The sequence below is a fragment of the Oxalobacteraceae bacterium OTU3CAMAD1 genome, from assembly GCA_024123915.1.
Lineage (GTDB): Bacteria > Pseudomonadota > Gammaproteobacteria > Burkholderiales > Burkholderiaceae_D > Rugamonas.
Genome location: CP099650.1, coordinates 5411158 through 5641843 on the forward strand (window position 1 = coordinate 5411158; position 230686 = coordinate 5641843).

The 230686-nt window shown below is 64.1% G+C and carries 201 protein-coding genes, 2 tRNA genes and 2 pseudogenes (2 of these 205 running past the window's edge); 89 read left to right on the forward strand and 116 right to left on the reverse strand.

Going from position 1 to position 230686, the window contains the following annotated elements; translation table 11 throughout:
- The 7 genes from phoR to pstS form a co-directional block, all read right to left on the reverse strand.
- Positions 1-171, reverse strand: the 5' end (the start) of a protein-coding gene (gene phoR / locus NHH88_22955) for a phosphate regulon sensor histidine kinase PhoR (GenBank protein ID USX12531.1). Its footprint begins 1143 nt before the window's first position; only the first 171 of its 1314 coding nucleotides appear in the window; it begins with the start codon at positions 169-171; its stop codon lies off the left edge, out of view.
- An 11-nt stretch (positions 172-182) separates the two neighbouring features.
- Complete coding sequence (locus NHH88_22960) at positions 183-872, reverse strand: response regulator (protein ID USX12532.1); 690 nt, start codon at positions 870-872, stop codon at positions 183-185.
- Between the two features lie 9 nt (positions 873-881).
- Positions 882-1598 carry a phosphate signaling complex protein PhoU gene (gene phoU / locus NHH88_22965; GenBank protein USX12533.1) on the reverse strand — a complete coding sequence of 239 codons (717 nt, stop codon included), beginning with the start codon at positions 1596-1598 and terminating at the stop codon, positions 882-884.
- A gap of 36 nt (positions 1599-1634) precedes the next feature.
- A complete protein-coding gene (gene pstB, locus NHH88_22970; protein USX12534.1) occupies positions 1635-2438 on the reverse strand; it encodes a phosphate ABC transporter ATP-binding protein PstB in 804 nt (267 codons plus the stop codon).
- 30 nt (positions 2439-2468) lie between these two features.
- Positions 2469-3356, reverse strand: coding sequence for a phosphate ABC transporter permease PstA (pstA, locus tag NHH88_22975; GenBank protein USX12535.1), 888 nt, complete (start codon positions 3354-3356; stop codon positions 2469-2471).
- Entirely contained in the window at positions 3353-4360 is a 1008-nt protein-coding gene (gene pstC / locus NHH88_22980) for a phosphate ABC transporter permease subunit PstC (GenBank protein USX12536.1), read from the reverse strand. Before pstC ends, pstA begins: the two co-directional genes overlap by 4 nt.
- Positions 4361-4510: 150 nt before the next feature.
- Entirely contained in the window at positions 4511-5557 is a 1047-nt protein-coding gene (gene pstS / locus NHH88_22985; protein ID USX12537.1) for a phosphate ABC transporter substrate-binding protein PstS, read from the reverse strand.
- A gap of 312 nt (positions 5558-5869) precedes the next feature.
- Between pstS and ppk1 the strand changes: the two genes are divergently transcribed.
- Complete coding sequence (gene ppk1 / locus NHH88_22990) at positions 5870-7969, forward strand: polyphosphate kinase 1 (GenBank protein USX12538.1); 2100 nt, start codon at positions 5870-5872, stop codon at positions 7967-7969.
- 71 nt (positions 7970-8040) lie between these two features.
- Positions 8041-8508 (forward strand): phosphohistidine phosphatase SixA, encoded by a 468-nt coding sequence (sixA, locus tag NHH88_22995; protein ID USX12539.1) that lies wholly within the window; start codon positions 8041-8043, stop codon positions 8506-8508.
- A gap of 418 nt (positions 8509-8926) precedes the next feature.
- On the opposite strand, the gene NHH88_23000 is transcribed toward sixA, so the two are convergent.
- The 3 genes from NHH88_23000 to NHH88_23010 all read right to left on the reverse strand — a co-directional run bounded on the left by NHH88_23000 (position 8927) and on the right by NHH88_23010 (position 13169).
- Positions 8927-10039: a polyamine ABC transporter substrate-binding protein gene (locus tag NHH88_23000; protein ID USX12540.1), complete on the reverse strand. Its 1113-nt coding sequence runs from the start codon at positions 10037-10039 to the stop codon at positions 8927-8929.
- A 166-nt stretch (positions 10040-10205) separates the two neighbouring features.
- On the reverse strand, positions 10206-11588 hold the full coding sequence (gene fliD / locus NHH88_23005; GenBank protein USX12541.1) for a flagellar filament capping protein FliD: 1383 nt from the start codon (positions 11586-11588) through the stop codon (positions 10206-10208).
- Positions 11589-11795: 207 nt separating this feature from the next.
- Entirely contained in the window at positions 11796-13169 is a 1374-nt protein-coding gene (locus tag NHH88_23010) for a CoA transferase (protein ID USX17403.1), read from the reverse strand.
- A gap of 111 nt (positions 13170-13280) precedes the next feature.
- Here NHH88_23010 and NHH88_23015 point away from each other — a divergent pair, with 111 nt between their 5' ends.
- Positions 13281-14474, forward strand: coding sequence for a citrate synthase family protein (locus NHH88_23015; GenBank protein ID USX12542.1), 1194 nt, complete (start codon positions 13281-13283; stop codon positions 14472-14474).
- On the opposite strand, the gene NHH88_23020 is transcribed toward NHH88_23015, so the two are convergent.
- From NHH88_23020 to alr, 3 genes are all read right to left on the reverse strand, one after another.
- Positions 14471-14791 carry a PilZ domain-containing protein gene (locus NHH88_23020; GenBank protein USX12543.1) on the reverse strand — a complete coding sequence of 107 codons (321 nt, stop codon included), beginning with the start codon at positions 14789-14791 and terminating at the stop codon, positions 14471-14473. The genes NHH88_23015 and NHH88_23020 overlap by 4 nt on opposite strands.
- A gap of 74 nt (positions 14792-14865) precedes the next feature.
- On the reverse strand, positions 14866-16242 hold the full coding sequence (gene radA, locus NHH88_23025) for a DNA repair protein RadA (GenBank protein USX12544.1): 1377 nt from the start codon (positions 16240-16242) through the stop codon (positions 14866-14868).
- Positions 16243-16246: 4 nt separating this feature from the next.
- On the reverse strand, positions 16247-17350 hold the full coding sequence (alr, locus tag NHH88_23030; protein USX12545.1) for an alanine racemase: 1104 nt from the start codon (positions 17348-17350) through the stop codon (positions 16247-16249).
- A gap of 143 nt (positions 17351-17493) precedes the next feature.
- On the opposite strand from alr, the gene lplT reads away from it, so the two are divergent.
- Entirely contained in the window at positions 17494-18756 is a 1263-nt protein-coding gene (gene lplT / locus NHH88_23035) for a lysophospholipid transporter LplT (GenBank protein USX12546.1), read from the forward strand.
- Positions 18757-18894: 138 nt separating this feature from the next.
- Here the strand turns inward: lplT and NHH88_23040 are convergent, their stop codons facing one another.
- From NHH88_23040 to tsaB, 4 genes are read right to left on the reverse strand one after another with little or no spacing between them, the layout of a single operon-like run.
- The gene (locus tag NHH88_23040) at positions 18895-19875 is read right to left on the reverse strand and encodes a DUF1853 family protein (GenBank protein ID USX12547.1); all 981 of its coding nucleotides are present in this window, start codon (positions 19873-19875) and stop codon (positions 18895-18897) included.
- Entirely contained in the window at positions 19868-20875 is a 1008-nt protein-coding gene (locus NHH88_23045; protein USX12548.1) for a uracil-DNA glycosylase, read from the reverse strand. The genes NHH88_23040 and NHH88_23045 overlap by 8 nt, the downstream gene beginning before the upstream one ends.
- Entirely contained in the window at positions 20872-21342 is a 471-nt protein-coding gene (rimI, locus tag NHH88_23050) for a ribosomal protein S18-alanine N-acetyltransferase (protein USX12549.1), read from the reverse strand. The genes NHH88_23045 and rimI overlap by 4 nt, the downstream gene beginning before the upstream one ends.
- Positions 21339-22052 (reverse strand): tRNA (adenosine(37)-N6)-threonylcarbamoyltransferase complex dimerization subunit type 1 TsaB, encoded by a 714-nt coding sequence (tsaB, locus tag NHH88_23055; GenBank protein USX12550.1) that lies wholly within the window; start codon positions 22050-22052, stop codon positions 21339-21341. Before tsaB ends, rimI begins: the two co-directional genes overlap by 4 nt.
- Before the next feature lie 96 nt (positions 22053-22148).
- Here tsaB and NHH88_23060 point away from each other — a divergent pair, with 96 nt between their 5' ends.
- Positions 22149-22577, forward strand: coding sequence for a thioredoxin family protein (locus NHH88_23060; protein ID USX12551.1), 429 nt, complete (start codon positions 22149-22151; stop codon positions 22575-22577).
- Positions 22578-22670: 93 nt separating this feature from the next.
- A pseudogene (locus tag NHH88_23065) lies at positions 22671-23830 on the forward strand (IS30 family transposase).
- A 12-nt stretch (positions 23831-23842) separates the two neighbouring features.
- Here the strand turns inward: NHH88_23065 and NHH88_23070 are convergent.
- On the reverse strand, positions 23843-24301 hold the full coding sequence (locus NHH88_23070; protein ID USX12552.1) for a GNAT family N-acetyltransferase: 459 nt from the start codon (positions 24299-24301) through the stop codon (positions 23843-23845).
- Positions 24302-24467: 166 nt separating this feature from the next.
- On the opposite strand from NHH88_23070, the gene NHH88_23075 reads away from it, so the two are divergent.
- The 3 genes from NHH88_23075 to NHH88_23085 all read left to right on the forward strand — a co-directional run bounded on the left by NHH88_23075 (position 24468) and on the right by NHH88_23085 (position 30532).
- Entirely contained in the window at positions 24468-25097 is a 630-nt protein-coding gene (locus NHH88_23075) for a tyrosine-type recombinase/integrase (protein ID USX12553.1), read from the forward strand.
- A gap of 258 nt (positions 25098-25355) precedes the next feature.
- Positions 25356-26513, forward strand: coding sequence for a two-component system response regulator (locus NHH88_23080; GenBank protein USX12554.1), 1158 nt, complete (start codon positions 25356-25358; stop codon positions 26511-26513).
- An 8-nt stretch (positions 26514-26521) separates the two neighbouring features.
- Complete coding sequence (locus NHH88_23085) at positions 26522-30532, forward strand: response regulator (GenBank protein ID USX12555.1); 4011 nt, start codon at positions 26522-26524, stop codon at positions 30530-30532.
- Positions 30533-30558: 26 nt separating this feature from the next.
- Here the strand turns inward: NHH88_23085 and NHH88_23090 are convergent, their stop codons facing one another.
- On the reverse strand, positions 30559-32157 hold the full coding sequence (locus NHH88_23090; protein ID USX12556.1) for a hybrid sensor histidine kinase/response regulator: 1599 nt from the start codon (positions 32155-32157) through the stop codon (positions 30559-30561).
- A 437-nt stretch (positions 32158-32594) separates the two neighbouring features.
- On the opposite strand from NHH88_23090, the gene NHH88_23095 reads away from it, so the two are divergent.
- The 3 genes from NHH88_23095 (at position 32595) to NHH88_23105 (ending at position 35050) form a co-directional block, all read left to right on the forward strand.
- Positions 32595-33446, forward strand: coding sequence for a helix-turn-helix transcriptional regulator (locus tag NHH88_23095; protein USX12557.1), 852 nt, complete (start codon positions 32595-32597; stop codon positions 33444-33446).
- 29 nt (positions 33447-33475) lie between these two features.
- Complete coding sequence (locus NHH88_23100) at positions 33476-34516, forward strand: beta-lactamase family protein (GenBank protein ID USX12558.1); 1041 nt, start codon at positions 33476-33478, stop codon at positions 34514-34516.
- A 75-nt stretch (positions 34517-34591) separates the two neighbouring features.
- Positions 34592-35050: a nuclear transport factor 2 family protein gene (locus NHH88_23105; protein USX12559.1), complete on the forward strand. Its 459-nt coding sequence runs from the start codon at positions 34592-34594 to the stop codon at positions 35048-35050.
- 49 nt (positions 35051-35099) lie between these two features.
- Here the strand turns inward: NHH88_23105 and NHH88_23110 are convergent, their stop codons facing one another.
- The 3 genes from NHH88_23110 to NHH88_23120 form a co-directional block, all read right to left on the reverse strand.
- The gene (locus tag NHH88_23110; GenBank protein USX12560.1) at positions 35100-35720 is read right to left on the reverse strand and encodes a TetR/AcrR family transcriptional regulator; all 621 of its coding nucleotides are present in this window, start codon (positions 35718-35720) and stop codon (positions 35100-35102) included.
- Complete coding sequence (locus NHH88_23115) at positions 35717-36082, reverse strand: DoxX family membrane protein (GenBank protein USX12561.1); 366 nt, start codon at positions 36080-36082, stop codon at positions 35717-35719. Before NHH88_23115 ends, NHH88_23110 begins: the two co-directional genes overlap by 4 nt.
- Before the next feature lie 602 nt (positions 36083-36684).
- Entirely contained in the window at positions 36685-37203 is a 519-nt protein-coding gene (locus tag NHH88_23120) for a hypothetical protein (protein USX12562.1), read from the reverse strand.
- A gap of 204 nt (positions 37204-37407) precedes the next feature.
- Between NHH88_23120 and NHH88_23125 the strand changes: the two genes are divergently transcribed.
- Entirely contained in the window at positions 37408-37884 is a 477-nt protein-coding gene (locus NHH88_23125; GenBank protein USX12563.1) for an SRPBCC domain-containing protein, read from the forward strand.
- Positions 37885-37894: 10 nt separating this feature from the next.
- Complete coding sequence (locus NHH88_23130) at positions 37895-38242, forward strand: metalloregulator ArsR/SmtB family transcription factor (GenBank protein USX12564.1); 348 nt, start codon at positions 37895-37897, stop codon at positions 38240-38242.
- A 147-nt stretch (positions 38243-38389) separates the two neighbouring features.
- On the opposite strand, the gene NHH88_23135 is transcribed toward NHH88_23130, so the two are convergent.
- From NHH88_23135 to NHH88_23195, 13 genes are all read right to left on the reverse strand, one after another.
- Positions 38390-38500: a DUF6404 family protein gene (locus NHH88_23135; protein ID USX12565.1), complete on the reverse strand. Its 111-nt coding sequence runs from the start codon at positions 38498-38500 to the stop codon at positions 38390-38392.
- A 70-nt stretch (positions 38501-38570) separates the two neighbouring features.
- Positions 38571-39296 carry a ribonuclease activity regulator RraA gene (locus tag NHH88_23140; protein ID USX12566.1) on the reverse strand — a complete coding sequence of 242 codons (726 nt, stop codon included), beginning with the start codon at positions 39294-39296 and terminating at the stop codon, positions 38571-38573.
- Entirely contained in the window at positions 39293-40063 is a 771-nt protein-coding gene (locus NHH88_23145; protein ID USX12567.1) for a polysaccharide lyase family 7 protein, read from the reverse strand. Before NHH88_23145 ends, NHH88_23140 begins: the two co-directional genes overlap by 4 nt.
- Positions 40060-40818 carry a GDSL-type esterase/lipase family protein gene (locus NHH88_23150; GenBank protein ID USX12568.1) on the reverse strand — a complete coding sequence of 253 codons (759 nt, stop codon included), beginning with the start codon at positions 40816-40818 and terminating at the stop codon, positions 40060-40062. The genes NHH88_23145 and NHH88_23150 overlap by 4 nt, the downstream gene beginning before the upstream one ends.
- Positions 40819-40831: 13 nt before the next feature.
- The gene (locus NHH88_23155; GenBank protein ID USX12569.1) at positions 40832-42103 is read right to left on the reverse strand and encodes an MFS transporter; all 1272 of its coding nucleotides are present in this window, start codon (positions 42101-42103) and stop codon (positions 40832-40834) included.
- 47 nt (positions 42104-42150) lie between these two features.
- Positions 42151-43095 carry a sugar kinase gene (locus NHH88_23160; GenBank protein ID USX12570.1) on the reverse strand — a complete coding sequence of 315 codons (945 nt, stop codon included), beginning with the start codon at positions 43093-43095 and terminating at the stop codon, positions 42151-42153.
- Positions 43096-43107: 12 nt separating this feature from the next.
- Positions 43108-45102 carry a DUF4962 domain-containing protein gene (locus tag NHH88_23165; GenBank protein ID USX12571.1) on the reverse strand — a complete coding sequence of 665 codons (1995 nt, stop codon included), beginning with the start codon at positions 45100-45102 and terminating at the stop codon, positions 43108-43110.
- Between the two features lie 34 nt (positions 45103-45136).
- Positions 45137-45892 (reverse strand): SDR family oxidoreductase, encoded by a 756-nt coding sequence (locus NHH88_23170; protein ID USX12572.1) that lies wholly within the window; start codon positions 45890-45892, stop codon positions 45137-45139.
- A 35-nt stretch (positions 45893-45927) separates the two neighbouring features.
- Positions 45928-46965 (reverse strand): LacI family transcriptional regulator, encoded by a 1038-nt coding sequence (locus NHH88_23175; GenBank protein USX12573.1) that lies wholly within the window; start codon positions 46963-46965, stop codon positions 45928-45930.
- Between the two features lie 25 nt (positions 46966-46990).
- Positions 46991-49429 (reverse strand): TonB-dependent receptor, encoded by a 2439-nt coding sequence (locus NHH88_23180; protein ID USX12574.1) that lies wholly within the window; start codon positions 49427-49429, stop codon positions 46991-46993.
- A gap of 366 nt (positions 49430-49795) precedes the next feature.
- Positions 49796-50788 carry a prolyl oligopeptidase family serine peptidase gene (locus NHH88_23185; GenBank protein ID USX12575.1) on the reverse strand — a complete coding sequence of 331 codons (993 nt, stop codon included), beginning with the start codon at positions 50786-50788 and terminating at the stop codon, positions 49796-49798.
- Positions 50789-50797: 9 nt separating this feature from the next.
- Positions 50798-53077, reverse strand: coding sequence for a molybdopterin-dependent oxidoreductase (locus NHH88_23190; protein USX12576.1), 2280 nt, complete (start codon positions 53075-53077; stop codon positions 50798-50800).
- Positions 53078-53095: 18 nt separating this feature from the next.
- The gene (locus tag NHH88_23195; protein USX12577.1) at positions 53096-56224 is read right to left on the reverse strand and encodes an EAL domain-containing protein; all 3129 of its coding nucleotides are present in this window, start codon (positions 56222-56224) and stop codon (positions 53096-53098) included.
- A 183-nt stretch (positions 56225-56407) separates the two neighbouring features.
- Between NHH88_23195 and NHH88_23200 the strand changes: the two genes are divergently transcribed.
- Complete coding sequence (locus NHH88_23200) at positions 56408-56917, forward strand: DUF1993 domain-containing protein (GenBank protein USX12578.1); 510 nt, start codon at positions 56408-56410, stop codon at positions 56915-56917.
- A 114-nt stretch (positions 56918-57031) separates the two neighbouring features.
- On the opposite strand, the gene NHH88_23205 is transcribed toward NHH88_23200, so the two are convergent.
- Positions 57032-57232: a DUF1289 domain-containing protein gene (locus NHH88_23205; GenBank protein USX12579.1), complete on the reverse strand. Its 201-nt coding sequence runs from the start codon at positions 57230-57232 to the stop codon at positions 57032-57034.
- Positions 57229-57789: a DUF1415 domain-containing protein gene (locus NHH88_23210; GenBank protein ID USX12580.1), complete on the reverse strand. Its 561-nt coding sequence runs from the start codon at positions 57787-57789 to the stop codon at positions 57229-57231. The genes NHH88_23205 and NHH88_23210 overlap by 4 nt, the downstream gene beginning before the upstream one ends.
- A 227-nt stretch (positions 57790-58016) precedes the next feature.
- Between NHH88_23210 and NHH88_23215 the strand changes: the two genes are divergently transcribed.
- From NHH88_23215 to NHH88_23260, 10 genes are all read left to right on the forward strand, one after another.
- The gene (locus NHH88_23215) at positions 58017-59441 is read left to right on the forward strand and encodes a transglycosylase SLT domain-containing protein (GenBank protein USX12581.1); all 1425 of its coding nucleotides are present in this window, start codon (positions 58017-58019) and stop codon (positions 59439-59441) included.
- Between the two features lie 256 nt (positions 59442-59697).
- Positions 59698-60489: an enoyl-ACP reductase FabI gene (fabI, locus tag NHH88_23220; GenBank protein ID USX12582.1), complete on the forward strand. Its 792-nt coding sequence runs from the start codon at positions 59698-59700 to the stop codon at positions 60487-60489.
- 256 nt (positions 60490-60745) lie between these two features.
- Positions 60746-62377, forward strand: a complete 1632-nt coding sequence (locus NHH88_23225) for a methyl-accepting chemotaxis protein (protein USX12583.1) — start codon at positions 60746-60748, stop codon at positions 62375-62377.
- 301 nt (positions 62378-62678) lie between these two features.
- The gene (locus tag NHH88_23230; GenBank protein ID USX12584.1) at positions 62679-64079 is read left to right on the forward strand and encodes a DEAD/DEAH box helicase; all 1401 of its coding nucleotides are present in this window, start codon (positions 62679-62681) and stop codon (positions 64077-64079) included.
- 205 nt (positions 64080-64284) lie between these two features.
- Entirely contained in the window at positions 64285-65874 is a 1590-nt protein-coding gene (locus NHH88_23235) for a retropepsin-like domain-containing protein (GenBank protein USX12585.1), read from the forward strand.
- Positions 65875-66200: 326 nt separating this feature from the next.
- Positions 66201-66491 (forward strand): hypothetical protein, encoded by a 291-nt coding sequence (locus NHH88_23240; protein USX12586.1) that lies wholly within the window; start codon positions 66201-66203, stop codon positions 66489-66491.
- A gap of 100 nt (positions 66492-66591) precedes the next feature.
- Positions 66592-67149 carry a sigma-70 family RNA polymerase sigma factor gene (locus tag NHH88_23245; GenBank protein ID USX12587.1) on the forward strand — a complete coding sequence of 186 codons (558 nt, stop codon included), beginning with the start codon at positions 66592-66594 and terminating at the stop codon, positions 67147-67149.
- A gap of 16 nt (positions 67150-67165) precedes the next feature.
- Entirely contained in the window at positions 67166-67492 is a 327-nt protein-coding gene (locus tag NHH88_23250; protein ID USX17404.1) for a hypothetical protein, read from the forward strand.
- A gap of 2 nt (positions 67493-67494) precedes the next feature.
- Positions 67495-68736: an MFS transporter gene (locus tag NHH88_23255; protein USX12588.1), complete on the forward strand. Its 1242-nt coding sequence runs from the start codon at positions 67495-67497 to the stop codon at positions 68734-68736.
- Between the two features lie 138 nt (positions 68737-68874).
- A complete protein-coding gene (locus NHH88_23260) occupies positions 68875-69066 on the forward strand; it encodes a hypothetical protein (protein USX12589.1) in 192 nt (63 codons plus the stop codon).
- A 52-nt stretch (positions 69067-69118) separates the two neighbouring features.
- On the opposite strand, the gene NHH88_23265 is transcribed toward NHH88_23260, so the two are convergent.
- Entirely contained in the window at positions 69119-69367 is a 249-nt protein-coding gene (locus NHH88_23265) for a DUF3297 family protein (protein USX12590.1), read from the reverse strand.
- A gap of 12 nt (positions 69368-69379) precedes the next feature.
- On the reverse strand, positions 69380-70585 hold the full coding sequence (locus NHH88_23270) for a cation:proton antiporter (protein USX12591.1): 1206 nt from the start codon (positions 70583-70585) through the stop codon (positions 69380-69382).
- 282 nt (positions 70586-70867) lie between these two features.
- On the opposite strand from NHH88_23270, the gene NHH88_23275 reads away from it, so the two are divergent.
- The 5 genes and pseudogenes from NHH88_23275 to NHH88_23295 all read left to right on the forward strand — a co-directional run bounded on the left by NHH88_23275 (position 70868) and on the right by NHH88_23295 (position 76458).
- The gene (locus tag NHH88_23275; GenBank protein ID USX12592.1) at positions 70868-71341 is read left to right on the forward strand and encodes a MarR family transcriptional regulator; all 474 of its coding nucleotides are present in this window, start codon (positions 70868-70870) and stop codon (positions 71339-71341) included.
- A gap of 9 nt (positions 71342-71350) precedes the next feature.
- Positions 71351-72706, forward strand: a complete 1356-nt coding sequence (locus tag NHH88_23280; GenBank protein ID USX12593.1) for an MFS transporter — start codon at positions 71351-71353, stop codon at positions 72704-72706.
- 26 nt (positions 72707-72732) lie between these two features.
- Positions 72733-73695 carry a LysR substrate-binding domain-containing protein gene (locus NHH88_23285; protein USX12594.1) on the forward strand — a complete coding sequence of 321 codons (963 nt, stop codon included), beginning with the start codon at positions 72733-72735 and terminating at the stop codon, positions 73693-73695.
- A gap of 165 nt (positions 73696-73860) precedes the next feature.
- The gene (locus tag NHH88_23290) at positions 73861-75156 is read left to right on the forward strand and encodes a Glu/Leu/Phe/Val dehydrogenase (GenBank protein USX12595.1); all 1296 of its coding nucleotides are present in this window, start codon (positions 73861-73863) and stop codon (positions 75154-75156) included.
- Between the two features lie 90 nt (positions 75157-75246).
- Positions 75247-76458, forward strand: a pseudogene (locus NHH88_23295) (malic enzyme).
- Between the two features lie 101 nt (positions 76459-76559).
- Here the strand turns inward: NHH88_23295 and NHH88_23300 are convergent.
- Positions 76560-77861: an amidohydrolase family protein gene (locus tag NHH88_23300; protein ID USX12596.1), complete on the reverse strand. Its 1302-nt coding sequence runs from the start codon at positions 77859-77861 to the stop codon at positions 76560-76562.
- A 59-nt stretch (positions 77862-77920) separates the two neighbouring features.
- The gene (locus NHH88_23305) at positions 77921-79120 is read right to left on the reverse strand and encodes an SUMF1/EgtB/PvdO family nonheme iron enzyme (GenBank protein USX12597.1); all 1200 of its coding nucleotides are present in this window, start codon (positions 79118-79120) and stop codon (positions 77921-77923) included.
- A 34-nt stretch (positions 79121-79154) separates the two neighbouring features.
- Here NHH88_23305 and NHH88_23310 point away from each other — a divergent pair, with 34 nt between their 5' ends.
- From NHH88_23310 to NHH88_23320, 3 genes are all read left to right on the forward strand, one after another.
- Positions 79155-80159 (forward strand): TIGR04348 family glycosyltransferase, encoded by a 1005-nt coding sequence (locus NHH88_23310; GenBank protein ID USX12598.1) that lies wholly within the window; start codon positions 79155-79157, stop codon positions 80157-80159.
- A 4-nt stretch (positions 80160-80163) separates the two neighbouring features.
- Positions 80164-81210, forward strand: a complete 1047-nt coding sequence (gene selD / locus NHH88_23315; GenBank protein ID USX12599.1) for a selenide, water dikinase SelD — start codon at positions 80164-80166, stop codon at positions 81208-81210.
- Positions 81211-81438: 228 nt separating this feature from the next.
- On the forward strand, positions 81439-82092 hold the full coding sequence (locus NHH88_23320) for a hydrolase (GenBank protein USX12600.1): 654 nt from the start codon (positions 81439-81441) through the stop codon (positions 82090-82092).
- Positions 82093-82128: 36 nt separating this feature from the next.
- Here the strand turns inward: NHH88_23320 and NHH88_23325 are convergent, their stop codons facing one another.
- Positions 82129-83040, reverse strand: coding sequence for a LysR family transcriptional regulator (locus NHH88_23325; protein ID USX12601.1), 912 nt, complete (start codon positions 83038-83040; stop codon positions 82129-82131).
- 103 nt (positions 83041-83143) lie between these two features.
- Here NHH88_23325 and NHH88_23330 point away from each other — a divergent pair, with 103 nt between their 5' ends.
- From NHH88_23330 to leuA, 4 genes are all read left to right on the forward strand, one after another.
- Positions 83144-83917 carry an SDR family oxidoreductase gene (locus NHH88_23330; GenBank protein ID USX12602.1) on the forward strand — a complete coding sequence of 258 codons (774 nt, stop codon included), beginning with the start codon at positions 83144-83146 and terminating at the stop codon, positions 83915-83917.
- 126 nt (positions 83918-84043) lie between these two features.
- A complete protein-coding gene (locus NHH88_23335) occupies positions 84044-84694 on the forward strand; it encodes a DsbA family protein (protein ID USX12603.1) in 651 nt (216 codons plus the stop codon).
- A 2-nt stretch (positions 84695-84696) separates the two neighbouring features.
- On the forward strand, positions 84697-85095 hold the full coding sequence (locus tag NHH88_23340; GenBank protein ID USX12604.1) for a nuclear transport factor 2 family protein: 399 nt from the start codon (positions 84697-84699) through the stop codon (positions 85093-85095).
- 504 nt (positions 85096-85599) lie between these two features.
- Positions 85600-87294: a 2-isopropylmalate synthase gene (leuA, locus tag NHH88_23345; protein ID USX12605.1), complete on the forward strand. Its 1695-nt coding sequence runs from the start codon at positions 85600-85602 to the stop codon at positions 87292-87294.
- 237 nt (positions 87295-87531) lie between these two features.
- On the opposite strand, the gene NHH88_23350 is transcribed toward leuA, so the two are convergent.
- The 3 genes from NHH88_23350 to egtD all read right to left on the reverse strand — a co-directional run bounded on the left by NHH88_23350 (position 87532) and on the right by egtD (position 90612).
- Positions 87532-88038, reverse strand: coding sequence for a GNAT family N-acetyltransferase (locus NHH88_23350; protein USX12606.1), 507 nt, complete (start codon positions 88036-88038; stop codon positions 87532-87534).
- Positions 88039-88364: 326 nt separating this feature from the next.
- Positions 88365-89648 carry an ergothioneine biosynthesis protein EgtB gene (gene egtB / locus NHH88_23355; protein USX12607.1) on the reverse strand — a complete coding sequence of 428 codons (1284 nt, stop codon included), beginning with the start codon at positions 89646-89648 and terminating at the stop codon, positions 88365-88367.
- A gap of 16 nt (positions 89649-89664) precedes the next feature.
- On the reverse strand, positions 89665-90612 hold the full coding sequence (gene egtD / locus NHH88_23360) for an L-histidine N(alpha)-methyltransferase (protein ID USX12608.1): 948 nt from the start codon (positions 90610-90612) through the stop codon (positions 89665-89667).
- 190 nt (positions 90613-90802) lie between these two features.
- On the opposite strand from egtD, the gene NHH88_23365 reads away from it, so the two are divergent.
- The 6 genes from NHH88_23365 (at position 90803) to NHH88_23390 (ending at position 95378) form a co-directional block, all read left to right on the forward strand.
- Positions 90803-91678 (forward strand): putative selenate ABC transporter substrate-binding protein, encoded by an 876-nt coding sequence (locus NHH88_23365; protein ID USX12609.1) that lies wholly within the window; start codon positions 90803-90805, stop codon positions 91676-91678.
- Between the two features lie 16 nt (positions 91679-91694).
- Complete coding sequence (locus NHH88_23370) at positions 91695-92528, forward strand: ATP-binding cassette domain-containing protein (protein ID USX12610.1); 834 nt, start codon at positions 91695-91697, stop codon at positions 92526-92528.
- Entirely contained in the window at positions 92528-93373 is an 846-nt protein-coding gene (locus NHH88_23375) for an ABC transporter permease (protein ID USX12611.1), read from the forward strand. The genes NHH88_23370 and NHH88_23375 overlap by 1 nt, the downstream gene beginning before the upstream one ends.
- Positions 93370-94176: a phosphonate ABC transporter, permease protein PhnE gene (phnE, locus tag NHH88_23380; GenBank protein USX12612.1), complete on the forward strand. Its 807-nt coding sequence runs from the start codon at positions 93370-93372 to the stop codon at positions 94174-94176. Before NHH88_23375 ends, phnE begins: the two co-directional genes overlap by 4 nt.
- 42 nt (positions 94177-94218) lie before the next feature.
- Complete coding sequence (locus NHH88_23385) at positions 94219-94914, forward strand: ABC transporter ATP-binding protein (GenBank protein USX12613.1); 696 nt, start codon at positions 94219-94221, stop codon at positions 94912-94914.
- Between the two features lie 176 nt (positions 94915-95090).
- Entirely contained in the window at positions 95091-95378 is a 288-nt protein-coding gene (locus tag NHH88_23390) for a hypothetical protein (GenBank protein USX12614.1), read from the forward strand.
- Between the two features lie 140 nt (positions 95379-95518).
- Here NHH88_23390 and NHH88_23395 read toward each other — a convergent pair whose 3' ends face one another.
- On the reverse strand, positions 95519-96862 hold the full coding sequence (locus NHH88_23395) for a hypothetical protein (GenBank protein ID USX12615.1): 1344 nt from the start codon (positions 96860-96862) through the stop codon (positions 95519-95521).
- Between the two features lie 135 nt (positions 96863-96997).
- Between NHH88_23395 and NHH88_23400 the strand changes: the two genes are divergently transcribed.
- Both NHH88_23400 and NHH88_23405 read left to right on the forward strand, forming a co-directional pair.
- On the forward strand, positions 96998-98542 hold the full coding sequence (locus tag NHH88_23400) for a DUF1800 domain-containing protein (protein ID USX12616.1): 1545 nt from the start codon (positions 96998-97000) through the stop codon (positions 98540-98542).
- Between the two features lie 14 nt (positions 98543-98556).
- On the forward strand, positions 98557-99744 hold the full coding sequence (locus tag NHH88_23405) for a DUF1501 domain-containing protein (protein ID USX12617.1): 1188 nt from the start codon (positions 98557-98559) through the stop codon (positions 99742-99744).
- Here NHH88_23405 and NHH88_23410 read toward each other — a convergent pair.
- The 4 genes from NHH88_23410 to NHH88_23425 form a co-directional block, all read right to left on the reverse strand.
- The gene (locus NHH88_23410) at positions 99730-101457 is read right to left on the reverse strand and encodes an EAL domain-containing protein (GenBank protein ID USX12618.1); all 1728 of its coding nucleotides are present in this window, start codon (positions 101455-101457) and stop codon (positions 99730-99732) included. The genes NHH88_23405 and NHH88_23410 overlap by 15 nt on opposite strands.
- 102 nt (positions 101458-101559) lie before the next feature.
- The gene (locus NHH88_23415; GenBank protein ID USX17405.1) at positions 101560-102102 is read right to left on the reverse strand and encodes a TetR/AcrR family transcriptional regulator; all 543 of its coding nucleotides are present in this window, start codon (positions 102100-102102) and stop codon (positions 101560-101562) included.
- Positions 102103-102116: 14 nt separating this feature from the next.
- On the reverse strand, positions 102117-102584 hold the full coding sequence (locus NHH88_23420) for a nuclear transport factor 2 family protein (protein ID USX12619.1): 468 nt from the start codon (positions 102582-102584) through the stop codon (positions 102117-102119).
- 158 nt (positions 102585-102742) lie between these two features.
- Complete coding sequence (locus NHH88_23425; GenBank protein USX12620.1) at positions 102743-103000, reverse strand: ArsR family transcriptional regulator; 258 nt, start codon at positions 102998-103000, stop codon at positions 102743-102745.
- A gap of 85 nt (positions 103001-103085) precedes the next feature.
- Here NHH88_23425 and NHH88_23430 point away from each other — a divergent pair, with 85 nt between their 5' ends.
- The gene (locus NHH88_23430; protein USX12621.1) at positions 103086-105407 is read left to right on the forward strand and encodes an FdhF/YdeP family oxidoreductase; all 2322 of its coding nucleotides are present in this window, start codon (positions 103086-103088) and stop codon (positions 105405-105407) included.
- A gap of 5 nt (positions 105408-105412) precedes the next feature.
- On the opposite strand, the gene fdhD is transcribed toward NHH88_23430, so the two are convergent.
- The 9 genes from fdhD to NHH88_23475 form a co-directional block, all read right to left on the reverse strand.
- On the reverse strand, positions 105413-106231 hold the full coding sequence (fdhD, locus tag NHH88_23435) for a formate dehydrogenase accessory sulfurtransferase FdhD (GenBank protein ID USX12622.1): 819 nt from the start codon (positions 106229-106231) through the stop codon (positions 105413-105415).
- Positions 106232-106400: 169 nt separating this feature from the next.
- Positions 106401-107174: a GNAT family N-acetyltransferase gene (locus NHH88_23440; protein USX12623.1), complete on the reverse strand. Its 774-nt coding sequence runs from the start codon at positions 107172-107174 to the stop codon at positions 106401-106403.
- Positions 107175-107281: 107 nt separating this feature from the next.
- Positions 107282-107950 (reverse strand): hypothetical protein, encoded by a 669-nt coding sequence (locus tag NHH88_23445; GenBank protein ID USX12624.1) that lies wholly within the window; start codon positions 107948-107950, stop codon positions 107282-107284.
- A 62-nt stretch (positions 107951-108012) separates the two neighbouring features.
- Positions 108013-108393 carry a response regulator gene (locus tag NHH88_23450; GenBank protein ID USX12625.1) on the reverse strand — a complete coding sequence of 127 codons (381 nt, stop codon included), beginning with the start codon at positions 108391-108393 and terminating at the stop codon, positions 108013-108015.
- A 9-nt stretch (positions 108394-108402) separates the two neighbouring features.
- Positions 108403-111102: an ATP-binding protein gene (locus tag NHH88_23455; protein ID USX12626.1), complete on the reverse strand. Its 2700-nt coding sequence runs from the start codon at positions 111100-111102 to the stop codon at positions 108403-108405.
- The gene (locus NHH88_23460; protein USX12627.1) at positions 111089-111886 is read right to left on the reverse strand and encodes a transporter substrate-binding domain-containing protein; all 798 of its coding nucleotides are present in this window, start codon (positions 111884-111886) and stop codon (positions 111089-111091) included. The genes NHH88_23455 and NHH88_23460 overlap by 14 nt, the downstream gene beginning before the upstream one ends.
- Before the next feature lie 24 nt (positions 111887-111910).
- Positions 111911-113365, reverse strand: a complete 1455-nt coding sequence (locus tag NHH88_23465) for a Ppx/GppA family phosphatase (protein USX12628.1) — start codon at positions 113363-113365, stop codon at positions 111911-111913.
- 201 nt (positions 113366-113566) lie between these two features.
- A complete protein-coding gene (locus NHH88_23470) occupies positions 113567-114751 on the reverse strand; it encodes a GGDEF domain-containing protein (protein USX12629.1) in 1185 nt (394 codons plus the stop codon).
- 13 nt (positions 114752-114764) lie between these two features.
- Entirely contained in the window at positions 114765-115040 is a 276-nt protein-coding gene (locus NHH88_23475) for a hypothetical protein (protein ID USX12630.1), read from the reverse strand.
- A 260-nt stretch (positions 115041-115300) separates the two neighbouring features.
- On the opposite strand from NHH88_23475, the gene NHH88_23480 reads away from it, so the two are divergent.
- Positions 115301-115978 (forward strand): fused MFS/spermidine synthase, encoded by a 678-nt coding sequence (locus NHH88_23480; GenBank protein USX12631.1) that lies wholly within the window; start codon positions 115301-115303, stop codon positions 115976-115978.
- 186 nt (positions 115979-116164) lie between these two features.
- Here the strand turns inward: NHH88_23480 and NHH88_23485 are convergent, their stop codons facing one another.
- Entirely contained in the window at positions 116165-117340 is a 1176-nt protein-coding gene (locus NHH88_23485; GenBank protein USX12632.1) for a LacI family DNA-binding transcriptional regulator, read from the reverse strand.
- Between the two features lie 151 nt (positions 117341-117491).
- Between NHH88_23485 and gudD the strand changes: the two genes are divergently transcribed.
- Both gudD and NHH88_23495 read left to right on the forward strand, forming a co-directional pair.
- Positions 117492-118856, forward strand: coding sequence for a glucarate dehydratase (gene gudD, locus NHH88_23490; GenBank protein USX12633.1), 1365 nt, complete (start codon positions 117492-117494; stop codon positions 118854-118856).
- An 86-nt stretch (positions 118857-118942) separates the two neighbouring features.
- On the forward strand, positions 118943-120190 hold the full coding sequence (locus tag NHH88_23495) for a glycosyl hydrolase 115 family protein (GenBank protein ID USX12634.1): 1248 nt from the start codon (positions 118943-118945) through the stop codon (positions 120188-120190).
- Between the two features lie 119 nt (positions 120191-120309).
- Here NHH88_23495 and NHH88_23500 read toward each other — a convergent pair whose 3' ends face one another.
- Both NHH88_23500 and NHH88_23505 read right to left on the reverse strand, forming a co-directional pair.
- A complete protein-coding gene (locus NHH88_23500) occupies positions 120310-120558 on the reverse strand; it encodes a DUF5076 domain-containing protein (GenBank protein USX12635.1) in 249 nt (82 codons plus the stop codon).
- A 192-nt stretch (positions 120559-120750) separates the two neighbouring features.
- Positions 120751-122151: a PLP-dependent aminotransferase family protein gene (locus NHH88_23505; protein USX12636.1), complete on the reverse strand. Its 1401-nt coding sequence runs from the start codon at positions 122149-122151 to the stop codon at positions 120751-120753.
- Positions 122152-122228: 77 nt separating this feature from the next.
- On the opposite strand from NHH88_23505, the gene NHH88_23510 reads away from it, so the two are divergent.
- Entirely contained in the window at positions 122229-122462 is a 234-nt protein-coding gene (locus NHH88_23510; GenBank protein ID USX17406.1) for a hypothetical protein, read from the forward strand.
- 130 nt (positions 122463-122592) lie between these two features.
- Here NHH88_23510 and NHH88_23515 read toward each other — a convergent pair whose 3' ends face one another.
- From NHH88_23515 to NHH88_23530, 4 genes are all read right to left on the reverse strand, one after another.
- On the reverse strand, positions 122593-123075 hold the full coding sequence (locus NHH88_23515; GenBank protein ID USX12637.1) for an acyl-CoA thioesterase: 483 nt from the start codon (positions 123073-123075) through the stop codon (positions 122593-122595).
- 173 nt (positions 123076-123248) lie between these two features.
- A complete protein-coding gene (locus NHH88_23520; GenBank protein ID USX12638.1) occupies positions 123249-126752 on the reverse strand; it encodes a response regulator in 3504 nt (1167 codons plus the stop codon).
- Between the two features lie 87 nt (positions 126753-126839).
- Positions 126840-127205, reverse strand: a complete 366-nt coding sequence (locus NHH88_23525; protein USX17407.1) for a hypothetical protein — start codon at positions 127203-127205, stop codon at positions 126840-126842.
- A gap of 133 nt (positions 127206-127338) precedes the next feature.
- Entirely contained in the window at positions 127339-127479 is a 141-nt protein-coding gene (locus NHH88_23530) for a hypothetical protein (protein USX12639.1), read from the reverse strand.
- Positions 127480-127676: 197 nt separating this feature from the next.
- Between NHH88_23530 and NHH88_23535 the strand changes: the two genes are divergently transcribed.
- Entirely contained in the window at positions 127677-127865 is a 189-nt protein-coding gene (locus NHH88_23535) for a hypothetical protein (GenBank protein USX12640.1), read from the forward strand.
- 26 nt (positions 127866-127891) lie between these two features.
- On the opposite strand, the gene NHH88_23540 is transcribed toward NHH88_23535, so the two are convergent.
- From NHH88_23540 to NHH88_23550, 3 genes are all read right to left on the reverse strand, one after another.
- Positions 127892-128059, reverse strand: coding sequence for a hypothetical protein (locus tag NHH88_23540; protein ID USX12641.1), 168 nt, complete (start codon positions 128057-128059; stop codon positions 127892-127894).
- 127 nt (positions 128060-128186) lie between these two features.
- Positions 128187-128927: an SIMPL domain-containing protein gene (locus NHH88_23545; GenBank protein USX12642.1), complete on the reverse strand. Its 741-nt coding sequence runs from the start codon at positions 128925-128927 to the stop codon at positions 128187-128189.
- 76 nt (positions 128928-129003) lie between these two features.
- Positions 129004-129528, reverse strand: coding sequence for a hypothetical protein (locus NHH88_23550; protein ID USX12643.1), 525 nt, complete (start codon positions 129526-129528; stop codon positions 129004-129006).
- A 133-nt stretch (positions 129529-129661) separates the two neighbouring features.
- Here NHH88_23550 and NHH88_23555 point away from each other — a divergent pair, with 133 nt between their 5' ends.
- Entirely contained in the window at positions 129662-130222 is a 561-nt protein-coding gene (locus tag NHH88_23555; protein ID USX12644.1) for a UPF0149 family protein, read from the forward strand.
- Positions 130223-130228: 6 nt separating this feature from the next.
- On the opposite strand, the gene treA is transcribed toward NHH88_23555, so the two are convergent.
- Together treA and NHH88_23565 are read right to left on the reverse strand one after the other, a co-directional pair.
- Positions 130229-131854 (reverse strand): alpha,alpha-trehalase TreA, encoded by a 1626-nt coding sequence (gene treA / locus NHH88_23560; GenBank protein USX12645.1) that lies wholly within the window; start codon positions 131852-131854, stop codon positions 130229-130231.
- A 75-nt stretch (positions 131855-131929) separates the two neighbouring features.
- Positions 131930-132817 carry a LysR family transcriptional regulator gene (locus tag NHH88_23565; protein ID USX12646.1) on the reverse strand — a complete coding sequence of 296 codons (888 nt, stop codon included), beginning with the start codon at positions 132815-132817 and terminating at the stop codon, positions 131930-131932.
- A gap of 152 nt (positions 132818-132969) precedes the next feature.
- Between NHH88_23565 and NHH88_23570 the strand changes: the two genes are divergently transcribed.
- Positions 132970-133953, forward strand: coding sequence for an MBL fold metallo-hydrolase (locus tag NHH88_23570; GenBank protein USX12647.1), 984 nt, complete (start codon positions 132970-132972; stop codon positions 133951-133953).
- Positions 133950-135323: a M20/M25/M40 family metallo-hydrolase gene (locus NHH88_23575; protein USX12648.1), complete on the forward strand. Its 1374-nt coding sequence runs from the start codon at positions 133950-133952 to the stop codon at positions 135321-135323. Before NHH88_23570 ends, NHH88_23575 begins: the two co-directional genes overlap by 4 nt.
- Positions 135324-135439: 116 nt before the next feature.
- Here the strand turns inward: NHH88_23575 and NHH88_23580 are convergent.
- From NHH88_23580 to NHH88_23600, 5 genes are all read right to left on the reverse strand, one after another.
- Positions 135440-135529, reverse strand: a tRNA-Ser gene (locus NHH88_23580).
- A 161-nt stretch (positions 135530-135690) separates the two neighbouring features.
- Positions 135691-135780 (reverse strand) — tRNA-Ser (locus NHH88_23585).
- 69 nt (positions 135781-135849) lie between these two features.
- Entirely contained in the window at positions 135850-137139 is a 1290-nt protein-coding gene (gene serS, locus NHH88_23590) for a serine--tRNA ligase (protein USX12649.1), read from the reverse strand.
- Between the two features lie 103 nt (positions 137140-137242).
- Positions 137243-137449 (reverse strand): hypothetical protein, encoded by a 207-nt coding sequence (locus tag NHH88_23595; GenBank protein ID USX12650.1) that lies wholly within the window; start codon positions 137447-137449, stop codon positions 137243-137245.
- A gap of 243 nt (positions 137450-137692) precedes the next feature.
- A complete protein-coding gene (locus NHH88_23600) occupies positions 137693-139138 on the reverse strand; it encodes a PLP-dependent aminotransferase family protein (GenBank protein USX12651.1) in 1446 nt (481 codons plus the stop codon).
- A 174-nt stretch (positions 139139-139312) separates the two neighbouring features.
- On the opposite strand from NHH88_23600, the gene NHH88_23605 reads away from it, so the two are divergent.
- Together NHH88_23605 and NHH88_23610 are read left to right on the forward strand one after the other, a co-directional pair.
- A complete protein-coding gene (locus NHH88_23605; GenBank protein ID USX12652.1) occupies positions 139313-139636 on the forward strand; it encodes a DUF2917 domain-containing protein in 324 nt (107 codons plus the stop codon).
- A gap of 85 nt (positions 139637-139721) precedes the next feature.
- Positions 139722-140141, forward strand: coding sequence for a hypothetical protein (locus NHH88_23610; GenBank protein ID USX12653.1), 420 nt, complete (start codon positions 139722-139724; stop codon positions 140139-140141).
- A 194-nt stretch (positions 140142-140335) separates the two neighbouring features.
- On the opposite strand, the gene NHH88_23615 is transcribed toward NHH88_23610, so the two are convergent.
- The 4 genes from NHH88_23615 to NHH88_23630 form a co-directional block, all read right to left on the reverse strand.
- Positions 140336-141175, reverse strand: a complete 840-nt coding sequence (locus tag NHH88_23615) for an alpha/beta hydrolase (protein USX12654.1) — start codon at positions 141173-141175, stop codon at positions 140336-140338.
- Positions 141176-141288: 113 nt separating this feature from the next.
- Positions 141289-142593 carry a replication-associated recombination protein A gene (locus NHH88_23620; protein ID USX12655.1) on the reverse strand — a complete coding sequence of 435 codons (1305 nt, stop codon included), beginning with the start codon at positions 142591-142593 and terminating at the stop codon, positions 141289-141291.
- Between the two features lie 66 nt (positions 142594-142659).
- Entirely contained in the window at positions 142660-143292 is a 633-nt protein-coding gene (gene lolA / locus NHH88_23625) for an outer membrane lipoprotein chaperone LolA (GenBank protein USX12656.1), read from the reverse strand.
- Positions 143293-143310: 18 nt separating this feature from the next.
- Entirely contained in the window at positions 143311-145692 is a 2382-nt protein-coding gene (locus NHH88_23630) for a DNA translocase FtsK 4TM domain-containing protein (GenBank protein USX12657.1), read from the reverse strand.
- A 222-nt stretch (positions 145693-145914) separates the two neighbouring features.
- Between NHH88_23630 and trxB the strand changes: the two genes are divergently transcribed.
- The 4 genes from trxB (at position 145915) to NHH88_23650 (ending at position 150300) form a co-directional block, all read left to right on the forward strand.
- Positions 145915-146868: a thioredoxin-disulfide reductase gene (gene trxB, locus NHH88_23635; GenBank protein USX12658.1), complete on the forward strand. Its 954-nt coding sequence runs from the start codon at positions 145915-145917 to the stop codon at positions 146866-146868.
- Positions 146869-146870: 2 nt separating this feature from the next.
- Complete coding sequence (locus tag NHH88_23640; GenBank protein USX12659.1) at positions 146871-147539, forward strand: Smr/MutS family protein; 669 nt, start codon at positions 146871-146873, stop codon at positions 147537-147539.
- A gap of 254 nt (positions 147540-147793) precedes the next feature.
- Positions 147794-148423, forward strand: a complete 630-nt coding sequence (locus NHH88_23645; protein USX12660.1) for a trimeric intracellular cation channel family protein — start codon at positions 147794-147796, stop codon at positions 148421-148423.
- 143 nt (positions 148424-148566) lie between these two features.
- The gene (locus NHH88_23650; protein USX12661.1) at positions 148567-150300 is read left to right on the forward strand and encodes a polysaccharide lyase family protein; all 1734 of its coding nucleotides are present in this window, start codon (positions 148567-148569) and stop codon (positions 150298-150300) included.
- 200 nt (positions 150301-150500) lie between these two features.
- Here the strand turns inward: NHH88_23650 and NHH88_23655 are convergent, their stop codons facing one another.
- From NHH88_23655 to NHH88_23680, 6 genes are all read right to left on the reverse strand, one after another.
- Positions 150501-153551: a TonB-dependent receptor gene (locus NHH88_23655; protein ID USX12662.1), complete on the reverse strand. Its 3051-nt coding sequence runs from the start codon at positions 153549-153551 to the stop codon at positions 150501-150503.
- Between the two features lie 143 nt (positions 153552-153694).
- Complete coding sequence (locus tag NHH88_23660; GenBank protein ID USX12663.1) at positions 153695-155248, reverse strand: tryptophan 7-halogenase; 1554 nt, start codon at positions 155246-155248, stop codon at positions 153695-153697.
- Positions 155249-155597: 349 nt separating this feature from the next.
- Entirely contained in the window at positions 155598-157031 is a 1434-nt protein-coding gene (locus tag NHH88_23665) for a sulfatase-like hydrolase/transferase (GenBank protein USX12664.1), read from the reverse strand.
- A gap of 11 nt (positions 157032-157042) precedes the next feature.
- Entirely contained in the window at positions 157043-159361 is a 2319-nt protein-coding gene (locus NHH88_23670; GenBank protein USX12665.1) for a TonB-dependent receptor, read from the reverse strand.
- 299 nt (positions 159362-159660) lie between these two features.
- Positions 159661-159999, reverse strand: a complete 339-nt coding sequence (locus NHH88_23675) for a P-II family nitrogen regulator (GenBank protein USX12666.1) — start codon at positions 159997-159999, stop codon at positions 159661-159663.
- Between the two features lie 154 nt (positions 160000-160153).
- Positions 160154-162208 carry an NAD(+) synthase gene (locus tag NHH88_23680; GenBank protein ID USX12667.1) on the reverse strand — a complete coding sequence of 685 codons (2055 nt, stop codon included), beginning with the start codon at positions 162206-162208 and terminating at the stop codon, positions 160154-160156.
- A 123-nt stretch (positions 162209-162331) separates the two neighbouring features.
- On the opposite strand from NHH88_23680, the gene NHH88_23685 reads away from it, so the two are divergent.
- Positions 162332-163465: a GNAT family N-acetyltransferase gene (locus tag NHH88_23685; protein USX12668.1), complete on the forward strand. Its 1134-nt coding sequence runs from the start codon at positions 162332-162334 to the stop codon at positions 163463-163465.
- Positions 163466-163601: 136 nt separating this feature from the next.
- Here the strand turns inward: NHH88_23685 and NHH88_23690 are convergent, their stop codons facing one another.
- Positions 163602-164087, reverse strand: coding sequence for a DNA starvation/stationary phase protection protein (locus tag NHH88_23690; GenBank protein USX12669.1), 486 nt, complete (start codon positions 164085-164087; stop codon positions 163602-163604).
- An 83-nt stretch (positions 164088-164170) separates the two neighbouring features.
- Positions 164171-164944, reverse strand: a complete 774-nt coding sequence (locus NHH88_23695; GenBank protein ID USX12670.1) for an HdeD family acid-resistance protein — start codon at positions 164942-164944, stop codon at positions 164171-164173.
- 261 nt (positions 164945-165205) lie between these two features.
- Between NHH88_23695 and NHH88_23700 the strand changes: the two genes are divergently transcribed.
- Entirely contained in the window at positions 165206-165796 is a 591-nt protein-coding gene (locus tag NHH88_23700; protein USX12671.1) for a Crp/Fnr family transcriptional regulator, read from the forward strand.
- A gap of 127 nt (positions 165797-165923) precedes the next feature.
- On the opposite strand, the gene ppa is transcribed toward NHH88_23700, so the two are convergent.
- From ppa to hemC, 5 genes are all read right to left on the reverse strand, one after another.
- Positions 165924-166469: an inorganic diphosphatase gene (ppa, locus tag NHH88_23705; protein ID USX12672.1), complete on the reverse strand. Its 546-nt coding sequence runs from the start codon at positions 166467-166469 to the stop codon at positions 165924-165926.
- A 299-nt stretch (positions 166470-166768) separates the two neighbouring features.
- Entirely contained in the window at positions 166769-167935 is a 1167-nt protein-coding gene (locus NHH88_23710; protein USX17408.1) for a heme biosynthesis protein HemY, read from the reverse strand.
- Positions 167936-167967: 32 nt separating this feature from the next.
- A complete protein-coding gene (locus NHH88_23715) occupies positions 167968-169125 on the reverse strand; it encodes a uroporphyrinogen-III C-methyltransferase (GenBank protein ID USX12673.1) in 1158 nt (385 codons plus the stop codon).
- Complete coding sequence (locus NHH88_23720) at positions 169122-169922, reverse strand: uroporphyrinogen-III synthase (protein USX12674.1); 801 nt, start codon at positions 169920-169922, stop codon at positions 169122-169124. The genes NHH88_23715 and NHH88_23720 overlap by 4 nt, the downstream gene beginning before the upstream one ends.
- Positions 169923-169943: 21 nt before the next feature.
- A complete protein-coding gene (gene hemC, locus NHH88_23725) occupies positions 169944-170960 on the reverse strand; it encodes a hydroxymethylbilane synthase (protein ID USX17409.1) in 1017 nt (338 codons plus the stop codon).
- Between the two features lie 163 nt (positions 170961-171123).
- Between hemC and ppc the strand changes: the two genes are divergently transcribed.
- From ppc to NHH88_23755, 6 genes are all read left to right on the forward strand, one after another.
- Positions 171124-174006, forward strand: a complete 2883-nt coding sequence (ppc, locus tag NHH88_23730) for a phosphoenolpyruvate carboxylase (protein ID USX12675.1) — start codon at positions 171124-171126, stop codon at positions 174004-174006.
- Between the two features lie 104 nt (positions 174007-174110).
- Entirely contained in the window at positions 174111-177086 is a 2976-nt protein-coding gene (locus NHH88_23735; GenBank protein USX12676.1) for an ATP-binding protein, read from the forward strand.
- Between the two features lie 220 nt (positions 177087-177306).
- The gene (locus NHH88_23740; GenBank protein ID USX12677.1) at positions 177307-178086 is read left to right on the forward strand and encodes a 3-hydroxybutyrate dehydrogenase; all 780 of its coding nucleotides are present in this window, start codon (positions 177307-177309) and stop codon (positions 178084-178086) included.
- Between the two features lie 203 nt (positions 178087-178289).
- Entirely contained in the window at positions 178290-178706 is a 417-nt protein-coding gene (locus NHH88_23745; protein USX12678.1) for a chorismate mutase, read from the forward strand.
- Positions 178694-179620 carry a LysR family transcriptional regulator gene (locus NHH88_23750; protein USX12679.1) on the forward strand — a complete coding sequence of 309 codons (927 nt, stop codon included), beginning with the start codon at positions 178694-178696 and terminating at the stop codon, positions 179618-179620. Before NHH88_23745 ends, NHH88_23750 begins: the two co-directional genes overlap by 13 nt.
- A 119-nt stretch (positions 179621-179739) precedes the next feature.
- Entirely contained in the window at positions 179740-180966 is a 1227-nt protein-coding gene (locus NHH88_23755; GenBank protein USX12680.1) for an SGNH/GDSL hydrolase family protein, read from the forward strand.
- Positions 180967-181025: 59 nt separating this feature from the next.
- Here the strand turns inward: NHH88_23755 and rpoD are convergent, their stop codons facing one another.
- Complete coding sequence (rpoD, locus tag NHH88_23760) at positions 181026-183509, reverse strand: RNA polymerase sigma factor RpoD (GenBank protein USX12681.1); 2484 nt, start codon at positions 183507-183509, stop codon at positions 181026-181028.
- Between the two features lie 478 nt (positions 183510-183987).
- Here rpoD and NHH88_23765 point away from each other — a divergent pair, with 478 nt between their 5' ends.
- The 4 genes from NHH88_23765 (at position 183988) to NHH88_23780 (ending at position 187332) form a co-directional block, all read left to right on the forward strand.
- Positions 183988-184452 (forward strand): ProQ/FINO family protein, encoded by a 465-nt coding sequence (locus NHH88_23765; GenBank protein ID USX12682.1) that lies wholly within the window; start codon positions 183988-183990, stop codon positions 184450-184452.
- Positions 184453-184532: 80 nt separating this feature from the next.
- Entirely contained in the window at positions 184533-185144 is a 612-nt protein-coding gene (locus NHH88_23770; protein ID USX17410.1) for a 3'-5' exonuclease domain-containing protein 2, read from the forward strand.
- Positions 185145-185311: 167 nt separating this feature from the next.
- Positions 185312-186022 carry a cytochrome c4 gene (locus NHH88_23775; protein USX12683.1) on the forward strand — a complete coding sequence of 237 codons (711 nt, stop codon included), beginning with the start codon at positions 185312-185314 and terminating at the stop codon, positions 186020-186022.
- 17 nt (positions 186023-186039) lie between these two features.
- Positions 186040-187332 (forward strand): cytochrome c, encoded by a 1293-nt coding sequence (locus NHH88_23780; GenBank protein ID USX17411.1) that lies wholly within the window; start codon positions 186040-186042, stop codon positions 187330-187332.
- A 154-nt stretch (positions 187333-187486) separates the two neighbouring features.
- On the opposite strand, the gene tadA is transcribed toward NHH88_23780, so the two are convergent.
- Both tadA and NHH88_23790 read right to left on the reverse strand, forming a co-directional pair.
- Positions 187487-188608 (reverse strand): Flp pilus assembly complex ATPase component TadA, encoded by a 1122-nt coding sequence (gene tadA, locus NHH88_23785; GenBank protein ID USX12684.1) that lies wholly within the window; start codon positions 188606-188608, stop codon positions 187487-187489.
- Positions 188609-188636: 28 nt separating this feature from the next.
- Positions 188637-189281 (reverse strand): SAM-dependent methyltransferase, encoded by a 645-nt coding sequence (locus NHH88_23790; protein USX12685.1) that lies wholly within the window; start codon positions 189279-189281, stop codon positions 188637-188639.
- Positions 189282-189517: 236 nt separating this feature from the next.
- Here NHH88_23790 and NHH88_23795 point away from each other — a divergent pair, with 236 nt between their 5' ends.
- Positions 189518-190297 carry a DUF2807 domain-containing protein gene (locus NHH88_23795; protein USX12686.1) on the forward strand — a complete coding sequence of 260 codons (780 nt, stop codon included), beginning with the start codon at positions 189518-189520 and terminating at the stop codon, positions 190295-190297.
- Positions 190298-190311: 14 nt separating this feature from the next.
- Here the strand turns inward: NHH88_23795 and NHH88_23800 are convergent, their stop codons facing one another.
- A complete protein-coding gene (locus NHH88_23800; GenBank protein USX12687.1) occupies positions 190312-191382 on the reverse strand; it encodes an Rpn family recombination-promoting nuclease/putative transposase in 1071 nt (356 codons plus the stop codon).
- On the opposite strand from NHH88_23800, the gene NHH88_23805 reads away from it, so the two are divergent.
- The gene (locus NHH88_23805; GenBank protein USX12688.1) at positions 191372-192673 is read left to right on the forward strand and encodes an amidohydrolase family protein; all 1302 of its coding nucleotides are present in this window, start codon (positions 191372-191374) and stop codon (positions 192671-192673) included. The genes NHH88_23800 and NHH88_23805 overlap by 11 nt on opposite strands.
- A 4-nt stretch (positions 192674-192677) precedes the next feature.
- Here the strand turns inward: NHH88_23805 and NHH88_23810 are convergent, their stop codons facing one another.
- Both NHH88_23810 and purU read right to left on the reverse strand, forming a co-directional pair.
- The gene (locus NHH88_23810) at positions 192678-193220 is read right to left on the reverse strand and encodes a YaeQ family protein (GenBank protein USX12689.1); all 543 of its coding nucleotides are present in this window, start codon (positions 193218-193220) and stop codon (positions 192678-192680) included.
- Between the two features lie 31 nt (positions 193221-193251).
- The gene (gene purU, locus NHH88_23815; GenBank protein USX12690.1) at positions 193252-194130 is read right to left on the reverse strand and encodes a formyltetrahydrofolate deformylase; all 879 of its coding nucleotides are present in this window, start codon (positions 194128-194130) and stop codon (positions 193252-193254) included.
- Between the two features lie 198 nt (positions 194131-194328).
- Here purU and phaP point away from each other — a divergent pair, with 198 nt between their 5' ends.
- Positions 194329-194790 carry a TIGR01841 family phasin gene (gene phaP, locus NHH88_23820; GenBank protein USX12691.1) on the forward strand — a complete coding sequence of 154 codons (462 nt, stop codon included), beginning with the start codon at positions 194329-194331 and terminating at the stop codon, positions 194788-194790.
- A gap of 141 nt (positions 194791-194931) precedes the next feature.
- A complete protein-coding gene (locus tag NHH88_23825; protein ID USX12692.1) occupies positions 194932-195306 on the forward strand; it encodes a hypothetical protein in 375 nt (124 codons plus the stop codon).
- Positions 195307-195312: 6 nt separating this feature from the next.
- On the opposite strand, the gene NHH88_23830 is transcribed toward NHH88_23825, so the two are convergent.
- Genes NHH88_23830 through modA form a run of 4 tightly spaced genes read right to left on the reverse strand, consistent with a single transcriptional unit; the run spans position 195313 to position 198250 of the window.
- Positions 195313-196116 (reverse strand): TOBE domain-containing protein, encoded by an 804-nt coding sequence (locus tag NHH88_23830; GenBank protein ID USX12693.1) that lies wholly within the window; start codon positions 196114-196116, stop codon positions 195313-195315.
- Positions 196113-196796, reverse strand: coding sequence for an ATP-binding cassette domain-containing protein (locus tag NHH88_23835; GenBank protein USX12694.1), 684 nt, complete (start codon positions 196794-196796; stop codon positions 196113-196115). Before NHH88_23835 ends, NHH88_23830 begins: the two co-directional genes overlap by 4 nt.
- Before the next feature lie 2 nt (positions 196797-196798).
- On the reverse strand, positions 196799-197485 hold the full coding sequence (gene modB, locus NHH88_23840; protein USX12695.1) for a molybdate ABC transporter permease subunit: 687 nt from the start codon (positions 197483-197485) through the stop codon (positions 196799-196801).
- 15 nt (positions 197486-197500) lie between these two features.
- The gene (gene modA / locus NHH88_23845) at positions 197501-198250 is read right to left on the reverse strand and encodes a molybdate ABC transporter substrate-binding protein (GenBank protein ID USX12696.1); all 750 of its coding nucleotides are present in this window, start codon (positions 198248-198250) and stop codon (positions 197501-197503) included.
- Between the two features lie 122 nt (positions 198251-198372).
- Here modA and NHH88_23850 point away from each other — a divergent pair, with 122 nt between their 5' ends.
- Complete coding sequence (locus NHH88_23850; GenBank protein USX12697.1) at positions 198373-199080, forward strand: hypothetical protein; 708 nt, start codon at positions 198373-198375, stop codon at positions 199078-199080.
- Between the two features lie 16 nt (positions 199081-199096).
- Here the strand turns inward: NHH88_23850 and NHH88_23855 are convergent, their stop codons facing one another.
- Positions 199097-199369, reverse strand: coding sequence for a hypothetical protein (locus NHH88_23855; protein ID USX12698.1), 273 nt, complete (start codon positions 199367-199369; stop codon positions 199097-199099).
- Between the two features lie 68 nt (positions 199370-199437).
- Here NHH88_23855 and NHH88_23860 point away from each other — a divergent pair, with 68 nt between their 5' ends.
- The 3 genes from NHH88_23860 to NHH88_23870 are packed head-to-tail and all read left to right on the forward strand — an operon-like array spanning position 199438 to position 203265.
- Entirely contained in the window at positions 199438-200145 is a 708-nt protein-coding gene (locus NHH88_23860; protein ID USX12699.1) for a gluconate 2-dehydrogenase subunit 3 family protein, read from the forward strand.
- Positions 200146-200191: 46 nt separating this feature from the next.
- A complete protein-coding gene (locus tag NHH88_23865) occupies positions 200192-201961 on the forward strand; it encodes a GMC family oxidoreductase (protein USX12700.1) in 1770 nt (589 codons plus the stop codon).
- 11 nt (positions 201962-201972) lie between these two features.
- A complete protein-coding gene (locus NHH88_23870; GenBank protein USX12701.1) occupies positions 201973-203265 on the forward strand; it encodes a cytochrome c in 1293 nt (430 codons plus the stop codon).
- Between the two features lie 109 nt (positions 203266-203374).
- On the opposite strand, the gene NHH88_23875 is transcribed toward NHH88_23870, so the two are convergent.
- Positions 203375-204346 (reverse strand): AEC family transporter, encoded by a 972-nt coding sequence (locus tag NHH88_23875; GenBank protein ID USX12702.1) that lies wholly within the window; start codon positions 204344-204346, stop codon positions 203375-203377.
- Between the two features lie 71 nt (positions 204347-204417).
- Between NHH88_23875 and NHH88_23880 the strand changes: the two genes are divergently transcribed.
- Complete coding sequence (locus tag NHH88_23880) at positions 204418-204927, forward strand: DUF45 domain-containing protein (protein USX12703.1); 510 nt, start codon at positions 204418-204420, stop codon at positions 204925-204927.
- A gap of 104 nt (positions 204928-205031) precedes the next feature.
- Positions 205032-205505 carry a hypothetical protein gene (locus tag NHH88_23885; GenBank protein USX12704.1) on the forward strand — a complete coding sequence of 158 codons (474 nt, stop codon included), beginning with the start codon at positions 205032-205034 and terminating at the stop codon, positions 205503-205505.
- A gap of 143 nt (positions 205506-205648) precedes the next feature.
- On the opposite strand, the gene NHH88_23890 is transcribed toward NHH88_23885, so the two are convergent.
- The 6 genes from NHH88_23890 to NHH88_23915 form a co-directional block, all read right to left on the reverse strand.
- Positions 205649-207169 (reverse strand): aspartate/glutamate racemase family protein, encoded by a 1521-nt coding sequence (locus NHH88_23890; protein ID USX12705.1) that lies wholly within the window; start codon positions 207167-207169, stop codon positions 205649-205651.
- Between the two features lie 80 nt (positions 207170-207249).
- On the reverse strand, positions 207250-210159 hold the full coding sequence (locus NHH88_23895; protein ID USX12706.1) for a DUF4982 domain-containing protein: 2910 nt from the start codon (positions 210157-210159) through the stop codon (positions 207250-207252).
- A gap of 132 nt (positions 210160-210291) precedes the next feature.
- The gene (locus NHH88_23900; protein USX12707.1) at positions 210292-211551 is read right to left on the reverse strand and encodes a glycosyltransferase; all 1260 of its coding nucleotides are present in this window, start codon (positions 211549-211551) and stop codon (positions 210292-210294) included.
- 11 nt (positions 211552-211562) lie between these two features.
- A complete protein-coding gene (locus tag NHH88_23905) occupies positions 211563-212102 on the reverse strand; it encodes a TIGR00730 family Rossman fold protein (protein ID USX12708.1) in 540 nt (179 codons plus the stop codon).
- Positions 212099-212884 (reverse strand): hypothetical protein, encoded by a 786-nt coding sequence (locus NHH88_23910; protein ID USX12709.1) that lies wholly within the window; start codon positions 212882-212884, stop codon positions 212099-212101. The genes NHH88_23905 and NHH88_23910 overlap by 4 nt, the downstream gene beginning before the upstream one ends.
- A 14-nt stretch (positions 212885-212898) precedes the next feature.
- Positions 212899-213564: a TetR/AcrR family transcriptional regulator gene (locus NHH88_23915; protein ID USX12710.1), complete on the reverse strand. Its 666-nt coding sequence runs from the start codon at positions 213562-213564 to the stop codon at positions 212899-212901.
- A gap of 565 nt (positions 213565-214129) precedes the next feature.
- Here NHH88_23915 and NHH88_23920 point away from each other — a divergent pair.
- From NHH88_23920 to NHH88_23950, 7 genes are all read left to right on the forward strand, one after another.
- Entirely contained in the window at positions 214130-214636 is a 507-nt protein-coding gene (locus tag NHH88_23920; GenBank protein ID USX12711.1) for a hypothetical protein, read from the forward strand.
- A gap of 34 nt (positions 214637-214670) precedes the next feature.
- Complete coding sequence (locus tag NHH88_23925; GenBank protein ID USX12712.1) at positions 214671-215654, forward strand: type III secretion system effector protein; 984 nt, start codon at positions 214671-214673, stop codon at positions 215652-215654.
- 118 nt (positions 215655-215772) lie between these two features.
- Positions 215773-216276 (forward strand): hypothetical protein, encoded by a 504-nt coding sequence (locus tag NHH88_23930; GenBank protein USX12713.1) that lies wholly within the window; start codon positions 215773-215775, stop codon positions 216274-216276.
- Between the two features lie 27 nt (positions 216277-216303).
- The gene (locus tag NHH88_23935; GenBank protein ID USX12714.1) at positions 216304-217329 is read left to right on the forward strand and encodes a M91 family zinc metallopeptidase; all 1026 of its coding nucleotides are present in this window, start codon (positions 216304-216306) and stop codon (positions 217327-217329) included.
- Positions 217330-217507: 178 nt separating this feature from the next.
- Entirely contained in the window at positions 217508-219646 is a 2139-nt protein-coding gene (locus NHH88_23940) for a type I secretion system permease/ATPase (GenBank protein ID USX17412.1), read from the forward strand.
- Complete coding sequence (locus tag NHH88_23945; protein ID USX12715.1) at positions 219643-221007, forward strand: HlyD family type I secretion periplasmic adaptor subunit; 1365 nt, start codon at positions 219643-219645, stop codon at positions 221005-221007. Before NHH88_23940 ends, NHH88_23945 begins: the two co-directional genes overlap by 4 nt.
- Complete coding sequence (locus NHH88_23950) at positions 220997-222472, forward strand: TolC family protein (GenBank protein USX12716.1); 1476 nt, start codon at positions 220997-220999, stop codon at positions 222470-222472. Before NHH88_23945 ends, NHH88_23950 begins: the two co-directional genes overlap by 11 nt.
- A gap of 13 nt (positions 222473-222485) precedes the next feature.
- Here NHH88_23950 and NHH88_23955 read toward each other — a convergent pair whose 3' ends face one another.
- From NHH88_23955 to NHH88_23975, 5 genes are all read right to left on the reverse strand, one after another.
- Positions 222486-226154, reverse strand: coding sequence for an EAL domain-containing protein (locus NHH88_23955; protein ID USX12717.1), 3669 nt, complete (start codon positions 226152-226154; stop codon positions 222486-222488).
- Between the two features lie 16 nt (positions 226155-226170).
- Positions 226171-227649, reverse strand: a complete 1479-nt coding sequence (locus NHH88_23960) for a PAS domain S-box protein (protein USX12718.1) — start codon at positions 227647-227649, stop codon at positions 226171-226173.
- A gap of 71 nt (positions 227650-227720) precedes the next feature.
- Positions 227721-228659: an alpha/beta fold hydrolase gene (locus NHH88_23965; GenBank protein USX12719.1), complete on the reverse strand. Its 939-nt coding sequence runs from the start codon at positions 228657-228659 to the stop codon at positions 227721-227723.
- 211 nt (positions 228660-228870) lie between these two features.
- Entirely contained in the window at positions 228871-230514 is a 1644-nt protein-coding gene (locus tag NHH88_23970; GenBank protein USX12720.1) for a GMC family oxidoreductase, read from the reverse strand.
- Positions 230511-230686: the final stretch of a hypothetical protein gene (locus NHH88_23975; protein ID USX12721.1), read on the reverse strand. 349 nt of this gene lie beyond the right edge of the window; the window shows 176 of its 525 coding nt (coding positions 350-525); its start codon lies off the right edge, out of view; it ends in the stop codon at positions 230511-230513. Before NHH88_23975 ends, NHH88_23970 begins: the two co-directional genes overlap by 4 nt.

Below are 230686 nucleotides of genomic sequence, written 5' to 3' on the forward strand. Positions count from 1 at the left end.
GCTCAACTGGTACAGGTAGGACAGCTGCACGAACACCATCACCAGCATCGCCACCAGGGCGACCACCAGACCGGTCATCCATCCGAACATCCAGCCCAGCAAGGCGCATACCGCCAGAATAAGAGCGGTGCGCAATGCTGCCGGCACCCAGAACACCAGTTTTGGATTCATGTTTTTAAGACTTATTTTTCCGAAAGCATGTAGCCTACACTACGAACGGTCTTAATCAAATGTTCAGCTTCCTTCAAGGCCTTGCGCAGGCGTAGAACATGCACGTCGACGGTGCGTTCCTCGATGACGACGTGATCGCCCCAGACCTTGTCGAGCAGCTGGCTGCGCGAGAACACGCGCTCCGGATGCGCCAGCAGGAACTTGAGCAACTTGTACTCGGCGTGGCCGATGTCGATCTTCTGCTCGTCCATGGAGACGGTGCAGCTGACCGGATCGAGCATGACGTTGGCGGCGCGCATCGTGGCTTGCGCGTGCTCCGGGCTCTTGCGGCGCAACAGTGCTTTCGCGCGCGCCAGCAACTCGCGCGGCGAGAACGGCTTGGTGACGTAGTCGTCGGCGCCGCTGTTCAGGCCGGCCAGCTTGTCCTCTTCCATGCTCTTGGCCGTCAACATGATCACCGGGATCTCGTTGAACTGGCGGTCGGAGCGGATGCGCGCCAGCAGGCGCAGGCCGGTTTGGTCCGGCAGCATCCAGTCGAGCAAAATCAATTGCGGCGTGCGGGTCTGGATGAAATCCCAGGCCTCGCCCACGCTTTGCACCGCGCAGCAGTTCCAGCCAGCCTCGCGCAGCGAGAACGTCACCAGTTCGACAATCGCCGGTTCATCTTCAACGATCAGTACTGTGGTTTTATCAGATGCCATTTTCTTGTTTTACTCGCTTTGCGCCGGGACGTCGTCGGGGATCGGCTGCACGGTTTTGGTGTGACGGATATCCTTGCCTTCAACGACGTAGATGACGTATTCGGCGATGTTCTTGGCGTGATCGCCGATGCGCTCGATCGCCTTGGCGACCCACAGCGTGTCCAGCGCGGCCGAGATGGTGCGCGGGTCTTCCATCATGAACGTGATCAGGTTGCGCATGATCGAGCGGAACTCGTGGTCGATCACGGCGTCCTGGGCGATCAGCTGCAAGGCTTGCGCGCCGTCGTTGCGGGCGAACGCGTCGAGCGCGTCGTGCAGCATGTCGCTGGTGTTGTTGGCGATGCCGCGCACCATTTCATAGTGGTTGACGGTGACCGCGCCGCGCGCATGCAGGGCCTTGGCGACGCGGGCGATCTTGGTCGCTTCGTCGCCGATGCGCTCGAGGTCGGTGATGACCTTGATCGTCGCCATGATGGTGCGCAGATCGTTGGCGGCCGGCTGGCGGCGCACGATCAGGTGGCTGCAGGCGTCGTCCAGCGACACTTCCAGCTGGTTGACGGTGTCGTCCTCGCGCATCACACGGTCGGCGCGCTCGGGGTTGCCGATGCGGAAGCAGGTCATGGCGTCGAGGAACTGCGTCTCGACGATGCCGCCCATCAGCAACACCTTGGAGCGGATGGCTTCTAATTCATTGTCGTACTGTTTGGATGAGTGCTCACCGATCATGTTCTTCTCCGTATCCGGTTGATATTATAAGTGCGATCAGCCGAAGCGGCCGGTGATGTAATCCTGGGTTTCCTTGCGGGCCGGATTCATGAAGATCTGATCGGTTTCGCCGAACTCGACCAGCTCGCCCAGGTACATATAGGCGGTGTAGTCCGAGCAACGCGCGGCCTGCTGCATGTTGTGGGTGACGATGGCGATCGTGTAATCCTGCTTCAGTTCGCTGATCAGTTCTTCCACTTTCGAGGTCGAGATCGGGTCCAGCGCCGAGGTCGGCTCGTCCAGCAGCAGCACGTCCGGTTTCACGGCGACGCCGCGCGCGATGCACAGGCGCTGTTGCTGGCCGCCCGACAGCGACAGGCCGCTCTTGGTCAGCTTGTCCTTGACCTCGCCCCACAGCGCGGCTTTTTTCAGCGCCCATTCGACGCGCTCGTCCATCTCGCCTTTCGACAGGTCTTCATACAGGCGCACGCCGAAGGCGATGTTGTCGTAGATCGACATCGGGAACGGGGTCGGCTTCTGGAACACCATGCCGACCTTGGCGCGCAGCATGTTGACGTCCTGGCCTTCTTCGAGGATGTTACGGCCGCGATACATGATCGAACCTTCGGCGCGCTGGCCAGGGTACAGGTCGTACATGCGGTTCAAGGTGCGCAGCAGGGTCGACTTGCCGCAGCCGGACGGGCCGATGAAGGCCGTCACCTGGCGCTCGTGGATGTCCAGGTTGACGTTGGTCAGGCTCTGGGTCTTACCGTAAAAGAAATTCAGGCCGCTGATTTCGATGGTCTTGCGCTTGTTGCCGGTCATGACGGCGGTATTTTCTGGGCTCAGTTGCGTATTCATTTTCGATCGCTTTTCTAGTGGTCGACGAGATTAGTTCGGGATTTTTTGGCTGAACAGGGTGCGCGAGATGATATTCAGCGCCAACACACTGAAGGTCACCAGCAGCGCGCCGCCCCAGGCCAGGTCACGCCAGTTGTCGTAAGGGCTCATCGCGAAGCCGTAGATCACGACCGGGAGGTTGGCCATCGGGCCATTCATGTCCTTGCTGAAGAACTGGTTGTTCAACGCGGTGAACAGCAGCGGCGCGGTTTCGCCGGAGATGCGGGCAACAGCCAGCAACACGCCGGTGATGACGCCGGCCTTGACGGCGCGCAGGCGCACCAGGGTCGCCACCTTCCAGCGTGGCGCGCCAAGGGCGAAGGCCGCTTCGAGCAGGCTGTTCGGCACCAGGCGCAGCATGTTGTCGGTGGTGCGCACCACGACCGGGATGGCGATCAGCGCCAGCGCGATCGAGCCGGCGTAACCGGAATAATGCTTGGTGGTGGCGACGTACATGGCCCAGACGAACATGCCGATCACGATCGATGGCGCCGACAGCATGATGTCGGTGACGAAGCGGGTGATGGCGGCGATCTTGTTCTCTTCGCCGTACTCGGCCAGGTAGATGCCGGCCAGGATGCCGATCGGCGTGCTCAGCAACGTCGACAGGCCGACGATCATGAAGCTGCCGAAGATGGCGTTGGCCAGACCGCCGCCCTCGCTGCCCGGGGCCGGCGTGGTTTCGGTGAACATGTTCACGCTCAGCGCGCCGAAGCCCTTGATGATCAGGGTGATCAGGATCCACGACAGCACGGCCAGGCCGATGGTCATGGCGAACACCGACAGCGCGATGCCGATGCGGTGCTTCAGCAGGCGCTTGCGGTAGACCTTGTTGACCGGCGCAACGGCGTGCGCAGGGTTGATGACGGCTTGGTTCATTTGATGCCTTCCTTGCGGGACATGCCGGCCAACATCAGTTTGGCGGCGGACAGAACGATAAACGTGATAACAAACAGGATCAGTGCCAGTGCGAACAGCGACGACGTATGCAGCACGGTGTCCGACTCGGCGAATTCGTTGGCCAAGGTCGAGGCGATCGAGTTACCGGCAGCGAACAAGGAGAACGACAGCTTATTGGCGTTACCGATCACGAAGGTAACGGCCATCGTCTCGCCGAGCGCGCGGCCCAGGCCGAGCATGACGCCGCCGACGACGCCGGTCTTGGTGTAAGGCAGCACGATCTTGCGCACCACTTCCCAGCGGGTGCAGCCCAGGCCGTATGCCGATTCCTTCAGCACGGCCGGCACGATCTCGAACACGTCGCGCATCACCGACGAGATGAACGGAATGATCATCACAGCCAGGATCAGCGCGGCGGTCAGGATGCCGATGCCCATGGTCGGGCCGCTGAAGAACGGTCCGATGATCGGCAGCGGTCCCAGAACGGCTTTAAGCAATGGCTGCACGTGGTCGCCGAACAGCGGCGCAAACACGAACAGGCCCCACATGCCGTAGATGATCGACGGCACGCCGGCCAGCAGTTCGACGGCGGTGCCGAGCGGACGGCGCAGCGAGGCCGGGCAGATTTCGGTGAGGAACAAGGCGATGCCGAAGCTGACCGGGAAGGCGATCAGCAGCGCGATGCCGGACGTGGCCAGGGTGCCGACGATGGCGATCAGGGCGCCATATTTATCGTTGACCGGGTCCCATTCGACGGTGGTGATGAAGGCCGGGCCGAACTCCTTGAAGGCCGGCCAGGCGCCGATCATCAGCGAGATGATGATGCCAAGCAGCACCGCCAGCACGGACAGCGCGAACGTCATCGTCACTTTATGGAAGAAGAAATCCTGGATGCGCTGGTTGCGCATGGTGCGGTGCATCGCTTGCGTGGCAGCTTGCTCGGCAGCGGTCGCCTGGTTCGACTGGGCTGTGCTGGTATGCATCGACTGCTCCGGTTTTGGAAGTGGCGTGGAAGTGATATCAGCGCTCATATTGTTATCTCGTTGATGTAGGCTAGCCTGCGGCGTCCGGTTGGGCGCAGCAGGCTAACCCCCTCGCCGCCTTGAACTGCCGGGCGGCGAAGGGAGTCAGGATTAGTAGATGGCCTTGCCCGAAGCGTCTTTCAGGTTGGCTTTCCAGGAATCCTGCACCAGTTTGACAACCGAAGCTGGCAGTGGAACGTAGTCCAGTTCGACGGCAGCGTTGCCGCCCGATTTGAAGGCCCAGTCGAAGAACTTGACGACTTCCTTGCCTTTGGCCGCGTCAGCCTGCACTTTGTGCATCAGGATGAACGACACGCCGGTGATCGGCCACGAGTTTTTACCAGCCTGGTCGGTCAGCACGACGCCGAAGCCCGGGGTCTTGGTCCACTCGGCGTTGGCGGCGGCGGCTTTGAAGAACTCGTCGTCAGGCTGCAGGAAATTGCCGTCCTTGTTTTTCAGCTGGGTGTGCGACATTTTGTTTTTCTTAGCGTAAGCCCACTCGACGTAGCCGATCGAACCCTTGATACGCTGAACGTTGGCGGCGACGCCTTCGTTACCCTTGCCACCGACACCAACCACCCACTTCACTGCGGTGCCCGAGCCGACTTTGGTCTTGAACTCTGGGTTGGTTTTCGACAGGAAGTCGGTGAACAGGAACGAGGTGCCCGAACCGTCGGCGCGGTGCACCACGGTGATGTCTTCCGCTGGCAGTTTGACGCCTGGGTTGACGGCGGCGATTTCCGGCGCGTTCCACTTGGTGATCTTGCCCAGGTAGATGTCGCCGACGATCTGGCCGGTCATTTTCAGCTGGCCAGGGGTGATGCCGTCGAGGTTGACGATGGTGACCACGCCGCCCATGATGGCAGGGAACTGCATCAGGCCTTCCGCGTCCAGGTCTTCCGCCTTCAGTGGCATGTCCGACGCGCCGAAGTCGACGGTCTTGGCTTTGATCTGCTTGATGCCAGCGCCCGAACCGACGGACTGATAGTTCAGGCCGTTGCCGGTGGCGGCTTTGTACTGCTCGGCCCACTTGGCGTAGATCGGGTACGGGAAGGTGGCGCCGGCGCCGGTCATATCGGCGGCGGTGGCGGCCGACGAGAATGCCATCACGGCAGACACGCCCACTACCAGGGAAGAGATCAATTGTTTGATTCGCATTTCAAGTCCTTTGTTATGACAGGTTAGGATGCTGCGCAGTCTACCGGGGCAATATGACAGGTTTATGACATGCCAAAAAAATCTCTAAAATAACCATGTGTCCATGTTTTACGCGGCGTTTCCCCTATGAGAACGGCTAAAATGTCACAAACAGACCGCCTCATGTTACGCCCTCTTGTCACAATTGTGACAAGCCCCCACGTCATTTATGACATGTCATGTCACAGAGTTGTCATATTTTGTATTTACACTGTTGCAATCATTATTCTGTCGATACAGGCTAGAATTACACCATCTGCAAAGTGATATGACATGAAGCCTGACTTGCATGCTGAAGTAAATAAGAACTCTGCTTTTCTGGACCGGGAACTGTCGCAACTGATGTTCAACCGGCGAGTGCTGGCGCAAGCCGAAGACAAGAACATTCCTTTATTAGAACGCCTGCGTTATCTGTGCATCGCCAGCAGCAACCTGGACGAGTTTTTCGAGGTGCGCGTGGCCAGCCTGCTGGCCGCCGGCAGCGTCGACGGCTCGCTGGCCAACCACCCCGCCCTGGTCGCCACGCTCTCGCGCATCTGCGAGGAATGCCATGTGCTGGTCGAGCACCAATATGAAATCCTCAACCAGGAAGTGCTGCCCGAACTGGCCGCCAACGGCGTCCACCTGGTGCGCCACAACGAGCGCAACGAAGCCCAGCGCGCCTGGGTCAAGGAATATTTCGACACCGAGGTGCGCCCGCTGCTGACGCCGATCGGCCTCGATCCGGCCCACCCCTTCCCCCAGGTCGTCAATAAAAGTCTCAATTTCATCGTTTCGCTGAACGGCAAGGACGCCTTCGGCCGTGGCACGGCGATCGCCATCGTCAAGGCGCCACGTGTGCTGCCGCGCGTGATCCGCCTGCCGGACGAGCTGTCCGACAGCGGCGGTGTGTCGTTCTGCCTGCTGTCTTCGATCATCCACGCGCATATCTCCGACCTGTTCGCAGGACGCGAAGTGATCGCCTATTCGCAATTCCGCGTTACCCGCGACAGCGACCTGTGGGTCGACGAGGACGAGGTCAAGAACCTGCGCCAGGCGCTCAAGGGTGAGTTGCAGGGACGCCAGTTCGGCACCTCGGTGCGGCTGGAAGTGGCCAAGAACTGCCCGCCGGAACTGTCGCAGTTCCTGCTCGACCAGTTCGGCCTGCACCAAAGCCGCCTGTACGCGGTCAACGGCCCGGTCAACCTGGTGCGCCTGACCGAGATCATGGACCACGTCGACAATCCGGCGCTGCGCTTCACCCCGTTCTTCCCGGGCATCGCCCAGAAACCCGGCAGCGCCGACATCTTCGCCGCGCTGCGCAAGGGCGATATCCTGCTGCACCATCCGTTCCAGTCGTTCCAGACCGTGATCGACTTCATCCGCAGCGCGGCGCTGGACCCGTCAGTGGTGGCGATCAAGCAAACCATTTACCGCACCGGCATGAACTCGGACCTGATGGAATCGCTGATCACGGCCGCGCGCATGGGCAAGGAAGTGACCGTCATCGTCGAGCTGAAGGCGCGCTTCGACGAGGAAGCCAACATCAACTGGGCGGATAAACTCGAGCAGGCCGGCGCCCAGGTGGTGTACGGCGTGGTCGGCCTGAAAACCCACGCCAAGGTGGCGCTGGTGATCCGCCGCGAGGAAGGCAAGCTGCGCTTCTACGCCCACCTCGGCACCGGCAACTATCACCCGACGACAACCAAGTTCTATACCGACTTCGGCCTGCTGACCTGCCATCCGGGCATCAGCCAGGAGGTCAACGAGGTGTTCATCCACCTGACCAGTCTCACCAAGCCGCACCGGCTGACGCATTTGTGGCTGGCGCCGTTCGCGCTGCAAAACGAGATCATCAAATGCATCCGCAACGAGGCGCGTATCGCGCGCGCCGGCCGCCCCGGACGTATTATTGTTAAGATGAACGCGCTGGTGGACGAATCGGTGATCCGCGCGCTGTACGCGGCGTCCAAGGACGGCGTCAAGATCGATCTGATCGTGCGCGGCGCGTGCACCCTGAAGCCGGGCGTGCCGGGCTTGTCGGAAAACATCCGCGTGCGCTCGATCATCGGCCGCTTCCTGGAGCACAGCCGCATTTATTACTTCCGCAACGATCTGGCGCACGACGTGATGCTGTCGAGCGCCGACTGGATGAGCCGCAACTTGTTCCGCCGCATCGAGGTGGCGTTCCCGATTCTGGACAAAACCCTCAAGCGGCGCGTGCTGGCCGAGGGCTTGAATCCGTATTTGAAGGACAATGTCAACGCATGGGAGCTGGAAGCGGACGGGCATTACACGCGGCGCAAGACGCGCGCCAAGCAGATCGGCTTTAGCGCCCAGCAGCATTTGATGGAAACGCTGGGCACGCCGGGGGCGAACCTCGGCGACGGCTAATAACAACAACGCACGGCGGGCCGGAAGGTTCGCCGCTGGGATCTTTTTCTAATGATAGTCAGGAGAAAAGCATGGATCTCATTTTATGGCGGCATGCGGAAGCCGAGGATGCGGCGCCCGGCATGTCCGATCTGGAACGCTCGCTGACGGCCAAGGGCGTCAAGCAGGCGCGTCGCATGGGGCAATGGCTCAATTCGCAGCTGCCCGACAGCTGCCGCATATTGACCAGCCCTTCCGTGCGCACCTTGCAGACGGTCGAGGCGCTGGGACGCAAATATAAAATCCATACCGATCTGGCGCCCGGCGCCGATCCGTCCGATATCCTGAAGGCGGCCAACTGGCCCGGCGGCAAGGATTCGGTGCTGGTGGTCGGCCATCAACCGACTTTGGGCCAGGTCGCCTCGATGTTGTTGACGGGCGACGATCTCGAATGGGATATCCGCAAGGCCAGCGCCTGGTGGTTCGCGCAGCGCGATCCGGGCAATGCCATGAGCGTGTATCTAAAAGCGGTGATGGCGGCCGATCTGGTGGTGAAATAGCGACGGCGGGATCATAGTCGAGCTTGCAAAGCGGCAATGATCTGCTAAAGTGAAATCGTATCAACCAGAGGGGGGAATACGATGTTTTTTACCTTGCTCACGATGGGCATCTTCGGAGGAATGGCCGCCCTTGTTGTCTACGAATTGATGCAGGAGACCGCAGGCAGCAAACATAAACTGACCGACCGCTATCACGAATAGCACACCGCTTCATACGAAGCCCGCTCGGCGCCAATTGGCGCCGATGTTCGTTAACGCGTGGCGGTCAATATATCGGCGGCGCTTGGCCGATTACGGCGTGCCGCCTAATCCGCCCTACGTGTCTCCGTGGTCCAGCGACAGTCGAAGCCATCGGAACCACGTAGGGCGGATTAGCGAAGCGTAATCGGCCACGCTCCGCTGGCATCGCCCGCTTACACTACCGGCCGGTTTTGAACTTGGTATAGGTGCGCGTGATCACGCGGCGGATATCCGCCGGCACCGCCTCAGGCGCTGCCATGCGCTGCTTGTCGGCCTCGGACAGGAAAATCGTCTTGTTCGCCGCGATATCCTTGCGCACGAACTTCAAACTGGCCGCGTTCGGGTTGGCGTAAAACACCTTGTTGGTCAGGCTGGCGTGCACTTCCGGACGCATAATGTAATTGATCCACAAATGCGCGTTGTTCGGATGCGGCGCGTCGGCCGGAATCGCCATCGTATCGAACATCAACGCCGCCGGCGTCTTGGGTATCAGCGCCTCGATCACATTGCCGTTCTTGGCATCGACCGCGCGCTGGCGGGCGATGTTGATATCACCAGACCAGCCCAACGAAACACAAACCGCGCCGTTGGCCAGATCGTTGATATAGCCCGACGAGCTGAACAACGTTACGCTCGGACGGATCGCCGACAGCAGCTTGCCCGCTTCGGCGTAGTCCCCGGCGTTTTTCGAGTACGCCGGTTTGCCCAGATACATCAACGCCGCTGGCAACACCTCCGACGGCGAATCCAGGAACGACACGCCGCACGATTTCAGCTTGGACACATACTCAGGCTTGAACAGCAGGTCCCAGGCGTTCTCCGGCATTGGCAGGTTGCCCAGCGCGGCCTTGACCTTGTTGACGTTGATGCCGACAGTGGTATAGCCCCACAGCCAGTCGACCAGATATTCGTTGGCCGGGTCGATGCTGGCCAGCTTGGCCTGGATCGCCGGATCGAGGTTCTTCAGGTTCGGCAGCTTGGACTTGTCCAGCTTGCGCAGCAGCTTGCCTTCGATCTGCAGGCGCGCCCACGGCGCGGTCGGCACCACGATGTCGTAACCGGACTTGCCGGCCACCAGCTTGGAATTGAGAATCTCGTTGTTGTCGAAAACATCATAACGGACCTTGATGCCCGTTTCTTTTTCGAAGTTTTTAACCGTGTCTTCCGCGATGTAATCGGACCAGTTATAGATGTTGAGGACTTTTTCCTCAGGCGCCTGGGCGGCGACCTGCCCCACGGCGGCCATCAAACCTGCGGCGACCAGCGCCGCGCCAACGAACTTCCCTGCCATAGCACCTCCGAAAAGTGGATTCATTCACAACCCGTGATGATCGGGCATCCACCGTTTCCACGCAAGGAGTTCGTTAGAAAATCCCACCCGCCGGCTCACGGGCAAGCCAGCGGCGCGCGCCATGGGGTCGTACCCGCCGGGTACGACCCCGCTTGGGTGTGCGGGTTCAGCCCAGCATATCGAACAAGGTGCCGGTGCCGCCGCCGGCGCCGTTGATCGCGCTGCCGGCGCCGGTCTGGGCCTGCGCGCTGTACAGCGCCACCAGCGCGTTGGCCTGCGCCGTCAGCGCCTTGGTCAGCACGGCGCGCTTGCCGTTGATGCTGGCGATTTCCGTGTTCATTTGCTTGGCTTCCTTGCTGATCACGCTGGTCGAGGACGTGAACGCCGACGCCTTGGACGACATCAAATCGGCGATGCCCTTGCCATCATTGGTGAACAACTTGGCCACCGACGACGAATCGGCCGTCAACGCCGCCTGCAATTTCTTATCGTCGACCACCATATTGCCCTTGGCGTCCTGGCTAACGCCGGCCGCGCCCAGCGCGGAAATCGACACGCTGCCGCCGCCCGTCTTCAGCAGCATGCTCATCTGGCTGACCACCTGGCCAATGGCGGTATCGCCCTTCAGTGCGCCCTGCTGCAGCGTCTGCAACTTCTTGTTCAGATCGTTGTAGGCGGCCACGAAGGACTTCAGGTTGGCGCCGATCTGGCTTGCATCCTGTTTGATCGTCACGTCGGATTTGCCGGTGCCGGTCAAGGTCAGGGTGGCGCCTGCGATGCCGTTGTCCTTCGCCATGGTGTTCGTCGGACTGGTGACTTCCTTGCCATCGACCGTCAGGATGGCGTTTTGCGCCGCCGTGGTTTGCTTCAGTTTTTGCGCGCCGTCGGGATCGAACGCCAGCAGGCCCTTGAGCGCGGCGTCGCCGCTGACGCTGATGCGCATGCTGTTGGCCGCGCCGCTCTCGCCGGCGATACCCAGCGAAAACTTGCCGTCGTCACCCTTGACCACCTTGACGTCCACGCCGGCCGCCTTGAACGCGGCGGCCATGCCCTCGAGCGTGTTGTTGGTGCTATCGATGGTGATGGTTTTGCTGCTGGCCGTGCCGTTGGTGCCGAAGCCCTTGGCGCCGCCGGCGGTGCCGAAGTCGATCTTGACGGTGGTGGTGGCGCCGCCGCCGATCTTGGTGGTGGCGGAGGTGAATTCCTCGCTGGTCAGAAACTGGCCCTGCGCGAGCTGCTTGACGTCGATCGCGTAGGTGCCGGCCTTGGCCGCGCCGGTGGAAGTGGCCGTCAAGACAGTTTTGGCCGAGCTGGCGGCGCTGGTGCTCAAGCCGCTACCGGTCAGGCCGGCGGCGAGCGTCTGGAAATCAGCCAGCACGCTTTGCAGCTGCCCCAGGCCCGACAGCTTGGTCTGGTCGCGCACCAGCGAAGCGTTGAGCTTGGTCGCCGCGCCGTTTTGCGCCGTCATGGTCTGCTCGACGCGTTTGTAGATGTCGCTCGAGACCGCCGTGCTGGCGGCGCTGGTCGCGGAGTTGATGGAGGTCGCCATGATGTATTCCTGCCTGGATGATTACATAGTATGCAATATGGTCAGGATAACCGATGCGCCGAACAGAACAGGATTTACCTCCCAATAACACGCCACGAAGTCACAAAACCACGAAAACACGTAGGGCGGATTAGGCGGAACGCTGTAATCGGCCATGCATGCGTTTCGGCGGCCCATGCATGGCCGATTACGCTACGCTAATCCGCCCTACGCGTCCCTGAATTTTGGCGCTGCCGACCCAAGCGATGCCGCCGGACTATCCCATACCATCACCGCGCCGCCAATAACGACCGGTGGTAACAGCCGCCGGGCCGCGCCCCACTCCGTATGTTCGATTCCCGGCGCCAGATCGGCCTCGCCTGCGGCGGCCAAGGGCTGCGCGCCGACCTCGGGCACGGAATCGGTCAGCAGCTTGGCGGTGCGCGCCAACGACAGCCGCGCACTCATCGCGCGGTTGTCGGCCAACCGGAAAAGCAAGCCCCGCAACACGGCGGCCGCCATCAGGTAGCCAGTGGAATGGTCCAGCGCCTGTACCGGCAATGGCACCGGTTTGTTGGCGCCCTGCATCCGCATGCCATGCTCGGCGATGCCCGAGCTCATTTGCACCAGGCTGTCGAAACCGCGCCGGCCGGCCAGCGGACCGGTCCAGCCGTACGCGTCCAGGCAGACGTCGATCAGTCCCGGGTTGAGCGCGCGGCGGAATTGCCCGCCATAACCCAGCCGCTCCAGCGCGGCGGGACGATAGCCGTGCACCAACACGTCCGCCCGCGCCAGCAAGTCCTCGAAGACGGCACGGTCGGCCGGCTGGCGCAGGTCCAGCCGCGCGCAGCGTTTGCCCGGCGTTACTTCGGGGATCACGCCCGGCTCGTTCCAGTCGGGTGGATCGATGCGCAGCACGTCGGCGCCATAGCGGGCCAGAAACCGGGTTGCCACCGGACCGGCGAGCACACGCGTGAGGTCCAGCACTTTCAATCCCGCCAGCGGCCGGCCGGGCGTGGCGGCGCCGCGCCAGCCATGCCCGGTGGCGCCCCCGTCGAGCGGCCGCGTCTCGAACGCGATCAGCGGCTCGGCGGCGACGGCGACGCCCTGCGGATGCGCCGCCCATTCCGCCGCCGAGCGCATCATCGCCGCGCATCCGCCGTTGCCGACCACCGCCGCCTCGAGCTCCGCGCCGCGCCATCCCCCGACCGCGCGCACCACGGCGTCGCGATCGACCGGGCAACCCAGGACGGCCAGGGCCGCGTCGCGGTGACGGATGGCGTTGGTGTGCAAGCGTATCCAGCCGTCGGCGGTGGCGTAGTCGCCGGCCACCGCGTCCCACAACGGCGGGCGCTCCCAGCCGATTGGATGCAACGACCAGCCGAACCAGAGCGACGCCAGCCTGCGGTCGACATGCACCGGCATGGCATCGCCGCCCTGCGCAACGATCAACTGCCGAAGCACCAGTCCCGCCGCCCCGACCGACGCGGCCGCCAGATCGGTGACGGCGTAATACGATGGCAGCGCGCCTTCTCCCCCGAAGCGGACCGCGTCTTGCACGCCGTCCGGCAGCGCCAGCGCCGACGACACCGCTTGCAGCATGTGGCGAGAGATAACAGACATAAGAGCTCCAGAACTTGATATGCTGGCCAGCTTGAACCCGCAAGCATCACGCGTCAATCTTGACTTGAACCGTCAACATAGGAAGCGCAAATGGTCTGGATGACCGCCACCGAAGCCCTGAACATCCTGAACGTCCGTCCGCAAACACTGTACGCCAACGTCAGTCGCGGCAAAATCCGCGCCAAGGCCGACGACACCGACCCGCGCCGCAGCCTCTACCACCGTGACGACGTGTTGCGCATGGCGAGGCGCACCAACGGCCGCCGCAAGGTCGACGCGGTCTCGGCGCAAGCCATGCAATGGGGCGACCCGGTACTGCCCTCGTCGATCTCGACGACGGCCGATGGCAAGCTGCTCTATCGCGGACAGGACGCGGCAATATTGGCGAATTCCGCGACACCGGAAGAGATCGCCGCGCTACTATGGCAATGCCCGCCAGCGACAATACAAGCCGCCCTGCCCGTCAAGACCGCAGCGGCAGCCGCGCACGGACCTGCCAACCCCGGCGCCCTCGCCACCGGCCTGCTCACCCTGGCAACCCTGGCCGGGAACGCTCCGCCCTCGCTGGCTCGGCCATTAAATGACCTGCACGCCGACGCCGCCACCATCCTGGCCACGCTCACCGAAGCCATCACCGGCCCGCTGCCGGACGCCGCCGCCCGCTTGAGCATCAGCGCCCGCCTGGCCCACGCCTGGCATTGCCCGTCCCAGCAAGACCTGATCCGCCGCGCGTTGGTGCTGATGGCCGACCACGAGCTCAACGCCTCCACCTTCGCCACCCGCGTCGCCATCTCGACCGGCGCCTCGCTGGCGGCCGGCGTGCTGGCCGGCTTCGCCACGCTCAGCGGTCCGCTGCACGGCGGCGCCCCGGCGGAATTCGCCCGGCTGCTCGCCCTCGCCAGACAGGCCGGCGCCCACGACGCCATCGCGCAATGGCTGGCGAGTGGAAGGCCCCTGCCCGGGTTCGGCCACCGGCTCTACCCGGAAGGCGACCCGCGCGCCCGCGCCATGCTGAAGATGCTGCCGGAATTGCAACCCTACACCGATCTGGCCGCCGAAGCCGAGGCGCAGGCGGGCGAGCTGCCCACGGTCGATTTCGCGCTGCCAGCGCTGGCGGCGGCGTGCGGCCTGCCGGACGAGGCGCCGTTTGTGTTGTTTGCTTTGGGAAGATGCGTCGGCTGGCTCGCCCATGCGTTGGAGCAAGCGCAAGCCAACCGTCCGATCAGGCCGCGCGCCCGGTATGTCGGGGCCGGCCTGCCGCAGGAGCCAAGTCGAACGACTTAGCGGATGAACTTACTGACGATGCTGGTGGTGGCCGCGTCCGGATTGACGAACTGGTAGCCGATCTTGAAATGATCGCCGCTGAAGATGCAATACGTGACCTTGGCGCGGCTGCTGACCAGTTGCCCCTTGCCGTCCAGGAAAAGCTCAAACGTCACCTGCCCCATGTGCCCGACCGCCAGCTTGTGGTCGAACGTGAGCGACAAACCGGTGGCGCAGAGGTCGATGGTGCGGCCCTGCTGGGGAGGCATACCATCCATCACCACGACTGCCTTGGCGCGCACGATCTTGCGCGCGACTGATCGTTGATCGACTAACAATTTATTCCATCCTTTAGATACATAATGTTACGTGGTAAGCACTATTGCTGATTACAACACATAACAATACATCCTTATTGGATTTCGCGCAGCTTATTGAAGGCATCATCGATACGATCGACCGCAATAATCGTCATGCCCTCGATCGGTTGCTTGGGCGCGTTGGAGGTTGGAATCATCGCCATCGAGAAACCGAGCTTAGCCGCCTCGCGCAGGCGCTCCTGGCCGCGCGGCGCCGGGCGGATCTCGCCGGCCAGGCCAACCTCGCCGAATACCACGAAACCGCGCGGCAACGGCTTGTTGCGCATCGAGGAATTGATCGCCAGCAGCACCGCCAGGTCGGCCGCCGGCTCGGTGATCTTGACGCCGCCGACGGCGTTGATGAACACGTCCTGGTCGAAGGCGGCGATGCCGGCGTGGCGATGCAAGACCGCCAACAGCATCGCCAGCCGGTTCTGCTCCAGGCCGACCGACAAGCGGCGCGCGTTGGGCAGGTGGCTGGCGTCGACCAGCGCCTGGATCTCCACCAGCAGCGGCCGCGTTCCCTCCTGCGTCACCATCACGCAGGAGCCTGGCACCTGGTTGTCGTGCTGGGACAGGAACAGCGCCGACGGGTTCGATACGCCCTTGAGCCCCTTCTCGGTCATAGCGAACACGCCCAGCTCGTTGACGGCGCCGAAGCGGTTCTTGATCGCCCGCACCAGGCGGAAGCTCGAATGGTTGTCGCCCTCGAAATACAGCACGGTGTCGACGATGTGCTCGAGCACGCGCGGACCGGCCAGCGCGCCCTCTTTCGTCACGTGGCCCACCAGGATGATGGTGATGCCGGTCTGCTTGGCCACGCGGGTCAGCTGGGCCGCGCATTCGCGCACCTGCGCCACCGAACCGGGCGCCGAGCTCAGCGCGTCGGAATAGACGGTCTGGATCGAGTCGATGACGGCCACGTCCGGCTTCAGATCCGCCAGCGTACCGAGGATTTTTTCCAGCTGAATCTCGGCCTGCAGTTTCAGATCGCGGGCGTCGACCTGCAAGCGCTTGGCGCGCAGCGCGATCTGGGCGCCGGATTCCTCGCCGCTGACATATAACACTTTCTTTAAATGCGACAGATTGGCCAGCGCCTGCAGCAGCAGGGTCGACTTGCCAATGCCCGGGTCGCCGCCGATCAGCACCACGCCGCCGGCCACCAGCCCGCCGCCGAGCACGCGGTCGAACTCCTCGATGCCGGTGCCGAAGCGCGGCACGTCGATGGCGTCGATATCGGACAGCGACAACACCGGCGCGGTCTGCGCCAGCGCCATGTGCTGCGGCTGCGAATAGCGGTTGTTGCCGCCGGTCTCGATGAGTGTTTCCACCATCGTGTTCCATTGCTGGCACGAGGCGCATTGCCCGGTCCACTTGGTGGACGTGCCACCGCATTCGGTGCAGGTATAGTTGGTTTTAGCCTTGGCCATCGGCTCAGTCCTCGACCACGGCCACGCGCTGCCCCAGCGCGCACATCAGCTCATAGCCGATGGTGCCGGCCGCGTTGGCGACCTCGTCGATCGGCAAGCCCTGGCCCCACAACGTCACCTTGCTGCCGATTTTAACGTCGGGCAGATCGGTCAGGTCGACCGTCAGCAGGTCCATCGACACGCGCCCGACCAGGCGGGTGCGTACGCCGTCGACCAGCACCGGTGTATCGACCGGCGCGTGGCGCGGATAGCCGTCCGCATAGCCGCAGGCGACCACGCCCACCCGCATCGGCCCTTCGGCCTGGAAGCGGCTGCCGTAGCCGACCACGTCGCCGGCGGCGATGTTCTGCACGCCTATGATCTCGCTCGTCAGGGTCATGGCCGGCAGCAGGCCGTATTCCTCGGCCGACTTGCCGCCCGGCGTGCCGCCGTACAGCATGATTCCGGGACGCACCCAGTCGTTGCGTAGAATATCGGCCAGCTCGTCCTGGCGCAGCACGCCGGCCGAATTCGACAGGCTGCGCATGCCCGGCAGGCCGGCGGCGGCGGCCTCGAAGCGGCGGATCTGCTCGTCGATCGGCAACAGCAGGTGCTTGGCGTCGTCGGCGTTGGCGAAGTGGGTCATCAGCGTGATGCTGCCGACACAGGAAATGGCGACCAGCCGCGCGTGGGCAGCGGCGAACGCATCGGGCATGAAGCCGAGCCTGTTCATGCCGCTGTTCATTTTCAGATGCAGATTGAGCTTGATGCCGCGCGCCGTCAGCGCCTCCTGGGCCGCCTCCAGCCACGCCAGCTGCTCGTTGCAATGGACGGCCGCCTCCAGGTTGTAGCCGGCCATGGTGTTCACATCGTCGGGACCGAAGAAACCCTCTAGTAACAGGATCGGCTTTTTCCAGCCCATCTCGCGCAGCCGTACGGCGTTGTCGACTTCTACCAGCGCCAGGCCGTCGGCGTCGGCGAAGCCGCGCATCGCCCGCTCCAGGCCGTGGCCGTAGCCATTGGCCTTGAGCACGCCCCACACCTTGGCGCCGGGCGAGCCGGCCTTGGCGCGCGCCAAATTATGCTGCAGTGATGCAATGTGGATGGTCGCGACGATTGGCCTTGGCATAGTGCTATCTTTATCAGAAACAGTGGAGCCGTATTTTACCGTGCGCCCACCATTAGCGCGTGCAGGCGCACTGCTCAATTCTTGGGGGTTCCGATCAAAGCGTGGTATAAAGCAAGCCAATACAAGCTTTCAGGCATCCCAGAATGAATCGTGGTTTCTATACCATCATGGCAGCGCAATTCTTTTCGTCGCTGGCGGATAATGCGTTGCTCTTTGTTGCGATTGACCTGCTGATCAATATGAACTCGCCGGGGTGGATCACGCCCCTGCTGAAGCTTTCATTTACGCTCTTTTACGTGCTGTTGGCCGCATTTGTCGGAGCCTTCGCCGATTCGATGCCCAAAGGCAAAGTCATGTTCATCTCCAACCTGATCAAGGTTGGCGGCTGCATGCTGATTTTCGCTAACGTCCACCCTTTGCTTGCGTACGCCATCGTCGGTTTCGGCGCCGCCGTCTATTCACCGGCCAAATACGGCATCCTGACCGAACTGCTGCCGGCCGAGAAGCTCGTCGCGGCCAACGGCTGGGTAGAAGGCTTGACCGTCATGTCGATCATCTTCGGCACCGTCATGGGCGGTGCGCTGGTCGGCGACCGCGTCTCGTCCTACCTGCTCGGCTTCGACATGCCGCTGATCGACACCGGCATCACCACCGCGACCCAATCGGCGCTGTGCGTGGTGGTCGGCATCTATATCATCGCGGCGCTGTTCAACACCCGCATCCCCGACACCGGTTGCCGCTATGGCCACCAGGAACGCAACCCAATCAAGCTGGTCACCGATTTCGCCAACTGCTACAGCCTGCTGTGGAAAGACAAGCTGGGCCAGATCTCGCTGGCGGTCACGACCTTGTTCTGGGGCGCCGCGCAAACCCTGCAATTCATCGTGCTGGAATGGGCCAACCGAACGCTCAAACTGACCTACGAGCAGTCGACCAGCCTGGTCGGCGTGGTCGCCATCGGCGTGGCGGCGGGCGCCGTCATCTCGGCGCGCTCGATCACCTTGCGCAAATCGCTCACGGTGATCCCGGTCGGCATCGCGATGGGCGTCATCGTCATGGGCATGACTTTGGTCAATTCGGTGGCGCTGGCGTATCCGCTGCTGGTACTGGTCGGTTTGCTGGGCGGCTTCTTCCTGGTGCCGATGAACGCGCTGCTGCAGCACCGCGGCCACGTGCTGATGAGCGCCGGCCACTCGATCGCGGTGCAGAACTTCAATGAGAATCTGTCGATCCTGGTGATGCTGGCGGCGTACTCGCTGATGCTGCGCGGCCATCTGAACCTGAACATCATCATCCTGATCTTCGGTCTGTTCCTGGCCGGTACCATGTTCATCATCATGCGCAAGCACCAGGCCAACCAGCGCGAATTCGACTCGATCGGTTTGATCGGCGAAGCCAAGCATTGATGATCGGCGGTGCGTTTGCGCCGCCGAACACAATGCAAACGCGCAAACACGTAGGGCGGATTAGGCGGAACGCCGTAATCGGCCATTTACGAGCCGCCGGCGGCTCATGCATGGCCGATTACGCTTCGCTAATCCGCCCTACGTTGGCAACGTACCGTCCTGGCGCCGTTGCGCGGCCTGCGCTTGCCAATCGTCTGGCACGACAAATCCGCGCCGCTCTTCAACCAGCCAACCGCCCTCTTCCCGCATCACCGCCACCATCACCGGCGCGCTGACCTTGGCCATTTGCTCGCCCAGCGCGGCCATCAGCTCGCTCAGATCCATCGCGCCGTCGGCAGCCTTCAACGGCGCCAGCCACAGCAGCCGATGCATGATGATGAAACGCTCCCCGGACAGGCTTTGCGCCTGCGCCATCGACATCCAGAAACCGTTGCAGTGGCGTTGGGAGATACCGGCCATGCCGCGCCCGGCCTCGTCGCCGGGATAGAACAGCCAGCCTTTGACCAGCGCCAGCGCGCGCGCCACCGGTTGCGGCAGCAGCGGCTGCGCGGCCGGATGCCGCGCCAGCGAAAGCTGCTTATCAAAAATCTTGCGCATCTTCGCGCCCAGCGTATCGGCCAGGTTGGGACCGATCAAGCCGTTGAAGCCCTCGCCGGCACTGTCGGCGTCGAGCAGATAGAACTTGGTGGCGAATTCCAGATGAACCAGGTCGTCGCCGTCGCGTAGCAGGAAATCGAACTCGCCGACGGTGTCGTTGCGGTTGGCGCGCACCTGCAAACCATGCGCGACCAGCTTGCCGTGCTCGGCGAAGTAGAAGGCCATCAGCTTCTCCGCGTACAAGCCCAGGCGGGAGTAATGCCGGGCGCCAAGCGCCGCATCCAGCGGGATCGGGTCCTGCTCCAAGGCGGCCAGCCAATCGGCGGTGTCCTGCGTCATCGCGCCCACGCTGGCGATGCGGCCCTGCCAGTGCGGCGAAGCGGGATCGAGCAAGTCGGGTGCGTCCAGCAGCCAGGCCAGCGCGCGCACATGGGAACGGGTCAGGTGGCCCCAGCGCCGCTCGAACCGCGCCTGATAGTTCTCGGGCGCGGTGTCGGGCGGCGTGGGCGGCTGCCTAGTCACGGGCCGCCTTCGCCAGACACAAGTCGCCCCAGGCCTTGGCCTTGTCTTCCGGGCGGCGCAGCAGGTCGTCTGGATGGTAGGTTGCCACCACCGGCAGCTCGGCGGCACCGTAGCGCATCACCTTGCCGCGAGCGGCCGGCCCCATCATCAGGCCCTTGGCGGCGTGCTGGCCGAACGTCATCGCCATGGACGCGCCGGTCAGTTGCAGCTCGCGGTGCAGGTAGGGACGGCAGGCGGTCAGCTCGTCGATGGTCGGCGGGCGGTCGGCGCCGTCCTCGGCGGCCGGGCGGCATTTGACCAGATTGGTCACGTACACGTCCGCATCGGGCTTGAGCGCGATGGCTTTGAGCATGTTGTCGAGCAGTTGGCCGGCCTCGCCCGCGACGGGCTGGTTGTCTTTTTCGTCCAGGCGCGACGGACCGGCGGCCAGCGCGATCCAGGAGGCCTCGGTCGAGCCACGGCCATTGACGGCGTTGCGGCGCGTGGCGCACAGCTGGCAGCGGGTGCAGGTGGCGACAGCGGTGCGCAATTGCGCCCAGTCCATCGCGGCAATCGCCTCGTCGCTGACCGGCGCGGCGCGGGTTGGCACCGGCGCCTCGTCGAACCAGGCGGTCGAGTCGTCGTTGGGCATGTCGGTGCCCGGCGCGGATGGGGCCGTACGCGCGGCGTCTGCAGTCGCCGGGGCCGCACGCGGGGCGCTGGCCGGCGGCGCTTCGGGCATCGGTGCGCGGGCCGCCGGAGGGGCTGGCTGCTCGCGCGCAGGCTGTTCAATGGCTGGCTGTGCGCGAACTGGCTGTTCGACCGCCGGACGTTCCATCACCGCCTGCATAACCGCATGAGTGAACGCGGCCTGGTCAGCCTCGGCTTCGGCTAGCCGCTCGTCGGCCTGCTCGGCGGCATCGACCGGGGCCCGGGCTGTTGGACGGTCGCGCAGAGACCAATGAGCGCCGACGCCCATCTCCTCAAGGAAAATCGCACTGCGGGTTGCTGTCTGACTCATATTCCGAACCGCATAACGATGGCGTCCTCGCGTTGCTGGTCGGCCGCAGGGTAATAACCCTTGCGCCGGCCAATCTGTTTAAATCCATAGCGTTCGTAAATCTTCAACGCGCGCTCGTTCGACGGCCGCACTTCCAGCAATACCGACGACATGCCCAGCCCGCGCGCACAAGCCACCGCCTGGTTCAGCAGCAAGCGTCCCAGCCCCTGCCCTTGCCGCTCGGCCGACACCGCCACGTTCAGCAGATGCGCCTCGTCGACAATCGCCATCAGCAGGAAGTACCCCAGCAACACGCCGGCCTGGTCGCGCAATACCCACGCCTCGTAGTTGCTGCTCAGCGAATCTGCGAAATTGCCCAAGCTCCAGGGATGCGGATAAACGCTCTCCTCCAGCGCCACCACCTCGGCCAAGTCGGTCTGCTGCATCGGCTCGTAGTTCAAGCGCGCCAGATCCCACAGCTGCTTCATGCCACGCCTTCCGCCGCCTTGGCGACGGCCATGTCACGCCGCTCGGCCTGGGTGTAAGCGATCTTGTTACGCAGATACAGCGGCTGCGCCTCGGCCGCCGTCACCGTCTTGCCGGCGGCGAAGGCGATGCTCGCCAACTGCGCGATTTGCTCCGCGTGCGGCATCACCTCGGCGTGGCCGCCGGCCGGGAACGCTTCGGCGTATGCCGCCAAGCCGTTGCCGCAAGGGACAGGCGCGCCCTGAGGCAGCACGCCATCGGGCGCCGACAGTGTCGGCGGCAGCACGGCGGCAGGCTCGGCGATGCTGGCCGCGTCGCCCTCAAAACGGTATTGCGCCCAATAGACCTCGCCCATGCGCGCGTCCAGCACGGCCAGCACGTCGGCGGCACCGTGGCGCTGGCGGCAAGCGAGCGCCATCGCGTCGAGCGTGACGACCGGCACCACCGGCAGGCTGGCGCCGAAAGCGAGCCCCTGGGCGATGCCGCAGGCGGTGCGCACACCGGTGAACGAGCCGGGGCCGGAACCGAAGGCGATCGCATCGCAATCCTTCAGCGCGATGCGGGCTTCGGCCAGCAGCTCTTGGATCATCGGCAAGATGGATTGGGAATGGGTACGCACGCCGGACGACACGCGGCTGATGACGGTTTCGCCCCGCAGCAGCGCGCAGGAGGCCAGTTCGGACGAGGTTTCAATGGCAAGAATAATAGGCATCCCGTATTTTAACCCGGCCCGGAGGCAGGCGCGACCCCGCGCGGGCATGTAGAATGTCTCCTTTGGGCGCTGAGAACGCTGTCATTCGACGATCCTATGCAAAGTTTGACCTTAAATTCCGCCAATCGCCAGCAAGTCGCCGCCGCCCTGTCCGGCGACCGCTGGATCGTCGCGTGCCTGTGCGCGGCGTGGTGCGGCACGTGCGAATCCTACCGCGCCACGTTCGAGGAACTGGCCGCTCGCCATCCGGACAAGTTCTTCGTCTGGATCGACATCGAGGACCACGCGGATGTGGTGGGCGACCTGGACGTGGAGAACTTCCCTACCCTATTAATCCAGCATCACGAGCTGGTCACCTTCTTCGGCACAATGCTGCCGGATGGCGGGCTGGCGCACCGGCTGGTGCTGTCTCAGACCCAACAAAGTGACGAGGAGCTCAAGGCGCTGGCGCTCAACAGCGAGGAGCGGGCGCGTTGGCAGAATGATTGTAATTTGCGGACGTTGATGCGGAATGCGTTGGGGTAACGCCTTGGTCGCGAAAGTTGAACGGCTGCTTCCGCCTGCGGATTCAATCGGTGGTCGCAACACTCTAACCTAAATGCGTAAGCATGAGGAGTGTTGAACATGAAGCCACGGATCTATTACACAGAGAGCCAGAAGGCATTGATGTGGGAACACTGGAAACAAGGTGATTCCCTTCAAATGATTGCCCAGCTGTTCGATCGAAACCACTCATCGATCCAGCAGATTCTAGCGGAAACCGGCGGCATACGTCCGCTACAACGATGCCGAGCCCCTCGGGCTCTGACACTATCCGAACGCGAGGAAATATCTCGCTCCGTCATTACCGGCGAGTCAATCCGCGCATTGGCAACACGCCTACGGCGCGCGCCTTCGACAATCAGCAGAGAGATCAACCGCAATGGTGGCCGCGAAGCATATCGCGCGGTCCAAGCGGATCAGCATGCTTGGGTTCAGGCGCGCCGCCCCAAACGTTGTAAGCTGGCCGAGAACCGTGAGTTGGCCGACCTGGTAGCCAGCAAGCTGCAACTGGAGTGGTCGCCCGAACAGATTGCCGGATGGCTCCGGCATATGTTCCCGAGTTCGGAGGAGTATCACGTGTCACACGAGACCATCTATCGTAGCCTCTATATTCAAGCGCGCGGAGCCCTGAAGAAGGAGCTGCTTGAGCATCTGCGAAGGACCCGTGCCATGCGCCGCTCTCGTCATCACACTCAGAAGACAGACAATCACGGCAGGATCAAGGACGCCGTCTCATCAGCGAAAGACCGGCATCGGCCCAAGACCGCGCGGTGCCTGGTCATTGGGAAGGTGATTTGCTCTTCGGTAGCCACAACAGCCAGATTGCAACGCTTGTCGAACGCCAGACGCGCTATGTCATGCTGGTGAAGGTGGCTGGCAAAGATACCCAAACTGTGATCGATGCACTGATTCAGCAAGCCATCAAGCTGCCGCAGGAACTATATAAGTCGCTTACCTGGGACAGAGGCAAAGAGCTCGCCGACCACAAGCGATTCAAGTTGGCAACCGATATCCAAGTCTACTTCTGCGATCCGCAAAACCCCTGGCAGCGCGGATCAAATGAGAACACCAACGGCTTGCTCCGACAGTATTTCCCGAAGGGGCTCGATCTCTCGGACTACTCGCAAGGTCAGCTCGATGCGGTGGCCAATCGCCTGAACGCTCGACCAAGAAAAACGCTAGGCTATGACAGCCCAGCACAACGATTCGAACGATGTGTTGCAATGACCGATTGAATCCGCAGCCGGTTACAGCCGCATGTTCGCAGCAGGAAGACTAGATTTCATCTGCACGTAAGTAATCGTTGCGCCATCGTACATTCTGGAAGCTTCCCCCGTAACTACAAACCCGTTACGTGCGTAGAACCTTTGAGCTCCCACATTTGACTTCGCGACGTTAAGAACCAATTCTTTGTTCCCTGAGTGCGCGGCCTCCAGCAAAGCCTGTCCTACGCCTTTTCCCCGAGCATCTCTTCGAACGAACATGGCGCGCAATTGACTGCCATATAGAGCTGTAAACCCCAGGATTTCTTCTTCCTCAAAGACCAATACAACCGATTCTTTGAAAGCGGCCAGAATTACAGCATCCTCTTCCAACGGAGTGATTTCAAAGTTACGGCTCTCAAACTGTAGTTCGTCGTGTTTTGAGCTGATATAGATGTTGCATACAGCAGGGAAATCTAGTTCGTGAAAACCGCGTACTGTCATCGGTAAATACCTCCAATTTTTTCAATGTCGGCTTCTGGCCGCACTCGGCCGATGAGCAAGGATACCATCTTGCCCAAATGGAAATCTCACCAATTACCACATCACGTTCGGATACGACCGCCGCGCAGTTAAGCGCATAGTAGAGCTTCACTCCAGGAGGTCTATCATGAACAATCTAGTGAAAAGTTCCGCATGCCAAAGTACGCCGTGGAACAAGGGTAAGTTGGTGGGGCAGAAAGCACCGCTTCGCGTAAGCGAAATCTGGGCAATTCGCGTTCGCTTGGAAATCTTCGGCAGGGCCCGAGACTTGGCACTCTTTAACTTGGCCATCGACAGCAAATTGCGTGGCTGCGACTTGGTCCAGCTGCGCGTCAACGATGTATGCCATGGAGGCCATGTGGCAGCGCGGGCCAGCGTGATGCAGCAGAAGACGAAGCAACCCGTCCAGTTTGAACTTACCGCAGGAACCAGGAAGAGCTTGGAGGACTGGATGGCGGCCGCAGCCTTGCGCCACGGCGATTTTCTTTTTCCAAGTCGAATCTCAGAATCGCCGCACATTTCGACTAGGCAGTACGCGCGTATTGTTCACCAATGGTTCGATGAAATAGGGTTAGACCCGACGGCATACAGCACACACACGATGCGGAGGACGAAGCCAACACTCATCTACCGGCGCACAAAAAATTTGCGAGCGGTGCAGCTGTTGCTGGGCCACACGCGCTTAGAGAGCACCGTACGATATCTGGGTATCGAAGTCGATGACGCTCTCGAAATGGCCGAGCAAATGGATGCTTAAGAACAAGGGCGACGCCAGCAGTCGCCCCAAAGCAGAAGCTCAGCTGGCGGCGGAAGTGCCCCTAAGCGCACCGTCTCCACACTATCTTCATTTTCGAAATCTTGAGTGATGAGGAGTCCATACAATACCCGGGATCGGAGAATGTAGTGTAGGACGGGAGCGGTTCGCATAGCAAAACCAATATTCAGTTTACTTGCACACAGCACACAGATATAGTCTAGGCAACAAATTGGTGCAACCTGATTGGAGCGTTTAGGCATGAACCCATCTTCTACTCGTCCCATCAGGCCTGTAATCCTTGTCGTGGACGACACGCCAGATAATCTTCTGTTGATGGCCAACTTGCTCAAGGATAGTTATACGGTCAAAGCAGCAAATAACGGCGAGAAGGCGCTGCGCATCGCGCGGGATGCACCGCCGCCTGACCTCATCCTGCTTGACATCATGATGCCAGGGATGACCGGCCACGAAGTGGCGCAGGTACTGCAGAGCGACCCGGCCACACGCGACATCCCCATCATCTTCTTGACCGCTATGGCCTCCAGCGCGGACGAGACGCACGGTCTGGAGCTGGGCGCGGCCGACTACATCACCAAACCGATCAGCCCGCCCGTGGTGCTGGCGCGCGTACGCACCCAGCTCAAGGTCAAAGACGCGGCCGACTTCCTGCGCGACAAGAACGACTACCTCGAACAAGAGGTGCAGCGCCGCACGCGCGAGCTGAGCGCGATCCAGGATGTCACGATCCACGCCATGGCCTCGCTGGCCGAGACACGCGACAACGAGACCGGCAACCACATCCGCCGTACCCAGCACTACGTCAAGGTGCTGGCCGAACATCTGTGCGAGCATCCGCGCTTCCGCGCTTTCCTCGACCCCGACACCATCAAGCTGTTGTTTAAGTCGGCGCCGTTGCACGACATTGGCAAGATCGGCATCCCCGACCGCATCTTGCTCAAGCCTGGCCGCTTCGAGCCTGAGGAATTCGAAATTATGAAGACCCACACCACGCTCGGGCGCGACGCCATCGCCCACGCCGAGCAACAACTGGGCATGGATGTCGACTTCCTGCGCTTGGCCAAGGAGATTGCTTACTCACACCAGGAAAAATGGGACGGCAGCGGCTATCCTGAAGGCCTGGCCGGCGACGCCATCCCAATCTCGGCCCGCCTGATGGCAGTGGCCGACGTCTACGATGCCCTGATCAGCCGCCGCGTCTACAAGGAAGGCATGCCGCATGAAAAGGCGGTGCAGATCATCGCCGAAGGACGCGGCTCGCACTTCGATCCCGACGTCTGCGACGCCTTCCTGGCCAACCTGCCCGCGTTCCAGCAGGTCGCCGCACGCTACGCCGACAGCGACCACGACATTGCTAAGCAGGCCGCCGCCATCGCGCATACCCTGCCTGTACAGTGAGCGCCCGCATGCGTTCGCCGCTGGCCTATCTCGAACGGCTGCGCCTGCGCCAGAAGCTGGCAGCCGGCTTTTGCGCGGTGCTGCTGCTGGCACTGGCGCTGGGGCTGCAAAGCCTGCGCACCCAGGACCAGTTGAGCAGCGACATGCAGCGCCTGCTCAGCGAGGGCATGATCGGCATCGTGCAGGTCAAGGAAGCCCGCATCCAGCTCAACCGCTTCGAGCTAATGCTGCACAAGGTGACCAACGCCCCGAACCCTGTTGCCTTCGACAAGGCGCTTGAACAGGTCGACAATGCGCGCGAGCAGCTGCACTTTGCCGTCGACGAGGCCCGTGCCACCCTGCTGCGCACCGACAATCAGCAACGCCATACCGTCTTTGAAAGCATGCTGGCGCGCGCCGAGCGCATCGCCGACGAGGCAATCGAACTAGCGCGACTACACCGCAACGTCGAAGCCAACTTCTTACTCAACAGCGAGCGCTTCCAGCATGCGGTGCGCACCGCCGACCTCCAGATGGCCGAGATCGCAGCCGTTAAGGACTCCAACGCTCGCAGCACCATCTACCACATTCGTCAGTTCGCGCTCACCAGCAGCACCCTCACCTACGCTCTGCTGATCGGCGGCTTGGCGGTGGCGCTGCTGTGCGCATGGTGGATCAGCCTGTCAATCCGGCGCCCGGTCAACCGCCTGCGCGAGGCGGTCGATGCGCTGGCCGCTGGCCAGCTCGATAGCGTGATTCCCCACACCGACTACCAGAACGAAACGGGCGACCTGGCGCGCGCCATCGCCAAGCTGCAAGTCGAATCGCGCCAGCTAGACATGCAACGCTGGATCAAGTCGCAGGAAGCCTCGATCCAGTCCGAGCTGCAGCAGGCTGCCAGCCTGGACCAGGCCGCGCAGCGCCTGTTGACGCTGCTTGCGCCGCTGGTACAGGCCGGCCAGGGCGCGCTCTACCTGCTTGACGAAGACGCCGCCGCACTGCGCCTAGCCGCCAGCTATGCGGCCGACCCGGATCATCCGCCGGCGCCGCAACTGGCGCTGGGCAGCGGCCTGCTGGGCCAATGCGCGCAGGACCGCCAGCCGCGGCGGCTCGACACGCTGCCGGATGACTACGCGCAAATCCACTCGCAACTGGGACAGTCGCACCCGCGCCACCTGCAGGTGCTGCCGCTGCTGCACGGCGAGCGCTTGATGGGCGTTCTGGAGCTGGCCGGCTTCGATGCTCCCGGCGAATCGGGCCGCGTGCTGATGGACGAGCTGCTGCCCAAACTGGCGATGTCGCTGGAGATCAAGGCGCGTAGCCACGCGGTGCAGACCATGGCCGCCGAACTCGAAGCGCAGCAGGTGGTGCTGAAAGCCACCGAGGCCTGGTATCGCGGCATCATCGAGGCGGCGCCGGACGGCATGCTGGTGATCGATGCGCACGGCCTGATCATGATGACCAACCCGCAGCTCGACCAGCTGTTCGGCTACGAGGCCGGCGAGTTGGCCGGCTTGCCGATCGAAACGCTGGTGCCGCCGGAGGCGCACGGGCGCCACGTCGGCTCGCGCGACGGCTTCATTGCGCAAGGCACGGCGCGCCAGATGGGCATGACAGGCGCCGACCTGCACGGTATGCGCAAGGATGGCAGCCGCTTCTCGGTCGAGATCGGCCTGTCGCGGCTGCCGGCCATCGCCGAGCGCGGCGTTTGCGTGTGCGCCTCGGTGCGCGACATCAGCGACCGCAAGCTGGCGGAGGCCGAGGTTCTGCGCGCCAAGGAGATCGCCGAGGATGCCACGCGCGCCAAGAGCGACTTCCTGGCCAACATGAGCCACGAGATCCGCACGCCGATGAACGCCATTATCGGCATGAGCCACCTAGCGCTGCGCACGGATCTCGATAAGAAACAGCGCAACTACATCGAGAAGGTGCACCGCTCAGCCGAGAACCTGCTGGGCATCATCAACGATATTCTTGACTTCTCCAAGATCGAAGCGGGCAAGATGAACATCGAGCAGGCCCCGTTCCGGCTGGAGGACGTGCTGGAGAACTTCGCCAGCATGATCGGCCTGAAGGCCGAGGACAAAGGCTTGGAACTGCTGTTCGCCACCTCGGCCGACCTGCCGACCGCATTGGTAGGCGATTCGCTGCGGCTGGGTCAGGTATTGGTCAACCTCGGCAACAACGCCGCCAAGTTCACCGAACGCGGCGAGATCGTGGTCGGGATCGAAATGGCGGCCGACGCCGAGGATCAGGTCGAGCTTCACTTCTGGGTGCGCGACAGCGGTATCGGCATGACGGCCGAGCAGTGCGAACGTCTGTTCCAGTCCTTCAGCCAGGCAGACAGCTCGACCACGCGCAAATACGGCGGCACCGGGCTAGGTCTGGCCATCTCCAAGAAGCTGGTGGAGCTGATGGATGGCCGGATCTGGGTCGAGAGCACGCCGGGCGAGGGCTCGACCTTCCACTTCAGCGCTCGTTTCGGACGCCAGACCGAGGTGCAGCCGCGCCGCATGTTCCACGCCGACGAGCTGCTTGGCCTGCGCGTGCTAGTGGTAGACGACAACGCCAGCGCGCGCGAAATCTTGTCGACCATGGCGCGCAGTTTCGGCTTGGAGGTGGACCTCGCCGACAGCGGCCACAGCGCGCTGCGCACCATGGTCGAGGCCGAGCGCAAGGGCCTGCCTTACGACTTGGTGCTACTGGACTGGCGCATGCCGGGCATGGACGGGGTCGAAACGCTGCAGCGCATGCAGAGCGGTGCCGTGAATCACATCCCGTCTGTCATCATGGTGACGGCCTTCGGCCGGGACGACGCGCAGGAGGCGGCGGCGCTCCAGCAGGTGGCGCTGCCAGCCGTGCTGACCAAGCCAGTCACTCCGTCGACGCTGCTCGAAGCGATCGGCGAGGTACTGGGCAAGGGCGTGGTCGCCGAAACGCGCCAGGCAGAGCGACAGGACCGCAGCGCGGCCGACCAGGCCCGCATGGCTGGCGCCCGCCTGCTGCTGGCCGAGGACAACGATATGAACCAGGAACTGGCGCGCGAGCTGCTGGAAAGCGCTGGCATCGTACTCACCGTCGTAGGTGACGGGCAGCAAGCGCTGGACCTGCTCGCCCATGCCGGTGCCGCCGCCTTCGACGGCGTGTTGATGGACTGCCAGATGCCAGTGATGGACGGCTATGAAGCCACCCGCCGCCTGCGCGCCCAACCCCTGTACGCGCATCTGCCGATCATTGCCATGACCGCCAACGCCATGGCCGGCGACCGCGAAATGGCGCTGGCGGCTGGCATGAATGACCACATCTCCAAGCCGCTGAACGTCACCGCCATGTTCGCCACCATGAGCAAGTGGATCCACCCGGCGCAGCCGGCCATAGCAGCTCCCCCAGCGATGCAGCCCGATGCCGCAGGCAAAATGGCCGCTGCCCTGCCTGCCCAACTCCCCGGTATCGACCAGCGCGCCGGCCTGGCAACCAGCATGGGCCGGCAGGACCTTTACCTGCGCATGCTGGTGCGCTTCCGCGATGGCCACGCCAGACTGCGGGAGGATTTCGAGGCGGCGCGGCAAAGCGATGACCCCGCAGCGGCGGCGCGGGTAGCCCACACCTTGCGCGGCACCGCCGGCAACGTCGGCGCCAAAGGCGTGGCGGCGACAGCTACCGCACTGGAACTGGCATGCAAAGCCGGTGTAGCCGAAGCCGAACTGGCTGTGCTGCTGACGGCGGTCGAAAACGAACTGGGGGCGGTGCTTTCCGGCCTGGCCGCACTGGGCAACGACGCGGCAGCGGCAGAGAACACCCCGGCCGAGGTCATCGCAGCGGCTCCCGCCCTGCCGCCGGACGCGGCCGCCACACTTGCCCAACTGCGCAAGCTGCTGGCCGACAGCGACACCGCCGCGCTGGACGTGTTGGAGACATTGGAATCGCAAGCCGCCGGCCACCCGCTGGCGCGACAGTTGCGCAAAGTCAGCCAGGCAATTGAACGCTTCGACTTCGACGCTGCGCTGGAAGCGCTTGATGCCGTGGTGCAGTCAGCCTGACAAGCAAGGCCGCCGCGCGATTCGCCTCAGGCCGGCGGCGGCGCCGACGGCAGGCTGACGATGAGGGTGGTGGTCTGGAGCTCGTCATCAACGGCGAAGGCCACCTCCCCATATTGCGCGCGTGCCAGCAGGCGTGCCGAATACGTGCCCAGGCCGGTGCCGCCGGACTTCCCGTCGGTGACGAATTTGTCGAAGAAGCGTTCGCGTATCGGTTCCGGGATCACACCCTTGTTGACGATCTCGATGCGCAGCGGGCTTCCGGCGTACAGCGTGGCGATGACGCGGGTGCGCTCGGGCGCTGCCTCGCAGGCGTTCTTGATCAGATTATTCAAGAGCGAATAGGTCAGCATAGCATCGCCCAGCGCTAGCGGAGCGTCGGTGCCGACATCGAAATCGGTGTCGACCGCCAGCACCAATTGCTTGCCCGCGTAAGTGGCGCGCGCCGTCTCAACCACCCGCCTCAGCATGTCGCTGATGGGTAGCGGCGCTGCATGGAGCACATATTTTCCCGTCTCGATCTTGTACAGTTCGGTCGACAGGTTGACCATGTCGGTCACCTGCAGCATGGCCTGCTCGGCCAGCCGCAAATTCTCAAGCTGTCGGCGGTCCAGGTCAGCGGCGTCGATTAGCGACTGCACAATGCCGATGGCGCCGGCCAGCGGGCCCTTGAGGTCGTGCCGCGTCATGGCCTCGACATCATCGCGCAGGCGGGCGATGGCGAGCATGTTGTCGTAGTCGGCTTGCAGGTGGCGGCGCAGCTCGACGTAGCGCATGAAGTTGTCGACCCGCAGCTTCAGCTGGACCGGGTCGATGGGCTTGGTAATGAAGTCCACCGCCCCCAACTCCATGCCTTGCAGACGCGCGGCGTCGTCGGTAAGGGCGGTGACGAAGATTATGGGTACATTTTCTGCGCCGGGATGCTCGCGCATGCGGCGTGCCACTTCAAAACCGTCCATGCCGGGCATCATCACGTCCAACAGCACTAGGTCGGGCGGCATGTCGCCACAGCACAAGGCCAGCGCTTTTTCGCCGTTGTGTGCTGCCTTGATGCGGTAGCGGCCCTTGAACACATTTGCCAGCACGTACAAGTTGTCAGCGGTGTCGTCGACCAGGAGCAATGTTGGCGGCAACGGTTCCCTTGGTGGCAAATGGACCGCCGCCGGTGGCATGACGATCACATCGTCCAAGGGCGCGGCGGCCTGGGGTGCGTCGATGTTCGTTTCCTTATCCGGCGCCGGTGGTGCCACCTGATGCGCCATCGCACGCTTGATGCTGGTGGCCAGCCGGCCCGCCGTGTAGGGTTTGACTAGCAGGTCGCTGACACCGCTGCTGATGGCTGTTTCGATGCGGCTGCGCTCGGCCTCGGCGGTGATCATGATGAACGGCATGTGCATATGGCGCGGACTGGAACGAATCATCTGCAGTAAGGCGATGCCGGTCAACGCCGGCATATTCCAGTCGGAGATCACCAAATCATAACGCTTGCGCTCAATCATGCGCCAGGCTTCGGCTCCATCGGATGCGAGCTCCACCGGTCCAAAGCCGAGCGAGGCCAGTTGGCCAGCTGTGACCTTGCGCATTGTTTCGACATCATCGACCACCAGTATTCTCAGCACTTGTGCCATGTCGCCCCCATCTGCGGCCGGCTACGTGGGGCAGCAGACCGTTTCATTTATTTATGCGGCATTTTTTTGTCGATTTGAAACGAAAGCGTTCAAGCCGTAAAGGTCTGCTTCTGGCCGAACGCTGCCGATGGCGTTCAGGATAGCAGCTTGCTCATCCGCAAAACTCACAAATTCTCACATCGGACCGAAAGCGCCCCAGTACGGACATTAGTCCGTCGTCGCTGATAGCGATTCAACGGATAGCCGATCGCAGGTGGCAAGACAGCGCTTTGGGGAGGTGTCCAACCTTCTCGCCAGGAGCGCGTCGACTAGGTTGGCCCACATAAGGGAGAGGGGGTGGGTGGCTTCGCCCCTCCAAATCGACAGTTCATCCATCGTTGCGCGCTGCTCGTCGGCCCGCGCGCGCGGGCGGGGGCGGCCGCGCCTAGAATAGCGGCATGAGCATTCCACTCCAATTCAAGTCGGGCGAGTTTTATGGCGAAGTGCATCACGGTGCGCGCGGCAGCCTGTTTGATATCCGCCGCCTGCGCGCGACCCGCAGCGAAGACGAAGTCGAAACCCACCGCCATGACGATGCCCATTTCGTCCTGGTGCTGTCGGGCGTCTATATTTCCAGCGCCCGCCTCGCCCCGCCGCGCGCGCCGTCGCCCACCTTGGTTTTCAATCCGGCCGGCACCACTCACCGCGACCGCTTCCTTGACGGCAAAGGCAGTTTCATGACCGTGTCGCTGGCGCCTGCGCTAATGGCGGGCGCCGAAGAATTGCACGCGGCCCAGGAGCGCGCCACGGTGTTGGGCAATGCGGCCAGCGCCGCCGCAGCGTTTGGAATCGCCCGGGAAATCTCGCGCGGCGGCGATCTCGCTATGCTAGAAGCGGGCGCTTGGGAGTTGTTGGCCAGTCTGCAGGTGGCCGCTCCCAAGTCCCGAGCGCCGCTGCCCCCTTGGGCCTATGTGGCCTACGAGGCCGTCATGGATATGGCCGCCGACGCCAATCTGCGCATCGCCGACTTGGCCGCCGCGCTGGGCGTGCACCCCGTGCATCTGGCGCGCGTGTTCCGCCAAGCCTGGGGCTATTCTCCGGGCGACCTGCTGCGCTGGCGCCGCGTCGAGCAAGCCGGCGGCCTGCTGCGCCGCCGGGAATTGAGCCTAGCCGAGGTGGCGCTGAGCGCGGGTTTCGCCGACCAAAGCCACATGAATCGCGCCTTCCAGGCCCAGTACGGCATCACGCCCGGCAATTACCGGCGCCGGATGTTTCAAACGTCCAAGACGATGGCAAGTTTTCCGGACTAGACTGCGATTTTATTGACTTGGAGGTGTCCATGTTGCGTACCCTTGCGCTTTCCCTTGTTGTGGCAGTCGGCGGCGCGGTCCACGCGGCCGAACTGGACGCGGTCACGAGCGCCGTGGCAGCGGGCGATTTCAAGCAGATCACGAGCGTGGTGGTGGCCCAGCATGGCAAACTACTGTACGAGCGCTACTTCGACAAGGAGGGGGCCGATGGTCTGCGCAATACGCGCTCGGTGACCAAGACGGTGACCGGCATGCTGATCGGTCTTGCCATCGAACGCAAGCTGGTACGCGCCGACACCCCCGTACTGCCTTATTTTCCGGAATTGCACCCGCTGGCCCACGCCGACCCGCGCAAGGACAAAATCACGGTCGAGGATTTCCTGACGATGAGTTCGCTGCTCGAATGCGACGATGACAACCAGATTTCGCGCGGCAACGAAGAACGCATGTATCTGGTGGAAGACTGGAGCCGCTTTGCGGCAGACCTGCCGATCCGTGGCTTTCCCGATTGGCAGCCCCGTCCCGAGCAATCGCCGCACGGCCGCGCCTGGAGCTACTGCACGGCGGGCGTGACCCTGCTCGGCCCCCTGCTCGAAAGGGTGACCGGGCAAAGCGTGCCGGACTTCGCTGCCGCCAACCTGTTCACACCGATCGGCATCGACAAGGTGAAGTGGCAGTATCAACCGAAAGGCACGGCGATGACTGGCGGCGGCCTGCAACTGCGCAGCGCCGACTTGGCGAAGCTCGGACAGCTTTACCTCGACGGCGGACGCTGGGGCGGCAAGCAAGTGATCCCTGCGGCATGGGTCCAGCGGTCGATCCAGCCGCAGGCGCGCGCGCGCGAAGGCTACGACTATGGCTACCTGTGGTGGCTGCAGTCGTTCAAGGTGGCCGGCCGCGCGGTGCAAAGCTACGGCATGGCGGGGTCGGGCGGCAACAAGGTCTTCGTGCTGCCGGAGCTGGACGCGGTGGTCGTCATCACGACTACCAACTTCCAGATCCGCGACGCGCACCCCTTGAGCGAAAAACTGCTGACGAACCTGATCTTGCCGGTGTTGATGAAGCCCTGAGTGTTATCCATGCACAAGCGCGGCCAAGCTTCGCTGCGTCTGTTATCCACGATTTCCCACTAACCGAGGTTGTCTATGAAGCGCTTTCTAACGTGTTTGTTGTTCGCAGTATCGCCACTGGTGGCACAGTCAGCCGGGATCACCGATAGCCAGTTGATCGAAGGCGCCGTACGCGACTATATCGAGTCGCAGCACCAGCCCGATCCGGCCCGCATGGAACGCGCGCTCGATCCACTGCTCGCCAAACGCACCTATTGGCAGGCGGCGGACGGCACGGAATTCATCATGCAAACCGACATGGATACTATGCTCAAAGTGGCCAGGAACTACAACAAGGATGGCACGAAATTCCCGGAGCGGCCACGGTTGGACATCAGGATCCTCGATATTGACCAGCGCGTGGCGACTGTTAAGTTGAGTGCCGATGAGTGGATCGATTATTTGCACTTGTATAAAAACCAGCGCGGCGAGTGGAAGATCGTCAATGTGCTGTGGCAGTACTACGATACGGCGCGTCAGGTCAGCAAAAAATAGTTGCTGCCCGTCGGCACTTCCACGGCACGGCCGAACTGAATTATCGGAGTCAGCTGTATATGCGGTACAGCAAATCCACGCCCCTCTCGGCCCTCAATCTGATTTGGGCGGGGGTCATTGGTGGCAACACTTTTAAATTCACCTTTAGTATCGTGTAGCCATACCATAGGCCCGTCAGCTCCTCGGCAGCGGCGGCTGGATCGGGAATGTTGAGATTCCCTTTGCTGTGCGCTTCTCGGAGGATTTCTGCCAGCAGCCGATACGCTCGACCGGGCCCCGCGTCATAAAAGCGCAAGGCCAGTTCAGGATAGAAGTCGTTGGCTGACGCGATCAACCTATCCCAAGCGGCCAGCCGCATCTCGTTAGCAAACGTAAGGTATTGAATGCCAAACCTAACTAAGGTCTCCCGCAGCTCGCCCTCATGCGCAGAAAGGAACTCCTCGTCGGTAATTGTCCTAGTAGACTCTCGCAACATGACTGCTTCGACGAACGCCTCCTTATCCTTGAAATAGGTATAAAAGGTTGTCTTCGCCACTTGGGCTTTGGCAACGATCATGTCCACAGTTACGCGTAGCCCGTAGGCCAGCAGCAGTTCCTGGCCTGCGCTCAGCAGAGCGTCTATGGCAGCGAGTTTTCTCGGCCGTCCCCGGCCACGCTTCATGACGTTCATTGCTGTCTCAGATAGTAAGCGCATAGCAAGAGCCCTCCGACCACAGTAAGATGCTCCATCGCAATGTGCAATTCAGCTGTCCTTCGTGGTTCAGCAAAGCTCCAGAACGCGTGGCCAAATGGGATGGTTAGTAGCGTGAATAATGCTAACGCAAGCGCGCCCAGCCAGCCGAGCTTTGCAAAGTTGCTAATGACAAGAAAGGAGCCACCTAATTGCAAGAGTATCGCTGCAGATGCGATCAGTGTTTCATTCGGCAACCCAATCTCTCGAACTTCTGAGACCACTTGGGAAAAGTTGAACACCCCGAATATCCCTGCACTCCAAAACAGTAGGGTCAGTACTGCACGAAGAAACGTAGCCATTGATTATCCTTTCAAAAAAGAGGAAATCAATATATCCTACTTCCCAGTATGAAAAAACCGACACTTCCGGCTCGATGTGTGAGCGTCGACTAACCTCACAAATTTTGTATGTCCGGTTGTGGCCGGTTGCAGCCCACCGGAACCACCTCGACGCGGCACTACTCGTTTTTAGTGCGTCCCCTACCAATAAGCCGCTTCATCGTTTGTGAAACTAAATGCATCTTATCGCTTCCGTCATTTATCTCTGAGCAGCTTTCTTGCAGATCTCTCTCAGAAGAGTCTGCGGGGTAGACTCCATGCAAATTAGAACAATCGCAGCGCAAAACATCCTTCAGTCGCTTTGATTTACGCTCACGCAGTTCCGCAACCCAACAGCTGTCGGCACAACCACACGAACGATAAGTAAGCTGCTCCGATTTCTCCCCCCAAGGGAGGGAATAAGTTGTGGGATGGCTGCTCGCGAAAGCGGAACTTGTAACCAGTGAAAACAGTATCGCAGCAAGGACTCGTACGGGCATATTTTCTAATCCTTATTTTTCGTTAAATGCGAGCGCTAACGGTCAAAAGGTCGGCTTCTTGCCGAGCTCGCAGGAATAGCCTAGTTAGACGCCAAGCCCAAACGAGAGTAATATTAAAAACGCGTTGTTGGTCGCATGAGCAGTTCCCGTGAATAGACCGGCACGCCCTAGCCCGAGACGTGCATTCGCAACAAACAAGCTGGCAAATAACAGACCTGCTCCAAAAGTCACTACACCCTGCCCAATACCGCCACCAGAAGCCACATGTCCGGCGGAAAAAAGCGCAGCGCTGCTCAGCACCACTATCAATGTTCGAGCGCCAAACCAGATCAAGAGGCTGATCGGAACCAGTTGACCGATCACCGTCTCCAAAAGTGGAGCCCAGATAACCGCAGCGAAGAAGGTGACCACCCAGCCACGCTCGAAGATTCGGGCTCCAGCAAGCGCGCCCACGTTGGCACGGCCCATCAATGCAAACAGCAGGCCAGACAACAGCAAAAGTAACGCCGCAGTGAATACCCCAACACAGACAGAGCGCGCAAGGCCCACCATCAATGGTTTGTCATCCCAGCACAGATGCTTGGAAATCGTAGTGAAGTTCATATCCAGATACTTTTTGTCTTTGCATAACCGCGCTATCGTACCGCAACGCAACCGAGCGGAAACACGCGGATTGTCACACTGAGACTTGGTGCGGGACACCTCCCGCGTAGCCCATCCTAAGATCCCACACCACATCAGTGAAGTGTTGACTTCACCATTCAATCCTCTTACACTGAAGTCTCAACTTCACTATCGGAGGAAATTATGGCTCAGTCAGCGCAGTTCGATACCTTCACCATGGAACGTACCTTCGCCGCCCCGCTGGCGCGCGTATTTCAGGCGTTCAGCGATCCGCGCGAGAAGCAGCGCTGGTTTGCCGAAGGCGCCCAGCATGAGATCGAACAGTACGAGATGAAATTCGAAGTTGGCGGACGCGAACTGGCGCGCTACCGCTTCAAGCCCGGCACGCCCTTCGCCGGCGTGGCGCTGGAATCGGACGGATACTTCCTTGATATCGTGCCGCAACATCGCATCGTCGCCGCCGCCACGATGGCGATGGGCGAACGGCGTTTTTCCGCATCGTTGCACACGTTCGAGTTCTTCAGCGAAGGATCCGACTCCACACGCCTGATCTTCACCCATCAGGCTATGTATGGCGAAGGTGCGGACGGCCCGGAACTGCGGCGGGCCGGCTGGCAGCAGTTGCTGGACCAATTGCATGCCGCCCTGACCGTCGAGTAAAGGCCCCCGTATGAATCATGTACCGGCAATACAGGCGGACGCCGCTGATCAGGTTTTCGCCGCGCTGGGAGACGCCACCCGCCGCGCGATCGTCAAGCTGGTCGCCCAGCGGCCGCAATCGGTCAGCGCCTTGGCCGCGGCGCTGAATGTGACGCTTACCGCTATCTCCCAGCATCTGCGCGTACTGCAAACCTGCGGAATACTGCAGACGCGCAAGGTCGGCCGCGTTCGGATGTGCGAGCTCGACGGCCAGGGACTAGACGTCCTTGCGCATTGGGTGGCGTTTAACCGCCAAATTTGGGAACAGCGTTTCGATGCACTGGACGCGATGTTGCAAGAGGAGCCTGAGGGGAAATGAAAAGTAGTGGGGTTGGTACAGTGAAACGTCCAATGTGCCCGTGCTCAAAGGCAATCGCCAACCCGCTCCCTCAGCACCCTGTACTGCGCATCCATCATCCACTGGTTCGAATCATGTCCCGCGCGTGGCACCAGTACGAATTTCTTTTCAATTGAGCGACGACCATTCCGGCAAGCGGTGCTTGCGCCGGCCATCGGCGTAATAAAGCGACATGCTCAGGCCGAAGAACAGCCCTGCCGCGACCAGACCGCCAGCCACATGACAACGCCCCAAGCGCCGCCGAACCAAAGGGACGCGAACAGGGTTGTTTTCCCCGAGCGCAAGCCACTTACTCGTCGGCGCCCTGCCGCTCCAGCCATGCTTCGAACAGCGCGCGGTTTTCCGGCTGCGTGAGCGGATACAGCCCGGTGATGCTGGCGCCGCCGCGCACCCGCTCCAGCACGAAGTCCTCGTAACGCTCCATCGGCACCGCGTCGCGCGCGATTTCCTCCGCCAGGTGGGACGGAATGCAGACCACGCCGTCGTCGTCGCCGACCATGATGTCGCCAGGGTAGACCGCCACCCCGCCGCAGCCGATGGGGGCGTTCAGGTCGAGCGCGTGATGCCGGATCAGATTGGTCGGCGCCGACGGACCCGAACACCAGGCCGGTATCTCGAGCCGCGCGATGCCGCTGGCGTCGCGCAGCCCGCCATCGGCGACGATGCCGGCCACGCCGCGCACCTGCATGCGCGTGGCCAGGATGCTGCCGGCCGCCGCCACCGTGACGTCGCCCCGGCAATCCATCACCAGCACCGACCCTGCCGGAATTTCCTCCACCGCCACCCGCTGCGGATGGCGCGGATCGAGAAAGGCGTCGAGCCCGTCGAGGTCTTCGCGCGCCGGGATGTAACGCAAGGTGAACGCCGGACCGGCCAGCCGCTGGCCCGGCTTCAACGGCCGTGCGCCCTGAATGAACACGTTACGGAAGCCGCGCTTGTACAGCAGCGTGGTGATGGTCGAGGTGGCGATCGTTTTCAACGTCGCCAGCGTTTCTGCGGAAACCGGGGTGGTCATGGCTGCGCTCCATTACGTTCGAAGACAGTGTGGCTGAAGCGCACGTGGCTACTGTTGATGTTGTTCTGGCGATAGTACTCCTCCCATTTTTCCGGGCTGATGGTGTGCTCCCCGGTGACAGGATCGCGCGCCTGCAAATAGTCGCCAAACTTGAAGTAGATCTTGCGCGTGTCGGGCCGGATGCGCGTGAGCGCGGTCTTGAGCGTGCCGCCATTGGCGGTCCGCGCGGTGGCCTGCGCCTCGCCGGCGTTCAACACGATATCGAGATCGAAGCTCTCGCCGGAGCGCACCGTGCCCAGTGCGGTCGTCACTTCCTTGCCGTCGACGCCAAGAATACGCACCAGGATGTCGAACACGCCGTTGCCGCTCTTGCCGTCGAGCCCCTGCTTGTCTGCGGTGTCCTGCACGTAGACCTTGAGTATCGTGTCAAGTCCCTCGACGTGGTATTGCGCGACGATGGTCTTGGCGACGTTCGGCAAGGTGGCCGTGATGCGGGCCGCGAAGTGTTCGCGCGTGTCGGCTAAACTCAGGCGCTCGCGATCGGCGACCTTCAATTCGTTGCGATAGCCATGCCCATTGGGCGAGGCGTATTTCGACTCGAGGGCGCTGAAGTTCAGCGTGCCGGCGTACGGCGACGGGTAAGGCGAATTGCCTTCGAGCGAGAACAGGCGTTGCAGCGTGGCTTGGGGCGTGAACCCTTGCGCGCCGGCAGGCGACAGCGTGGCTGCGAGCAAGGCTACTGCGGCGTATCGGATGGCAGGGATCATTTCAACATTCCTTCAAGTAGTGGTTGCATGGCGTCGGCCCACAATTGGTAACCGGCGGGTCCGGGGTGCAGCTGGTCGGGCATGATGGCTGGCGGAATGTGGCCTTCCTTGTCCAGGAACACGGAATTAATATTCAGGAAACGGATCGTCTTGCCATCGTCCAGCCCGGCCAGATCGCGGTTGACCGCATCGATGGTCTGCATGCGCTTGGCCGCCTCGGCAACGCTCTTTTCGGTCACCGGCGAGCCGTCGCGCTCGCGCGGGCCGCGCGGAAAGATGCCCAGCACCAGTATCTTCGTCTCCGGCAGCTTGGCGCGTATCATGCCGACGATCTTGCGGTTGGCGGCGGCGATTTGCTCGGCCGTGTAATCGAGGCTGTTATTGGTCCCCAGCATCAGCACCGTGACCTTGGGCGAGAGCCCATCCAGTTCGCCGTGCTCGATGCGCCAGATGACGTGCTGCGTGCGGTCGCCGCCGATGCCGAAGTTGGCCGGCTGGTGGGCGCCGTAATACTTGTCCCATATTTCCGGCGCGATACGCCAGCGCTCGGTGATCGAATCGCCCAGGAACAGCAAGCCCACCGGCCCGCTCTTGCCGCGCGCGAGGATGGCCTCGTGCTTCTTGAGGAACACGCCGTTGTCTTGTTTCTCCACGGCTTCCGAGGCGCTGACCTTGGCGCCGGCGGCGTGGGCGCCGACCTGGCCGACGGCCAACAGCGCGGCCAGCAGCAATCTGATGTAAATCGAATTTTTCATGCATGTCTCCGGGTTAGTGTTTCGGCTGCACGCGCACCACGGGGCCGCCCAGCCAGATCGATAGGAAAACCAAGGGCAGCAGCAACGCGCCAAGGATGAAGAACGGGGTGTAGTCGCCGCCGGTCGTCAACGCCGGCACCAGCTGCATGCAAATGATCACGCCCAGCACCGCCGATGTGCCGCTCAGGCCCGCCAGCGAGCCGACCGTTTTGCCCGAGAAGAAATCGCTGGGCAAGGTCTGGATGTTGGTGATGGCGGCCTGGAAGCCGAACAGGATCACGCCGATCGACAGCACCGCCAGCAGCGGCGTTTCTGCCGCCGCGCTCAGCAACAACGCCGGAAACATGACCACCAGCCCCAGGCCGATGACGAGCTTGCGCGCGCGGTTGACCGTCCAGCCGCGCGCCAGCAGGTGGCCGCAAAACCAGCCCCCGGACAATGCGCCGACCGCCGCGCCCACATACGGCACCCAGGCGAACATGCCGATTTCCTTGACGTCGAAGTGAAAACGCTCGTTCAGGTACAGCGGCAGCCAGCTGACGAACAGCCACCACACCGGATCGATGAAAAAGCGCGCGGCGATCACGCTCCAGCTTTGGCGATGGCGCAGCAGCTGGCGCAGGGTCGGCACGTACTCGTCCTGCACGGCGGCAGCGCCGGCGCGCTGGCCGGTGAGGATGTACTCGCGCTCCTCGGCGCTGACCCATGGATGGGTGCCGGGGCCGGACTTGTAGACGATCAGCCATGGCACAATCCACAGGAAGCCGAGCGAGCCGATCAGCAAGAAGGTGGTCTTCCAACCCACGTAAGCGTACAGGAAAGCCACCAGCGGCGGCGCGATCACCGATCCCAGCGAGGCGCCGGCGCCGAAGATGCCCTGCCCCAGGGCCCGCTCGCGCACCGGAAACCATTCGGCGATGGCCTTGGTGGCGCCGGGCCAGTTGCCCGCCTCGCCCACGCCAAGCAGCACGCGGAAGAAGCCGAACGACAGCGCCGAGCGCGCGACGAAGTGCAGCGCGATGGCGCCCGACCAGACCACGATCGACAGCAGGAAACCGATCCGGGTGCCCAGCGCGTCGAACAGTTTGCCGAACAGCGACTGGCCGATGGCGTAGCCGATCAAAAACACGGTGACGATGTTGGCGTAGTCGCGTTTGTCCATGCCCAGCTCGGACGCGATGCCGGGCCACATCACCGCCAGCGCCGAGCGGTCGATGTAGTTGATGATGGTGGCGATGGCCACCAAGGTGATGACCAGCCAGCGCAAACCTTTGATTGTTGTCATGCGATTGTCTCCATTATTTTTTTGTGGCGGGGCGAATCGCCCCACTCCTAGGCCGCCGCTAGTTGGGCGCGCGTCGGCAGGCCTTCGCAGTCGCCGCGAAACTGCACCACGCGCGCGCCGATGGCGTTGCCGCGCGCGGCCGCCTGGTGCAGCGGCAAACCGTCAAGCAGCGCGCTGATGACGCCGACCGCGAAGCCGTCGCCCGCGCCGACCGTGTCGATCACCGCGCGCACCGGCTGGCCGGGGACGGTGTCGGCGCGGCCGTCCGCGTCGGCGGCGTAAGCGCCCTCCGGTCCCAGCTTGACCACCACCCGGCTCGCGCCCCTTTCGAGGTAATAGGCGGCGATGTCGGCGGCGTCCTGCCGGCCGGTCAGCAAACGCCCCTCGGCCAGGCCGGGCATCACCACGTCGGCCTGGCTGGCGAGCGCGTTGACGGTGGCGATCATCTCCGCCGGCGAGCGCCACAGGCGCGGCCGCAGGTTGGGATCGAAGCAGACCAGGCGTCCGTCGGCGCGCGCCTGCCGCGCCATGGCCAACACCAGCTCGCGGCAACCGGCCGACAGCGCCGGCGAAATGCCAGTCAGGTGCAGCAGCGGCGCACGCAGGAAATCATCGCCCTGCGCCGGCATGTCCTGCGCCGACAGGCGGCTGGCGGCCGACCCGCGCCGGAAATACTCGACCTGCGGATCGGCGCCGCCCTCCACCATCTGCTTGAGCATGAAGCCGGTCGGGCAGTCTTCATCGATGCGCAAGTGGCGCAGGTCCAGCCCCTCGGCCTCCATGAACGCGCGCAGGTGCCGGCCCAGGCTGTCCTGCCCCAGCCGGCTCAGATACCCGACCTTGAAGCCCAGCCGGCTCAGCCCCACCGCCACATTCAGCTCGGCGCCGGCGGTGGCGCGTTCGAACTCGCGCACCGCCTCCAGCGGCCCGGGCTCGCGGGCGATCATCAGGGCCATCGCTTCGCCCACGGTGACGACATCGGGGATTCCCATATGCGGGCCTCTTCAGAACGTCAAGGTGGTGGTCAGGGTGGCGTCCCTGGCGGCCGGCAGCGACAGCTTCAGCACGGTGCCGCGTTCCTCCCTCGGTCCCTTGTCGACATTGCCCGGCGGCCCGGCCGCCACCAGCACACCGGGCGCGATCTCGGCGCGCGCCGTGGTCGTTGCCACGGCCACCTTCAGCGACGTGGGCTTGCCAGCCACGACGAAGCTGCGCGCGCCGGTCTTGGTGATGTCACGGTCGCCGTGCACCAGCGCCGTCAGCACCACCGGTTTGCTCGCGCGCAGCGTGTCGGTCACGGTCCAGACGCCGCGCGCGTAGCTGAAGCGGCGCTGCAGTTTCTCGACGCCGAGTTCCGGCCGGTAGGCGCCGGCCAGTTGGGCGACGATGTCGGCGCGGCCCTTCTCCAGCTTCACGCTGTCGATGCTGATGGCATCGAGCCGCGCGTACGGGTAGCCCCGGAAGGCGTCGTGGCCGCCGCCCTCGTTGGCCTGGCCCTGGCCGTCGATCAGCAAGGTGTTGCTCAGGTCGCTCTTGGGGATGCCCGCGTAGCCCATCGGGCCGGTCAGGTAGGTGCCGCCGCCGTAGAGGATGAAGCTGCCGGCGTCCGGGTGGGCGTGGCCCATCTCCAGATGCCAGTCCGGCAGCTTGTCGAGGATGGCCGCAACGTGGTGGCCCTCCGGCGGTCCGGCGCGGAAGGCGAAGGCGGTGGCCTTCGGCGTCCAGTCGCTGCGCCAGTAGACCGTGCCCAGGTCGTCGAAGTGATGATACGGCGCGAGCGCCGACATCGGCGCCGACTTCAGCGCCGGGTCGCGCCACAGCAGGGTCCAGAAGTCCTCGGCGCAGACGTGGCCCAGCGATGCCATCCAGTCGGCCACGCCTTGCGCCTCCGGGCTGTTGAAGCGCGCGGCCAGCCGGTACAGCAGGTTGTAGTTGGAATTGAGTTTGCCGCCCGGGTGCGTGCGGGCCGGCTCCTCGCCCTTGCGGGAGCGGGTGATGGCGCCTTCGAAGGCGTCGCCGAAATCGTAGATGTCCTGGCCGTTGGGCGTGATCGAATGCGCCATGTACAGGTACGACTTGCTCAGGGCCGGCGTGTCGTACATATCGTCGCCGGCGGCGTGGGCGAAGGCGTCGAGCGCGTGGATAATCCACGGCATCGAGAAAATCCAATACTCCACGCCCTCGTAGAAATAGCCGTCCGGCGACGCCACTTCCAGCACGCGGCTGAAGATGGCGCGCGACAGTGCCGCCCAGTTGGCCGCTTCGGGCGTGTCGTCCCATAGCGCGTAGGCGGCCACCGCCAGCCCGGCGATCGGGATGAAGCAGTGGTTCTGGCTGTACGAATACGATTTGCCCGGCTTGGGCGTGAAGTGCTTGGCCAGGATCGTCGCCTGCCGGATGAGTTTGTCGCGATAGCGTTTGCGTTCCGCCTCCGTCAGCGCGTCATACAGCAGGTCGTAGCCGGCGCCCAGGCCGTACAGCAGGTGGCCGGCGGCGAGGTCGATGTCCGGCTTGCTGTAGGTGTAGCCCCACACCTCGTAGCTGACCGCCGCGTCCATGTAGCGCTTGGCCGCTTCCAGGTACTTGGCGTCGCCCTCGATCTGGTAGGCCAGCGCGGCGCCGATGATGCCGATGGCGGTGTTGTTCTGCGCGCGGCGCTTTTGCGCCGGCGCGGCGGCCGGCGCGGTACGCAGCGCGGTCAGGCCGGCCAGCGCCTGCTGCCACTTGGCGCGCCCCTCGCCCTTCGCGCGCTGGCGCAGCGCGTCCAGGCCGGCCTTGGTCGTGTAGACGCGCGGATGGACGCCGCGCAGTTCGGCGCGCAAGGCCGCCGGATGCGCCTTCATCAGCGTTTCCAGCGGATGCGGACCGGCGCCCGCCTTGCCCTGCATGGTGCCCAGCGATTCCAGCGCGTCCTGCGCCAGCGCGTCCGGCAACGAAAACGCCGGCAAAGAGAGGGCCGCGGCGCCGAGGAAGCGGCGCCGTGAGAAGGTGTGGTTCATCGATTGCTCCGAAAGGGAATCAGGACTTCAAGACTTAATACAGGCCGAGGCCACCGTTGACCTGGACGATCTCGCCGGCCAGGAAGGCGGCGCGCTCGGACGCCAGGAACACCACGACATTGGCCACGTCCTCGGGCGCGCCTTCGCGCCGGGCCGGGGTACGCTCGGCGATCGCCTGGCGGTTGGCCGGGGTATTGAAGGTGTCGTGGAAACGCGTGGCGATCAGGCCCGGCGAGACGCCGTTGACACGCACGCCCGACGGACCGACCTCCTTGGCCAGCGCGCGGGTGAAGGTGGCGACCGCCGCCTTGGACGCGGCGTAGTGCGCCGAGCCGGGACCGCCGCCATCGAACGCTGCCAGCGACGACATGGTGATGATGGCGCCCCGGCCGCGCGGCTCCATGCGCTTGACCGCCGCCTGGCAGATCAGGAAGGTGCTGGTCAGGTTAAGGTTCATGGCCTCGTTCCACAAGGTCAGCGGCATGTCCGCCACGCGGCAGCGCTGGATCAAGCCGCCGATGTTGGCGAACAGGATGTCGATCTCGCCGATGGCGCCTTCTGCCTCGGCGAACACCCGCTCGGCGATGGCGCCGTCGGTCAGGTCGGCCTTGATGGCCTGGGCCTGGCGGCCGAGGGCGCGGATCTGCGCCACAACTTCCTGTGCCTCGTCGGCGCTGCTCCAATAGGTCAGCACGACGTCGGCGCCGGCCTGCGCCAGCGCCAGCGAGCTGGCTTTACCAATGCCCGAGGCGCCGCCCATGACGAGGGCGCGTTTTCCGATAAGTTCCATGGCGATGTTCTTTCTGTGAGTGGTTGGGGAATGAATTATTGGGGTGGCGCCGCCGTCGACGCCCGAACGATCAGCTCCGGCGCGAACAATTCGCCGCCGGCGCTGGCCGCGCCCGGCGCCAGGATGCGCTGGACGGCCGCGTCGGCCATGGCCTGGATCGGCTGGCGCAACGTGGTCAATGGCGGGTCGTTGGCGGCGGAGAAGAAAATATCGTCGATGCCGATCAGCGAGAAATCCTGCGGCAGCCGCTTGCCCAGCTGCTTGAGGCCGATGCCGATGCCGATCGCCATCATGTCGTTGATGGCGATCGCCGCCGTCGGCTTGCTGCGCGCCGCCAGCAACAGCGACGCCGCGCTGCGGCCCAGCTCAAAGAGCCGGGTGTCGCCGTGCAGGTCGGCCGGGGCGTCGGTGGCGTCGGCGATCACCAGCTCGCCGCTGATACCGGCCGCCGCCACCGCCTGCTCGAAGCCTTTCACGCGGTCCTGGCGGTTCAAGGTGTATGGCGGCGGCGTCACCAGCGCGATGGCGCGGTGGCCCAGCGCCACCAGATGCTCGACCGCCATGGTGGTGGCGGCGACGTTGTCGACCGAGATCGTGGTGATGCGCTCATGGCTGTCGTCCGAGCGCTTGATATCGAACGCCACCACCGGGCAGCGCGCCGTGATGCCGACCAGGTGGCCAGTGTCGTTGAGCGCCGAGCCGGTGATGATGCCCTGCGCGCCATAGGCCAGCAGATCGGCCATGACGGCGCGCTCGCGCTCGGGATCGCGGAAGGTGCTGAAGGTCATCACGTGGCACTGGTGGCGCGCGGCGGCCGTCTCCACCGCGCAGGCCAGCGAACCGAAGAACTGATTGGCCAGCGACGGCACCAGCAATCCAACCATGGAGGCGACTCCGGTCTTCAACTGGCGCGCGGCGTTGTTGGGCCGATAGCCCAGCTGCTCGATCGCCTGCTGGATCTTGCGCTGGGTATCGGGCCGCATCTGCCCCATACGGTTGTTCAGGAAATTCGAGACGCTGGTGGTCGATACGCCGGCCAGTCTCGCTACGTCCTGAATCTTTGATTCGCTCATGATGTCCTTGTGAAGTGTTATGCGATCAGAACGCCACATCCAGACGGATCGTGGCGTAGCGGAACGCGTCGCGGGCCGGCTTCCAGCCATAGGACCGGATGTCGGGGCCGCCGCCGGCCCGCTTGAAGTTGAGGAAAGACCCGCTGCTGCCGGATTCGTAATGGTGGTCGAACAGGTTTTTTACGCCGATCGACAGTTTATAGAGTCCCTTGACGTCCTTGAACGAGGCGCCAAGGTCGAAAATGCCATAGCCGGGCCGCACCAGCGACGGGTCCTGGCTGATCGCGCCCTGCACCGTCGACTGGGTGCGCCACTGGGCGTTGATCGCGGCCACCACCGGCAACCCGGCCAGGCGCGGCAGCGTGTATTCGCCGCCCATGCTCAGCTTCCATTTGGGGGCGTTCGGCATCATGCCGCCGCTGGCGTCGCGCAGGAACGAGCCGGGCACCAGTTCATTGGGAATGGTGCAGTCGGTGGCGCCGCTGTAGCACGGTCCCTGGTTCCAGTCGCGCACCACGGCGCGCGTGTAGGCCATGCTGGCGTTGAGCAGCAGGGAGCGCGTGGCCAGCACCGTGGCGTCGACCTCGAAGCCGCGCGTTTGCAGCGAGGGAATGCTGTACAACACGCTGGCCTGGCTGCCGTCGGTGAAGCGCTCTGTGGCCGAGGTCTGGTAGTCGCGGAAGCGGGTCTGGAAGATGGCCGCGTTGAAGGTGGCGCGGTTGTTCCACAGGTTGGCCTTGAAGCCGGCCTCGAAACTGGTGGCCTTCTCCGGCGCCAGCGGCAGGCGGGAAAACACGTTGACGTTGTTGGCGCCGCTGGTCATGTCGTAGGCCACGCCCTTGTGGCCGGTGGAGGTGGTGCCGTACACCATCATCTCGTCGTTCAGATGGTAGGTGTAGCCCAGTTTTCCGGTGACAGCGTTTTCCTTGTTTTGCGGCGCGATGTACAGGTGCTCGCCGGTGTGCACGTTGTTCGGTGCGCTCGACGACAGGCTGTCGATGGTGTGGAACAGGTAGTCGTTGGCCTCACGGTTGAAGCGCAAGCCGACGCTCAGGCTTTGCTTCGGCGCGAAATCCCAGTTGGTGTTGGCGTAGAGCGCGTGCGTCAGGCTGCCCGAGTTGGTGTCGTACTCGGTGTAATTACTTTCCTTGACGAAGGCATTGCCGCGCAGGTAGGTGCGGTACAGCGAATTGCGCGCGATCCACACGCCGACCAGGTAGCGGAAGTCGCCGCCGTCCGGCGACGTCAGGCGGAATTCCTGGGTCGACGTCTTGCTGGCGATAGTGCCGTTGATCATCGGCGGCTCGGCGATGCCGGACGGCTTGCCGCTGGCGTCGAGCTGGTAGAAGGTGGAGATCAGATCGATGTTGTCGTTATCGCGGAAGTCGTTGGACAGGTTGTTGTCGACCGACGTGATCGAGGTCAGCGCGTGGCCGGCCAGCGGCGAACTGTCCGGGAAGGCATAGTTGACGCGCACGCCGATGGCGCGGTCGGTGGCGTCCAGGCCGGTCGGCGAGTCGTTGCGGATCTGGCGGTTCCAGCGGCTGACGTTGATGCCGCGCAGAATTTCGGTGTTCGACAGCGCGGTGTACCTGCGGTTGTACAGGTAACCGACGCCCTCGCCTATCGAGGTGATGGCCTCCGTGTTGCCGGTCGCGCGGGAGTGGTCGTAGCGCGGCGTGATCAGCACGTCCAGGTCGGGCGAGATCTTCCACTGCAGCTTGGCCATGAAGGTCTTGCCGCCCGAGCCGTTTTGCATCGAATCGGTGGTCAGGTTGTGCAGCAGGCCGGGGAAGTTGGTCTTGCTGGCGTAGAGGCGCAGGCCGACCGTGTCCGACAGGCGGCCGCTGAGCGAGGCGGAGGCGCGATATTCCTGGTCGCTGGTGTGGTACAGACTCACTTTCGTCTGCATCGGCCCGGCGCCGATCGGCTTGGTGGTCATCACCACCGCGCCGGCGATCGCGCTCTTGCCGAACAAGGTGCTTTGCGGTCCCTTGAGCACCTCGACGCGGGCCATGTCGGACATGTCGCGGAACGCTTGCTGCGTCTGCGCGTAGGGGATGTCGTCGACCATGATGGCGACGTCGCCCTCGATGCCGAGGTTGTTCGAGGTGGTGCCGATGCCGCGCATGTTGATGCTGTTGGTGCCGACCTGGGTGCCGACCGAGACCGACAGCGCCGGCGACAGGTTGACGATGTCGACCAGTTCGCGCACGTTGTTGCGCTGCATGTATTCCTCGCCCAGTACCGAGATCGACGCGGGCACGTCTTCCAGTTTTTCCACCCGGCGGTTGGCGGTCACGACCACCGATTCCAGTTTGGGCTGGGCGGCGTTGTCGGCGGTGGCCTGGGCGGCCGCTTGTTGCGCCTGCGCGGGCAAGGCGCCGATCAACAGCAACGCCACGGCTGCGGCAATCGGGGTGGGCCGGCAGCGTGAAGCGCCGGGCATGGTTGGTCCAGTCATCATTGTCTCCGTATCTTATATTTATCTTTTGGGTACTGCAACGGTTTACTGTAACGTTACAGTAAACCGGTTAAAAATATGGGGCGAACCCCGTTGTATGCTTGATACCGATATTTCTAAACCACGTAGGGCGGATTAGGCGGAACGCCGTAATCGGCCATGCACGCGCCGTCGGCGACTCATAAATGGCCGATTACGCTGCGCTAATCCGCCCTACGTGTCTCCGCGTACTTCATGTTTCTGTGGCCACATGAGATCGCCTATCACTGTATCGATTTACTGTAACGATGCAGTAAGCATAAACGAACGCCCCGCGATGTCAACATTTTTTCGCCGAGCGCGTGCTCGGCGATTGTTGGTGCTCGGTTACTGCTTGGACAGATCGCGCGCGTACCACTCGACGATGCGCTGGTATTCCGGCCACATGTTGCCGGCGGCCGCGCCGGCCGGCAGCAGGTTGTGGCCGGCGTTGGGGATGCGCCGCATGGTCACGTCGTGGCCGGCGCCCAGCAGTTCGGCGGCCATCGCTTCGCCCGACATGATCGGCACACTGGTGTCCTTCATGCCGCCGACGATGTAGACCCGCGCCTGCGATTTCAACAGCGATTGCGTCGACGACGCGCGGAAGAAACTGGTCCAGCGCCTGTACGGATGGCCCCAGGCCAGGATCTTGGCGTTGTCCGGGTCGGCGGCGATTTTCTGGCGCGTCGCCTCCAGTTCGTCGAGGCGGCGCTTGATCTCTTCGTCGCCGCCGCCGGCGGCGTAGGCGCCGGCGACGAAGTCGTAATACTGCGACGGGCCGCTGCCGGAGACGATGGCGACGTCGGTCACCCGGCCTTCCTTCTCGGCCAGGCCGGCGGCGGCGGTGGCGCCTTCCGAGACGCCCAGCACCAGCGACGAGCCGGCCTTCACCCACGGCTGCTGCGCGGCATGGTCGTAGGCCCGCCCCAGATCGCGCACCCAGTTCTCCAGGGTGAAGTAGTCATTGAATTCGGTCGGGCAGGCGATGATGCCGCCGCCGTTCGGCGCGTCCTTGGGCGCGTATGGCTTGTTGACGACCATGACGGCGTATTTGCCCTGCTGCGCCAGATCGATGTAGCCGAACACGTTGGACGAGCGGCGCAAAGTGTCCAAACCGCTGAACACCGGCGCGCAGCCGGAGCCCTGGATCAGCAGCACCAGCGGCGCCGGCTCCTTGGTCTTGGAGATGAAGTATTCGACGTCGGGCGCGCCTTCCTGGCTCAATTTATAGCCCACCACCTCGGTCGCGCCGACGGTGAAGCCGCCCGTTTCCGTCACCTCGGCGGCGCCGGCCAGCGCCGATACCAACCATGCTCCCACCAATAACCCTGTCCTCATCCAGCTCTCCTATAACGTCAACGGCAGGCTGCGCAAGCGCTTGCCGGTTAATTTGAATACGGCGTTGGCCACCGCCGGCGCGATCGGCGGCGTGGCCGGTTCACCCATGCCTTCCGGGTGCTCCGCACTCGGCATGATAATCGTTTCGACGACCGGAGCCTGGTTCATTCGTGCGACCGGGTAGTCGTGGAAGTTGGTTTGTTCGACCTTGCCGTCCTTGATCGTGACCGCGCCGTACAGCGCCGCCGACAAGCCAAACACCACGCCCGATTCGGCCTGCTGGGCGATGATGTTGGGGTTGACGGCGATGCCGCAGTCGATCGCGCACACCACCCGGTGCACACGGATCTCCGTGCCCTCGACCGAGACCTCGGCCACCTGCGCGACGATGGTGCCGAACGACTGGTGCAGCGCCACGCCGTGCGCGCGGCCTTCGGGCGCGGCGCCGGCACGGACCACGGCGGCGTCGAGCACCGCCAGGTGGCGCGGGTGGCGCTTGAGCAGGCCGCGCCGGAACTCGACGCCGTCCTTGCCGGCGGCATGCGCCAGTTCGTCGATGAAGCTTTCCTTGAAAAAGGCGTTGTGCGAGTGGCCGACCGAGCGCCAGTACCCCAGCGGCACCGGGCTGTCGACGATCACGTGGCGGATGCGCTGGTTGACGAACTCGTACTGCATATCGAATTCGCCTTCGGCGGTGGTCTTGTCCGGGCCACCGGCCGGCAGGCCCAGATTACGCTTGAAGAACTGGTGCGACACCGAGCCGCTGGCCGACTTGTTGTCGTAGCCGAGCACATTGCCCGCCGCGTCCAGGGTGGCGACGAAGCGCGCCAGCGCGGCCGGACGATAGACGTCGTGCGTGGTGTCGTCCTCGCGCGACCAGATCATCTGCACCGGCGCGCCGCCGCATTGCCGCGCCACCGTCACGCACTGCGCGACCATGTCGACGTCGAGCCGGCGCCCGAAGCCGCCGCCCAGCATCGTCACCTGCAGCACCACGTCCTCCACCTCCACGCCGCCGGCGGCGGCCGCCGCTTGCACCGCGAAGCCCGGCGACTGCGTCGGCGCCCACACATACACCTTGCCGTCCTTGATCTGCGCGGTGCAGTTGACCGGCTCCAGGGCGGCATGCGCCAGGTACGGGGCGCGGTACTCGGCGCTGACGGTCCTGGCGATGCCGGCGACCTGCCCCTCGACGGCGTCCATGTCGCCGCTCTGGTTGTAGGCGTAGCCCGATTCCTTGTCTAGCAGGGCCGCGAATTGGGCGTAGACGCCGGCGCTGGACAGGCCCGCATTCGGGCCGTCGGTCCAGCGTACCGGCAAGGCTTGCGCGGCCGTTTTGGCCTGCCACCAGGTCTTGGCGACGACCGCCACGCCCGCGCCGGCGCCCGCGTGCGGCCCGAGCGCGCCGGAAAAATCGACCACGCGCAGCACACCCGGCATGGTCAGCACGGCGTTCGTATCGACACCGGCGACGGCGCCGCCGATCACCGGCGACATGCGCACGGCCGCGTACAACAGGCCCTCCGGGCGCACGTCGATGCCGAACACCGCGCGCCCGTTGACCTTCGCCGGGGTGTCGCGGCGCGGTTGCGGGCGGCCGATCAGGCGGAATTCCTGTGGCGTCTTGAGGCGCACCTCGCCGGGCCGCGAGGTGGCGGCGGCGGCGGCCAGCGTACCGTAGGCCAGGCGCCGGCCATCGGCGTGCACCACGTGGCCGTCCTCGGTGCGGCAGTCGCCCGGGCGCGTCTTCCATAAGTCGGCGGCGGCGGCCACCAGCATCGCGCGCGCCGTGGCGCCGGCCTCGCGCATCGGTCCCCACGCATCCTTGACGCTCGAAGACCCGCCGGTGATGACCAGCCCCACCTCGCGCGCGACCTTGCCGACGGTCCATTGCGCGACCGCCTTCAGGCGGCCGTCGTCGTCGGGGTGGAACGGCAGGCCGTCGCGCAGCATGGCGACGTTGCCGAAGATTTTATCCAGCGGCGCCTGCACCAGGCGGATGGCCGACAGCGGCACGTCCATCTCCTCGGCCACCAGCATCGGCAGCGCCGTGTGCACGCCCTGCCCCATTTCGCTGCGCGGCATGGCGACGGTGACGGTGCCGTCCGGCGCCAGGCCCACCCAGCCGTTGAGCGCCAGCGCGCCGCCCGTCAACGGCAGCGGGTGGGCGCCGGCGCTGTTCAAGCGCTGGCGCGCCGGCAGCACGCCCCAGCCGACCACCAGCGCGCCGACGGCGGCCACGCCGCCGAACAGGAAGCGGCGGCGCGAACTTTTTTTCTCTCCATGCATGGAGGTCTCCGATTTTTATTATGGACGCCAGCGCGCCAGCATGTCGGCGGCGGCCAGCGGCTTGCTGTAGAAGTAGCCCTGGGCCAGGTGGCAGCCGTGGCGCAGCAGGAACGCGGCCTGCTCCTCGGTCTCCACGCCCTCGGCGATGACCGACAGGTTCATGCTCTTGCCCAGCTGGATGATGGCGATGGCGATGGCCTCGTCGTTGGCGTCGGTCGAGATGTCCTTGATGAAGGAGCGGTCGATCTTGAGCGTCTGCACCGGCAGCTGCTTCAGATACGCCAGCGACGAATAGCCGGTGCCGAAATCGTCGATCGCCAGGCCGACGCCGATCGAGTGCAGGTCGTTGATGAAGACCATGGCGTCGCCGGTGTTCATGATCACCGATTCGGTCACCTCCAGCTGCAGGCGCTGGGGCTCGAGGCCCGTCTCGCGCAGGATGTCGGCCACCATGTTGACGATGCTGCCGCGCTCGAACTGCTTGGCCGACAGGTTGACGGCGATCTTGGGCACGTGCAGGCCGGCCTCCTGCCAGCGCACCATCTGGCGGCAGGCCTCCTCCAGCACCCACTTGCCCAGCTGGTTGATGAAGCCCGTGTCCTCGGCCAACGGGATGAAGCGGATCGGCGGAATCAGGCCCAGCTCCGGATGGTTCCAGCGCACCAGCGCCTCGACCCCGATCAGGCGCCCGCTGTCGATCTCCACCTGCGGCTGGTAGTTCAGGAAGACCTCGTCCTTCTCGATCGAGCGGCGCAGGAAGGTCTCCAGGCGCAGGCGCTCGACGCCCTCGCCCGTCATCGACGGCGCGTAGAAGCTGTAGCCGTTGCGCCCGCGCGCCTTGGCCTGGTACATCGCCACGTCGGCGTTGCGGATCAGCATATTGAGGTCGGTGGCGTCCTCCGGGAACAGGCTGATGCCCACGCTGCAGGTGACGAACAATTCGTGGCCGGCCACCATGAACGGCTGGTCGAACATCTGCACCAGCTTCTCGGCCACCTGGCTGGCGCCGAACTGGCTGTCGATGTCCTCGAGCAGCACGATGAATTCGTCGCCGCCCAGGCGCGCCAAGGTGTCGCCCTCGCGCAGGCGCTCGAGCAGCGCCTTGGCGACCTGCTTGAGCAGCTCGTCGCCGATGTGGTGGCCCAGCGTGTCGTTGACGTTTTTAAACCGGTCCAGGTCGATGAACAGCAGCGCCAGCTGCTCGCCGTCGCGCGCCGCCCGCAGCAGCGCGTGCTGCAGGCGGTCGTGGAACAGCAGCCGGTTCGGCAGCGCCGTCAACGGGTCGTGGTGGGCGAGGTGGTCGAGCTTTTCCTGCGACTCCTTGGCCTTGGTGATGTCGCTGAACACGCCCACATAATGGGTGGTCTGGCCGCGGCTGTCGCGCACTGCGCTGACCGTCAGCCATTCCAGGTACAGCTCGCCGTTCTTGCGCTGGCACCACATCTCGCCGCGCCAAAAACCGGTGTCGACCTGCTCCTGCCACATCGTGTCGTAGAACTGCTGCTCGTGGCGGCCCGAGCGCGTCAACGTGTAGTCGTGGCCCAGCGCCTCGGCTGCGGCGTAGCCGGTGATCTGCGTGAAGGCCGGGTTGATGGCGACGATGGTGCCGCGCGTGTCGAGCACCACCACGCCGTCGGCGATGTGCTCGATGACGGTGGCCGACAGCAGCAGCTTTTCCTCGGCCTCCTTGCGCGCGGTAATGTCGGCGTAGACCCAGATGCTGCCCTCGTTGGCGCGGTGCTTGTCGAGCGCGTAGCCGCTGACCATGCACCAGAACATGCTGCCGTCGCCGCGCCGGTAGTTGCGCTCCTCGTTGAAGTAATCGCCGTCGGCCAGGGACGGGTACTGGCGCGCGCCGGCCGCCTCGAAGTCGAACGAATCGGGGAACAGGATGGCCGTCGAGGCGCCCGTCATCGCGCCCGGCTCGTAGCCGAACAGCTCCTCGCAGCGGCGGTTGACGGAGACGATTTGCCGGTTGCGCACGAACATGACGCCGAACATGACGTTGTCGAGGATGGCGCTCTGCTCGGCCAGCAGGCCCTCGATGCGCATCTCGTTGTGCTTGCGCTGGCTGATGTCGGAGATGATGCCATCGACCCACGGCGAGTTGCCGCCGGCGCCGCGCGGCTGCGGCTGGCCGTTCTCGGACAGCCAGCGCTCGGTGCCGGCGGCGTCGACGATGCGGTATTCGACCTCGTACGGCAGGCCGTCGCCGAGCGCCTGCGAGACGACGCGGCGGTGGCGCTTGCGGTCCTGCGGCGCGATCAGGTTGGTCCAGGCGTCGGTGGTGCCGCGCATGAACTGCGCGGCCGGGTACCCGGAGATGTCCTCGATGGCGTCCGAGACGAATTCGATCGGCCCGTCCGGGCGGAAGCGGAACACCGCGCCCGGCACCTGGGTGACGATGGTGCGGAAGCGCTCCTCGCGCTGGCCGACGTCCTCGAACAGGCGCTTGATGGCCACGCGCATCTGCTCGAGCTGCTTGGCCAGACGGCCCAGCTCGTCGCTGCCGGCCAGGTCGAGCCGGGTCTCGAAGTCGCCGCGCGAGAGGCGGTCGGAAAAGCGCATCAGCTTGCGCAGCGGCTTGATCAGGCGGGAATTGAGGAACAGCACGATCAGCAGCAAGGACACGGTCAGCTGGGCGGCCAGCACAAACACATAGGACAATTGTTTTTCGCGCAGCTCCTGCTGGCTGCGGGCGTCGTCCATCTCGACCATGATGCGGCCGATCTTCTCGCCGCGCACCAGGATTTCGCGCTCGGCGCGGTAGACGTTGCCGGCCGCCTTGCGCGGCGAGTGCACGTGCATGAACTGGGCGTCGGCCTGGCCGACCACCTGCACCTGCAGCACCGAGCGGTCGCGCATGACGGACTCGACCAGTGAATGGGCCGATTCGGAGTTCATGTTCCACAGCGATTCCTGCATGCCCAGCGCCAGGATGTCGGCGTTGCGCTGGAGCGACTCGTCGAGCGCAACGCGCGCCGATTGCCGCTCGTGCACGCCGATGAGCAGATAACTGCCGATGATGGCCGGGATCACCAGGCCGCCGAACACGACCAGCAGCAAGGCGCCGTAGATCGACAGCCCGTACAGCGCCCCCAGCCTGGTCCGCAGACGGTGAATCACGCTTGTCCTCGCGCTAGTCATCGAGGGGCGAACAAAATCGCGGCAGGGGGAAAGGTCGCATCGTCGTCGGGGTCATGTTACAAAATTACTTAGTGGAATTATGCACGGAAAATTGCCCTGCAAGTCACACGCCAAGCAAAAAACCTCGGGGCGGGCTATTATCGCGGCTCAATTTCCACATCGATCTTCAAATAGGACAACGCCATGACCACTTTTTCCATGTATTCCGCCTCGATTCCCGTGTTCAAGCAGATCCTGAACAGCCTGCTGGCCATCCTGGACAAGGCCGAGGCCCACGCCACCGAGAAAAAGATCGAGCCGGCCGCGCTGCTGCAGTTCCGCCTGTTCCCCGACATGCTGCCGTTCACGCGCCAGATCCAGATCGCCTGCGACTTCGCCAAGGGCGCGGCCGCGCGCCTGGGCGGCCTGGACGTGCCGTCGTACGAGGACACCGAAGTGAGCTTCGCCGACCTGAAGGCGCGCATCGTCAAGACTCTGGCGTATATCGATAGCGTGCCGCAGACCTCGATCGAGGGCAGCGAGGACCGCGCCATCACCACCGGCAGCGGCGAGAAGACCAAGCATTTCACCGGCCAGACGTATTTGTTCCACTACGCGCTGCCGCACTTCTTCTTCCACGCCACCACCGCCTACGACATCCTGCGCCATAACGGCCTGGACATCGGCAAGAAGAACTTCATCGGCACGTATTGATCGGTTGGTCGGCCGGCGTTTAACCCGCACGGCCACGCGGGGTCGGACCCCATACGGGGTCCGACCCCTAAGCGGTGGCGCCGGCGTATCGCCAAACGCACGCCGGGTTTGACGTTATTTGTTGCGGCGCGGGTAGCCCTGCGCCAGGATGCGCTGCCAGACGAGTTCCTTCTGCTCGGCGCTCATCGATACCCAGTGCGCCACCTCCACCACGCTGCGCCCGCAGCCGCGGCAGATCTCGTCGAACGTGGTCGAACACACGGCCACGCACGGCGTGTCCGGCCGCACCGGCGGGTCGCCCTGGCCCTCGCTCATCCCTTCACCTGCAGCAACTTGTCCCAGGCGTCGTGCCCGAGCGCGCGCAAGGTGGCGATGTTCTTCTCGAAAATGTCCGATGCCTCCGGGAACGCCTCCACGGCGCGCTCGACGCTGTCCTCGCGCAGCAGGTGCAAGGTCGGGTACGGCGAACGGTTGGTGTAGTTCTCGATGTCGTTCTTGTGCGTGTCGGCGAACTGGTAGTCGGGGTGGAAGCTGGCCACCTGTAACTCGCCGTCAAGCTGCAAGTCCTCGAGCGCGGCGTCGGCCACGTCGAGGAACTCGTTGTAGTCCTCGAAGTCGGCCAGCACGTTCGGGTGGATCAGCAAGGTCGTATCGACTTTTTCCGGGTCGGCTTCGGCCAGGTATTCCAGCTCTTCCATCAGCTTTTCCAGCAATGCCTCCGGCGTGTCGGCGTCCGACACCACGTAACGGATCTGCCCCTTGACGTGGACAGCCTTGGCGAACGGACACAGGTTCAGGCCGATGACGGCCTTTTCCAGCCAGTCGACGGTTTTTGCGACGACGACGTCGTGATCGGTGGCGCTAGTACTCATGATGCGATTCCTTGAAGACGCTCTTAAAGGCGGAATTGTACGCATTCTTTGCGCCATCTCATACTCCGCGCATTTTGCTGCGATCTTCGGCTTATCTGTCGGGAATTGTTGCATAAAATAAAGGTCACATGCCTGACATAATCCTTGACTCATCCAGACTACCTTCGTACACTCCACGTTTATTCATGGTCGGTTCGATGTTTCACAGTCGACAACAATGGAAAACTATGCACCCTCGAATTCCTAAACGCGCCGCGCTGGTGACCACGCTGGCAGCTACCTTCGCGCTGCTGGCACCGACCGCCAGCCACGCCTACGACGAGGCGGCCAGTCTGGCCTTGTCCATGCCCCTGCCGCCCGCGCCCGCACCGGTGACGCTCACCGCCCTGCCGAAGTCCCCCGCCCTCGACCTGTCCTCCCTGAAAATCAACAAGCCGGCCAAAATGGCCGACGACGACGCTTTCCGCGAGAAGGACGTGTGGGGCCGCATTCGCAGCGGCTACGCGATTCCTGATATCAACAACGACCTGGTGGCCAAGCACACCAAGTGGTACACGGCCCGTCCCGACCACATGGCCATCACCACCGGGCGCGCCTCGCGCTACCTGTTCCACGTCGTCACCGAGCTGGAAAAGCGCGGCATGCCCACCGAGCTGGCGCTGCTGCCGTTCATCGAGTCGGCCTTCAACCCGGAGGCGCTGTCGCACGCCAACGCCGCCGGCATGTGGCAGTTCGTGCCCGGCACCGGCCGCGACTTCAACCTCAAGCAGGACGCCTTCAAGGACGACCGCCGCGGCATCCTGGCCTCGACCGACGCCGCCCTGACCTACCTGCAGCGCCTGTATGACATGTTCGGCGACTGGCAGCTGGCCCTGGCCGCCTACAACTGGGGCGAAGGCTCGGTGCAGCGCGCCATCGCCAAGAACCAGGCCGCCGGCAAGCCGACCGACTTCCAGAGCCTGTCGGCGCTGATGCCGACCGAGACGCGCGAATACGTGCCGAAATTGCAAGCCGTCAAAAACATCATCGGCAACCCGACCCAGTTCGGCGTGACCTTGCCGCCGGTCGACAACACGCCCTATTTCACCGCCGTCGACAAGACCAGCGACATCGATTTGACCATCGCCGCCCAGTTGGCGGAGTTGTCGGTGGCCGAGTTCAAGGCGCTCAACCCCCAGTTCAAGCGCCCCGTCATCACCGGCGACGAGCAGACCAAGATCCTGTTGCCCAAGGAAAACGCCGCCAAGTTCCAGCTGAACCTGGCGCAATGGGGCAAGGATTTGTCGACCTGGACCACGCACAAGATCACCAGCGCGCGCGAGAGCATCGGCGCGCTGGCGTCGCGCTTCCACACCACGCCGGAAGTGATCCGCCAGGCCAACAACATCCCGCAGCGCTCCATGCTCAAGGCCGGCTCGACCATCCTGGTGCCCAAGGTATCGACCTCGGCCTACCTGGACATCGCGCCCGAGGTGGCCGACAACGCCACGATGGCGTTCGAGGCCGAGCGCGCCGTCGGCAAGGTCGCCAAGTCGGGCTACAAGCGCGCCGGCGCCACCAAGGCCACCAAGGGCGGTCCTGTCTCGCTGGTCAAGGCGCGCGTACCGCGCGACGCGGCCAAGGGCAAATCGGCCCGTAAAACCAGCAATTGAGGACGTGAACCCGGCCCGCCTTCGACTCGATGCCAGCTTCGCCGCTTGGGGGTCGTACCCCGGGGGGTCGACGGGGGCGCCGAGCCCCCGACTGGCTCTGCGGGTGCCGTAAAGGTTGCAGTCGAAGCTGACACGTCCTACAATCTCGCACTTGCGTGGCAGGCGAACGGCCTCACACCCTAAAAACAACCCCCACTGACGTCGTCCCGCCCGCTGTCCGAGCCGGCGCCGGCGCGCAGTCGCAATCGGAGTCATCATGGCGTTCTTGCAAGGCAAAAAAATCCTCATCACCGGTTTGCTGTCGAACCGTTCCATCGCCTACGGCATCGCCAAGGCTTGCCACCGCGAAGGCGCTGAACTGGCGTTCACCTACGTCGGCGAACGTTTTAAAGACCGCATCACCGAGTTCGCCGCCGAATTCGACAGCACCCTGGTGTTCGACTGCGACGTCTCGAGCGACGAGCAGATCGCCGCCGTGTTCGCCGACCTGGGCAAGAGCTGGTCGCAGCTCGACGGCCTGGTGCACGCGATCGGCTTCGCCCCGCGCGAAGCGATCGCCGGCGATTTCCTCGACGGCCTGACGCGCGAGAACTTCCGCATCGCCCACGACATCTCGGCCTACAGCTTCCCGGCCATGGCCAAGGCGGCGCTGCCGCTGTTGAAGGAAGGCTCGTCCTTGCTGACCTTGTCGTACCTGGGCGCCGTGCGCGCCATTCCTTACTACAACACCATGGGCCTGGCCAAAGCTTCGCTGGAAGCGTCGGTGCGCTACCTGGCCGAGAACCTGGGCAAGCTGGGCATCCGCGCCAACGGCATCTCGGCCGGCCCGATCAAGACCTTGGCCGCGTCCGGCATCAAGGACTTCGGCAAGCTGCTCGGCTTCGCGTCGTCGCACGCGCCGCTGCGCCGCAACGTCACCATCGAGGAAGTGGGCAACACGGCCGCCTTCATGCTGTCGGACCTGGCCTCGGGCATCACCGGCGAGATCACCTACGTCGACGGCGGCTTCTCGCACGTGATGGGCCTGAACGCGGAAGACTACCTGTAAGCGCTCCCCGGCAGTCCCGCAGCCAAACGCCCCGCACGCGGGGCGTTTTCACGTCCGCCCCAAAAATCCGGGGTCAAGTCCCGGCATTGACGTTTACGACAATATTTAGATGTCATTGCGCAACAATTGATGCAATCGGGATGCAAGCCGCTATGGTTCGCGGCCGATTGTTGCTATTGTCTTTCCCACCAGAACAGATCATCCACCTTCATAGAACAGGCGCGGCCACGAGCCGCCCGGGATCACGGGGACCACCATGCTCGACCAGGTAAACGTCAGGACGCGTTTTCTTATCCTCATCGGCTGCTTCGTGGCCGGCTTCGCCCTCTACGGCGCGTGGTCGTTCAAGGCCCTCAACGAAATCCAGGTCAACGGCCCGATCTACCAGCGCATCGTGCAGAGCAAGGATTTGATCGCCGATATCCTGCCGCCGCCCGAATACATCATCGAGTCCTACCTGGTGTGCCTGCAGATGGCCAACCTCGGCCAGGCGGATGGCGGCGCCGCCGCCGATGCGCGCGAGGCGCTGGCCAAGCGCCTGCGCGCCCTCAAGGCCGACTACGACACCCGCCACGCCTACTGGCGCGGCCAGGACCTGCCCGGGCAGATGGGGCCGCTGATGCTGGAGCAGGCCCACGCGCCCGCGCTGGCCTTCTACGCCACCGCCTTCGACACGTTCGTCCCGGCGCTGTCCGGGGGCGACCGGGACGGCGCGGCGGCCGCGCTCAAGCGCCTGGGCGCCCTGTACGAGACGCACCGCAAGGTCATCGACCAGGTGGTCCAGCTGGCCACCGCCCAATCGGCGCTCGACGAGGCGGCCGCGCGCGAACGCATTGCCGCCGCGCAGTGGCAGTGCGCGCTGATCCTGGCCGCCGCGCTGGCCGCCAGCGTGGCGGCGGCCAACCTGATCATGCGCGGGCTGCGCCGCCAGCTCGGCGGCGAGCCGGCGCTGGCGGCCGGCATCGCCCGCCGCATCGCCGCCGGCGACCTGGCCGTCGACGTCCAGCTGGCCGCCGGCGACCGCGCCAGCCTGCTGCACGCGATGCGCGACATGCGCGACCAGCTCGGCAGCATCGTCACCCAGGTGCGCACCGGCACCGACGCGGTGGCCTCGGCGTCGGGGCAAATCGCCGCCGGCAACGAGGACCTGTCGTCGCGCACGGCGCAGCAGACCAGCTCGCTCGAGGCAACCGCCGAGGCCATCGGCGCGCTCAACGGCGCCGTGCAGCGCAACGCCGACAACGCCCGGCGCGCCAACGCGCTGGCGCTGTCGGCCTCCGACGTGGCGGCCCAGGGCGGCGCCGTCGTCACCCAGGTGGTCGATACGATGGGCGCGATCAACCGCGCCTCGCGGCGCATCGCCGACATCATCGGCGTGATCGACGGCATCGCCTTCCAGACCAACATCCTGGCCCTGAACGCGGCGGTGGAGGCGGCGCGCGCCGGCGAACAGGGGCGCGGCTTCGCCGTCGTCGCCGGCGAGGTGCGCAACCTGGCCCAGCGCAGCGCGGCGGCCGCGCGCGAAATCAAGGGGCTGATCGAGGAATCGGTCGAGCAGGTCGACACCGGCGCCGCGCTGGTGGACCGGGCCGGCGCGACGATGACCGAGATCGTCGCCAGCGTGGCGCGGGTGACCGAAATCATGGGCCAGATCGACGCGGCCAGCCTCGAGCAGACCGACGGCATCGCCCGCATCGGCGCGGCCGTCGGCGGCATGGACCAGGCCACCCAGCAGAACGCCGCGCTGGTCGAACAGGCGGGCGCGGCCGCCGCCCTGCTGCACGAGCAGGCCAGCCACCTGGCGCGCGTGGTCGGCGTGTTTTCGCTGGCGCCGTCGCTGGCGCACGGCAGGGGTTTTGCTGCGGCGCACACTAAAACCGCCAATTAACTGTACAGGCAGGCCCAAACTACTGTATAGTGTCGCCTGTGCGCTGCAGTGAGCGCGCCGCGACAACCAGCGGCGCCGATTGATCAGCCAGGTATTACTAGCAGCTACGCAAGCCTTAGCGCATCATCCTGATGTCGCTTATGAAGCCCTCCCGCCTTTGGTGTCGCACCTGACACCGTCCCGGCGCAAAGCTTTTGTGCCGAAATTTCTTTCGATTTTGATTGAGTCATTTCGTTTTGGTAGGCGTTGCTATTTCGCGTTCGGCGTTTGCACGGGCGCAGGTTTTTTACGAAAGAACAGCATGACATTTGAAGCACTAGGTCTCAACACGTCCATCATCAAAGCCCTGACCGACGCCGGCTACACCGCGCCGACCCCGGTTCAGCAGCAGGCCATCCCTGCCGCCATCGCAGGCAAGGACTTGTTGGTTTCCTCGCAAACCGGTTCCGGCAAGACCGCCGCATTTATGCTGCCGTCGCTGCACCGTTTGTCCGAGATCGACCCGGCCGCCGCCGGCAAGACGCCGAACCAGGAAATGCAGGCCGCCCGCGCCCGTGGCGAGCGCCCGCGTTTCAAAGCCGCACAGCCAAAAATGCTGGTGTTGACCCCGACCCGCGAACTGGCCCTGCAAGTGACCTCCAATACCGACAAATACAGTGTCAACCTGCGCCGTTTGAAGGCCGTGTCGATCCTGGGCGGTATGCCTTACCCGAAACAGATGCAACTGCTGGCCAAGAATCCTGAGATCCTGGTCGCCACCCCGGGTCGTTTGATCGACCACATGGAATCGGGCAAGATCGACTTCTCGCAACTGGAAATCCTGGTGCTGGACGAAGCCGACCGTATGCTGGACATGGGTTTCATCGACGACATCGAAAAAATCGTCGACGCCACCCCGTCGACCCGTCAAACCATGCTGTTCTCGGCCACGCTCGACGGCGTCGTCGGCAACATGGCGCGCCGCATCACCAAGGATCCGCAAGTGATCCAGGTGCTGAGCGCCGCCAACAAGCATGAGAACATCACCCAGCGCGTGCACTTCGTCGACGACCTGTCGCACAAGAACCGCCTGCTGGACCACCTGCTGCGCGACGACTCGCTCGACCAGGCCGTGGTGTTCACCGCCACCAAGCGTGACGCCGACACCATCGCCGACCGCCTGAACATCGCCGGTTTCTCGGCCGCCGCGCTGCATGGCGACATGCACCAGGGCGCCCGCAACCGCACCTTGGACAGCCTGCGCCGCGGCCAGGTCAAGATCCTGATCGCCACCGACGTCGCCGCCCGCGGCATCGACGTGCCGACGATCACGCACGTGTTCAACTACGACCTGCCGAAGTTCCCTGAGGACTACGTCCACCGCATCGGCCGCACCGGCCGCGCCGGCCGCAACGGTCTGGCGATCTCGCTGGTGAACCACGCCGAAGGCATGAACGTCAAGCGCATCGAGCGTTTCACGAAACAGCTGATCCCGGTCAACGTCATCGAAGGCTACGAGCCGAAGAAGACCGCCTCGGCGGCCCGTTCGACCTCGCGTCCAGGCGGCTGGAAGCCGGGCGACAACCGCACCGGCGCCAAGCCGGGCCAGCGCACGTTCAGCAAGCCTAGCGCTCCGCGCAAGGAAGGCAGCACCGGCGGCGGCTACAAGGGTAGCAATCCGCGCAGCACCGACGGCGCCCGCCGCAGCTACGGCGACCGTTAATCGTCACCGTTAGCTTCGCGTAAGCGACAAATAAAAGCGGCCACCAGAGCGATCTGGTGGCCGCTTTTGCGTTGGGGCGCCTCACGGCTGGCGCGGCCCATGGCTTTTCAGCTAACATGGCTGTTTGCATCGGCGCGCTTGCCGCCGGTGCCGCCAAACCAAGGATTCATTTTTGCTAGTTCGCCAGCTTATCAGCACAATCCGCATGGCCTGCACCCTTCGCATGACCTGCACCATCCACGTGCTCCGCGCCGCCGCCGGCCTGTGCCTGGCCATCGCCAGCTTCCACGGCGTCGCGGCCGAAGGCGCGGCGGCGCTGCTCGCCCAGGCGCGCGAGGCGGTCGGCGGCAACGCCTGGCGGCAAGTCAAAACCCAGCACACGCAATTCGTGCGCACCTACCTCGACCACGACGAGGCGGGCAGCAGCGACCTCGATTTCGCCAGCGGCCGCTACGCGCAACGCATCCCCACGTCGGCGGTGGCGCGCCTGATGTCGCGCTCGGACGGCCGCAACTTCTGGCGCCAGCGCATGGGCAAACTGGAAAAACAGGAAGGCCCGGCCCGCGATCCCGAGCTGCATCTGGGACGCCAATCTTACGCGTGGTGGTTCGCGCGCGGCGGCAAGGCGCGCCGGCTGGAACTGAAGGCGCCGCGCCGCCACGCCGGCGTCGACTACGCGGTCGTGCGCGTCGAGCTGGCATCGGGCATCGCCTTCGATTACTGGATCAACGACACCACGCGCCGCATCGAGCGCCGCCAGGAAGTGGTCGACGGTAAAACCTTCACCATCGACTACCGCGATTTCCGCCGCGTGGGGGCCGTCACCCTGCCCTTCGAGGAAAGCGTGCGCGACGCGAAAGACAGCGCCGACGAGGAAACGCTGCGCGTGTCCACCATCGTGCTCAACCGCCCCGCCGCGCAGATGGACTTCTCCCTGCCGCAGCCGGCCGTGATGCAGGGCTTCTCGGCCCAGCGGCCGGCCGTGACGGTGCCATTCGAGCCTTGCCAGGCGCACATCTGCGTGATGCTGACGTTGAACGGACAGGGCCCGTTCAAATTCATCCTCGACACCGGCGCCCGCAACGTCATCAGCGATAAACTATACCGGCGCCTGCGCCTGCCCGCGCAGGGCGTGGCTGTGCTATCCGGCCTCGGCCAGCAGACCGAACGCGGCGTGCTGACCACGGTGCAGCAGATCGGCATGGCCGGCCTGACCCTGGACCGCCAGGCCTTCTTCACCAGTCCCACGCTCGACAACCTGCCGATCGACGGCACCATCGGCTACGAATGGCTGTGGCTGACGCCGACCTTGATCGACTACGCCGCGCGCCAGCTGACCTTCCACGACCCGGACAGCTTTGTGTATCGCGGCGCGGCCGCCGCCACGCCGCTGTCGTTCCACGACAAGACGCCGCAGATCGAAGCCGTGCTCGACGGCCTGCCCGGCAAGTTCACCATCGACACCGGCAGCGACTTCTCGCTGACGATGAGCAAGCCGTTCGTCGACCGCTATGGGCTGGTGGAAAAATACGGCGCCGGGGACACGGTGCAGACCGCGCAAGTCATCGGCGGCACCACCCAGGTGCTGACAACGCGCGGCAAGCTGTTCGAAATGGGCGGCGTGCGGATCGCCGACCCGACCCTGGAACTGTCGACGCGCGGCGGCGGCACGCTGAACAGCCCCACCCTCGCCGGCAACATCAGCAACGGCATTTTGCGGCAACTGAACATCCTGTTCGATTACCAGGGCGGCAAGGTCTATATCGAGCCCAACAAGGTGATGTCAGCCGAGTAGGAAGCAGGCACTAGTAAGCAGGCACTAGTAAGCAGGCAAAACAGCGCGAGGCGCGGAGTGGGTCTGCCCACACCAGCCCTTCGGGGAACGAGTCTCTTTCGCCAGTCTCTTTCGGTCTCTTTTGGTCTTTTTTAAACTCCTGCGTCTTCTTGCGGTCCAAGAGACTGAAAGAGACCGAAAAAGACCAAACCCTCAAGGAGAAAGAGTATGGTTCCCCCACGCCCCCGTTATCTACCACCCGCCACCCTCCTCCAGCTAGAAACCTTCCTGCGCGAAACCGCCAGCCCGCTGTCGGTGACCGAGGCGGTGGTCGCCGCCGTCAAGCAGTGGATCGAGCGGACCCGCAGCGCCGCCTACCCCGCGCCCTCTGGCTGCGCTTCCCCGGTGAAAAGAACTGGAGCAACGCCGACCTGCTGCGCGCGCAACTGCAAAAGCGCGCCGCCAAGCCGGCGCCGACACCCTCTGAGGCGATGAGCGCTGCGGCCGAAACCATGAGCAATGCCTTGAACGCGGCCTTGGTACTTATCGAACACGTCGACCACCAAGCACGCAACACGCTGGAGCGCCGCGTTCCCAAGAGCAGGCGCGACTACGACGAGTTCGACGACGTTCCTTGATCGCGGCGGCAATCCGGGCATAATGAGGGGAGCGCAACCCAGCAGGCAACAATTTGTATCGTTCACACAATATCCGCGACGGCGGGCCGTCTACACCACCATGCCGCCGCCATCCCCCACCCCCGCCGACCAGGACCAAGCCATCACCGCGACGGTGTTGCGCGAGCGCTCGAAGCTGGGCAGCTTCATCCGCCGCCGGGTGGCCGACCAGACCGACGCCGAAGACATCCTGCAAGACGTCTTTTACGAATTCACCCAGGCCCACCGCCTGCCGGAACCGATCGAGCAGGTCAGCGCCTGGCTCTACCGCGTCGCCCGCAACCGCATCATCGACCGTTTCCGCAAGAAGAAAGAGGTGCCGCTGGACGACATGGTCGACGAGGACGGCGAAGCCTACCGCCTCGACCTGCTGGTGCCGTCCGCCGACGCCGGCCCCGAGCATGCCTACCACCGCGCCGTGCTGCTCGAACAACTGCAGGCGGCGCTCGAAGAACTACCGCCCAACCAACGCGACGTCTTCATCGCCCACGAGCTCGACGGGCTGAGCTTCAAGGACATGGCGCTCGCAAGCGGCGTGTCTGTCAACACCCTGCTGGCGCGTAAGCGCTACGCCGTGCTGCACCTGCGCGCGCGGCTGCAGGACCTGTACAACGAATGAAAGGAGAGTCGAAATGATGAAATACAAACTGCTGCTCATCCCCAAGATGCTGGTTATCATGGCACTGTTGGGCTGGATCGTCATGTTGCTATGGAACTGGATCGTGCCCCACCTGTTCGCCGGCGGCGCGCCGCTGGACTACTGGCGCGCGCTCGGCCTGCTGGTGCTGTGCCGCATCCTGGTCGGCGGCTTCGGCGGCCGCCACCACCATGAGGCCGGCGCCCAACGCTGGCAGCGCTGGCAGGCGATGACGCCGGAGGAGCGCGAACAATTCCGCGCCGCCCACAAAGGCCGCTTCTGGGGCCACGGCCGTGACTGGACCAACGAAAACACCAAGGAATAACAATGACAAAAACCAACGCCGCCGTGGCGGCGAACTTCACGCCCTATCAAAAAATCGTCGTCGCGATGCTCGCCTTCCTGCAGTTCGCGGTGATCCTCGACTTCATGCTGATGTCGCCGCTGGGCGCGGTGATCATGCCGGCCCTCAACATCGGGCCGATGGAGTTCGGCTTGGTGGTGTCGGCCTACGCCTTCAGCGCCGGCGCCTCCGGCCTGCTGACGGCCGGTTTCGCCGACCGCTACGACCGCAAGAAACTGCTGCTGTTCTTCTACACCGGCTTCATCCTCGGCACCGTCTGGTGCGGCCTGGCGCAAAGCTTCGAAAGCCTGCTGGCCGCGCGCGTGGTCACCGGCCTGTTCGGCGGCGTCATCGGCTCCATCGTGCTGGCCATCTCGACCGACCTGTTCGCGCCGCAGCTGCGCGGCCGCGTCATGGGCCTGATCCAGACCGCCTTCGCCGCCAGCCAGGTGCTCGGCATCCCGATCGGCATCTATTTATCGAACAAATGGGACTGGCATGTGCCCTTCCTCGCCATGGCCGTCTTCGGCCTGGCCGGCGGCCTGCTGGTCGCGTGGAAAATGCAGCCGGTCAACGCCCACCTGGACCAGCCGCAGCGCCACAGCCCGTGGGCGCACCTGTACCACACGGTGACCGTGCCGCGCCACCTGCTGGCCTTCTCCATCACCGCCCTGCTCACCACCGGCGGCTTCATGCTCATGCCCTTCAGCAGCGCCTACATCGTCAACAACCTCGGCATCGACATGCACCACCTGCCCACCGTCTACCTGGTCACCGGCCTGTGCACCATCTTCGCCGGCCCGCTGATCGGCAGGGCCGCCGACCGGCGCGGCAAGTTCCCCGTGTTTGTGTTCGGCACCGCGCTGTCGATCGTGATGGTGGTGGTCTACACCCACCTGGGCACCATTCCGATGTGGGCGCTGGTGGCGGTCAACGCGCTGATGTTCGTCGGCATCTTCTCGCGCATGATCCCCTTCCAGGCGATGGCCGCGTCGGTGCCGCCGGCCACCCAGCGCGGCGCGTTCAACGCCATCAGCGCCTCGATCCAGCAACTGTCGGGCGGCGTGGCCTCGGTCGTGGCCGGCCACATCGTCACCCAGGCCCCGGACGGCAAATTGCAGCACTTCAGCGTGATCGGCTATGTGGTTGTGGCCACCTCGCTGGTGGCGCTGGGGCTGGTGTGGCGGCTGCAGCGCGGCCTCGCGGCCGCCCAGCCGGCCCTGTGACCCCGGGTTGGCGCGCCCTCAATATTGGCGAAAATTTCAATCCTATTAGTAAAATTCAATTTAATTGCCACATGGAACTATTTGGAATTATAATGGGCGGAGTGATTCTCAATACTCAACTCGAAAGGGAGGAATTCCATGAACGCCAGAAATATGGATGCGGCTTGCCTGCGGGCGCTGCGCCGCCGCGGACACTCCGACAACAGCATCAACGCGATGAGCCCGGAGGAGGCGTTTTGTGAATACTGCGCTTACCACGGCATCATGAACCTGGTGCCGTCAACCCTGCAAATGCTCGACAAGCTGCGCAGCGAGCAGCCCCCGCAATAAAAAAAGGCCGCCGGTAGCAACCAGGCGGCCTTCTTCTTTTCAGAGCGATGGATTAACGGTAGAACGCTTCGACCTTGCCTTTGAGCTTGATCAGCATCGGATTGCCTTTGCGGTCCAGGCTTTTGCCGGCCGGAACCTTGATCCAGCCTTCGCTGATGCAGTATTCGTCCACGTCCAGACGCTCTTTGTCGTTGAAACGGATGCCGACGTCGTGTTCGAACACGGCGGCGACATGGTGCGGGCTGCGCGGATCGATCGACAGACGATCCGGCAGCGGAGGGAGTTGAGTAGTATCGTTCATTCCGCCATTATATCAGCTGGTTTTGAAGATCAGCTGCGCCACGCGCTGCAATTTCGGGTACACCACCGGCACCGTCAGCATGGTGCTGCCGATGGCCATCAACAGCAGCGCCGTAAACGTGCCGTTGGTGATGATGCCCTTGTCGAGCAGGATGTTGACGAAGATGATCATGATCAAGGCCTTGGTTTGCAGCAGCCAGCCGATGATCGACGCCTCGCCCGGTCCCCATTTGAGGATTTTCCCGGCCAGGTGGACCCCCGCCAGCTTGCCGCTGACCGACGCCACCAGCAGCACCGCCGCCGCCACGAACACGGCCGAGCCGCCCACCTCCCAGTTGGTGCGCAGGCCGGTACTGAGGAAGAACACCGGCATCACGGCCATCAGCACGTTGGCGCGCAGGAAGTCCATTTTCTCCTGGTTGAACCAGTCCGTATCCATGACCGCGCCGGCCAGGAAGGCGCCGACCATGTAATGCAGGCCGGCCCAGTCGGCCGCGAAGGCGCACACGGCCAGCCAGATGAACGCGATATACCAGCGGTCGCGCTCCTCGAGCCGCACCATCATCGCGCGGAACAGCTTGGTCGCCAGCGCGAACACCAGCAGGAAGCCGGCCTGGCGGCCGACCCGGTCCCAGTCGAGCAGGATCACGGCCAGCACGCCCCAGATGGCGATGTCGTCCAGGCTGGCGTAGCGCAGGATGCGCTGGCCGATCGGCTGGCGCAGGATTTCCAGCTTTTCCATCAGCAGGATCAGGATCGGCAACGCGGTGACCGCGCACGCCATGCCCACGCCGAGCACGAACTGCCAGTCCTGCGCCTTCGGGCCCACCCAGCCGGCGTAGCCGAGCATGCCCAGCGCGGCGACGCAGCCGAACACCAGCGGCATGCCCAGCGCCAGGCCGGCCGTGATCGTGCTCTCGCGCCGGTGCTCCCAGGCTTTTCTCAAATCGAGTTCAATGCCGGCGATCATCACGAAGATCATCACCGCCCACCAGGCGATGCCGTTGAGCGACTGCACCACCTGCGGATTGAAGACGAAACTGTAGTACTCCGGATAGGCGCGGCCCATGATGCCCGGCCCGAGCAAAATGCCGGTGATGATCTGCACCACCACCAGCGGCGCGTAGTAGTCGGTGCGGCCGAAGCGCCAAATCAGATACGGCACGCTAAAGATAATTAACATCGCGATCAAAAAGATCTCGGTGGTGCCCATGTGCATAAATGTCCCCTGCTTATTGTAGTTTGAGTAAAAGCCGGGCCTCCTAGCGGAGGCGTAACTTTAGGCAATATTGTATGGCGAAAGCAGTAATGAAAGTCATCCTAGGTTAATCTTTTCACCATCCCGCCGCGCCGCGCCCCTGTAGTACGGATCAAATAGTGTGGTATACGCCACAGCGGCGCGGGGCCGGTTGCGCCGCCGCGCTTGCTTTCTCCGGTCAGCGGTATATACTTGCACACTCAAGTACTTATCAAACATATCTCAACGACAAAAGGATATTTTATGGACAACCCCGATCACGACACGGCGCCAGCCGCCGTCAGCCCCAGCCTGGAGTTTGCGCTGCGCTTGGCGCGTGCCCAAGCCACGCTGGTGCGCAGGCTCGACCAGGTGCTGGGCGGCTACCACGGCATCAGCTTCGGCGACTTCATGCTGCTGCACTACCTCAACCGCGCGCCCGGCGGCCGCCTGCGCCGGGTCGACCTGGCCGAGCGCCAGGGCCTGACGGCGTCCGGCGTCACCCGCACCTTGCTGCCGCTGGAAAAAATCGGCCTGGTAGAACGCCAGCAGGACCCGCGCGACGCCCGCGTCGCCTACGCCGCCATCACCGCCACCGGCCGCGAACTGCTCAACAACGCCATCGTCGTCGCCGAGCAGATCAGCAAGGACTTGCTGCGCAACTGCCCGCAAGAGCGCTTCGCCGAGTTGAGCGAGGCGCTCGGCCTGATCGCTGGCATGAACGCCTCGAACTCTTAAGAGCTCACCATGTCCGAGTCCCTTCCGCCGCGCGCCGCGCTCCTGCGCGACGCCAACTTCAAATGGCTGCTGCGCGGCGGCGTCATCTCCATGCTGGGCGACCAGTTGACGATGATCGCCCTGCCCTGGCTGGTGTTCAAGCTGACCGGCGACACCGTCGCGCTGGGCCTCGTCATCGCGCTGATGAGCATTCCGCGCGCGGTCTTCATCCTCGTCGGCGGCGCGCTGGTGGACCGCCACTCGCCCAAGCGCGTGCTCATGCTCAGCAAGTACGCCAACGCCGCGCTGCTGGCCGTGCTGACCTTGCTGGTGCTCGACCACCAGCCCTCGCACACGCTGGACGTGGGCGGATCGGTCTCGCTCACCGTCGTCATGACGCCGCATCTGACCTTGATGGCAATTTACGTATTGGCCTTCGGCATCGGCCTCGCGCAGGCGTTCGGCATCCCGTCGGGCACCGCTATCATGCCGCTGGCGATCGCGCCGGCGCAGCTGCAGGCGGCCAACGGCATGTTGATGGGATTGCGCCAGCTGTCGATGCTGATCGGGCCCCTGATCGCGGCGGGCCTGCTGGCGATCGGCGATGGCGGCCAAGGCCACGGCGACCAGCTTGGCGCCGGCGCGGTGGTGGCCGACGCGCGCGGCCTGGCGCTGGCGTTCGGCCTCGATTGCCTCAGCTTCCTGGCCTCGGCGTGGACTTTGTCGAAAGTGCGCCTGCTGAACGCGCCCGCAAACACCCAGGCGCCGGCCTCCGTGCTGCGCGCCGTCGGCGCCGGGCTGGCGATGGTGTGGCGCGACGTCCCGCTGCGCACCTGCTTTATCTACTGGGGCGCCGTCTCGCTGCTCATCGGCGGCACCATGCAAGTGGCGCTGCCGGTGCTGGCCGCCGCGCTGCACGGCGCCACGACCCTGGGCCTGCTGATGGGCGTGCACGGCGCCGGCACCCTGCTCGGCATGGGCGCGGCGGCCATGGGCGGCGCGCGGCTGCGCTTCGCCACCTTCGGCACCTTGATCCTGCTGATCGACGGCGCCGTCGGCCTGCTCGTCATGCCGCTCGGCGCGGTCGACGCGGTGTGGCAGGCGGCCTTGCTGATGCTGGCGATCGGCGTGCTGGCCGGTTTCATGCAGATCAACGTCTTCACGTGGATCCAGCGCCGCGTGCCGGCGCACATGATGGGCCGCGCCATGAGCATCTTCATGTTCATCTTCATGGGCCTCGCGCCGCTGTCGGCCGGCGCCACCGGCTGGCTGCTGACGATCATCCCGCTGTCGCAATTGTTCGCCGGCGGTGGCATGATACTGGTGCTGTGCGCGGCGCTGGCGTATGTGGTCACGCCGATGCGCGGCATCACGAACCCGCAGTAGGCAATACCTGATAAGGGATAACCCGTATGGAAACCAAATGGCTGGAAGACTTCATCTCCCTGGTCGAGACCAATAACTTCAGCCGCTCGGCGGCGCTGCGCCACGTCACGCAGCCGGCCTTCTCGCGCCGCATCCAGTCGCTGGAGAACTGGCTCGGCACCGACCTGGTCGACCGCACCTCCTACCCGACCCGCCTGACGCCGGCCGGCACCGTGTTCTACGAGCAGGCACTGGAGATGCTCGCGCAGATCAACGGCGCGCGCGACATGCTGCGCTCCAAGCGCGCCGCGGCCCAGACCAGCATCGACCTGGCCGTGCCGCACACCTTGTCGCTGACCTTCGTGCCCAAATGGCTGACGGCCCTGGAGCGCGACTTCGCCCCGATCAGCAGCCGCCTGATGGCGCTCAACGTGCACGACGCCGTGCTGCAACTGGTCGAAGGCGGCTGCGACCTGCTGCTGTGCTATCACCATCCCCGCCAGCCGGTGCAGCTCGACCCGGGCCGCTACGACATGCTGGTGCTGGGCCGCGAATCGCTGCGCCCCTACGCGCGCTGCGACAAGAACAAGGTGCCCGAATTCACGCTGCCGGGCACCAAGAAGGCGCCGCTGCCGTTTTTATCGTATACGAACAACGCCTACCTGGGCCGCATGGTGGAGCTGATCCTGGGCGACGCCAAAACCCCGCTCCACCTGGAGCCGCACTACGAAACCGACATGGCCGAAGGCTTGAAAATGATGGCGCTCGAAGGCAGCGGCATCGCCTTCCTGCCCGAATCGGCCGTCACGCGCGAGCTCAAACAAAAGCTGCTCGCGCGCGCCGACAACGACAGCGCGGAATGGGAAATCGAAATGGAGATCCGCTTGTATCGCGAACGTCCATCGCCGCAGCGGCGCGGCAAGGCCATCGTCGAAAGACTGTGGGATTTCCTCGAACGGCAGCAGAACGACAGCGGCCGCAAACGCCGCGTCGCGGTCTCCGAACGTTAGGAAGTTTTATTGGTATTTAAATAACTATGCATGAAACGCATAGTCGAATGCGCATACAGCATTGGCCCGTTGTCGCGGCTCCGACCTATGATTCGCTCCACTGATCGCCGCTATGTGCCATGAGCGCGCGGCGCTCATCAAAAACAAATCCAACGGAGCCTGAGCATGACCACCGCACACCAACAGCACGTACTGCCTTCCTACCTCAATCCCGACGACCTGGGTCCATGGGGCGTCTACCTGCAGCAGATCGACCGCGTCACGCCGCACCTGGGCAGCCTGTCGCGCTGGGTCGAAACGCTCAAGCGCCCGAAGCGCATCCTGACCGTCGACGTGCCGATCGAGCGCGATGACGGCTCGATCGCCCACTACGAAGGCTACCGCGTGCAGCACAACATGTCGCGTGGTCCGGGCAAGGGCGGCGTGCGCTTCCACCAGGACGTGACGTTGTCGGAAGTGATGGCCCTGTCGGCGTGGATGACGGTGAAAAACGCGGCGGTCAACGTGCCATACGGCGGCGCCAAGGGCGGCATCCGGGTCGACCCGAAAACCCTCTCGCGCGGCGAGCTGCAGCGCCTGACGCGCCGCTACACCAGCGAAATCAGCCTGATCATCGGACCGAACAAGGACATCCCGGCACCCGACGTCAACACCAACGAACAGGTGATGGCATGGATGATGGACTCCTACGCCATGATCGAAGGTAACCTGTCGACCGGCGTCGTCACCGGCAAACCGATCTCGCTGGGCGGCTCGCTGGGCCGGCGCGAAGCGACGGGCCGCGGCGTGTTCGTGGTCGGCCGCGAAGCCGCCATCAAGCGCGGCGTCGCCATCGAAGGCGCCCGCGTCGCCATCCAGGGCCTCGGCAATGTCGGTGGCGTGGCAGCGACCATGTTCGCCGACGCCGGCGCCAAGGTCGTCGCCGTGCAGGACCACACCGGCACCGTGGTGCACCAGGGCGGCCTCGATATCGCCCGTCTGCACCACCATGTGGCCGAATGCGGCAGCGTCACCGGTTTCGCCGGCGCCGAAGCCTTCCTCGACCGCGACGCCTTCTGGGACATCGAAACCGAGATCCTGATTCCGGCCGCGCTGGAACAGCAAATCACGGCCGACAACGCGCAGCGCATCCGCACCAAAATCATCCTGGAAGGCGCCAACGGCCCGACCACGCCGGAAGCGGACGACATCCTCACCGACAAGGACGTGCTGATCGTGCCGGACGTGCTGGCGAACGCCGGCGGCGTAACTGTGTCATACTTTGAGTGGGTGCAGGATTTCTCCAGCTTCTTCTGGAGCGAGGATGAGATCAATGCCCGCCTGACGCGCATCATGCAGGAGGCGTTCAACGCCGTGTGGTCCGTGTCACAAGAGAAGAAGGTTACGCTGCGCACCGCCACCTTCATTTTGGCGTGCACGCGCGTGCTGCAAGCCCGCGAGGTTCGCGGTCTGTACCCATGATTTAACGAATCCCAGCAATTTGCGCCTGCACCGGCCTTGGCCCGTGCGGGCGTTTTTCGCATATAGAGCGTCACCAAAAATAAGGACAATATGAGCACCATCGAACAGAAAGCACTGGCCTATCACCGCGCCGGCAAGGCTGGCAAGATCGCCATCGAAGTGACCAAGAGCGTCGGCACCCAGGAAGACCTGGCGCTGGCGTATTCGCCCGGCGTCGCCGCCCCTTGCGTGGAAATCCAGCGCGAGCCGGCCAAGGCCTACGAATACACCGCCAAGGGCAACCTGGTGGGCGTCATCACCAACGGCACCGCGGTGCTCGGCCTGGGCAACATCGGCGCGCTCGCCGGCAAGCCGGTGATGGAAGGTAAAGTGGTTCTGTTCAAAAAATTCGCCGGCATCGACGCCTTCGACATCGAAATCGACGAGACCGACCCGGACAAGCTGGTCGAGATCATCGCCGCGCTGCACCCGACCTTCGGCGGCATCAACCTCGAAGACATCAAGGCGCCGGAATGCTTCTACATCGAGCGCAAGCTGCGCGAGCGCCTGTCGATCCCGGTCTTCCATGACGACCAGCACGGCACCGCCATCGTCGTCGGCGCCGGCATGCTCAACGCGATCGAAATGACGGGCCGCGACATCGCCACCGTCAAAATCGTCTGCTCGGGCGCCGGCGCGGCCGCCATCGCCTGCCTCGACCTGCTGGTCGACCTGGGCGCGCAAAAGCACAACATCTTCGTCTGCGACAGCAAGGGCGTGCTGACCACCGCGCGCGCGCTGGACGGCGAAAAAGCCGCTTGGGCGCAGGACACCACCGCCACCAAGCTGTCGGACGTGATGGAGGGCGCCGACGTCTTCCTGGGCGTCTCCGGTCCGGGCGTGCTGTCGCAGACCGACATCACGCGCATGAACGCGCATCCGATCGTCTTCACGCTGGCCAATCCGGAGCCGGAACTGCGTCCGGAACTGGTGCGCGAAGTGGCGCCCGACGCCATCATCGCCACCGGCCGCTCGGACTATCCGAACCAGATCAACAACGCGCTGTGCTTCCCGTATCTGTTCCGCGCGGCGCTCGACTGCGGCGCCTCGACGATCAACCAGGAAATGAAGCGCGCCTGCGTGGTGGCGCTGGCCGACATGGCCCGCGCCGACGCGCGCTTCGGCAAGGACTACGTGGTGCCTGGATTGCTGGACCCGCGCCTGCTGCGCGGCGTCACGCCGAAGATCGCCACCGCCGCGTATCGCAGCGGCGTCGCGCGTAAAGAGCTGATCGAGATCGACTACGCCAACGACCTGGCCGACCTGGCCGAATCGCTGATCTAAGCCCCACTAAACCCGCACCCCGGACACTGGGGTCGTACCCGACTGGGTACGACCCCGCCTGGCATTGCGGGTTTCGCCGATCACCGCCGAATCACTTCCCCGCCCTTCATCACGAACGACACCTTGGTCAACTCCGCCGCGTTCTCCGCCGGATCGCCCTTGACCGCGATAATGTCGGCGAATTTGCCCACGCTGATCGACCCCACCCTGTCCTTCCACCCCAACAAATCCGCCGCGTTGATGGTGGCCGCCTGAATCGCCTGCATCGACGTCATGCCGTACTTGATCATGTACGCAAACTGCTTGGCGTTGTCGCCATGCGGATAAACGCCCGAATCGCTGCCGAACGCCATCTTCGCCCCGCCGGTGAACGCCTTGCGGAAGTTATCGCGCTGCAGCTGGCCGATCACCTTCTCCTTGGCGATCGACTCCGGCAGCATGCCGGCCTTCTCGCCCTCCTGCAAAATAAAATCGTCGTTGTAAATATCCATCACCAGATAGGTGCCCTTCTCGCGCGCCAGCTTGATGCCCTCTTCGTCGATCAAACTCGAATGCTCGACCGAATCGACGCCTGCCAGAATCGCATCGCGGATGCTGCTGGCGCCGTGCGCGTGCGCGGCCACCTTGCGGCCAAGCTTGTGCGCCTCACCGACGATGGCCTGCATCTCCTCCAAGGTGTACTGCTGCGCGCCCGGCTCGTTCCCCTTGGAGAGCACACCGCCCGAGGCGCAAATCTTGATCACGTCGGCGCCGTACTTGGCCATCTCGCGCACCTTGGCGCGCGCCTCCCACGGGCCGTCCGCCACGCCGCGTCCGACAACGTTCTTATCCGCCGGCAGCAAGTTCTCGTCGCAATGGCCGCCCTGGATGCCGATGGCGTAACCGGCGGTGCTCATGCGCGGCCCGATGAAGTCCCCCTCGTTGATCGCGTCGCGCAGCGCGACATCGCCGAAGCCGCCCGCGCCCACGTTGCGCACGCTGGTGAAGCCCGCCTCCAGCGTCTTGCGCGCCGAGCGCACGCCATACAGGGCAGCGCGCGTGTCGGACACACCCAGCGCGTTGTAGCCGCCCAGATAAGCGTCGCTGGTCAAATGGGTATGCATGTCGATCAAGCCTGGTAGCACAGTCTGCGACGACAGGTCGATCATCTGCGCGCCGGCCGGCACCTTGGCCGAAGCACTCGGACCGACCGAGGTGATACGCTCGCCGGTGATGACGATGGTCTGGTCCTTGAGCACCGTGCCGGCCACCACGTCGACCAGTTTACCGGCGCGGATGACGACCACTTTGGCTTCCGCCTTGGCGTCGGCGGCGAAAGACGGCAGGGCCGCGCCCAGGGCGCAGAGGACGGCGGCGGTGACCGAAAGATGCTTGAACTTCATGGCGTGCGCCCTTTTCAAAAAAGAGAAAAGAATAGCAGAGCAACCATGAAAACGCGTAGCTACTTTTGCCAGGCGCAGGTGCGCAGGCCGACGAACATGTCGTCGCGCTCGGGCATGTAGAAGTTGCGGTACTTGGCCGAGACCATGCGCGGCTGCGTGGCGAACGAAGCGCCGCGCAGCGCCTGGTGGGTGGAAAACCACGGCTGCGAATATTCGCGGTAGCGGTCCGGCGCGAAATCAGGATACGGCTCGAACGGCGTCGAGGTCCACTCCCACAGCTGCCCCCAGCGGAATGCTGGATGGCCCGACAGGGCCGCGTACTCCCACTCCGCCTCGGTCGGCAGGCGCCGGCCGGCCCAGGCGCAATAGGCCTGCGCCTCGTACAGGGTCAGATGGCGCACCGGCTCCGCCCCGCCGAGCGTGGTCAACTCGCCGAAGCGCATCGTGCGCCACACGCCGCCGTCGCGATGCCAATGGCGCGGCGCCGAGCGCTCCTGGCGCATCAGCCATTCGGCGCCGGCGTTGCTCCAGAACTGGCGGTTGTCGTAACCGCCATCGGCGACGAAATCGGCATACTGGGTGTTGGTCACCAGGCTGCTGTCGATGGTGAACGGCGCCACCCGCACGGCATGCGCGGCGCGCTCGTTGTCGAACACGAAGCCGCCGCCGGCGCTGCCCATCTCGATGGTCCCGCCGGGGAAGCCGATCTCCGACGGCGCGAACTGCGCCTGCCCCGGCGCGGCGGCGGTCTGCGGCGCCGCCAACCCGAGCGTCTGCAAGGTGTAGAGCAGCGCCTCGCCGTGCATGTCCTCGTGCGCCAGCGCCAGCCGGTAGGGATACAGCGCCTCGTCGGTGTTGGGCTCGCGCGACAGTTTATCGAGCACCCGGTCCAGCACCTCGTGGCAGTAGGTCTTCAGCGCGCCGGTGCCGGGAAGGTCCAAGGTCCAGCGGCTGCGGTGCGGCACCAGCGCGGAATCGAACCAGTCGTCGCCACGGCTCAGCAGGCAGTTGCCGTTGCCGTCGGCCGGATGGCTCGATGTCGCCTCGCGCAGGATGAACCACTCGGCGAACCAGGCGATGTGGCCCAGCTCCCACAGCGGCGGATTGAGGATGCGCAGTTGCGGCACACGGGCCGGCACGTCCATGCCGGCGGCGGCGAAGCAATCGAACAGCAGCAGCGTATAATCCCGCGCATGCCGCAGCGACTGCGCCAATTGCTGTGGACTGGCGTTCCGGAACGAGGATGGGCTGGAATTCATGGGGCGATTGTAACGACTTTTAAGCAAAACACCAGTGACACGACAGCATATCTGGATCGTCAGCCCGGCGTCGGCCCGCGCCAACAACGGCAACTGGCAAAGCGCCAGCCGCTGGGCGCGTTTCCTGCGCACGCGCTACCGCGTCACGGTCAGTCTGCACTGGCCCGACGCCGATGCGCCCTCGCCGGCCGCGCCTCCCGACCTGCTGATAGCTTTGCACGCGCGCCGCTCGGCGGCGTCGCTGGACGCGTGGACGCAAGCGTGGCCCGACCGCCCCTCCATCCTGCTGTTGACCGGCACCGACCTGTATCGCGACATCGACACCGACGCCAGCGCGCGGCGCTCGCTGGACCAGACCACCGCGCTGGTGCTGTTGCAAGCGGCAGGCCTGCAAGTGCTGCCGGCGCCGTTGCACGCCAAGGCCCACGTCATCTACCAGTCCGCCGCCACCCTGCGGCCGTCGCCCCCGACAACCAGGCGGCATGTGGACATCTGCATGATCGGCCACCTGCGCGCCGAGAAAGACCCGTACACCTTCATGCGCGCCGCCACAGAGGTGACGTCGCCGACCGCGCGCCTGATCCACATCGGCGGCGCGCTGGAGCCGGCGCTGGCCACCGCCGCCCAGGTCACCGCCGGCAAGGAGCCGCGCTACCACTGGCTGGGCGCCATGCCGCACGGCGCCACGCGCCAGCGCCTCAAGCGCAGCCACGCGATGGCGCTGACGTCGCACATAGAGGGCGGCGCCAACGTCATCATCGAAGCGGTGAGCGCCGGCGTGCCGGTGCTGGCGAGCGACATCAACGGCAATCGCGGCATGCTGGGCGACGACTACGCCGGCTACTTCCCGCCCGGCGACGCCGCCGCGCTGGCGCGCCTGATCGACCGCACCATCGAAGACCCGCCCTTCCACGCGCTGCTGCGCGCCCAGTGCGACGCCCGCGCTCCGCTGTTCGCGCCGGCCGCCGAACGGGCGGCCCTGCTCGAGTTAGTGGATAATCTGCTCAATCTTCACCGAATAAGCCCAACCAAGGAATGAACAAATGAGCAACGACGCTATCAAACTGACCTCCTTCTCCCACGGCGGCGGCTGCGGCTGCAAAATCGCGCCCGGCGTGCTGTCGGAGATCCTGAAGAATTCGACCGGCTTCCCGGTGCCGAAGGAACTGATGGTCGGCATCGAGACGGCCGACGACGCCGCCGTCTACAAGCTCAATGACGAACAGGCGCTGATCGCCACCACCGACTTCTTCATGCCCATCGTCGACGACCCGTTCGACTTCGGCCGCATCGCCGCCACCAACGCCATCTCCGACGTCTACGCCATGGGCGGCACGCCGATCATGGCCCTGGCGCTGGTGGGCATGCCGATCAACAAACTGCCGATCGAAACCATCGGCCAGATCATCAAGGGCGGCGAATCGATTTGCGCCGAAGCGGGTATTCCGATCGCCGGCGGCCACACCATCGATTCGGTCGAGCCGATCTACGGCCTGGTGGTGCTGGGCCTCGTGCACCCGTCCAAAGTCAAACGCAACGCCGACGCCAAGGCCGGCGACGTGCTGGTGCTGGGCAAACCGCTGGGCGTGGGCGTGCTGTCGGCCGCGCTGAAGAAGGACAAGCTGGACGCCGACGGCTACAAGGCCATGATCGCCAACACCACCAAGCTGAATAAGCCCGGCAAGGCGCTATCCGAAATGACCGGCGCGCATGCGCTGACCGACGTCACCGGTTTCGGTTTGCTGGGCCACCTGCTGGAGCTGGCGCGCGGCGCCAAGCTGGAAGCGCATCTGGAGATGGCGAAGATTCCGCTGCTGCCGGGTGTGGAGCAGCTGGCGCACGACGGCTACTTCACCGGCGCCTCGGGACGCAACTGGGACGCGTACGGCAAGGACGTGACCCTGGGCGCGGGCGTCTCGCAGGCGCAGCACATGTTGCTGACCGACCCGCAAACCTCCGGCGGCCTGCTGGTCTCATGCGACGCCGGCAGCGTCGAGGAAGTCCTGGCACTATTCCGCCGCGAAGGCTTCGGCGAGGCCGCCGTCATCGGCCGCATGGCCGAAGGCGAAGCGCGCGTGCGCGTCGAATAACGACGTCCATAACGGCCGGGGCGCCCGTCCCCGGTCGCAGGTTTCACCATCCCGATTCCCGCCCCAAAGTCATTGTCGATATTTTCGAACATAGAACCGTAATTTTTCCGCTTTTACTTTTCCCTCACGTCGCGGATACTTCATTCCAGCAGCGAGCAACGCGAAACAAAAGCCGCGAAAAACGCGAACCACTCTATCGAAATTATTCACTATACTTAGGAGCTTACTATGCCAACCGCCATCGCCAAACCAGGCAACACCCTGCTGAACCCAACCAACCACACCCTGATCATGATCGATCACCAGTCGCAGATGTCGTTCGCCACCAAGTCGATCGACCCGGTCCAGCTGCGCAACAACGTCGCGCTGGTCGCCAAGGCCGCCAAAGGCTTCGCCGTCCCGACCATCCTGACCACCGTCGCCGAAAAATCGTTCTCAGGCCCGATCTTCGACGAAATCAAATCGGTTTTCCCCGACGAAGTGGCGATCGACCGCACCACCATGAACACCTGGGAAGATCCACGCATCGCCGACCGCGTCAACGCCATCGGCAAGGACAAGATCGTGCTGGCCGGCCTGTGGACGTCGGTGTGCATCGTCGGCCCCGCCCTCTCGGCGCTCGACCAGGGCTTTGAAGTTTATGTCATCACCGACGCCAGCGGCGACGTCTCCGACGAAGCGCACGAACGCGCCGTCGAACGCATGGTGCAACTGGGCGCCCGTCCAATGACCTCGCTGCAGTACCTGCTCGAACTGCAGCGCGACTGGGCGCGCGGCGAGACCTACAACGAGACCGTGGCCACCTCGATCGCGCACGGCGGCGGCTATGGCCTGGGTCTGATCTACGCCAAAACCATGTTCAACGCCGGCGAAGGCCACTAATCCTGTTCGGGCCGGGCGCCACGCCCGGCCCGCCGATTAGTCATTCGCGCCGTCCAGCATGGCCGGCCGGGTGATTTGCATAAGCCAGTTGAACACCGCCTCCGCGCGCGGCGCGATGTGGCGCCGCTGCGGCACCATCAACGACACTTGCATCGGCGGCGGACGAAATTCGGGCAGCACTTCAACCAACTCGCCGCTGTCGATCAGGCGGCGGTTGGTCGGCACCGCCACCTGCATGATTCCCAGCCCGTTCAGGCAGCCCGCCTGCAAGAACGTCGAACTGTTGACCGACAGCGCCGCGCGCATCGGCACGGTGAGCACCACGCCGTCCACGTCATAGCGAAACGCCGCGCCGTCGCTGCGCAGATTGGCCGCGTAATGGACGATGCGATGGTCCGCCAGGTCGGCCAGCGTGCGCGGCGTGCCGTGCCGGCGCAGATAGGCCGGACTGGCGAGGTTACACATCGCCATCGCGCCGATCGGCCGCGCCACCATATCGGAATCGGGCAGCGGCCCGATCCTCACCAGCGCGTCGAAGCCTTCGCGCACCATGTCGATGCGGCGGTCGTTGACGCTGATCCCCAGGTCGAGCAGCGGATGCTCGGCCAGCAGCGACTGCAGATGCGGCATGACCAGCTCCTGCGCGAACATGCCGGGCATGTCGATGCGCACCCTGCCGCGCAGCGCGCCGGCGGCGGGCCGGAACATCCCCTGCAACTGATCGGCCTCGGTCAGCAGCTCCTTGCAGCGGGCCAGGAAGGCCTCGCCGTCGGGCGTGAGCCGCACGCTGCGCGTGGTCCGCTGCAGCAGGCGCCCGCCCACCTCCGCCTCCAGCGCCTGCACCAAGGTCGAGACCCGGCCCTTGGCCATGCCCAGCTCCTCGGCCGCCTTGGTGAAGCTGGCCAGTTCAGCGACGCGGCTAAATATCCTCAACTCATTCAGGTCCATGCCATTGTTCTTTTTGACGAAACAGTTCATTCATTTTATAACGATTTATCTCCAATAAACAGAACGGTAAAGTGGGGGCCTCTTTCATTCATTCGGAGCATCCATGAACACGACCACCACATCAAACCGCATCGCCCTCATCACCGGCGCCAGCCGCGGCATCGGCCGCAGCCACGCGCTGCAACTGGCCGCCCGTGGCGTCGATGTGATCATCACCTACCTGAACGGCGAAGCGCCGGCCGCCGCCGTCGTCAAGGAGATCGAGGCCCTGGGCCGCCGCGCCGTCGCCTTGCGCCTCGACGTTGGCGCCTCGGGCACCTTCGCAGCGTTCACCGACACACTGCGCACCACGCTGAAGGACTTTTGGCAGCGCGAGCGCCTCGACTACCTGGTCAACAACGCCGGCGGCGGCGTCCACGCCTCGCTGGCCGACACCACCGAGGAGCAATTCGACCTGATGATCAACACCCATTTGAAAGGCACGTTCTTCCTGACTCAGAAGCTGCTGCCATTGATTGAGGACGGGGGCCGCATCATCAACACCTCGTCGGGGCTGGCCCGCTTCACCTTCGGCGGCTTCGCCGCCTACGCGTCGGCCAAAGGCGGGGTCGATGTGCTGACGCGCTACATGGCGCTGGAACTGGGCCCGCGCGGCATCAGCGTCAACGTCGTCGCCCCGGGGCCGACCACGACGGACTTCGGCGGGGGCCAGGTGCGCGACGACGCCGCCATGAATGCGCAGTTGGCCAGCATGACTGCGCTGGGCCGGAACGCGGGCGCCGACGACATCGCCGGCGTGGTCGCGACACTGCTGACGGGCGACGCCGGCTGGATCACCGGCCAGCGCATCGAGGCCTCTGGCGGCCTGCTGCTCTAAAAGGACCGATTCGCTCGATTCACGCAACGATCTTTCGATCAGGACGGTATTTATTCGCGTAAAGCGAACAGATACAGTTGGGGCCTCACTGTCGCAAGCAGTCAACCCACAGAAAGAACGGCTACCATGAGCGAATCGACCCTGCACTACATTTACGACCCGATGTGCGGCTGGTGCTACGGCGCCGCGCCGCTGATCGAGGCGGCGCGCGAAGTCACCCGCATCGAAGCCCACGCCGGCGGCATGATGATGGGCGCCCAACGGCGCCCCGTCACGCCGGAACTGCGTCGCTACGTCAACGAGGCCGACCAGCGCATCGCCCATTTGAGCGGCCAGCCGTTCGGCGCCGCCTACAAGGACGCGCTGCTCAACGACAGCGGCGCGGTGCTCGACTCCGAACCGCCGACCACCGCCATCCTGGCGGCCGAAAAGGTCGCGTCGCAAGGCCTGGCGCTGCTGGCCCGCGTGCAGACAGCACACTATGTCGAGGGCCGGCGCATAGCCGAGCGGCAGGTGCTGGCCGACCTGGCGACGGACATCGGCATCGACCGCGCCGCCTTCGAAAGCGCCTACGACGACATGGCCGGTCCTGCGACCACGGAGCACGTCGTCGCCACGCGCGCGCTGATGAACCGCCTGGGCGCGACCGGCTTTCCGTCGCTGGTGCTGGAGCGGGATGGCATCTTCACGCGCGTCGAACTGGCGCCGTATCTGGGCCGCCCCAGTGCGTGGCTGGCCTTTCTCGGACAGTACTTTCCCGCCAATCAGGAGGTTTAATCATGAGCACAACCAAAACTAATCTGGACATCGTCCGCGCCCACTACGACGCCTCCACCAAGGGCGACACCACCGCCATGATGGCCGACGTCGCGCCCGATGTGCGCTGGACCGAAATGGCCGGCTTCCCCTGCGCCGGCACCTGGGTCGGTCCGCAGGCGGTGCTCGACAACGTCTTCGGCGTTCTGGGACGGGACTGGAAGGACTACCGCTTCGAACTGGAAACGCTGCTCGGCGCCGGCGACAACATCATCGGCGTTGGCGTCTACCAGGGCGAATACCGCGCCACCAAAAAGAGCATGCGCGCCCGCGTGACGCACATCTGGACGCTGAAGGACGGCAAAGTCGTCGCCTTCGAACAGTTCACCGACACGCTGCTGGTGCACCAGGCGATGGCCTGAATCGGTGCGAAATCAATCCTGCGCGGGCCGGATTGCAACGATGCCAGATACACCATTACCAACATTCCCTTGACAGCCATGCAGGCGATCTCGTACATTAAGGCCTATGACTTCGCATCTGCACCTATCCGCTTTCCTGCTGCCGTCTGCTAGCCTATCGCTAGCAGCGCGCCTACTAGCACGCGCTTAATCCGCGTTCCAGCCGCGTTTTCAACGCACCCCGTGCAGGCCACAAGCCGCACCCGTCTTCAAAACCCAGGAAAGTCTGCACCGATGCTCACCCCGGCCACCCATGCTCCATCCCGCACCGGCGATTCGATCGCGCTGCTGGCTGACGCGCGTGCGTTTGGCCCAGCGCCGCTACCGCTAAAACTACCGATCGGTTGCCTGGCCTAGCGTTCCGTGGCCGCCCGGCAGCCTTTCGCCACACGCAGCGTCGGCGCAAGCAGCGCATCGCAGCACTCTTTCAAGCACTTCCCAATTTAAAAGACCCAGGAGCACCCCATGATGTTGCAGAACCCAGCAGCGAAGTACCGCGCCTTCCCACCAGTTCAATTGTCCGACCGCCAGTGGCCCAATAACATCATCTCCAAGCCGCCGATCTGGATGAGCACCGATCTGCGCGACGGCAACCAGGCGCTGATCGAGCCGATGAGCCCCGAGAAAAAACTGCGCTTCTTCGAACTGCTGGTCAAGATCGGCCTCAAGGAAATCGAAGTGGGCTTCCCTTCGGCCTCGCAGACCGACTTCGACTTCGTGCGCAAGCTGGTGGAGGAAAACCGCATCCCCGACGACGTCACCATCATCGTGCTGACCCAGTCGCGCGATGAACTGATCCGCCGCACCGTGGAAGCGGCGGCCGGCGCCAAGCGCGCCATCGTCCACCTGTATAACTCGGTCGCGCCGGTGTTCCGCAAGGTTGTCTTCGGCATGTCGCGCGAAGAGATCACCAACATCGCCACCACCGGCACCACCCTGGTCAAAGAGTTGATCAAGCAGCACCCGCAAACCGACTGGGGCTTCGAATACACGCCGGAGTCGTTCTCCACCACCGAACTCGATTTCTCCAAGCATATCTGCGACGCCGTCACCGCGATCTGGGAGCCGACGCCGAACAAGAAGATGATCATCAACCTGCCGTCGACGGTCGAATGCAGCACGCCGAACGTCTACGCCGACCAGATCGAATGGATGTCGCGCAAGCTGGCGCGCCGCGATTCGCTGATCATCAGCGTCCACCCGCACAACGATCGCGGCACCGCCGTCGCCTCCGCCGAGATGGCCGTGATGGCCGGCGCCGACCGCGTCGAGGGCTGCCTGTTCGGCAACGGCGAACGCACCGGCAACGTCGACCTGGTCACCCTGGCGTTGAACCTCTACACCCAGGGCGTGCACCCTGGCCTGGACTTCTCCGACATCGACGAAGTGCGCAAGTGCGTCGAGGAGTGCAACCAGCTGCCGGTGCATCCGCGTCATCCGTACGTGGGCGACCTGGTATTCACCGCCTTCTCCGGCTCGCACCAGGACGCGATCAAGAAGGGCTTCGCGCAGCAGAAGGAAGGCGCGATCTGGGAAATTCCGTACTTGCCTATCGATCCGGCCGATCTGGGTCGCAGCTACGACGCCGTCATCCGCGTCAACAGCCAGTCCGGCAAAGGCGGCATGGCCTACTTGCTGGAACAGGATTACGGCCTGGTGCTCCCACGCCGCCTGCAGATTGAGTTCAGCCGCGCGGTGCAGGCGGTGGCCGACGCCACCGGCCTGGAAATCACCGCCGAAGGCATCTACGACATCTTCAGCAAGGAGTACTTCGAACAGAACGCGCCATACGCCTACAACTCGCACAAGATGGCGGAAGACACCACCAGCGACGAGCCGGTGCAGATCGACATCAACCTGACCCACCGCCAGGCGCCGATGGCGCTGCAAGGCGGCGGCAACGGCCCGATCGACGCCTTCGTCGACGCGCTCGGCCTGGACATCAAACTGATGGACTACCACGAGCACTCGATCGGCTCGGGCGCCAACGCCAAGGCGGCCTGCTATGTCGAACTGCGTCTGGCCAACGGCCCGACGCTGTTCGGCGCGGCCACCGACAGCAACATCCTGACCGCCTCGTTCAAGGCGGTGCTTAGCGCCGTCAACCGCCAGCTGAACACCATCGAAGCGGCACAAGCCAAAGGCGCGGTAGCGGCCTAAGCGCTTTTCAATGCGGCGCCGGCGGGAACAACGCGTTCCCGCCGGCCGCCCACAGCACCAGCCAGCACTCAAGCCAGCCGTCGGAGGCGTCATAGATCGATTTGACCTGTTCGGAATGGAGGGATGTGGCCAACTTCAGACGTCATTGATGAGAATTACTCTCAATAACAGCCTGACTTTCATCCCGCTCGCAAGAATACGTCTCTGGCGTTGACAGTGTTGGGTGGTGACCTGCGCTTACAGCTGGATATCCATCAGCACATCGTCGTACGGCACGCCGTCGACGATCAACGCGCAATGTTCGCGTCCATAGACTTTGAAGCCGATCGATTCGTACAAGGTGATCGCCGCCGCGTTGCCGACGGTGACGGCCAGGGTGACCTTGGTCACGCCTTCCATGGTCGAGATGAATTCCATCGCGTGCTCCATCAGCTGGCGGCCAACGCCGGTGCCTCGATAGGCGACATCGACCTGCATGCCGCGGATGTAGGCTTTGTGACGCAGCTTGATCTGCGATTCGCGGCCGACACCGACCATGCCGACCAGGCGATCGCCGTCAAAGGCGCCGAAACGGTTGCGGCCCGCCTCCGATTCGAAGTAAGCCTCGGTCACGGGGATCGGCGTATTGCACTCCTCTTCATAGCTGGAGGTGAAAGCGGTTGGGGTTTCACGAAGGCCGGAAAGGCGCAATGACTGGAAAGCTGCGGCGTCTGCGGGAGTTAATCGGCGTATGAGGATAGGCATAATAAGAGAAAGATAAAAAAGTGGAATCGAACGATGCATAAATTATCATTTACCTCACTACCAATAGCAAGCGAATAGGGGCGCCCGGATGAAACTTAACCGGCTTATGGTAATTAAGATCGTTCGTATGACATTTATGACAGGCCTTATGCCGCTTATGTGTCCAGATTTTGGCCGGACCAAACCGTTATGGCGACTGGCGCCCCGCCGTCGCCGCGCCGCGCGCGGACAAAAATCGGGACAAAATAGCCATCACCGGGATGAATTTCTAGACTGGCAGTCGAGCGCCGCGCGGTTGGGCGGCGACTGCGACGGCGGCGTCACATTCAGGCTTGCCGCGCCAGCCGGATGCCGGTGAACTGCCAGCGGGCGCCGGCCGGGAAGAAGTTGCGGTAGCTGGCGCGCGCGTGCCCGGCGGGCGTGGCGCATGAGGAACCACGCAGCACATACTGATTCAACATGAATTTGCCGTTGTATTCGCCCAGCGCGCCCGGCGCGGTCCGATAGCCCGGATAAGGCGAGTAGCTGCTGCTGGTCCACTGCCAGCAATGGCCGAACATCTGCAGCAGCCCAGGATCGGTGACGGCGGCAGCGCCGGCGCCGGCGGGATGCAGCTCGCCGGTGTCGATTGCCGCCCGCGCGGCGGCGACCTCCCACTCCGCCTCGGTGGGCAGGCGGGCGCCGGCCCAATGGGCATAGGCGTCCGCCTCGAACAGCGAAAGATGCGTCACCGGCAGGTTCGGGTCCAACGCCTGCGCGCCGCGCAGCGTGAATTCCTGCCAGTCGCCGTTATCGTCCTGTCGCCAATAGATCGGGCACTTCAAATTCTGGCTGCGCACCCAATCCCAGCCCTCGGCCAACCACAGCGCCGCATTGAAGTAGCCGCCGGCGGCGATGAACGCCTGGTACTCCCCATTGGTCACGAGGCGTGACGCCAGCTGGAACGGCGCCACATACTGCTTGTGGCGGGGCAGCTCGTTGTCGAAGCAAAAGCCGTCGCCGTCATAGCCTATCTCTGTCAGGCCGCCGTCGAAGCCCACCCACGACAATTGCGACGCCACGGGAGCCGCAGGCATGGCCGCCTCCATATAAGCGGGCAGCAAGGCGCTTTGCGCCAGCAGGTGTTTGACGTCGGTGAGCATCAGTTCCTGGTGCTGCTGCTCGTGCTCCAGCCCCAGCGTGATCAGCGTCTCGAGCTGTTCGCGTTGCGGCGCATCGAGTTCGGATGCCACGCCGGCCAACAAGCGGGCCACGCGCGCGTCGACATCGGCGCGGTAGGCACGCACCTGCGCCATCGCCGGCCGCGTCAACAGCCCGCGCTGGGCGCGCGGATGCTTTTCGCCGACGCCGTTGTAATAGGAGTTGAACAGCACCCGGAACGCCGGATGGAAAGGCTGGAACCCGGCCTCCATGCGCTCGAGGATGAAGGTCTCGAAGAACCAGGTGGTGTGCGCCAGGTGCCACTTGATCGGACTGGCGTCCGGCATCGACTGCGCGCCGCAATCCTCGTCGGTCAGTGGCTCGGCCAGCAGCAGCGAGCGCTGACGCACGGTGTAAAAGCGGGCGCTGAGTTGGGCGAAAAGTGGCTGCTGCGGCAAACGCATGTCCATATCGTGTCTCTTCCTGTCAGTCGCGGATAACGCGGGCGTGAATGACGGCGAACCAGCCCGCCGGATCGGTCCAGACACGGGTGGTGGCAAACCCGGACTGCTCCAGCAGGCCGACGAAGGACTGCCGCGTATATTTATAACTGTCCTCGGTGTGTATGCGCTCACCCTGCGCGAAGCGGCGCTCGCCGCCCTGCCAGCGCACAGTCAACGCGCTGCGCGCCTCCAGGTGCATTTCGATGCGGCTTTCCTCCTGGTTGAAGAAAGCGATGTGCCGCCACTGGCGCACGTCGAAGTCGGCGCCGATCAAATGATTGACGTGCCGCAGCATGTTCAGGTTGAAGGCCGCCGTCACGCCGATCGCGTCGTCATACGCCGCATCGAGCACCGCGCTGTCCTTGATCAGGTCCACGCCGATCAACAGGCCGCCGTCGTCGCCGGCGTTGGCGTGCAGGCCGCGCAGGAAAACCTTGGCCTGTTCGGGCGAAAAGTTACCGATCGACGAGCCGGGATAGAAAAACAGGCGGCGCCGATGGCGCACACTGTCCGGAAGCGCGAAGCCGCTGGAAAAATCGAGTCCCAGCGGCGTCATTTCAATTTGCGGGAAGCGCTGTTGCAGGCGCGAGACGGAATCGAGCAGGAAATCGCGCGAGATATCGACCGGCACGTACTGCGCCGGTTGCAGCAGCGGGAACAGGCCGGCGGCCTTGGCGCAATTGCCGGCGCCCAGATCGATCAGCGAGGTGCCGGTGCCGATGTCGCGCGCCATATCCGCGCCGTGCGCGGCGAAGATGCCGGCCTCGGTGCGGGTGGGATAGTACTCCGGCAGTTCGCAAATCGCCTCGAACAGCTTGGAGCCCAGGCCGTCGTACAGATATTTGGGCGAAGTATTCGCGTCGGAAGCCAGCAGGCCGGCGCTGATTTCGGCGATGACCGCATCGCTGCCGTGAGGGCGGGACATTTGCATGGTGACTCTGCCTTTGACTGAAGGTGCATGTCCCGCCAGCGGTCTCCCCTGCCGTAGACAAACTTTTTGTTATGATAGCTGAATATCCATTTTGAAGCGCCGCGTGGCAGAGGACCGTGCGGCTTTTCACTTTCGGCCGAGTTACAAGCATATAAATAGAAACATAAATCCTTCACATAGGGCACCGACAATGAAATTTTCCCCGATGAACACGCTCAAATCCCTGCTGGCCGCCGGCCTGCTGCTGGCCGCCGCCCATTCCCAGGCGCAATCCGCCGACCGCGTGCTGCGCGTGTCCGCCATCCCGGACGAGGCGCCGACGGAATTGCAGCGCAAGTTCAAGCCGCTGGGCGAGTACCTGGAGAAGAAGACCGGCATGAAGGTCGAATTCACTCCGGTCACCGATTACGCGGCGTCGGTCGAAGCGCTGATCAATAAAAAAGTGGACATGGTCTGGTTTGGCGGCTTCACCTTCGTGCAGGCCAAGGACCGCAGCAAGAACCAGGTCACGCCGCTGGTGCAGCGCGCCGAAGACGAAAAATTCCGCTCCGTGTTCATCACCACCAACAAGGACATCAACAAGCTGGAAGACCTGAAAGGCCGCACCCTGAGCTTCGGTTCCGAGTCGTCGACCTCCGGCCACCTGATGCCGCGCTCCTTCCTGCTGGCCGCTAAAATCGATCCGGACAGCGATCTGAAACGCATCGCCTTCTCCGGTGCGCATGACGCCACCGTCGCCGCTGTCGCCGGCGGCAAGGTCGATGCCGGCGCGTTGAATATCTCGGTCTGGGAAAAACTGGTCGCCGAGAAGAAGGTCGATCCTGCCGTGGTGCGCGTGTTCTACACCACCCCTGGCTACTACGACTACAACTGGACCGTGCGCACCGACATGAGCGCGGATCTGAAGAAAAAGATCACCGACGCCTTCCTGGCCCTCGATGCGAAGAACCCGCAGGACAAGATCATCATGGATCTGCAACGCGCCTCGAAGTTCGTTCCGACCAAGGCCGAGAACTACACCGCCATCGAAGCGGCCGCCCAGAACGCCGGCCTGCTGAAGAAGTAAGGTTTAAAAGTATTTCATGCCGACCTACCAATTGCGGAACCTGACGGTGCGCCACCCGGGCACATCGGCATCGGCTTCCGCTGCGGCTCCGGCCCTGCAAGCGATCTCGTTGACGGTACAACAGGGCGAGCAACTGGCGCTGATCGGCCCCTCCGGCGCCGGCAAGACCACGTTGCTGGCGACCCTGGCATGCGCCCAGCGGCCGGCCGAAGGCGGATTCAAAGCCTTCGGCGCCGATCCCTGGGCGCTGGGCGAAGCCGCGCGCCATCGCCTGCGCGCGCAATTGTTCCTGGCGCCGCAAACACCGCCGCTGCCGCCACGCCAACGCGTGGTGACGGCGGTGCTGGCCGCGCGCCTGCCGCAGTGGAGCGTGTGGCGCGCCCTCGTTTCACTCTTTAAGCCCGCCGACCCGCAAGCCGCGTGGCAGGCGCTGTCGCGCTTCAACCTGGGCGACAAACTGTATTCGCGCGTCGACCGCCTCTCCGGCGGCGAGCGCCAACGCTGCGGCCTGGCGCGCCTGCTGCTGTCGCCGGCCAAGGCCCTGCTGGTGGACGAGCCGCTGTCCGCGCTCGATCCCGCGCTGTCCGAGCTGACCCTGGCCACCTTGCGCGAGGAAGCCGCCTCGCGCGGCGCCACCCTGATTTGCAGCCTGCACCAGGTCGACCTGGCGCTGCGCCACTTCCCGCGCATCGTCGCGCTGCGCAACGGCCGCGTCGAATTCGACCTGCCGCGCGCGCAGGTCACGCAACAGATGATCGACGAGCTGTATCAAGGCGAACAAACCGTCAGCGCGCCGCAGCCCGACCACGAGGCGCTGGCCGTCAAACTGGGCATCGGCGCTTGTCTGTAATGGCTGTTTTTCCACACAATTTTCCACCCCATCTGCACGCCGATCCGGCCTGGCGCGGCCGCTTGATCGCCTGCGCGGCCGCCGTCATCGTCCTGTGGCCGATGCTGGTCGTCAGCGAATTCAAGCCGTGGATACTGTGGGACTGGCAAAGCCTGTCGGCCACCGGGCGCTTTCTGTCGGACTTCCTGGTGCCCGCGCACGGCGCCGAATTCCTGCAAATGCTGCTGCGCGAAACCTGGCAGACCGTTGCCATCGCCACCGCCGGGCTGACCCTGGCGCTGCTGGGGGCCGTCCCCGCCACCTTGATCATCAACGAAAAGCTGTCGATATCCGCGCTGGGCACGGGGCGCATGCGCCTTCCGGCCAGGCTGCTGCGCCAGGGCGTGCGCTGGCTGCTGGTGCTGCTGCGCAGCGTGCCGGAACTGGTATGGGCGCTGCTGTTCGTGCGCATCATCGGCCTCGGTCCCACCGCCGGCGTGCTGGCCATCGCCCTCACCTACTGCGGCATGCTGGGCAAGGTCTACGCCGAGATCCTGGAATCTTCCGACTCCCACGCCACCGACACCCTGATGGCCAACGGCAGCGGCAGGCTGGGCGCGCTGCTGTACGGCGCGCTGCCGGAATCGGCGTCGGAACTGATGTCGTACACGGTCTACCGCTGGGAATGCGCGATACGCGGCTCGGTGGTGATGGGCTTTGTCGGCGCCGGCGGCCTCGGTCAGCGCATGGATGAATCGATGAAAATGCTGGCCGGCGCCGAGGTGTCCTCGATGTTGCTGGTGTTCGTGGCGCTGGTCGCGCTGGCGGACCTGTTCTCCAAGATCCTGCGGGGGCGGCTCGGATGAACGACGTCAAACCGCATACCGGCATGCCCCAACCGCCGGCCCGGGACTGGACCGTGCTGGCGCTGATGGCGCTGGTGGCGGTGCTGATCGTGGCCAGCTTCGCCGCGCTGCCGTTGAAATGGCGCGAGTTCTTCACCATCGACGCGGTCAACAGCGTGCTCGAACTGCTGGCCGGCTTCGCGCCGCCGGACATCTCGCCGCGCTTCCTGACCAAGACCGCGTGGGCCACGATAGAAACGATGTCGATGTCGGCGCTCGGCACCTTGCTGGCGGTGGTCGCCGGGCTGGCGCTGTCGCTGCCGGCGTCGGGCCGCTTCGGCCGGGCGCCGCGCGCGGCGGTGCGCGCCGCGCTCAATGTGCTGCGCTCGATCCCGGAACTGGTGTGGGCCTCGATCCTGCTGATCGCCGCCGGCCTGGGTCCGTTCGCCGGCACGCTGGCGCTGGCCGCGCACACCGCCGGCGTGCTGGGGCGCCTGTTCGCCGACGCGCTGGAAAACGCCGCGCCGCTGCCGGAGCAAAGCCTGCGCACCAACGGCGCCTCCGCCACCGCCGCCTTCTTCTACGCGACCTTGCCGCAAACGCTGCCGCAGATGCTGTCCTATACCTTGTACCGCTGGGAGAACAATATCCGCGCCGCCGCCATCCTCGGCGTGGTGGGCGCCGGCGGTTTGGGGCAGATGCTCAAATATCACCTGTCGCTGTTCCAGATGCAGAAGGCCGCCACCGTCATCATCGCCATGCTGCTGCTGGTCGCGCTGGTGGACGCCATCAGCTTCGCGATGCGCCGCGCGCTCACGCGCTGACCCGATAATCCGCCAATCGCTTCCTTACAGGAGCTCTGCCCCATGCTCGAACTGCGCAACCTGTCCAAATCCTATGCCAGCGGCCGTCCGGTGCTGTCCAATCTCTCGTGGACCTTCAAGGCGGGCGAATTCGTCTCCATCATGGGCGACTCCGGCGTCGGCAAATCGACGCTGCTCAACCTCATCGCCGGCCTCGATACCCCAGATGCCTCCCCCAACGCCGCGCCGGGCGACTCGCCGATCATCGTCGACGGCGTGCCGATGTCGGGGCTCGACGACGACGCCGCCACCAAGTTGCGGCGCGCGCGCATGGGCTTTATTTTCCAGGCCTTCCACGTGCTGCCGCATCTGACCTTGCTGCAAAACGTCGCGCTGCCGCTGCTGCTCAACGGCCTGCCGACCGCGCGCGCGGCGGAGATGCTGGACGCCGTCGGCCTGGGCGGGCGCGGCGACGACTTCCCGCACCAGCTCTCCGGCGGCGAAATGCAGCGCGTGGCGATCGCCCGCGCGCTGGTGCACCGTCCGGCGCTGGTGCTGGCCGACGAGCCGACCGGCAACCTCGATCCGGACACCGCGCACAGCATCCTCACCTTGTTACGGAGGGAAATTAAATCGACCGGCGCGTGCGCCATTATGGTGACCCACTCCCGCGTTGCGGCCGAAATGACAGACAAAGTCCTACAACTATCGAAAAGCTGCATACAAGAAACAACAAACGTCAACCCGTTTAAGCAATAAACAAGATAATTCATTTGTTAAACCCAGCAATTTTCCGCGCAAAGTAGTATTATTTAAATTAACTTGCATGGTTATCAAGAATGTTGAGTCGCGTACCACATTCGGATCAAAAATGTGGGCGCTAGCCTTGCTGGGAAACGTCTTTATTGACACGTTTGAGCAAAGGAGGAGCAATCATGAACGTACGGCAAAAAAAGCTGGAACTGATCGAGGCCATGAATCGTGCTCGGGCGCTGGAACCATCCAGCTTCGTCCCGAACAAGTTGCTTGATACCTTGATCGAAAAAATGAACTTAAAAAACGACGCGGAGTTGTGCCGAGTTTTAGAAGTGCAGCCTCCCATCATCAGCAAAATCCGACACCGCAAGCTGGCAGTTGGAGCCACGATTTTGCTGCGTATGCATGAAAAGTCAGAGATCAGCATACGGGAATTGAAAGATCTGTCGACCGCTTCGATGCATTGAGCAGCCTAGCTGATCTTGCCATGCCAGGCGCCGGTATGCGGTAGCGGCGCCCCCTTAATGCACCAAAGCGTCAGCCCAAACCCCGCTGAACGCCGCATTAAGTCCCCACAGAGCTCCACCTGCTCCATCAACAAAATCCATCAGAAGAATTCAGGATGCCGCTTTAACAGCTGCGCCTCGAAGTCATTGACGGCCGTGAAGTTCGGCACCTTCGGCGCGATGCCGCGTCCTATGTCCCAGCTGCGCCACGCGCGCGGGCTATCGCCGGTCAACAGCAGCAAGTCCCCCAGATCCTTGTACGCGCCGCCCAACACCGGATTGGCTTCCAGCACCTCGCCGAACAGCTGCAGGCTTTCCTTGCGCTGGCCCAGCCGCAGGCGGTTGTTCGCCTCCAGCAGCTTGAGGACATAGGCCTTGCGCGGCGCCTGCTTGCGCAGCTGCTCCAGCGTCTTGACCGCGCCCTCGTACTCCTCCTTGCTCTTCGGGCTCACGGAAGCGAGCATCAGCGCCACCGCCGGGTCCTCGCGCATCTTCTCCAGCTGCGCCGGCGTAAACGGCAGCATCGGCTCGCCGGTGGCCAGCACGCACTCGGTACGGCCCAGCATCGTGTCGAGCGGCTGGTCTTCGCGGTAGTCGGCGGCCGTGTCGCAGGGATGGGCGGCGCGCAGCGCCGCCAGCCGTTCCGGCGTGAGCGCCGCCATGCGGTCGAGCATGATATCGAGTTCCCCCGCCAGTTCCCCCGTCTGCGCCGCTCGGGGCGCGTAGCCTTTCAGATCGTAGGCCGGCGGCCGCGCGCTCTTCACTTCGGCGACGCTGATGCTGACGGTGCGCACGCCCACGCCGGTGTTGACGGTGAACGTCAACTGCCCGGGAATGACGCCATCCCTGGCCAGTCTGGCCAGCAGCTGCGGATGTCCCGCCTGCGTGTAGCGCAGGAACTGCGCGAAGCGCGCCGCGTCGGCCGCGCCTACCTTGGCGCCGGCCTTGCTCCACGAGGCCAGCTTGCGGCCCTCGCTGGAAAACTCCAGTGTGCCGTCGCCGGCGCTTTCGTCGATCTTCACCGCGTCGTCGTCCGCCACCGCCAGCTCCTGTTCGCGGTCCACCTGGCGGCTGAGGGGCGTATCGATCTTCGCCTTGGCCAGCATGGCGTTGATGTTTTCGCGGTTCTTCAGCTCCATCGTGCGGAAGCCGGCGATGCTGTACAGCGAGTAGTCGACATAGACCTTGTTGACGGTATCGAGCACGTAGTAGCGCCGCGACTTGAAGTCGTAGATCAATTCGACCTTGGGCATTTTCACGGCGGTGTAGCCGTCGGACAGCGTCACGTCCATCACCTGGCGTGTATCGGCCGGCGGATTGCTCACGCCTTTGACCGATTCGGTATGCACCGAGGAGGTGACCTGCAAGGTGACGGCGGCGAAAGCGGAGTGGCCGGCCAGCAGCGCGGCGCACAGCGACAGAAGGCGAAGCGGGTGTCGGACCATGGGTTTCTCTATCGCCTAGTCGATTAATGATTGAGGAGGGAGCGCGCGCCACGGTAACATGTTGTAGCACACGATACATAGCAAATATAGCAGTTCGCCGGGATTGGCGTACTCTGGAGCCTTATGATGATAACCATGCCCACACTGTCCATGCGCATCGGATCCCTGGCCGCCTGCGCCGCGCTGCTGATCCTCGGCGGCTGCACCACGCCCTACCAGGCCCCCGCCACCTCGGCGGTCAAGCCGGACCAATTGGCCGGCGCCTTGAACCGCGTCAGCTGGGGCGTCAACCAGAGCACCTGGCAGCAGGCCGAAAAAGTCGGCTACGACACCTGGCTCGATCGGCAGCTGCATCCCTCCCCGGCCGTGCTGCCGCCGGCCGCGCAGGCACAGATCGACGCCATGACGATTACCCAAAAGCCGTTGCAGCAACTGATCCAGGAACTGGACCAGCAACGCAAGGACATCGACAAGATCACCGTCGACGACGACAAGAAGTCGGCCCAGCAGGCCTACCAGCAGGAGCTGAACCGCGTCGCCAAGGAAGCGGCGGCGCGCTCGCTGCTGCGCGACCTGTACTCGCCCAACCAGCTGCAGGAGCAGATGACGTGGTTCTGGATGAACCACTTCAGCGTCCACCAGGGCAAGAGCAATTTGCGCGTGCTGGTCGGCGACTACGAGGACAAGGCGGTGCGCCCGCACGCGCTGGGCAAGTTCCGCGACCTGCTGGCCGCCACCTTGCGCCATCCGGCCATGATCCGCTATCTGGACAACGAACAGAACGCCGCCAACCGCATCAACGAGAATTACGCGCGCGAGCTGATGGAACTGCACACCTTGGGCGTGGACGGCGGCTACAGCCAGCGCGACGTGCAGGAACTGGCGCGCATCCTCACCGGCGTCGGCGTCAACCTGGGCACGGGCGAACCGAAGGTGAAGAAGGAGCTGCAGGCGCAGTACGTGCGGCAAGGCCTGTTCGAGTTCAATCCCAACCGCCACGATTACGGCGACAAGGAATTCCTCGGCCAGGCCGTCAAGGGGCGGGGCCTGGCGGAGGTCGACGAGGCGATCGACCGCCTGAGCCGCCACCCGGCCACGGCGCGCTTCATCAGCCGCAAGCTGGCGGTGTACTTCGTCGCCGACGAACCGCCGCCGGCGCTGGTCGAGCGCATGGCCGCGACCTTCGCTTCCAGCGACGGCGACATCGCGGCGGTGCTGCGCACCATGTTCACCTCCGACGACTTCGCGCAGTCGCTGGGCCGAAAATTCAAGGACCCGGTGCACTATGTGGTGTCCGCGGTGCGCCTGACCTACGACGACAAGGTGATCCTCAACACCGGCCCGATGCTGTCGTGGCTCAACCGGATGGCCGAGCCGCTGTACGGGCGCCAGACGCCGGACGGCTACCCGCTCACCGAATCCGGCTGGGCCAGTCCGGGCCAGATGACGACGCGCTTTGAAATCGCCAAGGCCATCGGCTCCGGCAACGCGGGCCTGTTCAAGACGGACGGCCCGCAGCCGACGGAGCGCGCCGCCTTCCCGCAGCTGGCCAACGCGCTGTACTACCACACCTTGCAAAAAAACCTGGGCCAGCCCACGCGCCAGGTGCTCGAACAGGCCACGTCGCCGCAGGAATGGAACACCTTCCTGTTGTCGTCGCCGGAGCTGATGCACCGCTGAAGAGGAGACCCACGATGAAACGCCGCACCCTGCTCCAGTCACTGGCCGCCCTGCCCGTCGCCACGATGGCCGGCAAGCTGTGGGCCGCGCCGGCTAGCAAGACGCGGCTGCTGTTCGTCTTCATGCGCGGCGGCTACGACGCCACCAACCTGCTGGTGCCGATCTCCAGCCAGTTTTACTACCAGGCGCGGCCCAACATCGCGGTGCCCAAACCGGGCGACGACCTCAATGCGGCGCTGCCGGTCAACGCCGACTGGGGCCTGCACCCGGCGCTGCGCGAGACCATCCATCCGCTGTTCACCATCGGCCAGGTGGCCTTCGTGCCGTTCGCCGGCACCGAGGACATCTCGCGCAGCCATTTCGAGACGCAGGACAGCATAGAACTGGGCCAGGCGCTGGACGGCACGCGCGACTACCGCTCCGGCTTCCTGAACCGGCTGGCGACGACCCTGAACGCCGACCGGGCCAACGCCATCTCCTTCACCGACCAGCTGCCGCTGATCATGCAGGGCGGCGCCCAGCTGCCCAACATGGCGCTTCGTTCGATCGGCAAACCCGGCGTGGACGCGCGCCAGGCGAAGATGATCGCCTCGATGTACGGCGACACCGCGCTGGCGCGGCAGGTGCGCGACGGCTTCGTGGTGCGCGAGGATGTGATGAAGGAGATGATCGGCGAGATGGACGCGGCCAACCGCAACGCCATCACCGCCAAGGGCTTCGAGCTGGAGGCGCGCCGCATCGCCAAGCTGATGAAGGAGAAATACAATATCGGCTTTGTCGATGTCGGCGGCTGGGACACCCACGTCGGCCAGGGCGGCGCCACCGGCTATCTGGCGCGCCGATTCGAGGAGCTGGGACGCGGCCTGGCCGCCTATGCGAAGGAAATGGGACCGGACTGGAAGGACACGGTGGTGGTCGTCGTCAGCGAATTCGGCCGCACCTTCCGCGAAAACGGCAACCGTGGCACCGACCATGGACACGGCAGCGTCTACTGGGTGCTGGGCGGCGGCGTCGCCGGCGGGCGGGTGCGCGGCGAACAGATACGGCTGGAGCAAAACACCTTGTTCCAGAACCGCGACTACCCGGTGCTCAACGAATACCGCGCCATGTTCGGCGGCCTGTTCGCGCGCATGTATGGCCTCGACGCGGGACAGGTGGAACGCATTTTCGGTACCAAAGGCCAGGACCTAGGCTTGATCTGAAGCGTCGGCGGCCAGCCACTCCGTCGCCTCGTCCGCCGACAGCGCGGGCGAATACAAATGTCCCTGGAACGCCCCGCAACCCAGCTGCTGAAGAAAGCCGGCCTGCTCCGGACTCTCCACGCCTTCGGCGATCACCCGCAAACGCAGGTCCTGCGCCAACTGGATGACGGTCCTGGCGACCGCGTTGGCGTCGGCGTTTTCCGGCACGCCGTGCAAAAAGCTCTTATCGAGCTTGATAGTCGTCACCGGCAGGATGCGCAGGTAACTGAGCGACGAATAACCGGTGCCGAAATCGTCGAGCGACAGCGGGAAGCCGCGCTCGCGCAAGCGGAAAATGATATTGCTGCCGCTGCGTTCGAGCTCGATCGCGTCGCGCTCGGTCAGCTCGATTTCGATATCCTGCGGCGCCAGCCGGGATTCGGCCAGCACCGCATCCAGATGTTGTTGATAGTCGGCGTCGCGCAGCTCCTCGGCGCAGGTGTTGACGCACACGCGCAGCTGCGTCGATCCCCCGTCGCGCCATTGCCGCAACTGCGCGCACGCTTGCCGCAGCACCCACGCGCCCAGGTCCGGCAGCAGGCCGATCTCCTGCGCCAGCCCGATCACATAGTCGACCGAATGCTGCGACAACTGGCCAGGCAGCCGCAGTAGCGCCTCCATCGCCACCGTGCGGCCGCTGGCCGCATCGACGATGGGCTGGTACGCCAGCCAGAACAACCTGCCGCTGACGACGCGTTTGAGTTCGCTGTGATCGGCGTTTTTGCGGTGCGCGATCTCGTCGAGCTCCCGCGTGTAATAGTGGAAGCAGTTGCGGCCGTCGTTCTTGGCGTGGTACATGGCCAGGTCGGCCTTCTTGAGCAGATGGTCCGGCGTGGTGGCGTCGACCGGACACACGGCGATGCCGATGCTGGCGCTGATGCGGATGTCGCGCTCGTCGATCAGGAAGGGCTGCCTTAGCGACTCGAGCAGCTTTTCCGCCAGCGCCCCGCCCGAGGCCGGCGACGGCGCGTGCAGCTGCAGCATCGCGAACTCGTCGCCGCCGATACGGGCGATGAAATCGCTCTCGCGGCTGACGGCGCGGATGCGCTGCGCCACCTGCTGCAGCAAGTGGTCGCCGGCATGGTGGCCCATCAGGTCGTTGACCTCCTTGAACTGGTCGAGATCGATCATCAGCAACAGCAGCAGCTGGCCGGTGCGCCCGGCCAGCGCCACCATCTCGGCCCGGTGCGCGTCGAAGGCGGCGCGGTTGGCCAGGCCGGTCAGCACGTCGATCGACGCCAGCCGGTGGATCTCGTCCTGCGCCAGCTTGCGGTCGGTCACGTCGCGCAGGATCTTGAGGAAGCCGATGGGCGGGGCCTGCTCGGTGGCGCCCGGGATCGGCGTCAGGATGCCGTCGGCCCAGAATTGCGAGCGGTCCTTGCGCACGTGCCAGCGGTAATCGGTGGCGCGGCCGCACTCGGCCGCCGTGCGCCGCTCGAACTCCGGCTGGCCCAGCGCGAGGTCCTCGAAGGTGTAGATGGCGTCGAGGCTCTTGCCGATGATTTCCTCCGGCGCGAAGCCGAAGACCAGCTGCGCGCCGATATTCCAGCTCGTGACCAGCCCGCGCGGATCGACCGTGAAGATCGCGAAGTCGCGCACGTTCAGATAAATCTGCCGCAGCAGGATATCGGGAGCAAGCTCGGGTGCCAGGACGGCGGTCAGCGGAGGATTCATGGCGGGCACCCGTCAAAACAGGTTTGACCGGCGGCAGGCGATTCGGTTCGGCGCCCGGTTTCGCCGCGTCGTTTCACCGTGTCGCCGCCGCTATCCCAGCCGCTATCCCAGCCGCACCCGCATCCGCTCCAGCGCCCGCATGAACAGCTCCGGCTCATCGGCCGCGCGCGCCAGCACCAGCGCGCCCTGGATGCCGCCGACGGCGTCCTCGGCCAGCTCGCGCGCCACCGCCGGCGTGCGCCCGCCCCGCTCCAGCGCCGACGCCAGCGCGTCGATCCACTCGGCGAAATATGCCTGCACCTTGACGGCGAAGCGGTCGCGTTCATGGCCGAGCGCGAACACGCCCACCAGGCACACCTTGCGGCCGGACAGGAAATAGCGCCCGACCGCCGTGAACATGTCGGCCACGCCCCGCCCCGCGTCGTGGCGCTCGCGCAGCGGCTGGAACACCTGGTCGCGGAACCAGCCGTCGATGTTGGCCAGCACCGCCTCGGCCATTTCCTCTTTACCGCCGGGGAAGAAATTGTAGATGCTGCCCTTGCCCAGCCCCGTGCCCTCGCTGATGCGCGCCAGGCTGGCGCCCTCGAAGCCATAGGTGCGGAATACTTCGGCCAGCTGCGGCACCATGTCGCCGCGCTCGCCCATTACGCGTGCCACGGTCAGAAACCCAGCTCGCTCAGGCTGGCGTGATCGGCCGGGCGCGGGCCGCTGGCGTCCCAGTGGAACTTGCGGTCGGCGGCCGCGATCGGCGCCTCGTTGATGCTTGCCAGGCGCAGTTGCATCAGGCCGTCGGGCGCGAATTCCCAGTTCTCGTTGCCGTAGGCGCGGTACCACTGGCCGGAATCGTCATGGTATTCGTAGGCGAAGCGCACCGCGATGCGGTTGCCTTCGAACGCCCACAGCTCCTTGATCAGGCGGTACTCCAGCTCGCGCGTCCACTTGCGCGTGAGCAGGCCGACGATGTCGGCGCGGCCGGTGACGAATTCGGCGCGGTTGCGCCATTGGCAATCTTCCGTGTAAGCCAGCGAAACTTTTTCCGGGTTGCGGGTGTTCCAGCCGTCTTCGGCCATGCGGACTTTCTGGATCGCGGTGTCGCGGGTGAAGGGAGGGAGCGGCGGACGTGTCATGATGGGCTTTCGATGGTTGTACCAAACGGTACAACCAGTCTACGACGTTGCCGATGTGAATGCAAGCGAAACCCGCACGGCCCAGCGGGGTCGTACCCGTCGGGTACGACCCCTAAGTGGTATCGCGCGCGTCTCGTTGAACGCATGCGGGTTGGAACTTAAGTAAACAGTTCGTTCGACAGTTGCAGGCCGTCGACGCTCAGCCGCACGGTGCCGGTGATGCCGCCCTCGTCCAGCCGCAGCTCGATCCAGCCCGCCTCCACCAGCATCAGCAATTGGCGCCGCAGCACGCTCATCGGGCGCTGGGCTTGCTTGCTCAGCTTGGCCAGCGAGCAGGGTTTGCCGGGGTGCTCCGCTTCGATCCGCCACAACGCTTCGAGCACGCCGATCAGGGCCGCCATCACTTCATCATCCATTTACCGCTATCCTTGATCTGTTCTCTGCCGATAATGTGATTCTGCACTATACTCTCGGAAATAAGCTATATTACCGGAAAGCAACATGCAAAAAGATAAACCCGAAGGCCACGTCGAACCGTACCACCACGCCGCAGGCGGCTGGGGCGCGCTGAAACAAGTGGCAATCAACCTGGTGCGCGAGAAGGTCAGCGGCGGCAACTACAAGACGCTGCTCAAGCAAAACCAGCCTGACGGGTTCGACTGCCCCGGCTGCGCCTGGCCCGACCGCGAACACGCGTCGACCTTCGAGTTCTGCGAGAACGGCGTCAAGGCCGTCGCCGCCGAAGCCACCAGCAAGCGCGTCAAGCCGGCGTTCTTCGCCGCGCACACGGTCGCGGACCTGCTGCGCCAGTCCGACTACGAACTTGAACAGCATGGCCGCCTGACCGATCCGATGGTCTACGACCGCGCCAGCGACAAATACCTGCCGATCGCCTGGGACGACGCCTTCGCGCTGATCGCCCGCCACCTGAAGGCCCTGCCCGATCCGAACCAGGCCGCGTTCTACACGTCCGGCCGCACCGGCAACGAGGCGGCCTTCCTGTTCCAGCTGTTCGTGCGCATGTACGGCACCAACAACTTCCCGGACTGCTCCAATATGTGCCACGAGCCGACCAGCCGGGGACTGCCGGGCACCGTCGGCATCGGCAAGGGCACGGTCACGCTGGAGGATTTCGAACACGCCGATACCTTGCTGATCTTCGGCCAGAATCCGGCCACCAACCACCCGCGCATGCTCGGTGAATTGCGCGACTGCGCCAAGCGCGGCGCACGCATCGTCTCCATCAATCCGCTGCGCGAGCGCGGGCTGGAACGCTTCACCAGCCCGGCCCACGCGCTGGAGATGCTGACCAATTCGAGCACCACCATCAGCACCATGTTCATCCAGCCGACATTGGGCGGCGACTTCGCGCTGATCAAGGCGCTGGCCAAGCGCCTGGTCGAACGCGACGACGAGGCCCTGGCCGCCGGCCAGGCCGGCCTGCTGGACCGTGACTTCATCGCCGAACACACCAGCGGCTTCGAGGCGTTCGCGCAGGACCTGCGCGCCCAGGACTGGGACGAGCTGGTGGCCGAGTCGGGCGTGCCGCGCGCGCAGATCGAGGAGCTGAGCGAGGTATACATCAACGGCAAGAACGTCATCTGCACCTGGGGCATGGGCCTGACCCAGCACAAGGGCGCGGTGGCGACGATCCAGATGCTGTCCAACCTGATGATGATGCGCGGGAATATCGGCCGCAAGGGCGCGGGCCTGTGCCCGGTGCGCGGCCACTCCAACGTGCAGGGCGACCGCACCATGGGCATCGAGGAAAAGCCGACCAAAGCCTTCCTCGACCGCATGCAAAAGGTCTTCGATTTCGAGCCGCCGCGCGAGCATGGCTACGACGTGGTCGAAAGCATCCAGGCCATGCTTGACGGGAAAGTGAAAGTCTTCTTCGGCATGGGCGGCAATTTCGCCATGGCGACGCCGGACACGCCCCTCACCTTCGACGCGCTGCGCGCCTGCGACCTGACGGTGCACGTGGCCACCAAACTGAATCGCAGCCATCTGATCCTCGGCAAGGAAGCGTTGATCCTGCCGACCCTGGGCCGCACCGAGATCGACATGCAAAACGGCGTGCCGCAGGGCGTGACGGTGGAGGACTCGATGAGCATGGTCCATCTGTCGTACGGCATGAACCAGCCGGCATCGGACAACCTGCTGTCGGAGACGGCGATCGTCGCGCGCATGGCGCACGCCACGCTGGGTAGCGACAAGATCGACTGGAACGCCTATGGCAGCGACTACGCCAGCATCCGCGACGCCGTCGCCAAGGTGTTCGACGACTTTTACGACTTCAATGCGCGCGTGGCCAAGCCGGGCGGATTCCATCTGAAGGTGGCCTCGCGCGAGCGCGAATGGCGCACCGCCAGCGGCAAGGCGCAATTCGTGGTGCACGCGGTCGATACCGACACGCCGATCCACCGCGCCCGCGCCCTGCACGGCGAGCGTTTGATGGTCTTGATGACGGCGCGCTCGCACGACCAGTACAACACGACGATCTACGGCATGGACGACCGTTATCGCGGCGTGTTCGGATTGCGTCGGGTGTTGTTCATCAACAAGGAAGATCTGGCGATGCTGGGCATGAAGAATGGCCAGTACGTGGACATGGTCAGCGTGTGGGACGATGCAGTCGAACGCCGCGCCGAGCGTTTCGTGCTGGTGGAATATGACATCCCGCGCGGCTGCCTGGGCGCCTACTTCCCGGAGACGAACGGCTTGATCCCGCTGCACAGCACCGCCGACGGCGCCGGCACGCCGACATCGAAATCGATACCGGTGTTGTTGTCGCTATCGGCGGACCAAACGCCTGCGGAGTAAGCGCTTCAGGTGTACCCCACGCACCCATCCTGGCGGCAAAAACTCACCAATTTGATCCCGGCCTCGCTGGCGATATCGATCGCCAGCGTGCTGGGTGCGGAGATGGTCGCCAGCATCGGAATATTCATGCGCGCCGCCTTGCGCACCAGCTCATAGCTCGCGCGGCTCGACATGAAGACGAACCCACACCGCATGTCCACCCCGTCCAGCGCCAGATGGCCGATCAGTTTATCGAGCGCGTTGTGGCGTCCCACGTCCTCGCACACCTTCATCACCGCGCCATCGGCGTCGCACCACGCGGCGGCATGCACACCCCCGGTAGCCTTCATCAACTGCTGATGCGCGCCCAGCTCCGACGCCGCGCGCGCAATCGCGGGCGGCAGCGACACATCATCATGCAGCGCCGGCGCCGTGATGCGGGCCGGATTAAGGTCCAGCAGCTCCAGGCTCTCGATGCCGCAAACGCCGCAGCCGCTGCGGCCCGCCATGGAGCGGCGCTGCTGCTTGAGCTGAACGAAATTTTCCTGGGCGATGGTGATTTCAACTTCGAAGCTGCGCGCATGTTCGCGTAGTTCGATATCGTAGACGTGGGACGCTTGGGCGACCAGGCCCTCGGTGAGCGCGAAGCCTACGGCGAAAGACTGCAATTCGCGCGGCGTGACCATCATGACGGCATGCGAAATGCCATTGACGACCAGCGCCACCGGCAGTTCTTCGGCGACGCGGTCGGTGGTGCTGGAGGCGTCCTGCGGCGCGGTGCCGCGACGGCGCACCGCTGGGCGCAGCTGAAAGCCCGCGCGTTCTACTTCATCGTCCAATATCATCGCCGCCGCCCCGCAAATAAACCATTTTACACGGGGCAGCGAGCTACCGTGGAGACACGTAGGGCGGATTAGCGCGCAGCGCGTAATCCGCCATGAGCCGCCGACGGAGCTTGGCGGATTACGCTGCGCTAATCCGCCCTACGTGTTTTAGATGAACGCCAGCGTCGCGTTACGCCGCCAGGGGTTCGTTAGCCACCCCATAGTGACGCGCATAGCGGCCATCCAGATTCGCCAGCGGCAGCAGCAGGAACAAATCGGCGCTTTCGAAATCAGGGTCCCATGCCGGTTCGCCGCAAATCCACGCGCCCGAACGCAGGTAGCCCTTGAGCAGCGGCGGCACTTGCGGTTTTTGCGCGGCTTCCAGCTTCGAGAACGGGAACGGCAGATGCGGGGTGACGCGGTATTCGGAAGGAGCCATGTGCTGGCCAATCAGCGACTGGAACACGGCGACGGCATTGTGGCCGCCATCGGCAAGGCTGATACTGGCGCAACCGGCCAGATAGTCGCAGTTCTCGCGGCGCATGTACTCGGCCAGGCCGGACCACAGCAGCATGATGACGCTGCCGCCACGATAGTCGGGATGGATGCAGGCGCGGCCCGCTTCAACCATGCGGTTGCGCAGGTTGTTCAGGCGGCCCAGATCGAACTCGCCTTCGGAATAGACACGGCCGATTTTGCGGGCGCGCGATGCGCTCAGCAGGCGGTAGGTGCCCACCACCTTGAGCGTGTTCGCGTCGCGCACGATCAGATGATCGCAATGCTCGTCGAATTCGTCGCTGTCGAGGCCATCCTCGCGCACCAGCGAACTCAGTCCCATCGTTTCGATGAACACCTTGTAGCGCAGGCGCTGCACTTCACGCAGTTCTTCGGGCGTGCTTGCCATACTGAGCACCAGCTTGCCGGAGGTCGCTCGGACGTCCGCTTGTATGATCGAGGTTTGCATGCTTCATCCTTTCTGTGGAAGACGAAGCAAGCGTACCGGTCGAATACTTCAAGGAAATGACATCTAAATGTCAATTCCGTGACATGCGCACAAGTGTTGTTTTTAAATCAGCCTTTTTTCGGGCGGCCGGTCTTGAGCTGCGGCAGGCTGGCCAGCACTTTTTGCAAGGTCGCCATGTCGATCTGGCTGATCAGCGCAACGCCGATACGCAACAATTCGCTCTTTTTGATCTCGAAACCGGCTTTCAGGCAGGCTTTCTTGACCTGGCTTAGCACCGCGTACTCCTGTTCAGGCATCGTGAAGCTGTCGCGCACCAGCTTTTCCTTTGGCAGTTTTTGCTTGGCGGCATCCGGCGCGGCCGGCTTGGCGGCTGCCGTTTTGGAAGTTTCGACAGGCGATTTCACGGCGGCTTTCGGGGCGGCTTTTGGCGCGGCGGCCTTAGGGGCGGCGGCTTTTGGAGCTGGCTTGGCAGCGGCTTTCGGCGCCGGCTTGGCGGCTGCTTTAGGAGCCGGCTTGGCGGCTGCTTTAGGAGCCGGTTTAGCGGCAGCTTTTGGCGCTGGCTTGGCGGCTGGCTTGGCGGCTGGCTTGGCGGCGGCCTTGACTGCCGGTTTGGCGGCCGGTTTCACCGCTGCGGGTTTTGCGGCGGCCGGCTTGGTAGCTGGTTTCGCGGCTGGCTTGGCGGCCGGGGTGACGGCGATTTTCGCGGCGGCTGGCTTGGCGGCGGCTTTGGTCGTTGGCGCTTTTCCGTTGGCCAGACCGTTAACAGGCTTGTTCATACTTACTCCAATTTAATCAACAATATAAACAATATATATCATTTACGTAAATTTTGCTTGCGTTACCGCAAATGTGCGGCGACCCGGGCGAACAGCAACTGCGGGCTGACCGGCTTGCGCAGGAAATCCACGCCGCCCGCTTTGTGGCCCATCACCTCGTCCTCGGCCTGCCCTTTCGCTGTCAGGAACAACACGGGAATGGCGCTGCTTGCGGGATCGGCCTTCAGCCGGCGGCAGGTTTCGAAGCCGTCCATGTCGGGCATCATGATATCGAGCAGAATCAAGTCCACCTTGGCCGATGCGACGATCTGCAGCGCGGTCGCGCCGCTGGTCGCGACCTTGGTGTTGTAGCGGTCTTTTAACAAACCGGCAATCAAGGTCAGATTGTCCGGCGTATCGTCAACGATCAACACCGTTGCGCGGTCATCGGCTTTCGTGTTCATGGCACCTCCTCATTCGTCTTCATCAGCTACGGCGGCCAGCAACTTGCCCGCCGCTTCAAACTCATACTGCTCCATGTGATGCTTGAGGCGTCCCATGGTCTGCGGCGACAATATCGTCGCCAGGCTCGCGCGCACGCTCTCGAAGTAATCCAGGCTCTCGCCGCTGAATTCCGCCAGCAGCACGCGCAGCTCGGCGATCGCCCGGCGCGCATCCTCTTCGCTGACGTCTTGGACTTCCGCGCGCGGCGGCAGCGGCGGCACTACCTTCATCGACATCCCAAGCCAGCGCGAAAGCACCCGGTACAGCCGCTGCGGATCGATAGGCTTGGTGACATAGTCCTGCATGCCGTTTGCCAGGCAGCGCGCGCGCACGTCGGCCAGCGCATGCGAGGTCACCGCGATCACCGGCAGCTCGTTGAAGCGGCCGTCCTTGCGCAGCTGCTGCGTGGCCTCATAGCCGTCCAGCAGCGGCATGCCCAGGTCCATCAGCACCAGGTCGTAGGCGTGCGGCCCGGCCGCCAGCAGCCGCTCCACCGCCAGTTGGCCGTCGCCGACGACTTCGACGTCCAATCCCTGCAGCGCCAGCAGCTCCCGGGTGACATCCTGGTTGTCCGCGCTGTCCTCGGCCAACAGCACGCGCGCGGTGCGGCGCGGCGACGCGTCGAGCTTCAGCTCCGCCACCGGCCCTTCGTACACGGCCGCGCGCACCGCCAGCGCGGCCGCGTCGGACACTGCGAACTCCACTTCGAAGCGGAAGGTGGAGCCGTGATCGACCTGGCTCTCGACGTCGATATTCCCGCCCATCAGCCGCACCAGCTGCTGCGAAATCGACAATCCCAGTCCGGTGCCGCCATACTGGCGCGTGGTCGAGCCGTCGGCCTGGATAAAGGAGCGGAACAGCTTTCCTTTCTGCTGTGGCGTCATGCCGATGCCGGTATCGCGCACCGAAAAACACAGTTTGGCCTTGCCATCCGCCGCACCGGCGGCGCCGCTGGCCAGCGCGCAGCGCAGTTCCAGCGACCCGGCGGGGGTGAACTTGACCGCGTTGTTGACCAGGTTGATCAGCACTTGACCGAGCCGCAGCGGGTCGCCCACCAGATAGCGCGGCACGTCCGGGGCGACATCGATCACATAGTCCAGCTGCTTGTCGAGGGCGCGCTGCGCCGTCACGCTGGAGACATGGGCCAGCACGTCGTCCAGCAGGAACGGAATCGACTCCAGCTCCAGGCGCCCGGCCTCGATCTTGGAGAAGTCGAGGATGTCGTTGATGATCCCCAGCAGCGACAGCGCGGCCATGTGGATTTTGCTGATGTAGTCGTGCTGCTTGGGCGTCATCTCCGTGCGCAGCGCCAGATAGGCCATGCCCAGCACGGCGCTCATCGGCGTGCGGATCTCGTGGCTCATATTGGCCAGGAATTCGGACTTGGCGATATTGGCCGCTTCCGCCATGACGTTGGCGGTGACCAGTTTTTGCTCGCGCTCGCGGCGTATGCTGATGTCGCGGATGAAGGCGCAAAACTCATAGCCGCCCTGCGTGTCGGTACTGACCTTGGTGATCGACAGCTCGATCGGGAATTCCTCGCCGTTGCGGCGCAATGCGAACACCTCTATGCGGGTATCGAGTACGCCGCCACCGCCACCCGACAGGTGCCGCCGCATGCCACGATGATGGTCGTAGCGGAAGCGCGGCGGAATAATGGTCTGGTCCAGCTCACGCCCCAGCGCCTCGTCGCGGCTCCAGCCGAATATCCGCTCGGCCTGGGTGTTCCAGCCGACGATGCAGCCTTCGGGGTTCATGCGCACCACCGCGTCGAGCGCCGTGTCGACGATGGTTTGCAGCTTGGCCTCGCTCTCCTCGGCGATCAGCATCGACTCGGTCAGCTCGCGGGTGCGCTCGCTGATGCGCATTTCCAGATCGGCGTTCAGGTCGCGCAGTTCGCGCTCGGCGTCGCGCAGGCGCGTGAGCGTGTCGCGGAAACGCAGCACCGCTTCGGACATGCGCCCCACCTGGTCCTCGCGGCCGATGCCGGACAGCTTGATGTCGGTCTCGCCGCGCGTCAGCTTCTCCAGGCTGGCCTGGATGTCGGAGAACGGCCGCGCCGCGCGCCGTCCGACCACGAAAATAGACAATCCGATGCCGAGCACCAGCAGCAGGTTGGCGGCGACCGTGTCGAAGATGCGGCGGCGCAGGTCCTCGTCCATTTTCTGGCGCGAAAAGGCCAGCTCGATATGCCCCAGCTCATAGCTCTGGCGCGCGTCGTTGAAGCTGATGTCGCGCCGCAGGTGGATCGCCGCCACCGGCTCGCGCAGCGGCGACACATAGCTGGCGATTTCCGCGCCGTTGGGCGCCAGCACGCGCAGCACCAGCACCTCCGGCGTGGCGCCGGAGGCGTCGACGACGCTGGAGACGGCCGCGCTGTTGATATCGAACAGCGGCCGCGCCAGCGCCCGCGACAGCACCGCCGTCCACCGCTCCGCCCTCTCGCGCAGGTTTTGCTCGGCCTCGGCGCGCAGCGTTTGCATCACATAGGTGGTGTAGATGGCGGTGGAGACGGCCAGCGCGAAGAAAATGCCGCAGCCCAGCCGCAGGAAGATATTGCGGCGCCATGCGCGACGCAGCCGCGCAAGCGGGCCGCGCCCGCGCATCAGCACCGCGTCGGCGGCGGCGTCGCTGGCGGCGGCGGACCGCCTGGTGTCAATGACTGGCACTTTCCGCCCGTTCCAGCTTTTTGTACGCCGCGCTGTTGCGCGACTGTTCGACGGCGCGCCAGATCCGCTCGGACAATTGCGGCCGCGCAGCCACCATCGCGTGCGACAAGATCAGGAAATAAGGTTTTTCGATGATCGGAATCGGCAACTGCTCGAGTTCCGCCTTGAGCGGGCCGCGCATCAGGCCACCGGCGTCGCTGCCGCCGATGGCGGCCGCCGCCACGCGGCCCGCGATCAGCTTGCGGGCCAGTTCGACGGCGCGCTGGCTGCCCTCGTCCACTTCCAGGTTCTGCGCCCGCAGCACGTCGCCGACCGAATACCCCAGCTGGAAGCCGATCGGGCCATCCAGGTTGCGGAAGCTCTTGCCGTCCCATTCGACCTTGCTGCCTTTTTTGCGCAAGACCACGTAGCGGTCGACGTGCATGCGCTTGCCGACGTCGATATTCTCTCCGCCGGGGTACTCGCCCAATTCGCGCCGGTCAGGCTTGTAGCTGACGGCGAAGGCGCCGTCGACCGCGTTGGCCTTCAACTGCGCCAGGCAACGCTTCCACGGGATGCTCAGGTAATTGAACTGGATGTCGAGCCGCTGCTCGACCATCTTGAGCAGCTCGAAATTGAGGCCGCCGCCCTTCTCGGTACGCCACGGCAGCACGTCCTGCGCCTCGAAGCACAGGGAGACGACTTCCTTCGGCTTGTCGGCCGCGTGCGACGGCAATGACAACGCCAGTGCCAACAAAGCGGCGCAGGTGCGCCCAAAGCTTCCACAATGGCGGTACTGGGTCATCGTCGTCTCCCGTCCTGGTCTTCTTTAGCCGCTGGTGCGGATGGCGAAATCCACGCCAACTTCGTCCCAGTTCTCCTGTTCCTTCTCCAGCCAGTACGACAGCGTGGGATGCTCGGCCACCCATTCGCGGCGGATCTCAAGCTCGATGCGGTTCTTCACGCGCAGCTTAATCAGGCTGAAATCGATGTCGATGCGCGAGTGCATGAACAGCACCGCCAGCCGCAACGCCACCACCGCCTTGGCGAAATCCGGCTCGGCCAGCACCTCGACCACCTTACGCAAATTGCCCTTGTGGGCCAGGATCAGGCGGCTCATGACCTTTTGCTCGCGGGTGGTAAAACCCGGCAGGTCGGCGTTTTCGACCATGTAGGCGGCGTGCTTGTGGTAGCCGGTCTGCGACACCACCAGGCCCACCTCGTGCAGCAGCGCGCTCCAGTACAGATGGCGCGTGTACTCCTCGGTGGCCGGCTTGGTCTGCAGGTACAGCGCCAGCGCGTCGTCGGCGACGCGGTTGGCGCGGCGCTCGTCGACGTGGAACTTCTGCAGGCAGGCCTGCACCGACTGCTCGCGCCGATCGCGCTTGGTCGAGCGCAGGTGCAAATCCCACATCACGCCCATGCGCAGGCCCGCCTCGATCGGCTGCACCACCGGGATATCGAGCTCGCGCACCAGGCCGATGAGGATGGCCAGGCCGCCGATGATGGTGCTGGCGCGGTCCGGACGCAGGCCGGCCATCTCGATCTTGCTGACATGGCCGAATTCAATGAAGCGCTGTTTCAGGGCGCTCAAGCTGGCGGCGTTGACTTCGCGCCCGATGCCGTTCTTGACGATGATGTCGGCGATGGTGCGGGCGGTGCCCGACGAGCCGTAGCACTGCTTCCAGAACTGCGGCCGGTAAGGCGGCGCCGCGTCCTCGAAATGGCTGCGCGCCGACAGGATGGCCGCCTCGAACGACGGCGCGTCGACCCGGCCGCCGACGAAGAACGCCAAGCTTTGCTTGACCGTGCCGACGCTGAACGATTCGACCTTTTCGATCTCCTGGCCGCGCCCCAGTATCAACTCGGTCGAGCCGCCGCCGATATCGATCACCAGCCGGCGCTCGCCGGGGGTGGCCAGCGCGTTGGCCACCCCCATGTAGATCAGGCGCCCCTCCTCCTCGCCGGAGATGATCTCGATCGGATGGCCGATGGCCAGTTCGGCCTGCGGCAGGAAAGCGGCGGCGTTGCGCGCCACCCGCATCGCCGAGGTGGCGACCACGCGCACGCCATCGAGCTTGTAGCCGTCCAGCACGGCGCGGAAATTCTTCAGGCAGGCCAGCGCGGTCTGCATCGCCGCCGGCGTCAGGTTGCCCTTGTCGTCCAGCCCGGCGGCCAGGCGTATCGGTTCGCGCACGCTTTTCAGCACGCGGATCGCATCGCCGTCATGCTTGCCGACGTGGAGGCGGAAACTGTTGGAACCCAAATCTACTGCTGCGTACATAATGAAAGCCTCTCTGTGCAAACGGCTACGAAGGCTTGCGTTGCTTCGGATAAAACCGGAATCAAACTAAACGATTTACACGGTTACTAAAATCATCACGATATGCGCCCATTATGACAGCGTGATGACGCCCATGCTCGCGCACGCCACGCGCACGCCATGAAACGCCATGGAACGCGCGCCAAACGTGTCTTTACGGGCCTACGCCTCCAGCGCGCCGGCGGGCGACTGCGCCTCGGCCACCCGGTTGCGGCCGGACGCCTTGGCCTCGCGCAGCGCCTCGTCGGCGCGCTTGAACAGGCTCACAGCGCTGTCGTCGGCCCGTATGGTGGTCACGCCCAGACTGGCCGTCATGTTGATGACGGCTTTTTCCGCCTTCACCGGCAGCAGTGCGATGGCGTTGCGGATACGCTCGGCTACCATCATGGCGTCGTCCTGGGTAGTGCGCGGCAGCTGGATGGCGAACTCGCCGCCGCCCAGGCGGCCCATCAAATCGCTGTCGCGCAGCTGTTTTTTGCAGACATCGACCATCGCCACCAGCACCATGTCGCCCACGGCGTGGCCGTAATCGTCGTTGATGCGCTTGAAATGGTCCAGGTTGAGGATGATCAACGCCGTCGGCAGGCCCGGGCGGCGCGCCAGCGCCATCCACGGCGTCAGCGCCTGGTAGAAGCCGCGCCGGTTCGGCACGTCGGTCAGCGGATCGAGCACCTCCAGCCGCGCCAATTCGCCGTCGAGGCGCTCGTGCGCCAGCAGCAGGTAGCCGAAAGCGTTGCTCAACATCATCAAATACAGGGCGGCGATGCCGACGCCCTGGATCAGCGCCGGACTCACCCAGCCCCAGCCTTCGGGCAGCGCCAGCGACAGCAGGCCGCGCGCCACCACGGCCAGCGCCAGCACCAGCATGGCCACCACCAGATAGCGGCGCAGCATGGTGCCGGCCGACCAGCCGCGTCCCAGCGCGGCCGCGCCGGCGACGAAGAAGAAGCCCATGACGACCGAGGTGATGGCGATGCGCTCGGGCGCCGGCTTGTCGAGCAGCCAGGCGCTGACGAAAATCGTGATCGCCGCCGCCAGCACCGGCACCAGATAGCGGCGCCACACGCGCCGGCCGGCCTGCTCCCACAACGCCGAGGCGTCCAGCGCGAAGCCGGTGAACAGCAAGGCGTTGGCGAAGGGGATCGTCAGGAAATCGGGCAAAGTGCCGCGCAGGTACAGCAGGGTCCAGGCCACGGCCTGGAACAGCTTCGCCCGGGACCAGGTGGCGGTGCGCGCGGAGCCGGCAGCGGCGCCGCTGGTGCTCTGCTGCTGCTCAAAAAAGAACAGCGCCGCGCACAGGCTCAGATTGCCCAGCGCCAGCGCCAGTACCAGGGTTTTTATATCCATGACCGGGGGCTGGTCAGACCTCGTGCTCGACGTTGGTGCTGCCGTCGCCCATTTTGCTGGCCCATGCCTGGGTGAAGTACACTTTTTCGTCCTCGGTCGGCGCGTCGTGCCAAAACACGATCAGCGTGCCCTTGTGGTCGTGCAGCTGGCTGACCTTCTCGATGAAAGTCTGCTTGCCGGCCACGTCAGCCAAGGCGACGACGTAACCGTAGACCCGGGTCAGGCGCTCGATGCGGTCCGGTTCGGTCAAGCTGTTGGTGGCGGTAAGCGTAGGGTGATCTAAAAACATCGTCTCTCTCCAAGATGGCAGCCAAGGGGCTGCCGGGGCTAACGTCAATGTACCTATTATTTTTCCGTCTGTAAATGCAAGCATGGCGGCCGCGACCGCCTGTGACACAATCGCGCCGCTTTTAGCCCGTGCTGCCGGACCGGCATGCTACTATAAATCGCCCATGTAAATCCACAAGACAACAAATCTTGACGCCACCCACCCTTCGTCCCCTGGTCCACACGCGCGGCGACAAGCGCTCGCTTGAATTTGAGCCGGGCATGATTCAAAGCGAAATGCGGCTCTCGCGCCCGGACGACCTGGTCCTGAGCTATGCGCGCGCGATGATGTGTTTTGTGTTGTTTCATCCACGGCCGGAGCACATCGTCATGGTCGGGCTCGGTGGCGGCTCGCTGGCCAAATTCTGCTACCGCTACCTGCCGCACAGCCGCATCACCGTGCTGGAGTTGCGCGCCGACGTCATCGCCCTGCGCGAGCAATTCGCCATCCCGCGCGACAATGCGCGCTTTCGCGTGGTCGAGGCGGATGCCGCGTTGTACATGCGGCAGTTGCGCGGCGCCGTCGATGTGCTGCTGGTGGACGGCTTCGACGCCGTTGGCCTGCCGCCGGAACTTGGCAGCGCGGCGTTTTACGCCGATTGCCGCCGCGCGCTGCGGCCCGGCGGCGTGCTGGTGGCGAATATATTCAGCTACGACCCGCACTATGGCGCGATGTTGCGGCGGCTGCGGCACGCTTTCCAGGGGCGGATTTGCTGGTTTCGCGGGATCGCGGGGAATAACCGGATTCTATTCGCGGTCAAGGGCGGCGCGCCGTCGCCGGCGCTGGCGATGCAGCAGAAGGTGGCGCGCAGCCATGGGCTGGCCTTGCCGGTGTTGAACCGGCTGCTGGCGCATTGGACGGTGCTTAAACTGCGCTGGAGCGCTCGCCGGGGCAAATAAACCATGTCCACATGCCTGAACAAATTCTGAAACACGTAGGGCGGATTAGGCGGAACGCCGTAATCCGCCAATGCATGCGCCGTCGAAACGCACGCATTGGCAGATTACGCTGCGCTAATCCGCCCTACGTATATCCGGAGTGTATTCCAGGTCGGCATCCGGGGTCCGCGTCCATCGCGGGCAGATTTACGTGCTACCGCGCTGAATCAACTCGAACCCCGTATCGAACACGCGCGACGCCGTCGACTGGTCCCCGGTGACGCCATCGATGCGGTCAAGGATCGCCTGCGCCGCCACCAGCCCGATATTGCGCCCGTCCACCCGCACCGTCGATAACGGCGGATGCGTATGCGCCGCAAAATTCAAATCGCCGAAACCGATCACCGCCAGTTGCTCCGGCACCTTCAAACCACGGCTCATCGCCTCGATCATCAACCCATGCGCCAAGGTGTCCGAACTGCAATAGACCGCGTCGATATCCGGCGCCAGCGCCAGTAGCCGCGTCAACCCCTCGCGCCCGGCCTGCATGGTGGTCGGCGGCGGCATCGTCTGCACCGCCGCCACGGCGATCCCCATTCTGGCCAGCTCGGCCTGCAAACCCTGGTTGCGCCGCTCGGCGCGCGGATCGTCCGCCGACAGCACGGCGATGCGCCGGTAGCCGCGCTCGACCAGATGCCGCGCCAGCGCGTGGCCGACGCCTTCGTGCGAGAAACCAACCACCATGTCGATCGGCGACGGCGACATGTCCCACGCCTCGACCACCGGTATCCGGGCCAGTTGCAGGCGGCGCCGGGTGATATCGGTGTGCAGCGTACCGGTCAGCATGACGCCGTCCGGACGCCGGCTCAAAATGGTCTCGACCAGCACCTCTTCACGCCAGGCCTCGTAGCGGGACAAGCCCAGCAGCACTTGGTAGCCCGCCTGCGTCAGCCGGTCGCTGGCCGCCTCCACCATGTCGGCGAAGATCGGCGTGGCGATGGTCGGCAGCACCAGCGAAATGAGCTTGCTGCGGTTCGACGCCAGCGCGCCGGCCATCATGTTCTTCACGTAACCGGTCTGCTGCACCGCCTCCTGCACCTTGGCCACCGTGTTCGGGCGCACCAGATGCGGCTGGTTCAGCGCGCGGGACACCGTGATCGGCGATACACCGGCCACCTTGGCGACATCGATCAAGGTCGCACCGCTGACGCTCAGGTCGGCGGTAGGCGTGTGCAACACCCGCAGATCGTTCTTGTCGGCATTTTTGGCGGCCACCTTGGCAGCCGCGCCTTTGGCGGCGTTTTTGCCATCGGCTTTCACGGCGCCTTTAGTGGCGGGCTTTGCCTTCTTCACAACAGGCTTGGTGGTTTTTTTGTTATCCATAACAACGGATTATACAGCAGCACATCATTTTCAATCATTACCACAAGCTTAAAAGTCAATCCGATGAGCAAATTTGTGTTGAAATTTCCAAGGGCGGCCGGTATGATCGAATGATAGCGCAATCATTAGCACGCACCGACCAGGAATCACAATGCCACAACAACCTACACCCACCACCCACGACACGCCGCGCGTGGTCGCCATGCGCGTCATCCCGGTCGCCGGCCGGGACAGCATGCTGCTGAACCTCAGCGGCGCCCACGGCCCCTACTTCACCCGCAACCTGGTGATCCTGACCGACAGCGCCGGCCGCACCGGCGTCGGCGAGGTGCCCGGTGGCGAGGCGATCCGCCAGACCCTGGAGGACGCGCGCGAGCTGGTGGTCGGCCGCGCGCTGGGCGACTACAACGCCGTGCTCAATCACGCGCGCCGGGCCTTCGCCGACCGCGACGCCGGCGGCCGTGGCCTGCAGACCTTCGACCTGCGCGTGGCGATCCACGCCATCACCGCGCTGGAGGCGGCGCTGCTTGATTTGCTGGGCCAGTTCCTCAACGTCCCGGTCGCCGCCCTGCTCGGCGACGGCCAGCAGCGCGACGCCGTCGAGATGCTGGGCTACCTGTTCTATATCGGCGACCGCAAGGCCACCGACTTGCCCTACGCCGACACGCCGGCCGACGCCGCCGAGGGTGACGACTCGTGGCTACGCCTGCGCAACGAAGCGGCGCTGACGCCGGAGGCGGTGGTCCGCCTGGCGGAGGCGGCGTACCAGCGCTACGGCTTCAACGACTTTAAATTAAAAGGCGGCGTGTTCAGGGGCGAGGAGGAAATCGAAGCGGTCACCGCGCTGGCCGAACGCTTCCCGAACGCACGCGTCACGCTGGACCCCAACGGCGGCTGGCTGCTGAAAGACGCGATCCGCCTGTGCCGCGACCAGCACGACGTGCTGGCCTACGCGGAAGATCCGTGCGGCGCCGAGAACGGCTACTCCGGCCGCGAAGTGATGGCCGAGTTCCGCCGCGCCACCGGCCTGCTGACCGCCACCAACATGATCGCCACCGATTGGCGCGAGCTGGGCCACGCGATCCAGCTGCAATCGGTAGACATCCCGCTGGCCGACCCGCATTTCTGGACCATGCAGGGATCGGTGCGAGTGGCGCAGATGTGCCACGAATGGGGCCTGACGTGGGGTTCCCACTCGAACAACCACTTCGACGTGTCGCTGGCGATGTTCACGCACGTGGCCGCCGCCGCGCCGGGCAAGATCACCGCCATCGACACCCACTGGATCTGGCAGGACGGCCAGCACCTGACGCGCGATCCGTTGAAGATCGAGGGCGGCATGGTCGAGGTGCCGGCCAAGCCGGGTCTTGGTATCGAGCTGGATATGGAGGCCGTCGAAGCCGCGCACCAGCTCTACCTCGGAATGGGCCTGGGCGCGCGCGACGACGGCGTAGCGATGCAGTACCTGATCCCGGGCTGGAAGTTCAACAACAAGATGCCTTGCATGCTGCGTTGATGTTGCCGACTACCTGCACAATGCCCCGATCCCGCACCGTCAACCTTGCCCGACTTACCCGGGTGCTTGCCGCATGCGCTTGGCTGATGGCTGCAAGCGCAGCCCATGCGCTCGGCACCGCCCGCTTTGTGCAACTGGATGGCAGTGACGGCGTTGTCGTTGCGGCCAAGGGACGCGCGGCGCCACTGCTGGTGTCGACCGGCGATTTCCCCGGCGTGCTGCGGGCGGCGCGCGATGTGCAGCGTGACATCGGCAAGGTCAGCGGCGCCACCCCGGCGTGGCGCACGGATACCGTGAGCGCGGCGGAAGACATCATCATCGCGGGTACCTTGGGCCGCCACCCCGTGATCGACCGTCTGGCGAAGGAAGGAAAAATCGATGCGGCGAAACTTGCCGGGCAGTGGGAAGGTTTTCTGATCCAGGCTGTCGTCGATCCAATGCCGGGCGTGAAGCGCGCACTGGTCATCGCAGGCAGCGACAAACGCGGCACGATCTATGGCCTGTATACGCTGTCCGAACAGATCGGCGTGTCGCCGTGGCACTGGTGGGCCGATGTGCCGACACCCCGCCACCGTTCGCTCACCATTCCGCTCGCCACGCGCGTTGCGGAAAAGCCCGTCGTGCAATACCGTGGCATTTTCCTGAACGACGAAGCGCCGGCGCTCACCAACTGGGCAAAGGAACGCTTCGGAGGCTTCAACCGGCAGTTTTACGAGAAACTGTTTGAACTGATGCTACGCATGCGGGCAAATTACCTGTGGCCCGCGATGTGGTATTCGTCGTTCTATGACGACGACAAGGGCAATGGCGAGCTGGCCGACACGATGGGCATTGTCATGGGTACATCGCACCATGAGCCGATGATGCGCGCCCAGCAGGAATGGCACCGTTATGGCAAAGGCCCCTGGGACTATCAGAAAAATGGCGACACGCTGCGCGAATTCTGGGCCGGCGGCTTGCGCAATACACGGCACTACGAAAGCGTCATCACGATGGCCATGCGTGGCGACGGCGATGAACCGATGGCCGAGAGCGCCAACGTAGGGCTGCTCGAACGCATCGTCGCTGACCAGCGCGACCTGATCCGGAAAGAGTGGCAACGCGAGCCCGATACCGTTCCCCAGTTGTGGGCGCTGTACAAGGAAGTGCAAGACTACTATGAAAAAGGCATGCGCGTGCCGGACGACATGCTGCTGCTCTGGTGCGACGACGCTGTAAGTCTTCAACAAAGGTTGAATATTAGCGTAGCCTTGCGCGATTCCCTGTTCGGCCAACGCCTCCGCGTCAAGATGAACAGCGCTGGTATAGTCCAGCTCTTGCGACATAGCGGGTAGGCTAGCGCCGAATATAAGTGCGCCTACTAGGCGCGCAATAGATTTCATCGATAAACTTATTGGATAGCGAACGTCTGTAATTGGCCGTTACGCCACTAGATGCTTGATGTTGCAGCCACTTATACAAATCCGCCTTTAGCGTCTGATGTTGGAGCGGCAAATTCCTCGTGCAAACTACGGATAATTTTCTTCAGCGCAGTGTCCTCCGCTTTTGCATCGTCAGGATGCAGAGCTCTCGATATATGCCTGGCTGCATCTGCGAGTATTGTGCCCCAGGCCAATTCCTCATCAATGCCCATACCATCTCTATACATGCCAATCTTTAGTGAGCAGTGCAACTGCTTCTCAGCCACCCAAACACGCAGCATTTCGACAGAAGCAACATCTCTTAATGCAGCGGGGGTATGGGGCGTTCATTCATATAAATCTATCCAAAAATTTTCGATGGTTGCTTTTTGCCGCACTTGGCTCATTAGCAGAATATCATCTTGCTCAAACGAAAAGCTCACCAATTACCACATCATCTTCCGCATAGCTCGGCAGCCGTGTTCCCTGGACAGTTAAACCACAGCGGCGCTGAACGAATCGGGGCGCCGCGCAAGCAGATGAGATAGCCGTTGAAGACCCGCCTGTAAGCGTTCACGGTCCGGGATGCTACCCAAAGAGATCCGAATGGCATTCACGGAGCCGCCGCCTGTTGCGAATGCCTCCGCCGGCGTGACTGCGATGCCTTCGCGCTCGGCTGCGCGCGCCAGTTGTGAGGGATTCCAATACGCCGGCAGTTCGAGCCATACATGCAGGCCGTCCCCGGCGCCGCTGTACCGCCCCGCCAGAATATCCCGCGCCATCCGGTGGCGCAGTCGCGCCTCCTTGCGTATGCCTTCCATCAATCGATCAGCCGAACCGTCGAGTATCCACTGGGTGGCCAGTGCGGCCGTCAGAGGAGCGGCCATCAGCGCAAACGACCTTAGCGCGGCCAGGAAACGTTCTCGTTCGTGCGGGTCACGTATGAGCACGAAGGCGACACGCAAGCCGGGTGTCAGGCATTTCGACAGGGTTGAGATGTAGATCACCTGTTCCGGGGCTAACACAGCAATAGGTGCTGGCGGGGCATCGGCAAGGAGCCAGTAGGGATCGTCCTCGACGATGCGTACATTGCAGCGCTTCGCGATGCTGGCGAGCTCCTTGCGCCGGCGTTCCGGCATGGTGACGGCGGTCGGGTTCTGCAACGTCGGATTGAGATAGACCAGCCCGGGCTTGTGCTGGCGGCACGCTTCCTCAAGCATCCCGGGCACCATCCCGTGCTGGTCCGCGCCCACGGCGATGATGTGCCGGCCGAATTGGGTCGCGGCCGCACGCAAGCCGGGATAAGTCGTTGGCTCTGCCAGGATGACATCGCCGGGCTCCGTCAGCGCAAGGGTCAATGCGGCGATCGCCGCCTGCGCGCCCGGACAGACAACAACCTCTCGAGCATCCAGCTGTCCAAACATCGGTTCGAGCCATTTGGCGCCAGCCTTGCGGTCGGAGTCGCTTCCCCCGCCCAGGTGGTAAGTCATCAGCAATGCACTATCTGCGCTGATCAGCACTTGAGACAAACCTTGTTTCATCAGATCGTCGAAGTCCACGCCATCCGGCGGCGGTGGGGTATTCATGCTCAGGTCGAGGATCGAGGTCAATTCGACTTTCGGCACGGCGACATAAGTGCCTCGGGCGCCACGGCCCTCCAGCAAGTTGCGGCGTCTGGCTTCGTCGTAGGCGCGCGTGATGGTCGTCAGGTCGACGTCCAGCTGTGCCGCCAACTGGCGCTGCGGAGGTAGCCGCTCACCCGGTTTCAGCGATCCATCCACCACCGCCGCTTGCAACGCATCCGCAATCTGCAAAAACCTTGGCCCTTTGTTCCCGGCCAATCGCGGCAACCAGAGCGGCACATGTTCATCTTGTATGGTTTTTACCTGGGACATTTTGTCTCAATGTATGGAAATTGTTTTTAAGTAGTATGCCTCACAATAGATAGCGTCATAGCGTGGAAATACTCAAAATGGTGGATTGGATCCCTGTAGTCTTCGTTGTCTTCAAGTTTCTCGTGCTTGGCACGGGCATGTTCTACGCCATCAAGTGGCATTACGACAAAGGGAAGAAGGCGGAGGAAAAGCGCGCGGTGCTGCGCGCAAGCGGCAAGGTCGTTGCAGTCTTCGTACTCGGGCTGCTGGTCGTGGGGCTCGTCACCTTCGTCCTTATCAGGATGCTCGGTATGGACTTGAACTTCCTGTGATGGCAAAGATAGTCGGCCAATAGCCAGTGATACGGAAAGCGATCGACCGATGCGGCTGTTGGGCGGCATCGGCAGGCCGGTTAGGACTCGCTTCGGCGAGTAGCATCGCTTCTATCGCGCGCTTTCTCGATCACCCCTTGCGCGCGCCGTCGTGCACCATCTGGCGCGATTGTTTGCGTAGCAGCGCCTGTTCCCAGCGCTGCTTTTGTTCTTCGGATTCGGGCACCAGGGTCGGCACTTCGACCGGCTTGCGGCCGGCGTCGACCGCCACCATCGTGAAGTAGCAGCTGTTGGCGTGGCGCACCAGGCGCTGCTGGATGTTTTCCGTCACCACGCGGATGCCGACTTCCATCGAGGTGCGGCCGGTGTAGTTGATCGAGGCCAGGAACGTCACCAGCTCGCCCACGTGGATCGGTTGCAGGAACATTACCTGGTCGACCGACAAGGTCACCACGTAGCTGCCCGAGTAGCGGCTGGCGCAGGCGTAGGCGACGCTGTCCAGGTACTTGAGGATGGTGCCGCCGTGCACGTTGCCGGAGAAGTTGGCCATGTCCGGGGTCATCAGCACGGTCATGCTCAGTTCGTGGGCCGACCACGTCATTGGTTTTTCCATTGTTTGCTCCCTAGTTTAGTTTTAAAAATCGTTGTGTGCCGCGATGGCCTCATCATTTGGATTCCGTCTAAACCACGTAGGGCGGATTAGCGAAGCGTAATCGGCCATGTGTGAGCCATCGGCGGCGCATGCATGGCCGATTACGGCGTTCCGCCTAATCCGCCCTACGTGTTTCAGATATCTTTTACTGGCGCTAGCTGGCGCAGCACTTGTTCGATATCGGCGACCAGGCCCGGACCGGCGTCCAGCACCAGCCCCAGCTGGTCCCAGGCGCGGGCCGAGGCGCCCTCCTTCAACGTCACTTCCGCCAGCTGCGCCAACGCCGCCATGCGGTCCGCGCCAACCGTGCCGGACAGTCCTTTGAGCGTGTGCAGCACCGGCAACGCGGCCTCGGCATCCCCGGCGTCGCGCGCTTCCCTCAATTGCGTCGCCAGCTTGACCGATTCCACTGCGAAGCTGCGCAACGCCATCAGATAGACCGGCTGCAAACCACCCATGCGCTTGAGCGCGGCGGTGCTGTTCAGTCCGGCCTCGGGCAGCGGCATGGCGCCGCTGTCGGTGGAGACAGCGCTGACGGCGGCGGCAGGAGCGGGAGCGGCAATGGCGGCGGGAGCGGCAACCTGAGCGATCGCACCGTCGGCAGCGGCCGGCTCCTCGGCCGCCACGCCAGCCGGTCCGGTACCGCGTCCCACATGTTTGAGGATCACGTCGATCAGTTGCGCCAGATCGAACGGCTTGCCGATGTGGTCGACCATGCCCGCCTCCAGCGCGGCGACGCGGTCGGCGGCCATGGCGTTGGCGGTCATGGCGACGATCGGCGGCGCGCCCGCCCCCAGCAGCCGGCGGATCGCCCGCGTCGCCTGGTAACCGTCCATCTCCGGCATCTGGATATCCATCAGGATCAGATCCGGCATCGGCCCGCCGCGCGTGACCGCTTCGATCGCGAACGCGCCGGAGCCGACCACCTCGACCCGCGCACCGTCGTTGCCGAGCAACTCGCTGGCCACCTGCTGATTGGCCGGATTGTCGTCCACCAGCAGCAGCCGCAAGCCGGCCAGCCGCTGCCTGGACGGCACCGACACCAGCGACAGCGGCGCGCGCCGTTCCATGCGCGCGTCGGCCACGGCGTCGAACAGCATCGAGGCGGTGACCGGCTTGACCACGAAACCATCGAGCACCGGCGATAAATCGTCGTGCTGCTGCGCCAGCAGTTCGCGGTCGTGCGCGGTGACCATGACGATCAGCGGCATCTTGCCCGACGGCGCCAGCTTGCGGATCTGGCAGCTGGTCTCCCAGCCGTCGAGCGTGGGCATGCGCCAGTCGATGAACACCACGTCGTAGGCGCGCCGCTGCGCCACCTGTTCCGACACGGCGGCCAGCGCCTCGTGGCCGCTGGCCGCCAGATCGACCTGCCAGCCAAACGAGCCGGCCATTTCGCTCAGCACCATGCGCGCGACCGGGTTGTCGTCGACCACCAGGCACTTGAGCCCGCGCATCAACTCGGCGGGCGGTTGCGCGCCCTGCTGCGCCTCCGGCGCCGGCTGCTGTTCCGCCGCCTCGCATTCGATGGTGAAATCGAACACGCTGCCCTTGCCCGGCGTGCTGTCGACGCCGAGCGTGCCGCCCATCAGCGCCACCAGCCGCTGGCTGATCGCCAGGCCCAGCCCCGTGCCGCCGTAGCGCCGCGCGGTCGAGGCCTCGGCCTGCGAAAAACCGTCGAAGATGTGCCGGCACTGTTCCTCGGAGATGCCGATGCCGGAATCGCGGATCGCAAACCCGATCGACAAGCGCTTGCCGTCGCGCGCGAGCAGCTTGGCCGACAGCACAACCTCGCCGTGCTCGGTGAACTTGATGGCGTTGCCGGCCAGGTTCAGCAGGATCTGCTGCAGCCGCAGGCCGTCGCCGACGATCAGGTCGGGCAGCGCCGGGTCGATGCGGAACAGCACCTCGATATTCTTGCTGCCGACATTGGCCGACAGGATCACGGCCAGGTCGCGCCACAATTTGTCGAGCCGGAACGGGTGCGGGTCCAGCGCCAGCTTGCCCGCCTCCACCTTGGAAAAGTCGAGGATGTCGTTGAGCAGCCCCAGCAAGGCGCTGGCGGCCGAGTGGGCCTTGGACGTGTAATCCTGCTGGCGCTCGCTCATTTCGGTCTGCTGCAGCAGTTGCAGCATGCCCAGCACGGCGTTCATCGGCGAGCGGATCTCGTGGCTCATATTGGCGACGAAGTCCGATTTGGCGCGGCCTGCCTGCACCGCCTCCTCCTTGGCCTGCTGCAGCGCCAGGCGCGAGGCGCGCGACTCGGTGCGGTCGGTGCTGCTGCCGACCCAGCTGACGATCGCGCCGTCGGCGTCGCGCTGCGGCAGCGCGTGGTTGTCGAACACGCGCCAGACGCCGTCGCGGCGGCGCATGCGGCAGTCGCAGCGGAATTCGGTGCCCTCGCCGCTGGCGCGCCGCCAGGCCGCCGCCATGGCCGCGATGTCGTCCGGATGGATCACGCTCGACCAGTTGTCGTCGCCCATCATCTGCTCGGGTGGAATGCCGCTGAACTCCTCCCAGTGGTGGCTGAGGAAATCGACGCGCAGGTTCGGCGTGGCGGTCCACACCATCTGCGGCAAGCCTTCCGTCAGCGAGCGCCAGCGCGACTCGGACGCCGTCAGCTGCGTCAGCAATTCCTGCAGCGCCTGCTTGTTCTCCATCAGCTGCTCGACCGACTGGAATTGCTTGCGCAAGCCGAAGCGCACGCTCATCAGCAACCCGCCGGCCAGGAGCAACAGCAGCGAGGCGAAGACGGCGGCGTTGCGCACCTCCTTGCGCCACGGCGCCAGGAAGTCGTCGCTGGCCAGCCCCACCACCACGTACACCGGATAGGCGCCCACCCGCGACACGCTCAAGGTGCGCTCGAGGTTGTCGCGCGGGCTGATGACCGTATAGGTGCCCCGGTCCTCCTTGCCGTCCATGATGCGCTGGGTGATGGCGTTGACCTTGATGGTGGTGCCGAAGAGCATGTCCTCGGCCTCCGGATAGCGGTGCAGCACGCGCTTGCGGTTATCCAGCAACACGATCGCGCCGTGCTCGCCGATGTTGAGCGCGGCGAACGCTGCCGTCAGGCGCGCGCTGTTGATAAGGACATAGGCGGCGCCCCCGAAGCCGCCGTCCGGCATCGTCAGCGGAAACGCCAGCGGCAACACCCACTCGTCGCTGATGCGCGACCTGGCCGGCGTGCCGATGATGAGCTCCTGCTCGCTTTTGGCGCGCTGGAAGAATTCGCGGATGCTCAGGTCCTGCGGCTTGGCCGGGTCGACCCGCTCGCCGTAGATCACGCGCCCGGCGGCGTCGGCGCCGCGCACGGCGTCGGCCTGCGGGATGCGCTCCTTGAGCGAACGCAGGTAGGCGCTGAACTTCTCGTTGTCGAAGCGCCCCGCCGCGTGCATGGCCTGGAACTCGACGCCGGCGCGGCGCATCGCCAGGTCCACTTCGAGGAAATGGGAGTTGAGGAATTTCTCAAGGGTGATGGCAAGGTTGCGCGAGGTCTCGTCGGCGGAGGCGTAGTAGCGCAGGCGGCTCTGGTTGAGCACATGCCCGATACCCAGCAAAACGATCAGCAAGACGACGGCGACGGCGGCCACCAGTACGCCAAACAGCTTCCTAAACTTCCGCAGGGTATCGACTCTCATCAGGGGATGCGCGCTCTCATTTACGCCAGTTGCTCATTTATTACTACATTACAGCAAAAAAAACGCTCCAGCGGAGCGTTTTTTCAATCACAAACCTTGATTGGCGATATCGGCCAGCGACTCGCGGCCCTTGTCGCTGAGCTCAAAGCCGCCTTCGGCGAGCGGCACGATGTGGGATTTCTTGCCGAGGAACATGGCCACGTCGGCGTCGAGCGGGCTGGCGGGGTCGGCCTCGATGGCGCGCAAACCCAGGATGCAACGGCGCAGGAACAAGACTTCCTCACCCTTGTCGGTGAGCGAAATGCGGCCGTTCTTGGCGATGGTGAACAGTTTGATGCCGGCCAGGCGCTTGGTGTTGCGACCGACGCAAGCGCTGACGCGCTCGCCTTTGATACCGCGTTTGACTTCGTCGAGCGCGTTGTATTCGTCTTGCGTTAATTTCTCGTTCTTCATTGCCATTTTTTCCATAAGAGACTGCTGCGGCCCTCATGGTACGCGCCCGGCGGGATGACGGCAAGAAAATGCGCCGCCAACGCGTTTCGGATGAAACGCCCGACCCACCTGGACAATGGCGGAATGGACTGCTTTACAGCGCCCGGATCGCCAGCCACACCAAGCCGATGCTAGCGAAGGCGGCGATACAAATCAGGGCTTGCACACGCTTCGTGCTTAACACGACACTACGACGACGACCGAGGTAGATTTTGTTGTGTAAGGAATTGCCCATGATGCTCTCCGTGAACGAAAAACGATGACATGACTAAATTATAGGAACAGTTTCATGACAGCAGTGTGACGTTGAACACAAAGATATAAATTTGTATCTGCCGAGCAACGATAATCACACTTTCTCACGCCGTCCACCGCGCGCCGGTTCACACGGCAAACTGCTAGCATGGGTTTCAGTCAACTAAGGAGTCCATCATGAATCAGCCAACCAAATCGGGTCCCGACGACCATGCCGCTGACGGCGGCCACATGCTTGACGAAGCCGACATCGGCAGCGGCGAGCGCTCGCCGAGTCAGCGCGAAACCGACGAGGCAATCAAAAGCATTCCGCCCCTGCCGGACGACGGCGAGCACGACAAGCCCAAGCAGGCCCCGCGCCCTTAGTACAGTCCCGGCTTTCCGGCCGCCGCTCAGACCTTGAGTGGCGGCGCCTTCGGCGTTGGTTCCTCGATCGGCGCCTGGTCCGGCACTGGCATATTGTCCGGCGGCGGATCTTTTTCCGGCTGCGGCGGCGGCACCTCGGGGTCGGGTGTCGAATGGGCGCGCTGCGAAGCGGCGTACTGGTCGATGGCGGTCATGGCTCGGTCCTCCTAAGTGGGTTCCACATGTAGATCGGGCACCCCACGCGATTCACAAGCGCTTGATTGCTCAGTTGCGTGCGGCAGCGCACGCAGGCCGTCGCAAGACCAGGCCGCCATTAGGCCATCACTTGATGCGGAAAATCATGTCGACATTCTGCGTCCAGCGCAGCACCGTGATCGACAGGAAATCCTTCTCGCTGGTCTTTGCCTGCGCGCGGCGATCCGGATTGTAGTAATCGGTCGGCATCAGGCCGACCGCCTTGGTCAGGTTGCGCAGCGGACTGGACGAGATCGCGGTGACCGGTCCCACCTTTTTGCCGAAGCCGGCGGCCATGCCCTCGGCGCGGCGCAGCGCATCCTTGATCGCTGCGGCGGTCAACTCCTGCTCGACCTTGATGCGGTCGCTCTTGCCGAAGGTGGTCGACATATGGTCGATGTTCTTCATCTCCAGCAGCGCCTGCATGATGGGACGCCATTTGGTCAGGTCGCGCACCACGATGTGCACCGAACTGCGGATATCGTATTCCGGCGTCGCGGCGGGGTCGGGATTGGCGGACTTGCGCATTTCCTTGCGCATGTCCTGCACTTCAAGGACGGCGGCGCTGTCGCCTTCGGGCGGCCCGGAATGCTCGACCAGCAGCGCGCGGATTTCCTCCACGCGGGCCTGGATCAGCGCCACGGCGGCGGCCGGATCAGCATCGAAGGCGCTGACGTCGAAGTCGATCTCGCCCATGTCCGGCGCCACCATGACGAAGCCCTCGCCGCTGACGTGGATGAACGGGTAGGTCGGCAGATCGGCCGCGCGGACGGCCGATGGCAACAGCGCCGGCAGCAGCGCCAGTACCAAGGCAAATTTCTTCAGCATGGACAAGTCCTTAAAGTTAAGGACTTAGTATGCTTTGTTTTTTATTAATTTTCAATTTGCAACGAACGTTTTTTGCTTACTTGCCTTTGTTGATTTCGGTAAGCAGCACGAACACCTCGTGGCGGATGGCCGGCTCGGCCGCCTTGAATTCCTTGTTGGCTTTAACGAACGCCGGCTTTTTCTGCTCGGCCTTCTCGGCCGGGGTCGGTGTCGGGTCTGCCGCGTACATGCGCGGACCGCCGTTGTAGGTTTCCTTGAGCAGCCGCTGGCCATAGCTCGACTGGTAATAGCGCGTCATCTCCAGCGCGGTCTCGGTGCTGACCAGGCGCGCCACCGGCTGCGACAGGCGGGTATAGACCATCTGCGGCGTCAGCTTTTCAACCTTGGCCATGGTCAGCTCGCGCTGCGCCGGGCTGGGAAATTTGCTCATGCCGGCGGTCATGCGCAGCAGTTTTTCGGCCTGCATCGACACCAGCAGATCGTGCGCGGCCTTCACGCGTACCGCGTCGGGTGCCGCCGCCGGGGCGGAAGCGGGAGCGGCGGCGCTGGCCCAGCCGGCGATCGACAGGGTGGCCACGGCGAGGATGATGCTAGGTTTCATGTCTACTCCTTGGGTTTTGGAATGAATTAATGTTGGCACGCATCATATTGCGAATTCAGTAAAATTGCTCGACTGATTGACATCGTTACTTGCAGGTAGAATGTCGATTCCCTCCAGACTACCGGCTCAGATCATGCTCACCACACCCCTCAGCGACGTAGAATACGACCAACTCGACGACATGCTCCGTGACATCGGCGAACAGGCGATGGACGTCTCGGCGCTGGAAGGCTTGCTGACCGCGCTGGTGGTTGGCCCGCGCCCCGTGCCGCAAACGGTATGGCTGGACAAAGTCTGGGGTGGCGGGCAAGCGCGCGGCACCGAGGCGGCGACCGGCCTGGTGCTGCGCCATCTCGAATACATGCGCAAATGGATGGTGCAGGACCCGGGCAGCTTCGAGCCGATCTACGAGTGCGGCGGCGCCTGGAGCGCCGAGGCGTGGACCGCCGGCTTCGAGACCGGCATGGCGCTCGACGCGGAAGGCTGGGCCCCGCTGCGGGCGGCCCATCCGGAATGGCTGGCGCCATTCCAGCGCCAGGGCGACGGCTGGGAAAGCGCCGTCACGCGGTCGGTCATCCAGATCAACGCCCACTGGCATCCCGAACCGGTGAAGACCGTCAAGGTCGGCCGCAACGATCCCTGCCCTTGCGGCAGCGGCAAGAAATACAAGAAGTGCTGCGGCGACGGGAAATAAACCCTCTCACTTGTTCAGGTCGGGATACCGCTCCAACAAAGCGCTGGTGACGCCGTTGGTCCAGCCGAAGCCGTCTTGGGTGGGGTATTCACCACCGCCGCCGCTCTTGCGCTCCTCGACGTCATACTTTTCCAGCAGCTTGCCGGTCTCGGCCCAGGTCCTGGCGACCGTGCCGACCCAGCGGCGGGCGATGTCGTGCGCGAGCTCCTTGTGACCGTAGCGGGCCAGGCCATCGACCGCAACCCATTGCAGCGGCGCCCAGCCGTTGGGCGAGTCCCACTGCTGGCCGTTGCGGACCAGCGTGGTGCGCAGCCCGCCTTCGGCGAGCAGCTCGGCCTTGGTCGTGGCGGCGACCGCGTCGGCCTGGGCTTGCGTCGCCATCCCCACCCACAGCGGATAGAGCGTGGCGGCGCTGCGCACGGTGGTCGGCGCGTTCTTGACGAGGTCGAAGTCGGCATAGCGCCGCTCGGCGGTGACCCATAGATGCTTCTGCACGGCCGCGGCCCGCACTTCCTTGGCGCGGTGGAATTGCGCCGTGCAGGCGGTGTCGCCGGCAGCCTTGCAGCGCCGTTCGATCTCCCCTTCCAGCTGGTACATCAAACTGTTGAGATCGACCGGCGCGATGGTCGTGGTGCGGATCGTGGCCAGGCGCGCGGGATCGTCCAGCCAGCGCGACGAGAAATCCCAACCGCTTTCGGCCGCAGCGCGCAGGTCGCGGTACACCTCTGGTGCCGGACGCTTGCCTTCGCGCGCGGTGGCCACGTCCTCGCCCAGCGCCTCGTCGCGCGGCGTGTCCTTGGCATCCCAGTAGCGGTTCAGGATGGTGCCGTCGGCCAGGCGCGCCACGCGCTCGCAGGCGCCGGCGCCGGCCTTCGGCAGGCACCCTCTTCCGCGCATCCAGAACGCGTGTTCGGTCTTGAGCGCCGCGAGCACCTTGGCGTCGTCGGCGCGGTCGCCGAGCGGCTTGAGCTGGGTCATCGCGGCGAAGAACGGCGGCTGCGATCGGCTCAGGTAATAGCTGCGGGTCCCGTTCGGGATAAAGCCGTAACGCTCGATCAGGCTTTTAAAATCGACGATCATCGAATCGACCAGGTCGCTGCGATGGTCGGCCTTCAGGCCCAGCATCGTGAAGTACGAATCCCAGTAATAGATTTCGCGGAAGCGGCCGCCGGGCACGACATAGTTCGCCGGCAGCGCCAGGGCCGACGACCATTTGGGCGGATCGAGCGGTGGGCGGGTGAGCACCGGCCACAACGAGGCGATGTGCTGGCGCAGGGTGACCGTGGTAGGCGCCGGCAGCGAAAAATAGCGCTCGACGAAGGCTTTCAGGGCGGCCGCGTCCTTGGGCTGCTCGCGCTGGTACTGTGCAAGGATGGTTTGCGGATCTTCGTTGGCGACGGCGTCGGCGAAGGTCTTGGCGTCGGGATAAATGCGCGCCGCCTGCACCGCTTCGAACAAGGGGCCGAAGAGCTCGTGGGGCGTCGCGACGCCCGCGCTCGGCTTAAGCGCTTGCGGCGACGCCGCTTCCGGCGAGCGCTGCGCCATGGCGGGCAGCGCCGCGCCCATCAGCAATGCGCAGGCAAAGATTCTCGAGTGTTCCAAAGTCAATGACCGGATAGTTGCACGTTCCATGTTTCCTCCATTTCTCCACGCTAATGCTACGCGATCCTGGAAAAAACATGTTTTTTGCGCAAGCCAACCGTGCCGCTAATCGTCCGTCAGGCCACAGGCACGTGTAAAACATTGGCGCAGCCACACACTGGAGGGATCGCCGTGGGCCCTCGGATGCCAGGCCATCGCCAGGCGGAATGAAGGGACGGCGAAAGGAAGCTCCAGCAAATCGACGAAGCTAGCGTAGCGCTGCAGCAGATGCCTCGGCAACGTGGCGACACAATCGGTCTGGGACAGCACCAGCGCAACCTGGTTGTAATTGGGAACTGCGGCAACGACGTTGCGCGCATGGCCCAAGCTCGTCAAAATCGAATCGACATGGGTGACGAACTCTGCACGCGAGGACACGACGACGTGACGTAGCGCGCAGTACTCCGGCAAACTCGGGGCGACAAGTCCACGGGGATGAGCCCGCCGCTGCGCCAGCACGAAGTGATCTTCGCGGAGAAATTTTGCTTTCAGCGTCGCCGGAACCCTTTCTATATCCCCGAGAAACAGGTCAATCTCGCCGCGCGCCATGCGCTCGACGATGCCAACTTCGTCGGGCGGGACCACGGCCATACGTAATTTGGGATTGTCGTACCGCATCAATATCGACATGACGTCAAGCGCCAGAATAGTGAACACACTATCGTTGGCGGCGATCGTGAATGTTCTTTCCGAAGCGGCCGGGTCGAAGTGATCCGGCTGGGATACCGCGTCGCGCAATACCGCCAGTGCGTCAGTCAATCGGGGGCGTAGCGCGATCGCTTTTTCGGTTGGCACCATGCCACGGCCGGTCTCGGAAGGGACGAGCAGCGGATCCTTGAAAATGTCGCGCAGCCTCGACAAATGGCCCGATAGTGTTGACTGACTGATGTGCATGCGCTGGGCGGCGCGCGTCACGTTCAGTTCATCCAATAGCGTATCCAGCGAGATCAGCAAATGCAGCTCTGAACGCTTCATATCTAAGATGGCGATACCTCCTATTGAAACTACCCACTAACCGGCAAGCTGCCGCCCACCGTACACTTGTTTCCAGCCGAACTGATCGTAACAATATATCCCAAATTCTTCTACGCGAGATTTTACTAGCCATGACTACACTACACCGTATCGCCGCCTCGCTATTTAGCCTGGTTGTAGCAACCGCCACCGGCGCAGCAACCGCGCAAACGCCGGAACCACCAAGAATCGGCCATATCCAAGCCGGCTTCCAACATGTCCGGGTCGGTGACCTTGAAGTGATCGCCTTATCGGACGGGACAGTACCGATCCCGGCCGATAAGCTACTGACAAACACGACGCCGAAAGAGGTAGCGAACTACCTTGCCCGCGCCTACCAAGGCACCGACGTCGACGCCTCGGTCAACGCGTTCCTCATCAAAACCGCCACCCGCCTCATAATGGTGGACGCGGGCACCGGCGAGCTGTACGGACCCGGCCTGAACAAGCTGACCGTCAGCCTGAAAGCGGCCGGCTATGGCGCCGAACAGATCACGGACATTCTGATCACGCACATCCATACCGATCACACCGGGGGCCTGATGGATGGCCAGCGCCTGGTGTATCCAAACGCAACGCTGCACATAGACCGCAAAGAAGTCGATTATTGGCTGAGCGCCGCGAATCGGGCTCGCGCGCCGGACAGTGCTAAGAAGTACTTCGACGAGGCGATCGCCAAGGTCAAACCGTATGTCGACGCCGGCAAGGTAAAAACGTTCAGCGGCGAAACTCAGCTGTTCCCGGAAATTCGCACCATCCCCGCACCAGGGCACACCCCGGGACACACCTTGTATCTCCTTGAAAGCAAACAGCAAAAGCTCATGTTCTGGGGTGATCTGATCCACGTGGCCGAGGTTCAGCTACCCAAGCCCGCAGTCACGATCGTGTTCGATGTCGATCCGAAGGCCGCCGCCGCAACGCGCAAACGTGCGATTGCCGACGCGATCGCCGGCCGCTACCTGATCGCGGCAGACCATCTCGCCTTCCCCGGCATCGGCCACGTTCAAACCGACCGCAATGGCTTTCGCTGGATTCCAGCGCCCTATGTGAACGATCACCACGGCGCGCAACGATGATGGCCTTGGCTTTTCGACGATTGCACTTCGGTGCATGGCTTGCGCTGTGTTTTGCCGTACTCGCAACCCAACCACAGACCGCCAGGGCCGAGGATAGTATCGAGGCGACGGCAGTGGCGCTGCGCGAGCGTGCACTTGGCGACGACACCGCCTTCAACATCGTCGCATCTCTGACTACGGAAGTTGGCGCCCGTCCGGCGGGCTCGCCCGCCGATGCACGCGCCGTGGCGTGGGCGGTCGCCAAGTTCAAAACGCTCGGCTATGACAAGGTGTATAAGGAAGCGGTCACTTTTCCCGTGTGGCGGCGCGTTTCCGAATCCGCCTCCGTGACGTCCCCCGCCCCACATCGCCTGGCCATCACCGCCCTTGGTGGGAGCGTGGGGTCGAACGGAACCATTCAAGCCCACGTGGTGCAGCTACGCAATACCGATGAACTGCAGCGGGCGACTGCCGCATCAATCAAGGGAAAGATCGTGCTCCTGACGCAGCGCATGGAGCGCCGCACGGACGGATCGGGCTACCTCGACGTGTTAAGCATGCGCACGAATGCCGCGTCGATCGCGGCCCGCAAGGGTGCGGTTGCCGTGCTCATCCGCTCTCTGGGGACGGACAACAACCGCCTGCCGCATACGGGCAGCGTTGTCTACGACGACGGTGCGGCAATCCCGGCCGCCGCGCTTTCCGGTCCGGATACCGATTTGCTGGAGCGCCTGCTCGCCTCCCGCCGTGCGGTGGAAATAAAGCTCGATATTGCTGTCGATACTAGCGCGACTTACACCTCGCATAACGTGATTGGCGAGATCACCGGTCGCGGCGAGCATCCGGGCATTGTGATGCTTGGCGCCCATCTCGATTCCTGGGACCTTGGAACGGGCGCGGTAGATGACGGCTTTGGCGTGGCCGTCACCATGGCTGCCGGCGCATTGATGAAAGCGCTGCATGCCGAGCCGTCGCATACGGTCAGGGTTGTGCTGTTCGCCAACGAAGAGAACGGTTTCCATGGCGCGAAACATTACGCGGGGAGGAACATCACCGATCTTCGCAATCACCGTATCGCCGTCGAAAGCGATTGGGGTGCGGGTCGGATCTATGCTTTGCGCCACTTTTCGCCAACGCCTGCCCTCGCCGAGGCGATGCGGCGCGTCCTCGGTCCGCTGGGCGTAGCGCTGGACGGCCAAGCGGGCAACCCTGGGCCCGATGTTGGATTCGTTGCAAAGCAAAACGTACCTTGGTCCCAGTTGGCGCAAGATGCAAGCAGTCTGTTCGACCACCACCATAGTGACAACGACACCTTGGACAAGATTGATCCTGCGGCCCTCCAACAAAACGTTGCCGCATATGCCGCATTCGCGTGGCTCATGGCAAACTGAACATCCCGCAGGCCGCCCTCGCGCGAGTACGCGCGAGTCTTCGAATCCCACGCGCGAGCTGCGCTCGCTCCTCTCCGGAAATGAAAAAACCCGCCGAAGCGGGTTTTTAATATTACTGGCGGAGAGGGTGGGATTCGAACCCACGGTACGATTTAACGTACGCTTGATTTCGAGTCAAGTACATTCGACCACTCTGCCACCTCTCCTAATGGTCCTGCACCGCCTGTTCGGCGAAGGCAAGATTATATAACAAGCCGCCATCATTGCGGAAGCTTTTGAGTAACGTTTTTTACACCGGCAGCAATGCTATGCGATAAAAAAACGAACGCCCATGAAAAAACCCGCCGAAGCGGGTTTTTCTAAATACTGGCGGAGAGGGTGGGATTCGAACCCACGGTACGATTTAACGTACGCTTGATTTCGAGTCAAGTACATTCGACCACTCTGCCACCTCTCCTTTTCCCGCGTCACTGCTGCGAGAAGGCAAGATTATAGCAGCCCGCAGCAAAAAAGGAAGGACTATTTTTTAAGCCTTCAGATGCGTCAGGCCGCCCATGTATGGACGCAGCACTTCCGGGATCTCGACGCTGCCGTCGGCCTGCTGGTAGTTCTCCAGCACGGCGACCAGGGTGCGCCCCACCGCCAGGCCCGAACCGTTGAGCGTATGCAGCAACTCCGGCTTGCCCTGGGCGTTGCGGAAACGCGCCTGCATGCGGCGCGCCTGGAAGGCTTCGCAGTTCGACAGCGACGAAATTTCGCGGTAGGTGTTCTGCGCCGGCAGCCACACTTCCAGATCGAAGGTCTTGGTGGCGCCGAAGCCCATGTCGCCGGTGCACAGCGACATCACGCGGTACGGCAGTCCCAGGCGCTGCAAAATCGTTTCGGCGTGGCCGACCATTTCGTCCAGCACGGCGTACGAGGTGTCCGGATGCACCACCTGCACCATTTCGACCTTGTCGAACTGGTGCTGGCGGATCATGCCGCGCGTGTCGCGGCCGTAGCTGCCCGCTTCCGAGCGGAAGCATGGCGTGTGCGCGGTCATCTTCAGCGGCAGGCTGTCGGCCGCCAGGATTTCGTCGCGCACGATGTTGGTCAGCGACACTTCCGACGTCGGGATCAGGTAGAAGGTCTCGCCCTCGCCTTCGACGCCGCCTTTTTTCACCGAGAACAGGTCGGCTTCAAACTTCGGCAACTGGCCGGTGCCGCGCAGCGAGTCGGCGTTGACCATGTACGGCGTATAGCACTCCGTGTAGCCGTGCTCGTCGGTGTGGGTGTTCAGCATGAACTGCGCCAGCGCGCGGTGCAGACGGGCGATGCCGCCTTTCATGACCGAGAAGCGCGTGCCGGTCAGCTTGGTGGCCACTTCAAAGTCCAGGCCCAGCGGCGCGCCGACGTCGACGTGGTCCTTCACTTCGAAGTCGAAGCTGCGCGGCGTGCCGACCTTGCGCACTTCGACGTTGCCCGATTCATCCGTGCCTTGCGGGACCGATTCGTGCGGCAGGTTCGGGATCGCCTGCATGAAATCGGCCAGCTTGGCCTGCACCGCCGACAGCGCGGTTTCATTGGCCTTGAGCTCGTCGCCCAGGCCGGCCACTTCGGCCATGATCGCCGTGGTGTCTTCGCCCTTGCCCTTCATCATGCCGATCAGCTTTGACTGCGAGTTACGCTTGCCCTGCAGCTCTTCGGTGCGCGTCTGGATCGCTTTCCGTTCAGCTTCGAGGGCGTTGAACGCTTCCACATCGAGCTGGTACTTGCGGGTCGCCAGGCGCGCGGCGACGTTGGCTATATCTTTGCGGAGAAGTTGGATATCAATCATGGGGACAAGTGCCGTTTGTATCGAAAACGTCAATTGTACCAAGAGGATGCCACTTCCTTGCGAGTTTTGAGCAGCCCGCCGGCTGGTGCAACCGCCGGCTTGATTACAGGGCGGCTTTTTCGGCGGCGGTCAGGCGCTTGGCAGTCACGGTGACGACCGGCATGTCGGCCTTGACGGTGGCGACGTGGGCAACGCTCCGGTCGGCGGCGATCTTGATCGCGGGTGCGTCGGCGGCGGTGGCGAAGGTGGTGGCGCCTGCGATGATGGCGACGGTGACGAAGATGGTTTCCATGTTTTTAGCGATGTTCATGATAGCTCCCTGGGGTGGTGGTTTCGACCGACTTATGTCTGCCGCTTTGGTATGGTTGTACTGTACCTAAAGGGCCTATGCGAAACCACCGGGATGCGACGAAGCGCCGGAAACGGCGGATGAAGTGCAAAAAGCGGTGCCCGGCCGAAGCATCGGGACGCTTGAGATACCACGGAGGCACGTAGGGCGGATTAGCGCAGCGTAATCGGCCAATGCGTGCGCCGTCGAGACATCCAGATTAGATCAAGCGGCGGTGCGCAGCGCTGGCGCGTCGTCGGCGAGCCTATGGACCAGCGCGCCTAGCTTGGCAACTGCAGCCTCCACCTGCGGACTCCACGCGTTGCCGCAATTGAGCCGGATAAAGTTGCTGTATTTGCCAGACGCCGAGAACAACTGCCCCGGCATGCAAGCCACCCCGGCCTCGTGCGCGCGCTGGTGCAGCACCAGCGCGTCGACCTGCTCCGGCATGCTGACCCACACCACGAAGCCGCCCTGCGGCTCCGACACCGTGCACTGCTGCGGGAACGCGGCGCAGACCGCGTCCGACATGCGGGCGATGCGCTGCGACAGCGCCCTGCGCATCTTGCGCAACTGGTTCTCATAGGCGCTGCCGGTCAGGAACTCGGCCAGCACCGCCTGGAAGAAGTGGCTGGTGGCGCCGCTCGACACCATCTTGAGCACCGCCACATCCTGCGCGTAGCGCCCCGCCAGCACGTAGCCGACGCGCGCCCCGGGACTGACCGCCTTCGAAAAGGACGAGCACAGCATGACGTGGCCGCTGGTGTCGTACGCCTTGACCGGCCACGGCCGCTCCGGCGTGAAGCACAGCTCGCCGTACACGTCGTCCTCGATCAACGGTACGTTGTGCCGCGACAGCAAACCCGCCAGCCGCTTCTTGTTCGCCTCCGGCATGATGCAGCCGAGCGGATTGTTGGCGTTCGGTACGAAGAGCACGGCCTGCACCAGGCCGGCGTTCATCGCCAGCTCGAGCGCGTCGATCGACGGCCCGGTCTTCGGATGGGTGGGGATTTCCAGCGCCTTCATTCCCAGCGATTCGATCAGCTGCAGCAGCACGAAATAGCTGGCCGATTCGATCGCGACGGTGTCGCCGGGCTTGGCGACGGCGCGCAGGCACAGGCTGATCGCCTCCGTGCAGGAGGTCGTGACGACGATCTCGGCCGGGTCAAGGCGCCCCCAGTCCAGCGCCCTTCTCAGGATCTGGCGCGTGAATTCGGGATGGTTGGTCTCGTAGCAGCTTACAGAGCTCAGCAGCGCCGAATCGCGCCGCGCCACCGCCGCCACGATCTTTTGCATGCGCTTCATGGGCAGCAGCTCGTCGAGCGGCCACGCCGAGCCGAGCTGCACGACGTCGGGCTCCTCGTTGGCCTTCAGCACCCGCATCAACAGATTATTGATGCCGACATAGGCCGGCTCCTGCAGGTGCACGGCGTCGGTCATCACCGCCATCGTGCGGGAACGGTGACGCACGTAGTAGCCCGCCTGCGGCCGGGCCTCGATCAGGCCGCGATCCTCCATCAGCCGCAGCGCCTGCATGACGGTGCTGACCGACAGACGCTTCTGCTGCGCCAGATGACGGATCGACGGCAAGCGGTCGCCGGGCGCGAAGACGCGGCCGGCGATCAATCCGCCCAGTTCGTTGGCTAGCTGCTCGTACAAATTGATGTGCATTTCGATATTGTGGCCCAGCCCCACCCTCCGCCGACAGGTACAGCAAGCAATCATTTTGACCATAACAGTTTAGCGAAATCGCCTCTGTGATGGTAACAATTTCGATTCGCTGCATCTGTTATGGTCGGGCGCCGCTGCGTATTCTGGTTCCATCATTCACGTGCAGGAGCAATCATGAAACCGCAACTGGTCACCGTACAACAAGGCTTGGCCGAATATCGTTTGACCCAGGACCATCCGCTGCGCATCGCCAACGCGGCCGGCCAGCAGATCGAATGCCTGGATGGCACGGCCTGGATCACCGCCTATGGCGAGCACACAGATTTCATGCTGCGCCGGGGGCTGACGTTCGAGGTGCCGAATGACGGCCTGATACTGATCGAGGCGGCCGGAACTGGTGTGGTGCGCATTCGCCTGCCTGCGCAAACCGCCGCGCCGGTGGGCTGGCGGGGGTTACAAAACAAAGTTGCCACAGTCCTTTCCGGTCTGCATCTGTAGGATTTCACCTACGCAACTAATCGTGCGCCATGCACTCCTCGATAATATGTACAATGCGTCAACAATACAGCCCGAGGAGAATAATTTGAAAAACCAATTTCTGAAGATGGGCGCGATGAGCGCATTGATGGTTCTGGCCGCAGGTTGCTCGACGCTCGGCGTTGGCGGTCCGCCAGCCGATGAAGCGCCGCCACCGGCCAACCCGAACTTCGCCGCCGAAATGGACAAGTTCAACAAGCAGTTCCCGAACGACAAGGCGACCAAGTACGAAGAGGTTTCGCTGAACTATAACAACGCGAAGAAGCTGGACGAGAAAGGCAATTGCCATGACATGTCCAAGTATCCGGTTGTGATCGTGCTGACCCTGGATGCGTCCGGCAAAGTAACGAAGAGCACCACCGACGTCGAGAACCGCAAAGCCGCGTGCTTCCGTGACGCGTATGCCGGCGTGCAGCTGCCAGCGCCACCGTTCGCGCCGTATTACAAGCCGATCAAACTGCGTTGACGCAAGCTGGGCGCCTCGCTTTGGCGCCTCGTTCGGCCGCAACGCCGGAATGAACGCATAAACACGTAGGGCGGATTAGGCGGAACGCCGTAATCGGCCATGTGTGAGCCGCCAGCGGCGCATACATGGCCGATTACGCTTCGCTAATCCGCCCTACGTGTTTCCACGATTCGCATCCGCCTCAATGCATGAGATCAAGCCGCCGCGTCTTCGCCGGCGGCTTCTTCTTTTGCGGCCGGCTTTTCCAGCCATTCCAGCACAGCCTGGTTGAACCCGTCCGGGTCGCGCACCATCGGCCAGTGATCGGTGTTCATCGCCACCACCTTGCAGCCCTCCTTCGCCGCCAGCTTGTCGCGCCACTGTGTCGAGTGGAACATGAACGGCTTGCGCATGCCGTAGATGAACAGCATCGGCACCTTGGGGAAGAACGGCACCAGCGACCGGTACGATCCCGCCGCGCCCGCCGTCAGGATGTAATACGGGAAGTTCATCGCCGAGCTGATGTACTTTTTCGGCGCCGGCACCTTCATCGCGTTCACCATCCCGCGCGTGATCATGTTGCCGATCGGCCCGCCGATGGCCCAGGCCAGCGACAGGATGTTCTGATAGCCGCTGACCATCAGCTTCTGTCCGAACGTGCGCGAACGGTCCGTGGCGTCCGAATTGGCGTCGCCGATGTCGACGCCGACGATCGCCGACACCAGCCCCTTGTTACGCATATAAAACTCATAGCCGAACACGCAGCCCCAGTCGTGCAGCATCAGCGTCACCTTCTGCTTCTGGTTGACGGCTGCGACGATGTGCAACAGGATGCGCATCGTCGCGTCGAGCGAGTACGCGCGGCGCGGCTTGCCGAGGTCGAAGCCCGGCAAGGTGAAGCGCACGCAGCGATAGCGGCTCTTGAGCTCCTCGACCTGCGCATCCCACAGCCGGTACGTGTCCGGCCAGCCGTGGATCATGACGATCGTCTCGGAACCCTCCACCCCGCCTTCGATGTACACGTCGATATCATCGACCACGATCACTTGCTGCATGCTGTTCCTCAATTCTAAAAATTAACCCGCCCGCATTTAGCGATACGAAAGCATCGCCGCTTAGGGGTCTGACCCCAAGGGGTCAGACCCCGCCTGGCAGTGCGGGTCGGCGATCAGTGTTTACCGGCGTCTTCATCGAGCTTGCGCAGGAAGGCCATCTTGTCGGCGATCTTGCTCTCCATGCCGCGCGGCACCGGCTGATACCAGCCCGGCTCGCGCATATCGTCCGGGAAGTAGGTTTCGCCAGCCGCGTAGGCATGCGGTTCGTCGTGCGCGTAGCGGTACTCGTGACCGTAGCCCAGTTCCTTCATCAGCTTGGTCGGCGCGTTGCGCAGGTGGACCGGCACTTCGCGCGACTTGTCCTTCTTCACAAACGCCATGGCCTGGTTGAAGGCGTTGTAGCCGGCGTTGCTCTTGGCGGCGATGGCCAGGTAGATCACCGCCTGCCCCAGCGCCAGCTCCCCTTCCGGCGAGCCGAGCCGCTCAAAGGTGGCGGCGGCGTCGTTGGCCAGCTGCATGGCGCGCGGATCGGCCAGGCCGATGTCTTCCCAAGCCATGCGCACGATGCGGCGCGACAGGTATTTGGCGTCGGCGCCGCCGTCTAGCATGCGGCACAGCCAGTACAGCGCGGCGTCCGGGTTCGAGCCGCGCACCGACTTGTGCAGTGCCGAGATCTGGTCGTAGAAATTGTCGCCGCCCTTGTCGAAGCGGCGCGCGTTCAGGGTCAGCGCGTTCTGGATGAACTCGCTGGTGACCTTGTTGGTCTTGGCGGCGTTGGCCGCCGTGCTGGTTTGCTCCAGCAGGTTGAGCAGGCGGCGGCCGTCGCCGTCGGCATAGCCGATCAAGGTGTCGATGGCGGCGTCGTCGAACTCCAGATGCGCCAGCACCTTGGCGCGCGCCTTGGCGACCAGTTGCTTCAGTTCGTCCTCGTTGAACGATTGCAGCACGTAAACTTGCGCCCGCGACAGCAGCGCCGAGTTGACCTCGAACGAGGGATTTTCCGTCGTCGCGCCGATCAAGGTGACCAGGCCGGACTCGGCGTACGGCAGCAGCGCGTCCTGCTGCGACTTGTTGAAACGGTGGATCTCGTCGACGAACAGGATGGTGTGCTTGCCCATCGTCAGATTCTGCTGCGCCTGCTCCATCGCGGCGCGGATATCCTTCACGCCCGAGAATACGGCCGACAAGGCGATGAACTCGCATTCGAAGGCGTTGGCCGTCAGCCGCGCCAGGGTGGTCTTGCCGACACCCGGCGGCCCCCACAAAATCATCGAATGCGGCTGGCCCGACTCGAACGCCAGGCGCAGCGGCTTGCCCGGCCCCAGCAGGTGGTGCTGGCCGATCACGTCATCGAGCGTCTTGGGCCGCAGTGCTTCGGCGAGCGGCTGGCGCGGTTCTGTTGCAAATAGGTCAGCCATAGTGTCTCAGAATGGAAAAACGCCGCAGCGTCGCAGCTGCGGCGTTATCACTGCATACTTTAATCTTTAATTATTGAACACGTCCGCGCCTTTCGGCATGACGAATTTAAAGCTCGTCGCAGTCAGCGCGGGATTTTTCTCGAATTTGCTGAACGTCAGCAGCGAGGTCTGGCCGAAGGAGTCCTTCAGTTCCATCGCTTGCGGCAAGCCGTCGCGCAGGCCGATGCTGATTTGCTCGAAGCTGGTGTCCTTGGCTTTCGGCACGGCCTTGAGCCATTCCATGCCATCCCTGGTGCCCGCTTCCGACAGGGTGAAGTTCTTTTCCAGATCGTTGCTGCCGAACAGAATCGCCGCCGGCGACGAACCCAGCGCGCTGCCCAGCTGCTTGACGGTGACCTGGTTCAGGTCCTTGTCGTAGACGTACAGCTTTTCGCCGTCGGCCTGCAGCACCTGGTCGTAGGGTTTCACATACGTCCAGATGAACTTGCCCGGACGGGCGAACAGGAAGGTGCCGCTCGACGGCGGCGTCGGCTTGGCGGCCTCGCCGTTGGTGTTCTTGACCTGGCGCTGGGTGAACTCGCCCTTGGCCGCCTTGGTCGAGGCGACGAAGGTCTTAAACTGGTCCAGCGCCGTGGCGCCGGCCGCGCCCGCCAGCAGCAGGCCGGCGGCCAGTGCCGCTACGTTTTTCAAATACTTCATACGTTGTCTATTCCTTGGTTATTCAGCACTGGCGGCGGGCGCCAGGATCTCGCGGTTGCCGTTCGATTGCATCGGCGACACGACACCGCTATTTTCCATCTGTTCCAGCAAACGCGCCGCGCGGTTATAGCCGATGCGCAAATGGCGCTGCACCAGCGAAATCGAGGCGCGACGGTTCTTCAACACCACCTGCACCGCCTGGTCGTACATCGGATCGGCTTCGCCGCCGCCCTCGCCGGCTGCCGCGCCATCGGCGCCGCCCTCGCCTTCCAGGGTGCCGCCTTCGAGGATGCCGTCGATATAGTTCGGCTCGCCCGTGGTCTTGAGGTGCTTGACGACGCGGTGCACCTCGTCATCGGAGACGAACGCGCCGTGGACACGCACCGGCAAGCCCGTCCCCGGCGGCATGTACAGCATGTCGCCCATGCCCAGCAGCGCCTCCGCGCCCATCTGGTCGAGAATGGTGCGCGAGTCGATCTTCGACGACACCTGGAACGCGATACGGGTCGGGATGTTCGCCTTGATCAGGCCGGTAATCACATCCACAGATGGACGCTGCGTCGCCAGAATCAAGTGCAAACCGGCCGCACGAGCCTTTTGCGCGATACGGGCGATCAATTCCTCGACCTTTTTGCCGACGACCATCATCAGGTCGGCCAGCTCGTCGATGATGATGACGATGGTCGGCAGTTTTTCCAGCGGCTCCGGCGAATCGGGCGTGATGCTGAACGGATTCGGGATCAGTTCCTCGCGCTTCTTGGCCTCGGCGATCTTGGCGTTGTAGCCGGCCAGGTTACGCACGCCCAGCTTGGACATCAGCTTGTAGCGGCGCTCCATCTCGTTCACGGCCCAATTCAGCGCGTGGCCGGCCTGGCGCATGTCGGTCACGACCGGCGCCAGCAGGTGCGGAATGCCTTCGTACACCGACATCTCCAGCATCTTCGGATCGATCAGGATCATGCGCACGTCGGCCGGATCGGACTTGTACAGCAGCGACAGGATGGTGGCGTTGATACCCACCGATTTACCCGAGCCTGTGGTACCGGCCACCAGCAAGTGCGGCATCTTCGCCAGGTCGGCCACCACGGCCTTGCCGGCGATGTCCTTGCCCAGCGCCACGGTCAGCGGCGACGGATTGTCGTTGTAGACCTTGGAACCGACGATCTCGCTCAGGCGCACGATCTGGCGCTTGGCGTTCGGCAGCTCCAGCGCCATGTAATTTTTGCCGGGGATGGTTTCTACCACGCGGATCGACGTCAGCGACAGCGAGCGCGCCAAATCGCGCGCCAGGCCGACGATCTGGCTGCCCTTGACGCCGGTGGCCGGTTCGATCTCGTAACGGGTGACCACCGGACCCGGATACGCCGCCACGACCTTGGCTTCGACGCCGAAGTCCGACAGCTTTTTCTCGATCAGGCGGCTGGTGAATTCCAAGGTCTCGACGGACACGGTTTCCTGCACCTCGGCGGCCTCGTCCAGCAGCGACAATGGGGGCAACTGGCCGTCCCCGCTCAGGTCCTGGAACAGCACTGCCTGGCGTTCCTTCTCGACGCGCTCGGACTTGACCACCGCCACCACCTGCGGCTCGATCTTGACCGGCGCAGACACCACGTGTTTTTCCACATGCTTGGCGCGCTCGATGACAACCACTTCCTCGCGCTTGACGGCGGCCACTTCGCCCTGGCGGCGGTCTTCGCGGTACTGGTAGCGCTGGATGAACCATTCGATGCCGGTCTCGATGGCGTAGCCGATGCGCTCGGCCACGGCCAGCCACGACACGTGGAAGAACAGGCTGAAACCCAGGCCGAACAGCAGCAGCAACAGCAAGGTCGCGCCGGTGAAACCGAACGCCACGTGAGCGGAATGACCGATCAGCTCGCCCAGCACGCCGCCCGGCGCGCGCGGCAGTTCCGCGTGCAGCGAGTACATGCGCAGGTATTCGAGCCCGACGCTGCCGGCGAACAGCAGCAGGAAGCCGATCGCGCGTATCAGCCCCTCCTGCGCGTGCTCGGGGTCCGCTTCCTTCGACATCACGTATTTTTGGGTCAGCTGGCGGTAGCCGTTCCAGACCAGGCGCAGCAGGCAAAACGCCCACCACCAAGCGGAGATACCGAAGATATACAGCAACAGGTCCGACAGCCAGGCGCCGGCGCGCCCGCCCAGGTTGGTAACTTTGGGAACCAGGGTCTCGTGCGACCAGCCCGGGTCCATTTTGTTGTAGCTGGCCAGGATCAGAACGAAATACAGGCCCAGCACGGCCAGCGCGAGCCAGCGCGCCTCCGACAGCAGCCGCACCAGCCGGTTTGGCAGTGGTTGGCGCTCGGTCGGGGTGCGGGTATAGCCCGGCGAGGAGGAAGTTCCAGTTTTTGGCACTCGCTCCTGAACTTTTTTACTGCTCATAGGTATTAAGGTGTTGCAACGTTAGCGAGGAGGAAATATTCATATATGGGTATTTTACGTCATCAGCAGTACATACGGCCCGACGATTCATCCTCCAAGCCTGGTTGCACTATAATCTTGTATTGCCTGCGTGAATGCAATGGTTACTGAAACCCGGTCGCCCTTGCCTCCACTCTAAACGCCCCCAAATTCGGATTAATCCAACATATTAAGAAGCCCTCCATGACCACTCCTAAACACGCCCGCGTACTGATCCTTGGCTCCGGTCCCGCCGGCTACAGTGCCGCCGTCTACGCCGCCCGCGCCAACCTGAACCCGATGCTGGTCACCGGCATGGAGCAAGGCGGCCAGCTGATGACCACCACGGACGTGGAAAACTGGCCCGGCGACCCGATGGGCGTGCAAGGCCCGGACCTGATGCAGCGCCTGCTGCAACACGCGGAAAAGTTCAACACCGAGATCGTGTTCGACCACATCCACACCGTGGACCTGGCCGCGCGTCCGATCCGTCTGAAGGGCGACAGCAACGAATTCACCTGCGACACCCTGATCATCGCCACCGGCGCTTCGGCCCAGTACCTGGGTCTGCCGTCGGAACAGGCTTTCATGGGTAAAGGCGTGTCCGCCTGCGCCACCTGCGACGGTTTCTTCTATCGCAACCAGGAAGTGGCCGTCATCGGCGGCGGCAACACCGCCGTCGAGGAAGCGCTGTACCTGTCGAACATCGCCACCAAGGTCACCCTGATCCACCGCCGCAACAAGTTCCGCGCCGAGCCGATCCTGATCGACCGCCTGAACGCCAAGGTCGCCGAAGGCAAGATCGAGATCAAGTACAACCACACCCTGCAGGAAGTGGTCGGCAACGACAGCGGCGTCACCGGCCTGAAGATCCAGTCGACCGACACCGGCGACGTCACCGACATCAGCGTGCACGGCCTGTTCGTGGCGATCGGCCACAAGCCGAACACCGGCATCTTCGAAGGCCAGCTGGACATGCACAACGGCTACATCAAGACCAAGGCCGGCACCGAGGGCATGTTCACCGCCACCAGCGCGCCAGGCGTGTTCGCCGCCGGCGACGTGCAGGACCACATCTACCGTCAGGCGATCACCAGCGCCGGCACCGGTTGCATGGCCGCCCTGGACGCGCAGCGCTACCTGGAAGCGCAGGAGTAACTGTGGGCCTGAAAGACTTCGCCGACCTGAAATCCTTGGCCAAGCAGCTCAAGGAACAGGCCGAGACGCGCGCGGCCGCCGAGGCCGAGCGCGTCAAACGGGAAAAAGTGCAAGCGGTGGAAGCGAATATCTTCCAGTCCAGCGTGGGCGGCGTCAAGCGCATGCCCGTGTCGGACCGCTATGTGCCGTCGCTGCCGAAGTCGGCCGGCGGTGTCGCCGCGCCGGCGCGCAAGCTGACGCAGGCGGAGGACGACGCGGCTGTGCTGCGCGAGTCGCTGTCGGACCTGTTTGAAGTCGATCATTATCTGGAAGAAGACCCGGCGCTCAACTACGCCGCGCCGGGTGTCGGCCCGGACATCGTCAAGAAGATGCGCAAGGGCCATTGGCCGGTGCAGGACGAGCTCGATTTGCACGGCTTGCGGCGCGACGCCGCGCGCGACGCCATCGGCGATTTCCTGCGCAAGTCGGCGATGCGCAACCACCGCTGCGTGTGCGTGATCCACGGGCGCGGCTTCGGCTCCAAGAGCCAGGAGCCGGTGCTCAAGTCGATGGTGCACAGCTGGCTGGTGCAGAAGGAGGAAGTGGTCGCCTTCTGCCAGGCGCGTCCGTCCGAGGGCGGCGAAGGCGCGTTGATCGTGTTGTTGCGCGCCGCGTTGGCACCGCAACGGTAAATTCCGCAACGGAGACACGTAGGGCGGATTAGCGCAGCGTAATCGGCCATGCATGCGCCGTCGGCGGCCCACACATGGCCGATTACGGCGTTCCGCCTCTCAAGTCCTCCGGCAGGAGGACGCTCCTTCGATGTGCCCCCGGGGCGGTTAGCGGGCATCGCCCGCTAACCGCCCTACGTGCCTATTACTTGACTCACACGTAAGTGTTGCGGCATGTTAACCTACGGACATTCCCACTTTGTCCGCATGCCTACATGAAGCCAGTCCCCGTCCACGATTCCCTGATCGTCATCATCGAAATCGTGGCCATCCTGGTCGGTGCCTTCTCCGGCTTCGTCGAGGCGCGCCGCAAGCGCATGGACTTGGTCGGCGTCTTCACCGTCGCCTTCATCACCGCGTTCGGCGGCGGCACCCTGCGCGACATCCTGCTCGACCGCCGTCCGCTGTTCTGGGTCATGCACCAGGAATACGCGATCCTCATCTTCGTGCTGGCGCTGATCGCCGTGCCGCTGATGCGCACCTTGCGCCAGATCCTCTCCGAACGCCTGATCGTCATCGCCGACGCCATCGGCTTGGGCCTGTTCGCCGTGGCCGGCGTGTCGCAGGCGCAGGCGGCCGGCATGCCGTTGTTCATCGCCTCGATGATGGGGGTGATCACCGGCATCTTCGGCGGCGTGCTGCGCGACATCGTCTGCAACGAGGTGCCGATGGTCTTCCGCGACGGTAAACCCTACGCCATCTGCGCCTTCTTCGGCTGCTGGATGTATATCGGCCTGCAGTACACCGGCGTCAGCGACGACTACGCGCTGTGGGTCAGCGCCACCTTCATCACCACCTTGCGGCTGGTGACGTGGAAGTTCGACTTGCGTATCGGACGCCACTAAACTGCGATCAGGCTTTCCGCTCAACAAGGTGATTTATTTACTATTGTTGTGCGAACACGGTTGACCTCGCCTCCCCAAAAAATGACTATTGTTGCAGCGTGCCGGCGCGTCCAAACAACATCTACAACATTCGGGAGACACAATTGGACCACATCACTCTGCGCGCGCTCACCGGCGCGGCGGCGCTGACCCTGCTCGCCGGTTGCGGCGGCGGCTCGGCCGACACCACCAACAACAACCCCAACCGCCTCAACGCCGAGACCGTCGTCTCGGCGGCCGCCGCCGAATCCTTCGGCCTGACCGAGGACGCCAACTTCTACACCGTCGACACCGGCGCCGGCCTGGTCTTCAAGATCCGCCGCACCGACAACGGCGTCAGCACGCAGTCGGCAGGCGACATCGCCTCGATGGTCTACAACGGCGTGCAGTACCAGGACCAGTCGCGCGGCTCGCAACTCAATTCCGGCTTCGATTTCCTGTACACGGGCGTCTCGGCGGTCAGCGTCAGCGCCGCCACCGTCGGCACCGACACCATCAAGATCACGGTGCGGGGCGGCGACCTGACGCACTACTATCTGGCGCGCCGGGGCCAGCCCAACATCTACATGGGCACCCACTTCACCACCGAACCGAGCACCCTGGGGCTGGCGCGCTTCATCGTGCGCGTGCCGATCGCCGTGCTGCCGAACGGGCCGGTGGCGTCCGACATCCGCAACAACACCGGCGCCATCGAGTCCGGCGACGTGTTCGGCATGGCCAACGGCGAGACGCGCTCCAAGCACTATTCGAACATTCGCCTGAAGGACTGGCGCTACTTCGGCGCCACCGGCCCCGGCGTGGGCCTTTGGATGGTGCGCGACAATAACGAAGGCAATTCGGGCGGCCCGTTCTACCGCAGCCTGATCAACCAGGCCACCTCCACCAACCAGGAGCTGACCTACATCATCAACTACGGCGAGGGCCAGACCGAGGCCTTCCGTCCTGGCATCCTCAACACCTACACGATGAGCTTCACCGGCGGCGGCGCCCCGGCCACGCCCGACACCTCATGGTTCGCCGGCATGGGCATGACCGGCTACGTGCCGGCCAGCGCGCGCGGCGGCATCGCCGGGGTGGGCATCGGCAACCGCGCCACCAACCACAACTACACGGTCGGCTTCGCCAACGCCACCGCGCAGTACTGGGTCGACGCCGACAGCGCCAACGGCCACTTCGACAGCCGGGGCATGATCCCCGGCACCTACACGATGACGATCTACAAGAACGAGCTGGCGGTCGACACCCGCAGCGTCACCATCACGGCCGGCGGCATGACCACGCTCAATACGATCAACATCGCCAACGACCCGGGCAGCACGGCGGCGCTGTGGCGCATCGGCGACTGGGACGGCACGCCGCTCGAGTTCCGCAACGGCGCCAAGGTCAGCACGATGCACCCGTCCGATGTGCGCATGGCGTCGTGGACGGTGCCGGACTACGTGATCGGCTCGTCGAACGCGGCGACCGGCTTCCCGGCCTACCAGTGGAAGGACATCAACAACAACACCGTGATCCGCTTTAACCTGACGTCCGGCCAGATCAGGAACTACACCTTGCGCGCGGGGATCACGGTCGCCGCCGCCGGTGGCCGGCCCAAGATCGCCGTCAACGGCTGGAGCTCGGCCAATCCGGCCGCGTCGACCCAGCCGAAGACGCGCACGCTCACGGTCGGCATCTACCGGGGCAACAACACCACGTACAGTTTCGACATCCCGGCCAGCGCGCTGGTGGTCGGGCAGAACACGGTGACGTTGACGGCCATTAGCGGCACCACCAGCACCGGCTGGCTGAGCCCGGGCTATTCGTGGGACGCGGTCGACATGATCCCGGCGCCGTAGCCCCCAACCCCGCGTGCGTTTGACGGGACGCATGCGCCGCCGCTTAGGGGTCGTACCCCAAGGGGTACGACCCCGCTTAGCCGTGCGGGTTGGCAGCCACCCGCAAAGACGAAAAAAATCCCGCGCGGGAAAACCCGGGCGGGACAAAGATCGCCGGCGCGGAGAGCCTCCCCGCCGGCGGATCGAGGATTACGACGCGATCAGAACGCGTATGTTGCTTGCACGGTGTAGCGCGGACCGCTCATGAAGACCTGGCGGGTGAAGTCGCCCGCGTGCTGCTCCATGACCTGACGCGTGTAGGTGTTCGTCAGGTTGGTCCCCAGGATGCCGACGCGGAACTTGTCCGTGAAGTCGTAGAAAATCGACGCGTCCACCTGGCCGTAGCCGGCCTGGTACAACGGCAAACCGAAGGCCTGATCGTTGTTGGTCGTCGGGATCAGGTACTTGTCAGCAGGGGCGGCCGGATTCGTGTTCAGGCCGTTGTTGCCGCGGCTGCCCCACTGGGTCACGCCCAGCAGGTAACGCGAGCGCCAGTTGTAGGCCACGCGCATCGACAAGCCGTGCGCTTCATACATGAGCGCCAGGTTGACCGTGTGACGCGACAAGCCCTGCAACGGGGTCTTGCCGAACGCGCGTCCATCGGTATCGCAGCCGTTGATGAACAGGTTGAAGTTGGTCGACGCGTCGTTGCCCTGGCACCAGGCATTAAACACCGGCTCTTTCAGCTTGCGCTCGCTCGACACATAGGTCCAGCTTGCCTGACTGCCGATGCCGCGCAGCCACTCCGGCACGAAATCATAGTATTGCTGGTGGGCGATCTCGAAACCGCGGGCAAAGCCGTTGGCGCCGTTGACCGGACCGGTGACCACGAACGTGCGCGGCGTGCCGTTCACGTCGACCGCGTTGTAGCTGTAGTTCTTGGTCGTGATGATGTCCTTGAGGTCCTTGTTGAACGCCGAGAACGTCAGCGAACCGGCCTTGGCGAAGTACCACTCGGCGGTCAGGTCGACGTTGGTCGACGTGGTCGGCTTGAGCAGCGGGTTGCCGTCGCTGGTGCCGCTCAGGCTGGTGCCGTCGAAGCGCACGGCAACGGTGTTGCCCGCCGCGTCCCGGGTGGTCGTCGTGCTGTGCTGGGCGTTGAGCGTCGTCTGCACCTGGAGCTGGTTGAAGTCCGGACGCGACAGCGACTTGGCCACCGCGAAGCGGAATTGCAGCTGGTCGCTGGCCTTCATGCGCAGGTTCAGGCTAGGCAGCCAGTTGTCGTACGAATTGTTCACCGACTGCTGTTCGGCGAACGATGCGATGTCGATCAGGTTGCCCTGGCCGGTCGGGACCACGCCGCTGTTGCCGGCGGTCGGGAGGGACGGCCGCGTGAACGAGACGTAACCGCTGCCGGCGCCCGTCGTCTTGACGTAGCGGATGCCGACGTTGCCGTCGATTGGGTACTTGAGGTTATCCCAGCCGAAGCGCAGCTGCGTGTACGCGGCACGTGTCTTCTCGGTCTGCGTGTTGTTGGCGGCCGGATCGTTGAAGCTCGCCGCTTTCCACGGATCGCAGGTCGAGCCTTTTTCGGCGCAGAGCACGTCGTGGTAAGAGTGGATCTTGCTCCATTGGTCGGGGAAGCCGCGCACGGTCGCCTCGTCGGCGAACAGCATCGGCGGGATGTTGTATTTGCCGCCGAAGAAGTTATCCATCGTCTGCAGCGACGAGCCACCGGCGAAGCGCGGATCGTTCAGGCGGGCCACGCCGTTGATCTGCCAGCCTTCCATCCACGGGAAGGTGATCGCCGACCAGTTGTAGAACTTCTGGGCCTTGTGGTTCTCGCCTTCGCGATTGGCCAGGCGCACGCCGAAGCGGATGTCTTTCAGCACCGGGTCGTCGAACGAGAACTTGACGTCCGATTTCCATGCTTTCTGGTTGGCCGAGGCGCGGTCCAGCGCTTCCTGGGTATAGGCCCAGTAGTAGTTTTTCGGGTCGGCCATGTAGGCCGCCGAACCAAGGCCGATCTGCGGCACCTTGCCGGTCATGTCCATGGTCTGGTCCGGCAGGATGAAGCCGGTCGACACGTCGGCGTCGAAACCTTCCGTGGTCGAATGCACATGCTGGAAGTCGTTGGTCCAGGTCAGGTCCGGCGTGATGCGCCATTGGACGTTGAGCGAGGTGTCGCGGGTCTCGGATTCACGCGTGTTGATACGCTGCGAGCTGTTGAACGGCGAACCGCCATAGGTCGGGTTCGAGATCGTGCCGCTCTGGAAGGCGCCGTTTTTGTCGAATACCGAGTTGCTGCTGGCGACCTGCTGGTACCACTTGTCCTCGGACGAGGCCACAACGTGCTCGTCGAGGTCTTCCTTGTAGTGGGTCTTGAAGTAGGTCAGCGAGGCCGTCAAGTCCTTGTTCGGCTTCCACTGCAGCGCCGCGTAATCGCCGCGGCGGGTGCGGTCGAAGTCCTGCGAGCGATAGCCCACGCCCATCGGTATCCATTGCGTCTTGGAGCGGTCGTACAGGGCCGGATCGGTGGAGTTCACGTGCGGGAAGTACGGATCGACACCGACGCCGTCCGAGCGGCTCGGGCTCTTGGCCTTGGCGAAATTGACCAGGGCGCCGACTTCGCCGAACGGCGTGCTCCAGCGGTTCGACAGCAGGATGGTGCTGGTCGGCGAAGGTTTGCCCTCGCGCAGCGTGGAATAGGATTCGGAGAAGCCCGCCGTCCCCTTGAAGCCCTTGTAGTCGAACGGCATGGCGGTGCGCAGATTGACCAGGCCGGCGATGGCGCCTTCGACCTGCTCGGCGGACGGATTCTTGTAGACATCGACGCCGGCCATCAGCTCCGGCGACACGTCGGAGAAGCCGAGCGAGCGGCCGCCACCGGCGGAAAACGCGTCGCGGCCGTTGATTTCCGAACGCACGTAGGTCAGGCCGCGCACGGACACGCCCGAGCCCTCGACCGACTGGCGGTTCGGGTCGCCCTGCATGTTGCGGTCGATGGTGACGCCGGCGATACGCTGCAGCACCTCGGTGACCGAACGGTCCGGCAGCTTGCCGATGTCTTCGGCGACGATCGAGTCGACGACCTCGTCCGCTTCCTGTTTGAGTTTTTGCGCCGATTGCAGGGCGGCGCGCTGGCCGCTCACCACAACGACGGCCGGTGCGGCGCTGGCGCCTTCAGCTGATTGGGCCCATGCCGGGCTGGCGTGCAGCAGGACAACCTGTGCGACCGCCGCTGCGATTGCGGTTTTTTGTAATTTGCTCAATTTCGTCTCCCCGCCTGTATAGGTGGTTTTTATATTTACAAGTGATAACGCTACAGTGTTGCGTCCTGATACTGGTACCGGTTTCTTTAAGTGCTCGTTCGAAAGTTTATGCCTCCATAAGTTGGGTGATGAAATAACACATGTCAGGCGGCCGCCAGGGATGGAACGCCCGCCGCCGATTGGCCGGCAACGAAGGCGCCGTGATCCGGCATCCGCGCCACCGTCTGCGCGATCATGTTGCGCAACGCGGCGAAGTGGCCGTGTACTTCGCGGATATCGACGCGGTCGGCCAGCGGGTCGTAACGCTTCGGCACCACGCCCAGGCCCATCATCATCGCCACGAACGAGGGCTCGGCGAAGCCGCCGCGATCGACGATGGCCACGCGTCCGGTTTCGCGGAACAGTTCGATCTGGTGGCGCAGCGACTCCGGGATCGCCATATTGGCGCAGTAGCGCCAGAATTCCGAATCGTCGCGTTTGGTCAGCTTGTAGTGCAGGACGATGAAGTCGCGCACCGATTCGTAACGCATGCCCATGACGCGGTTGAATTCGTCGGCCAGCGCCGGGCTGCAATCGCGGTCCGGGAACAGTTCCAGCAGTTTGCGCACGGCGATCTCGATCAGGTTGATGCTGGTCGATTCGAGCGGCTCGACGAAGCCCGCCGACAGGCCGATCGCGACCACGTTCTTGACCCAGGACTTGCGCCGCCGCCCGGTGGTAAAACGCAGCTGGCGCGGCTCGTCGAGCGCGGCGCCGTCCAGGCCGTCGAGCAATACGCGGCGCGCCTGCTCGTCGCTGGTGAAGCCGTTGCTGTAGACGTGGCCGTTGCCGGTACGGTGCTGCAGCGGAATGCGCCAGAGCCAGCCGGCCTCCTTGGCGGTGGAGCGGGTGTACGGCGTCAGCTGGGCGACCGAGGCGCACGGCACGGCCTGCGCGCTATTGCACGGCAGGTAGGCGCTCCAGTCCTCGTAGCCCGCCTTGAGCGCGCCTTCGATCAGCAGGCCGCGGAAGCCCGAGCAGTCGATGAACAGGTCGCCTTCGACGCGGCGGCCGTCGCGCAGCTTGACGGCGGTGACGAAGCCGCTCTCCGGATGCTGCTCGACCTCGACGATCATGCCTTCAATGCGCCGGGCGCCGCGCGCCATGGCGTAGTCGCGCAGATACCCGGCGTACAGGCTGGCGTCGAAATGGAAACCGTAGGAATAGGCGTCGGCGATGCCGGGCGTGTCGCCGCTCGGCGGCGTGAACTTGCCGTGGCGCGCCATGACCGAGGGCGTCGACCAGTTCTCCATGTCCGGCATGTTGTTGAACGCTTGCGCCAGACGCAGCCAATGATGGTGCGCGTCGATGCCGGCCAGCGGCGGGCCGAAATCGCCGAAGGCGTGGAAGAAGCGGTTGCCGACGTGGCCCCAGTCCTTGAATTCGATGCCCAGCTTGAAACTGGCCTGGGTCTTGCCGACAAAGTCGGCGAAGTCCAGGCCCAGCGCCTCGTTGTAGAGGCGGATGGTGGGCAGGGTCGCCTCGCCGACGCCGACGGTGCCGATCTCGGGCGATTCCACCAGGGTCACCTCGCACGGCTGGTCGGCGTGGCGCGCCAGGCGCTGGGCCAGCGGGGCGGCCGTCATCCAGCCGGCCGTGCCGCCACCCACGATGACGATCCTGCGGATCGCGCCGCCATGCGTGTCATTGCTGCCCATGTCGCCTCCTGTCCCGGTTTTTCACACGTTTGCCCAGGATTGTTCAGGACAGACTATTTATGACAACGTTTTCATTTAACTTTGAATCAGGGGCGGGTTGGACGCATGCCTGCGAGGCCGTGGCGGTGGCGGTGTTCGATAACGTTTTCATGTCTTTGTCTCCCCGTGCTTTTTTTATAAATCCCACAACTGGTGTTGTTCATTGCAAATTAACATTAATGCGATCAACGAACAAATAATTATTCCGAAAATGTCGCTGTTTAACCGCAGAAGCTAAACAGGATTGACAAAAGAAAATCCCCGCCGAGGCGGGGTTTACTGAACTTTAGTTTTGAAATATGATTAACCGTCAGTCGGAAATTCGCCCTCCCGGCGGAACGCCATAGCGATCCGCCTGCACATTGCCACTTACGCCGTGGGTGCGCACATCGGCGGTAACTGGCAACATTTCCTTGTCCCATGTCTCCCACTGGGCCTTCAATTGCGCGAACACATCTGGATGGCGTTTGGCCAGGTTGGCGCGCTCGCGCGGGTCCTTGACCACGTCGAACAGGAACTCGTTGCCGCTGATCCGCAGGTACTTCCAGTTACCGGAACGGATGGCGCGCTGGGCGTTGGCCTTGTACCGCCACAGCACCGTGCGTTCGCGCGGCTTTTCCTGGCCCAGCAAGGTCGGCAGCAGGTTCTGGCCGTCCGGCGGATAGGCCGGATCGGGCGCGCCGCCGGCCGCCGCCAGCAGCGTCGGCAGCCAGTCCATGCTGACGGCGACCTGGTCGGTCACCTGCCCCGCCGCGATCTTGCCGGGCCAGCGCACGATGGCCGGCACGCGGATGCCGCCCTCCAGCAGCTCGGTTTTTTGCCCGGACAGCGGCCAGTTGTTGGAGAACCGTTCGCCGCCATTGTCGCTGGTGAAGACGACGATGGTGTTCTGGGCCAGGCCCTTGTCCTCCAGCGCCTTGAGCACGCGGCCGATCGAAGCGTCCAGCGATTCGACCATGCGGCCATAGGTGGCCAGATCGCCGCCGTCGTAGTGGAAGATGTTGTCGATGTCGCGCGAGATCGCCTCGTCGCCCGGACCTTCCCACGGCCAGTGCGGCGCCGTGTAATGCAGCGACAGCAGGAAGGGCTTGCCGTCCTTTTGTCGCTTGACGAAGTCGACCGCGCGCGCGCCCAGCAAATCGGTGTAGTAGCCGATCTGCTGCACCGGCACCTCGTCCTCATACAGGTCCTCCTTGACGTTCGGGCCGACGCCGGGCTTGTGCGTGAAGTAATCGATGGCGCCGCCGTAGTTGCCGAAGAAGCTGTCGTAGCCGCTTTTGATCGGACCGAAGTTCGGCAGCGAGCCAAGGTGCCACTTGCCGATCAGCGCGGTGCCGTAGCCGTTTTTCCGCAGCAGCGACGGCAAGGTCGGATGGGTGCGCGGCAGGCCGAGCGTGTCGGAGGCGCCGGCGATCGGTTCCTCCAGGCCGCCGCGCAGCCGATACTGGTAGCGGCCGGTGATCAGCGCGAAACGCGTGGCCGAGCACACCGCCGAGTTGGCGTACGCCTGGGTGAAGCGCAGCCCCTGCGCGGCGAGGCGGTCCAGGTGCGGCGTCTTGATGTCTTTCTGGCCGTAGGCGCCCAGGTCGGCGTGGCCGAGGTCGTCGGCAAGGATGAAAACGATGTTCGGCTGCTGCTTGCTTGCGGCCAGGGCGCTCGGCACATAGCCCGCCAGCGCCAGCGCCGGCAGGGTTTTAAGGATGCTGCGGCGTGCCTTGTTGGTGTTCTTGTTTTCGTTGCTCATTACTGGTCTCCTTAAAAATCCGCGCGGGCGGTCAGGCCCACTTGGCGCGGCGTGCCGATCACGGTGTTGTAGGCATTGGGGCTGGTGTTCCACATGCTGGTGTAGTACTGCTTGTCGAACACGTTCTTGGCCCACACGGAGACATCCCAGCGGGTCGGGCCGTTCTTCAGTTTAATCCCTGCCGACAAGTTGGTCAGACTATAGGCGGGAATGCGTGAATACTCGGACGCGTCCAGGGTGCCGTAGGTGCCGCCGCGATAAGCGTAGTTGACGTTGCCGTAGGCTTCGATGTTGGCGGCGAGCGCGTGCGCATACTGCGCGCTGAGGTTGCCGATCCAGCGCGGCGCGTTGACCAGCGCCGCCCGGCCCGACAGATCGCACGAGGGACCCAGGCGCTCGGCCGGGCATGGCGCGTTTTTGTACTTGGTGTACTTGACGTCGTTGAACGAACCGTTGGCGCCCAGGGTGAAGCCGCGCACCACGACCAGGCTGGTGTCGAGCTCCACGCCCCGGCTGCGCACGTCGCCGGCGTTGGTCAGGTAAGACGTCGCGCTGACCGGATCGTAGGCGTTGTTCTGGTAGCCGTGCACCTCGTTCCAGAACAGGCTGGCATTGACCTGCGCGCGCCGTCCCAGCAGATTGCTCTTGATGCCCAGCTCCAGATTGTTGGCCTTCTCGTTGTCGACCTTGAGCGACGACACGCCGGCCGCGCCCGGCACCGACAGGTTGATGCCGCCGGATTTTTCACCGTGCGAGACGCTGCCGAAGGCCAGCACGTCGGTGTCGAGCTTGTACGCCAGGGTCAGCAGCGCGGACGGGCTCAGGTTGTTCAGGCGGACGTCGCCGGAGTTGTAGGCGCCGTAGCGGGCGTTGCGCGAGGCCAGCGCCGCGCCGGTGACCGGCGCGCCGACCGGAACGCCGCGCACGACGCGCGCCAGCTTGTCCTCGTAAGTGGCGCGCAGACCGGCGGTCAGGTCCCACTTGGGATCGATGTGCCAGATCGACTGGCCGAACAAGGCGTAGCTGTTGACCCGCAAATGGCCGTCGGCGTAGCTGCTGACGTTGCTCCAAGCCCCGGCCGGCGTGGCGTTGAAACGGTCTGCCAGCGGCCCGTTGACGGTGAAGTTGGTGTTGTCCAGGTTCTGGTAGTAGTAGTACGCGCCGACCACCGATTCGACCTCGCGGCCCAGCGGCGTGGCCAGCCGGAACTCCTGGGTGAACTGGCGGTGGCGGGTGGAGGCACCGACGTTGAGCACCACCGGCACGTCCAGACCATCTTCATTGTGCGGCGTGAAATCCCAGAAGCGGTAGGCGCTGATCGAGGTGAACTTGTAGTCGTTGTCGAGCTTCCAGTTGACCTCGCCCGAGACGCCGCCCTGGTGCACATCCACGTGCGAGCCCCTGTCGAGGTTGACCTGGCGCAAGGTCGGATCGGTGACCGGATGGGCGCCAACGGCGGCGGCCTGCGTCAGGAAACGCCCGCTCGGGCCGGCGCTGTAGAAGATCAGGGTGCCGTTGTTGGAATCCTCGACGTTGTAGTCGGCGATCAGGCGCGCGCTGAGCTGGTTGTTCGGTTCCAGCAACAGTTGCGCGCGCACGCCCTGGCGGACGCCGCCCTGCACCTTGTCGCCGTTGTGGATGTTGGTGATGTAGCCGTCCTCGTGCGTTTTATACAGCGAGATGCGGCCGGCGGCCGTGTCCGAAAACGCGCCCGAGATCACCGCCTTGCCCTGCGCATAGCCCTGCTCGCCGATCGATAGCTGCGCGCTGTTTTCGGAGCGGAAGGTGGGCTGTTTGCTGGTGATGTTGAGCACGCCGGCGGTGGTGTTCTTGCCGAACAAGGTGCCCTGCGGGCCGCGCAGCAGTTCCAGTTGCTGGATATCGAGCGTATCGAAGGCGGCCATGCCCGGACGGGCCAGATAGACGTTATCGAGGTAAACGCCGACGCTGCCCTCCAGGCCATCGCTGGCCGGATTGTTACCGAGGCCGCGCACGGCAAAGCTCATCTGGCGTGCGTGGACGTAGTTGACGGTGGTGCTCGGCAGCAGCTGCTGCAAATCCTGCACGCGGTAGACGCGGTTGTTTTCGAGGCTGTTCGCGTCCAGCACGCTCATGGTGGTGGGCACGCTTTGCGAGGTCTCGTTGCGGCGCCGGGTGGAGACGGTGACGCGGGCGATGATTTCCTGCGAGGCGTCGACGGTGGCGGCGGCCGCAGCAGTGGTTGTGACGGCTGCGTTGGCCTGTTCCGCCGGATCGGCGTTCACGTCGGATGCATCGGCAGTTGCGGTCAGCAGCGACAACGCGAGTGCGAAAGGGATGTTCGTATTCATTGCGCGGCATCTTGATAAGTGGAAAGTTTAGCTATATTACTAATCCACCTAGATAACTCGAACTAATATAACCAAACAAACATATGCGAAAAATTACTGCCGGGGACATCGACATAATCAGGATCCACGTAGGGCGGATTAGCGCAGCGTAATCGGCCATGCATGCTTCTCGACGGCGCACGCATTGGCCGATTACGGCGTTCCGCCTAATCCGCCCTACGTGTTGTAGATGGAAGCGTCAGTCTGCGGCCAAAAAAAATGCCGGCTAGGCCGGCATTGAATATGTTGCGTGGAGAAGCTTACACTGCGTCCGCGCCGGTTTCGCCGGTACGGATACGGATGACCTGCTCGACGTTCTGCACGAAGATCTTGCCGTCGCCGATCTTGCCGGTGCGCGCGGCCTTGATGATGGCGTCGACCACTTGCTCGGCCACGCCGTCGTCGACCACCACTTCCACTTTGACCTTCGGCAGGAAGTCGACGACGTATTCCGCGCCGCGATACAGTTCGGTATGGCCCTTCTGGCGGCCGAAACCCTTGACTTCGGTGACCGTCAGGCCGGTGACATTGACCTCAGCCAGTGCTTCACGCACCTCGTCCAATTTGAACGGCTTAATCACAGCGGTAATCTGTTTCATGACTTCTCCTTATGGGCAATCTAAATTCAAAAATCTGTAGCCGGCGAACCGCAAGCGATTGAGTATATTGTAATCGACAACTTGCGACTGTCCACTCCCGACTGAAAAACCGGCCCAAAACCCGCTGTTTTCGCGATTTTTATCTGATTTTTGTCTATTCTTGCACCGGAATGGAGCGTAATTCCTCCATCCACACCACGCTTTGCGCATCGCTCGGCGCGCGCCAGTCGCCCCTTGGCGACAACGAGCCGCCGCTGCCGACCTTGGGCGCGTTCGGCACGCAACTGCGCTTGAACTGGCTGGTGCGGAAGAAACGGTCGAGGAAGATCCCCAGGTTTTTCTTGATCGCCGCCAGGTCGTACTGGTTGCGCGTGACATGGTCGCCATCCGGCCAGCGCCCCTGCTCCCTGTCCTTCCACGCGTTGAGCGACAGGAACGCTACCTTCGACGGCCGGAAGCCGAACCGCAGCACGTAATACAGGTTGAAATCCTGCAGCTCATACGGACCGATGGTGCTTTCGGTGCGCTGCTCCGGCTGGCCTTCTGCGGTGCCCGGCACCAGCTCGGGACTGATTTCGGTGCCCAGGATATCCAGCAGCACCTGCGCGTCGTTGCGGCCGATCACGCCCGACTCGGCCACCCAGCGCACCAGGTGCGAGATCAAGGTCTTCGGCACGCTGGCGTTGACGTTGTAGTGCGACATGTGATCGCCGACGCCGTAAGTGCACCAGCCCAGCGCCAACTCGCTCAAGTCGCCGGTGCCGACGACGATGGCGTTGTGGTGGTTCGCCAGGCGGAACAGGTGGTTGGTGCGCTCGCCAGCCTGTACGTTTTCGAACGTGATGTCGTACTGCGCCTGCCCCTCCGAATACGGATGGTTCAAATCCTTGAGCATCTGGATGCAGCTAGGACGGATGTCGATTTCCTGCGCCGAGCAGCCGACCAGCTTCATCAGCGCGTGCGCCTGCGTCAACGTGCGTTCGCTGGTGGCGAAGCCGGGCATCGTGTACGCCAGGATGTTGGTGCGTGGCAGCTTGAGCTTGTCCATCACGCGCGCGCACACCAGCAGCGCGTGTGTGGAGTCGAGCCCGCCGGAGACGCCGATGACCACTTTCTTGATGCCGCTCGACGTCAGGCGCTGCGCCAAGGCCTGCACCTGGATGTTGTAGACCTCGTTGCAGCGCTCGTCGCGGCGGCGGGCGTCGGCCGGCACGTACGGGAAGCGCTCGACGCAGCGCTTGAGCGCCAGCGGTTCCTGGCGACCGATCTCGAGCTCGAAGAACACCGTGCGGAATTTGTTGACCTCGGCGGCATGGCGCTGCACCGATTGCGCGAACGTGTTCATGCGCATGCGCTCTCGCGACAGGCGCTCGAGGTCGATGTCGGCGAAGGTCAGGGTCGCTTCATCGACAAAGCGCTTCGGCTCGGCCAGCAGCTCGCCATTCTCGTAGATGACGCCCTGCCCGTCCCAAGCCAGGTCGGTGGTCGACTCGCCCCCGCCGGCCGACGTGTACAGATAGGCGGCGATGCAGCGCGCCGACTGCTGGCCGACCAGCAGGTTGCGATAGTTGGCCTTGCCGACCAGCGCGTTCGACGCCGACAGGTTGACCAGCACCGTGGCGCCGGCCAGGGCCGCGAATGACGACGGCGCCACCGGCACCCACAAGTCCTCGCAAATCTCGACGTGGAATTTGAACAGCGGCATGTCGGCCACTTCGAACAGCAAGGCCGAGCCGAACTGTACGCGCTCGCCTAGCAAGTCGATCTCGGTGGCGACTGCGTAGTCGCCGCTGCTGAACTGGCGCGCCTCATAGAACTCGCCATAATTGGGCAGGTAGCTCTTGGGCACGACGCCCTGGATCTGGCCGTTGGCGATGACCACCGCGCAGTTGTACAACTGGTGCTCGACCCGCAACGGCGCGCCGACCACCAGCGCCATCTTCCACTGCGCCGAGGCGGCGACGATCGCGTCGAGCGCATCCAGGCAACCGTCGAGCAAGGCGCGCTGATGGAACAGGTCGTCGCAGGTGTAGGCCGACAGGCCCAACTCCGGGAACGCCACCAGCGCCGCGCCCTGCGCCGCCGCCTGCCCGGCCAGCGCGATGGTCTGTTCGGCGTTATAGGCCGGATCGGCGATGCGGCAGACCGGCGCCGCGATGGCGACCCGGGCGAAATCATGCGTGTACAAATTAAGGAAATTCGAGCTCATGTAAAGTCTTTCGCGTGCGCAACCAAACAAAAGCCAATTATCGCACGGCCATGGACGCGCCGCAGTCAACGGATCAGCGCCAGATAGGCTAGACTGGCGCCAACATCAGAGCTGGAGTAAAGCGTGTCAGAAGCAGAGTTTTCGATCATCGACTCGTTGGAAAATGTCGACCAGGCGGAGTGGCAAGCCATCGCCGGCGACAACCCGACCTTGGCGTACGCCTTTCTGCACGCGCTGCACGACACCCGCTGCGCCTCGGCCCAAACCGGCTGGACGCCGCGCTATCTGGTGATGCACCGCGACAGCGTGCTGGCGGCCGCCATGCCGCTGTACTTGAAAGATCACAGCCGTGGCGAATACGTGTTCGATCACGCCTGGGCCGACGCCTTCCACCGCAATGGCATTCCCTACTACCCGAAGCTGCTGTCGGCGGTGCCGTTCACGCCGGTGACCGGTGGCCGCCTGCTGGCGCGCACCCCGGAAGACCGCGCCCTCCTGGCGCGCGCCGCGTTGCAGGTGGCCCGGCAGCTGGAGACGTCGTCGCTGCACATCCTGTTCCCCGACGAGCAGGACCGGCAAGCGCTGGAGGCCGCCGGCTTCATGCTGCGGGAAGGGGTGCAGTTCCATTGGGACAATCCGGGTTATGCCGACTTCGACGCCTTCCTGGCCAGCTTCAAGATGGAGAAGCGCAAGAAGATCCGCCAAGACCGGCGCCGCGTGCACGATGCGGGGATCACCTTCGAACATCTGGCCGGCCGCGACATCACGCCCGAGGTGCTGCGTTTTTTCTACAGCTGCTACGTGTCGACCTATCACGCGCATTTTTCCAAGCCTTACCTGACCTTGAAGTTCTTCGAGCGGCTGCTGGACGAGGTGCCGGAAAGCCTGATGATCGTGCTGGCCAAGCGCGGCGAGCAGCCGGTGGCGGTGGCGTTGAATCTGGTGGGCGGCAATATCATGTACGGCCGCTATTGGGGGACGCAGGAATTCGTCTCCGGCCTGCATTTCGAGACGTGTTACGTGCAATCGATTGAATACTGCATCAAGCACGGCATCGCGCGCTTCGAGGGTGGCGCGCAGGGCGAGCACAAGATGTCGCGGGGACTGGTGCCCAAGCAGACGTGGTCGGCGCATTGGATCGCGGATGAACGTTTTGCCGATGCGATCGCGGATTTCCTGGCGCAGGAAACGGCGGCCATGAACAACTATATTGACGAGCTAGGCGAGCACGTTCCCTTCAAGCCCACCGTCGCGTGACTCCCGTTGAAACACGTAGGGCGGATTAGCGCAGCGTAATCGGCCATGCATGCACCGCGTTGACGCGCGCATGGCCGATTACGGCGTTCCGCCTAATCCGCCCTACGTGGAATACGTGTACGCGTATTACTCTCTATTACTCTTCCAGCAAACTACGCAGCATCCACGCGGTCTTTTCGTGCGTGTCCAGGCGCTGGGCCAGCAGGTCGGCGGTCGGCTGATCGTCGGCGCCCTCGACCAGCGGCAGCAGCTTGCGGGCGGTGCGCGCGGTCGCTTCCTGCGCCTTGACCAGGTGCTGAACCATTTCCATCGCCTTTGGCACGCCTTCGACTTCCTTGATGGTCGCCAGCTTGACGAACTCGGTGTACGTGCCCGGTGCCGGATAGCCCAGCGCGCGGATACGTTCTGCGATCAGGTCCAGCGCGGTCCATTGCTCGGTGTACTGCGTCATGAACATCTGGTGCAGGCTGTTGAACATCGGACCTTTGACGTTCCAGTGGAAATTGTGGGTCATCAGGTACAGGGTGTAGCTGTCCGCCAGCAGGCCCGATAGGCCAGCGGCGATATTCGCGCGACTTTCGTCGGAAAGGCCGATATCGATCTTGGAGGCTTTTGCGTCCATGTGTAACTCCTTCTATTAGCTTGGACCTTTATTGTAATCGTATCCAGGCCTGCGCGTGGGAACGTACCGTTCGGCAAACCGGTTCAATGCTGACCCGCCGGCGTCATGCGCCGCTCGCCGACACGGCGATCGTTGGCCGCTTCGTTCCGGACGGCGCCGGCTCTCATCGGCGTCCCGGCCGTCGCGGGAGCGGCCCGCGCGGCCATGGTGGTTTCCGGTGCCGCCGCGCCCTCCTTCGGCGTGGCGCCCTGCGCCAGGTTGGACTGCACACCTTCGGACTGGCCGGCCGGCGCCTGCTTCGGCTCCTTTTCATAACTGCGGAACGCCAGCACCATATACAGGATGCCGGCGACGATCGCGTAGGCGCCGATCAGCCACACCAGCGCCAGCGCGCCAACGGTGGGCAAGGCGATCAGTATGGTGCCGAAGACGATCGACGCGATGCCGCCGGCCAGCAGCAGCCAGACGCCGGGCCGCGCGTGGCTGCGCAGGCGCACCGCGAGCACGATGTCGAGGATGCCGGTGATCAGCGCGTTGACGCCGACGATCAGCACCAGCACCAACGCGGCCACCCCCGGCTGCATCACCGCCAGCACCCCGGCCACGACGCTGACCACGCCCAGCATCAGCAGCAGCCACCAGTCCAGCGCGTGCGATCCGGTGGCGTGGCGCCGGTTGCGCACCGCGCCCACCAGATAGACGATGCCGGCCAGCAGCGCGTACGCGGCAAACAACAGTACCAAACTCAACACGGTGGGGCCGGGTAACAGCAACGCCAGCACGCCGAACAACAGCGCCAGCACGCCACGCAGCGCCAACATCCACCAGGAACGCGACAACATCGGTTTAGCGACCATGACTCCTCCGATAGCAAAAAAACAGCTGATATGAGTCAGATTGCCGCGCGCGCAAACGGTTCCCCTCGATACCTACATTTCATCCACGGGTTAAAATCGAGTTGATACAATTTTGTCCCGAGAGATGAAACCAGTTTGCTTCACAGCATTTTCAATCAAGCCTATACTCTATGCCCCGTTGTATGGTTTTATGAGGAATGTGGCACACACAGCATGAATGCAGATTTTATAAAACAACGGAACCGCTTCAAGTCCGCCACGATGAAGCGAATCAATGTCAGTGAAGAGTCTTACACCAACGTGACGAATCTGCTGGCGACGATCGCCCAGCCGTTTCACGCGCGTAAGGGCGAGTTCCTGCAGCATGCCGGCGTGCCGGCCACGCAGGTGCACTGGCTCGCGAGCGGCGTCGCGCGCAGCGGGTTCTTCAATCGTGACGGTGTCGAGATGACCTTGCGGTTTTTCCGCGAGGGCGAGTCCGCCACCACGTTGACCGACCTGATTACCGGCGAGACCGGGCAGCCGGCCGTGCAGTTCCTGGTGGCCGAGACAACCATCCACGGTTTCACCCTGGACTGGGCGCAGTCGTGCGCGCTGCGCGCCCAGCATGAAGTGTTGCAACATTATCATCTGCAGGCCGCGATGCATGGTTTGCAGAGCCTGGCGCAACGCGCCTACAGCAGCGGCGAGACCTCGGCGCAAGAGCGCCTGGCGGCGTTCCGGGAGGAGTATCCGGGACTGGAGGCGCGCATCTCGCAACGGGCGATCGCCTCGTACCTGGGCATCACGCCGCAATACATGTCGCGCCTGCGCCGCGAGGCCGAGGCCGCCGAGGGCGCCACCCGCGAATAAACGAGCCCGGGCCGTCCTTCCCCACGCCGGAACAATAAAAAAAGCCCCATGCGCGCATGCAACCACCGAGGTCGCCGCAAGCCGCATGGGGCTTTTTGCTGCCGGCTATCGGATAGCCGGCGGTACATCAGGCATTGGCTGCCGCGTCTTTGTTGTACGAAGCGACGCCGTTCAGGATTTCCTGTTTCGCTTCTTCCGGACCGTACCAGCCGTCGATCTTGACCCATTTGCCTTTTTCCAGGTCTTTGTAGTGCTCGAAGAAGTGCTGGATCTGGCGCAGGCGCAGTTCGTTCAGGTCTTCCGGCTTCTGCCAGTGGCTGTAGATCGACAGCACCTTGTCGACCGGCACGGCCAGCACTTTGGCGTCTTCACCGGATTCGTCGGTCATTTTCAGCACGCCGATAGGACGGCAGCGCACCACCACGCCTGGGATCAGCGGGAACGGGGTGATCACCAGCACGTCGACCGGGTCGCCATCGTCGGACAGGGTATTCGGCACGTAGCCGTAGTTGCATGGGTAGTGCATGGCGGTGCCCATGAAGCGATCGACGAAGATCGCGCCCGATTCCTTATCGACTTCGTATTTGATCGGATCGGCGTTCATCGGGATTTCGATGATCACGTTGAAGTCGTTTGGCAAATCGCGGCCGGAAGGCACTTTATTCAAGCTCATGGGGTTCCTCGTTGTTGTGCTGACAAATGTTTAACTGCGTAATTATAGCGAAGTACAGGCTGCTTGTGCGTTGCAGCACTACCGTGCGGAAATTTTTTGGAGCTGTGTTGGGAGTGTTAGCGTGGTAAAAGACGGCGCGGGACCATCGGAAATACGTAGGGCGGATTAGGCGGCACGCCGTAATCGGCCATCGATGAGCCGCCGGCGGAGCGGACATGGCCGATTACGCTGCGCTAATCCGCCCTACGTGTTTCCGCAACACATTGATGGCGCGGCGCCAATGGTCGACGCGCCTCGCGTTAAAGGATGGTTGCCAGGGCGCACTGGCGGTAGTGATTGGCGGCCTCTTCCTGCTGCTGCAGCGCCTCGTGCATCTGCGCCAGCTTCAGGTGCGATTCGCGCACCATGCGCGGATCGGAGGCGTCCGACAGCGCCTGCTCCAGATAACGCTGCGCCTTGCCCCACAGTTTCTGCTTCAGGCACAAGGAACCGAGCGTGAGCGCCAGTTCGGCGTCCGTCGGCCGCGTGTGCAGCCACTTCTCGCACGCTTCGATCTGCGCCAGCAACGCCGCCGAGCCGGCCGGCGCCGCCGCTTCGCGGTAGGCGCGGATCACGCGGTCGTCCCAGTCGGCGGCCAGCGATTCCTCGGCCACCCTGCGCGCCTCGTCGTGCAGGCCGCGCGCGTTGAAGGCGGTGGCCGCCAGGCAGGCGACGTAAGGCTTGACCCGGTCCGCGTTCGGCACCGTCGACCAGACCCGCTGCAGCGATTCGGCGTCGTTGGTGTGGTCCGACAGCATGTCGGCGTAGGCCAGCTCGCGCAGCCGCGCCGACAACGCCGGATGCAGCGCGCGGTGCTTGTCGAGCGAACGCACCAGGCGCAGCACTTCCGGCCAGTTCTTGGCCTGCTGCTGGGCCTTCAACGACCATTGCAAGGCGTGGATGTGGCGCGTGCCGCTGGCGTTGAGCTCGCGCACAGCGTCGAGCGCGGCCTCCGGCTGATGGTCGTCGACCAGCAATTCGGTCATCGTCATCAGGCGCGCCGTCTTCATGGCATTGTCGTCGTTGAGCTTGGCCAGCCACTGGTCGCGGCGCGCGCCCTGGCGCATGCGGTGCGCGGCGCGGGCGCCGATCAGCGCGGCGACGCCGGCGTTCTCCGGCAGTTCCGAAGCGCGCACGGCGGCCTTTTCGGCGTGGCCGAAGCGGCCTTCGAACAGCGCCTTCAGCGCCTCGCGCAAGCCCTTGTTGCCATCGCGCTCGCGCTTTTGCTGGCGGTAGGCCGCCACCTTGGTCGGCATCTTGAGGGTGGCGCGCAAGGCGCGGATCACCGCGTACAGGAACACGAACAGCGCCGCCGCCAGCACGCAGAAGAAATTGAGCGACATGTCGATCCGGTGCGGCGGATAGAACAGCACCACGTTGCCCGGATTGAAACGCGCCGTCACGGCAATGCCGATGGCCGCGGCCATCAATGCGACCAACCAGAGGAATAATCGCATGGTTATTGCTTCGCTTTGTAGTTACGCACGGCGTTCAGGCTGTCCGACAGCGTCGGCATCTCGATCGCCAGATTGCTGGTCTGCACCTGGCGCAGCAGCGCCTGCACGGTCTGGGTGTTCTTGGCGCGGGTGTCGAAGTACTTGACCAGCGCTTCCTGCGCGGCGATCAGGTCGGCGCGGAACGCGGTTTCATTGCGCGACAGCAGCGCCATGCGGGCGTTCAACAGGCGCAATTTGAGGTTCTCGCGCAGGAAGTAGGCCTGCGTCGGCGACAGCATCAACGCGTCCGGCGTTTCCACGCTGCGCACGCGGATCAGCTGGCGCACGTCGGTCCACATTTCCGTGCTCCAGCCGGTCCAGGTGTTTTGCAGCGCCAGCAGCCATGGATTCGGCTCGCTCGGCTCGGCGGCCGGTACCGGCTTGCCGTTCTTGTCCAGCACCGGCTTGACCTTGACTTTCTTCTCCGGGGCCGCCGGCAGGGTCGGCTTCTCGTCCGACAGCATCGGCAAGGCGTCGATCTGCGCGATGACGTTATCCAGGCGCAGCGCGACGCCGACCGAATCGACGCTCGGCAAGGCCTTGAGCTTCTCGGTGTCCTTGGCGATGGCGCGGCGGATCGTGATGAATTGCGGCTTGTCCGAGCGCGACAGGCTGCGGTCGGCGTTTTGCAGCGCGATCAGCGCGCCGGGCACGTTGCCGGCCAGTTGCAGCTGCTGGCTGGCGGTCGACAGCACTTGTTCGATCTCGGTCAGCGCCCACTCGTCGCGGTTTTTCGACAGGTCCTGGTACAGCTGCTCGAGCGCCAGTTGCTGGCTCTGCGCCTCCAATTGTTTGCTTTCCAGCAAGCCAACCTTGATCTGCAGCTCCCGGCTGCTTTCCTGCACGGCGCGCGCCAGGTTGCCGGTCTCGGCATTGCTGGAATCGCCCTTTTGCAGGCGCAGCGCCATTTCCTGGCGCAGCTTGCCCATCTTGTTATGGGTCGACCAGGTCTGGGCGGCCAGCAGCACGGCCAGCACCACCACCCCGCCCAGCAGGATGCGCGGCTGCTGCAGCGTATCGAGCAGCCGGGGCTCGGGCGGCGATTTGAGCGGCGCGGACGGGGACTCGGCGGCGGATGCGTTCGAGGCGACAGGGTCGGGTAATGTAGGCAAATCGTTCATAGGCGTGATTGTAACGCGGCCAGCAGGCGTTCGTCGCCTGATCCGGTGAGCGTCAGACGGGAAAAGCCCAAATTGCTTGCAGTTTCGGCAATTCGGGCATGCGGCACGATCAAATGCTGTTGTTGCATCGATACAACATAAGAGGGAGTGCCGCCAGGATTTTTTGTATCGAGCTCGGCCAGGAGGTCGCACAGGCCGCGCAGCGCCTCGGAACTGGTGATGATCCAGTCGTTTTGTTGCGCGAGCAACCGGCGCAAGGTGGTTTCCAGCGCCGGCGTCAGTTGCGGTACGGAACGCCGATAAGCGGCCACCACCTCGACTTGGGCGCCCGCCGCGCGCAGGCCGTCGGCCATCAGCTCGCGTCCGCTCTCACCGCGCACGATCAGCACCGGCCGGTCCTTCAGCGCGGCCAGATCCAAGGTTTGCAGCAGATGTTCCGAGTCGCTGTGGCCGTTGTCGGCCGGGCTGACGATATCGAACTTGTCCGGCGTGACGCCGTGCGCGGCCAGCGCCAGCCGGCTGCCCTCGCCCACCACGGCGGCCGTCACGCCGGCCGGCCACTGTTTAATATGGGCGAAGGCGGCGTCGATGGCGTTGGGCGACACGAACGCCACCATCGCGTAGGCCGGCTCCGGCGCGCACAGCCGCTCCAGTACCGCCCGCAGCCCGGATTGGTCCGGCAGCGGCGCGATCTCCAGCAGCGGCAACATCTCGACCTCGCGGCCCAGCGCGGCCACGCGGGCCGCCAGCGGCCGCGCTTGCGCCAGGGGACGGGTGATGACGACGATACCGGTCATCCCAGGGTCATCCGATGGTCATCAAACCGGCTGGGCGCCGGTCGAGCCGTCGGCGTTGAGCTCCCGCGAGCGCGCCTCCTCCTCGGCCTGGGCGGCGTCGCTCAGGCACGCGGCCAGGATGCCGACCGCGTCCTGCGCGCGCAGCAGCTCGGACACCTGCAAGCCCAGCGCCTCGGGATCGGCGGCCGGGCCGCGCACCTCGGCGCTGGCCACGCGGCTGCCGTCGGGCGTGCCGACCATGGCGCGCAGGTGCATTTGGCCGCCATCGACGGTGGCGTAGGCCGCCAGCGGAATCTGGCAGCTGCCGCCGAACACCTTCGACACCTTGCGTTCGGCCGTGACGGCCTGCTCGGTGGCCAGGTCGTTGAGCGGCGCCAGCAAGGCTTTCAGGTCGAGCCCGTCGTCCCGCTCGGCGATCTCGATCGCCATCGCGCCCTGCCCTGCGGCCGGCAGGCTGTCCTCCGGCGCCAGCACGGCGCGGATGCGCTGCGGCAGGCCCAGGCGTTTGAGGCCGGCGGCGGCCAGGATGATGGCGCTGTAGTCGCCCCGATCGAGCTTGGCCAGGCGGGTGTCGAGGTTGCCGCGCAGCGGCTTGATGACCAGGTGCGGATAGCGCGCGGCGATCAGCGCCTGGCGGCGCAGGCTGCTGGTGCCGACGATGGCGCCCGGCGGCAGCTCGGCCAGGGTGGCGTAGTCGTTGCAGACGAAGGCGTCGCGCGGGTCCTCGCGCTGCATGACGGCGGCCAGCGCGAAACCCTCGGGCAGCTCCATCGGCACGTCCTTGAGCGAATGGACGGCCAGATCGGCGCGCCCCTCGGCCATCGCTACTTCCAGTTCCTTCACGAACAGGCCCTTGCCGCCGACCTTCGACAGGGTGCGATCCAGAATTTGATCACCTCTTGTCGTCATTCCGACAATTTTGACATCGCACTGCGGATATAATAATGTCAAGCGTTCACGAACATGCTCGGCCTGCCACATGGCCAGGCGACTCTCCCGCGACGCGATCACCAATCTGGACGGGGGAGTTTGGACCACTTCGGATGTTTTCAAAACCAGTTCTTTCGCTGTAGCTGACGCTCACCGGCGCTGGCCAGTAAATCGCGCATGTTTAAGATCACAAATTTTATCATGCTCACCTTCATGCAGAACCGGGCTACCAGCCTTTGCACCGACATTTCACATCTTTGCGGCTTATCACATGGCAAAACAATCTAGTGCAATCGACGACAACATCGCTGAACAACCAGGCGCGGCCACCGAAGTAGACAAGGACGCGCCCCTTAAAGAAGATATCCGCCTGCTCGGCCGCCTGCTCGGCGACGTGCTGCGCGACCAGGAAGGCGAGGAAGTGTTCGCCGTGGTCGAAACCATCCGTCAAACGGCCGTGCGCTTCCGCCGCGAGGCCGACGCCGGCGCCGCCAAGGAACTGGACGGCATGCTCAAGATCCTCACCCGCGAACAGACCATTTCGGTGGTACGGGCATTCTCGTACTTCTCGCACCTGGCCAACATCGCCGAGGACCAGCACCACATCCGCCGCCGCCGCGCCCACCTGCTGGCCGGCTCGAACGCCCAGAAAGGCAGCGTCAGCTTCGCGCTGTGCAAGCTCAAGGAAGCCGGCGTCAGCGAGCAGACCGTCGGCGAGTTCTTCGACCAGGCCCTGATCGCCCCGGTGCTGACGGCCCACCCGACCGAAGTGCAGCGCAAATCCATCCTCGACGCCGAGCACGACATCGCCCGCCTGCTGGCCGAGCGCGACCTGCCGCTGACGCCGAAGGAAAAAGCCGCCAATATGCACCTGCTGCGCGCGCGCATCGCCACCCTGTGGCAGACCCGCATGCTGCGCTACACCAAGCTGACTGTGGCCGACGAGATCGAAAACGCGCTATCCTACTACCGCACCACCTTCCTGCGCGAATTGCCGGGGTTGTACGACGACATCGAGAGCGACATCGCCCACCACTACGGCAGCGTGCCCGCCGATGACCAGGAACCGCAGGTCAAGCCGATCAACGCGCCTTATGTGCAGATGGGCAGCTGGATCGGCGGCGACCGCGACGGCAATCCCAACGTCAACGGCGGCACCATGCAGCACGCGCTGGTGCGCCAGGCCACCACCATCCTCGACTTCTACCTGGAAGAGGCGCACACGCTGGGCGCCGAGCTGTCGATCTCGACCCTGATGATCGGCTGCACCCCCGCCCTGCAGGCGCTGGCCGACCAGTCGCCGGACACCTCCGACCATCGCGCCGACGAGCCGTACCGCCGCGCCCTGATCGGCATCTACGCGCGCCTGGCCAGCACCGCCCGCGCCCTGGGCGCGACCAACATCCTGCGCAAGGAAGTGGGCCACGCCGAGCCGTACGCCAGCGCCGCCGAATTCTCGGCCGACCTGCAAACCCTGGTCGAGTCGCTCACCGCCAACCACGGCGAAGTGCTGGTGCGTCCGCGCCTGTCGACGTTGAAGCGCGCGGCCGACATCTTCGGCTTCCACCTGGCGTCGCTGGACATGCGCCAGTCGTCCGACATCCACGAGCGCGTGCTGGCCGAGTTGTTCGCCAAGGCCGGCGGCGAGCCCGCCTACGCGGCGCTCGACGAAGACGCCAAGGTCGCCCTGCTGCTCAGCGAGCTGTCGCAACCGCGCCTGCTGTACTCGCCGTACATCGACTACTCCGACGAGACCGATTCGGAGCTGGGCGTGCTGCGCGCGGCGCGCCAGATCCGCGACCGCTACGGCGCCCGCGCGATCCGCAACTACATCATCTCGCACACGGAGACCGTCTCCGACCTGCTGGAAGTGATGCTGCTGCAAAAGGAGATGGGCCTGCTGCGCATCGCCGCAGGGGAAGGTGACGGTCGCACCGAGGCCGAACTGGACCTGATGGTCATCCCGCTGTTCGAAACCATCCCCGACCTGCAACGCGCCGCCGGCATCATGGAAGCGGTGATGTCGCTGCCGCTGGTCAAGGGCCTGATCGCCAAGCAGGGCCAGATCCAGGAAGTCATGCTCGGTTACTCGGACTCCAACAAGGACGGCGGTTTCCTGACCTCGACCTGGGAACTGTACAAGGCCGAAACCCACCTGGTGACGGTGTTCGAAAAAGCCGGCGTCAAGCTGCGCCTGTTCCACGGCCGGGGCGGCACGGTCGGCCGTGGCGGCGGTCCGAGCTACGAGGCCATCCTGGCCCAGCCGCACGGCACCGTCAACGGCCAGATCCGCCTGACCGAACAGGGCGAGATCATCGCCTCCAAGTTCTCCAACAAGGACATCGGCCGCCGCAACCTGGAGCTGCTGGTCGCCGCGACCCTGGAAGCGAGCCTGATGCCGCAGTCGGAAGACAGCGCGCACCTGGCCCAGTTGCGCGAGTTCGAAACCGTGATGGCGGAGATCTCCGACCGCGCCTACAAGGCCTACCGCAACCTGGTCTATGAAACCCCGGGCTTCACCGACTACTTCTTCAGCGCCACGCCGATCGCCGAGATCGCCGAACTGAACCTCGGTTCGCGTCCGGCCTCGCGCAAGTCGACCAAGCGCATCGAAGACTTGCGGGCGATCCCGTGGGGCTTCTCGTGGGGCCAGTGCCGCCTGCTGCTGCCAGGCTGGTACGGCTTCGGCAGCGCCATCGGCGCCTGGGTGGCCGACGGCGACAAGCCGCAACGCCTGGCCCAGCTGCAATCGATGTTCAAGGAATGGCCGTTCTTCGCCACCCTGCTGTCGAACATGGACATGGTGCTGGCCAAGACCGACCTGGCGATCGCCTCGCGCTACGCCGACCTGGTGCAGGACAAGGAACTGCGCGACCGCATCTTCAAGCGCATCACCGAAGAGCACGCCAACACCCTGGCGATCCTGCAGGACATCACCGGCGCGTCCGAGCGTCTGACGGGCAACCCGCTGCTGGCGCGCTCGATCCAGAACCGCATCGCCTACCTCGATCCGCTGAACCACTTGCAGGTCGAGCTGATCAAGCGCCACCGCGCGCTGACGGTCGACCCGGCCAAGGCGACGGACGAGCGGGTCCACCGCGGCATCCACCTGTCGATCAACGGCGTGGCGGCCGGCCTGCGCAACACCGGCTAAGCCGCTTCACCGTCGATTGAAAGACCCGCGCCCCGACTGATCATCGGGGCGTTTTTTCGCCATCTTCATTTCTGGTTTGATTGAAATCCGTTATGCTTCTTGTCATGGACATCATCACAAGTTGGACACTTCCGCGCGCCCGCTTGCTGATGGTGGGAGCGCTGTGCGCGCTGATCGCGTTGCTTGCGCCGGCCCCGCCCGCGCGGGCGGCCCAGCACGCGCGCCTGCTGGGCGACTACGCGCACCGCGCCTGGACCGCCGCCCAGGGCGCGCCGGCGCAAATCCAGGCCATCACGCAAACGCCGGACGGCTGGCTGTGGCTGTCGACGCCCACCGGCCTGTACCGTTTCGACGGCGTCAATTTCGAGCGCCGCGACCAGGTCGGCGGCCAGCCGCTGCTGTCGACCATCGTGCTGCCGCTGCACACCGCGCCCGACGGCGGCCTGTGGGTCGGCTACCGCTTCGGCGGCGCCAGCGTGTTCAAGGACGGCAAGGCCGCGCACTACGGCGCCGACAATGGCTTCCCGCCGGGCGCCGCCCACAGCTTCACCACCGCGCCGGACGGCGTGCTGTGGGCCACCACCGCGCGCGGCCTGGCCTGGCTCGACCGCGCCCGCGACCGCTGGGTGCGGATCGGCCCGGACAGCGGCTTCGATCCGCCCCAGGCCATCTGGCAGGTGCTGTTCGACCGCGCCGGCACGCAATGGGTGTCGACCTCCAGCAGCGTCTACTACCGCCGCGCCGGCGAGGCGCGCTACCGGGTCGCCAGTCCCGGCAACATAGAGCTGGCCTCGCTGGCCGCCGCGCCAGACGGCACCGTGTGGGTATCGAACGGCGGCGACGCCAACTACCGCTTGTCGCAAACGCCGCCGGTGGCCGGCGCCAGGCCGCCCAAGCCGGAACTGCCGGGCAGCGGCATGTGGTTCGACCGCGCCGGTACGATGTGGCTGGCGAGCGAAACGCATGTCGAACGCGTGCTGCCGGACGGGTTTCCCGATCCGCGCCAGCGCCTCACGCGCGACCAGGGTTTGAGCGGCCTGAGTCCGCAGACCTTCTTTGAAGACCGCGACGGCAATATCTGGTTCGGCACGGCGACCGGCCTCGATCGCTTCCGGCGTCACCGCGCCGTGCCGCTGCCGAGCGGCCAGACCATCGTCACGCCGGGACTGGCGGCCGACGCCGACGGCAAGGTCTGGCTCAGCAACTTCAACACCAACGCCTGGCTGATGGACGCCGAAGGCCGCCGGCACGCCACCCTCGACAGCGGCTTCTGGAGTTCGACGGGTGGCGGCGCGGAGCGCGCCCTCGGCAGCTTCAAAGGCATCTGGCAGGCGGGCAAGCTGATCCCCTCCCCGCCGGGGCCGCTGCGCGAAAGCTCGACCATCTACGCGATGGCGCGCAGCCGCAACGGCGACTGGTGGGCCAGCTATCTGAATTACGATCTGTTCCGCTACCGCGACGGCAAGTGGGAGCAGCCCTACCCGTCGCTGCCGAAGCTGCGCGTGATGTCGCTGCTGTCGGACAGCCGCGACCGGCTGTGGATAGGCTACCAGGGCAACCGCATGGCCGTTGTCGACGATGGCAAGGTGGGCACGCTGGGCGCCGAGCACGGCCTGCGCATCGGCAATGTGCTGTGCATCTACGAGCGCAACGGCAATTTATGGGTCGCGGGCGAATCCGGCGTGGCCCGCTACGATGGCAAGCGCTTCGTGCCGCTGCTGACGGCGGACGGCCACGAGTTGCGCGGCATCAGCGGCATCGTCGCCACCGACGGCGGCGAACTCTGGCTGCACGGCCACGACGGCGCCTTCCGCATCCCCGCCGACCAGCTCAAGGCCTTCGTGCGCGACGGCGCCAGGGTGGCGTACGAACTGCTGGGCAGTGAAGAGGGCCTGACCGGCACCGTCCAGCCCAGCGGCCCGTTCCCGTCAATGGTGCAGGCCGGCGACGGCAAGCTGTGGTTATCGACCACCAGCGGCGCGATGCTGATCACGCCCGGCGCCATCCGCCGCGACCCGCTGCCGCCGCCGGTCGAAATCATCTCGGTGTCCAGCAACGGCAAGCGCTACGTCGCGGCAAAGCCGCTGCGCCTGCCGCAGGGGGCGAACAACCTGCACATCACCTTCACCGCGCTGGGTTTGTCGGTGCCGGAGCGCGGCGCCTTCCGCTACAAGCTCGACGGCGTGGACCAGGACTGGCAGAGCGCCGAGGGCCGGCGCGAAGCGTTCTACACCAACCTGCAGCCGGGCGGCTACCGCTTCCAGGTGATCGCCGCCAACCGCGACGGCGTGTGGAACACCGAGGGCGCCGCGCTCGACATCGAGCTGGCGCCGACGTTTGTGCAAAGCGTCTGGTTCAAGCTGCTGTGCGGGGTGCTGTTGATCTTGCTGGTGGCGCTGGCGTGGCGCTGGCGGCTGGCGCAGGTGGCCAGGCTGATCGAGGCGCGTCAGCTGGAGCGCCTGAGCGAGCGCGAACGCATCGCCCGCGCGCTGCACGACACCTTCCTGCAACAGGCGCAGGGCACGATCCTGATGATGCAGGCGGCGATGGAGCAGATCCCGCCCGCCCTGCCCGCGCGCGCCGCGATGGAGCGCGGCATCGGCTATATCGAACGGGCGCTGGTGGAGGGCCGCGACGAGGTGATGGGCTTGCGCTCGGCGGCGACCGGCAACGAAACGCTGGCCGAGGCGCTGGAATGTTTCGGCAACGGCTTGGCCGAGGTGCTGCCGGCGCGATACCGCGTTGAGGTACGCGGCACGCCTTGGCAACTGGAGGCGGCGCTGCGCGACGACCTGTTCGCCATCGGCCGCGAAGCGATCGGCAACGCCTTCCGCCACGCCGAGGCCGGGGAGATCGTGGTGGAACTGGACTTCGGCGCCGACGCGTTGGTCTTGCAGGTGAGCGACAACGGCAAGGGCATCCCGGCCGACATCCTCGAAGAAGGCAAGCGGCGCGGTCATTACGGTCTCGTGGGCATGCGCGAGCGCGCCGAGCGCATCGGCGCGACGTTGGAAATAACAAACGGCAACGAACGGGGCGCGGTCGTAAAACTAACAACTGTGACACGTAGGGCGGATTAGGCGGCACGCCGTAATCGGCCATGCATGCGCCACCGGCGGCTCATCGATGGCCGATTACGCTACGCTAATCCGCCCTACGTGTCTCCGCAGCGGATCTGGCTCCAAGATATTGCCAGCCTTAACCCTCCCTTCAGCCAGGTCGTGCACTGTACGTAGGAGCATCGACATGCGATAGCGCATGGCGTGTAATGTCCCAACACCCAACCCAAGGAGTCCGCACATGAAGCTGAAAGACAAAGTCTGCGTCGTCACCGGCGCCGCCAGTGGCATCGGCAAGGAAATCGCCCTGATCTACGCGCGCGAAGGCGGCAAGATCGTCATCGCCGACCTCAACCTGGAAGCGGCCCAGGCCACCGCCGACGAGCTCAAGGCCGCCGGCAAGCAGGCGATGGCCGTCGCCATGAACGTCACCGACGAAGCGCAAGTGAACGCCGGCATCGCCGCCGTGGTCGACGCCTGGGGCCAGATCGACGTCCTGGTCAGCAACGCCGGCATCCAGATCATCCACCCGGTCGAGGACTTCCCTTACGAGGACTGGAAAAAGCTGCTGTCGATCCACCTCGACGGCGCCTCCCTCACCACCAAGGCCTGCCTGCCGCATATGTACAAGGCCGGCAGCGGCAGCGTCATCTATATGGGTTCGGTGCACTCGAAGGAAGCGTCCAAGCTCAAGTCCGCCTACGTCACGGCCAAGCACGGCCTGATCGGCCTGGCCAAGGCCGTGTCGAAGGAAGGCGCCGAGCACGGCGTGCGCGCCAACGTCATCTGCCCCGGCTTCGTGCGCACGCCGCTGGTGGACAAGCAAATCCCCGAGCAAGCCAAGAGCCTGGGCATCTCCGAGGACGACGTCATCAAAAAAGTGATGCTGGCCGACACCGTCGACGGCAAATTCACCACGGTGGAAGACGTCGCCGAAGTCGCGCTGCTGTTCGCCAGCTTCCCGTCGAACGCGCTCACGGGCCAATCGCTGGTGGTCAGCCACGGCTGGTTCATGCAGTAAACTCCGGGGTCGGGTGCTAATGCCGCTAAGTTAAAGAGATTTTCGTAGGGCGGATTAGGCGGAACGCCGTAATCCGCCATGAGCCGCCGACGGCGCTTGGCGGATTACGCTACGCTAATCCGCCCTACGTGATTTAGATGAGCGCTTAAGTTAGCGTCATCAGGACCTGCCCCCGTCTTTCCGCCATATCAACCGGAGTGTTCATGCGCCTATCCGTTCTCGCCATTGCCCTTTTGACCGCCGCTTCGGCCCATGCGCAGGAGCCGGCGACACCGGCGCCCTGGGGCAGCCCGACCGTCGACAACGGCGCCTGCTGCCAGTCGATCGAGGAAGTCCGCAAGAACATCGACCGCATCGACCACGACATCGTGCGCCTGATGGCCGAACGCGGCCGTTACGTCCACGAGGCCGCGCGCTTCAAGGCCGATCCGAGCCATGTGGAAGTGCCGGCCCGCGCCGAAGCGGTGGTGCAGAAGGCGAAGGCGCTGGCCCAGGAGAACGGACTGTCGCCACAGATCGCCGAGTCCACCTACCGCCCGATGCTGCGCGCCTATCTCGACTACGAACAGGAAGTGTTCGCCAAAGCCAGCGCCGCCGGCCAGACCCCGTGGAAAAAATAGCGAACTTAAATCTGCTGCGCTCGCTCGACGTCCTGCTGGAGACCCGCAACCTGACACTGGCGGCAACCATGCTGGGACTGACGCAGTCGGCGCTGAGCCGCCAGTTGGCGCAACTGCGCACCCAGTTCGACGATCCGCTACTGATCCGCGAGGGACAGCGCTTTTTGCTGACGCAGCGGGCGCAAGCCCTGCGCGGGCCGCTGAAAGCCACCCTGCTCACGCTCGAAGCGATGATGGACGGCCCCGCATTCGACGCCGCCACCTGCGCGCGCACGTTCTCGATCGCCGGCTCCGATTATCTGGCCGACCACATGCTGCCGCCGCTGGTGCAAGCCATCGCCGTGAACGCGCCGCGCGCCGGCGTGGCCTTCCATCTATGGGAAGCCGGCTACTACCGCCTGCTCAGCGACGAGGGCGTCGATCTGGCGGCGACCATCGCCGACATCGTGCCGGAGAACCTGCACGGCCGCGCGATGGGCGAGGACCGGCCGGTGTGCGCCATGCGCGCCACGCATCCGCTGGCGCGGCAATCGCTCACCTTGGACGACTACACGCGCTGGCCGCACGCCCGCATCACCGGCGGCAGCGACAAGGACGGCTTCCTCGACCAGGCGCTGGCCCGGCAAGGCCTGCGCCGCGACGTGCGGCTGACCGTGCCGTTTTTCTCGTCGGCGCTGCGCATCGTCCGCGACAACGACCTGCTGCTGACCATCCCGGAGCACATCGCCATCAAACTGGCGGCCCAGGCGCCCATCGTTTGGCAGCCGTTGCCGTTCGACGCGCCCGTCTACCGTTACTGGCTGCTATGGCATGCGCGCAATCACCAGGACCCGGCACATCAGTGGTTCCGGCACCAGGTGTTCGACGTGCTGAACCGCTTCGACCACGGCGTCACCCACTTCAACGCCGATTGAGCGGCGGCGAAGTCGCCATGCGGCGCGCGCATACCCACTATGCGGCCCCGAGCGTTGATCGAATGGCATGACTTCCGTAGACTGAAGAAATTACCTTTCTAACAGTCACGGATCGATCGATGAAACTCGCCTGTCCACGCTTCACCGCCGCGCTGCTCGCGCTTGCGCTCACCCTGGCCGGAAGCTGGGCGCCGGCCATGTCGGCGCCGACCTCGAACTGGGTCACTACCTGGACCGCCGCTCCCGACCGCACGGGGCCGGCGCTGCAACCGCAAACGATCCGCCAGATCGTGCGCGCCAGCATCGGCGGCGGCAGCGTGCGCGTGCGCCTGTCCAATCTGCACGGGACCGGCGCCGTCAGTATCGGGGCCGCGCATGTGGCGTTGCGCACAGCCGGCCCGGCGATCGAGCCAGGCAGCGATCGCGCGCTGACCTTCAATGGCAAGCCGGCCGTAACCATCGCCGGCGGCGCCAGCGTTCTGAGCGACGCCCTCGAGATGGACGTGGCGCCGCTGCGGGAGCTGGCGGTCAGCCTGTACCTGCCCGCCGGCGCGGCCACCTCCACCATCCACGGCGCGGGCATGCAAACCGCGTACATCGTGCGCGGTGCCGACGCGACGTCCGCGACCAGCTTCGCCGTGACGGAGACCGACGATAGCCGTTATTTCCTCACCGATGTGGAGGTCGCCTCGGGTCGCGACGCGCGCGCCGTCGTGGTGGTGGGCGACTCGATCGCCGACGGCATCGGCTCGAAGGACGACGCCAACGCGCGCTGGCCGGACCTGCTCGCCGAGCGCCTGACGAAGTCGTCGATCGCCGTCGTCAACGCGGGTATCGCGGGCAACCGGCTGCTGAATGGGCCGAGCAAGCCGTTCGTCGGGCCAAGCGCGCTGGCGCGGTTTCAGCGCGACGCGCTCGACAAGCCGGGCGTGCGCTGGATCGTGCTGCACCAAGGAATCAACGACATCAGCGCCGGGGATATGCTGGCGTCGCCGGCCGAGCAAGTGTCGGCGCGGCAGATTATCGAGGGCATGCAGGCATTGATACGGCTCGCGCACGGGCAAGGCGTGAAGATTTGCGGGGGTACGCTGCTGCCGTATGGCGGCGTCGGCAAGCCGTTCGTGCACTCCGAGGCGGCGGAGGCGAAGCGGCAGCAGGTCAATGGGTGGATACGCGAATCGGGAGAGTTTGACGCGATGGTCGATTTCGACAAGCTGCTGCGCGATCCGGAGCGGCCGTCGCGATTGCTGGCCGCCTTCGACAGCGGGGATCATTTGCACCCGAACGATAGCGGGTATCGGGCGATGGCGGAGGCGGCCGCGACCGCATTAAATCTCGTGGAGTGACCTGTATCTGCCAAAAAAAGGGAGGCACATGGCCTCCCTTCTGTTTGCTTGCCTGAACCTTAGTTCTGCGTCAGGAACGTCTTCAGCTTGTCCGAACGCGACGGCTGGCGCAGCTTGCTCATGGCCTTCGCTTCGATCTGGCGAATCCGCTCGCGCGTCACGTCGAACTGCTTGCCCACTTCTTCCAGCGTGTGGTCGTTCGACATTTCCACGCCATAACGCATGCGCAGCACTTTCGCTTCGCGCGGGGTCAGCGAGTCCAGCACTTCCTTGATGACGTTGCGCATCGACGCGTGCAGCGCGGCATCCAGCGGGGCCAACGTGGTGTTGTCCTCGATGAAGTCACCCAGCTGCGAATCGCCGTCCTCGCCCATCGGCGTTTCCATCGAGATCGGCTCTTTGGCGATCTTCATGATTTCGCGCACTTTGTTTTCCGGCATTTCCATCTTGACGGCCAACGTCGCCAGGTCCGGCTCGCTGCCGGTTTCCTGCATGATCTGACGCGAGATGCGGTTCATCTTGTTGATCGTTTCGATCATGTGCACCGGCACGCGGATGGTGCGGGCCATGTCGGCGATCGAACGGGTGATGGCCTGGCGAATCCACCAGGTCGCATACGTCGAGAACTTGTAGCCGCGACGGTATTCGAACTTGTCGACCGCCTTCAACAGGCCGATGTTGCCTTCCTGGATCAGATCGAGGAACTGCAGGCCGCGGTTGATGTACTTCTTGGCGATCGAAATCACCAGACGCAAGTTGGCGACCGTCATTTCACGCTTGGCCTGGCGCGCGCGTTTTTCACCGGCGGCCATCTGCTTGTTGATCTTGCGCAGGTCGGCCAGCGGCAGCGCCACGCGGGCTTGCAGGTCGATCATCTTCTTTTGCAGCTCTTTCACGGCCGGCACGTTACGGCCCAGGATGGCGCTGTACGGATAAGCCGAATCGACTTCGCCGTCGACCCAGTCCAGGTCCGTCTCGTTACCCGGGAACACCTTGATGAAGTGGGCGCGCGGCATGCCGCATTTGTTCACGCACAGTTCCAGCACGGCGCGCTCGATGTGGCGCACTTCTTCCATCTGGCCGCGCAGGGTGTCGCACAGCTTCTCGACGACCTTGGCGGTGAAGCGGATCCCCAGCAGTTCGGCCGAGATGGCTTCCTGCGCGGCGACGTAGGCTTTCGAGCCATAGCCGCCGGCGGCCTTGCGCATCTTGTCGTACTGGCTTGAGATGACGTCGAACTTTTCCAGCGCGGCTTTTTTCAGCTGCGCCAGTTGCTCGGTCGAGAAGCCGGCCGCGCCGCCATTGGCGTCGCCGTCTTCTTCCTCGACTTCTTCTTCCTCTTCCTCGTCGTCCTCCGACGGCGCGGCAGGCGCGGCGGCCACGGCCGGCGCGTTGTTCGCTTCGTTCAGGTCGACGAAACCGTCCACCACTTCATCGACCTTGAGCTCGTCCGCTTCGATCTTGCGGGCCAGCGCGACAATCTCGGCGATCGTCGTCGGGCAGGCGGAGATGGCCTGGATCATGTCCTTCAAGCCGCCTTCGATACGCTTGGCGATTTCGATCTCGCCTTCGCGCGTCAGCAGCGCCACGGCGCCCATTTCACGCATGTACATGCGGACCGGGTCGGTCGTGCGGCCGAAGTCGGAGTCGACCGTCGACAACGCGGTCGCGGCGGCCGCTTCCACTTCGTCGTCGGAGGTGACGGTGGCCACGCTGTCGGTCAGCAGCAACGATTCGGCGTCCGGGGCACGCTCATAAATGGCGATGCCCATGTCGTTGAAGGTCGCGATGATGCCTTCGATCGCTTCCGGATCGACGATGTTTTCCGGCAGTTGGTCGTTGATCTCGGCGTAGGTCAGGAAGCCGCGCTCCTTGCCCATGTTGATCAGGTTCTTGATCTGGTTGCGGCGGCGTTCCAGGTCTTCTGCCGAGCTTTTCGGATCCATGCCCAGCATGTCGGCGGCGCCGCCCTTGGCTTTGCGCTCGCGTGCTTTCGACACGGCCTTCAGTTCGGCGCGCTCGACGGCGTTCAACGCCGCGACTTCGTCGTTTTCCGGCGTGAATTCGGACGGCTTGCGGCCACGGCGGCCCGGCACCTTGACGCTCGGCAGCAGATAGCCGGAGGTGTCGATCGACGCCAGGGTGGCGGCGTCGGTGACCTGGCTGACGGCAGGGCCGGCGGTGACGATGGTCACCGGTGCCGGTTCGGCCTTGACGGCCTTGACCAGCTTGGACTTCGGCGCGGCCTTGACCACCACCGTGTCGGCGACCGGCTCGTCGGCCGCGACGGCGCCGGCGAGCGCGCCCTTGCGCGCCACCTTGACGGTCTTGACCGGCGACTCGACGGCCACCTGCGCTTCGGCCTGGGCGGCTTCGGCTGCGGCGCTCAGACGCGTTTTTTTCTTGACTACCGTTACTTTGCTCGCTGCCTCTTGCGCATTATCGATCACATAGGATAGAGTCGTCTTTGGCACCACCAGCGGAGCGGAGCTGGTGCGGGCGGTCTTGACGGACAACGTTAAAGTTTTCGGCGTTTTTGTCATTAAAAGTCTCTCAATGCGTATTCGCCAGAAAATACAAAATGCCATAGCCCGCGCCGACCGTTACCAGTGCGCATGGATGGAAATGTTGTAATTTAGCTGACGATTATCTGCGGAATAAAAAAAGCCCGCTTCCAACAACGGGCTTGTTTCTCTTTTCAGTGAAGAATGAGGAGAGGGCAAAGTATGCCGTATAGCGAGACATCAGGATAATGAATAAATCACATATCCGACATCCTAAAACCATATAACAAGGGCACACGCCCGTGTCAGACCGTCCGAATCGCATCCTGTACCAAACTGAAACGCACCGCCCTGCAATTGGTGCGTCAAGCATTATACACGTTTTAGGCCGCCGCCGCACCGGTCGTCCATCTCCCGTTGGCCGGAGTGTGAGCAAACCGGCACGGTAGCCTAAAAGGCACTGCAATCCCGGGGGACGCATGATATGCTGGCGCCTCTTGCTTAACCTACGAAGTCGATGAACACTAGCCTTACCCCTCAGCCTTTGGCGACCGAGCCAGCCGCATCCGCTCCGGCCACCGCGGCCCTGACCCCGCGCACCCTGTTAAAACAGCTGCAAACCCAATTCCCGGCGTTCCGCGATTTTCTGCCGTTGTCGATCGGTATCGACAAGCAGATCCTGGCGATCATGCCCGAACTGGACCGCAAGACCATGCGCTCGGCGCTCGGCATCCACACCGGCTCGCTGCGCTATCTGAAAGTGATGGAAAAAGCCAAGGTGCGCCACGACCTCGACGGCACGCCCGGCGCCGAAGTCACCGACACCCACCGCGCCCACGCCACCCAGGTATTGCAGGAACGCTTCAAGAAAGAAGCCGAACGCAAGAAGGCAGAACGCGACGCGGCGGCTGCCGAAGAGGCGGCCCGCGTGCGCGCCGACAAGCTGAACCAGCTGACCGCGAAATTCTCGCGCAAGGGCTAAGTTTGGCCGAGTCGCCCGCCCAGGTGCCAAATAATCGGCATGCACCGGCGGCGGAGGCCGAGCTTCCGCCCTACGTCGGTCTGCGCATCGCCGATGTGCAACTGGTGACCACGGCGGAACACGCGCTCGCCGCGCGCGCCGCCCTGCTGGCGGCCGACGCGATCGGCTTCGACACCGAGTCGAAGCCGACTTTTGTCAAAGGCGAGACCTCGACCGGCCCCCACCTGATTCAATTCTCCACCGACGACAAAGCCTATCTGTTCCAGATCGGCGCCAGCACGTCGGCGCAAACGCTCGAGCTGCTGCAAGCGATCCTCGAACAGCCGGCGCCGCTGAAGGTCGGCTTCGGCCTGTCCGACGACGTCAAGCGGCTGCACGCCAAGCTGGCGATCCGCGCGGCCGGCGTGGTCGACCTGTCGGTGGCGCTGCGCTCGCCCGGCCAGCGCAACGACCTCGGCGCCAAGACGGCGGTGGCCAAGTTCTTTGGCCAGAAGCTGCAAAAATCCAAGAAAGTTTCCACGACCAACTGGGCGCTGCCGCGCCTGAACGACAAGCAGATCCTGTACGCGGCCGACGACGCCCAGGTGGCGCTGCGCGTGTACCGGCACTGGATCGCCATCGGCGGCAAGCTGCCGCCGATGCGGCCGGTCAAGCTGCCGCGCGCGCCCAAGCCGCCTCCAACCGACGCTTAGGCGTTCTGTCCACTGTTATTTCTGGCAACATCGGGGTATGCTGTCTTTAGTGACGCTGGTGAAGTCCGTGACGGCTCATGGCGGATTACGCTGCGCTAATCCGCCCTACGTGGGAACGCAGGCATCGGTGCGTTTTCGTGGAAAGCGGACGATGAACGAGGGATTGGATGCTTACTTTTTCCACCATGCGATTGGGCGCGCTGCTGGCGTTGAGCCTGCCTGTGGCCGCCGCCACGCCACCCGACACACTCGAGCAGCGCGTGGCCGCCTGCATCGCCTGCCACGCCGTCAAGGAGCGCGGCGACGCCTTCTTCCCGCGCATCTCCGGCAAGCCGGCCGGCTACCTGTATAACCAGCTGATCAATTTCCGCGAGGGTCGCCGCAATTATCCGATGATGACCTATATGGTCGATCATCTGCCCGACGCCTACCTGCGCGAGATCGCCGACTACTTCGCGGCCCAGCATCCGCCCTACCCGCCTGCCCAGGCCGGCAGCGGCGCCAACGCCGGCGCCGCCAGCCTGGCGCGCGGCGAGGCGCTGGTGCGGCACGGCGATCCGGCCAAAAAGATCCCCGCATGCGTCAGCTGCCACGGCGCCGCGCTGTATGGCGTCGAACCGGCCACACCCGGACTGATCGGCCTGCCCAGCGATTACGTCAACGCCCAGTTCGGCGCATGGAAAAGCGGGGTGCGGCGCGCCGCCGCGCCCGACTGCATGGCCGATATCGCCGGTAAACTGACCGTGTCCGACGTGGCGGCTGTTTCCGCCTGGCTCAGCAAGCAGCCACCGGATGCCGCGGCCCGGCCAGCCAGCGCCATCAGCATCGCCATGCCGTTGCCGCAGCCATGCGGCAGCGTGCCGAACGGCGCCAAATGAGCGCGGGGACGACGATGATGAAAAAAATCCTCTACACGCTGGCGGGCCTGGCCGGGCTGGTCGTGGCCGGCGTACTCTTCGTGCTGTTCCGTACCGCTGGCGACGATGCCGGGCCGCCGAGCGTGACCGCCACATTGTCGCCCGCCGAGAAGATTGCCCGTGGCGCCTACCTCGCCAAGGCCGGCGACTGCATGGCGTGCCACACCACGCGCGGCGGCAAGCAATACGCCGGCGGCCGCGCGCTCAAGACGCCGTTCGGCAACGTGGTCTCGCCCAATATCACGTCGGACAAGGCCACCGGCATCGGCGGCTGGAGCGCCGACGACTTCTGGCTTGCGCTGCACAACGGAAAATCGAAGGACGGCCGCCTGCTCTATCCTGCCTTCCCGTACACCAATTACACCCGCATCACGCGCGACGACTCGGACGCGCTGCACGCCTACTTCCAGTCGGTGCCGGCAGTGAACCAGGCCAACCAGCCGCACGAGTTGCGCTTCCCGTACAACCAGCAGTTCATGCTGGCGGCGTGGCGCGCGCTGTATTTCAAGCCGGCGGTATTCCGCCCAGAGACCGGGCAATCGGTGGACTGGAACCGGGGCGCCTATCTGGTGCAGGGACTGGGACATTGCAGCGCCTGCCACAGCCCGCGCAACGCCTTGGGCGCGGTGAGCGGCTCAAGCAGCGAGAGCCTGTCCGGCGGCATGATACCGGTGCTGGGCTGGTACGCGCCGTCGCTCAACTCGGACGCGGAAGCGGGCCTGGGCGACTGGCAACAGGACCATATTGCCGCGCTGCTGAAGACCGGCGTGTCGCCGCGCGCCACCGTGTTCGGGCCGATGGCGGAAGTGGTCAGGGAAAGCCTGCAGTATCTGAGCGACAGCGACATCAACGCGATGGCGGTGTATCTGCGCGCGTTGCCGGCGCAAGGCGTCAAGGTGGAGTTCGAGCGCGACACGGGACCGCAGGCGACGGCCTTCCTGACGGCGGGCGCCAAGCTGTACGAACAACACTGCGCCGAGTGTCATGGCGCCGGCGGCGCCGGCATGCCGCCCGGCTACCCGCCGCTGGCGGGCAACCGCGCGCTGACGATGGAGCAGGCGGTCAATCCGATCCGCATCGTGCTCAATGGCGGCTTCGCGCCGGGCACGGCCGGCAATCCGCGTCCGTACAGCATGCCGCCGTTCGGCCATGTGCTCAACGACACCGAGGTGGCGCAGGTCGTCTCCTATCTGCGCAGCGCCTGGGGCAACAACGCCCCGCCGGTCGACGGCAACGAAGTCAACCGATACCGGGCGATTCCATTGGATTGATCGCCTTGGATCGCACATCCAAATCGACCACGGGGACACGTAGGGCGGATTAGCGCAGCGTAATCGGCCATGCATGCGTTTCGACGGCTCACGCATTGGCCGATTACGGCGTTCCGCCTAATCCGCCCTACGTGTATCCTCGGTAAATCAAACTTTAGTGGTGCTCGGCGAAGCCAATCCGGTCCGTCGTCGCGTTGCGGGCGTCGTCGACGCCGATCTTGCCTTCGGCCAGCAGCACGCGCAGCGAGGCGTTCATCGTGTGGCAGCCTTCGCTGGCTTTGCCGGCCATCCAGCCGCGCAGCGCCGACAACTGCCCGCCGGCAATCATGTCGACCACCTCCGGATTGGACGTCAGGCATTCGGTGGCCAGGTAATAGCGCTCCCCTTCCACCGACGGCAGCAACGCCTGGCACAGCACCCCGCGCAAGGCGTGCGCCAGCGCTTGCGACTGCGCCTCGGTATTGCCCAGCAGCCGCACCATCTTCTGCAAGCCCAGCTCGGTCGAGCGCGCGTGCAGCGAGGCCAGCACCAGCGGACCGGATTCGGCCAGCGCCAGCGCTTCCTGCGCCGTTTGCGCGTCGCGGATCTCGCCGATGACGATGACGTCGGGACGCTCGCGCAGCGCGTCCAGAGCGCCAAGATAGAAACTCTCGACATCGCCATCGAAGCCCACCTCGCGCTGCGTGATGACGCACTGGCGCTGCGGAATCAAGGTTTCGACCGGGTCTTCAATGGTGATGATGTGGCCGGAACGGTGCTTGTTGATCTCGTCGAGCATGGAAGCGATGGTGGTCGACTTGCCCTGGCAGGTGTCGCCGATGATCAACACCAGACCGCTGGTCAGCTTGGCGAAGTTCTGCTCGTGCTGACGCAGGCCCAGTTGATTGAGCGGCATCGGCTCCTTGGGGAAGCGGCGGATCACGCAACCGAGCCGCTTCTTGCCCTGGAAGGTGAAGCAGTTGGCGCGGATGCGCGCCGTGTGCAGGTCGACCGCGCGGTCGAAGGCGCGGTCCTGGATGCGCTCGGACCAGTTCGGCTCGACCACCTCGAAGAACTCTTCCAGCTCCTCGCGCGTGATCGGCGAATCGGTCACCGCCACCAGCCCCTTTGGCTGGCGCAGCAACAGCGGACTGTTTTGATGGATCAGGATGTCGCTGAAAATGAGCTTGGAGTTCAGCAGGTGCAGGATCTGTTGTACCAGGGTGCCGAAGACCGGGTGGTCTTCGTTCTCGATATAGGTCAGCGTGCGTATTTGCGACGACAAGTAATTTTCCATCTGGTCAGTGCTCTCCGGGGCATAGGAACTAGCTCTTCAGCTTCGGATATTTGAAGCCGGTGCATAAGTCCATACTGTAACGCTGATTGCCCTCAAGCACCAGTACGTGTTCGGGCGGCTCCTCGCCGGCCAGCGCGCCGGAGAACAACGGCAGGCCCTCGCCTTTACGGATCAGGTCGTCACAACGCTCGTAGACGTTCGGGCAGCCGGTCTCCGCCAGCAGCGCCTGCACGATCGGCACTTTCCAGGCGTCGACGCCGCCGGACTGGAACTGGCAGATCAGATAACCGTTGACGCCGCCCCAGCCGTGCACCAGCAGGCCGGACAGGCCGTCGTCCTCGCCCAGGATCACCGGCACCAGCGCGTTGGGGCCGGCGGCGCGGATGGCGGCGGCGCGCTTGGCGACGGCGGCCTTGACGCGGCGTTTCATCATCGCGTGGTCGACCGGCTCGTCCTCCTTGTAGCTCCACATGCGGGCGCGGATCTGCGACTTGGAGTTATAGGCGGCGCGGCCGATGAACTGGCGCGAGGAGCTTTGCACGATCGCGGTCGAGCCCGGTTTCATTTTTTCCTGCGGTTTGCCGTCGACCTTGTCGATCGCGGTGGGGTAGATCCAGGGGTCGCCGGCCAGCAAGCTCTTTTCCTTGCCCTGTTTGATGGTGATGATAAGCATGTGATTCCAGATAGGTGTCGCGGTGGTGATGCGAGGTTTTTTGCGGGATAGGCCGAATAATACCTCATGCCGCCACCCCGGCCGCCGTCGGCCGCCTCCGCCGTGCAGTCCGCAACCCGCAATTCCCGGCGGAACGCATTCCAGCCCGCCCAGCGTGCATTCTGTCGCAGCCCGGTATCGCCGGCGGCGCCGGTTGCGTAGTATCCAACCTCAAGATGACCAACCAGGAGAACAATATGACTACAACCACCGTTCGCAACACACTGCGCGTCCTGATCCTTGCCGCCGGCATGCTGGCGGTGGCCGCCCCGGCCAACCTGGCGCTGGCCGGCCCCTTGAGCTGGGTCGGTGGCGACCGTGTCCAGGGCAACGGCAAGATCGTCAAGCAGAACCGCGAAGTGGGCCACTTCACCGCCTTCGCCACCAGCGTCAGCGGCAATGTCGAGATCCGCCAGGGCAATACCGAAGGCGTCATCGTGGAAACCGACGACAATCTGCAGGCGCTGGTCGAGACGGTGGTGGAAAACGGCACCTTACGCATTCGTCCGGCCAAGAAAAACATGTCGCTGGAAACGCGCACCATGAAGATCATCGTCATGGCGCGCACCCTGGAGCGGGTGTCGGTGGCCGGTTCCGGTGAGGTGGCGGCGGACAAGCTGCACGTCGAGCGCATGCAGTTCGACATTGGCGGGTCTGGCGAGCTCAATGTGCGCGACCTGCGCGCCGAGTCGCTGGCGGTGTCGCTGGGCGGCAGCGGCGGCCTGAATGTCGGCGGCAATGTGGAGCGCTTGCAGATTTCGATCGGCGGCTCGGGCGAGGTGCAGGCGGGCCGGCTGGCGTCGCGCGACGCGGTGGTGAGCATCGGCGGCTCGGGCGAGGCGACGGTGTCGGCTAGCAAAACGCTGAACCTGAGCGTGGCCGGCTCCGGCGACATCGGCTACTACGGCGATCCGAAGGTGAGCCAGAACATACGTGGTTCCGGCACGATCAAGCGGCTGGGCGCGACGCCGCAGTAGCGCGACATTCGGCGTCAAAGCCCGGCAAATATTTGCTGTGGCTTGGCGCCGCTACCCAGCAGCTTAACCCACCGCCGCAATTGCTGTATGTGAGCCGCTGAGATCTTTTCGTCTATGTCGGCAGGTAGTTCAGCCTTGCGATCCGCCGGCATGGTCTCCAACAGGTCTTGCAACGCCAAACGGAGGCCCTCCGCGAGTCCTTTTGCGCGTCCGCGGCGGATCGCCTCGAACTCAAGCAGGTCCTCGTACTTTTTAAATCGCTGATCGAACAACATGGTCGGGCCCTCCTCCACATCAATATGGGTCTCACTAAATTCATCCCTCAACACGGCCTGCACCCAACGCATCAAGCTATCGCGGGCGCGCGACATATCCGGCAATTTCATCCTCTCCGCGAAAGCACTCAACGCCTCGCGCAGTTGCTCGTCGTTGTGCGAACGCATCAACCGGAACAGAATCGCCAATACGTTAGACCGGCCATCGGCGCCAACGTTCCTGTGCTGATCGATCAACAGGTAATGCTGACTCGGCTGGAAGCGTTCCAGCCCCTCCGGCGGCGGCAGCATTAACTTGGTCAGGTCGGTACTGGCGCGCCAAGGCTTGCGGCCGTGATAGAGCACGATGGGCAAAACAGCCGGCAGCTTTCCGTGCCGGGTCAGCCGATGCTGGGCCACCAGGTCCTGGCACAACAGGCCGACATACACCTGCATGCGCAACGCCATCCACGGGTCGGAGCGTGACTGAAACTCCAGCAACAAATAGACGTAGACCCAATCGCCACCGATTTTCGCGCGCCACACAATATCCTCGTGGCGGGCTTTTCCATTCTCGCTGGTATAGCTGGCGTTGATGCGCTCGAACGCGCCGACATCCAGCGATTCAGTCCATTCGGTCGAGACGAATCCCGTCAGCAGATCCCGGATGACTTCCGGATGTGCGAACAACTGCTTATACAACATATCGCTGTGACTTTTCATCGACAAAGTGTAGCGTCCGACATCATTGACGAGTACGCTAGTCGGCGAGCCCGCTTTGTCGCTCCTCAAAAAAACATCAACCACCGGGAGAAAATACTTGAACGTCATCGCCTTATCCGTCCGCCTCGCGCTGGCGTCGCTGCCCGCCATGTTATTGAGTTCCGCCGCCGCTGCGGCGGACGCCCCTGCCGCTCCTGCCGCCGTCACCGCCATCAAGGCCGCGCACATGCTCGACGTGCGCAAAGGCACGCTAATCGACGACGCAGTGGTCCTCGTCAGCGGCGAGCGCATCACCGCCGCCGGCAGCAAGCTGGCGATCCCGGCTGGCGCCAAGGTCATCGACCTGGGCAACAGAACCCTGCTGCCCGGCCTGATCGACAGCCACACCCACCTGACCGGCGACCCGCAGGACGCCGGCTACGCCATCGTCGCAAAATCGATCCCGCGCTCGACCTTGACCGGCGCCAAGAACGCCCGCCTCACGCTCCACGCCGGCTTCACCACCGTGCGCGACGTCGGCGCCGACGGCTACACCGACATCGGCCTGCGCGACGCCATCAACGACGGCGACGTGCCCGGCCCGCGCATTGCCGCCTCCGGGCCCGCCATGGGCATCACCGGCGGTCACTGCGACGACACCTTGCACGCGCCGCAATACGGGATCACCGGCCTGGGCGTAGCCGACGGCGTCGAGGAGGCGCTCAAGGTCACGCGTCGCAACATCAAATACGGCTCGGACGTCATCAAAATCTGCGCCACCGGCGGCGTGCTGTCGTTCGGCGACGACCCGCGCACCTCGCAATACACGCTGGAAGAATTGAAGGCCATCATCGGCGACGCCCACCGGCTGGGACGCAAGGCGGCCGCCCACGCGCACGGCGGCGAAGGCATCCGGCTGGCCGTGCTGGCTGGCGTCGATTCGATCGAGCACGGCTCGTACATCGACGACGAGGGCATCAAACTGATGAAGGAACACAAGACCTGGCTGGTGCCCACGCTCTACCTGGGCGACTGGCTGATCGAGAACGCCGAGGCCATCAAGCTGCCCAAGCCGTTGCTGGAAAAAGCCAAGGTGGTGCTGCCGCAGGCGCGCATCAATATCGGCCGCGCGATCAAGGCCGGCGTGCCGGTGGCGTTCGGGACCGACGCCGCCGTCTATCCGCACGGCCTGAACGCGCGCGAGTTCGCGGTGCTGGTCAAGCTGGGGATGACGCCGGCTCAGGCGATCCGCACGGCCACCGTCAACGCCAGCGAGCTGCTGGGCTGGAGCGACCGGATCGGAACGATAGAGGCGGGCAAGTTCGCCGACATGATTGCCGTCGACGGCGAACCGCTCAAGGATGTCACGGTGCTGGAGCGGGTCCAGTGGGTGATGAAGGGTGGCGCGGTGGTGCGGTAAAGCCTTAGCGTTCGCCCTTGAAGGTCTCGCGGCCGACTTCCACCGTGGTGGTGCCGTCGGTCAGCCAGATCTGGCCGTCCTGGATCGTGCATTGCAGCTGCATCGAGCGCTGCGCCATGCGGGCCAGCTGCTCGGTGGCGTCGGCGTTCAGGTTGATCACAGTCAGGTTCTTGCAGCGCTCGACCTTGTTCGCCAGCGACTTCCACCAGATGTGGCTGGTGGCAGCGTAGCTGTACACATAGACGTGCTCCGAACGGCCGCTGGCCTTCAGGATCACTTTCTCGTCGGGTTGGCCGACCTCGATCCACAGCTGGATTGCGCCGGTCAAATCTTTTTGCCAGATGTCGGGTTCTTCGACGTCGAACAAGCCCTTGGTGAAGGTCAGCGCCTCGTTGGCGTGGATCGCGAACGCCACCAGCCGCACCATCATGCGCTCGTCCGTCTCGGACGGGTGGCGCGCCAGGGTCAGCGACTGGGTCTCGTAGAAATTGCGGTCCATGTCCGCGATCTGCAAGTCGGCTTTATAAATTGTTGCTTTGAGGGCCATCGGTAAATCTCTTCGTTTCTATTTTATTCTGTTATTTGAACACGACAGTCTTGTCGCCGTTTTGCAAAATGCGGTGCTCCACAAACCACTTCACGGCGCGCGCCAGCACCACGCACTCGACGTCGCGGCCGATGGCCGACAAGGTCTCGGCGTCCATCGAATGGTCGACCCGCTCGACGTCCTGCTCGATGATCGGGCCTTCGTCCAGATCGCCGGTGACGAAGTGGGCGGTCGCGCCGATCAGCTTGACGCCGCGGTGATGCGCCTGCGCGTACGGCTTGGCGCCCTTAAAGCTCGGCAGGAAGGAATGGTGGATGTTGATCGCCTTCCCTTTCAATGCCGTGCACAGGCCCGGCGACAGGATCTGCATGTAGCGCGCCAGCACCACCAGGTCGATCTTGTGGGTGTCCATCAGCTCGATGACCTTGGCTTCCTGCGCCAGTTTGGCTTCCTGCGGCGCGCCGGTGGCCAGCGGCAGGTGGTGGAACGGAATATTGTAGCTCGCCGCCAACTGGTAGAAATCCATGTGGTTCGACACGATCGCCGGAATCTCCACCGGCAGCAACCCGCTCTTGTAGCGGAACAGCAAATCGTTCAGGCAATGGCCGATCTTCGACACCATCAGCATCACGCGCGGTTTGTAGTGCGCGTCGCGCATGTCGAACGTCAGTTGCATCTCGGCCGCCAGCAGGCCGAAATCGGCGCGCAGCAGCTCGTCGTTGATGGCGCTGTCTTCCAGCGCGAAGTGCACCCGCATGAAGAACAGGCGCGACTCGCTGTCGCCGAACTGCGCCGAATCGATGATGTTACAGCCGTGATCGGCCAAAAAACCCGAAACGCGATGAACGATGCCGCGCTGGTCGTGGCAGGAAAAACTCAGGATGTACTCGGGATTTGCGGGTTTAGTCATGGCCATCACAGTAGATTTCGATATCAACGGAACAATAACAAGGCCGGTATTGTCGCACGGCTGGGCTCATCCGGTAAAACTAGAACGATCGTGCATTTTTGGAACCTTCTCGCATAACGGGCGTCTATCCCTGTGCTGAATAACCCGCCGGGCGAGAACCCGGCGTTTTTTCAACCAAAGCACACGACGAGGTTCTCCATGCTGTCCCCCTTCACTTTGCAATATCAGTTGTTCACTCCCACCGTCAAATCGCATCTCGAAACCCTGATCACGCTGTACACCGACATGGCGCAACGCACGCTCGAAACGCTGCAAAGCCTGAGCGAGCTGAATCTGCAACTGGGGCGCGACCTGGTGGCCGAAGCCGGCGCCAACTGCCAGCGCCTGATGGCAAGCAAGGACGCCAGCCAACTGGGCGCGGCCGCCGGCGCGCAACTGGTGCCGGGCGCCGCCGCGCTGCAAACCTGGCAGCGCGGCCTGGCCGACGTGCTGAGCCGCAGCACTTCCAGCATCGCGCAGACGGCGTCCACCCACATGCCGGCGGTGCGCCGCTCGGCCAACGCCGTGGCCGAGGAATTGGTGCACCAGGCGTCGGAGCAGACGGCGCGCGCCACCGAAAGCATGTCGCAGTATCACGCCGCCAGCCAGATGCGCCATTGATCGGATCGGCATATCAGCTAGCCCCAAGTGGAACTTCCGTCAATCTTGCAACTCTAACCACACAGAGCAGCGAAATGCGTCGTTGCTTATCAACCCGACCAGCAACCCGACGGAACCACCCAGACATATCAGGAGGAAGTTATGGCAAGTAATAGTAATAACTCAGGAAACGACCAGCCGAAGCCGAAAGGCACCGCCAAGCGAGGTTTCGCGGCGATGGATGAAGCCACGCAGCGCGCCATCGCCAGCAAGGGCGGCCAAGCCGCCCACCAAAAAGGCACGGCCCACGAATTCGACTCGGAGGAAGCACGCCGTGCCGGCCAAAAAGGCGGCGAGGCGGTCAGCCGGGATCGCGAACACATGGCGCAGATCGGACGCAAGGGGGGCGAAAGCCGCCAGTCGGCCGCCCGCGCCAATGCGGAAAAGAATGCGGCCGCCGGGACGGCGCGCACCAGTACAGGATCGGAGCAATCGACCAAGACGGGCAGCCGTCAGGGCGGCAAGCGCGATTCGTAAGGCTGACTACGCGGGCGTGCCGATGATGACGCTCGATGCTTTGAAGACGGCGCTCACCTCGCTGCCGACTTCCAGCGCCAGCGCGTCGCCGCTCTCGCGGGTAACGATGGCGGCGATCACGCCGCCACCGCGCAACTCGATGCTCACTTCCGTATTGACGGCGCCGGCCTGCAGGCGCGTGACCTTACCGGCCAGCTGATTACGGGCCGACAAGCGCGCCGTTCCCATCTCCGCCACCACGATCACCGACGACGCCTTTATCAACGCAAACGCTTCGGCGCCGATGGTCAACCCCAAACTGTCGCTGCTGTCACGCGTGATGGTGGCGACGATATGCTGGCCGCCGACGATCTCCAGCGTGATCTCGTCGTTGACGGCGCCTTCCTTCACCTCGACCACCTTGCCGCTGAACTGGTTGCGCGCGCTGGTTTTCATCTTCATCCTTTGTATCAGCAGGAAATCATCTGCCAGCGCATGCGACTGCCCGCTCAGATGCGCGACGAATTTGCGGTGCTCCTCGTCGATCTTGCGAAAGTTTTCGACCAATTGCGCGCCGCGCGGAGTCAACCGCGTGCCCCCGCCGCCCTTGCCGCCGGCGACACGCTCCAGCAACGGTTCGCCGGCCAGATTGTTCATCGCCTCGATCGCGTCCCATGCTCCCTTGTAGCTCATGCCCACCGCCTTGGCCGCGCTGGTGATGGAGCCGGTCGAGGCGATCGCCGCCAGCAGCGCCACGCGTTCGTGTCCTCCCAGCTTCTGGCCGTCGATGGTCATCCAGACGTTGCCCTGCAATTCCATGGTCGGCTTCATGCTGGCTGCTCCTGTACATCGACGACGCGCCCCTGTTCCATGCGCAGCACATGGTCGCCGAAAGCCCGGGCGTCCTCCGGATCGTGGGTGATCAGTATCATCGGTATCGCCAGCTTGCGCTGCACGGTATCGAGTTCGGCGCGCATGCGATCGCGCAGGCCGGGGTCCAGCGCCGCGAACGGTTCGTCCAGCAATAGCGCGGTCGGCTGCGGCGCCAGCGCGCGCGCCAACGCCACGCGCTGGCGCTGTCCGCCGGACAATTCATGCGGAAACTGATGGGCGACATGGTCCAGTTCAAACGCTTGCAGCCAATAGCGGATGATCTCGCCATCGACCCGCGACAAGGGATTGCGCCAGCCACGCTGCAATCCGAAGCCGATATTCTGCCGCACATTCAAGTGCGGGAACAACGCGTAATCCTGGAACAGATACGCCACTTGCCGCCGCTGCGGCGCCAGATCGATGCCGGCGTTGCTGTCGAACAGGCGGCGACCGGCCAGTTCGATATGCCCGCGATCCGGCGTCATCAGGCCCGCGAGCGCCTTGAGCAATTGGCTCTTGCCGGCGCCGGACGGGCCGTAGATCACCACGCGCCGGCTGGCCGATTCGAAGCGCGCATTCAGCTCGAAGGTGCGCGCGCCGGAACGCAGGGTCTTGCCGATGTCGATTTTGATGTGCATGGTCAGCCCTGCAGGTGACGGTTTGGCGTCAATTTATTCGCCGCGATCAGCACGGCGACGCACACCACCGATGTGATGATGACCAGCAAATTCGCGCTGTCGTCCTGCCCGGCCTGGACGGCTTCGTAGACGGCGATCGACAAGGTCTGGGTCTTGCCCGGAATGCTGCCGGCGACCATCAAGGTCGCGCCGAACTCGCCCATCGAACGGGCGAACGCCAGCAGCGTTCCGCCCAGCACGCCGCGCCACGCCAGCGGCAACGTCACACGCAGGAATACCCCGAACGGCGGGATGCCCAGCACCTGCGCGGCCTGTTCCAGTTGACCGTCGACCGACTCGAAGGCCGCGCGCGCGCCCTTCAGCACCAGCGGGAATGCCACCACCGCCGCCGCGATCACGGCCGCCTGCCAGGTGAAGATCAGGTTGATGCCGAAGGTTTCCCGCAACCACGAACCCAGCACACCCTCGCGTCCGATCACCACCAGCAGGTAGTAGCCGAGCACCGTCGGCGGCATGACCATCGGCAACGTCAGCAGCGCGTCCAGCAGCTCGCGGCCCGGGAAGCGCTTGCGCGCCAGCAGATAGCCAAGCGCGACGCCCAACACCAGATCGATCAGCGTGGCCCACAACGCCACTTTCAGCGACAGGCGCAGCGCGATCCAGGCCGGTTCTGCGAGAAAACTGTCCAACCGGGAGCTCCGATCCTATGGACGGCCGAAGCCGTGGCGGGCAAGAATCGCCTGCGCCGCAGGGGTCAGCACATAGTCGACGAACTTGCGCCCGGCCGCGGGCTGCGGTCCGGCGGCGATCGCGGCGATCGGATAGCTGACCGGGGCGGCGGTCGGCACGGTCGCGATCACCCGGACCTTCTCCTTTTGGACGATCGCGTCGGTGGCGTAGACGAAGCCGGCATCGACTTCGCCACGGGCCACGTAGTCGAGGCTTTGCCGCACCGAGGTGCCGAAGATGGCTTTCGGCTCCACCGCCGCCCACAGCTTGGCCTGCTCCAACGCCTGCCTGGCGTAACGGCCGACCGGCACGCTGGTGGGATTACCCATCGCCACGCGGGTGACGGCCGCCTGTTGCAAGTCAACGATCCCTTTGAGCGTGAGCTTGCTGTTGGCGGGCGCGATCAGCACCAGGCTGTTGGTGACGAAATTGCGGCGGGTGCCGGGCGCCAGCAGTTTCAGCGATTCGGCCTTGTCCATCGCTTCCTGGTCGGCGGAGGCGAACACGTCGACGGGCGCGCCCTTGCTGATCTGCTGGACCAGCGGATCGGAGGCGGCAAAGTTGAAGTGCACCTTGTCGCCGGCGTTCTCCTTCTCGTAGGCGGCGCCGATTTCCTTGAAGGCGTTGCTAAGGCTGGCGGCGGCCGACACCGTGATCTCGGTTGCCGACGCCGCTGCGAACGCGGTCATCAAGACCGTCGCCATCATCATGTTCAAAACCCGCATAGGTTTCCTCGTCGTAAGTTTTATAGCTACCGCAATATACCTGATTATATAACGATGGCGCGACTTGCGAGAAATTGTCTTTCATGCAATCATGATTCGTCTCTTTTTACAGGGCCTCATTCATGAGTCTCGTCGTTTCCATCGCCTGTATTTCCCTCGCCAGTTTTTCCGGCTTCCTCTGGGCGCGCCATCGCCGTACGCGCCGCGAAGCCTACATCCGCGATTTCCTGCTGCCCAAGGGATTGTTTGAAGCGCTGCGCGCACATCATCCACAACTGTCGCTGAAGGACTGCCAACTGGTGGCGCAAGGGCTGCGTCAATTCTTCCTGGCCCATTTGAAGAGCGGCGGCAAATTCGTTTCCATGCCCTCGCAGGTGGTCGATGACATGTGGCACGAATTCATCCTGTACACCCGGGACTACCAGCAATTCTGCCGGCGCGCCTTCGGTCGCATGCTGCACCACACTCCCGCCGTCGTTCTCAGCGAACGCAATCAGGGCAACGAAGGCATCCGCCGCGCCTGGCACTTCGCCTGCCATGAAGAGAACATCAACCCGCTCAAGCCCACCCGGCTGCCTTTACTGTTCGCCCTGGACACAAAACTGGGCATCCCCAACGGATTCCACTACGTCCCTGATTGCAGCGGCGTCAAGCGTCAAGGTGATGCGGGCAGCGGTGCTTCCGGTGGCGCCGTCTACTGCGGCGCCGATCTGGGCGGCAGCGGCGACAGCGGCGGCTCCGGTTCCAGTGACGGCGATGGCGGCGGCGATGGCGGCAGCGACGGCGGTGGCTGCGGCGGGGGCGGTTGCGGCGGCGGTGGCGGCGACTGACGAAGCAATACAATCATTACCAAATCGTAATGATTTTAATATTGGCACCCCTAACAAAAAAACCTACCATGGGCCGGTCTGCCACACAGGCGGTTCCTGCGCGCCGGTAAAAATCAGCAACGAGGCGATCAGCCTGTGCTTCGGCGAAGCCAGTTGCGAGATCATCTACTTCGACGGCAGCGCGTTCCGCGAATTCGTCGTCACCGACCAGCGGCGGCCGTGCGAGCAAATCCGGCGTTAGAGATGACGTGCCGTTCAAGACCTGCCGCACGATACCATTATTTCGCATGTGAAATATTCATGAATGTAGTATATTTCATTAATCTAGCAACCTCAGCCATCTTTCGATAGCCAACCATGCCAAAAATTAATCTCTCACGCCGCACGCTGCTGATGGCGACGGCCGCCGCCGTTCCCCTGGTCTCCATGCCAACCTACCGCGCCCGCGCCGCCGGGCTGGAGGGCGTCGAGCTGCAGCGCTACCAGCCGGTGTTCTTCGCCGCCGACGAGTGGCGCTTCATCCTGGCCGCTTGCGACCGGTTGATTCCGGCCGAGGGCAAGGGCCCGGGCGCGCTGGAGACCAATGTGCCCGTCTTTATCGACCAGCAGTTGCACGCCGGCCTGGGCGGCGACGTCTACATGGACGGCCCGCACAAGGCCGATGCCGCCTCCACGCTCGGCTTCCAGCACAACCACACGCCGCAGCAGATGTACCGCCTCGGCATCAAGCTGGCAGCGCAATACAGCGAGCGGATCCACCGCAAGCCGTTCGATCAACTGGCCCCGGCCGACAAGGACGCGCTGCTCAGCGCGCTGGAAAAGAACGTCGTCGATTTCACCGAACTGGGCGAGCCGTCGCTGAAGGCCTCGCAATTCTTCGGCCAGTTGTTGGACGACACCAAGAACGGCTACCTGGCCGATCCCATGTACGGCGGAAACAAGGACATGAAGGCGTGGGTCGCCATCGGCTTCCCCGGCGCGCGCGCCGCCTACACCGAATGGGTCGATGTGCACGACGTCAAATATCCGCTGGGGCCGGTGAGCCTGAGCGGCAAACGCGCCTGAACATCCCCTCTCCCCCATTCTCCAGCTAATTTATGACTAAGCTCTTATGACCAACATCACCAACGACGAGGTCGACGTCGTCATCGTCGGCCTTGGCTGGGCCGGCTCCATCATGGCCATCGAACTGGCCAAGGAAGGCTTGAAGGTGCGCGCGCTCGAACGCGGCCCGGAACGTCCACCGGAAGACTTCGCCTATCCGAAACCGGCCGACCAGTACGCCTACGCGATCCGCAACAAGGTGTTCGTCACGCCGCGCGACGCCGCCCTGACCGTGCGCTATAACACCGGCGAGACGGCGCTGCCCACACGCAAATGGGGCGCCTTCGTGCCCGGCAATGGTGTCGGCGGCTCCGGCCTGCACTGGACCGGCGTGCTGATCCGCCCGACCCAGACCGACATCAAGCTCAAGACCTACGCCGACCAGGCCTACAAACGCGGCGCGCTCGATCCCGACATGCGCATCAAGGACTTTCCGTTCACGTGGGAGGAGATCGAGCCGCACATGGACAAGTTCGACAAGATCTGCGGCCTGTCCGGCACCACCGGCAACCTGGGCGGACAGATCCAGCCGGGCGGCGATCCGTTCGAAGGCCCGCGCTCGAATCCGTATCCGCTGCCGGCGCTGCACGACACGCTCAACAGCTCGCTGTTCGCCGCCACCGCCAGGAAGATGGGCTACCACCCCTTCCCCAATCCGTCGGCCAACGTCACGCAGGCGTGGACCAATCCCTACGGCGCCCAGCTGGCCCCGTGCAACTACTGCGGCTTTTGCAGCAAGTACCCGTGCCTGAACTACTCCAAGGCGTCGCCGCAGACCACCATCCTCGACGTGGTCAAGCGCATGCCCAACTTCGACTACAAGACCGGCGCCAACGTCATCCGCGTCGACCTGCACGCCGACAAGAAAACCGCCAAGGGCGTCACCTACATCGACGAGCAGCAGCGCGAGGTGTTCCAGCCGGCCAAGATCGTCATCCTCAGCAGCTTCCAGTTCGCCAACGTGCGCTTGATGCTGTTGTCGGGCATCGGCGAGCCGTACAACCCGATCACCGAACGGGGCGTGATCGGCCGCAACTACGCCTTCCTCAGCGTCGGCGATGCCACCTTGTTCTTCAAGGACAAGCACTTCAACCCGTTCGCCACCGCCGGCGCCACCGGCGAAATGTTCAATGACATCTCGCCGGGCAACTTCGACGGGCCTGGCCTCGGCTTCATCGGCGGGGCCAAGATCCACAGCTCGCAGGCCAGCGGCGCGCCGATCGGCACCGCCCTGCCGCCGGGCACCCCGGCTTGGGGCAAGGGCTGGAAGGAAGGCATGGTCGACTGGTACGGGCGGGCGATGAAGGTCAGCATCTCGACCAGCTGCATGGCCTATCGCGGCCACTACCTGGACCTCGACCCGAACTACAAGGACCCGTGGGGCCAGCCGCTGCTGCGCATGACGTTCGACTGGCGCCAGAACGAGCTCAAACTGCAGCGCCACCTGCGCGGCATCGTGCTCGACATCGCCAAGGAACTCAAGCCGGACGCCATGTCGGAAAATTTCCTCGGGCTGGACTCGCACTGGGACATCACCAAGTATGTCTCCACCCACAACGTCGGCGGCGCCATCATGGGCACCTCGCCGCGCGACTCGGCGCTCAACCGCTACACCCAGTCGTGGGACGTGCACAACGTCTTCGTCCCGGGCGGCAACGCGTTCCCGCAAAACTTCCAGGCCAATCCGACCGCGCTGATCGGCGCCATCACCTTGTTCGCGGCCGAGGCGATCAAACAGCAGTATCTGAAAAACCCCGGACCGTTGGTGCAGGCATGAGCAAGCGCGCGATGAAAAACCTTACCTACCTCTTGAGCGCCAGCGCGATTGGCGTCGCCGGCGCGGCCTCGGCCACCGCCATCGCAGCAGCGGCGGCATCGGCGCCGCCGGGTCAAACGCTGGTGCAACGGGGCGCCTACCTGGCCAAAGTCGGCGACTGCATTGCCTGCCACAGCGCGCCGGGCAAGCCGGCCTTCGCTGGCGGCCTGCCCATCGACAGCGGCCACGGCATCATCTATTCGACCAACATCACGCCTGACCAGGAACACGGCATCGGCCGCTACACCGAGCAGCAGTTCGCCGACGCCGTGCGCAAGGGCGTGCGCGCCGACGGCACCCATCTGTATCCGGCCATGCCGTACACCAGCTACGCCAAGGTCAGCGACCAGGACATCGCCGCGCTGTACGCCTATTTCCAGAGCGGCGTCAAGGCGTCCGCCTACGCGCCGCCGGCATCGACGATGGGCTTCCCGTTCAACCAGCGCTGGGGCATGGTGTTCTGGAATTTCTTCTTTGCAGACGGCAAACCATTCAAGCCGCAGCCGGGCTGGAGCCCGCAAGTGCGCAACGGCGCCTATCTGGTCGAAGGGCTGGGCCACTGCAGCACCTGCCACACGCCGCGCGGCTTCGCCATCAACGAAAAAGCCAGCAACAGCGGCGACGCCAAGTTCCTTGCCGGCGGCGAGCTCAATGGCTGGCCGGTGCCGTCGCTGCGCGCCCTGCCGCGCTGGGACCAGGCGGCCATCGTCGATTACCTGCAGACCGGGCGCAACAAGAACTCGGCGGTCGCCGGCGAGATGACGTCGGTGGTCCAGCACAGCACCTCGCAGATGACCGCCGCCGACTTGAACGATATCGCCGCCTATCTGAAGGCCCTGCCGCCGGGACCGGCGTCCGACGCCGCCGTCAAGCCGCAGGGCCGCGACGCCACCGTCAAGAAATTGTCGGCCGCCGTCAACCTGACGTTGGGTGAGCGGCTGTATCTGGATAACTGCTCGGCCTGCCACTTCGTCACCGGCAAGGGGGCCACGCGCGTGTTCCCCGAGTTGGACGGCGCCACCGTGGTCAACGCTGAGAATCCAACCGCGTTGCTGCACGTGATGCTGGCAGGGGCGCGCACGCCATCAACGGACAAGGCGCCATCGGTGCTGGTGATGCCGGGCTTCGGCAAGCGGCTCAGCGACAACGAGGCGGCCGCGCTGGCGACCTTCGTGCGCCAGGGTTGGGGCAACACAGCGGCGGCGGTGTCGGAAAAAGATGTCGCGAAAGTCCGCTTAACCACGGCTCCACGTAGGGCGGATTAGCGCAGCGTAATCCGCCATGCATGCGTCTCGGCGGCGCATAGCGTGGCGGATTACGGCGTGCCGCCTCATACTCCCTACGTGGATCAAGGTATGACTTAGTGTCGCCTGACTAACGCACCAACCACATCCAAGCGCTCAAGGTGAAGAACGACGCCACCATGCAAATCAACAGTGTCGTCGCGCTGCGGTCGGCCTCGCCGTACGCCTGCGCCAGGATCGGGTAGATGCTCAACATCGGCATCGCCGCCATCAGCAGCGCCGCCGCGCGCAGCGACGGCTCCATCGGCGCGATGCCCACCAGCGGCAACAGCGCAATCATCATCAGCACGGCCAACGGATGCCCCACCAGCTTGCCCGCCACGATGGGCAGCACGCGCTGCCAGCCGGTGGTCAAAGGCAAGCCCACCAGGGTGCCGCCGATGGCGAACAGCGACACGCCGCCGCTGGCCTGCGAGAACAAGGTCACGCTGCGCAGCACCGGCTGCGGCAGCGACACTTCCGCCAGGCTGACAATCAGGCCGGCGGTGACCGCCAGCACCATCGGGTTGCGTGCCAGGCGCTTGACCGACTGTCCGAGCACCTGGCGCCACGACCCGCCGGCACCCCGGGCACTCTCCGCCATCGCCAGCAGCAGTGGCAGCATCACCAGATTCTCCACCATCACGTTCAGCGCCAGCGCCACGCCGGCCACCGGCGCCACCATCAGCAACAGGATCGGAAAGCCCATGAAGCTGCTGTTGGAGCACGACACGCCCATCGCCAGGAAGGTGCTGCGCATGCGGCTCAAGCCGCCCAGACGCCGGCCGACCACGTAGGCGACCGTCATCATCACCAGCGAGCCGCCCAGGTAGGCCAGAAAATAGGCCGGGTGCAGCACCTCGCGGATATGGCGCGTCGCCAGCGCGTTGAAGATCAGCGCCGGCAGCGCGAAGTTCAGTACAAACTTGCCGAACACCCGCATGTCCGCCCGCTCGAACACGCCGAAGCGGGTGGCGAGGTAGCCGGCGAGGACGATGATATAGATCGGGCTGGTGATGGCGAGGATATCGAGCATGGATGAGCGCAGGGAAGTTTGCGCCATCGTACTCGACGCCGGGCCCTTTGTCATGGTTGTGGTACATTCACGCCTCGAATCCTTTCAGCCGCCACGCCATGTCCTCCCTGAAGTACCTCAGCGCCTATTCCGAGCAAACGCAGCAGCAAGTGACCCAATTGCTGGCCAAGAACCAGCTGGGCGAGGTGCTGCTCAAGCGCTACAAAAAGCCGCACGAGCTGCGCACCGACAAGGCGCTGTACAACTACGTGCAGGAATTGAAAGATGAACATCTGCGCAACGCCGAGCCGATCAACAAGGTCGAGTACGACAGCAAGATCCATGTGATCAACCACGCGCTGGGCTTGCATACGTCGATCTCGCGCGTCCAGGGCGGCAAGCTCAAGGCCAAGCACGAGATCCGCGTCGCCACCATGTTCAAGGAAGTGCCGCTGGAATTCCTGCGCATGATCGCCGTGCACGAATTGGCGCACGTGAAGGAAAAGCAGCACGACAAGGCGTTCTACAAGCTGTGCACGTACATGGAGCCGAACTACCACCAGTACGAGTTCGATCTGCGGCTGTACCTTACCCATCTCGATACCGGCGCCGGCCGGCTGTGGGCTTAGTCCACCGTTACAGGACGACACACTCTCCCGTTTGGCGAAGGTCAATAGCGATCGATCCCGCTGTACGATGATGGAGCTTCGTGTGCCAACGGCGGAGACGGTCGATGCTATTTTCCGAATCGGACTGGTTTATTTTTTTACGGACGAATGCGCTTTGGCTTTCCGTCAATGTCGCTGTTCCCGTATTGCTCCCCTATCTGATGCTGGTATTGATAGCGATTGACCAAGCGACACCAGGCGCCCGCAGCAGGGGAACGACGACTTGGCGAAAACTATTGAAGAAGTCCGTCGATACGGGGCAACTGTTTTGGACGGCGATCTCCATGGTGGCGGCAATCGCCTATGATGCCATTGGTGCTTGGGACACACATCCGGACCAGCACGCAGCTGTCGGCGGAACGATCATGCTCTGTATCCTGATAGGTTTTATTTGTACGGTGCTGGTCGGATTTAGTACACTAAGATCAGCGAAGGACGGCACTACAAACTGGTACGTTATCGGCATCTCCATTGTGCTGACCACCAGCCTGTGCATCTTCTACCCAATCATTCACTTCAAATTTTCTCAGTCTTGTTAGACAACCAGAATCAACCTTATGGTGAATAAAAATGCTGAAATTCATGGAATCCATCGTGGCGGATGACGCGAAGTTCGCGAAGACAATGTTAGCCTTGGGTGCGGTCGGCTTTTTTGCCATTGTGGCTGGCATCGCTCTCGTCCTCAGCCTGTAATTTTCCTGGCAGCCTCAGCAGATGCGCGACGGCAGGCGCCGTTCTGCGCGTCCTCCATCCTTGCCAGCGCCACGCAACGCCGCGCAAGGATCGCGGTCGGGTCGAGCAGCGCGACCTCGCGTCCGGCGATCGCGAACGCCGCGTCCTCCCGCAGCAGCAGCGGCAATTCGGTGCACCCCAAGATCACCACTGTGGCGCCGGCGTCGACCAGATGCGTTAGCGCCCGCATCAAGTCCTCCCGGCATTCGCCGTCCAGATAACCGGCCTTGACGCCGCGCTCGCCATAAATGGCGCGCATCACCAGCGCCTGGTGGGGCTGGTCCGGCATCAGCAGTTCGAACTCCGCGCCGGCGGCGGCCTCCTGATACACCCGGCTGCCGATGGTGCCGGTGGTCGCCAGCAGGCCGACCCGGCGGTGTCCGGGATGGTGCCGGCCGATATGCCGCACTGTTTCATGCAGCATGTTGACGATGGGTATCGTCAGCTGCCGGCGGATGCGCTCGACATAGGCGTGGGCGGTGTTGCAGGGTATCGCGATCAGATCAGCCTGGTTGGCCTCTAACCGCTTGCACGCGGCGTAGATCGCCAAGGTGGGGTCCTCGCCGCCGCCGATCAGATTGGCCGTGCGGTCGGGGATCTGCGGATTGTGGTCGACGACAAGCTTGATATGGTCCTGATCGCGCGTGGCATCGGTGTTCGAGATGATCTTGTCCATGAAATCCACCGTCGCCGCCGGACCAACGCCGCCGACGATGCCGATCTTGAAAGCGCCCGGCGGTTGACGCCGCTGGTGCCCCCGGTGCGCCATCGCGAAATCGACATAGGCCTGGTTGCTGTCCAATACCGGCATGCCGGCGGCACGCAGCGGGCCGGCGACCATGGCGATGTCCGTCGCGCCGGGTACGATGACATCGGCGCCCTGCGCCATCAGGTCGCGGCACGCCTCCAGCAGCAGCGCCTCCGCGCGCGGCGTGGCGCCGCCGGCCTGCAATCCCCCGGCGCCATAGACGGCTCCCCTGACACAGCACCGCTGAATCTCCGGCTGCGGATAGACCAGCCGGTAACCGGCCGGTTCCAGGTGGCGCTCGAACAGACGCTGGCCTAGCACGTAGTCGGACGTGAGCACGCCGACGGTACGGGTGCGGAGACCGCCGCACTGCTCCAGCGCGGCCAGCACCGCGTCCATCAGACTGATGACGGGCAGGCGCAGTTCGGCGCGTAGCTGGTGCAGGAAGGTGTGGCTGATGAAGCAAGGCAGCATCACGCTGCTAGCGCCAGCCCGCGCGTAGCGCTGCGCCATGTCGTAGACGTACAGCTGGCGACCGAGCATCGGCGCGCCGCCGCCCGGTTGGCTGTCGTCGCCGTCGAAATGGTGGTGCTCGTACAGGATGCGGTACTGGTCGGGAAAGGCGTCGCGGGCCACCCGACGCAGCATCTTGCGGTGCACGTCCGCGCCCGCCAATGTGCCGAGGCCGCCAATGATGCCGATGCATGTTTGTGTGGAAGTCATGCACCAACAATATCCGCACCACGACACAAGGTTATGCAATATGGAACTGACCCTATGCGGCGGCCGCATAGGCTCGAACGTTAACGGGCGGCCTGCCCTGTCTGGAACCGGATCGTCGCCGGCGCCAGGCCGGGCGACTTGGCGGTCAGGCTGGCTTCCCCGGCTTGCCCGGTCGATTGCACGATCACCTGTGCCCAGCCGTTGAACACGCGCCGCTGCCACGGCGCAGCCGGCGCGGTGACGCGCAGCACGCCCCATTTGCTGGTGCCCACCGAGCGGTCGAACATGCCCTGCACGCCGTCCTTCGGTGTCGCCAGGACATAGGCCAGGCTGTTGGCGTCCTTCAGTTGCGCGCCCTCCAGCGCGATCATCAGGCCGCCGTCGACCGGCGTCGCCTCGACCGCGCGGCCGTTCACATACACCGCCTGGTCGGCGTGCAGCCGGTCGATGAACAGGGCGGCGCGGCCGTCCGCCGTCAGGGCCGGCGGGGGGAACTCGCCACGCAATACCAGATAGCGCGTCAGCGGCGGCTGCTCCGTGGGCGGCAACCACGCAGCCGGATCGCGCCACGACGACGTATCGACCGTCGCGGCAAGCGCAGCCGGCTGGTCGGCGCTATCGACGGCGAGGGTGCGCCAGCCGGACAGCGGCACGAAGCTGTGGCGGTCGGCCGGACGGTCGGCCTCGTGCGAACCCGGATCGCCGTTGCCGACGCCGATGATGCGGATCGGGCCGGACGCGTCGAAGCCAACCAGGTCGCCAGCGGTCGGCACGATCTTGCCGGCGGCGTCGGCGACGTTGACCCACACCACGGCGATATCGGTGCCGTCGGGCTTGAGGACGGTCTTGTCGGCGCTCAGCGCGACGCGGGCGCCGGCGCCGGTGGTCGCCACCTCCGCCGTCGCCACCGGTTCGCCCTTGCGGTAGGCCGTCGCGGTCAATTTACCGGCCTGGTAGGGCACCATCCATTCCAGCTTCCCATCCTTGACCATCGTCTTGCGGCCCAGCGGGCGGCCGTCCTGGAACAGCTCGACCGCGTCGCCGTTGCTGTAGACGTGCACCTTGATCGGCTGCCCCTCCCTGCCCGCCCAGTTCCAGTGCGGCAGGATGTGCACCATCGGTTCGCGCGTCCACACCGACTTGAGGTAGTAGGCGGTATCCTTCAACACGCCGGTGGTGTCGAGCATGCCGAACTGCGAGCCGACGGCCGGCCAGCCGAACGGCGTGGTCTCGCCCCGGTAGTCGAAGCCGGTCCAGACGAACATGCCGCTCATCCAGTCGCGTTCCTGGACGCGGCGCCAGCCCTCTTCGATGCTAAGGCTGCTGCCCGGGCGGCCTTGGCGGTCGTAGGCATTCAGATGGGAGCGCGCCGGCTCGTCGAAGTAGACGCCGCGCGTGGTCAAGGTCGAGCCCTCCTCCGACATCATCGCCGGCTTGGCCGGATGGTCGCGGTGGAACTGGTCGACGTCGTGCTGGGCGCCGTAGTTAAAGCCGATCACGTCCGCCCCCAGCGACACGCCCTTGCCCGATCCGCTGGTGGCCACCGTGGTGCGCCGCGTCGGGTCCATGCGCTTGACATGCTCGTCCATTTCGCGCGCCAGATGGGGACCGGGGTCCTTCCACTCCAGCGCCCATTCCTCGTTGCCCACCGACCAGATGATGACGCTCGGATGGTTGCGGTCGCGCCGTATCATGCGGTCGAGCTGGCCGCGCAACTCGGGCGTGGTGCCCATCATGCGGTGCTCGTCGATGACGAGCATGCCCAACCGGTCGGCCTCTTCCAGCAGTTCCGGCGTCGGCGGATGGTGCGAGGCGCGGTAGGCATTGACGCCGAACGACTTGAGCTGCTTCAGGCGCCAGGTCTGCAGCCCGTCCGGCAGCGCCACGCCGACGCCGGCGTGGTCCTGGTGGTTGTTGGTGCCCTGCAGCTTGAGCGGTTTGCCGTTCAGCGAGAAACCCTTGTCCGGATCGAACACCACGGTGCGGATGCCGAAGCGGGTGTCGTAGCTGTCGACCACCCGGGCGCCTTGCAGCAGCGTGGTTTTCAGGGTGTACAGGTTGGGCTCTTCGAGCGACCACAGGCGCGGACGCGGCACCGTCAGCGCCGAGCTGAACCCGCCATCGCGCACGGCGCCCACGGAGCGGCGGGCCTGCTCGGCCTGCGCCACCAGCTTGCCGTCGGGTCCGTACACCTGCTGGCGCAAGGTGAACGCTTGCGCGCTCTTGCCATCGTTGACCACGGTGACGTCGACGTCGATGCGCGCCTTCGCGCCGTCCACTTTGGTTTTGACGAAGGTGCCCCACTGCGCCACGTGCAGCGGATCGGTCTTGGTCAGCCAGACGTGGCGATAGATGCCGGCGCCCTCGTAAAACCAGCCCTCCTCCACGGTGGCGTCGGCGCGCACGGCGATGACGTTGTCGCCGCCGACAGTCAAATAATCGGTGATGTCGTAGCGGAAGCCCGAATAGCCACTCGGCTCGGTGCCGATGTAGTGGCCGTTCACCCAGACCACGCTGTTGCGGTAGACGCCGTCGAACTCCAGCGAGACGCGGCGCCCCTTGTCGGCGGCCGGGATATGGATCACCTTGCGATACCAGCCGACGCTGTTTTCCGGGAAGTTGCGGCCGATGGCCAGCGAGCCGTGGTTGGTGTTGGCGCGCGCATCGAACGGCAACTCGACCGCCCAGTCGTGCGGCAGGTCCAGCTTGCGCCAGGCGGCGTCGCTGAAGTCGACGGCGGCCGGGCCGTCGCCGTAGCCGGCCTTGGCGAAGAAAAATGGCCGCAGGCCGTGCTTAAAGTCCTTTTGCGCATCGTACGGGTGGCCGTGGGCGAAGCGCCAATCCTTGTCGATGTTGATGCGTTCGCGGCCGTCGATAGCGCGCGCGGCGGCCAGCGGGGCCGGCTCGGCGGCCATCGCGGCCGTTGCGGTCACGCAGGCGCAGCCCGCGAGGATGATGGCGATGAGTACCTTGCCCAGTCGATTAGTCACTTCGTCTCCCTTATTGTTTTAGCGATTTTTGCAGTGCCAACTCTTAGCTTGCCGCCAACCCGCACTGCGGCCACATGGGGTCGGACCCCGAGGGGTCCGACCCCGGCATCCGGGTTGCGGGTTAACGCGCGTTCATTTCGCCGCCAGCGACTCGATCAGATCGGCGATCTGTTCGGCCGGCGGGCGCTCGGACGCCAGCTTCGCCGCCAATGCCGCGCAGGCGGTGGCCACCTCCGGCCGGTTCAACAGGCCCGACAGCGCGGCGGTCCAAGCGTCGAGCGGCGCGTCCGGCTTGACCATCGCGCCTACGCCCAGGCGCGTCAGGCGCATGCCGTTGTCGGGCTGGTCGTACGAAAACGGCACGACCAACTGCGGTTTGCCCGCCGCCATCACGGTGGCGCTGGTGCCGACGCCGCCGTGGTGGACGAACACCGCCACGCGCGGCGCCAGCGCGTCGAACGGCGCATACGTCACGTGGTGCACAAACGCCGGCAACACCGGCGGCAACTGTTCGCGGAACGGCGTGATCACCACCACCCGCTGTTGCAAGGCTGCGGCCGCCGCGATCGCGCGTTCGATGAAGGCGCGGCCATGCGCCATCGCCGAACCGGGCGTGACGGCGATCGGCGCGGGGCCGGCGTCGAGGAAGCGCCGCAGCTCCTCGCCGAGGGCGTCATCCGGCGCGGCCGGCATGCGCGGGAAGCCGGTGCAGACGGTGTTCGGCGGCCAGTCGGCCTGCGGCGCGGCGAACCAGTCGGGAAAGGCACAGATGACGCGCTGCGGCGAATGCAGCCACCAGCTCAGTATGCGGCGCGCGGGCGCCAGGCCGAGCGAGGCGCGCAAGTCATTGACGCCGGGACGAACGGCGGGATCGATCAACAGGCGGTCGATCAGGCCGAGCACGATGCGCACGACCCACGGCGGCATCCCGGCCAGCCACTCCAGTCCGGCGCGCGCGGCCGGGTCGTAGGCGGAAAAGAAACACGCCGGCGCCAGATGGACCGTGGCCAGCGGCACGCCCCTGGCTTCCTGCAGAATACGGCCGGTCATCGCCAGGGTGCTGGCGACGATCACCGTGGGCCGCGCTTCGACCAGCGCCAGCTGCCGCGCATACGACGGGGCGAAATGCCTGGCCATATGCTTCCAGATCGTGAACAGCCCCTTCTGCGGATGCCACAGGTCGGGGTCGTGCACCAGCTCGTCGAGCTCGGCCTGGCTCAGGCCGGAGGCGAAGGCCATGCCCGCGCGCTCGACCCGCTCCTTGAAATTGTCGGAGGCGACCAGGGTGACGTCGTAGCCGCGCCGCAGCAGGGCCTGGCCGATGACGATAAAGGGATAGACGTCGCCGGCGCTGCCGGCCGCAAGGATGAGAATGTGGCGCGCGCCGGCCATATGGGGAAGGCCTAGGCCTTCAGCAGTTGAAGCAGTGCCCGCGGATCGCTCTCGGACATCATCAGCGCCGCATGCTGCGGACGGATGAAGCCCTGCTCCCTGGCGTGGGCGATGAAGCCGATCAAGCCGTCGTAGAAGCCGTCGACATTGAGCAGGCCGATCGGCTTGGCGTGGATGCCCAGCTGCGACCAGGTCAGCATCTCGAACAACTCCTCCAGCGTGCCCATGCCGCCGGGCATGGCGATAAACCCGTCCGACAGGCTGGCCATCATCGCCTTGCGCTCGTGCATGTCCTTGACGATGAACTGGCGCGTCAGGCCGGTGTGGCCCACTTCGCGCTCGACCAGCGCGGTCGGGATCACGCCGGTGGCCTCGCCGCCGAGTCGCAACACCTCGTCGGCGATGATGCCCATCAAACCGACATTACCGCCGCCGTACACCAGCGCCAGGTTTTGATCGACCATCGCAGCCGCCAGCGCGCGCGCCGCCTCGGCGTAAACGGGGCTGACGCCAGCGTTGGCGCCGCAATACACACAAATCGTCTTCGTCACTGCTGCTTTTCCTCCATGAGTTCCTGTCGCGCGGCCTCGACATCGAGCCGCTCCATCGCGTCGCGCGGGGCCAGGCGCGCGGCCTGTTCCAGCAGGGCCGTGGCGTCGGCCATTTTCTTTTTACCGTCGAGCATCGCCAGCGCGTGGCCGTACTGGATGCGCGCGATCGCCGAATCGGGATCGAGCCGCAGCGCGGTCTCGAAGTGGCGGTAGCCCTCCTCCTTCTTGACGCCGTAGGTCAGGCCGCCGATCATGGCGCCCACCTTGTCGACGATCTCCGTGTGGTACACGCCCAGGCCCACATGGGCGTCGGCGCGCGCCGGCGCCAGCTGGACGGTTTTTTCGAGGCTGGCGCGCACGCGCTGGCCGAGTCCCTGGGCCAGCGCCTTGACCACCGAGATGCCCTCGGCATAATAGCCCAGCGCATAGGCATGCCAGTAATAGCCGGCCGGGTTGCCGGGCTGCTCGCGCTGCTGGCGTTCGCAGCGCTCGGCCACGCACTCGAAGGTGGCGATGCGTTTCTTGACGCTCGTTTCCAGGTACTGGGCGTAGATGCAGATCGCCTTGTGGGCGACCGAATAGCCGTTCACGCCGGCGTCCAGCCCCAGCCGCGCGGCCCGCTCGAACTCGCCGGCATGGAAGGCGATCCAGGCCTGCAGCAGCGCCGGATTGGCCGGGAACGGCTCCAGGTCGCCGCTGTGCAGCGCCGGCCAGGCCGCCTTCAGGCCCTCCGGCGTGTAGCGGTAGGCGGGATCGGGATAAGGGAAAGGGGTCCAGGCCATGGTGTCTCCGCGGCTCACTTGAGCTTCTTCAGATATTCTTCGGACAGTTTCTGGAACAGCAAACTGGTCTCATTGCGCAGATACGGCCCGATCTGCGACAGCACCTGGTAACAGCCGCGCGCCAGCGCGTCGGCCATCGATTGCTGCTCGCTGTACTTGCGCGGGTTGCGCACGTACTCGTACGACAGCCAGTACGTCGCCACCACCACCATGTTGGTGGCCATGGCGTCGATGGCGGCGTCGGACGCCTCCAGCGATTTTTCGCTGCGCAAGTCCTCGCACAGCTGCTTGGCGACCTTGATCTTGTGCGCCAGGATCTGCTTGAAGTGCAGCTCGAGCTTGCGGTTACGCGACAGCAAATCGTTGAGGTCGCGGTAGAAGAAGCGGTAGCGCCAGATCAGCTCGAACATCAGGTGCAGATACATCCAGACGTCGTCGATGTTCGAGCGGCGCCCGTTGGGCACGGTGAGGATGCGTTCGATCTCGGCCTCGAACTGGACGAAGATCGAGTTGACGATGTCGTCCTTATTGCGGAAATGGTAATACAGGTTCCCAGGGGAGATATTCATCTCCTCGGCGATCACCGTGGTGGTGATGTTGGGTTCGCCGAACTCGTTAAACAAGCGCAGGGACAGTTCCAGTATGCGTTCACGGGTGCGGCGGGGTGCTTTTTGTTGCATAGCGAGGATCTCTGTTTATTCTCATGCAAGCATAACACCTATGCACCCCAAGTGAGAACACCGCGACGGTTTAAACGTAAATGATGGCGGATGGTCGCAAGATAGGCGCCTGATCTTCGGTGAAAGGCGGCCTGCGGGCATGCAGCAACGCATTTCGCCCATGATCCCTTCTTCCATAGCCGCTGCCGCGCCCACCCGCAGTGGTAGCACGCGATGAAGCCCGCCATTCCTCGCCACAGCATCACAATTCCTCGATGATGCCTCGCTAGCGCCCCCTTCCATAGCCCCATATTATTCGGCTTGAATTAACCAATAATCTTTTTTTAATAATACCAATAAGTAGCAGACCTCATTGGTATTCCCACGTCACCTTATATCTCGCCGGCCCATTATGTACTAGCGTAACGCAATGTAACCACATGTAAATAAAAAACAATGTTGATACAATAGTAAACTGGACACCAATCGGGTCGCTGGTTAATATCGAATCGTTAGTAAAGACAGAGTCAGGCCTGAAGGTCAATTATTCATCAATGCTTTTTCGGTTATATTCGTAGAAAGAACTATGGCTATGAGATTATATATTTTTGCTTCAACAAGCATGGCCGCATGTCTGCTATTTAATATCGCCGCGATAGCGCAGACTTCACCGACGCCGCATATCGATTATGAAAAGATCAGCGGTGTCGAGATTATAGTCATGCCGAAAGATGTAGCGACGCGACAGAATCTGGATGAAACCTCAATCCGGAAAGTGGGATGCGTCTATCGGTCAAATGATAAGTTAGCGATTGCCGGCCTGACAAAATTAATAAGGGAATCGAAACTTCAGATAGGCACGGACAACGGGCAGGAGATCGTCCTGCGAAATTTCGTGCGTTTTTCTTCGCCCGAGGGCGGCACCAGCCTGCAGTTCGGCGAGCCGCAGAGCGGAAAGGTTCTATCCGGATCACTTAAGAGCAAAGATGGCAGCACGTCCGTCGCCATTGATGGCGAATTTATTCCCAATCTCCATAACTGGATTATCTCAAATCAGCTTCAGGTTCAATCCGGGCCTGTTGGATGTCATTAGCCTGGCCACTTTCAACTTTCATAGGAACTGATTTATGCCGACAGCAGACGATTTTACCTTGGCAAATGCACAAGCCGGTGATTACGCGAAGTTTGCGAGCGCACTCAACTATATCCAGGGGGTGTTTCAAAGCTCCGGTACCGTGGCTACAGTGCAGGGCTCCACGGTCCGAATCAATCATCAGGGAATTGATGCGTACGACGCCAGTACCGGCATCATCGATTGGGACCCGGACTCGGGTCTGGTTGTTAACAATGGCGGGACAAGCGGCGTGCAATCCCCCGCAGTCGGTCTTTATCATGAAATGGCGCACAAAGCCGATCCGAGATTTGACTGGGAGACGCCTGATCAGCGGGAGGCGGAGGCCACTTCGATGGAGACAACGGTGGCCCAGGCACTGGGTGAGCCGATTCGGGCCACCTACACAAGCACTAGCGGAACCGTGGTTGTCAGCAATCCGACGGAACATACCAGCAACGGTGTGTGGACACAAAAAAATGATGATGGCAGCGTGCAGTCCGGAGGCGCCTATCCCGGACCGGCTCCCGATCTGGACGACAGCGGTGGTGGCACGACCGATCCCGGCACGGGTGATGGAGATGGCGGCGACGATGGCACGGGCGGTGGCGGCGGGGATGATGGTGGCGGCGACGGCGGTGGTGACGGCGGTGGCGGTGGTGGCGGCGGCGGTGACGATGATCTTGGACCGATTGAGGAAGACCGGGTCGTTCAAACATCGCGGGTGGACAAAGTTAAACCGACCAGCAGCGATGCCGTCGCCGGCCACCCGCTGGCGGCGAACGTCAAGTCCGCCAATGTCTCGGTCTTGTCCACGCCGGTAGCCATGCAGACGGCCAGCCTGCGCGGCGCGAGCCAATTAATACAATCCATGGCCAGTTTCGGCGTCCAATCGGCCGCGCTGAACCAGGATCACGGCTTCGCCGGGACGGTTCATCCAGCCGAGATTGGCGTGTCCGGCGGCCGCCATCCGGCGCGCTTCGTCGCAGCACTGGTGTAGTGCCCTTCCGGGCGCGGACGGTTCCCGGCTGCTGGATACTATCGCACTCACACTTGGCAGCGATGAATTCCACTCCGGCGTGCCGGTGTAACCGTATCAACCGAACTACCGGATAAATATGAAAATATTATTGGCGATTTTGCTTTCAACGGCCTGCATATATTCGCCGTGCAAAGCTGGAGAGGATAGCTCGTCGGTCGAGAGCACCAGGCTTCCGGTAGCGGCGGATGTGACCTTCGTTGGCAACGGTTTGTCTTTTGGAACACAGATTACCGCTGCGATTCTACAGAAAATCGGTTGCACATACTCCATAAGCAACTCTGAAACATCATCGAAACTATTGAAATTGGTCGGTGCGGCACGTGATATATCGCAGGCCGAAGTCGATCCCAAACAAAAATTTGAAGTCAGAAACAGGATCGTTCTTCACTTCCAGAATACCGATGATATTTCTGTCGAATTTAGTCAAAAATTCCTCAACCAATCTTACCTGAAGGGCAACTGGAATTCAGAACCTGTACACCTGCGAAATGATCTCGTGGAGGAAGTTCACGCTGCCGTCAAAGAATCCGGGGCGGAGCAGCTGAACAAGGATGCGCCGAAGTCTTGCGGCATTTTCTAATTTTCATCAAAACTATCTGGAGAGGCCATGCCAATCACGGGTGTATTTAATTCCATTTCCAACGCCAGCAACGCGGACCTGCAAAAACTTCAAAGTGCATTGAGTTATGGGAGCCAGAATTCGCAAGGAACCCAGTTAATCAGCGATACCAGCGCCCAGCATGCCGACCTGGTTATCAACCATAACGGCATCAACCAAACCGTGCAAGACTCGGACGGGCATATGACCATCAGCTGGGATCCCGATACAGCGATCGCGGTGACCGACGCCAACGGCAACATCTCCAACTATGAATCGCCGGCTGCGAATTTGTTCCACGAGATGTCTCATGCAAACGATCCCTATCTGTGGCTTGATGTCCAAATAGCAGATCCTCAATACGATAATCTTGCGGACAAGACGGCCATCGAGAGAACCAATTCCATCGTCACCCCTCTTGGCGAGGAAGGACGCACGAATCATTCTGGAGGCTATGTCCAGGTGGACAATCCCACGGAACATACCGCCGGCGGCCAGTGGATTGAAATAGGATCGGACGGTCAAACCAAGTCTTCCACTCAGCCCGATGGTTTCGGCGATGATTGGAGCGGTTCCGGTAGCACGCCAGTTGATTCGGGCGGGGCGTCGGATGGTGGCGGGGATGGCGGCGGCGCAGATGGCGACGGCGGTGGCGAAGGCGGCAACGACGGTGGCGGCGGCGATGGCGGTGGCGGTGGCGGTGGCGGTGGCGGTGGCGGTGGCGGCGACGATGATCTCGGCCCCATCAATGAAGACAGCGTCAACCCGACAGCCCGCCTGGACACCGCCAAGCTGGACAAAGCCCACGCCGCGACCGGCAACGGGTTGACGACGACCGCCAACGCGTCGTCGCTGTCGACGCCTGCCGGCTTACAGGCACCGAGCCTGCGCCGCGCCAGCCAATTGATACAGTCCATGGCAAGCTTCGGCGCCCCCTCTGGCGCGCTCAACCAGGAACACGGCCTCGCCGGCGCGATCCACCCTGCCGAGATGGGTCTGGCCGCAGGACGCCATCCGGGCCGCATGGTGGCTTAACGGCCATGATTGCCGCATTGGCGGCGCGCGGGCGCATTGCGGCCCGCGCCTCGCGCCCCTTCCCGTTTAAGAACGCATGACTTCCACATTCACCGCCACACCCCCGGCCATCGGCGATCCGCGCCCGGCCAACGATGCGCCCGCCCCGGCCGACAGCGGCCTCGAAGCGCTGTTGACCATGGCGGCCCTGCATGGCGTCGCGGCCGATGCCGCCACCTTGTTGCATCAGTTCGGCGCCTGTGTCGACACCCAAGTCATCCTGCTGGCGGCGCGCAGCCTGGGCTTTAAGGCCGGGCTAGTACGGCAAGACGTGACGCGCCTGGACAAGGCTCCCCTGCCGGCGATCGCGCGCCATCGCGACGGACGGTTTTTCATCGTCGCGCGCTACCAGGCCGGCGCCGATCAGCACGCCGCCACCGTGTTGACGCAGCATGCCGGGTCGGCGCCGGCGGTCTGCTCCGTCGCCGAATTGCTGGCGCAATGGACCGGTGAACTCATTTTCCTCACCAGCAAAGCCAGTTACGCTGGCGCGATGGCCAAGTTCGACTTCAGCTGGTTTATTCCGGCTGTGATCAAGTACCGCCGGCTGCTCGGCGAAGTGCTGTTGATCTCGCTGGTGCTGCAGCTGATCGGTCTGGCCACGCCGTTGTTCTTCCAGGTCGTGATGGACAAGGTGCTGGTCAACCATGCCTTGCAGACGCTCAATGTCGTCGCGCTCGGACTGGTCTGCGCGGTGGTTTTCGAGGCCGTTCTGAACGGTATCCGGACCTATGTGTTTGCGATGACCAGCAGCAAAATCGACGTGGAGCTCGGCGCCCGGCTGTTCCAGCACTTGCTGGCCTTGCCGATCGCCTATTTCGAAGCGCGCCGCGTGGGCGACTCGGTGGCGCGGGTACGCGAACTGGAAAACATCCGCGCTTTCCTAACCAGCAATGCCATGTCCTTGCTGATGGATGTGCTGTTCTCGTTCGTGTTCCTCGGCGTGATGCTGCTCTATAGCCCGCTGTTGACCCTGGTCGTGGCCGCGTCCATTCCGGTCTACTTCATCTTGTCGCTGGTGTTTACGCCGATGTTGCGCGCACGCCTGGATGAGAAGTTCAACCGCAGCGCCGAGAACCAGTCCTTTCTGGTCGAAACCATCGGCGGCATCCAGACCGTCAAGGCGCTGGCGGTCGAGCCGCGCTGGCAACAAAAATGGGAGCAACAGCTGGCCGCCTACGTCAGCGCGGGGATGTCGGCCACCAGCATCGGCCTGCTCGCCGGCGGCGGCGTGACCCTCACCAGCAAGCTGGTCACGGCGGGCATCATGTGGCTGGGCGCCGGGCAGGTGCTCGACGGTCATCTGTCGGTGGGGGAGTTGGTGGCGTTCAACATGCTGGCCAGTCAATTGGCCTCGCCGGTGCTGAGGCTGGCGCAACTGTGGAACGATTTCCAGCAGGTCGGCATCTCGATGGCGCGTCTGGGCGATATCCTCAACACGCGCACCGAGAACGCCGCGCAGTCGGCGAGCATGCCGACGCTGGTCGGCGCCATCACGTTCGACCATGTCTCCTTCCGCTACCGGCCGGACACGCCCGACATCCTGCGCGGGCTCAACCTGGCCATCGCGCCGGGCGAGGTGATCGGCATCGTCGGGCGCTCGGGCTCGGGCAAAAGCACATTGACCAAGCTGGCCCAGCGCCTGTACCTGCCGGACCGCGGACGGGTGCTCATCGATGGCCATGACATCGCGATCGTCGACATCGCCGCGCTGCGCCACCAGATCGGCGTGGTGCTGCAGGAAAACGTGCTGTTCTCGCGCAGCATCCGTGACAACATCGCCGTCCACAACCCCGCCCTGCCGCTGGACAGCGTGATCGCCGCCGCAAAGCTCGCCGGCGCGCACGATTTCATCTGCGAGCTGCCCATGGGATACGACACCAGGATCGGCGAGCACGGCGCCGGCCTGTCGGGCGGTCAACGCCAGCGCATCGCCATCGCCCGCGCGCTGATCGGCAATCCACGCATCTTGATCTTCGACGAGGCCACCAGCGCGCTGGACTACGAGTCCGAACGCATCATCCAAGACAATATGAACGCCATTTGCCAGGGCCGCACCGTGCTCATCATCGCGCACCGCTTGTCCGCCGTGCGCCAGGCCGACCGCATCGTGGTGATGGAGCGCGGCGAGATCGCCGAACTCGGCAGCCACGAGGAATTGATGCAGAACGGCGGGATTTACCACCACCTGTTCCAACTGCAAACCAGCCATCCGGCCGCACTACGCGCGGCGGCGCCGGGCATGCCGGCGGCCGCCGCGTCCTGGCGCGCATCGTGATGGACCGGCACCGTCTCGGCGCCTGGCGCGCCTTGTGGCAGCGCTACATGGAAGTCTGGCGCGAAGCATGGCGCCAGCGCCCGCCCGTGAACGCCTACCTGCTGCGTGAACACGAGGCCGCTTATTTGCCGGCCGCGCTGTCGCTACAGGCCAGCCCCGTCTCGTCGACGGCGCGGCGCACCGCCGCCGTGCTGATCGCGCTCGTGACGCTGCTCCTTGCATGGTCGGTGTTCGGGCATGTCGACATCGTTGTCAACGCGGCCGGCAAGATCATTCCCAGCGACCGCATCAAATCGATCGCCGCGGTCGAAGTGGCCAGCGTCAAGGCGCTGCACGTGATCGAGGGGCAACGGGTCAAGGCCGGCCAGGTACTGGTCGAACTCGACACCAGCGCCAGCGACGCCGAGCGCGACAAGGCACAGGGCGACCATGACGTCGCGGCGCTGGAGGCGGCACGGGCGCAGGCGCTGATCGCCGCGCTGGCCGACGGCAAGCCACCGCGCCTGCCTTCGGCGGCAACGTTGCGCGCACGCGGCGCGGCGCTAGGCGACGCCGAATGGCAGGCCGAAAAACTGCATTTGGCCGGCCAATATCGCGACTACCTCGCGCGGCGCGGCCGGATCGACGCCACCATCGCGCACCTCGACGAGGCGCTGGGACTGGCCACGCGGCGCGCGGCCGATTATCAGGCGCTGCTGCAAGAGCACGATGTCGCCCGGCATGCCTGGCTGGAGAAGGAGCAGGCCAGGGTGGAGCTGGCCGGACAGTTGGCCGATGCGCGGCAACAGCGCACCGCCCTGTTGGAGGAGACGCGCCGCGTTGCCTACGACCAGTTGAGCGAAGGCGCCAAGCTGGCCGCCTCCAGCCGTCAGGACGCCTTGCGGTCGGCCGCGCACAGCAAGCTGCTGAGTCTGACGGCGCCGGTCGATGGTACGGTGCAGCAACTCGCAGTCCACACGGTCGGCGGCGTGGTGCCGGCGGCGCAGGCGCTGATGCAGATCGTGCCCGACGCCCAGGCGGTGGAGGTCGAGGCCGAACTGGAGAACCGCGACGTCGGCTTCGTGCGCGAAGGCCAACCGGCCGCCGTGAAAATCACCGCCTTCGACTACACGAAATATGGCACCGTGGCCGCCAGCGTGACCCACGTGGCGCACGACGCGGTGCAGAACGAGAAGAAGGAGCTGGTCTACACCGTCAAAGTGACCTTGAGCGACACGGCACTGGGCATCGACGGCAGGCGGGTGGCGCTGGCGCCGGGCATGGCCGTGGAGGTCGGCATCAAGACCGGCGAGCGGCGCTTGATCGAATATGTGCTGTCGCCATTGCTGCGCCACCAACACGAGGCGCTGCATGAACGCTAGTTGTGGCGGCCGACGGCAACTGGCGGCGCTGGCGCTGGCGCTGCCATGCCTGGCGTGGGCGGCCGGCATGGACTTTTCTCCGCTGGGCGCCGATCCGCTGGGCGCCGGCGTCGCCATGGCCCGTCCCAGCTTGTTGTTGCCCGGCGAGACATCGGCGCGCCCGTGCGGGACGGGCGTCGCGCCGGGCCAGCCGATCGGCGTGGTCGAGGCAGTCGACCTGGCGATGTGCAACAACCCCCAGTTGCGCGCGGCGTGGGCCATCGTCAAACAACAGGCCGGCGCGCTCGGGGAGGCCCGCGCGGCCTACCTGCCTACGCTGTCGGTCAATGTCAACCGCTTGCGCACGGACACCCATACCGCCGGCCAGGCCGACACCGTCACCGGCAACACCTTGTACGGCTCGCTGAACTGGCTGATCTACGACTTCGGCCAGCGTGCGGCCAACGAGCACGCCGCCGACAGTTTGCTGCAGGCGGCGCTGGCCAGCAACGACGCGGCGTTGCAGAAAAACCTGGCCGATACGATCCAGGCGTATTTCGACGTCCAAAGCGCGCGCGCCACCTGGCATGCCAGGCAGCTCGGCGCCACCACCGCGGCGGCCACGCTGGCGAGCGCCCAGCGGCGCGAATCGAACGGGGTGCTGGCGCGCAGCGACCGTCTGCAGGCGGCCACGGCGTTGGCGCGCGCCCAGCTCGACCAGAATCGCGCCGACGGCAACTACCGCAAGGCGACGGCGCTGCTGGTCTATGTCATGGGCCTGCCGCCGGGAAGCGATCTACCGCTGGTCGAAGACGACGAGGACGACGGCGAGCCGGCGTTGGCGATGCAATTGGACCGGCTGGAGCAATGGCTGCGTACCGCTCAGCAGGCACATCCGGCCATACGCGCGGCGCGGGCCGAATGGGCGGCCGCGCAGAGCCATACCGCCGCCATCCGCGCCGAGAACAAACCCAGCGTCGCGCTGTCGGGCAATGTGTATACGAACGGTTATCCGGGACAGGGCATTTCGGCCACCGCATCGCAAGTGCGCACCGTGGGCGTCACCATCAATATTCCGCTGTTCGACGGCTACGCCCACCGCTACAAGGTACAAGGCGCCGAGGCGCAGGCCGAGCAGAAAGAGCAGGCGCTGACGGACACCGAACATCGCATCCTGACGGAAGTGGTCAAGGTGCACGCCGACGCGACGGCGGCGCTGCGCAATTTACAGGCCTCGCAAACGCTGATGGAAGCGGCGCAGGAATCGATGCGCACCTACCAGCGCAAATACGAGCGCGGCGCCAGCGATATCGTCGAGATCCTGGCGGCGCAGACGGCGCTGGCCGACGCCCGCGAACAGCGCATTATCTGCGTGTCCGAATGGCGTTCCGCACGCCTGCGCCTGATGGCCGATAGCGGCGTGCTCGGACGGCGTTCGCTGCTGGACAGCACGCTGCACACGGCGACGCCGCGCCCACCATCATGACGCAACGCCATGGTCAAGCCGGGGCCTTGGCCGCGTCGGCGATGCGCAGCGGGCCGTGCGCGCGAGCGTGCAGGCGGAAGCCTTCGCGGATGTTTTCCCGCAGCACCGCGCCCTTCCACGGCTTGGTGTAGAAGCGGTCGATGGCGCCGTGGTTGATGGCGGCCATGATCGGCGTCAGGTCGGCGTAGGCCGACAGCATGATGCGGAAGGTGTCCGGGCACAGGTTCTTGACCCGCTCCATGAACTCGGTGCCGCTCATCAAGGGCATGCACTGGTCGCACAGGATCACCTGCACCCGGTGCTTGGCCAGGATGTCGAAGCCCTCGGCCGCCGTCTGCGCCGTCAGGATGCGGTAGCCGTCCTGCGACAGGAAGTCGGTCAGCACGTCGAGCATGAAGGCGTCGTCGTCGACGATGAGCAGGGTTTGCTGGTCGAGCACCGTCTCGTCGACCGGCGCCTGCAGGTGGCGCCCTTCGCGCATCATCAGCTCGAACTCCTGTTCCGGCAGCGGACGGCTGAAGAAGTAGCCCTGCAGCTCGTCGCAGCCGTGCCGGCGCAGGTAGGCCAGCTGCGCGTCCTTCTCCACGCCCTCGGCGATGACTTCGAGCTTGAGGCTGTGCGCCATGTTGATGATGGCCAGCACGATGGCGGCGTCGTCCGGGTTGCTGGTGACCTCGCGCACGAAGGCGATGTCGATCTTCAATTTGTCGATCGGGAAGCGTTTCAGGTACGCCAGTGACGAGTAGCCGGTGCCGAAGTCGTCGATCGAGATCTTGATGCCCAGCGCCTTCAGGTTCTGCAGCACGGTGATGGTCTCTTCCGCGTTCGACATCAGCGAGCTTTCGGTCAGCTCCAGCTCCAGCAGCTCGGGCGCGATGTCGTGCTCCCGGATGGCCTTGAGCACCTCTTCCTCAAGGCCGCCGACGAAGAACTGGATGCCCGAGACGTTGACCGACAGGTGCACGGCCCAGCCGTTGGCGCGGCGCCATTCGGCGATCTTGCGGCAGGCCTCGTGGATCACCCACGAGCCGACCCGCACGATCAGGCCGGTCTCTTCAAGGATCGGGATGAACAGCGCCGGCGATACCATGCCGTGGCCGGGCCGCTTCCAGCGGATCAGCACCTCGGCGCCGCTGATGCGTCCGGTGGAGATGTTGACCTTGGGCTGGAAGTACAGCACGAATTCCTCGTTGTCGATGGCGCGCCGCAGCGCGTTCTCCAGGTCCAGGCGCGCCAGCGACTGCGCGTTCATCTCGGCCGTGAAGAATCGGAAGGCGTCGCGCCCGGCCTCCTTGGCGCGGTACATGGCGGTGTCGGCGTACTGGATCAGCACGTCCGGATCGGTGCCGTCGTCGGGGAACACGGCGATGCCGATGCTGGCCGTGACGGTGACCTCGTGCCCCTTGAGGTCGAACGGGCGGCGCATCGACTCGCGGATCTTGTCGACCACGGCGATGGCGTTCTGCGCGCCCTCTGGCAGCATCAGGATGGCGGCGAACTCGTCGCCGCCGAAGCGGCCGATGGTGTCGCGCACGCGCAGGCAGTCGACCAGGCGGCTGGAGAACTGGCGCAGCAGTTCGTCGCCGATGGTGTGGCCCAGCGTGTCGTTGACGTTTTTAAACCGGTCGACGTCGAGGAACAGCACCGCCAGCGACCATTTGTGCTCGCCCGCCTGGCGCAGCGAGTGCGTCAGCGAATCGTAGAACTGGCTGCGGTTGGGCAGGCCGGTCAGGGTGTCGAAGTGCGCCAGCTTCAGCAGGCGCTGTTCGGCCTCCTTGCGTTCGGTGATGTCGCGCGCCACCGCCACCAGGATCCAGCTCGGGCCCGAGCGCAAGGTGCGGCGCTGCACCTCGACCGCCAGCGGCTTGCCGTCGCGGCATTGCAGCAGCAGCTCGGTCATGGCGCCGCTCTGGTCGCCCGACAGCAGTTTTTCGTACAGTTCCTCGAGCTTGCGCAGGTCGCCTTCGGCCGCCATGCCCGGGCCGATCTTGAGGAAGTCCTCGCGCTCGTAGCCGAGCATGCGGCAGGCGGTGGCGTTGACGTCGACGAAGCACATGCCGGCGCGGTCGACCAGGAAGATGGCGTCGGCGGTGGCGTCCATGGCCAGGCGGAAGCGGCGCAGGTCCTCGTCGAGGCGGATGCGGGCGTTCATGTCCAGGGTCAGCTGCGCATGGTGGCGCTTGATCTCGTCGTACAGCAGCAGGTTCTCGTAGGCCACCGAGATCTGCGCGGCCACGGTGGCGGCGACGCGCTCGTCGACCTCGGAGAAACCGTCGGCGCCGAGCTTGTCGACCAGGTAGAGCCAGCCGTGGGTGCGCTCGCGCGAGGCGATCGGCACGCCCAGGAAGGAGTGCACCGGCGGATGGCCGGCCGGCAGGCCGATGTTGGCCGGGTCGCCGTCGAGGTCGTTGATGCGGCATGGCATGCGCTGGTCCAGCAGGCCGCGCAGCACGCCGGCGCGCGGCGACTGGGCGATCTGGCGGATCGGCACGCCGGCGCCGCAGCTGGCGTAGTAACTGAGCTCGTTCGCGCCGGCCTCGAGCACGCCGATGCAGGCGTATTTGGACACGCAGATGTTCTGCGCCACGCGGCAGCCGATCTCGACGAGCGCGCGCGGGTCGCGCTCGGTGCCCAGCTCGATGCCCAGCTCGATCAGCGCGGTCAGGCGCAGGCTCACCGCCTGCAGGCTGGACAGGGAGCTCGACAGCCGCTGCGTCATCAGCGACAGGTGCTCGGGCGCGCCGTCGGCCGCCTCGGTGGCGCCATTGGCGAACTGCGAGATCAGCTGGCTGCTCGATTCGAGCTCGCCCAGGTACTCGGCCACCTTGTCGTCGATGTTATGGAAGCGCCCCTCCTGCGGCGGCTCCGGCGCGAAGGCCGGCAGGTCGCGCACGTCGTGGCCGTCGTCGTCGCCGACCACGGCCAGCCCCAGCGCCTCGTGCACGGTGCGCAGGATCACGTCCGGATCGGACGGCTTGGGCAGCACCCAGCGTACGCCGCACGACTGCGCCACGGCCATCGCCTCGCGCTCGCGGTAGGTGGCGGTGTAAAAGATCACCGGCACGTCGGCCGTCTCCGGATTGCCGTGCATGCGGGTGACGAACTCGTAGCCGTCCATATTGGGCATGAGGATGTCGGAGATGACCAGGTCGGGCCGCTCGGCCAAGACCATTTTGAGGCCCTCGGCGCCGTTGGACGCCTCCAGCAGGCGGTGGCCGCCGTAGCCCAGCAGGGTCATCAGGAACTCGCGGTTGAGCACGTGGTCGTCCACGATCAGGATCGTGGCGATGTCGTTTTTAGACGGGGTCGACATCTCCCCGTCCAAAAAAGACTCGATTTGCGTGACGAACGTGTCGGGCTCGATTGGCTTGCCGATGTAGCCGTCGAAGCCCGCCGCGAGCAGCCGTTCGCGGTCGCCCACCATCGCCAGCGCCGTCACGGCCAGGGTCGGAATGTGGCGCACCGTCTCGTCGCCCTTGAGCGCGGCAACCACGCCGTAGCCGTCGAGCTTGGGCAGGTGGACGTCGCAGATGATCAGGTCGGGCAGCTCGCGCAGCGCCGCCGCCACACCCGCCTCGCCATCGACGGCCGACAGCGGCGTGTAGCCGAACGCGCGCAGCAGGTAGACCATCAACTCCATGTTGGTGGCGTTGTCTTCAATAATCAGTATACGTGCTGACACCTTGTGACTCCCCTTGTCATGACTCCAGCGGCAGCGTCAGTGTAAAAATACTGCCGACGCCATACTCGCTGTCAAACAAAATTTCCCCATGTAGCAGGGTCGCCAACTTCTGGCTCAAATGCAGCCCCAGCCCCGTGCCCTCGAACTGGCGCATCGAACTGGCTTGCAACTGCGATACCGCCTGGTGCCGCCCGCCCTGACCGACGTCGGCACCGCAATCGCTATCGCTGATACTGATGGTGGCGCGTGAGCGCCCGTCCACCTCCGCCTTCTCCAGCCGCACCAGCACGGTGCCGCTGTCGGTGAACTTGATCGCGTTGTCGACCAGGTTCATCAAAATCTGCTGCAGGGCGCGGCGGTCGGCCTTGACCGTCACTTCCTGTTCGGAACCCACCAGCGCCAGCGCCAGCCCTTTATTGCGGGCCTGCGGCTGCAACAGCGCCAGCACCTCGTCGATCACGGGCCGGCACGGCAGCGGCACCAGATCGAGCTCCACCTTGCCCGACTCGATCCTGGTCAAATCGAGCAGGTCGTTGATCAGGGAGAGCAGGTCGCGCGCACTGCTTTGCACCATGCGCAATTGCTTGGTCTGTTCGGAATTAATGGGCCCAGGCAACTTCATCAACATAGTACCTGTAAAACCGATGATCGCGTTCAACGGCGTACGCAGCTCATGCGACATGCCGCCGAGGAAGCGGTCCTTGGCCGCGACCGCCTTGGCCAGTTCGACATTCTTCTCCTGCAGCGCCAGCTCGATGCGCTTGCGCTCGCCGACGTCGCGGATCGCGCTCATGATCAAAGTGCCCTCCTCCGTCGCGATCGGGCTCAGGCTGATCTCGACGGGGAACTCGACACCGTCGCTGCGCAAGCCGTACAGATCGCGGCCGCTGCCCATCGGCCGCAGCGCCGGGCGCGCGCCATAGTCGTTGCGGTGCGTCCGGTGCGCCTGGCGGAAACGCGCCGGCATCAGCATCTCGAGCACCACGCCGCGCAGCGCGCCGTGCTCGTACTTGAACATCGTCTCGGCCTGGCGCGTGGCCAGCACGATGCGGCCGCTGGCGTTGGCCACGATGATCGCGTCCGGCATCAGCTCCAGGATGCCGTCGAAGCGCGCCTCGACCAGCTTGGCGTCGCGCAGCACCTTGAGCGTCGTGACGTCCTTCTTGCTCCACAAAATATATTCCGGCGCGCCGGCGGCGTCGCGCAGCAGCTTGCTGGTGCTGTCGATGTAGACCAGCGCGCCGTCCTTGGCGCGGCGCACCGACTCGTAGCTGGCCGCGCCCGCGCCGAGCGTCTGCCGCACCACCGCGCCGCCGTCGTCCAGTCCCGGCACCTCGATCAGCTCGGCCAACTTGCGGCCCATCGCCTCTTCGCTGCTGTAACCGAACACCATCCGCGCGCCGTTGGTCCAGTGCACCACCTCGCCGTCGAGCCGCGTGATCACTACCGCGTCGGGGGTCTGGTCGAGGATAAGGGTGCCGAAGTCTGTTGCCATCGCTCCACCTGTTTACTGTACTTCATACGAGTAACCATACAGCAACAAATCACGCAAAAAATCACACAAAATCACACAGGTGTTGCGGTTTTGATTTCTGACAACGCGCAACGCATGATTTCCGGGTGCCGGCCCAGCGCAACATGGCCAATTGCACCAAACACGAGATTGCGCGCCCCGGGCAAATCGCTGGAATCCTGGGGCGCGACGATGTTGTCGTGGACGGAGTAAATGGATGAAAATAATTTGCGTTGCAAATCCGCCTCAGTGCCCGCAAGCGAGGCCAGCCATGCGCTGTCGCGCCGCATCTGTACGGCGTTGCTTCCAGGGCCGAAGCCGGCCAGGGTGGTGCCGTGGTGCGGCGTGCCGAGCGTGATCACGCGGGCGATGTGGGCGTGGCCATGCCGGCGCAGGTAGGCGCGCGCCACCAGCCCGCCCATGCTGTGCGCGAGCACGATGACTTGCTTGCTGCCAGTCTCGGCGCACAGGCGTTCGACGGCCGCGCGCACCTGCGGCACGAAGTCGTCGATGGACGCGCCGGGCGGCTCCAAGTCGATGCCGTAGTGGCTCACGTGGGCTTGCGTCAGCAGCTTGCTCATTGGAAGCCAGTAACCGCTGTTGCAGGCGTAGCCGTGGATCAGCAGCACCGGCAGGCCGCGCGCGTGCGGCTGCAGGCGCAGTCCCACCGGCCGCAGCATGTAATAAGACGATGTCAACATCGATGACAAAAATTCATGCGCGAACAGTTTGATCGCGGTGAATGGATTGAGCGCGTGGCCGGCGGGCGTGGCGCTGCGCGCGCGCCGGCTCAGGCGGAAGTTGTTGGCGTTGATGAGCAGGCGCACCAGCAGCACGAAGGCGGCCGCGACCGCCAAGCAAACGAGCGCCGCGACGGGGGCGCCGACAGCCGCGCGCCACGCCGGATGCCACCAGCGGTACAGCGACAAGGACAGCGCCAGCACCGCGCCGATCTGGACCGCTAATAGAACGATAAGGAAACGTTTGATCATGGTCTCATCATACTCCCGCGATACGGACGGAGGTAGCGGTTCAAGCGAACTGAGCACTGCTGAGGACGTTGATGACACTGACGACGTTGATCACGTAGGGCGGATTAGGCGGAACGCCGTAATCGGCCATCGATGCGCCGTCGGCGGTTCAACCATGGCCGATTACGCTGCGCTAATCCGCCCTACGTATTTCCGCGTCATTTTGCGCGTCTCATTTGCGCGTCATTTCCGATGCGAGCGTATTGGCCAACCTGGCCGTCACGCCATACACCGACAACTGCGGATTGGCGCCGATCGACGTCGGGAACAGCGAGCCGTCGTGCACCGACACATTGCGCAGGCCGCGATAGCGGCCGCCCGCGTCCGTCACGCCCAGACGCTCGTCGGCCGACATCGCGCAGCCGCCCATCACATGCGCCGACACCACGCGCGTGGCCAGCAATTTGAAAGGCAGCGCCGCGATCGCGGACTTGGCCTGTTGCCAGCTGGTGTACTCGCCTGCCGCCTCGTGCACCGGCATCACCGTCTTCGCGCCGGCCGCGAACTGGATCTCGGCCATGCTCAGCAAGGCGCGCCGGGCGCCGTCCCACAGGTAGTCGCCGATCGGATAATCGAGCACCGCCGCGCCATCGCTGGACAGCGCCACGCTGCCGCCGGGCGCGTCCGCGTGGAAGCCGTCGCGCAGCAGCGCCAGCAGCGCCTGCGCGTGCGGGAACCGCGCCATCATGCGCGCGTGCTGCGCGCCGAAACCGGCCATCGTGGTCGACATCAGCACCGGATGCAGCGGCGGCGCCTCGAGCTTGTAGCCGATGGCGCCATCGATGGCGTCCGTATGCAGGAAGTGATCGGAATACACCGACTGCGGCGCGCCGGCGTAGGCCTCCACGCGCTGCTCGAAAACGGCGGCCGAGACCAGGGTCGGATGCAGGAAGGTGCGCTTGCCCAGCAGCCCGTGCGGATCGGGCGCGACGGAACGCAGCAACAGCGCCGGCGTGTTGATGGCGCCGCCGGACAGCACGAAGTGTTTGGCGCGCAAGGTGATGCGGCGCCCGGTCGGCGCCAGGCCGGCGGCATCGAGCGCAACGCAATCGAGCTGCGTCACCCTGTCGTTGCCATCCCCGCCTTTGATCACCAGCCGCTCGGCGCGGGCGCGCGTGAGCAAGGTCGCGCCCAGTTCCAGCGCCGCCGGAATCGTGGTGACCAGCATCGACTGCTTGGCGTTGGTGGGGCAGCCCATGCCGCAATAGCCGAGGTTCCAGCAGCCGTTGACGTTGCGGTGGATGATGCCGGTCTCTATGCCCAGCTTGCCCGCCCCGCGCCGCAGCACATCGTTGTTCTCGTTCGGCGGCGGCGCCCATTCTGCGATGTTGAGGCGGCGCTCCATCGTGGCGAACCATGGCGCCATCGATTCGGGCGTGTAGTCGGCGAGGCCGTAGTGCCTGTTCCAGTACGCCAGCGTGCCGGGCGGCGTGCGGAAGCTGCTGGTCCAGTTGACCGTGGTGCTGCCGCCGACGGTGCGTCCCTGCAGGATGTTGATGCCCTTGTCGCGCGTCTTGCGCGCCGCCGATTCCTGGTACAGCGCCGGATAGGCGTCGGCTTCGCGCATCTTGAAGTCGGTGGACGACTTCAGCGCGCCCTCCTCGACGATCAGCACGCGCAGGCCGGCCCGCGCCAGGATCTCGGCAGTCACGCCGCCCCCGGCGCCGCTGCCGACGATGACCACGTCCGCTTCCATGACCAGGTCTTCGTCCAGCCGTGCGCAGTCGGTCACGCGCCAGCCGGCGGCCAGGCCGACGTGGATCGGATCGGAGACCGGGCCTTTCTGGGCGACGATGGGGATGTTGGTGTTGGTCATGCAAGCTCCTTGATCGGGCCGGGGTAGCCGATCGCGGACCAGTTGGCCGGCTGCGCGTACCAGGCGCCGATGATCAGGTCGTGCAGCGCGAGGTAGGCGGTTTGCAGGGTTTGCAGACGGTGGTGGCGCCAGTTTTGCAGGAAGGCGTCCACCGCGTCCGGCGAGGCGTGGG

Excerpts from the sequence above, each read along its gene's own strand:
- NHH88_22960 (USX12532.1), bottom strand. The coding sequence starts at position 872 with ATGGCATCTGATAAAACCACAGTACTGATCGTTGAAGATGAACCGGCG.
- phoU (USX12533.1), bottom strand. The coding sequence starts at position 1,598 with ATGATCGGTGAGCACTCATCCAAACAGTACGACAATGAATTAGAAGCC.
- pstB (USX12534.1), bottom strand. The coding sequence starts at position 2,438 with ATGAATACGCAACTGAGCCCAGAAAATACCGCCGTCATGACCGGCAAC.
- pstA (USX12535.1), bottom strand. The coding sequence starts at position 3,356 with ATGAACCAAGCCGTCATCAACCCTGCGCACGCCGTTGCGCCGGTCAAC.
- pstC (USX12536.1), bottom strand. The coding sequence starts at position 4,360 with ATGCATACCAGCACAGCCCAGTCGAACCAGGCGACCGCTGCCGAGCAA.
- pstS (USX12537.1), bottom strand. The coding sequence starts at position 5,557 with ATGCGAATCAAACAATTGATCTCTTCCCTGGTAGTGGGCGTGTCTGCC.
- ppk1 (USX12538.1), top strand. The coding sequence starts at position 5,870 with ATGAAGCCTGACTTGCATGCTGAAGTAAATAAGAACTCTGCTTTTCTG.
- sixA (USX12539.1), top strand. The coding sequence starts at position 8,041 with ATGGATCTCATTTTATGGCGGCATGCGGAAGCCGAGGATGCGGCGCCC.
- NHH88_23000 (USX12540.1), bottom strand. The coding sequence starts at position 10,039 with ATGGCAGGGAAGTTCGTTGGCGCGGCGCTGGTCGCCGCAGGTTTGATG.
- fliD (USX12541.1), bottom strand. The coding sequence starts at position 11,588 with ATGGCGACCTCCATCAACTCCGCGACCAGCGCCGCCAGCACGGCGGTC.
- NHH88_23010 (USX17403.1), bottom strand. The coding sequence starts at position 13,169 with ATGCTGCAAGCGGTGTCGTCGGCGCTGGCGCTGCCGGACGGCGTGCAA.
- NHH88_23015 (USX12542.1), top strand. The coding sequence starts at position 13,281 with ATGGTCTGGATGACCGCCACCGAAGCCCTGAACATCCTGAACGTCCGT.
- radA (USX12544.1), bottom strand. The coding sequence starts at position 16,242 with ATGGCCAAGGCTAAAACCAACTATACCTGCACCGAATGCGGTGGCACG.
- alr (USX12545.1), bottom strand. The coding sequence starts at position 17,350 with ATGCCAAGGCCAATCGTCGCGACCATCCACATTGCATCACTGCAGCAT.
- lplT (USX12546.1), top strand. The coding sequence starts at position 17,494 with ATGAATCGTGGTTTCTATACCATCATGGCAGCGCAATTCTTTTCGTCG.
- NHH88_23045 (USX12548.1), bottom strand. The coding sequence starts at position 20,875 with ATGAGTCAGACAGCAACCCGCAGTGCGATTTTCCTTGAGGAGATGGGC.
- rimI (USX12549.1), bottom strand. The coding sequence starts at position 21,342 with ATGAAGCAGCTGTGGGATCTGGCGCGCTTGAACTACGAGCCGATGCAG.
- tsaB (USX12550.1), bottom strand. The coding sequence starts at position 22,052 with ATGCCTATTATTCTTGCCATTGAAACCTCGTCCGAACTGGCCTCCTGC.
- NHH88_23060 (USX12551.1), top strand. The coding sequence starts at position 22,149 with ATGCAAAGTTTGACCTTAAATTCCGCCAATCGCCAGCAAGTCGCCGCC.
- NHH88_23070 (USX12552.1), bottom strand. The coding sequence starts at position 24,301 with ATGACAGTACGCGGTTTTCACGAACTAGATTTCCCTGCTGTATGCAAC.
- NHH88_23075 (USX12553.1), top strand. The coding sequence starts at position 24,468 with ATGAACAATCTAGTGAAAAGTTCCGCATGCCAAAGTACGCCGTGGAAC.
- NHH88_23080 (USX12554.1), top strand. The coding sequence starts at position 25,356 with ATGAACCCATCTTCTACTCGTCCCATCAGGCCTGTAATCCTTGTCGTG.
- NHH88_23085 (USX12555.1), top strand. The coding sequence starts at position 26,522 with ATGCGTTCGCCGCTGGCCTATCTCGAACGGCTGCGCCTGCGCCAGAAG.
- NHH88_23090 (USX12556.1), bottom strand. The coding sequence starts at position 32,157 with ATGGCACAAGTGCTGAGAATACTGGTGGTCGATGATGTCGAAACAATG.
- NHH88_23095 (USX12557.1), top strand. The coding sequence starts at position 32,595 with ATGAGCATTCCACTCCAATTCAAGTCGGGCGAGTTTTATGGCGAAGTG.
- NHH88_23100 (USX12558.1), top strand. The coding sequence starts at position 33,476 with ATGTTGCGTACCCTTGCGCTTTCCCTTGTTGTGGCAGTCGGCGGCGCG.
- NHH88_23105 (USX12559.1), top strand. The coding sequence starts at position 34,592 with ATGAAGCGCTTTCTAACGTGTTTGTTGTTCGCAGTATCGCCACTGGTG.
- NHH88_23110 (USX12560.1), bottom strand. The coding sequence starts at position 35,720 with ATGAACGTCATGAAGCGTGGCCGGGGACGGCCGAGAAAACTCGCTGCC.
- NHH88_23115 (USX12561.1), bottom strand. The coding sequence starts at position 36,082 with ATGGCTACGTTTCTTCGTGCAGTACTGACCCTACTGTTTTGGAGTGCA.
- NHH88_23120 (USX12562.1), bottom strand. The coding sequence starts at position 37,203 with ATGAACTTCACTACGATTTCCAAGCATCTGTGCTGGGATGACAAACCA.
- NHH88_23125 (USX12563.1), top strand. The coding sequence starts at position 37,408 with ATGGCTCAGTCAGCGCAGTTCGATACCTTCACCATGGAACGTACCTTC.
- NHH88_23130 (USX12564.1), top strand. The coding sequence starts at position 37,895 with ATGAATCATGTACCGGCAATACAGGCGGACGCCGCTGATCAGGTTTTC.
- NHH88_23140 (USX12566.1), bottom strand. The coding sequence starts at position 39,296 with ATGACCACCCCGGTTTCCGCAGAAACGCTGGCGACGTTGAAAACGATC.
- NHH88_23145 (USX12567.1), bottom strand. The coding sequence starts at position 40,063 with ATGATCCCTGCCATCCGATACGCCGCAGTAGCCTTGCTCGCAGCCACG.
- NHH88_23150 (USX12568.1), bottom strand. The coding sequence starts at position 40,818 with ATGAAAAATTCGATTTACATCAGATTGCTGCTGGCCGCGCTGTTGGCC.
- NHH88_23155 (USX12569.1), bottom strand. The coding sequence starts at position 42,103 with ATGACAACAATCAAAGGTTTGCGCTGGCTGGTCATCACCTTGGTGGCC.
- NHH88_23160 (USX12570.1), bottom strand. The coding sequence starts at position 43,095 with ATGGGAATCCCCGATGTCGTCACCGTGGGCGAAGCGATGGCCCTGATG.
- NHH88_23165 (USX12571.1), bottom strand. The coding sequence starts at position 45,102 with ATGAACCACACCTTCTCACGGCGCCGCTTCCTCGGCGCCGCGGCCCTC.
- NHH88_23170 (USX12572.1), bottom strand. The coding sequence starts at position 45,892 with ATGGAACTTATCGGAAAACGCGCCCTCGTCATGGGCGGCGCCTCGGGC.
- NHH88_23175 (USX12573.1), bottom strand. The coding sequence starts at position 46,965 with ATGAGCGAATCAAAGATTCAGGACGTAGCGAGACTGGCCGGCGTATCG.
- NHH88_23180 (USX12574.1), bottom strand. The coding sequence starts at position 49,429 with ATGACTGGACCAACCATGCCCGGCGCTTCACGCTGCCGGCCCACCCCG.
- NHH88_23185 (USX12575.1), bottom strand. The coding sequence starts at position 50,788 with ATGAGGACAGGGTTATTGGTGGGAGCATGGTTGGTATCGGCGCTGGCC.
- NHH88_23190 (USX12576.1), bottom strand. The coding sequence starts at position 53,077 with ATGCATGGAGAGAAAAAAAGTTCGCGCCGCCGCTTCCTGTTCGGCGGC.
- NHH88_23195 (USX12577.1), bottom strand. The coding sequence starts at position 56,224 with ATGACTAGCGCGAGGACAAGCGTGATTCACCGTCTGCGGACCAGGCTG.
- NHH88_23200 (USX12578.1), top strand. The coding sequence starts at position 56,408 with ATGACCACTTTTTCCATGTATTCCGCCTCGATTCCCGTGTTCAAGCAG.
- NHH88_23205 (USX12579.1), bottom strand. The coding sequence starts at position 57,232 with ATGAGCGAGGGCCAGGGCGACCCGCCGGTGCGGCCGGACACGCCGTGC.
- NHH88_23210 (USX12580.1), bottom strand. The coding sequence starts at position 57,789 with ATGAGTACTAGCGCCACCGATCACGACGTCGTCGTCGCAAAAACCGTC.
- NHH88_23215 (USX12581.1), top strand. The coding sequence starts at position 58,017 with ATGCACCCTCGAATTCCTAAACGCGCCGCGCTGGTGACCACGCTGGCA.
- fabI (USX12582.1), top strand. The coding sequence starts at position 59,698 with ATGGCGTTCTTGCAAGGCAAAAAAATCCTCATCACCGGTTTGCTGTCG.
- NHH88_23225 (USX12583.1), top strand. The coding sequence starts at position 60,746 with ATGCTCGACCAGGTAAACGTCAGGACGCGTTTTCTTATCCTCATCGGC.
- NHH88_23230 (USX12584.1), top strand. The coding sequence starts at position 62,679 with ATGACATTTGAAGCACTAGGTCTCAACACGTCCATCATCAAAGCCCTG.
- NHH88_23235 (USX12585.1), top strand. The coding sequence starts at position 64,285 with ATGGCCTGCACCCTTCGCATGACCTGCACCATCCACGTGCTCCGCGCC.
- NHH88_23245 (USX12587.1), top strand. The coding sequence starts at position 66,592 with ATGCCGCCGCCATCCCCCACCCCCGCCGACCAGGACCAAGCCATCACC.
- NHH88_23250 (USX17404.1), top strand. The coding sequence starts at position 67,166 with ATGAAATACAAACTGCTGCTCATCCCCAAGATGCTGGTTATCATGGCA.
- NHH88_23255 (USX12588.1), top strand. The coding sequence starts at position 67,495 with ATGACAAAAACCAACGCCGCCGTGGCGGCGAACTTCACGCCCTATCAA.
- NHH88_23260 (USX12589.1), top strand. The coding sequence starts at position 68,875 with ATGAACGCCAGAAATATGGATGCGGCTTGCCTGCGGGCGCTGCGCCGC.
- NHH88_23265 (USX12590.1), bottom strand. The coding sequence starts at position 69,367 with ATGAACGATACTACTCAACTCCCTCCGCTGCCGGATCGTCTGTCGATC.
- NHH88_23270 (USX12591.1), bottom strand. The coding sequence starts at position 70,585 with ATGCACATGGGCACCACCGAGATCTTTTTGATCGCGATGTTAATTATC.
- NHH88_23275 (USX12592.1), top strand. The coding sequence starts at position 70,868 with ATGGACAACCCCGATCACGACACGGCGCCAGCCGCCGTCAGCCCCAGC.
- NHH88_23280 (USX12593.1), top strand. The coding sequence starts at position 71,351 with ATGTCCGAGTCCCTTCCGCCGCGCGCCGCGCTCCTGCGCGACGCCAAC.
- NHH88_23285 (USX12594.1), top strand. The coding sequence starts at position 72,733 with ATGGAAACCAAATGGCTGGAAGACTTCATCTCCCTGGTCGAGACCAAT.
- NHH88_23290 (USX12595.1), top strand. The coding sequence starts at position 73,861 with ATGACCACCGCACACCAACAGCACGTACTGCCTTCCTACCTCAATCCC.
- NHH88_23300 (USX12596.1), bottom strand. The coding sequence starts at position 77,861 with ATGAAGTTCAAGCATCTTTCGGTCACCGCCGCCGTCCTCTGCGCCCTG.
- NHH88_23305 (USX12597.1), bottom strand. The coding sequence starts at position 79,120 with ATGAATTCCAGCCCATCCTCGTTCCGGAACGCCAGTCCACAGCAATTG.
- selD (USX12599.1), top strand. The coding sequence starts at position 80,164 with ATGAGCAACGACGCTATCAAACTGACCTCCTTCTCCCACGGCGGCGGC.
- NHH88_23320 (USX12600.1), top strand. The coding sequence starts at position 81,439 with ATGCCAACCGCCATCGCCAAACCAGGCAACACCCTGCTGAACCCAACC.
- NHH88_23325 (USX12601.1), bottom strand. The coding sequence starts at position 83,040 with ATGGACCTGAATGAGTTGAGGATATTTAGCCGCGTCGCTGAACTGGCC.
- NHH88_23330 (USX12602.1), top strand. The coding sequence starts at position 83,144 with ATGAACACGACCACCACATCAAACCGCATCGCCCTCATCACCGGCGCC.
- NHH88_23335 (USX12603.1), top strand. The coding sequence starts at position 84,044 with ATGAGCGAATCGACCCTGCACTACATTTACGACCCGATGTGCGGCTGG.
- NHH88_23340 (USX12604.1), top strand. The coding sequence starts at position 84,697 with ATGAGCACAACCAAAACTAATCTGGACATCGTCCGCGCCCACTACGAC.
- leuA (USX12605.1), top strand. The coding sequence starts at position 85,600 with ATGATGTTGCAGAACCCAGCAGCGAAGTACCGCGCCTTCCCACCAGTT.
- NHH88_23350 (USX12606.1), bottom strand. The coding sequence starts at position 88,038 with ATGCCTATCCTCATACGCCGATTAACTCCCGCAGACGCCGCAGCTTTC.
- egtB (USX12607.1), bottom strand. The coding sequence starts at position 89,648 with ATGGACATGCGTTTGCCGCAGCAGCCACTTTTCGCCCAACTCAGCGCC.
- egtD (USX12608.1), bottom strand. The coding sequence starts at position 90,612 with ATGCAAATGTCCCGCCCTCACGGCAGCGATGCGGTCATCGCCGAAATC.
- NHH88_23365 (USX12609.1), top strand. The coding sequence starts at position 90,803 with ATGAAATTTTCCCCGATGAACACGCTCAAATCCCTGCTGGCCGCCGGC.
- NHH88_23370 (USX12610.1), top strand. The coding sequence starts at position 91,695 with ATGCCGACCTACCAATTGCGGAACCTGACGGTGCGCCACCCGGGCACA.
- NHH88_23375 (USX12611.1), top strand. The coding sequence starts at position 92,528 with ATGGCTGTTTTTCCACACAATTTTCCACCCCATCTGCACGCCGATCCG.
- phnE (USX12612.1), top strand. The coding sequence starts at position 93,370 with ATGAACGACGTCAAACCGCATACCGGCATGCCCCAACCGCCGGCCCGG.
- NHH88_23385 (USX12613.1), top strand. The coding sequence starts at position 94,219 with ATGCTCGAACTGCGCAACCTGTCCAAATCCTATGCCAGCGGCCGTCCG.
- NHH88_23390 (USX12614.1), top strand. The coding sequence starts at position 95,091 with ATGAACGTACGGCAAAAAAAGCTGGAACTGATCGAGGCCATGAATCGT.
- NHH88_23395 (USX12615.1), bottom strand. The coding sequence starts at position 96,862 with ATGGTCCGACACCCGCTTCGCCTTCTGTCGCTGTGCGCCGCGCTGCTG.
- NHH88_23400 (USX12616.1), top strand. The coding sequence starts at position 96,998 with ATGCCCACACTGTCCATGCGCATCGGATCCCTGGCCGCCTGCGCCGCG.
- NHH88_23405 (USX12617.1), top strand. The coding sequence starts at position 98,557 with ATGAAACGCCGCACCCTGCTCCAGTCACTGGCCGCCCTGCCCGTCGCC.
- NHH88_23410 (USX12618.1), bottom strand. The coding sequence starts at position 101,457 with ATGAATCCTCCGCTGACCGCCGTCCTGGCACCCGAGCTTGCTCCCGAT.
- NHH88_23415 (USX17405.1), bottom strand. The coding sequence starts at position 102,102 with ATGGGCGAGCGCGGCGACATGGTGCCGCAGCTGGCCGAAGTATTCCGC.
- NHH88_23420 (USX12619.1), bottom strand. The coding sequence starts at position 102,584 with ATGACACGTCCGCCGCTCCCTCCCTTCACCCGCGACACCGCGATCCAG.
- NHH88_23425 (USX12620.1), bottom strand. The coding sequence starts at position 103,000 with ATGGATGATGAAGTGATGGCGGCCCTGATCGGCGTGCTCGAAGCGTTG.
- NHH88_23430 (USX12621.1), top strand. The coding sequence starts at position 103,086 with ATGCAAAAAGATAAACCCGAAGGCCACGTCGAACCGTACCACCACGCC.
- fdhD (USX12622.1), bottom strand. The coding sequence starts at position 106,231 with ATGATATTGGACGATGAAGTAGAACGCGCGGGCTTTCAGCTGCGCCCA.
- NHH88_23440 (USX12623.1), bottom strand. The coding sequence starts at position 107,174 with ATGCAAACCTCGATCATACAAGCGGACGTCCGAGCGACCTCCGGCAAG.
- NHH88_23445 (USX12624.1), bottom strand. The coding sequence starts at position 107,950 with ATGAACAAGCCTGTTAACGGTCTGGCCAACGGAAAAGCGCCAACGACC.
- NHH88_23450 (USX12625.1), bottom strand. The coding sequence starts at position 108,393 with ATGAACACGAAAGCCGATGACCGCGCAACGGTGTTGATCGTTGACGAT.
- NHH88_23460 (USX12627.1), bottom strand. The coding sequence starts at position 111,886 with ATGACCCAGTACCGCCATTGTGGAAGCTTTGGGCGCACCTGCGCCGCT.
- NHH88_23465 (USX12628.1), bottom strand. The coding sequence starts at position 113,365 with ATGTACGCAGCAGTAGATTTGGGTTCCAACAGTTTCCGCCTCCACGTC.
- NHH88_23470 (USX12629.1), bottom strand. The coding sequence starts at position 114,751 with ATGGATATAAAAACCCTGGTACTGGCGCTGGCGCTGGGCAATCTGAGC.
- NHH88_23475 (USX12630.1), bottom strand. The coding sequence starts at position 115,040 with ATGTTTTTAGATCACCCTACGCTTACCGCCACCAACAGCTTGACCGAA.
- NHH88_23480 (USX12631.1), top strand. The coding sequence starts at position 115,301 with ATGATTCAAAGCGAAATGCGGCTCTCGCGCCCGGACGACCTGGTCCTG.
- NHH88_23485 (USX12632.1), bottom strand. The coding sequence starts at position 117,340 with ATGGATAACAAAAAAACCACCAAGCCTGTTGTGAAGAAGGCAAAGCCC.
- gudD (USX12633.1), top strand. The coding sequence starts at position 117,492 with ATGCCACAACAACCTACACCCACCACCCACGACACGCCGCGCGTGGTC.
- NHH88_23495 (USX12634.1), top strand. The coding sequence starts at position 118,943 with ATGGCTGCAAGCGCAGCCCATGCGCTCGGCACCGCCCGCTTTGTGCAA.
- NHH88_23500 (USX12635.1), bottom strand. The coding sequence starts at position 120,558 with ATGCTGCGTGTTTGGGTGGCTGAGAAGCAGTTGCACTGCTCACTAAAG.
- NHH88_23505 (USX12636.1), bottom strand. The coding sequence starts at position 122,151 with ATGTCCCAGGTAAAAACCATACAAGATGAACATGTGCCGCTCTGGTTG.
- NHH88_23510 (USX17406.1), top strand. The coding sequence starts at position 122,229 with ATGGTGGATTGGATCCCTGTAGTCTTCGTTGTCTTCAAGTTTCTCGTG.
- NHH88_23515 (USX12637.1), bottom strand. The coding sequence starts at position 123,075 with ATGGAAAAACCAATGACGTGGTCGGCCCACGAACTGAGCATGACCGTG.
- NHH88_23520 (USX12638.1), bottom strand. The coding sequence starts at position 126,752 with ATGAGAGTCGATACCCTGCGGAAGTTTAGGAAGCTGTTTGGCGTACTG.
- NHH88_23525 (USX17407.1), bottom strand. The coding sequence starts at position 127,205 with ATGAAGAACGAGAAATTAACGCAAGACGAATACAACGCGCTCGACGAA.
- NHH88_23530 (USX12639.1), bottom strand. The coding sequence starts at position 127,479 with ATGGGCAATTCCTTACACAACAAAATCTACCTCGGTCGTCGTCGTAGT.
- NHH88_23535 (USX12640.1), top strand. The coding sequence starts at position 127,677 with ATGAATCAGCCAACCAAATCGGGTCCCGACGACCATGCCGCTGACGGC.
- NHH88_23540 (USX12641.1), bottom strand. The coding sequence starts at position 128,059 with ATGACCGCCATCGACCAGTACGCCGCTTCGCAGCGCGCCCATTCGACA.
- NHH88_23545 (USX12642.1), bottom strand. The coding sequence starts at position 128,927 with ATGCTGAAGAAATTTGCCTTGGTACTGGCGCTGCTGCCGGCGCTGTTG.
- NHH88_23550 (USX12643.1), bottom strand. The coding sequence starts at position 129,528 with ATGAAACCTAGCATCATCCTCGCCGTGGCCACCCTGTCGATCGCCGGC.
- NHH88_23555 (USX12644.1), top strand. The coding sequence starts at position 129,662 with ATGCTCACCACACCCCTCAGCGACGTAGAATACGACCAACTCGACGAC.
- treA (USX12645.1), bottom strand. The coding sequence starts at position 131,854 with ATGGAACGTGCAACTATCCGGTCATTGACTTTGGAACACTCGAGAATC.
- NHH88_23570 (USX12647.1), top strand. The coding sequence starts at position 132,970 with ATGACTACACTACACCGTATCGCCGCCTCGCTATTTAGCCTGGTTGTA.
- NHH88_23575 (USX12648.1), top strand. The coding sequence starts at position 133,950 with ATGATGGCCTTGGCTTTTCGACGATTGCACTTCGGTGCATGGCTTGCG.
- serS (USX12649.1), bottom strand. The coding sequence starts at position 137,139 with ATGATTGATATCCAACTTCTCCGCAAAGATATAGCCAACGTCGCCGCG.
- NHH88_23595 (USX12650.1), bottom strand. The coding sequence starts at position 137,449 with ATGAACATCGCTAAAAACATGGAAACCATCTTCGTCACCGTCGCCATC.
- NHH88_23600 (USX12651.1), bottom strand. The coding sequence starts at position 139,138 with ATGCACATCAATTTGTACGAGCAGCTAGCCAACGAACTGGGCGGATTG.
- NHH88_23605 (USX12652.1), top strand. The coding sequence starts at position 139,313 with ATGAAACCGCAACTGGTCACCGTACAACAAGGCTTGGCCGAATATCGT.
- NHH88_23615 (USX12654.1), bottom strand. The coding sequence starts at position 141,175 with ATGCAGCAAGTGATCGTGGTCGATGATATCGACGTGTACATCGAAGGC.
- NHH88_23620 (USX12655.1), bottom strand. The coding sequence starts at position 142,593 with ATGGCTGACCTATTTGCAACAGAACCGCGCCAGCCGCTCGCCGAAGCA.
- lolA (USX12656.1), bottom strand. The coding sequence starts at position 143,292 with ATGAAGTATTTGAAAAACGTAGCGGCACTGGCCGCCGGCCTGCTGCTG.
- NHH88_23630 (USX12657.1), bottom strand. The coding sequence starts at position 145,692 with ATGAGCAGTAAAAAAGTTCAGGAGCGAGTGCCAAAAACTGGAACTTCC.
- trxB (USX12658.1), top strand. The coding sequence starts at position 145,915 with ATGACCACTCCTAAACACGCCCGCGTACTGATCCTTGGCTCCGGTCCC.
- NHH88_23645 (USX12660.1), top strand. The coding sequence starts at position 147,794 with ATGAAGCCAGTCCCCGTCCACGATTCCCTGATCGTCATCATCGAAATC.
- NHH88_23660 (USX12663.1), bottom strand. The coding sequence starts at position 155,248 with ATGGGCAGCAATGACACGCATGGCGGCGCGATCCGCAGGATCGTCATC.
- NHH88_23665 (USX12664.1), bottom strand. The coding sequence starts at position 157,031 with ATGAGCAACGAAAACAAGAACACCAACAAGGCACGCCGCAGCATCCTT.
- NHH88_23670 (USX12665.1), bottom strand. The coding sequence starts at position 159,361 with ATGAATACGAACATCCCTTTCGCACTCGCGTTGTCGCTGCTGACCGCA.
- NHH88_23675 (USX12666.1), bottom strand. The coding sequence starts at position 159,999 with ATGAAACAGATTACCGCTGTGATTAAGCCGTTCAAATTGGACGAGGTG.
- NHH88_23680 (USX12667.1), bottom strand. The coding sequence starts at position 162,208 with ATGAGCTCGAATTTCCTTAATTTGTACACGCATGATTTCGCCCGGGTC.
- NHH88_23690 (USX12669.1), bottom strand. The coding sequence starts at position 164,087 with ATGGACGCAAAAGCCTCCAAGATCGATATCGGCCTTTCCGACGAAAGT.
- NHH88_23695 (USX12670.1), bottom strand. The coding sequence starts at position 164,944 with ATGGTCGCTAAACCGATGTTGTCGCGTTCCTGGTGGATGTTGGCGCTG.
- NHH88_23700 (USX12671.1), top strand. The coding sequence starts at position 165,206 with ATGAAGCGAATCAATGTCAGTGAAGAGTCTTACACCAACGTGACGAAT.
- ppa (USX12672.1), bottom strand. The coding sequence starts at position 166,469 with ATGAGCTTGAATAAAGTGCCTTCCGGCCGCGATTTGCCAAACGACTTC.
- NHH88_23710 (USX17408.1), bottom strand. The coding sequence starts at position 167,935 with ATGGCCGCGGCCATCGGCATTGCCGTGACGGCGCGTTTCAATCCGGGC.
- NHH88_23715 (USX12673.1), bottom strand. The coding sequence starts at position 169,125 with ATGAACGATTTGCCTACATTACCCGACCCTGTCGCCTCGAACGCATCC.
- NHH88_23720 (USX12674.1), bottom strand. The coding sequence starts at position 169,922 with ATGACCGGTATCGTCGTCATCACCCGTCCCCTGGCGCAAGCGCGGCCG.
- ppc (USX12675.1), top strand. The coding sequence starts at position 171,124 with ATGGCAAAACAATCTAGTGCAATCGACGACAACATCGCTGAACAACCA.
- NHH88_23735 (USX12676.1), top strand. The coding sequence starts at position 174,111 with ATGGACATCATCACAAGTTGGACACTTCCGCGCGCCCGCTTGCTGATG.
- NHH88_23740 (USX12677.1), top strand. The coding sequence starts at position 177,307 with ATGAAGCTGAAAGACAAAGTCTGCGTCGTCACCGGCGCCGCCAGTGGC.
- NHH88_23745 (USX12678.1), top strand. The coding sequence starts at position 178,290 with ATGCGCCTATCCGTTCTCGCCATTGCCCTTTTGACCGCCGCTTCGGCC.
- NHH88_23755 (USX12680.1), top strand. The coding sequence starts at position 179,740 with ATGAAACTCGCCTGTCCACGCTTCACCGCCGCGCTGCTCGCGCTTGCG.
- rpoD (USX12681.1), bottom strand. The coding sequence starts at position 183,509 with ATGACAAAAACGCCGAAAACTTTAACGTTGTCCGTCAAGACCGCCCGC.
- NHH88_23765 (USX12682.1), top strand. The coding sequence starts at position 183,988 with ATGAACACTAGCCTTACCCCTCAGCCTTTGGCGACCGAGCCAGCCGCA.
- NHH88_23775 (USX12683.1), top strand. The coding sequence starts at position 185,312 with ATGCTTACTTTTTCCACCATGCGATTGGGCGCGCTGCTGGCGTTGAGC.
- NHH88_23780 (USX17411.1), top strand. The coding sequence starts at position 186,040 with ATGAAAAAAATCCTCTACACGCTGGCGGGCCTGGCCGGGCTGGTCGTG.
- tadA (USX12684.1), bottom strand. The coding sequence starts at position 188,608 with ATGGAAAATTACTTGTCGTCGCAAATACGCACGCTGACCTATATCGAG.
- NHH88_23790 (USX12685.1), bottom strand. The coding sequence starts at position 189,281 with ATGCTTATCATCACCATCAAACAGGGCAAGGAAAAGAGCTTGCTGGCC.
- NHH88_23795 (USX12686.1), top strand. The coding sequence starts at position 189,518 with ATGACTACAACCACCGTTCGCAACACACTGCGCGTCCTGATCCTTGCC.
- NHH88_23800 (USX12687.1), bottom strand. The coding sequence starts at position 191,382 with ATGACGTTCAAGTATTTTCTCCCGGTGGTTGATGTTTTTTTGAGGAGC.
- NHH88_23810 (USX12689.1), bottom strand. The coding sequence starts at position 193,220 with ATGGCCCTCAAAGCAACAATTTATAAAGCCGACTTGCAGATCGCGGAC.
- purU (USX12690.1), bottom strand. The coding sequence starts at position 194,130 with ATGACTAAACCCGCAAATCCCGAGTACATCCTGAGTTTTTCCTGCCAC.
- phaP (USX12691.1), top strand. The coding sequence starts at position 194,329 with ATGCTGTCCCCCTTCACTTTGCAATATCAGTTGTTCACTCCCACCGTC.
- NHH88_23825 (USX12692.1), top strand. The coding sequence starts at position 194,932 with ATGGCAAGTAATAGTAATAACTCAGGAAACGACCAGCCGAAGCCGAAA.
- NHH88_23830 (USX12693.1), bottom strand. The coding sequence starts at position 196,116 with ATGAAGCCGACCATGGAATTGCAGGGCAACGTCTGGATGACCATCGAC.
- NHH88_23835 (USX12694.1), bottom strand. The coding sequence starts at position 196,796 with ATGCACATCAAAATCGACATCGGCAAGACCCTGCGTTCCGGCGCGCGC.
- modA (USX12696.1), bottom strand. The coding sequence starts at position 198,250 with ATGCGGGTTTTGAACATGATGATGGCGACGGTCTTGATGACCGCGTTC.
- NHH88_23850 (USX12697.1), top strand. The coding sequence starts at position 198,373 with ATGAGTCTCGTCGTTTCCATCGCCTGTATTTCCCTCGCCAGTTTTTCC.
- NHH88_23855 (USX12698.1), bottom strand. The coding sequence starts at position 199,369 with ATGCGAAATAATGGTATCGTGCGGCAGGTCTTGAACGGCACGTCATCT.
- NHH88_23860 (USX12699.1), top strand. The coding sequence starts at position 199,438 with ATGCCAAAAATTAATCTCTCACGCCGCACGCTGCTGATGGCGACGGCC.
- NHH88_23865 (USX12700.1), top strand. The coding sequence starts at position 200,192 with ATGACCAACATCACCAACGACGAGGTCGACGTCGTCATCGTCGGCCTT.
- NHH88_23870 (USX12701.1), top strand. The coding sequence starts at position 201,973 with ATGAAAAACCTTACCTACCTCTTGAGCGCCAGCGCGATTGGCGTCGCC.
- NHH88_23875 (USX12702.1), bottom strand. The coding sequence starts at position 204,346 with ATGGCGCAAACTTCCCTGCGCTCATCCATGCTCGATATCCTCGCCATC.
- NHH88_23880 (USX12703.1), top strand. The coding sequence starts at position 204,418 with ATGTCCTCCCTGAAGTACCTCAGCGCCTATTCCGAGCAAACGCAGCAG.
- NHH88_23885 (USX12704.1), top strand. The coding sequence starts at position 205,032 with ATGCTATTTTCCGAATCGGACTGGTTTATTTTTTTACGGACGAATGCG.
- NHH88_23890 (USX12705.1), bottom strand. The coding sequence starts at position 207,169 with ATGACTTCCACACAAACATGCATCGGCATCATTGGCGGCCTCGGCACA.
- NHH88_23900 (USX12707.1), bottom strand. The coding sequence starts at position 211,551 with ATGGCCGGCGCGCGCCACATTCTCATCCTTGCGGCCGGCAGCGCCGGC.
- NHH88_23910 (USX12709.1), bottom strand. The coding sequence starts at position 212,884 with ATGGCCTGGACCCCTTTCCCTTATCCCGATCCCGCCTACCGCTACACG.
- NHH88_23915 (USX12710.1), bottom strand. The coding sequence starts at position 213,564 with ATGCAACAAAAAGCACCCCGCCGCACCCGTGAACGCATACTGGAACTG.
- NHH88_23920 (USX12711.1), top strand. The coding sequence starts at position 214,130 with ATGGCTATGAGATTATATATTTTTGCTTCAACAAGCATGGCCGCATGT.
- NHH88_23925 (USX12712.1), top strand. The coding sequence starts at position 214,671 with ATGCCGACAGCAGACGATTTTACCTTGGCAAATGCACAAGCCGGTGAT.
- NHH88_23930 (USX12713.1), top strand. The coding sequence starts at position 215,773 with ATGAAAATATTATTGGCGATTTTGCTTTCAACGGCCTGCATATATTCG.
- NHH88_23935 (USX12714.1), top strand. The coding sequence starts at position 216,304 with ATGCCAATCACGGGTGTATTTAATTCCATTTCCAACGCCAGCAACGCG.
- NHH88_23940 (USX17412.1), top strand. The coding sequence starts at position 217,508 with ATGGCGGCCCTGCATGGCGTCGCGGCCGATGCCGCCACCTTGTTGCAT.
- NHH88_23950 (USX12716.1), top strand. The coding sequence starts at position 220,997 with ATGAACGCTAGTTGTGGCGGCCGACGGCAACTGGCGGCGCTGGCGCTG.
- NHH88_23960 (USX12718.1), bottom strand. The coding sequence starts at position 227,649 with ATGGCAACAGACTTCGGCACCCTTATCCTCGACCAGACCCCCGACGCG.
- NHH88_23965 (USX12719.1), bottom strand. The coding sequence starts at position 228,659 with ATGATCAAACGTTTCCTTATCGTTCTATTAGCGGTCCAGATCGGCGCG.
- NHH88_23970 (USX12720.1), bottom strand. The coding sequence starts at position 230,514 with ATGACCAACACCAACATCCCCATCGTCGCCCAGAAAGGCCCGGTCTCC.